Origin of the sequence: Microbacterium testaceum StLB037 (assembly GCF_000202635.1) — a bacterium.
GTDB classification, from domain to species: Bacteria; Actinomycetota; Actinomycetes; order Actinomycetales; family Microbacteriaceae; genus Microbacterium; species Microbacterium testaceum_F.
In genome coordinates, this window is sequence record NC_015125.1 from 2,680,741 (window position 1) to 2,907,258 (window position 226,518).

Sequence of the window (226,518 nt, forward strand, 5' to 3'; positions counted from 1 at the left end):
CCGCCATGTCGCCCACTGACATCCCTCTGCTGCAGGTCACGGGTCTCGAGAAGAGCTTCGGCACCAACCGCGTGCTCGACGGCGTCGATCTGGAAGTCCGTCGTGGTGACGTGCTCGTGCTGATCGGCCCCTCGGGTTCCGGCAAGACGACGGTGCTGCGCTGCCTCAACGGGCTGGAGACTCCGGATGCCGGTGTGGTGGCGTTCGACGGGGGTCCGACCGTCGACTTCGCGGGGAAGGTCACCAAGACCGATCGCACCGCTCTGCGCGACCGCTCCGCGATGGTCTTCCAGCATCACAACCTCTTCCCGCACCTCACGGTGATCCAGAACGTGATCGAGGGACCCGTGCAGGCCCACGGCGTTCCGAAGGTCGAGGCGATCGCGCGAGCCGAAACTCTCCTCGCGCGCGTGGGGCTGACCGAGAAGCGCGACGCCTACCCCTCGGAACTCTCCGGTGGGCAGCAGCAGCGCGTCGGGATCGTGCGCGCGCTCGCGCTCCAGCCTCAACTGCTCCTGTTCGACGAGCCGACCAGCGCCCTCGACCCCGAGCTCGTCGGCGAGGTGCTCACGGTGCTGCGCGAACTCGCGAACGAGGGCTGGACCATGGTCATCGTGACCCACGAGCTCGGCTTCGCGCGAGAGGTCGCCGACGAGGTGCTCTTCTTCGACGAGGGCGTGATCGTCGAACGCGGCGCCCCCTCCGAGCTGCTCCGCGCGCCGAAGAAGGAGCGCACGCAGCGGTTCCTCAACCGTCTGTTGCGCCCTCTCGACGGGCCCGACCCGGCCTGACTTTCGACCGGCGAGCCTTCGCCGTGTCCGCGCGTGACCGCGACGTCGGCGCAGACCCGGCGCGGCCCGGGTAGCGTCGGAGCATGCGCCTCGCGAACCTGCTCGGCATCGACGTCCCCATCGTCCTCGGACCCTTCGGCGGCCTCTCCTCGGTGGCGTTGGTCGCCGCGGTGAGCGAGGGCGGCGGTCTCGGCTCGTTCGGTCTCTACGGATACACCCCCGACCGCATCCGCGACACGATCAACGCCCTGCGCGCGGCGACCTCGCGACCGATCGCCGTGAACCTCTGGCTTCCCCGCGGCGACGAGGTCGCCCCCGCCGACGTCGATGTCGAGCCCTTCGTCCGCGCCGCCGCCCCGCTCTTCGAGGCCGCGGGAGCGACTCCGCCGACGCCACCGGCATCCTTCCTCCCCCCGCTCGCCGACCAGCTCGACGCCGTGTTCGAGGCGCGCCCCGACGTGCTGAGCGTGGTCTTCGGGATTCCGGATGCCGACACCCTCGCGCGTGCGGAAGGACTCGGCATCCGGGTCCTCGGCACCGCGACCTCGGTCGCCGAGGCGGTCGCGCTCGAGACCGCGGGGGTCGACGCGATCGTCGCGACGGGGGCGGAGGCCGGCGGACACCGCGTGTCGTTCCTCCGCGACCCCGCGCACTCGCTGGTGGGCACCTTCGCGCTCGTGCCGCAGGTGGTGGACGCGGTGGACGTGCCGGTGATCGCGGCCGGGGGCATCGCCGACCGGCGGGGCGTGGCGGCCGCCTTCGCGCTGGGCGCCGAGGGGGTGCAGGTGGGAACGGCGTTCCTCCGCACGCGGCAGTCGGCCGCGACCGCGGGGCATCGGGCGGCGATCGCCGCGGCGGCCGACACCGACACCGTGCTGACCCGGGCGATGAGCGGACGTTTGGCGCGTGGCATCCCGAATCGCGCGATGCGCGAGCTCGAGGCCGCGGGGATGATCGCGCCGTTCCCCGCGCAGAACTGGCTCACCGGAGTGTTCCGGGCCGCGGCGGCCGCGTCGGGCGACCATGAGCTGGCGTCGCTGTGGGCGGGGCAGGCGGCGGGTCTCGCGCGGTTCGACGACGCGGGCGAGGTACTGGATGAGCTGCGGGCAGGGGTGCCCGGGTAGCAGGACTCGCCGAGGGTGCATCGCGGATGCGAGCCCTACGGAGCGATGGCCCCGCTCAGGCGGTCGCGCGGATCTCGAACCCGTCGGGGGCGGTCTCGGAGCTGTCCGCGACATCGACGTGATCGACCGCGGCCGACGGCGGGCCGTGATGCGCCCACGCGAGGACGTCGTCGACGATCGCCGGGTCGCCCGACAGGAGGGCCTCGACCGTGCCGTCGCGTCGGTTGCGGACCCACCCCCGCACTCCCGCGCGCTGCGCCTCTTGCAGCAGGGCGTACCGGAACCCGACACCCTGCACCCGTCCGTGCACCGTGATGGTCACTGTTGGCATGGGTCCATTCTCGTCGCCGCTCCCCGGTCCTTCGGGGGCGTTTGTCGAGTCGGCGCGCAACCACCGCGCCCCGAACCCGGCGATGTCCGGGCAGACGCGACCGCTGCTCAGTGCGGCAGCACCAGCGAGAGCGCGATCGCGAACATCACCACCGCGATGAGCGCGTCGAGGATGCGCCAGGCGCGAGGGGTGTCGAGCCAGCGTCCGAGGAACCGCGAGCCGAAGCCGAGTCCCGCAAACCACACGAGACTCGCGAGGCACGCGCCGACCGCGAAGGCCCAGCGTCCGTCCCCGTGCGTCGACGCGACCGAGCCGAGCAGGAAGACCGTGTCGAGGTACACGTGCGGGTTCAGCCACGTGAGGGCGAGGCAGGTGAGCACGGTGGCGGCGAGGGTCGTGCGCGCCGGGCGGGTCTGCACCGTCGTGCCGCCGGCATCCGGGATCGACGGGGATGCCGCGGTGTCGACGCGCAGGGGGTCGACGCGCAGGGGGTCGACGCGCAGGGTCTCGCCGCTCGGGCGCCACGCCCGCCGCGCGGCCAGCACGCCGTAGCCGACGAGGAAAGCCGCGCCCGCCCACCGCACGACGACGATGAGCCAGGGCAGCGCCTCGAGCAAGACACCGATCCCCGACACCCCGAGCAGGATCAGCACGGCGTCGGAGACCGCGCAGACCGCGACGACGGCGACCAGATGCTCGCGGCGCACGCCCTGGCGCAGCACGAACAGGTTCTGCGCGCCGATGGCGACGATGAGCGAGAAGCCGAGGCCGAGGCCGGCGAGCAGGGGAGTGAGCACGCTCCGACGCTAGAGCCGCGAACGAGCAAAGCCCAGCTCAGGATTCTCACGTACCGTTAGCATCGCTTCATGTCCATTCCCCTGGATCTCGCTCGCACTCTCGCCGTGGTGGTCGAGGAGGGGACTCTGGATGCCGCAGCCCGCCGCCTGCACGTCACTCCGTCCGCGGTGAGTCAACGCATCCGCGCGCTCGAGGATCAGCTCGGTCGGGTCGTTCTCGTGCGCTCGAAGCCCGTGCGCACCACGGAGGCGGGCGACGCCGTCGTGCGTCTGGCCCGGCAACTCGCGCTCCTCGAGCACGACGCGCTCGCGGCGATCGGCGCGGAAGGCGGAGCTGTGGCATCCGTTCCCCTCGCGGTGAACGCGGACTCGCTCGCGACGTGGTTCCTCCCGCCGCTGGCGCGAGTCGCGCGGCGCCGTCCGGTCGTCTTCGACCTGCACCGCGACGACCAGGACTTCACCGCCGGACTCCTCGAGGCCGGCACGGTGATGGCTGCGGTGACCTCGCGAGAGACCCCGGTCGCCGGCTGCCGCGTGCGTCGGCTCGGCGTCCTGCGGTACGAGGCGGTGGCAATGGTGTCGTTCGCGGCGCGCTGGTTCCCCGACGGTGTCGACGCCGAAGCGCTCGCGGCGTCGCCCGTCGTGGACTTCGACCGCCGCGACGACCTGCAGACGCAGTGGCTGACACGGCGGGGAGTCGCGGCGGCGGAGCCTCCGCGGCACCGGGTTCCGGCATCCCAGGACTTCGCCACCGCTGTCGAGCTGGGGCTCGGGTGGGGGCTGTTGCCGAGCTTCCAATCGGCCGCGGGCCTGTCCGAGGGCACGCTCGTGCGGCTCGGGGACGACCCGATCGAGGTCCCGCTGTTCTGGCAGCAGTGGAACCTCACCTCGGCGCTGCTCGACGATGTCGCCGAAGAGGTCGTCGAGGAGGGGCGGCGCGTCCTGGCCGCCGCGTGACTCAGTCGTCGCTGACCTGCAGCACGATCTTGCCGCGCGTGTGGCCGCGCTCGAGTTCGGTGTGCGCGGCGGCGGCCTCGTCGAGGTCGAAGACCCGGTCGATGAACACCCGCACCGCGCCCGAATCGAGCAGGCGCCCGATGGTCGCGAGCGCGGCACCGTCGGGGATCGTCTTGTAATCGGTCGACCGGATGCCACGAGCCGAGGCCGCCTCGCGGAAGCCCGGCCACGCCCCGGTGGGGACCTCGATGAGCAGGCCGCCGGGGCGGAGCACCTCGAGGGAGCGCGTGCCGGTGTCGTCGGCGACGTTGCCGATGAGGTCGATCACGACGTCGACCTCGGACACGACGTCTTCGAACCGGGTCGAGGTGTAGTCGACGACCTCGGCGGCACCGAGTTCGCGCAGCCAGTCGAGGTTGCGGGGCGACCCGGTCGCGATGACGTGCGCGCCGAAGTACGCCGCGAACTGCACCGCGAAGTGTCCGACGCCGCCGCTTCCCGCGTGCACGAGGATGCGCTGCCCCTGGTGGGCGAGCGCAGTCTCGACGACGAGGCCCCAGGCGGTCAGGGCGGCGACGGGGACGCCCGCGGCCTCGACGTACGACAAGGATGCGGGCTTGCGGGCGAGCGACAGGGTCGGCACCACGGCATACTCGGCGTACCCGCCGGGGGTTCGGGGGACCGCGGCCATGCCGTACACCTCGGTGCCGACCGGGAAGGGATGCGCGTCGAAGGGGGCGCGTACCACCACGCCGCTCACATCGAGCCCGAGGACGGCGGGCCACGCGTCGATCGCTCCCGACATGCCGCGGCCCGCGCGGGTCTTGGCGTCGATGGGGTTGATACCCGCCGCGACGACGCGGACGAGCACCTCGCTCAGCACCGGCGTGGGAACGGGGACCTCGGCGACGTGCAGCGCCTCGGCGGCGCCGGGAGCATCGAAGACGGCAGCCCGCATGACGTCGGGGACCGCGGGTGCGGGGTCGATGCTGGTCTCGGGACGCGTCGATCGGAATCTCATCGGGCGCTCTCTCTCGCGTGCGGTCGCCGGCGGCGACGCCGCCGCGGTGCCCTCAGTCAAGCGCGCCATTGTCTCCGCGGTGTTACACCTCGGTCACCGTGTCGCGACGGGGCGTTCAGCGGTCCGCGGTGGCGCTGTGCGGTCGGCGGTGGCGGTGTGCGGTCGGCGGTGCGCGGTCCGCGGTGCCGCTCTGCGGTCTGCGGTGGCGCTGTGCGGTCTGCGATGGCGCTGTGCGGCCTGCGGTGGCTGTGCGCGGTGCCGCTCTGCGGTGGCGGTGGCGGTGCGCGGTCCGCGGTGCCGCTCTGCGGTCTGCGGTGGCGCTGTGAGGTTCGCGGTGCCGCTCTGCGGTCCGCGGTGCCGCGCGCTGGTCCCTGTCGTGCGCGCGCCCACAGCGCTGCGGGCCTGCGTCCCCCGATCGAGTGTCCAGAACATCCGGACGTTCTGAGAACGTCCGGATGTCTTGGACACTCGGCGGGGGTTCGCGGCACGGGCTCCCGCGGCGCGGGCTTTCGCGGCGTGGGCTTCCGCGGGAGGGCGGCGCTCAGTCGCGAGAAGGGACCTCGCCGACGGCGAGGGCGTGCAGCAGCGTCGAGAGATGGCGGATGTCGACGACCGACCAGTCGGCCATCGCCTCGTACAGCCTGCTCTCATGCGGGGCGCGCGCGTCGGCGAGGCGTTCGTGGCCCAGCTCGGTCACCGAGATCAGACGCGATCGACCGTCGTTCGGGTCGGGCGTGCGGCTGACGAGGCCCAGGTCTTCGAGTTCGCTGATCGACCGGCTGAGGAAGCCCTTGTCGGCCGCCAAGCGCTCGGCGAGTGCCGACAGCGTCAGTGGGCCGAAGCGGCTGACGACGGAGAGGGCCTTGAACGTGGCCGGCAGCATCCCGGGGCTCACGCGTTCCGCCGCTTCGGAGACGAAGCGGCGGAACACGGTCATGAGCTCCGAGAACGACGACTCCAGGGCCTGCACGGCCTCGCGGCGGTCATCGCTCAATTCGCTCGTCACGTCAGACATCCTCTCCCATCTGAGCCTCGCGGCGTGCACGGCGTGAGGGAGTGGCATCCTGCGTCGGCACCGCACCGGTCGCGGCCAGCGTCGCCATGCCGGCGGGAACCGACACGGTGGCGAAGTCGGCCTCGCTCGCCGCCACGCGCTCCGTGGTCGTCATGCGGGTGAGGGGGCGGTTCGGCAGGAACAGGATCGCGATGAGGCTGACCACGGCGACCGGCACCGCGATGAGGAAGGAATGAGCGATCGACTGGGCGTAGATGTCCTCGACGATGACACGGACGCTCTCGGGCAGGGTGGACACCTGCGGGATGGTGCCCGACTGCAGCGACTGGGCGACCGAGGCACCGTTGGCGCCGAGTCCCATGATCGCGGTCTTGAGGTCTTCGGCCCGGTCGGTGAACAGGCTCGTCGCCATGCTGGCGAGCGCCGCGCCCATGACGGAGACGCCGATCGTGCCGCCGAGGCTGCGGAAGAACGTCACGCCCGAGCTCGCCGCACCCATCTGCGTGGGGTTGGCGGTGTTCTGCACGATGAGAACGAGGTTCTGCATCGTCATGCCGACACCCGCGCCGAGGAAGAACATGTAGAGCGAGACGAGGGCGAAGTTCGTGTCGTAGTGGATGGTCGACAGCAGGTACGAGCCCGCGATCAGGAGCACACCGCCGGTGATGAGGAACGGCTTCCAGTGCCCGAAGCGCGAGATGAGCGCGCCGACGACGATCGACGAGACCAGTAGACCGCCGATCATGGGGATCGTCATGACACCGGCTTCGGTGGGCGTGGCGCCGCGCGCCATCTGCATGTACTGGCTGAGGAACACCGAGGTGCCGAACATCGCCAGGCCCGTGGCGATCGAGGCGATCGTGGCGAGGGTGAAGGTGGCATCCCGGAACAGGGTCAGGGGCACGAGGGGCTCGGACGAACGGAGCTCGACGACCACGAACAGGATCGCGGCGAGCACGGCTCCGCCGACCATGAGCACGGTCTCGGTGCTGGCCCAGTCGAAGGACTTTCCGGCGTTGGTCACCCAGATGAGGATGAGCGAGACCGCGGTCGACAGCAGCACGATGCCGAGGTAGTCGATCTTGACCGTGCGCTTCGCGCGCACCGGGAGGTGCAGCGTGCGCTGCTGGATCAGGAGAGCGGCGACGGCGAAGGGCAGGGCTACGAAGAAGTTGAAGCGCCAGCCGAACGCGTCGGTGATGACACCGCCGAGCAGCGGCCCGCCCACGGTGGCGACGGCCATCACGGCGCCGAACAGGCCCATGTAGCGCCCGCGCTCGCGGGGGCTGATGATGTCGGCCATGATCACCTGGCTGAGGGCGGCCAGGCCGCCGGCACCCAGACCCTGCACAGCGCGGAAGGCGATGAGCATGTCGGTGTTCTGCGAGAACCCGGCGGCCGCGGTGGCGAGCACGAAGATCGCGATCGCGATCTGGATGAGCACCTTTCGGTTGAACAGGTCCGCGAGCTTTCCCCAGATGGGGGTCGAGATCGCGGTGGTGAGGAGGGTCGCGGTGATGACCCAGGTGTAGGCGTTCTGGTCGCCCGACAGGTCGTGCACGATGACGGGCAGCGACGTCGAGACGACGGTCGAGGCGAGCATCGACACGAAGGTGCCGAGCAGCAGCCCGATGAGGGCGGGGAGGACGCGCCGCTGAGCGGGCGCGTCGACGGAGGTGGTTGCCATGCGGAACTCCACGGAAGGGGGACGGATGCCGCGACGACGATGGCGCGATTGGTTGACTTGCGTCAACGATACGCCTGATGCTTGACCTGCGTCAGCTATTAATCGAGGAGCGCGAGGGCGCGGTACCTCTCCGTGGGCTCTTTCGGGGTCTGGATGGGCCGGCGCGACTCCATGGTGCGTCGGTAGAGCTCGTCGATGAGGGAGGTCGCGAGCCCGACGAGCTTGGCGATCTCGCGCTCGTCCCGGTCGATCCACTGGCAGCGCGGCTCATCGTGGAGCGGGACGAAGCCGTCGTGCTGTTCCCAGGCGACGAGCGTGCGCTCCGCACCGAGCACGTGCTGCTGCCACCAGATCTGTCGCATGTAGGTGCGGGGGATCGAGCGCCACGCCTTGTTGGTGGTCTTGATCTCGGCGAGCACGATGCGTCCCTCGCCGTCGACGACGACCCCGTCGGGGGTGGCCAGGTGTCGCCTCTCGACGACCGCGTGATACAGGGCGGACGAGGGTTGGATGCCATGCGTCGCCGCCACCCAGGCCGCGATCTCGGGTTCGCGTCGACGGCCGTGCGCCGTGAAGGCGTTACCCGAGAAGTTCGAGCCCATGAGCTTGGCATCCGCGGCTCTCGAGATCGCGTTGGCGCTGGTGAGCGTCGCGACGTCGGTGGCCGTGATCCCGCGCGAGCGCGCCCGGATCCAGGCCACGCGGTCGCGCGAGTCGGCGACGATGCGGGCGTCGAGGTCGGCGCTGCGGGAGGCGACGAGCTCGGGGGACATGCGTTCGACCCTAACCCCGGTCTACGGTCGAGCGGATGTGAGGCTCGGCGCGTCGGCATCCGGGGTCTTGTCATCGAAGTAAGGGTGACCTAAGTTGAGGGCATGACTCCGGATGCCACGTCCCTCCGTCGCCCCGATGGCGGCCGCTGGTGCGATCTCGAGGGAGCTGTGTTCCTCGGCGGAGACGTGCGGAACCTGCCCGCGATGCGGAGGATCGCCGCGGCGCTGCCGCCGGAGGCGCACCTCACGGTGGTCGTCGAGGTCTGCGGATGGGAGGAGGTGGGCGTCATCGATGCGGGCGACGGCCGTGTGAGCTGGCTGGACCGCACGACCGACGGCGCGATGCGCCCGCGCGGCGAGCGACTGGCCGCCGCCATCCACGCCTGGTGCGCCGAGTGGGCGTGCGGTGACGACCCCGTCTGCACGGTGTGGCTCGGCGCCCGCACCCCCACGCGGATCGTGCGCATGACGCAGGCGCTGCTGCCGGAGGCGCGCGTGTCTTGACGGCGCGGGTGGGTGAGGGCGGCGTCGCGGCGGGTGGGCGGCGCGCCGAGACCGCACGTGATTCCCGAGTCCGCAGGGTTCGGCCGCGAAAGCCGTGCGGTCTCGACGACTCTGGGCGTTCTCGGCGACGGTGCGACCCCTCCTCCCCGCAGGCCGGCCTGTGGAGAGCGCGAGAGGTCGGCGACGCGGACGCGGCATTGTGGCCGGATGCACGGTCTCACGGACATCCAACGAGTGCGCCGCATGCTCTTCACGCGGGAGGAGCTCCTTGATCGAGACGTGACTCAGCGCGAACTCCGCGCTGCGGGTGTGGGCGGGCGATGGATGCGCATCCAGCCCGGGATCTACGTGGAACGGGCCGCCTTCGATGCCCTGCGTCCCGCGCATCGGCACCGCATTGCTGTCGTCGCGGCTGTCGGTCGATCTCGTGGACGCATCGGCGTGGTCTCCCACCTCTCCGCCGCGGTGCTCCACGGCTTGCCGCAGTACCGGTTCCGCCCCCGACCGGTCTCCGTGACGATCCCGGATGCCACGCACCCGCCGAGTCGCGCTGGTCTGCGTCGACACACAGATGAGTTGGGGGAAGCCGATGTCATCGAGATCGACGGCATCCGCTGCACCTCCCTCGAGCGCACGATCTTCGACATCGCCCGCACCGAACCGTTGGAGACCTCCGTGTCCTGCGCCGACGCCGCTCTTCGCCGTCTCGTCGTGGATGGCAGGACTTTCGACGCTGACCTCCAAGTCGAGTGGCGAGAGCGCTTCGCTCGACGCGCGGAGCGCGCGGCTGGTCGTCGCGGCGTCCGCCGGGCGAGGTGGGTGGGCGGATTCGCAGACGGTCGAGCGGAACTGCCCGGCGAGAGCGTCAGTCGGCTTCAGCTGCATCGGCTGGGTTTCCGGGAGTTCGATCTGCAGGTCGCGGTCGAAGGGCCGCGAGGGTTCGACTACTACGTCGACGTGGGGCTGGGGGAGGTGCGCACCTTTTGGGAGTTCGATGGGGAGGAGAAGTACCGCAGCGAGGCCATGCGTCGGGGTCGGTCGCTCGAGGACGTGCTTCTGGAGGAGAAGCGCCGCGAGGACTGGATCCGGGGTCGTACGCGGTGGCATTTCGTCCGGGGCGGATTCACGGACATCGCCACGCCGGAAACACTCGCTGCTCGCCTCTCGGCTTTCGGCGTCAAATCGCCCCGCTGACGCCGGCTCGTCGCGGGCCGTCGGCCGAGCGCGAGTCGGCGGCGGGAGCGCGAACCCGCATTCGATTACCCATCGCGTACGCGTTGTGCGGCAATCGAGCACGGTCTCGGCAATCGTGTGCGGTCTGGGGGTTTCGTGGCCCGGGGGCGGGACCGCCCGGCCCCGCGCCGCCCGGCCCCGCGCCGCCCCGGCCCGGCCCGGCGGCGGCGGCGCGAAACCGCACGGCATCGTCGAGACCGCGGGGTCTTGTGCGGCGGGGCATGCGGCCTCGGCAAACGAGTGCGGCTTCGCGAACCCGGGCGGGGCGGCGGGGGCGGCGGGCGGCCAGGGGGCGGGTGCGCGGATTGGCGAAGGGGGCGGGGGTCGGGTACAGTAGAGCCCAAGCCAAAGACCGTCGGTCATCGGGGTGCTCGCATTCCGATCGAAGCGTCTGCTGAAAAGCAGGGGACCTACGCAGGTAAACGAAACTCTCCTTCGGGAATCCGAGCTCCGTGCGCCTGCGCCGGAGCTCTTCTTTTTTGCCCAGACCCCGGTGTCTTCGGCCGGCGCCCCGCCATCGCGGAGCGCCTCGTACACACAAGGAGTGGCCATGGCGCAGAAGGATGCATCGGTCGCCGAGCTCACGAAGAACTTCGAGAACTCGACCGCCGTTCTGCTGACCGAGTACCGCGGTCTGACGGTTGCCCAGCTCAAGCAGCTGCGCAACGACATCCGTCAGGACGCGGATTACGCCGTGGTGAAGAACACGCTGACCAAGATCGCCGCTGCCAACGCGGGGGTCACGGGACTGGATGACGAGCTCAAGGGCCCGTCCGCCATCGCGTTCGTGCACGGTGACCCGGTCGCCGTCGCGAAGGGCCTGCGTGCCTTTGCCAAGGCTAACCCTCAGCTCGTGGTGAAGGGTGGCTACTTCGATGGCGCCGCTCTGACCGCGGATGAGGTCAACAAGCTCGCCGATCTCGAAAGCCGTGAAGTCCTGCTGGCGAAGCTCGCCGGTGCGATGAAGGCGACGATGACCAAGGCAGCATACGTCTTCCAGGCGCTTCCGTCGAAGGCCGTTCGCACGGTCGACGCGCTGCGCGAGAAGCAGGACACCGCGGCCTGACCCGGCCCGGCTGATTAACCCGATCAAGGAGATACAACATGGCTAAGCTCAGCACCGAAGAGCTGCTCGACGCGTTCAAGGAGCTCACGCTCATCGAGCTGTCCGAGTTCGTCAAGGCGTTCGAGGAGACCTTCGACGTCACCGCTGCCGCCCCCGTGGCCGTTGCCGGCCCCGCCGCCGGTGGCGCTGCCCCCGCCGAAGAGGCCGAGGAGAAGGACTCGTTCGACGTCGTCCTCGAGGCCGCCGGCGACAAGAAGATCCAGGTCATCAAGGTCGTCCGCGAGCTCACCTCGCTCGGCCTCGGCGAGGCCAAGGCCGTCGTCGATGGTGCTCCCAAGGCCGTGCTCGAGGGCGCGAACAAGGAGACCGCCGAGAAGGCCAAGGCTGCCCTCGAGGAGGCCGGCGCTTCGGTGACCCTGAAGTAATCACGCTTCACGGTCGCAGCAACGCGATTCAGAAGGTCCGGATGCCATCGGCATCCGGACCTTCTTTCGTTCGGCAGCGTGTTCACACGATGGCAACGAAAGAACCCTGGGAATTCCTGATGAGGTCGTCTACGGTCGAAGAGACCCCCCGTCGATCCCCCCACCCGACGATGACCGTCGGATTCGCAGGAGACCCATGTCACCCGTGCCTTCTCGGCGACCCTCGGGCCGCACCGCGACAGCGCTGAGCGCTGCCGTCGCCGCCGCCCTTCTCGGTTCCGCCCTCGTCGCCCCCGCCGCCACGGCGGCCCCCCTCGCACCGCCCGCGGCGCCCGATGCGGCGCAGGCCGCGGCCCCGGACGCGGTGCACACCACCCCCGCGCCCGAGACCCCCCGCCCCGGAGACCCCCGCGCCGGAGACCCCCGCGCCCGAGACCGCCGCCCCGGATGTCGCCGCTCCGGAATCCCCGGCCGTGGAGGCCGCCCCCGCGGCCGACATCACCCCGATCCGCGAGATCCAGGGCGAGGGCGACGCCACCCCGCTCGACGGGCAGACCGTCACCACCCGCGGAGTCGTCACTGCCGCGTACCCGACCGGCGGCTACAACGGCTTCTTCGTCCAGACCGCCGGAACCGGTGGCGAGCTGGGCGCCGAGCACGTGGCATCCGATGCTCTCTTCGTCTACGGCTCGCGCGCCGTGGCGGAGGTCGCGATCGGCGATTACGTGGAGGTCACCGGCACGGCGGGGGAGTACAACGGGCTCACCCAGATCTCCTCGGATGCCGACCTCGTCACCGTCCTGACCGAGCAGGCCGAACCGGTCACACCGGCCGCGGTCGCCTGGCCGCGCACCGACGAGGAGCGCGAGCGCTTCGAGGGCATGCTCCTCGCTCCGCAAGGCGATTTCACCGTCACCAACACCTACATCACGGGCCAGTACGCGGAGGTCGGTCTCGCCGCCGGCACCACGCCACTGCTCGCGCCCACCGAGGTCGCCCGCCCGGGCACGCCGGAGCACGACGAGGTCGTCGCCGACAACGCTGCCCGCGCCGTGGTGCTCGACGACGGGGCGTCGCTGAACTTCCAGCGCTCGGCCACCGACGTCCCGCTGCCGTACCTCTCGCTCACCGACCCCGTCCGCGTCGGCGCCCCCGTGACCTTCACGCGGCCGGTCGTGCTCGACTTCCGCAACGACGCGTGGAAGTTCCAGCCCACCGAGCAGCTGACCGTCGACAACGCCGCCGACGTGCAGCCCGCGACGTTCGCGAACACGCGCACCGCGCACCCCGCGGACGTCGGCGGCACGGTGCAGCTCGCGAGCTTCAACGTCCTCAACTACTTCACCACCACGGCCGAGGACGTCGGCTGCGACTCGGTCTACACCGACCGCGAGGGCAACCCGGTCACCGCGAACCGGTGCCCGGAGCCCGGGCCCCGCGGCGCGGCGAACGACGAGAACCTCCAGCGTCAGCAGGCGAAGATCGTCGCGGCGCTGAACGCGATGGAGGCCGAGGTCGTCTCGCTCGAGGAGATCGAGAACTCCGCGGCGCTCGGCAAGCCCCGCGACGAGGCGCTGTCGACGCTCGTCGACGCGCTCAACGCCGACCTGGGCGAGGACGCGTGGGCCTTCGTGCCGTCCCCGACCGCCCTGCCGGCGTCGGAAGACGTCATCCGCACCGCCTTCATCTACAAGAAGGCGGCCGTCAGCCCGATCGGTGCCAGCGTCATCCTCGACGACCCGGCCTTCGCCAACGCCCGTCAGCCGCTCGCTCAGGCGTTCGCGCCCGCGGGCAGCGACGAGGCGGCGTTCGTCGCGATCGTGAACCACTTCAAGTCGAAGAGCGACAGCGACCCGGCCGCCGAGGGCGACAACGCCGCCGGCGACCAGGGGGCCTTCAACGGCGACCGCGTCCGCCAGGCCGAGGCGCTCGTCGCCTTCGCCGGGGAGCGCGCGAAGACCGTCGACGGTGGCGCCGTGTTCCTCCTCGGCGACTTCAACGCCTACGCGCAGGAGGATCCGATCCAGGTGCTCCGCGACGCGGGATACGCCGATCTGGGCGCCGACACCGGCACGTACACCTACTCGTTCAGCGGCCAGTCCGGCTCGCTCGACCACGTGCTCGCCTCGCCCGCGGCGCGCGAGCTCGTCACCGGCACCGACATCTGGAACATCAACGCCGGTGAAGCGCTCGCGCTGGAGTACAGCCGCTACAACGCGAACGTCCGCAGCTTCTACGACGCCTCCCCCTACCGGTCGAGCGACCACGACCCGGTGGTCGTGGGCCTCGACCTGTCGGGAACGACGGAGCTCAACCTGCTGAACATCAACGACTTCCACGGGCGCATCGACGACAACACCGTGAAGTTCGCCGGCACGATCGAGCAGCTGCGCGCGGAGAAGGGCGACGGCCGGTCGCTCTTCCTCTCCAACGGCGACAACATCGGCGCCTCGCTGTTCGCCTCGGCCAACGCCGACGACGCCCCCACGATCGACGTCCTCAACGCGCTCGAGCTCGCGGCATCCGGAGTCGGAAACCACGAGTTCGACAAGGGCACCGACGACCTCACCGGCCGTGTGACCGAGCGGGCGGCGTTCCCGTACCTCGGTGCGAACGTCTACCGCGACGGTCAGCCGCTGCTCCCCGGGTACGAGATCGTCGAGGTGAACGGCCTAAGGGTCGGGATCGTCGCCGCGGTCACCGAGGAGACGGCGTCGCTGGTCAGCCCCGAGGGGATCGAGGGCCTCGAGTTCCGCGAACCCGTCGCCGAGGTCAACCGAGTGGTCGCGGAGATCCGTGACCAGGTCGACGTCCTCGTCGCCGAGTACCACGAAGGGGCGCCGCAGGGAGACGCCTCGGGCACCACGCTCGACCAGGCGCTCGCGCAGGGCGGAGCGTTCGCGCGCATCGTGACGGAGACGGATGCCGATGTCGACGCGATCTTCACCGGTCACACGCACGAGGAGTACGCGTGGGACGCCCCGATCCCGGGCGAGGAGGGCACGCGTCCCGTTCTGCAGACCGGCAACTACGGCGAGAACATCGGCCAGGTCGTCCTGACGATCGATCGCGCCAGCCGTGAGGTCGTCGCGCACGAGGCCCGCAACGTCCCGCGCCTCGAAGCCGAGGTGGTCGAGGACGACGACGAGCAGACCGCGGAGAACAGCGCGGCCCTGGATGCCGAGCTCATCGCGACCTATCCGCGCGTCGCCGAGGTGGCCGACATCGTCGACCGCGCCCTCGCCGAAGCCGAGCGCGTGGGCTCGCGGCCGGTGGGGTCGGTCTCGGCCGACATCACGACGGCCTTCCTCGGCGGAGCGTACGTCGATGGCGTCTACACGGGCGGCCAGCGCGATGACCGCTCGAAGCAGTCCGCGCTCGGCAACCTCGTCGCCGACGCGTTGCTCGACACCCTCGCCGATCCCGTGCGCGGAGAGGCCGACCTCACCGTCGTGAACCCGGGCGGTCTGCGCGCGGAGCTGCTCCGCGGCGACGACGGCGTCATCACCTTCGCCGAGGCCAACGCGGTGCTGCCGTTCGTGAACAACCTGGGCACGACGAGCCTGACCGGCGACCAGCTGCGTCGTCTGCTCGAGCAGCAGTGGGGCGACGCGGCGGGCCGCGCGGCGACGCTGTCGCTGAGCGTGTCGGAGAATGTCCGCTACACCTACGACGCCACGCGCGCCCCGGGCGAGCGCATCACCGGCGTGTGGATCGACGGGATGCCGGTCGACCCGGCCGGGTCGTACCGGGTGGGCTCGTTCAGCTTCCTCCTGTCGGGAGGTGACGCGTTCACGGTGTTCGACGAGGGAACCGACGCGCGTGACTCCGGTCTCATCGACCGCGACGGCTGGATCGCGTATCTCACGGCTCACCCCGACCTCGCCCCGGACTTCACCGCCCGCGGTGTCGAGGTGACGGGTGTCCCCGTCGAGGTGTCCCGCGGCACCGAGGCGGCCTTCACGGTCTCGGGTCTCGACCTCACCTCGCTCGGTAGCCCCGCTGCCACCGAGGCGAGCGTGACCGTGGGCTCTGACGCGTCGCAGACGGTCGCCGTCCGCGACGGCGTCGCCGAGGTCGCGGTCGCCGTGCCCGCCGACGCACCCGACGCCCTGGAGATCACCGTCTCGACCGCCTCGGGTTCCACCGCGACGGTTCCCGTCCGCGTGGTCGGGGGTTCCGAGGCACCGAACAACGGCCCGGACGACGGCGAGGCTGCACCGCCCCGCGGCCCCGACGGACTCCCGCGCACCGGCGCCGACACGGCGTGGATGGGCGGTGGGGTCCTCGCGGCCCTCGCGCTCCTCGCCCTCGGTGTGGCGCTGCGACGCCGCGGGGTACGCCAGGCGGACTGATCCCGAACGAAGAAGGGGCCCCGGATGCCACGGCATCCGGGGCCCTCCTTTGTCAGGCGGGGCGCGGGGGAGCGGTCGACGCGCGCACCACCAGGCGCGTGGGCGCTTCGGTGCGCCGAGCGGGTTCGTCGGTGCCCTCGATCATCGACAGGAGCATCCGTGTCGCTTCGGTCCCCTGGTCGAGGGGGTACTGCTCGACGGTGGTGAGAGAGAACATCTCGGCATAGTCGTGGCCGTCGATGCCGACGACGCTGAGCTCGGAAGGCACGGAGATCCCCATGCGGCGCGCGGCGATGATGACCCCGATGGCGACTTCGTCGCACGCGGCGACGACGCCGGTCGGGCGGGACCCCGCGTCGGCGAGGAACGACGCCGCGGCCGCATACGCGTCGGTGATCGTCAACGTGGAGGGCACGCTGCGGATGCGCACCGCGAGTCCGTGGTCGTTCATCGCGTTGCGGTAGCCGATCGAGCGTTCGTCGACGTCTTTCGCCGGCGCGTCGGTCGGGGGAGTGCTGCCGACGAAGGCGATATCGGTGTGCCCCAGCGCGATCAGATGCTGCGTGATGATGCGCGTGATCGCGATGTTGTCGAGGCCGAGGGTCGGAACGCCGGAGAGCGCGTTGCCGATGCTGACGACGGGCTTGCCGATGTTCGCCAGGCGCTCGAGGTCGGCGTCGTCGGGTTCGAGCGCCACGGCGATGATTCCGTCGAACCGTTTGCGGGCGAGGTAGGTCGAGTACAGGCTTTCGCGGTCGTTGGAGCCGGGCTCGGCGACGTAGAGGGTGACGTCGTACCCGCGGGGGATGAGGGTTCGCTCCACCCCTTCGACGATCGCGCCGAAGTACCACCTGTTCACCTTCGGGACGATCAAGGCGATGGTGCGTGTGCGACCGGTGGCCAGGCTCACCGCGCTCGTGGAGGGGACGTAACCCAGCGCGGACGCGGCGTCGGAGACGCGTCGGCGCGTGTCATCGGAAACGTAGCCGCCGCCGGTCAGCGCGCGACTCGCCGTCGATTTCGACACGCCCGCCAGGCGAGCCACATCGGCGATTCCGCTCATCGGTGTGTTCCTCGGTTTCGGTCGACCTCCGTGTCGACATCGAAGCAGATTAGCGGAGATTCCCCGTTTATGGAACCGGTTCCCCCGTCGCTCGCCGCCGAACACCCGCGTGAATTCGCCAGTTATGCGTTCGTAATATTTCAGCGTTGCGCAACTTCTGGTTCTCGCCTACGGTGATCTGGAATCGGTTCCTGACAGAATCCGATGCACCATTGAACTCGAAGAGGAGAGACCACATGGGTATGTCACAGCGGTATCGCCTGCTGGCCCCCGTCGGGCTGCTGGCGGTCGGCGCGATTGCGCTCGCAGGCTGCGCCGAGGGTGACAGCGGGGGCGGCACGAGCTCGGGAGGCGAGACCACCGTCCGCATCTCCGGCGGTATCACCGGTAGCGAAGCCGACCTGCTGAACCAGTCGTTCGAGAAGTTCACGGCTGACACCGGCATCAAGGTCGTCTACACCGGCGACAAGAGCTTCGAGGGCAACATCGTCACCAAGGTGACGGGTGGAGACGCCCCCGACATCGCGATCGTCCCGCAGCCGGGTCTGCTCAAGACCCTCATCGGCACCGGCGACGTGCAGAAGGCGTCCGACACCGTCTCGTCGAACGTCGACCAGTACTGGGGCGAGGACTGGAAGTCCTACGGCAGCGAGGACGGCACGTTCTACGCGGCCCCCATGCTCGCCAACCTCAAGGGCTACGTCTGGTACTCGCCGGCGAAGTTCAAGGAGTGGGGCGTCGAGGTCCCGAAGACGCTCGATCAGCTCATGACCCTCACGGCGACGATCCAGCAGAAGACCGGCGCCGCCCCCTGGTGCGCGGGCTTCGCGTCCGGCGACGCGTCGGGTTGGCCCGGCACCGACTGGATCGAGGACATGGTCCTGCGTCAGTCGGGCCCCGACGTGTACGACCAGTGGGTCGCCAACGAGGTCAAGTTCACCGACGCGCCGATCAAGGAGGCGTTCGACGCCACCGGCAAGATCCTGCTGAACCCCGACTACGTGAACGCCGGCTTCGGTGACGTCAAGAGCATCAACTCGGTGGCCTTCGCCGACGTGGCCGCCAAGGTGGCCGACGGCAGCTGCCCGATGACGCACCAGGCCTCGTTCCTGTCGTCGAACTTCCAGACGGTCAAGACCGCCTCGGGCGGCGATGTGAAGGTCGCTCCCGACGGTGACGTCTACGCCTTCCTGCTCCCGGGTGTGACCGAGGGCAAGCTCGCGGTCGAAGGTGGCGGCGAGTTCGTCACCGCGTTCTCCGACGACGCGAACGTGCAGAAGGTCGTGGAGTTCATGTCGACGCCCGAGTTCGCGGACGCCCGTGTGAAGCTCGGCGGTGTGATCTCGGCGAACAAGGGTGCCGACCCCTCCCTCGCGTCCAGTGAGTTCCTCACGGAGGCGATGAAGACGCTGCAGGACCCGAACACCACCCTGCGCTTCGACGCATCCGACCTGATGCCCGCGACCGTCGGTTCGGGATCGTTCTGGAAGGGCATGGTCAGCTGGATCGACGGGACGCCGACCGACCAGGTCCTGAGCGACATCCAGGCCGGATACAACAACTGACCTCTTGAGGTCTACCCGATGGGTCGTCCGCTCTGCGGGCGGCCCATCGGGTCCATACTTCTCATCTGCCCGGCATGGCCCGGGCACTCATCGGTGAGCACGAAGGCGTGTTCGGGAGGGACGTCATGACCGAGATCACACACGTGGAGAAGACGCCGTCGGCGTCCCCTCCACCGCGGGGAGGAGCGCCGGCGAAGGCGCGAGACTCCGCGCCACAGCGCCGCACCACACTCCTCGTGGTCATGGTCGGGCTCATCCTGGTGGTGGCGCTCTTCCTCTTCATGGTCACTCGGGCGCCCGCCGAGACGAAGCCCACGACGCTCGGCTTCTCGCTCAACAGCTTCTTCAACTGGCTCGGCGCGCTGAACCCGCTCGTGCAGATCCCCCTCGTGCTCGTCGCCTTCGGCGCTGTCGTGGGACTTCTGCTGCTGCTCATCGAGTACGCCCCGCGCTCCGGCAAGGGCTATTTCTGGCTGCGGCTGGTGGCGTGCTTCGCGATCCCGGTGCTCGCGTTCATGCTCCTGCGTCCCTACCAGAACGCCGTCCTCTACGTGCTCGGGATCGCGGTTCTCCTGGGCGCGATCCTCTTCTACGCCGACTATCGCTCCCGTCAGGGAGCGGGCTACCTGTTCCAGCTCATCCTGTTCGCCGCCCCCGCCGCCATCCTGTTGCTGCTCGGGCTGGTGTACCCGGCCATCACGACGTTCTTCCAGTCGTTCATGGACAAGAGCGGCGACAACTTCGTCGGCCTCGACAACTACATCTGGACCTTCACCAACCCCGAGGGTTTCTGGTCGGTCATCAACACGCTCATCTGGGTGCTCCTCGCCCCGACCATCGCCACCGTGATCGGTCTGGCCTACGCCGTCTTCATCGACCGGGCTGCGGGCGAGAAGTACCTGAAGGTGCTCATCTTCATGCCGTTCGCGATCTCGTTCGTGGGCGCCGGCATCATCTGGAAGTTCGTCTACGACTTCCGACAGGGCGACCAGATCGGCATCCTGAACGCCATCGTCACCGCTTTCGGCGGGCAACCCGTCTCGTGGCTCGCGGCGACGCCTCTGATCAACACCCTGCTGCTCGTCGTGGTGTTCATCTGGAGCCAGACGGGCCTCGCGATGGTCATCCTGTCGGCGGCCATCAAGGCCGTCCCGCCGGAGCAGATGGAGGCCGCTGAGCTCGACGGGGCGAGCGCGTGGGAGCGTTTCATCAACGTCACCGTCCCCGGCATCCGCTCCTCGCTCATCGTGGTGCTTACCACCATCGCCATCGGCGCACTGAAGATCTACGACATCGTCGCCGTCATGACGGGTGGCCGGAACGACTCGACCGTCCTCGCCTTCGAGATGGTCAACCAGCAGCAGCGGTTCCAGAGCTACGGGCACTCCGCGGCGCTGGCGGTCGTGCTGTTCGTCTTCGTGCTGCCGCTGATCATCTTCAACGTGCGCCAGATCCGGAAGCAGAGGGACCTGCGATGACCACCTCGACCGTCGTTCTCGAGCCCACCTCCGACACGCGGAATGCTCGTCAGGTCGCCCGCGACACGCGCAAGCACGAGGCCATGGCGCGCAAGCGCCTCACCTCCAAGGGCGCGACGATCGCCGCCGTCGTGATCGCGTTCTTCTGGACGATCCCGACGTTCGGCCTGTTCGTGACGTCGTTCCGTCCCGGATCCGACACCCAGTCGACCGGATGGTGGACGGTGTTCACCGACCCCAGCTTCACGCTGGAGAACTACCGTCTCGCCTTCACCTCGGGGGGCACGGCGCTGACCCTCGCTCAGTCGTTCCTCAACTCCCTGGCGATCACGATCCCGGTCGTGCTGTTCGCTCTGGCGATCGCGTCGCTCATCGCGTACGCGTTCGCGTGGATCGACTTCAAGGGGCGGAACTTCTTCTTCATCTTCATCTTCGCGTTGCAGATCGTGCCGCTGCAGATGGCCCTCGTGCCGCTGCTGAGCCTCTTCTCGCGCGGACTGACGATCAACGAGGTCACGATCTTCCCGGGCTTCGACCTGCGCGGCGTGGAGCACAGCTTCGCGACCGTCTGGATCGCGCACGTGATCTTCGCGATGCCGCTGGCCATCTTCCTGCTCCACAACTTCATCGCCGAGATCCCGCACGAGGTCATCGAGGCGGCGCGCGTGGACGGAGCCGGACACGGCCAGGTCTTCTTCCGGATCATCCTGCCGCTCGCCGCTCCCGCACTCGCGTCGTTCGCGGTGCTCGAGTTCATCTGGGTGTGGAACGACCTGCTGGTGGCGACGATCTTCGCGCCGTCGTCATCGCTGCCGTTGACGCAATCGCTGAACTCGCTGTCGGGCACCTGGGGCGACCAGTGGTTCCTGCAGTCGGCCGGTACCTTCATCTCGATCCTCGTGCCGATCATCGTGTTCTTCCTGCTGCAGCGCTTCTTCGTCCGAGGCCTGCTCGCGGGCGCGACGAAGGGCTGAGCTTCCACGACAGAAGGGCGTGGCATCCGTTTGGGGGATGCCACGCCCTTCGACGTTCGCGGGGATGCCGGCGGGTCAGGCGGTGCAGGCGAGGCGGGACTGGATGTCGCGCATCGCGTCGATCTCGGCCGACTGCCCGGTGATGATCGCCTGGGCGACCTCGGCCACGCGCGGTTCGTCGCCCAGCTCGATGACGGCCTGGGCCATGGGGATCGCGCCCTGGTGGTGGCGGATCATCAGGGACAGGAAGAGACAGTCCGCCGGCCGGCCCTCGAGGGTGCGGAGCTGGTCGAGCTCGGCATCCGTCGCCATGCCCATCTGCGCGAGGAGCTCGTCCTGCGTGTAGGCGGAGGTGTCGCCGTGGCTGTGTGCGCCGGAGGCCTGCATCCACGTCATCAGCGGCTGCGGCGAGGACTGGGGGAGCCCCCACTGCACGAGCCAGCCGAACATCTCCCCGCGTTGGCCCGCCTGCGCCGTGGCGATGTCGTACGAGAGCGTGCGCAACTCGTCGTCATCGGTCTTGCGGTAGATCTCCATCGCCATCGACACCGCCTGGGTGTGATGCACCTGCATGTCGCGGGCGAAGCCCGCGTCGGCGGACGTGGTCGACGGGTACGTGGGCGCAGCCGTCGCGCCGAACGCCGTGAAGCGTCCGATCGCGAAGGCCACGGCCACGATGGCGACGGTGACGACCGCGACCACGATCCACCGGACCGCGGGGCGTGCGACCGGGGCGTCGTCGGTCATGTCAGGCCTTACCGGGCCCGTCGATGGCGCCGGAGCACGCGGCGTTCGGCTCGGGCACGTTCTGGCTGCGCCAGTACTCGGTGAAGAACTCCCCGATGCGCGGGTCGGTGGGGGAGTCGACCTTCAGCTGGTGATTCCAGCCGCTCACCGCGACGGGCGTGTCGAGGCCGGGGTAGGGCGACAGGATCGCGTAGCTCGAGGGCATGACGGCCTTGAGCGCGTCGATGCCGGTCTGGTCGACCTCGTCGGGGTTGTAGGTGATCCAGATCGCGCCGTGCTCGAGGGAGTGCACCGCGTTCTCGTTCTGCTGCGGCTCGGTGTAGACGCCGCAGTTCAACCAGTACGGGTTGTGCGGGCCGCCGGCCGGGGGGTTCTGCTCGTACGTGACGGCACCCTGCACGTGGTCGGAGCGGTTCTCGAAGGTCTGAACGCCCTCGATCTCGCGGCCGGTGCTGTTACCGGCCTGGTAGCTCGTCGGCGGCTCCGGGGCGAACACGAAGGAGGCCACGACGAGACCCACGATCGCGAGGGCGGCGGTCGATCCGACGACCCACCAGACGAGCTTTCCGCGCTTCCGGCGGGCGATCTCCTTCTGGTACTCGGCGAGCTTGGCCTGCCGCTTCTGCTCGCGCTGCTGCTTGACGGTCAGGTCGATCTCGGACTGCTTCGCCGGGTTTCCGCTGGTGCGTTTTTCGGGGGGAGGCGTCATGTGCTGTGTTCGTCTCTTCTCGGGGCGGGACACGTCGGCTCGGGCCGATCCGTCCAGCCTATGCGGATGAATAGGGCAGCGGCCTGGGAGGAACCCCCACGCCGAGATGGTGGCGCGCGGGGACCGCGCGGTAGTATGACGATGTCGAATCGATTCGAGGTTCGATGTTCCCCCATCTTTTTCCGCCCGACTCGTTCGGGCTGTCCGTGTTGCGAAACGAAGAGACGCGTGCTCGATACTGCTTCCCTCCCCGTGGTCCCCCCGACCTCCTCCTCCGACCGCTCGCCCACCGGGGCGATCCGCACCCTCGGAAAGAATCCCGCGACGGCGCCGATCGTGCTGCACCCCGGCGACGCGATCCCCGCCTCCCGCCGAGTGCTGTACATCATCGTGCTGGGCGCGTTGACGGCGCTCGGCCCGTTCACCATCGACCTCTACCTGCCGGCGTTCCCCGTGTTGGAGGCGGATTTCCAGACGAGTGCTGCCGCCATCCAGCTCACGCTGACCGGGACGATGATCGGGTTCGCCCTCGGCCAGCTGATCGTCGGCCCCCTGAGCGACAAGGTCGGTCGCCGTCTGCCGCTGCTGTCGGTGACGGCTCTGCACGTGGCGGCGAGCGTCTTCGCGGCATTCGCCCCGACGCTCGAGACCCTGTCGATCGCGCGCGTGCTGATGGGCGCCGGAGCCGCCGCCGGCGGCGTCGTCGCGGCGGCGATCATCCGCGACCTCTTCGGAGGGCGCCGTCTCGTGGTCATGCTGTCGCGCATGGCGATGGTCTCGGGCGTCGCTCCGGTGCTCGCACCCCTCGCCGGATCCGCCCTGCTGCTGGTGATGGACTGGCGCGGCATCTTCGTGGTGCTCGCGGTGTACGGCGCGGTCATGCTCGTGTCGGCGGTGCTCTTCGTCCCCGAGACGCTGCCGCCCGCGCGCCGCAGCGGACCCGGCACGACGACGGTCTGGCAGCGCTACGCGAGCGTCTTCCGCGACCGCGTGTTCATCGGCGTGCTGATCATCGGCGCGATGGCCTTCAGCGGGCTGTTCTCGTACCTGTCGGCATCCTCGTTCCTGTTCCAGGTCACGTACGGCTTCAACGCCCAGCAATACGGTGTGCTGTTCGCGGTGAACTCCGTGGGGGTCGTCGTCGGCGTGCAGATCGCGTCGCGCCTCGCCGCTCGCTTCGGCCCGCAGTGGGTGCTGGCGGTGTCGACCATCGTGCTCGTGCTCGCGGGTGGGACCATCGTGCTCACCGATCAGCTCGGCCTGGGCCTGTGGGGAACGGTCATCCCCCTGTTCTTCTTCATGACGGCGTGCGGTTTCACCTTCCCCTGCGCGCAGGTGCTCGCCCTCGATCGCCACGGCAAGGCGGCGGGCACGGCGCAGTCGATCATCGGCGCGGCGAACTTCGGCGTCGCGGGCATCATCTCGCCCGTCGTCGGGTTGCTCTCGGCCGGGGCGGGGATCACCGCCACGACCATGGCATCCGTCATGGTGGGGTGCGCGGTCATCGGCGTGCTCGCGCTCTGGCTGCTCGTCCGCCCGCGGACGGTGGAGCGCCTCGCGCCCTAGGAACGGGCCGAGAACAGTAGCAGAACGCGCGCCGACGTCCTCGCGTCGGCGGAGAGACGGCATCATGAGTCGATGGATGCCGAATCCGCCGACCTGTCGACCCCCGTCCTCCGCTCCGAGCGCGTGCGAGGGATCCTCGGTCTGACGCTCGTCGCCCTCGCGTGCGGGCTCGGCGCGTGGGTGTTCTTCCGCGGGCCGACGCCGTTCGCGATCGACGTGTGGTGGAACCAGCTCTTCGTCGCGGCGCCGTCGCCCGTGCTGCTCACCTTCGCCCTGACGATGGATGCGATCGGCGGACACTGGGTGGCGGTGTACGTCGTGCCGCTGGGCGGCGCTCTGCTGCTGTTCCTCGTCGGTCGACGGTGGGGGGCGCTCTACTTCCTCGCCGCGTCGGTGGGGAGCGCGGCGATCGTGCAGGTGCTCAAGCACACGTTCGGTCGCGCGCGCCCCGAAGACATCCTCGTCATCTCCGACCACGGCTCCTTCCCGTCCGGTCACACGGCCAACGCGGCCACGGTCGCCGTCGTCGCGGCCGTGATCTTCCCGGCGGTGTGGGTGCGGATCGTGGGGGTCGCCTGGGTGCTCGCGATGGCGTTCAGTCGCACGTACCTGCACGCGCACTGGCTCTCCGACACCCTGGGCGGCGCGCTCGTGGGGGCGGGGATGGCGCTCATCCTCGCCGCGTTCTTCGCGCACCTGCGGATCCGCGACGATGATCGCCTCGCGGTCCGCAGAGCGTCACGACGACCGGATGCCACCCTCTCGGGCGCGTCGTAGGCTGACCGCCATGAGCGACAACGGCACGTCGTCCCCCCGTCCGTCCGACGACCCCGAGGTCGCACGGCTGCGGGCCGCGGCCGAAGCCGCCGAGGCGGAGCTGCGCCTCGCGCGGGCGCGAGCGGATCTCGCGGAAGCCGAGGCTGCGGCGGCGCGGGCGCGCGCGGCGGCGGGCGGGGCCGCAGTGGAGGTGCCCGGTGCGAAGGCCCCGGCGCCCGTCGTGCCGGCTCCCGGCCCGGCGGCCCCCGGCGCCGCGGCGTCCGACTCCCCGGCCGCCGGTTCCCCGGCGCCCGGCGCCGCAGCCCCCGCCCCGGCAGCCCCCGCCGGCGCGGCCTCCGACGCCCCGCTCACCGACACCCAGGTCTCCGCCATCGCCGCCGGGTACGCCTCCGACGGTGCCGCGCTCGACCTCGGCGTTCTCGTGAACGGCGGGCCGGTGGCATCCGTTCCCGTCCGGATCCCGCTCGCGATGATCAACCGGCACGGGCTCGTCGCGGGAGCCACCGGCACGGGCAAGACGCGCACGCTGCAGCTGCTCGCCGAGCAGCTGTCGGCGCAGGGGGTACCCGTCTTCGCGGCGGACATCAAGGGCGACCTGTCCGGCATCGCGACTCCCGGCACGGCGAGCGAGAAGCTCACCGCGCGCACGGCCGCCCTCGGGCAGGACTGGTCGCCGCGGGCGTACCCCACCGAGTTCTACGCGTTGGGCGACGACACCGCTTCCGGGATCCCGGTGCGCGCGACGGTGTCGGGATTCGGTCCGCTGCTGCTGAGCCGCGTGCTGGGGCTGAACGCGACGCAGGAGTCGAGCCTCGGTCTCGTCTTCCACTACGCCGACGAGAAGGGGCTGGCGCTGGTCGACCTGCCCGATCTGCGCGCGGTGCTCACCTTCCTCACCAGCGAGGAGGGGAAGGACGAGCTGAGGGGCATCGGCGGGCTGTCCGCGGCGACGGCCGGCGTGATCCTCCGCGAACTCGTCGCCTTCGCGTCGGCCGGGGCGGACACCTTCTTCGGGGAGCCCGAGCTCGACGTCTCGGTCTTCCTGCGCACGGCGCCGGACGGGGCCGGGATCGTGAGTCTGCTCGAGGTGCCGAACGTCGCGTCGCGGCCCGAGCTGTACTCGACCTTCCTCATGTACCTCCTCGCGGAGCTGTACGAAGTCCTGCCCGAGGTCGGCGACCTCGACAAGCCCAAGCTCGTGTTCTTCTTCGACGAGGCCCACCTGCTGTTCCGCGACGCCTCGAAGGCGTTCCTCGCGGCGATCACCCAGACCGTGCGGCTCATCCGGTCGAAGGGGGTGGGCGTCTTCTTCGTCACGCAGACGCCGAAGGACGTCCCCGCCGACGTCCTCGGACAGCTCGGCTCGCGCGTGCAGCACGCGCTGCGCGCCTTCACCCCCGATGACGTGAAAGCGCTCCGCGCGTCGGTGCGGACCTACCCCGACTCGGGCTACGACCTCGAGCGCGTGCTGCAGGAGCTCGGCACCGGCGAGGCGATCATCACGGTCATGAGCGAGCGCGGTGCGCCGACGCCGGTCGCGTGGACCCGGCTCTTCGCGCCGCGCGCCTCGATGTCGCCCATCCCCGCCGAGACCATGGCGGCCGCCGTCGCGGCATCCCCTCTCTTCGCCGCGTACGGCACCCCGATCGACCCCGAGTCGGCACGCGAGATCCTGGGGGCACGGATGCAGGCGGCGGCCGATGCCCGCGCCGCGACGGAGAGGGCGAAACAGGATGCCGCGGACGCGGCCGAGTACGCGAAGCAGAAGGCCGCGATCGACAGGGCGAACGCGGAGGCGCAGAAGAAGGCGCAGCGCGAGTACGAACGGATCCTCAAGAGCACCGCCGCGCCGCGCCGACGTTCGAGTGCGCCCACTTCACCGCTCGACGACGTGCTGGGGCGCGGGGCGACCAAGAGCATCGTGACGGATGTGATCCGCGGGCTGTTCGGCACCGGTCGGCGGCGCTGAGCGCGGGGGAGCGCGGCGGAAGAACGTGGATGCCGGGGACTCGGCATCCACGATCCTTCGCCGTCAGGCCCGCCGGACGGGGAGCGGCATCGTCGAGGTGTCGATGAGCGGGTCGGACTCCTGGCGCTCGACGAGGGCGGCGGCCTCGGCGGGGGTTTCCACGGTGGGCACCGAGCCGAGCAGGGGACGCTTCGCGGTCTCGCGCATCGCGAAGAGGGCGATGAGGCCCAGCGCCGCGAACAACATGATGTAGAACGCCGGCAGGAGGGTGTTGCCGGTCGCGGCGATCAGGGCCTGGCTGATGAGCGGTGTCGTCCCGCCGAACAGCGACACCGCGACGTTGTACGCCACCGCCATCGCTCCGAAACGCGAGGCGGTCGGGAAGAGCGCCGGCAGAGCGGATGCCGAGATCGCGACGTAGAACGCCACGGGAACGGCGGCCATGCACAGCGCGACCATCACGGCCCACATCTCGCCGATCTGCATGATGAGGAACGCGGGGACGAGGAGGACGAGCGCCGACACCGCGGCGATCGCGTACACGGGCTTGCGGCCGATGCGGTCGCTCAGACGTCCGATGAAGGGCAGGGCGGCCGACATGACCACGAGGACCGGGACCGTCGCGACCGCGGCGGTGAGGTTCGATACGCCGACCTCCTCTTCGAGGTAGACGGGCATGTAGCTCGTGAGCGCGTACCCGGCGGTGTTGGTGGCGGCGACCAGCGCGATGCCGATCAGCAGCGCGCGCCAGTGGTGGCGGACGATGCCGCGCAGCCCCTGGCGGGCGAGCGGGTCGTCGGCGGCGCGCTCCTCGACCGCGTGCGCCTGCTCGAACGACGGTGTCTCGGGGATGCGCAGGCGGAACCAGATCGCGACGATGCCGAGGGGGATCGCGAGGAGGAACGGTATGCGCCACCCGTATTCGACCATGGCATCCGGACCCGAGATCGAGGTCGTGATCGCCGTGACGATCGCCACTGCCGACGCACCCGCGGCGAAGCCGATGTACGAGCCCACGTCGAGGAACGACGACCAGAACCCGCGGGTGCGGTCGGGGGAGAACTCCGAAACGTACGTCGTCGCCCCCGCATATTCACCGCCGGTGGAGAAGCCCTGCACCATCTTGAGCACGTAGAGCGGCACGATCGCCCACAGCCCGATCGCGGCGGAGGTCGGGAGCAGACCGATGAGGGCGGTGGCCGCGGCCATCATCGCCATCGTGAGGAACAGCACCTTCTGCCGGCCGATCCGATCGCCGAGGGGTCCGAGGACGAATCCGCCGAAGGGACGGACGAGGAAGGAGATCGCGAAGCCCAGCAGGGTCACCAGAAGACCCCACGGATCGGGGAGGTCGGAGGTGAAGACGACCGAGAGAGTGACGGCGAGATAGCCGTAGATGCCGAAGTCGAACCATTCCATGAAGTTGCCGACGACGGTGCCGCCGATAGCCGTGCGCACGCGTTTCTTGTCGACCACGATGACGTCGTCGACCTCGAGTCGGGGAGCGGGGGATGCCGAGGGGGGATTCTCGTTCATCCTTCTACCGTTACTCCGATCGGTCCACGGATGCCAGTCGAGGCGCCGAGCGGAGACGGGTGCTAGCGAAAGCTCAGCACCTCATCGCCCCACGCGCGGCGGAGGTCCGCGTCGAGGTCGTCGACGACCCGGTCGTGACGGTCGATGACCAGAGTGGCGCGAGAATCCGAGGAGTACTCCGGCCACCCGGGGTCCCCGCCGTGCGCGAAGGCGCTCCAGCGCTCCTGCATCCGTCTCGACAGCTCCTCGCCCGTGCGCCGTCCGCCGAGGCGGAACGTCAGGTCTTTCGGTCCTCCGTCGAGGTTCCCCCACACGTACACGAGCTCGCTTCCGTGCGTGGCCCCGAGCCGGACGAGGCGGAGGAACGGAGTGCTGTAGTCGAAGCGGTACAGGTGCACCGGGGCGACGGCGCTGTGTCCCTCGGCGAGCCACAGGGTGGGCAGGCGGAAGCCGATGTCGCCCGCGATGCCGAGGCCCAGTGCCCGATGACGCAGATGCTCGTACGCCGCGAGCACCTGTGCACGGTCGGGGAGGGCGACCTCGGGGCTCTCGGCCGCCATGTCGGCGAACATCCGCTCGATGCGCTCGCCGGTGACGGGGATGAGCGGTGACTTCATGTACGCGAACAGCGACGCCTCGTCCTTGTTCGTGCCGATGAGGAGGGGGATGGCGAGGGCTCGCCCTTCGCTGATCACCGTGATCGGGGCCTCGGGCACGAGGTCGCCGTCGATCACGGGCGAGAAGGCGAGGGTCCCGGGGTCTTCCTCGGGCACCCCGGCGAACAGTTCGTGGCTCGCCTCGGCCAGCGTGGCGGAGTCGAGGGCCCGCAGCGCGTCGGCGGCGTCCGGGGCGTCGGAGTCGATGCCGAGCGAGGAGAGGAACCGCGTCGCGACGCGGCCGGCGCGCTCCGGTCCGTACACGCTCGACGCCGGCGACGACTCCGCGATCGCTCGGTGCAGGAGACCGGATGCCGAGGGCGTGGCGAGCAGCGTGGTCACCAGTCCCGCGCCCGCGGACTCGCCGAACACGGTGACCTGGTCGGGATCGCCGCCGAACGCGGCGATGTTGCGCTGCACCCACGTGAGAGCGAGGAGGACGTCGCGCAGGCCCAGGTTGCCGTCGAACCCGGCGCCGGGGAGGGCCGCGTCGAGTCCGAGGAAGCCGAACGCGCCCAGACGGTAGTTGAGGGTGACCACGACGACGTCGCCGGCGACGGCCAGTCGAGCGCCGTCGTACGTGCGCTGGCTCGCCGCGCCGAACACGTAGGCGCCGCCGTGCAGCCACACCATGACGGGTCGCGGCGTTCGGGCCTCGGCATCCGGAGTCCAGACGTTGAGGAAGAGACAGTCCTCGTCCTGCGCGATGCCGTCGCCGAGCGGGAGGGGGCTGGGCGGTTGCGGGCAGGCCGCGCCGAACGCCGTCGCGGCGACCTCCTCGGTGGTGTCCGCGGCGGGGCGTGGGGCGCGCCAGCGGAGGTCTCCGACGGGAGCCTGAGCGTAGCGGATGCCGAGCCAGCGGCGCGCGTCATCCTCGACGCGACCACGGAAGGAGCCGGCCGGGGCGGCGGCGAGGGGCCCGGATGAGACGGTGGACACGCGCTCACCCTAGCGCCGCCGTCAAGCCCCCGGGGATGTCGGATGCCCGGCGTACCGTGTCGGGCATGAGCGAGCTCACCACCCCCACCGGACGTGAACCGGCCCTCATCGCGCAGCCCCGCCCCGACGGGTCGGCGCCCCGCGCGCTCGTGCTCGGAGCCACGGGGTACCTCGGCGGGCGGCTCGTGCCCCGCCTGCTGTCGGCGGGCTACCGGGTGCGCGTTCTCGCGCGCGATCCCGCCCGGGCCGAGGCGTTCCCGTGGGGCGGCGACGTGGAGGTCGTCCGGGGAGATGCGACCGACGCGGAATCGGTGCGCGAGGCCGTCGAGGGTGTCGACATCGTCTACTACCTGATCCACTCGATGGGCGGGGGCAAGGACTTCGAGAACACCGACCGGCGCGCCGCCCGAACGGTCGCGGACGCGGCGGCCGCGGCATCCGTCAGCCGGATCGTGTATCTCGGGGGCCTGCATCCGCTCGATGCTCCGCTGTCGCCGCACCTGCGGTCCCGTGTCGAGGTGGGCGAGATCCTGCTCGCCAGCGGAGTGCCGACCCTCGTCCTGCAGGCCGGGGTCGTGATCGGGTCGGGCTCGGCGTCGTTCGAGATGGTGCGCCATCTCACCGATGTGCTGCCGTACATGCCCGCGCCGAAGTGGGTGCGCAACCACATCCAGCCGATCGCCGTCCGCGACGTGCTCCACTACCTGCTGGGAGCTGCGCGGGTCGCCCCCAACGTCAATCGCGCCGTCGACATCGGCGGCCCCGACGTGCTGCGGTACGGGCAGATGATGAACGGCTACGCGCTCGAAGCGGGCCTGCACCAGCGGCCCATCGCCTCCCTGCCGGTGCTGACGCCGCGTCTGGCCTCGCACTGGGTGAACCTCGTGACGCCCATCCCGAAGGCCATCGCGCGGCCCCTGGTGGAGTCGCTGCAGAACGACTGCGTCGTGAAGGATCGTGCGGTCGACGACCTCATCCCGCGGCCCGAGGGCGGGCTCATGCCGTATCGCGCCGCCGTCAAGCTCGCGCTGCGCCGCGTGAACGACGACACGATCGAGACGAGCTGGCAGGATGCCGAGGTCTCGGGCGTTCCGAGCGACCCGCTGCCGAGCGACCCCGACTGGGCCGGACGCCTCGTGTACACCGACATCCGCACGATGCACACCACCGCGAACGCGGCGCAGCTCTGGTCGGTCATCGAGGGCATCGGCGGAGAGAACGGGTGGTACTCGTCTCCGTTGCTCTGGGCGATCCGCGGGTGGATGGACCGCCTCGTCGGTGGCGTGGGCCTCGCCCGCGGACGCCGAAGCCGCTCGGTCGTGACCGTCGGCGACGCGCTCGACTTCTGGCGCGTCGAAGCGATCGAGCCCGGGCGCCTGCTGCGGCTCCGCGCCGAGATGAAGGTTCCCGGCGGCGCCTGGCTCGAGCTGCGCGCGACGCCCGAGGGCGACGAGGCACGCTTCGACCAGCGGGCGCTCTTCTTCCCGACGGGACTCGCCGGCCGGTTGTACTGGCTCGCGGTCCTGCCCTTCCACGGCCTCATCTTCAGCGGGATGGCCCGCCGCATCACCGCGGCCGCCGAGCACGTGCAGCGCGAGGATCCGGAACCGCGGGCCGAGGCCGGGCGGATCGCGCCGGAGGTTCCCGAGGTCGAGACGGTCGGCGGGTGACGGGGTCGTGGCGGGGCGCGGGCAGGATGGCGGACGCGGGGCGTCGGCTCAGCGCGCGGCGGACCTCCCCACCCGACGCCTAGGCTGATCCCGTGCCGCATGTCGCCCGCGTGATCACCGTCTCCGACCGTTCCGCCGCCGGGCTGCGCGAAGACCGCGGTGGCCCACTCGCCGTCTCGCTGCTGCGCGACGCCGGCTTCGACTGCGCCGACGCGATCGTCGTGCCCGATGGAGCCGAGAGCGTGCAGGCTGCCCTCCGCTCCGCGGTCGCGGCCGGACCGGGACTGATCGTCACCACCGGCGGCACCGGCATCGCCCCGCGCGACCGCACGCCCGAGGGAACGGCGCGGGTGCTGGATCGCGAGCTCCCCGGGATCGCCGAGGAGCTGCGTCGGCGGGGGCTCGCCGACACCCCGCTGTCGATCATCTCGCGGGGGCTCGCCGGGATCGTCGACCCCGGGACCTTGATCGTCAACCTTCCCGGATCGACGGGGGCGGTGGCATCCGGGATCTCGGTGATCGTCGAGATCGCCCCCCACGTGCTCGACCAACTCGCCGGAGGAGACCACGCATGAGCGCCGTCCGCATCGCGCGCCTGTCCGAGGAGCCGCTCGACCTCGATGCGCACCTGCGTGCCGTGGAGGATTCCTCGTCGGGGGCCGTGACGACCTTCGTCGGTCGTGTGCGCAACACCGATCCGGATGCCGCCGACGCGGTCATCGCGCTCGAGTACAGCGCGCATCCCGACGCGCCCGCCGCGCTGGAGCGCATCGCCTCCGCGGCCGCCGAGGGCACGGACGCGATCGTCGCCGTCAGTCACCGCGTGGGCCGGCTCGACGTGGGGGAGGCCGCGGTCGTGATCGCCGTGGCATCCGGCCACCGGGCCGAGGCGTTCGAGGTCTGTCGCCGCGTGATCGAGACGATCAAGACCGACCTGCCCGTGTGGAAGCGTCAGGTCGAAGCCGATGGGACGACGCAGTGGAAGGGGCTCGGGGGGTAGCGCTGGCGGATCTCGGAGATTCGCGATTTCCTCGCAGGATTGCGGCTAGTTCCTGCGAGATTCGCGAAACACTGCGAGAACGCAGCTGTGGCGGTGCCGGTCAGCCGCCCGCGAACGGCGGAAGCACGTCCACGTGCGTGACGCCGGCGAGCGGCGCGTCGTCGTCGTGACGGGTGCCGTCCAGGAGCACGGCGCAGCGATCCAGGATGCCCCCGAGCGCGGGGTGGTCGGCGACGACCGCGGCGCGCAGGACGGCGAGGGACGGTTCCGAGCGTTCCTCGACGTCGGTGCCCGCAGCCTCGGCGGCGGCGGCGAAGTAGCGGACGCGGACGCTCACGCGGAGGCTCCGGCAGCGGCGGATCCGGACGCGCTCTCCTCGGGCGCCGTTCCGGTCTCGGATGCGCGGAGCCCGGCCGCGTCGGGCCCGCCCGCGTCGGGCTCGCCCGGCCGGCTCCATTCGCCCGACTTGCCGCCGGTCTTCGAAACGATGCGGACGTTCTCGATGAACGTGCCCTTGTCCATGCCCTTCACCATGTCGACGATCGCGAGGGCCGCGACCGAGACGCTCGTGAGCGCCTCCATCTCGACGCCGGTGCGGTCGGCGGTGCCGACGGTCGCCTCGATCTCGACGCCGTCGTCGGTGAGCGCGAGGTCCACCGAGGCGCGGTGCACGCCGATGACGTGGGCGAGGGGGAGGAGCGCGGGCGTCGACTTGGCGGCCTGGATGCCGGCGATGCGCGCCACGGCCAGCACGTCGCCCTTGGGGGCGGTGCCGTCGCGCAGGGCCGCGACGACCTCGGGCGCGCAGCGCACGAAGCCGCGCGCGGTCGCGGTGCGGACCGTGGGCTGCTTGAGCGTGACGTCGACCATGCGGGCGTGGCCCGCGGCATCCAGGTGCGTGAAGGTCATGGAATCAGCATGACATCGAGCGGGTCGCCCACGGACACGGTGGACACCTCGGCGGGAACGATCGCGAAGGCCTCGGCGCGCGCGAGGGACGCGGCGAGGTGCGAGCCCGAGCCTCCCGCGGTGGCGGCGCGGACGGTGCCCGCGACGAGGTCGATCGTGGCGGGGAGGTATTGCCGGCGCCCGGGCGGGGTCGTCCAGGCCTCGGATGCCGTGAGTCGGGCGATCCGTCGATCGATCACCGCGCGCCCCTGCAGGGCGAGCAGCGCGGGCCGCACGAACACCTCGAAGGACACGGCGACGCTCACCGGGTTGCCGGGGAGGCCGAAGACGAGCCGGCCGTCGGGGAGGACGCCGAATGCCTGCGGTTTGCCGGGTTGCATCGCGACCTTCTCGAAGGCGATGCGGTCCGACAGGGCGAGGCGCACCGGCTCGTAGGCTCCGGCGCTGACGCCGCCGGTGAAGACGACGACGTCGGCGCGGGTGGCCCGCGAGAGCACGGCGTCGATTCCCGCGGGGTCGTCGCCGACGCGGTCGACGAGCTCGAGGTCGGCGTCGGCTCCGTCCACGAGCGCGGCGAGCAGGGTGGCGTTCGAGTCGGGGGTCTGTCCGCGAGACGGAGCGGTGCCCGGGGCGACGAGCTCGCTGCCGGTGGACACGACGGCCACCCGCGGGCGGCGCGTCACGGTGACGGTGTCGACTCCCGAAGCGGCTGCGGCGGCGAGGGCGAACGGGCCGAGGCGCTCGCCCGGCGAGAGGACGACGTCGCCCGCGCGGGTGTCGCCGCCGCGATGGCGGATGAAGGCACCCGTGCCCGCGGGGGAACGAAGCACGTCGACGGTGTCGAGCGAGTCGGCGAGGCCTCCGGCGGTGTCCTCGAAGGGGACGATCGCGTCGGCGTCGGCGGGAACGGCGGCTCCCGTCATGATCCGCGCGGCCTCGCCGGGCGCGAGCGCCGGGTCGTCGGCGGTACCGGCCGGCAGATCGGCGATCACCCGCAGGGTCACCGGGTGCTCGGCATCCGCCCCCTCGACGTCGGCGAAGCGCACCGCGAAGCCGTCCATGGAGGAGTTGTCGAACCCGGGGAGGTCGTGTGCGGCGAGGACGGGCTCGGCGAGGGTGCGGCCGGAGGCGTCGGCGAGGGCGACGGACTCGGCCGGGAGCAGCGCGACGGCGGCGAGCACGCGGTCGCGGTGCTCTTCGACGGTGAGCAGCGGGTTCATGGAGTCCTCCGGATGCCGGGATGGGAGGGGGCGCGGCGGGCGTTCATGCGCGCGCCGCCGGAGCGAGAGGGATCACGTCCTGGCGGGCGCGCAGCGCGTCGATCACGACGAGGCGACCGAGCAGCGGTTCACCCGCGCCGGTGACGAGCTTGATCGCCTCGGTCGCGAGCAGCCCGCCCACCTGGACGCAGAGGGACCCGAGAACGCCGACCTGGGCGCACGTCGGCGGTTCTCCGGCGGAACCCGGCGGAAAGAGGTCCCCCAGCACGACCGGCGCGTGGTCATCGGGCGGGTTCGACCAGAAGACCGTCACCTGCGCCGACCACTCCTGCACAGCGCCCCAGACGAGGGGGATACCCAGATCCTCGGCTGCGGCGGCGACGGCCTCGCGGGTGTCGAAGGTGTCGCTGCCGTCGATGACGAGATCGGCGTCGGCGAGCAGCTCGCGGGCATTGTCGGAGGTCAGCCGTACGGTGCGTTCATGAACCACGGTGACGGGGGAGAGATCACGCACGGCGCGGGCGGCGGATGCCGTCTTGGCGGTGCCGATGTCGTCGACGCGGTGCAGGAGCTGTCGTTGCAGGTTCGTGCGCTCGACGACGTCGTCGTCGATGATGGTCAGCTCGCCGATCCCGGCCGCCGCGAGGGCGAGCAGCACGGGGGAGCCCAGGCCCCCGGCGCCGACCACGGCGATGCGCGCCGCGGCGAGCCGCCGTTGCCCCTCCTCGCCGATGCCGGCGAGCACCGCGTGGCGGGCCGTGCGGATGAGCTCCTCCGGGGCGAGGGATGCCACCGGCTCGACGATCGGCTTCATCCGCCGATCGCGCTCATCGTGCGCTCGGGCTGGACGAAGTCGGCACGCGCGAGTCCGACGCGGTCGGAGCCGTGGGCGCGGGGCTTGGCCCACATGGCATCCCGCCAGATCTGGGCGAGTCCCTCGTCGTCGGCTCCGTCGCGGAGGGCCGTGAGGAGATCCGTCTCCTCGTGCGAGAAGAGGCACGAGCGGATTCGTCCGTCGGCGGTGACGCGCGTGCGCGAGCAGGCGGCGCAGAACGGCTCGGTGACCGAGGAGATGATGCCGACGTGTCCGACGACGGCGGCCTCGCCGGGTCGGCGGACCTCCCACCGCTCGGCGGGGGCGGCGCCACGGCCGCGCGGGTCGGCGGTCAGAGTGAACGCTTCCTCGATCGCGGTGCGGATGTCACGCGCCGGGATGACGTTCGTCGCGCTCCACGAGCGGTCGCCGTCGAGGGGCATGTCCTCGATGAAGCGCATCTCGAAGCCGTTCGACACGGCCCAGTCGACCAGGGGTACGACCTCGGTGTCGTTGATGCCGCGGAGCAGCACCGCGTTGATCTTGATGGGGCCGAGACCCGCCGCGCGCGCGGCCTGGAGCCCGGCCAGCACCTTGTCGAGGTGCGGGCGACGGGTGAGCTCGGCGAAGGTCTCGGGGTGGAGGGTGTCGAGCGAGACGTTCACGCGGTTGAGGCCGGCGTCCTTCAGGGCCTGCGCGCGGCGGTCGAGGCCGACCGCGTTCGTCGTGAGGGAGATCGGAAGGTCGGGATTGTCGGCGCGGATGCCGGCGATGATGTGCTCGAGGTCCTTGCGGACGAGGGGCTCGCCGCCGGTGATGCGCAGCTCCTCCGCACCGAGGGAGTGCACGGCGACGCGCACGATACGCCGGATCTCGTCGGCGCTCATCAGTTGCGCCTGCGGGAGCCACGGCATCCCGTCGGCCGGCATGCAGTACGTGCAGCGCAGGTTGCACTTGTCGATGACCGAGACGCGCAGGTCGGTCGCTACGCGGCCGAAGCGGTCGAGGAGCCCGCCGCTCTGCGGGGCGCCGGTCGCGCGGACGGCGCCGGGCTCGCGGGCGGGGTGGATTCCGTCGGTAGGAGTCGCGCTCCGTGCGAGGGCGGGGCGGGGGCCGCCCGTGGTCCGGATCGCGCCCAGCTCGCTGCGCGCGGTCACGGTGACGCCGAGGGGAACGGCGACCGGACCCTGCGTCGCGCGCGCGTGCTCGGCATCCATGGGTCGAGCCTAGGTCAGCGGGGAGGAGGGGAGGGCCTCGGCGAGGGATGAGGAGCGGGGAGCGCGGCGGGCCGGTGGTGCGCACGCTGGCGCGGGGGGAGATCCGGGGAGCGGAGGGCCGTGCTGAGCCGGGGCGTGCTCCCGTCCGAGGATCTCCTCCCGCGCCGGCGCCCGCGCCTGCGCCGGCGCCGAACGGCGCGCACGACCGCGCGGTACGGTCGTCGCATGCCGAACACCTTTCGCATCTCGGCCGCCGCCCGGCTGCTCGGCGTGAGCGACGACACGGTCCGACGCTGGATCGATCAGGGCGTGCTGCCGACGACCGGGGCATCTCCTGTCGAGATCCCGGGTGCGGCCCTCGCTGAGCGGGCCGTGGCCCTCGCGGACGAGCCCGACGACCCCACGGGCGTCGCCTCCAGTGCGCGCAACCGCTTCGTCGGCATCGTCACGCGGGTGCAGATCGATGGGGTCATGGCTCAGGTCGATCTGCAATGCGGGCCGCACCGCGTGGTGTCGCTCATGTCGGCGGAGGCCGCCGAAGAGCTCGCACTCGAGCCGGGCGCTCTCGCCGTGGCGTCGATGAAGGCGACGGTCGTGACGGTGGAGGCTCCGCGCGGCTGACTCGCCGCGGGCGAAACTCCTGAATTTCGCCGTTGCGGGGGCGCTGCGGGGCGGAGTGGATGCCACTTCTCGACGACTTCTCAGGAGTTCGGCCCGCGGATGAACCGACCCGCGCCGCGGCGAACCGGACTCGGGGGCCGGAGAGGGCGGTAAGCGGATATATTCGAGGTAATTATCCGCGAATGCGGATCTACGTCGACCGGCGCGTGACGCCGTGAAGGAACTCCCATGCGCCGTCCCCTCCGTCTCGCCGGTGTCTTCGCCGTCGCCGCCCTGCTCGCCGCCTGCGCCAGCCCGTCCCCTCAGCCTGCGGCATCCGCGGATCAGCTGGGCGGGACGCTCGAGGTCTACGCCGCCGCGTCCCTGCAGCGCTCCTTCGACGAGATCGCGACGGCATTCGAGGCCGCGCACCCGGGCGTCACGGTGGCCCCGGTCTACGACGGGTCGAGCACGCTCGCGACCCAGATCGGCGAGGGTGCTCCGGCCGACGTGTTCGCCTCGGCCGACGAGAAGAACATGTCGAAAGTGGCCGCGCAGGCCCCCGATCCGCGCATCTTCGCGGCCAACACGCTCGTGATCGCGGTGCCCGCCGGCAATCCCGGGGGTGTCAAGACGCTCGCAGACCTCTCCCGCGTGACGACGGTGCTGTGCGCCCCCGAGGTCCCGTGCGGAGCGGCATCCCAGACGCTGCTGTCGAACGCCGGGGTGACGGTGAGCCCCGCGAGTTCGGAGCAGAACGTCACCGCGGTGCTGACGAAGGTGGCGGCCGGAGAGGCCGACGCGGGGCTCGTCTACGCGACCGACGTCGTGGGCCGCGACGACGTCGAGAAGATCGTGCCCGACGGAGCCGACGCCGTGGTCAACCGCTACCCGATCGCGGCCCTCTCGGGCGCACCGAACCCCGACGCGGCGGCGGCGTTCGTCGCCTTCGTGCTGTCGGAGGACGGCCAGCGCATCCTCGCCGACGCGGGCTTCCGGGCGCCGTGAGGGCGGCGGGGTACGTCCCCCGCTGGCTGATCCTGCCGGCGGCGGTCGGGCTGCTCTTCCTCCTCGTGCCGTTGACGGCCCTCATCGCCCGCGTCGAGTGGGCGACGCTGATCTCGGAGGTGACTTCGGATGCCGCGCTCTCGGCGCTCGGCCTGTCGCTGTCCACGGGGGCCGCCGCCACCGTGCTGTGCGCGCTCGTCGGCATCCCGCTCGCCCTCGTGATCGCCCGGAGTCCCGCGCGGGTCGCCGCGCTGCTGCGGGCGCTGGTGACCGTGCCCCTCGTTCTGCCGCCGATGGTCGGGGGCGTCGCGCTGCTCTACCTGTTCGGTCGCAACGGATGGTTCGGCGCTCTCGGGCTGCCGTTCACGACGCCGGCCGTCGTGCTCGCGCAGGTGTTCGTCGCGCTGCCGTTCCTCGTGCTCGCGGTCGAGGGGGCCCTCCGCAGCACCGGTGTGGAGTTCGAGCGCGCCGCGGCCTCCCTCGGCGCCTCGCGCGCGACCATCCTCCGACGGGTGACGTTGCCGCTCGCCGCCCCCGGCATCGTCGCGGGGGTCGTGCTCTGCTTCGCCCGCGCGATCGGGGAGTTCGGGGCGACCGCCCTCTTCGCCGGCAACCGGCCCGGCGTGACGCAGACCATGCCGCTCGCGATATACACGGCGTTCAACGGCGCCGGGGTCTCGCAGGGGACGGCGGTGGCGCTCTCCCTGCTGCTGCTCGTCACGGCGGTCGCGGTGCTGCTGCTCGTGCGCGGATGGCGTCCGGGGGTGGGTCGGTGAGCGAGCCGTCCACCGCCCCGGACGCCCCCGCGATCCCGGATGCCGCCGCCCTCCGCGCCCGCATCATCGTGCGTCGGCGCGACTTCGCCGTCGACATCGCGCTCGAGGCCGCGGCCGGCGAAACCGTCGCCGTGATGGGCCGCAGCGGAGCCGGCAAGTCGACGCTCCTCGGCGCGCTCGCCGGACTCACCCCGCTCGACGGGGGAGAGATCGTGCTCGACGGACGCCTCCTCGACCGGGCTCCGCGCGTGCGCACCGCCCCGATGAAGCGCGGGATCGTCCTGCTCGGACAGGACGCGCGCCTGTTCCCGCACCTCACCGCGCGCGAGAACGTCGCGTTCGGTCCGCGTGCGGCCGGGGTCCCGGCATCCCTCGCTCGTTCGTCCGCGGATGAGTGGCTGGCCCGAGTCGGTCTTCGCGGGGCCGGAGATCGCCGGCCCGCGCAGCTTTCCGGCGGCGAGCAGCAGCGGGTCGCCGTGGCCCGCGCGCTCGCCGCGGAGCCGCGGGTGGTGCTGCTGGACGAGCCTCTCGTCGCGCTCGACGCGGTGACGGCGTCGGAGATCCGCGCGATGCTGCGCGAGCGTCTCGCCGGCGTCACGACGATCGCGGTCACGCATGACGCGGTCGACGCCGCCGCCCTCGCGGACCGACTCGTCATCGTGGAGCGCGGCCGCGTGACGCAGGCGGGGCCGGTGCGCGAGGTGCTCGCGGCGCCGACGACCGCCGTCGCCGCCGCCATCGCCGGTCTCGAACGCCTCGAGGGCGTCGCTCGCCGCGGCGGTTGGGAGAGCGCGGGGATGCGCCTGGAGTCGACGGATGTCGCCTCCCTCGCGCTCGCCGCCACGGACGGGGTTCCGCTGGCCGCCGTGTTCCGCGCCGCCGACGTGCGCCTGGGAGAGGGATGCCCGGCGACCGTGCGGGGTCTCGAACCGACGCCGACCGGCGTCCGGATCGTGACGGACCGGGGCGCCGCGGAAGTGTCTCCGAGCGAGGCGACGGCGATCCGCGTGGGGGACGTGGTGCTCGTGCGCGTCGCCCCGGATCGGGTGCGGTTCGTCGCGGCATCCTGAATCCGCGCCTGCCGCAAACGCCGGGGCGCCGCCGCGGAGCCTGGCGCGCGCTTCGGGGCGTCGCCTCGGTCGAGTGTCCGAAACACCCGGACGCTCCGCGAAAGCGCTCGGGTGTTTCGGACAGCGAGGGAGGCCGTGCGGCCCCGCGCCCTCAGCCCGATTCGACCGCTCGTCGGAGCGCGGGACCCAGGTCGTCGGGCGACCGCAACGCGCGGCGAGCCTCGCCGACCGCCCGACGCAGAGCACCCGGGCCGGGCGTCGGGGCGGCGACGGCTCGCGCCGCGAGCAGGTGCGCATCGCTCGCCCACGTCGCCGCGCGCGGCGGAGGGCGACGCACCAGGGCGAGCACGCGCCCGGCGTCGGTCAGCGCGGCGACCGACCGATCGAGTTCGCGCAGCGCACCGCGCAGCCGCGCGTCGACGGCGTGCGCTTCGGCCGGCTCCGCCGCGGTGAGGCGGTCCGACACGGCGGCGAGCACTCCGCTCAGGCGCGATCGCACGACGTCGGTGGTGCGCACCGGATACACGAGGGCGACCGCGAGCAGCCCGATCGCGACGCCCACGGCGATCTCGATCAGGCGCTGCCCGATGAGCGGGCTGGGCTGGCCCGTGAGGCGTTCGAGCAGCGTCAACGCGACCGTCACGCCGAAGGCCCACGCCGCGTAACCGACCTCACGGAACAGGATGCCGATCCCGATCGCCGCGAGCGCCAGAGCCACGAGGAGGCCACCGTCGGTCGGCAGGATCCCCGCGGGGAGGAGGGCCACCAGCGACCCCATCGCGGCGCCGACCAGGCGATGCACGCCGGTGCGGATGGCATCCGCCCGGCCCCGGGGGAGGTACGCGACGATGACCGTGCTGAGCACGACCCAGGGCCAGTGCCCGCCGAAGACCGTGCCGTCGATCACGAAGGCCGCCGTGAGGGCGACGCCGAGCTGGAGGGCGGACCGCGCGGAGGCGGAGGGGCGCAGGCGGCTCGGCGTCGACGCCTCGGGACGTGCGGGGCTCGTCGGCTCGAGGATGAGTCCCAGACGGCGCGCGGTCACCTGCACCACCGTCACCACCGTCCACGCCAGCACGGCGATCCCGATCGGCGCCACGACGGCGACGAAGGTTCCCCGGTCCGCTTCCGCCCCCGCGGGCAGGAACAGCACCGCGAGGAACGGAGTCGCCACGAGCGAACCGATCCGACGCCAGAGCGGACCGCGCCCCCGCAACGCGACCGCGGACACGAGGACCACGACGTAGACGACCGCGCCGATCCCCGGACTCGCGCGCAGGAGGGCGCCGAGGGCCACCCCCGCGAGGCCGATCACGGGCAGGACGAGGAGAGCCTCGAGCCGGCCTCGCCGATCCCGCTCCAGCTGGCTGCGGCTGAGCGAGGCGGTCAGGGCGATGCCCAGAATGACCGCGGCCGGCTCGGGGAGGATCGCGAGGATCACCGCCACCACGATCGCGACGGCGATCAGGGCGAGGGCACCTCGCCCGAGGCGGGCCTGCCATCCGTCGCGCACGCGCTCACGGTAGGGAGGGAGCCTTTGAGCGCGCCGTGACGAGCGCTCAGGACCGCGACGACGCGACGATCCGCCCGTCCTCCATCCGCACCTCGCGGTCCACGAGTCCCGCCGGCACCTCGACGTGCGACACGAGAACCACGGCTCGCTCGCGATCGACCGCACCCAGCAGATCGTGGAGGAGGGCCTCGGATGCCGCCGGGTCCACGCCCGCGGTCGGCTCGTCGAGCACGAGCACCGGGAACCCGCGCAGGAGCGCCCGGGCGAGGGCGAGACGCTGCGCCTGGCCGCCCGAGACGAGGACGCCCCGGTCGCCGACGCGGGCGTCGAGGCCGCCGCGCTCGCGGACCCACCCGTCGAGCCCGACCCGCGCGAGCACCGCCCACAGGTCGCCGTCGGTGGCGGAGTCCCGCGCGAAGAGCAGGTTCTGCCGCACCGACTCGTCGAAGAGGAACGGCGCCTGCTCGATGAGCCCGACCGTCCGGCGGAGGTCGTCGCCGGAGAGGTCCCGCGCTTCGACGCCGCCGACCGTGTACGACCCCGCGTAGTCGAGGAAGCGCACGAGCACGTGCGCGAGCGTCGTCTTGCCCGCGCCGCTCGGTCCGGTGACGAGCACCCGCTCGCCCGGGCCGACGCGTAGATCGACGTCGTCGAGGCGTCCGGCGTCGCCGTCGGTGTCGCTGCGGGCGGGCCAGTGCGCGGCCACGCCGCGCAGCACCAGACCGTCGCCGAGCGAGGGGCCGACACCGGTGGGCGCGGGGTCCTCCCGCGGCAGGCCGTCGGGGATGCTCTCGGGCACCGCGTCGGCGATCCGCTCGGCGGCGGCGCGCACCTGGCGCCAGGATGCCAGGGCGAGAGGAACCGGCCCGAACACCTCGAACACCGCCATCGGCAGCAGCACGACGACCGCCAGCCCCGGGCCCGAGAGGGTTCCGCCGGTGACTCCCGGGGCCGCGACCGCCAGGGCGAGGAGTGAGGCGGCGCCGGCGAGCACCGAGACCGTGCCGGAGGTGAGGCCCTGGGCGACACCGCGGCGCACCAACGCCCGGCGCAGAGCGGCGTCGGCCGAACGGATGCGCTCGCGCGCGGCATCCAGAGCCCCGTAGGCGGTCAGCACATCGAGGTTCGTCAGAAGGTCGTGCACCGCGTCCGCGACCGCGGCGCGCAGCGGTGCGACCGAGCGTTCGGCGCGCGCGCCCGCGACCCACCCGACCGCGACGGCCACTGCGAACGCGACGACGAGGCACCCGAGGAGCACGAGGGCGGCGGGCCACGAGATGAACGCCGTGAACACGACGGCGGCGAGCGAGGTCAGCACGGCGGACGAGAGGGGGAGGACCACGCGGAGGGGAAGGTTCTGCAACTCCTCGACGTCGTCGACCACGCTCGACAGCAGACCGCCGCGCTCCGCGCGTCCGAGCCCGTCCGGGGCGAGGGGCACGAGCTCTCGGACGAGGTCCGCACGCACTCCGGCGAGCTGGTGCAGCGCGGCGTCGTGGCTGGTCAGCCGCTCGAGATAGCGGAAGACCCCGCGCGACAGCGCGAAGGCCCGCACGCCGACGACCGCCGCGGACAGATACATCACCAGCGGCTGCTCCGCCGCCCGCGCGATGAGCCACGCGCTCGCCGCGAGGAGCGCGACGGCGCTGAGCGCCGTGCCGAAGCCCGAGAGCACCGCGGGGGCGAACCGCCGACGCGAGGGCATCGCGGAGCGCAGGATGCCGCGCACCCGGGCGTTCACGAGCGCCCCTCCCCGTGTCCAGGTGCGGGGCGGAGGTGGCTGAGCTCGTCGAAGCCTCCGGTCCCTTCGACAGGCTCAGGGACCTCGCGCACGGGCTCAGGGGCCTCCCGTGCGGGGCGGAGGTGGCTGAGCTCGTCGAAGCCTCCGGTCCCTTCGACAGGCTCAGGGACCTCGGGTGCGGGCTCGGCGACCTCGCGCGGGGGCTCAGGGACCTCGCGCACGGGCTCAGGGACCTCGGGTGCGGGCTCCGAGGCCTCGGGCCGCAGCACCACCACGCGATCCGCGATCGACCGTGCGGACGGGCGGTGCGACACGAGCAGCACGCCGCGGCCGGCGTCGGCCTCGCGGCGCAGCGTCGCCCACAGGTGCGCCTCGGTCGTGGCATCCAGCGCACTCGAGGGCTCGTCGAGCACCAGCACCGGGGCTCCCGCGACTCGGGCCCGGTACAGCGCCCGCGCCACCGCCACGCGCTGCGCCTGACCGCCCGAGAGGCCCGACCCGCCCGCGCCGAGCGGGGTGGCGGGGTCGATGTCGGCCGCGCCCGCGTCGGCGAGGGCGGTGGCGATCGCGGCGGGATCCGCGGGAGACCCGAGCGAGACGTTGTCGTGCACGGTCCCCGAGACGAGTCCGGGTCGCTGTCCGGCCCAGGCTGCGGCGGCGCGCGCGTGAGGCACGGCGACCCCGTCGACCCGCACCTCTCCGTCGTGCGCCGCGTATCCGAGCAGCGCGGCGATCAGCGACGACTTGCCGACGCCGCTGGGGCCGGTCACAAGCACCACCTCGCCGGGTCCGACCGAGAGCGACACCCGCGGCATCCGGTGCTCTTCGCGGTCCACGCGCACCTCGTGCAGCGCCACCGTCGATCCGGTCGCCGGGGTCTCGGCATCCGGGACAGGCGTCTTCCGCGCCGCGTCGAGGGCGTCGAAGATCTCGCCCGTCGCCGCCACCCCCTCCGACGCCGCGTGGAACTGCACGCCGACCTGGCGCAGCGGAAGGTACGCCTCGGGGGCGAGCAGCAGCACGAACAGTCCGACGAGCAGCGACAGGTCGCCGGCGAGCAGGCGGAATCCGATCGTGACCGCGATGATCGCGACCGAGATGGATGCCAGGAACTCCAGCGCGAAACCCGACAGGAACGACACGCGCAGCACCGTCATCGTCTCGCGCTTGTAGTCGCGCGTGACGGTCTCGATCGTGTCGGCCGCGCGGTGCTGACGTCCGAACGCCTTGAGCGTGCCGAGGCCCTCGACGGTGTCCGAGAAGCGTGCGGCGAGCCGGCCCAGAGTGCGGTACTGCTTCTGCTGCACGGACCGGGTGGCGAGTCCGATCAGCACCATGAAGATCGGGATGAGCGGGATCGTCAGCACGACGATCAGGCCCGAGAGCGGATCGGCGAGGGCGATCGCACCGATGAGGATGGGCATCGTGATCGCGGTCGCGACGAGCTGGGGCAGGTAGCGACCGAAGTAGGCGTCGAGCGCCTCGAGGCCGTGTCCCGCGGTCGTTGCGAGGGTCGCGGTGTTGCGACCGGCGAGCCAGCGGGGTCCGAGCCGCGCCACCGCGGCGACGACCTTCTCGCGCAGCTGCAGCGAGGCGACGGCCGCTCCCCGCGCCGACACGCGCTCCGAGGCGACGATCAGCAGCCCGCGGACGAGGACCAGGGATGCCGCGACCCCGACGTGCGCCCAGAGTTCCGCCGGCGGGCGCCCGCTGATCGCGCCGACGAGCGCCGAGGTCAGGGCCCACGCGAAGCCGACGATCACGCCGGTCTGCGCCAGGACGATCGCGGCGGTGACGACGAGGAACCCGCGCGCGGCCGTCGCGTAGCGGACGAGCCGCGGGTCCACGGGACGCATCTTCTCGGCTCCCACGTCATTCACGACAACGATCCTTTCAGACGGCTCGCCCCGCTCCACGGGGGAGCGGGGCGACCGGCGTCAGTGGGCGACGAGCGCGGCCTTCTCGATGCGGGCGCGCGTGACGCGCTTGCGGAACACCCAGTACGTCCAGCCCTGGTACGCCAGCACGAGCGGGAGGAAGATCAGCGCCGCCCAGCTCATGATCGTCAGCGTGTAGTCGGTGCTGGAGGCGTTCTCGATCGTCAGGCCCGATCCCGCCTCGAGGGTCGAGGGCATGACGTTCGGGAAGAGGGCGAAGAACAGAGCCGCCACCGCCGTGACGATCGTGATGGCGCCGAGCGTGAAGGCGGTGCCCTCGCGGTCGCGCAGGTTCGCCACCCACGAGCCGATCAGGGCGAGCGCCGCGATCCCCGAGAAGGCCACGACCCCCATCAGGAGCGGTGCCTGGTTGTTCGCCGCCTGGATGATCGTCCAGACAAGGAACAGCGCCGCGGCGACGATGGTCGCCAGGCCCGAGGTCTTGGCGAGCTTGCGTGCGTCCGTCCGCACCTGCCCGTCCGTCTTCAGCGCCACGAAGTACACGCCGTGGGTGAAGAACAGCAGCAGGGTCACCAGTCCGCCCAGGATGCCGTAGGGATTGAGCAGCGTGAACAGGCTGCCGACGTACTCGTGATCGGCATCCAGGGGCACGCCCTGCACGATGTTGGCGAACGCGACCCCCCAGAGGAAGGCGGGGACGGCGGAGCCGATGACGATCATGCGGTCGATGCCGCGCTTCCACTTCAGCGAGTCGCGCTGGTGGCGGTACTCGAACGACACGCCCCGGGCGATCAGGGCCAGCAGGATCAGCAGCAGCGGCAGGTAGAACCCGCTGAAGAGGGTGGCGTACCACTCGGGGAAGGAGGCGAACAGGGCCGCGCCCGCGACGATGACCCACGTCTCGTTGAGGTCCCACACGGGGCCGATGGTGTTGATGATCTGCCGGCGAGCGATGTCGTCCTTGCCGAGGAACGGCAGCGACATCCCGACGCCGAAGTCGAACCCGTCGAGCACGAAGTAGCCGATGAAGAGGAATCCGACGATCCAGAACCAGAGGTAGGCGAGATCCATGATGTTCTCCTTGGGCCGATTCAGTAGACGGTGGTCGGGGTGTTCTCGACGGTGTCGGGCTCCCGCGGCGCGTTCGGATCCGGCAGCGGGTCCGGTCCCTTCTGCGCGTACTTCTTGATGAGTCCGAACTCCACCACCGCGAGGCTCGCGTAGGTGAGTGTGAAGGCGATGAGCGAGACGAGCACGCTCCAGCCCGGGACGCTGGGGGAGACGCCGTCCTGCGTGAGCATGAGGCCGAAGACGATCCACGGCTGCCGGCCCATCTCCGTGAAGACCCAGCCCACGAGGCTCGCGATCATCGGCAGGGGAGCCGCCCAGATCGCCACGCGCCACATCCACTGCTTCACCGGGCGGGTGGCCTTCTTACGCGTGACCCAGAGACCCACCGCGCTGATGAGGGCCGTGAGGCCGCCGAGGGCGATCATCCAGCGGAAGGCCCAGTAGGTGACCCACAGCACGGGCGCGAAGTTCCCGTCCACCTGGTCGGCGAACTGCGGGAACATCTGCTGGCTGTACATCGTGTTCAGGTCGTTGATGCCTTCGACGCAACCGTCGAGGGAGTGCGTCGACAGGATGCTGAGGAGGAAGGGCACGCGGATCGAGAACAGCTCGCTCGTGCCGTCGGGGGTGCCCAGCGTGAAGATCGAGAACGAGGCATCCTGTCCGCAGACGGTGTTGAAGGTCGCCTCCGCCGCCGCCATCTTCATCGGCTGGGTCGCGACCATCACCAGGCTCAGCTGGTCACCGGCGATCGCGACGAGCACGAAGGACACGATCGCCGACCACAGGCCGAAGCGGAGGGTCGTGCGCATCATCTCGACGTTGCGTCCGCGGGCGAGGTGCCAGGCGGAGATCGAGGCGACGATCATGGCCGCGAACATCCAGCCCGAGAAGATCGTGTGCGGGAAGGCCGCGAGCGCCACGGGGTTGGTGAGCATCGCCCAGAAGTCGACGAGCTCGGCGCGGTGGCCGTCGGCGGCCATCTGGTAGCCGACCGGGTTCTGCATGAACGCGTTGGCGGCGATGATGAAGTACGCCGAGAACGTCGCGCCGAGGGTTGCCATCCAGATGCTCGCGAGGTGGGCGAGGCGGGGGAGTTTGTCCCAGCCGAAGATCCACAGGCCGATGAACGTGGCCTCGAGGAAGAAGGCCAGGAGCCCCTCGAACGCGAGCGGGGCGCCGAAGACGTCGCCGACGAAGCGGGAGTAGGCCGACCAGTTCATGCCGAACTGGAATTCCTGCACGATGCCGGTGACGACGCCCATCGCGAAGTTGATGAGGAAGATCTTCCCGAAGAACCGGGTGAGGTGCAGCCACTTCACGTCCCCGGTGCGGTACCAGACGGTCTGGAAGATCGCCACGACGAGCGACATCCCGAGCGTCAGAGGCACGAAGAGGAAGTGGTAAAGGGTCGTCAACCCGAACTGCCAGCGGGCGAGAGCAAGGGGGTCGAGCCACTCCACGAGGAGCCTCCGATCAAGGTGTGCTATGTGGTCAGACCACATGCTACGCCGCGCCGCATCGCGTCATTCCGCGTTGATTCGGCGTCGAACCATATACTCGGAAAGTCATTTCTCGTGCGTGTTCGGAGAGTCCATGTCGGTGCGTCAGAGCCTGCTCGCGATCCTCGACCACGGCGCCTGTTACGGCTCCCAGCTGCGCGCCGAGTACATCCGTCGCACGGGTGCCTCCGTCAACGTCGGGCAGGTGTACACGACCCTCGAGCGGCTCGAGCGCGACGGGCTCGTCGCCAACGACGGCGTGGACGACGACGGTCGAGTCCTGTGGAGCGTGACGCCCGCGGGACGCACCGAGGCTCGGGCCTGGCTGCAGTCGGCCTCCGTGGCCGACGGTCGCGACGAGGTCGCCCTGCGCATCGGCCTGGCGGTCACCCTGCCGGGGGCCGACGTCCGCGGCATCCTGTCGGCGCAGCGCGCGGGCGTCCGGGCTGCGCTGTCGGAGGAGGCTCGCCGCTCCGGGGGAGAGGACGTGGTGGGCGTCGCGGTCGTCGCGGCGGCGCGGCGCGCGCGCCTCGAGGCCGAGCTGCGCTGGCTCGACGAGGTGGAGCGGATGACGATCGGCCGTGCGGGCATCGCGATCTCCGAGGAGCGTCCGCGTCGGGGTCGGCCGGCGCGCGCGACGCTGTGAAAGTGGCTAGCCGGGCATAGGCGTTTCGTCAAGGGTCGCGCGGCGCAGAACTTCAGGGCGCAGGGTGAGAACACACCCGGACGACCTCAGGAGTCTCACATGGTCATGGAAGCACCGCTCAGCCGTTCGGGTCACGTCGTCGCCGCGAAGGCGGCCGCGAATTCGGCGCCCGTGGCCCCGATCGAGATCCCGTGGACGCGCATCGACATCGACCTCTACGAGGTCGCGCGCGACGGCTACATCGTCGGATACGTCGAGGTCGTCGGCTCCGTCTTCGTCGCGCTCGGCGGCACGCGCTACGACCGCGCGGTGGAGGTCGCCCAGCTGCTGACGTTCCACGCCGCCGTCGAGGCGGTCCTGCACCGCGCCGCGTGACGGCTCAGCGCACGAGCGTGTAGCCGGCCTCGTCGATCGCCGCCGCGATCTCGTCGTCGTCGACGGGCCGCGAGGTCGTGAAGCGCACGAGCGACGCGTCGCCGACGCGAAGGTCGACGTCGACCACGGCGACGCCCTCGAGGGCGTTCAGTTCCTCGGTCACCGCGCGCACGCAGTGGGCGCACGTCATGCCCTCGACGCTCAGCGTCGACGTCTCCGACGTGGTCGTGTCCGCCGTGACGGCAGGAGTTCCGGATGCCGCGGACCCGCACCCGCAGGATCCGTCGGCGCAGCCGCCACCCGTCGGTGCGGCGGTGAGCCCGAGCTCGATGCGCTGTTCGGTCATGCGTGTCTCCTTACGAACGGACCAGGCGAGCGATCGCCTGGTTGGCTTCCTTGAGCTTCTCTTCGGCGACCGGGCCGCCCTGTGCCGCGGCCTCGGCCACGCAGTGCGACAGATGGTCGTCGAGGAGCGAGAGGGCGACGTTCTCGAGCGCCTTCGTGACGGCGGACACCTGCGTGAGGATGTCGATGCAGTACTGGTCGTCGTCGACCATCCGCGCGATGCCGCGGACCTGGCCCTCCGCGCGACGTAGACGCTTGAGCAGGTCGTCTTTGTGGCCCACGTATCCGTGCATGCATCGATGATACCCCCGTGGGGTATACCTAGCACCGACTTCGGGCCTGTCAACCCCCTCGGAATTCTCGGGTCGCGGACGGATGGTCGAGACATCAGGAGGTCGACATGTTCTCTCGTCGCACCGGTGGTGGTCAGCGATGACCGCCGACCCCTTCCCCACCGGCCCCCATCGCCCCGTGCGCATCCCGCACCTGCCCCCGCTGCGCTCGCAGCGGCGAGAATCGAAGGATGACGCGAACACTGGCAGCGCTTCCGGGCGCCGCCCGGAGGCTGTGCCTCAGCCGAAGGAACGGGGAGATCTGCACCCGTGAGGACGGCCACCGCGGCCTTCACCACCGCACGGGCGGGCGCCTGCTGTGGAGTGACCTGCAGGCCGACCCGCCGGAGTGCGCCGCGGCCGGGACCCCCGCCGAAGCCGCTCCTCTCCTGGACGACGGCTTTCCCGGCGGGCGTTCCGTCTGCCCCGTCTGCTGGGCGTTCGTCGACCGCGACGGCGACGGCCTGATCGAGCCCCACGACTCGTGGCGGGGAGACGAGTCGCGCGGTGAGGCCGACCGCCGTCGCGAGTGGTTCAACGCGTACGGGTGGTGACGAGCGCCGCGCGTCCGTCGACGACCTCGACCGTCTCATCCAGCGCCCCCGCGTGCACGAGGTCGTGCGTCACGAGGAGGGTCGCGGTGCCGCGCTCGTGCGTCAGCCGTGAGATCAGCGCCATGATCTCCGCCCCCCGCGCACTGTCCAACGCGCTCGTCGGCTCGTCGACCAGCAGGACGCGCGGCTCGTGCACGAGCGCCCGGGCGATCGCGACCCTCTGGCGCTGCCCTCCCGACAGCTGAGCGGGGCGGCGATCGCCGAACGTGCCCAGGCCGACGGCATCCAGTAGTTCGTCGACGCGACCGCGCACAGCGGCGCGCCGCTCGCGACGGCCCCGTCCCCCCAGCTCCGCCATCACGCGCAGCTGCTCGCGGGCGGTGAGAGAGGGAAGCAGCTGCGGCTGCTGGAAAACGATGCCGATCCGCTCGCGTCGCAGCGCCGTGCGTCCCGCGGCGTCGAGGTCCGTGGCATCCACCCCGTCGATGATCACCCGGCCGGAGTCCGGGCGGACGAGGGTCGCGGCGAGCGCGAGCAGGCTCGATTTTCCCGAACCCGAGGGGCCGGTGATACCGGTGACCACGCCCCGGCGCCCCTCGAGGGTGACGTGGTCGACGGCGGTGACGCGGGCGTCTCCGTCGGGGTACGTGAGGGTGACGTCGTCGAGAAGGATCATCGGGTGCTCCCGAGGGCGGTGAGGGGGTCGGACGAGGTGACGGTGCGCAGCGAGACGGCTGCGCCCAGGAGGCCGAGCGCGACCATGACTGCCGCGGGGGCGAGGGTGGTGAGGGGGCTCAGGACGAAAGGAAGCGCTCCTCCGGCGAGCGCCCCGAGCAGCGCCGTGAGGCCGATGCCGACGCCCACCCCGACGGCGAGGACGACCACCGCCTGACCGAGGGCGTCGCGGACGAGAGCGGGGGTGCTCGCCCCGAGGGCTTTCAGCACCGCGATGTCGGCCGAGCGCTGCATGGTCCAGACGGTGAAGAACGCGCCGACAACGAGGGCGGAGACGCCGAAGAGCATCGCGATCATCAGCGCGAGCGAACCGATCTCGGAGCGGAACGTCGACAGTGCCGTGAGACTCGACAGGGGAGTGGATGCCGCGGTGCCGGTGTCGGCGGCGACGGTGTCCCACGCGGGGGAGCCGGAGACGGCGAGCACGGTCGGTCGTCCCGTCCCGCCCAGACGCTCGTCGAGGGCGGCCCACGCGGTCGCGCTGAGCGTGACCACGGGAGTGTGGCTGTACCAGTCGTCGCCTCCGATCGCGGCGACCTGGTACGAGGAGCCCGCGATCGTGACCACGTCCCCGACCGCTGCGCCGAGGTCCTTGGCCGCTCCCACGGAGAGGTCGATCTCGTCGTCGCGGCGCGGAGCGGGGAAGCTGGTGCCGGCGTCGAGGCCGAAGAGGGCCACCGCGGTCGAGGCTCCGGGCCCCTCGGCACGCGTCTGAGCGATGCCGATGGGGGTGACCGCCTCGACGCCGGGGGCCGTGCGCCACGCGTCGACGGTGGCTTCATCGATCGCGGAGTCGGCGAACGTCGCCGCCGCCGCGCCCACCGGCTGCAGGACGAGCCGGTCGGCGGGGAGAGCGAGCACCGCCGAGACGTTCTGGGCGGCGAGGCCGCCGGTGAGGCCCGAGAGGAACCCGACGAGCAGGGTGATGAGGGCGACGACCGCCCCGATGAGGGCGAATCGCCCGCGGGCGAACCGCAGATCGCGCCATGCGACGTACACGTCGCCTCCTTCCGGCCGACGGGTTTCGCCGGCGTCCTTCCACCCTCGTCACCGGATGCCGCCGGGTCATCGCCGTCCCGGGCGAACCTCCCTTCCACCTTTCGGATGATCCGTCGGGGGCTCGGCATCCGTAGCCTGGATCGCGACATGTCTCATCGCCCTCTCGCCCCGGTGTTCGCGGGGCTGCGCATCGGGTTGCACGCGCTCTTCGCGGGCTTGCTCGTGCTGGTCGTCGTCCGGGTGCTCGTGACGGGCGCCGGAGCGGCCCCGATCGCCCTCACCGTCGCGCTCGGACTGGTCTACCTCGCGGGTGCGTGGGTCGCCCGTCGCGGGCGTTCGGGGGCCGGCATCGCGTGGGTGCTGGTGCTGACGGCGGTGTGGGCCGCGCTGGTCTGGCTGGTGCCCGAGGCGGCGTACCTCGTCTTTCCCCTCTTCTTCCTGTACCTGCACGTGCTGCCGAGGGTCGCCGGGCCCCTCGCCGTGGTCGCGACCACCGCCCTCACCATCGCCGCGTTCGCCGTGCACGGAGGACTCACCGTGGGCGGGGTCGTCGGGCCCGTCGTGGGTGCCGGCGTGGCCCTGCTGATCGGCCTCGGCTACGCCGCCCTCGAGCGCCGCGCCGCCGAGCGCGAGGAGCTGATGGCCGAGTTGCTGGCGACGCGCGACCGCCTGGCCGCGGCCGAGCGTGAACAGGGCACCCTCGCCGAGCGCGGGCGCCTCGCGCGCGAGATCCACGACACCGTCGCGCAGGGGCTGTCGAGCATCCAGATGCTGCTGTACGCCGCCGAGCGGGCGGATGCCACCGGCCCGGGCATCGCGCACATCCGGCTCGCCCGCCAGACCGCCGCCGACGGCCTCGCCGAGACGCGACGGTTCATCCGCGAGCTCGCGCCGCCCAGCCTGACCCAGGGCCTGGGACCGGCGCTGGAGCGCCTCGCCCGCAGCTGGGGAGAACACGCGGGGGTCGACGTCGAGGTCGACGTGCCGGACGAGGTCGAGCTGCCGATGGACGCGCAGACCGCGCTCCTCCGCATCGCGCAGGGCGCTCTCGCCAACGTCGCCCAGCACGCCGCCGCGACGCGCGTGCGCGTGGTGCTCACCGCGGCGGGGCACGCGGTGCGGCTCACCGTCGCCGACGACGGCCGCGGGTTCGATCCCGACGCCCCCGACGCGCGGGGTGGCGGCACCGACTCCTTCGGTCTGCGCGCGATGCGCGAGCGCGTCGACCAGCTCGACGGGACGATTGAGGTGACGAGCACGCCGGGGGCGGGCACCACCGTCGCCGTGACGCTGCCGAGCGGGGGCTCGCAGTGATCCGCGTCGTGATCGCCGACGATCACCCCGTCGTGCGGGCGGGGGTCCGTGCGCTCCTGGATGCCGAGGCCGACATCGAGGTGGTGGGCGAGGCCGCCACCCCCGACGAAGCCGTCGACCTCGCCGCGGCCCTCTCGCCCGAGCTCGTGCTGATGGACCTGCAGTTCGGCGACCGTGCCGCGGGCGCTCAGGCGACGCGCCGCGTCCGCGCCCTCGCCGCGCCGCCGTACGTGCTGATCCTCACCAACTACGACACCGACGGCGACATCCTGGGTGCCGTCGAGGCCGGCGCGAGCGGATACCTGCTCAAGGACGCGCCGCCGCACGAACTGCTCGCCGGGGTCCGTGCCGCCGCCGCCGGACACAGCGCGCTCGCCCCCGCCATTGCGGGGCGGCTCATGGCCCGTCTCCGCGAGCCCCGGATCAGCCTGTCCGCCCGCGAGATCGAGGTGCTGCGGCTCGTGGCGCGCGGCGCCTCCAACGCCGATGTCGCCGAGCGCCTGCACATCACGGACGCCACCGTGAAGTCGCACCTCGCCCACGTGTTCTCGAAGCTCGGCGTGACCTCGCGCACGGCGGCCGTCTCGACCGCGCGCTCCCTCGGCATCCTGAGGTGAGAACCGCCTCCGCGTCGGCTCGCAAGGCGGACCTCGCCGCGGCTTCGCGCTCCTAGACTCGCGGGTGGGACCGTCCCACGGCCCCGCGCACGATGAACAATCCACGATGAACGGGGATCCAATGCAACTCGCCATGGTCGGTCTCGGACGAATGGGCGCCAACATCGTCCGCAGGCTCATGAAGGACGGTCACGACTGCGTCGTCTTCGACGTGAATCAGGATGCCGTGGCCTCCCTCGTCGCTGAAGGGGCGACCGGAGCGACCAGCATCGCCGACCTCGCCTCGAAGCTCACCAAGCCCCGCGCCGTGTGGCTGATGATCCCCGCTGGTCTCACCGGCAGCGTCGTCGACCAGGTCGCCGAGGTCTTCGAGCCGGGCGACATCATCATCGACGGCGGCAACTCGAACTACCGCGACGACGTGCGTCGGGCCGCGAAGCTGAACGACTCCGGCATCCACTACGTCGACGTGGGGACGAGCGGCGGCGTCTTCGGCCTCGAGCGCGGATACTGCCTCATGGTCGGCGGCCATGACGAAGCCGTCGCGCACCTCGAGCCCGTGCTCCGCACGATCGCGCCGGGACCCGGAGAGGTCGAGCGCACGCCCGGCCGCACCGGCGACTACGCGACCGAGGAACGCGGCTACCTGCACTGCGGTCCCTCGGGAGCCGGTCACTTCGTGAAGATGGTCCACAACGGCATCGAGTACGGCATCATGGCCGCGCTCGCCGAGGGGCTCAACGTCCTCAACAACGCCGACGCGGGGCTGCACCAGGGCGAGCACTCCGCCGAGGTCGCGCCGCTGGAGGAGCCGGAGTTCTACCAGTTCGACATCGACACGGCTCGGGTGACCGAACTCTGGCGTCGCGGCTCCGTGATCTCGTCGTGGCTGCTCGATCTCACCGCCGCCGCGCTCGAGCAGAACCCCACGCTCGACGGCCTCGCCGGGCGCGTCTCGGACTCGGGCGAGGGCCGGTGGACCGTCAAGGCGGCGGTCGACACGGGTGTTCCGGTGCCGGTGCTCGCCGCGTCGCTGTTCGAGCGCTTCGCCTCGCGCGGCGAGGACCACTTCGCCAACCAGGTGTTGTCGGCGATGCGCCTGCAGTTCGGCGGTCACCAGGAGCTCCCCGCCGGCGACGTGCTCGAGGCCGGCTCGAAGAAGGCCGACAGCGGCAAGAGCTGAACGTCAGCGATCGAGCGTGATCGCGCAGATGTTCAGGCCCCCGCCGTCGTTCCAGACGTCCACGGCGGGGGCCACGCAGGTGCCGTTCTCCGCGGTCAGCAGGTTGATGGTGCTGCCCTCGTAGAGCGCGTAGGGGCCGACCGTACCCCGGACGGGCGTCGACGGGCCGGTCGTCGGCAGGTCGCCGACGGAGGACAGTTTCTCCATCAGCGGCTTGCTGGCCTCTTCGGTATAGAAGCTCGTCGCGCCGAAGTCGCGGCAGTTCGCGGTTCCACCGGCGCCGACCGGGAACCCGGTGCCCAGGCAGTAACCGCCGTCAGGCAACTCCGGGTACCCGCCGTTCGCCTCCTTGTACTTCGCGAACACCGCACGCCACTGGACGAGCAGTTCGGTGGCCTGGGTGTTGGACACCGTCGGGCCGGTCGAGGGTGCGGCATCCGACTCCGACGCCTGCGAGGTCAGGAACCACGCGGCGAACCCGACGGCACCGACGATGAGCACGACGGACACGATGATCGCGGTGAGCGCGCCGGGGTGGATGCGACGATCATGAGCAGAAGACATGGCGGTGCCTTTCTAGGGGCGGATCCGAGCGGAATACCGCTACAGGCTGGCATCCCGTCCCTTCGGTGACTCTCCTCCGCGCGACGCGGCCCGCCACAGATCGCCATCAGTTCACCTCGGACTTCACCCGAGGAACGTGGTGTGCGCGGAGGACGGAGGAAAACGGGACAAACTGGAGGGATGAGCACGCCTGCCCCCGCATCCGTCGATCGTTACGTCGTCGCCACCGACGGCGCCTGCAAGGGCAATCCCGGTCCGGCCGGGTGGGCGTGGGTCGGGGAGGACGGCCACTGGGCGGCCGGCTCGATCCCCGAGGGCACCAACAACATCGGTGAGCTCCTCGGACTCCTGCACGCCATCACCGATCACGCCGACGTGCGCGAGCTGGTCGTGCAGGCCGACTCCAAGTACGCGATCGACACGTACTCGTCGTGGATGGACGGTCACCGCCGCCGCGGCTGGGTCACGAGTGCCAAGAAGCCCGTCGCCAACCGCGGCATCCTCGAGGCGCTGATCGCCGCGCGTGACACGCGCCGGGCGGCCGGGCTTCCTGATGTGGTGCTCGAACACGTCCGCGGACACAGCGGGCACGTCCTGAACTCCTGGGCCGACGAGCGGGCCGTGCGTGCGTCTCAGCACGCCGCGAAGGGCGAAGAACTCATCTGGACGTCGCTGCGGGGCCTCGAGCGCCTGGACGTGGCCTCGCCGCCCGCGCGCGCGGCGGGTGATCGCGCGGGTCGCTGAGTCGCTTCGCCGGTCCCGGGTGACTTCGTACCCGGGACAGCATGATTCTTCGGGGCGCATGGCGTTTCAGGAATGTCTCCGTCGTTACAGTTCCTTTCCCGCGCCAGTCGCGGCGTGGGGCACTCGAAGGAGAGGACACGTCATGTCGGACCAGCACAGGCAGCAGGCTCTCGGTCGACCGACCGGAGCATTCGTCGGAGCCTCCTGGGTCGCGCTGGGGCTCGGAGCCTCGGTGTATTTCGTGGGGCTGTACAACGCGCAGATGACCCTCGCGGAGAAGGGTTTCTCCCTCGCCGTGTTCCTGCTGGGGCTCTTCGCAGCGATCTCGGTGCAGAAGGCGGTCCGCGACCGCGCCGAGGAGGTGCCGGTGACGGGCGCCTATCTCGGGGTGGCGTGGGGGATGCTGCTCGCCGCGCTCACCCTCATGGCCGTGGGGCTGTGGAACGCCGAACTCCTGCTGTCGGAGAAGGGCTTCTACGGCATCGGGTTTGCGATGAGCCTCTTCGCCGTCGTCGCGGTGCAGAAGAACGTCCGCGACCTGGCCGCCTACCGCGCGGTGCACCCCGATGCGGTCGTGACTCCCGAGCGAGCGCCCTTCGTCACGCCGCAGGGCTGAGGCGCATCGGGCGGCTCAGCGCGGCGATGGCCCGGCGGTGAAGTCGGGAACGAGCGTCCTGGACCCGGTCGCCCAGTCACGGCGGAGAATGCTGTAGCCCACGGATGCCACGGGCTCCGCACCGTCAATCGGCCACCCGTCACGGTAGTGGGCCTCTTGCACCCATCCGGATCGGACGAAGGTGCGGCGCATCGCCATGTTGTCCTCTCGCGTGGTGCCTTCGAACCGGCGCACGTTCGGGTAGGTATGGAAGAGGTGATCGGTGGCGGCGCGTAGCGCAGCGGTGCCGAGACCGCGGCCGCGATGGTGTTCCGCAAGCCGGAGGTCGAGCGTGGCCGTCGGGTCACGAAGGTCCTGCAGACGCACCAGACCGGCGTGAGGTTCGTGATCCGCCTCGACCCAGAACGTCTCCGTGTCGTCGTCGCCCCAGGCGTCTCCGTCGATGGCCTCGGCGATCTGCGCAGAAGTCGGGCGCGTGATGACGTGAAACGGGAACGCGTTCGACGAGAGGAAGGTCTCCAGGGCACGCCTGTCGATCCCACGAGCATCGACACGATGGAGGGCGACGATCATGACGACAGCGTAGGCATGTCCGACCGGCTCAGAACGACTTCGTGGCCAGAGCCGGGGTGTCGGCGAGCGCCGTCTTCAGCACGTTCTCACCGGGGAAGAGGCGTTTGCCGTTGAGGAGCCCGAACGCGAAGGGCGCGCGCATGTGCCAGATGGATGCGCCCGTGCACCACCGCGACTGCAGGGGAGCCTGTAGGACGGATTGGTACAGCAGGGCCTGGACGTCGAAGTCCTCGGCCCCGGTGGCGGGGGAGTTGTTGTCCTGCTTCGCGAGGCCGTCGACGCGCGGCTGAACACCGACCTCGGTGATGAAGAACGGGATGCGCAGCCCGTCGCACACGGCCTCGAGCTTGCCGAGATGGTCGTCTGTCCGGCCGCCGCCGCCCCGCCAGCCGGCGACGAGTTCATCGACCGTGATGTTGGGCGCGTCGGGCGTGTAGACCTTGTCGGTCAGCCGGATCCACGAGTTGATGCCGAAGACGTCGAGCAACCGGGCCATGTGCGGTGTCGACTGCGGAATCCAGTACGTGTAGAGCAGGAAGAGCTCGAGCGTCGTGAACGCGGCGGTGAGCTTCACCCCCGGCTCCGTGTCGCGGAGCTTCTGGATGAGCGGCACCCACCGGTCGTAGGTCGAGGCGTCGGTCTGGGCGGGCTGCTCGCACGTCAGCGCGAGATACTCCACGTCGTTCTGCGCACAGAGGGTGGCGAAGTACTGCAGTTGCGCCTGCCAGTTCGCGAAGAACGCGTCGAGGGATGCCGGGGCGTAGTTGCCGCGGTAGAACCCGTCGCCCTGATCGTCGGTCACGATGTGCGGCTTGACCAGCGTGATCCGGATGCCGCGGTCTCGAGCGAGTTGGAAAGCCTTGTCGATGCGGTCGTCGGAGACGCGTGTGAACGTGGTCGACGTGGGATCGGAGATGAAGCAGTAGATGACCAGCGTCGCGTTCGCGCCGAGGCGTGCGATGCGGTCGAACTCCTTCGCCGTGACCGACATCGGCGTCCGCTGGTCGAGGCTGAGGGAGATGTTCAGGTCGCGCTTGAGCGGGGCGACGGTGCCGGCGAAGGTGCGGAGCCGTTTCTTCTTGCCCTCCCGGACGTCGAGGGCGAACCGGTAGGCGCCTTCGGTCGTCGGGCGTCCGATCACACGGCCCGAGGAGAGGCCCACCCCGGCGGGCAGCGCGCCCGAGGCGAGCGTGACGGTCGCGTCGGCGGCATCCGAGATCTGACGGACGACGCTGTCCCACGCGTGAAGGCGCAGGTCTTCGGTCGCGTCCGCCGCGCTGCGGGTAGGGGTCGGCGTGGCGGTCGCGGTCGCGCTCGGGGAGGCCGTCCGCGCGTGCGGACCGACCAGGGGTTTCTCGGGGCCTCCGTGCGTCATCAGGGAAGCAGCCGCGACGCTCCCGGCACCGAGTCCGAGGACGCTCAGGGTGCCGACGAGCATGCTCCGTCGTGACAGCTCCATTTCACCCCTCCCGATGCGATGGCTTCGTCGACCGAGGATGGGGCTCCTGCCCTCTCCGGCATTCAGCGTAGAACGCGCGGGTGGATCCCGATCCGACCCCGCGGAAATCGTGAGCGTTTCAGGGGGTTCTCTCGGCTGGTCGTGTCAGCGCAGAGCGAGCCGCCCGGGCAGGAAGCCGAGCGCCCGCCGGCGCGCGAGCGGGGCGTGCAGGTGGTCGACCAACGGCATGTGCGCGGCGGAAACGCCGAACGTGCGGCGCAGCCACACGAACACCATCAGCGCGATGAACCCCGTGAGCAGCTTGTCGATCACGGACGTGAGGATGTTCGTCGAGAAGGCCGCGGCGATGAGGGGCAGCCCGAGGTGCTCGAGCGAGACGGTGACGGTGTCGGATCCGTGGCCGGAGAAACCGCTGAAGAGGAGGACGTTGAGCGGAGCCCCGGCCATCGTGCACGCGACGGCCACCAGCAGGTTCAGCTGGAAGTACCGCACGATGTCGTTTCCCATGCCGAAGCGACGGACGCCGTATCCCCACACGAGCGCACCGACCACATTCACGAGGGCGAACGGCGCGGCGCCCGGGACCCCCACGACGAACCCCAGGAGGTTCGTCATCAGGCCGACGGCGACGCCGTACCAGGGACCGAAGACGATCGCCACGACCGCGGTGCCGGCCATGTCGAGGTAGAGCGGCAGATGGAGCTGCTGCACCACGATGAGTCCGATGAGGTTGAGGACGAGGCATCCGAGAATCGTCAGGGGAGCGGAGCGCCGAGTCGGAGTCGACGTCGGAAGAAGAGGGGTGTCGGTCGTGGCGGCGACCTCGACAGGCGCGACCGGGCGCGGGCGGGCGGCCGGTTCGGCCGAGCGGCGGACGCGGTGGTAGCGCTCAACCCACTCATCGGCTTCGGCGTCGTCCGCGCCGAGAGCCCGGACGATGTCGTGCACGAGCGCCGGGTCCATGCGGGTGCGGCCGGGTCGGAACACGTCGTACACCGTGGTGCGTGCCGGGTAGGCGGCGGTGGCCGCGACTCCCCGCGCGATGCGCAGCTCGCCGACCCGGCGGGCCAGATCGCCGTACGAGACGGGGCCGCGGGCGTCTTTGAAGGCGACGAGATCGCGCGCGATCCGGTCGAGGGAGTCCGGCTGTTCCTGCGGCGAGGCGGTGAGGACCACGGCAGCCCCTTCTGTCGTTCACGGCGGTGCGTTGCTCACCCTATCCGCGTGATCGGGCTCCGCCGGAACGGGGGACTGCGGCTGTCGACGCTCGATACCCTGGAATCACCGCCCACCCGTCGACGCCCCGCGTCGCGCTCGAAAAGGAGCCCCTCATTCCTGCATCGCAGACTCCCGTCCCGTCTACGCGGATCCGCGCGCTTCGCACCGCGTCCCTCGTCATCGCGGGCCTCGGTGCCTCCGCGACCATGGCGACGCTCGGGTCGTGGTGGACGCCGCTCATCCTGCTCATCGCCACCGCCGGCGCGCTGCTGGTGGTGTGGCGGACGCCGGCCGGGGCCGTGGCATCCCGAGGGCTCGTTCCCGTGCTGATCGTCGTCATCGCGCTCACCGTCGTGGGGGCGCTCGGGGCCGTGGGCGTTCTGCCCGGCGGGTACGTGTGGGCCGCGCTCGGCGCGTACATCGTCGCGTGGGGCGAGTACCTGGTCTCCCAGACGATCGCCCGGTCGCGCGGCCTCACCGCGCGCTGAGCGAGCGCCTGCCGAGAACGACGACGGCCCCGGATGCCATGGCATCCGGGGCCGTTTTTCCGTGTCAGACGCGCGAGGCCGCCTGTGTCGGCTGCCAGCCGAGGGCCGGCGCGACGTGACGGGCGAAGTTCTCGACGAGGCGGAGATTGAAGTCGACGCCCATCTGCGACGGGATCGTCAGCATCAGGGTGTCGGCGCTCATCACCGCGGCATCGTTCTGCAGCTGCTCGACGAGGACGTCCGGCGTCGCGGCGTACGTCTTGCCGAAGGTCGAGCGCATGCCGTCGATCACGCCGATCTGGTCGCTGCCGGCGGAACCGCCGAAGTACATCTCGTCTTCGGCGGTGACGATCGGGAAGATGCTCCGGCTGACCGAGGTGCGCGGCTCGCCCACGTGACCCGCCTCGCGCCACGCGGCGCGGAAGGCGTCGAGCTGCTGCGCCTGCAGGAGGTCGAAGGGCGTGCCGTCGGCCTCCGTGAGGAGCGTCGACGACATGAGGTTGACGCCGATGCGACCCGCCCACTCGGCCGTCGCCGTCGTGCCGGCGCCCCACCAGATGCGCTGACGGAGTCCGCGGGAATGCGGCTCGATGCGCTGCAGGCCCGTGCCGCCGCCGAAGGGGCTCATCGGGTCGCGCTCGGCGAGACCCTCGCCGTCGATCGCTCGGAGGAAGAGGTCGAAGTGCTCACGCGCGATGTCGGCACCGCGGGGGTCTTGCGAGCCCGTGTACCCGAAGGCCTCGTAGCCGTTCTTGACCGTCTCGGGTGACCCACGGCTCACGCCGAGGGCGAGGCGGTTCCCGCTGATGAGGTCGACGGATGCCGCCTCCTCGGCGAGCATGAGCGGGTTCTCGTACCGCATGTCGATGACGCCGGTGCCGACCTCGATCCGCGAGGTGCGCGCGGCGATCGCGGCGAGCAGGGGCATGGGGGCGGCCTGCTGACGCGCGAAGTGGTGCACGCGGAACGAGACGCCGTTGATCCCGAGGTCGTCCATGCCCTGGGCGAGGTCGATCGCCTGGAGCATCGAGTCGCCGGCGGTCAGCTGACGACCGCCGCCGAGGGGGCCGTAATGGCCGAAGGAGAGGGTGCCGAAGGAGCGCATACGTGGTGCAACGCGGCATCCGTCGATCTATTCCCACGCATGAATCGGACGTGGCACGATGCACAGAATGAACACGGACGACGAGAGCGAACTCGCTCGTCTGCGCGCGCGAGCGTATGGGCCGCACGCCGACATCTCCGACGATCCTCGCGCCGTCGCCCGTTTGGCCGAGCTCGAAGAGGTCGATCGACGGGCGCGTGCGACGAGGACGGCTCCCGCTCCGGGCCCGAGTGCGCCGGCGCAGGCCACCGATGCGGAGGATCTTCCCGCGCCGGGGACGGGAGGCGAGCCGGACACGGCGGATGACGGCGTCCGGGCACGTCGCCGGTGGTCCGTGCCGATCCGGTCGCGCCGCGCGGTCTGGGCCTGGGCACTGACGATCGCCGTCGTGGCCGCCGCGTCGAGCGCCGTGACCGCCGCCAGCCTGGACATCGTGCCGGTGTCGAGCAGCGCCGGCGTCCCCCAGATCGCGACGCTCACCCCCGATGTCGGACGCGCGTTGCCGGGCGCGTTCGGTCCGCTGAGCTCCGACGCGCGGGCGTACCCGGACTTCTACGGCATGACCGCGTTCGTGTCGTACGCGCAGTTCGGCCCCGAGGGGGAGCGCAACGCCTGCATCTTCCTCGTGCCGACCGACACCCTCGACAAGCTCGAGGAGGGGGGTTACTCCGCCGGCTTCTCGGAATCGGGCTGCGGCGCGGGGGTGTTCCCGGCGGCCGTCCAGTTCGTGGTGAACTCGCTGGAGCCCGCCGAGTTCGTCGCGCGTTTCCCCCCGGGCTCGAGCGTGCAGTTCATCTTCGACGGAGAGAACCTCGGCGTCTTCAGCGACGCCGGGTGAGCGGGCGCGCTCGCTTCCGGCACGGGGACGAGCGTGACACCATGCAGAAGATGGACGCGGACGAAGCTCACGAACTCGAACGCCTCCGCGCGCGGGCATACGGCCCGCACGCCGACATCACGAGCGATCCCGTCGCCCTCGCGCGTCTGCGCGAGCTGGAGGATCGGGAGCGGTCACGACCGCAGGCGGTGGCCCCGGAGCCGTCTGCGCGGGTCGACCCGGGTGCGGATGCCGCTGCGGAGCCGGTGGAGGAGGACGAGCGGTCCGCCACCGAGCCGCGCCCTCCGCGTCCGCCGCTGCTCCGGTCGCGACGGCGCGTGTGGATCGCCGCGCTCGCGATGGCGGTCGCAGTCGCGGCGACCAGCTCGGTGACCGCCGCCGCCGTCGGTTCCACCACCGTCGACGGCACCTCGGGGATCGCGCAGACGGATGCGTTGACGCCCGACCCGGGGGCGGAGCTCGGCGCGTCGGGCTACCTCGGCTTCGATCCGGAACAGACGCGCGGATTCGCCGACTACTACGGATTGACCGTCTTCTCCGGGGTCACCCAGATCGACTCGGACGGCAATCGGTCCGATTGCCTGATCGTCCTCAACACCGAGGAGGTCCGGGACGAGGGCTCGTCTCGCTCCTCGCCGCGCGGGGTGCGATTCGGGTCATGCGGGGCCGGTCCGTTTCCGGCGGCGGTGAAGTTCATCGTGAGCGCGTCGTTCCCGGAGCCCTTCCGCACGCGTTACCCGGTGGGCACCGCGATCCAGTTCGTGCTCGACGAGGACGAGGTCGGGGTGTTCGCGGCGACCCCGTGAGACGGTCCCGGGGGCTTCGACGAGCTCAGCCCCCTGCGCTTCGACGAGCTCAGCCACCTGCGCTTCGGCGAGCTGAGCCACCGGGGCTTCGACGAGCTCAGCCCCCTGGGTTTCGGCGAGCTGAGCCACCGGGGCTTCGACGGGCTCAGCCCCCTGGGTTTCGGCGAGCTGAGCCACGGCGGGAGGTGGTCCCTGAGCCTGTCGAAGGGTCCACCCGCCCCGCGGATGAGAGGCTGGGGGAGTGACCCCCCTCCTCGAACACGTGCCCGCCGGTGCCGATCCGGATGCCGTGTACCTCGGCTTCGTCGAGTGGGCGGCCTCGCGCGGGCTGACGCTCTACCCCGCGCAGGACGAAGCGGTCATCGAGATCGTCTCGGGCGCGAACGTGATCCTGTCGACCCCGACAGGTACGGGCAAGTCGCTCGTCGCGGTCGCCGCGCACGCGGCATCCCTCTCCCGGGGCGGCCGCACCTACTACACGGCGCCGATCAAGGCGCTCGTGAGCGAGAAGTTCTTCGCGCTCGTCGACATCTTCGGCGCCGAGAACGTCGGGATGGTCACGGGCGACTCCTCCGTCAACGCCGACGCTCCGATCATCTGCTGCACCGCGGAGATCCTCGCCAACCTCGCGCTGCGCCAGGGGGCGGATGCCGAGGTCGACCAGGTGGTGATGGACGAGTTCCACTACTACGGCGAAGCCGACCGCGGGTGGGCGTGGCAAGTGCCGCTGCTGCTGCTGAACCGGGCGCAGTTCATCCTCATGTCGGCGACGCTCGGCGACGTCGAGGACATCGCCGACGACCTCTCGCGCCGGACCGGTCGGCCGACCGCCCGCGTGACCGGGGTCGAGCGACCGGTGCCCCTGCACTTCGAGTACGCGCGCACCCCCGTGCACGAGACGGTGCAGGAGCTTCTCGACACCAAGCAGGCGCCCATCTACGTCGTGCACTTCTCGCAGGCCGCGGCGATGGAGCGGGCGCAGGCGCTGTCGTCGATCCGCATCATCGGGCGCGAGCAGCGCGACGAGATCGCCGAGGCGATCGGCGGCTTCCGATTCACCACCGGGTTCGGCAAGACCCTGTCGCGCTACGTCCGCGCCGGAATCGGCGTGCACCACGCCGGGATGCTGCCGCGGTACCGCCGCCTGGTTGAGACTCTCGCCCAGCGTGGCCTGCTGCGCGTCATCTGCGGCACCGACACCCTGGGCGTCGGCATCAACGTGCCGATCCGCACCGTGCTGATGACGGCGCTGACCAAGTACGACGGCACGCGCATGCGGCAGCTGTCCGCGCGAGAGTTCCACCAGATCGCGGGGCGCGCGGGCCGCGCCGGGTACGACACCGCGGGAACGGTCGTCGTCATGGCCCCCGATCACGAGATCGAGAACGCCGCGCAGATCCTCAAGGCCGGCGACGACCTCAAGAAGCAGAAGAAGATCGTCCGCAAGAAGGCGCCGCAGGGCTTCGTCAACTGGACCGAGCAGAGCTACGACCGCCTCGTCGCGGCCGAGCCCGAGCCGCTCGTGCCCCAGATGAAGCTCTCGGCCGCGATGCTCATCAACGTCATCGCGCGCGGCGGTAACGTGTTCGCCAACGTCCGCTCGCTGGTGTTCGACAACCACGAGCCCCGCGCCCGGCAGTACGAGCTCGCCCGGCGTGCGATCGCGATCTTCCGCACGCTCGTGCAGGCGGGCGTGGTCGAGGCGGGACCCGATGGCATCCGTCTCACCGTCGATCTGCAGCCGAACTTCGCGCTCAACCAGCCGCTGTCGCCGTTCGCGCTCGCCGCGATCGAGATGCTCGACCCCGAGGTCGAGCTCGGTAGGGGTCCGGATGCCGCGCCCGCCGGCGGCAGCGTCGGCACGGGGCACTACGCGCTCGACGTCGTCAGCGTCATCGAGGCGACGCTCGACGATCCGCGTCCGATCCTGTCGCAGCAGCAGTTCCGCGCCCGCGGGGAAGCCGTCGCGGCGATGAAGCGCGAAGGCATCGAGTACGACGAGCGTATGGAGCTGCTGGAGGAGATCACCTGGCCGAAGCCCCTCGACGAGCTGCTCGCCCAGGCGTACGAGGTGTTCGCCTCGAGCCAGCCGTGGATCCGCGACTTCGAGCTGTCGCCCAAGTCGGTCGTGCGCGACATGTACGAGCGGGCGTGCTCCTTCGGAGAGTACGTCTCGCTGTACCAGCTCGCCCGCAGCGAGGGCCTGGTGCTGCGCTACCTCAGCGACGCGTACCGGGCGATCCGCCAGACCGTGCCGGTCGACGCGCAGACCCCCGACCTGCTCGATCTCATCGCGTGGCTCGGCGAGGTCGTGCGCCAGGTCGACTCGAGCCTCGTCGACGAGTGGGAGCAGCTCGTCAACCCGGCCGACGATCCGTCGGCCCCGGTCGTTCCGCCGGCGCCGCCGTCGATCCTCACCAACCGACGGGCGTTCGTCGTGCTCGTGCGCAACGAGATGTTCCGTCGCGTGCAGCTGGCCGCGCTGCAAAAGGACGACGAACTGGTCGAACTCGATCCCGACGTCGACTGGCCGGGAGTTCTCGATCGCTACTTCGACGAGCACGACGCGATCGGCACCGGGGGAGCGGCCCGATCGTCAGCTCTCGTCGAGATCGACGAGTCCGCCGCCTCCGAGCGCGTCTGGCGGGTCGAGCAGACGATCGACGATCCCGCGGGAGACCACGACTGGCGCATCCGGGCCGAGGTCGATCTCGCCGCCAGCGAGGAGGAGGGCACGGCGATCGTGCGCGTCACCGAGGTTCTGCGGCTCTGACGCCTCCTCCCCACCCGGTGTCGGGGTGAAATTCCTCCCCCGCGCGCCGATCGTCGTGCCGGTGAGGGCTCGCCCCTGTCTACAGTCGGATGCACCACCTCGCGCACGAACGGAGTCGACATGGAGTCCCTTCCCCTGATCGCCACCGCCGTGGGTCTCGTGGTGACCATCTCGACCACGATCCTCGGCGGCACCAAATGGATGATCGTGAGGATGGAGGAGCGGACGGACCGGCGTTTCATCGAATCCGATCGTCGTACCGACCAACGGTTCGTTCGCCTCGAGAAGCACCTCGACGAGCGGTTCACGCGGGTGGATCAGCGGTTCGAGCAGGTGGACAGGCGGTTCGAGCAGGTCGATAAGCGATTCGAGCAGGTCGATAAGCGGTTCGAGCAGGTCGATAAGCGGTTCGAGCAGGTCGATAAGCGGTTCGAACAGGTGGATGAGCAGTTCGTGCAGGTCGCGCAGAGATTCGCGCAGGTCGACGAGCAGTTGCGATCCGTCGTCTCATCCGTGACGGAACTCAAGATCGCCGTTGCTCGGCTCGAGGGCCCGCACCCGCCGTTCCTCATCGCGCGCGGCTGACCCTCGACGGGCCCACGGACCGGCACCGCGTGCGGCCGGACCCTCGCACGAACACCGGATGCCGAAGCCCTGGGGCCCCGGCATCCGGTGTGGTGGTCGCTGCTTACGACTTGCGGGCGACGCGATTCTCGGCGCTGACCATCCACGACAGCTGCTCGAGGCGCTCGAGCACGCCGTGCAGGATGTCGGCGCTCGTGGGGTCTTCCTCGTCGACGTCGTCGTGCACGTCGCGGACGGTGCCGACGACCGCGTCGAGGCGCTCGGTGATGAGGTCGATGACCTCTGCCGTGTCGACCTCGCCCTGCGGGAACTCCGGAAGGGTGGTCGTCTCGGCGACCGTGTCGCTCCGGCCGTCGGGGAGCGCGTGCAGAGCGCGCATGCGCTCGGCGACCTCGTCGCCGAACTCGCGGGCCGCGTCGATGATCTCGTCGAGCTGGAGGTGGGTGTCGCGGAAGTTCTTGCCGACGACGTTCCAGTGCGCCTGCTTGCCCTGGATCGACAGTTCGATCAGGTCGACGAGGACCGCCTGGAGGCTGTCGGTCAGCTTCTCCGACGCCTGGAAGCCCTTCTCGGCGTTCTGCTCGTCGGTCGTCTCGGGTCCGCTGCCGCCGCGCGCGGGGCGGCGACGGTTCTTGGTCGGGGTGTCCTTGGTCGTCGTGGACATGCACGTTCCTTTCACTCGCGGTGCCTCCGACGTTAGATCGCCGCCGCTCCCGCGGGGCGGGGGTTGTGCGTCGCTGGGCATCGCGGTAACCGCTTCGGCGTCTAGGGGTTTCGGCGGGTAACGCGCCCGACGCGCGACAACACCCGAGGGCGTATGGAACCATGCGTTCAGACCGGGGGCGGTCCCCGGGGGACACGAGCATATGAGCGACGAAGCCGACGAGCTCGACCGGGCGTGGATCGACGCCGAGCACACGCTCCTCGCCGTGTTCGCGGGTGATGCCCGCGCCCACCTGCGTGTTCTCGAGGCCCGGCGGGACGGCGCGGAGTCGGACACCGCGCGCGCGGTATGGGGCGTGGCGGCGGCGATGGCAGCGGTCATCGCGTGTCGCTTCGACGAGGCATCCGTTCATGCCGATCGCGCGCTCCGATCGGCGACAGACCCCGCCTCCGCCGAGCACCGGCTCGCGGCGGCGGCCGTGTCGATGACCGACGCGATGTCGGGGGCGCAGCACGATCAGGGAGCCCGGCCCGATCCGCCGCTCCCGGACGACGCCGGACGCGGCGCCCTGCTCGTCCGCTACCTGCGGGCCGAGGCCGCTCTCAGCTCGGGGGCCTTCGACGTCGCAGACGCTCTGATCGCCGACGCCGGGCTCGAGCCCGGGCAGGTGGTCGCCCCGAAGGCGCCGCCGGACGCCCCCGTGGACGGTGCCGCCCTCACCCTGCAGCTGCTGTGGGCGCGCAGCAGCGCCTTCCACGGCCGGGCGGCACGGGTGCGGGCGATCCACGACGGCATCCAGGCCCGCTCGGCGGACGTGCCGCCGCGCGCCCACCTCGTCTTCCTGGCGATCGGATGCTACGGCGCCGCTCTCGCCGCGGATCGTGACCGCGCCTCCGCCCTGGCGGACGTCGTCCTCCACCGGGCACGCCGCGACGTCAACTACCTCTCGGTCGGCTCGTGCATCTACGTCGGGTGGGCGCTGCGCGCCCTGGGACAGGTCCAGCGCGCCGCGGCGCTCCTGGTCGCCGCCGCCGGACCCGACCTCCACCACTGCAAGATCTGGGACCGCGCGTTCATCTCCGAGGTGCTGGTCGAAGCGGCGCTCGAACGCGGGGACCGGTACGGCGCCGCCGTGATCGTCGATCGCGCGACGTCCCTTCAGCGGTATCCCGTCGCGGCCTCGGCGGTGACCCGCGCGAGAGGCGCCATGGCCCGCTCGGACGGCCTGGACGATCGCGCGAAGGGTCTGGCTTCGGCGGCGGTCTTGCTCGATCAGCGCGCGGGAGCTGCGACGGAGGTCCTCCGCGGCCGTCTGCTCGAAGCCGAGGCGTTGCTCGGCACCGACCCGGTCGAGGCGGCACGGATGCTCGAGACCGTCGCGACCGAGGCCGACGCCGCCGGCAACGAGTCGTTGCGCCGCCACGCGGCGCAGAAGTGGCGCGCCCTGCAGCAGCGCACGTCGGGTCTCGTTGCGGGGACCGCCGTGATGACGGCGCGTCAGCGCGAGGTCGTCGCCCTCGTCGCGGAGGGGCACAGCAACACCGCGATCGCGCAGGTCCTCTTCCTGTCGGCGCGGACCGTTCAGACGCATGTCTCCGACCTGCTGCGCATCACCGGGGCTCGCTCGCGCGCCGAGGTCGCCGCGTTGGCGGCGCCCGGTTCGACCTCCGCAATGATCGCGCTCACTCCCCGGCAACGCGAGATCGCCCGGCTCATCGCTCGCGGGCTGCGCAACAGCGAGATCGCCCGCGTCCTCTCGGTGAGCGACAAGACGGTCGAGAACCACGTCTCCGAGATCCTGCGCCGGCTCGGACGGCGATCGCGCGCGGGGATCGCGGGGCTGGCCGCCGCCGGTGAGGCGCCGCTTCCGTAGCCGCTCGCCCCGAAATCGACAACCCCGGCACATCGGCGGCTGGGCGTTCTTAGCGTGGAGCCGTGTCCTCCACTCCGTTCCCGCCGTCTCCGCCCCTGCGCGACTACGCCGCGATCGGCGACGGGCGAACGGTCGCGCTGATCGGGCGCGACGGGTCGATCGACTGGTTGCCCCTGCCCAACATCCACTCGCGGCCGGTCTTCGCGCGGCTCGTGGACGAGTCGGCCGGCGGATGCATCCGACTCGCGCCCGTGGGAGAGTACGAGGTCACCCGCCGCTACCTTCCCCGCACGAACGTCCTCGAGACCACCTTCACCACCGCGAGCGGCGTCGCGACATTGACGGATGCCATGGTGACCGGTATCGCCGGCCGCCTCCCGTGGGCGGAACTCGCGCGCCGCGTCGAGGGCGTGAAGGGCGAGGTCGAATTCGCGTGGTGCGTCCAGCCGGGGACGATGCTGCGCTCGGCAGCGCCGTGGACCGAGCGCATCGACGGCTTCTCGGTCATGCGCATCGGACACGTCTCTCTCGCCGTGGTCGGCCACGAGCACGGCATCCACGGAGAACCGGATGCCGGGAACGAGAGCATCGAGGGCGGCTTCACGACGTCGAAGGGCTCGCGCCACCTGCTCGTCCTCGCCGCCACCGAGGGGGAGCCGCTCCGCATTCCCGACGCGCAGAACGTCGACCGCGGGATCGATCGCACCGTCGACGGCTGGAAGATGTGGTCGGACGAGTTCTCGTACGACGGGCCGTGGGCGGATGACGTGCAGCGCAGCGCCCTCGCCCTGAAGCTGCTGCTCTTCAGCCCGACCGGTGCGATCGCGGCGGCGGCGACGACCTCGCTGCCCGAGAACCCCCGCGGCGGGAAGAACTGGGACTACCGCTACGCCTGGGTGCGCGACCTCGCCTACACCGCTCACGCGTGGGTCGGCTTCGGTCTGCGCGAAGAGACCCACGCGGCGATCTCGTGGCTGCTGCGCACGATCCGCAAGAACGGCCCCGAGGTGCAGGTGATGTACACCCTCGACGGCGACGCCGAGATCGGCCTCGAGAAGCACGACGTCCCGGGCTGGAACGGCTCGCAGCCGGTGGTCACCGGAAACCCCGCCCAGGGGCAGCTGCAACTCGGCGTGTACGGCGACCTCATCGCGCTGTGCCGCACCTACGTCGAGGCGGGGAACCGCCTCGACATCCAGACCGGCCGCCTGCTCGCCGATGTCGCCGACCGCACGTGCGACCTCTGGCGACGCGAGGATTCGGGCATGTGGGAGTTGCCGGAACTCCGCCACTACACCTCGTCGAAGATGGGCTGCTGGAAGGCCCTCGACGATGCGCAGTGGCTCGCACAGGGCGGGCACATCCCCGACAACGGCGACCGCTGGCGCGCCGAGCGCGACCGCATCCATCGCTGGGTCGAGGAGCGCTGCTGGTCCGAAGAGCTCCAGGCGTACACGCTCGCCCCGGGAAGCGAGGACCTCGACGCCTCGGTGCTCCTGCACGCGCCCACCGGCTTCGACCGCGGGGAACGCATGTCGAAGACCCTGGATGCCATCACCGAGCGCCTCGGCACCGAGAACCACCTCGTCTACCGCTACACGGGCATGGACCAGGAGGAGCAGACCTTCGTCGCCTGCGCCTTCTGGCGAGCCACCGCTCTCGCCTGCGTCGGTCGGCACGCGGAGGCGATCGAGGCGATGGACGCGCTCGTCGCGCAGGCGAACGACGTCGGCATCTATTCCGAGATGATCGCCGAGTCCGACGGGGCGTTCTGGGGCAACCTCCCCCAGGCCCTCAGCCACCTCGCTCTCATCAACGCCGCCCTCGTCATCCGCGATGTCGTGGATGCCGATGAGCTCGGTGGCCGTTGATCCGGCCGGGTGCGTGACACCCGGCATCCATCCCCCACCGAAAGGACGTGTCATGAGCACGCAGTACACCTTCACCGACCCCACGAAGCTCTACGCCGACATCGAACCGCAGGCGCAGGACCAGCCCGAACCGGGCCTCGACGCGAAGCTCACCCCGAAGGCGGCTCTCGGCGAGGACACCTACGTCGGCAGCGAGCGCCTGAAGGGCCGGAAGGCGCTGATCACCGGCGCCGACTCGGGTATCGGCGCGGCCACCGCGATCGCCTTCGCCCGCGAGGGCGCGTCGGTCGCGATGTCGTACCTGCCCGAGGAGAAGCAGGATGCCGACCGGATCGCGGGCATCCTCCGCGAGGCCGGGGCCACCGTCGTGCAGATCCCCGGCGACCTGCGCGAGCGCGAGTACGCCACCACGCTGGTCAAGGAAGCGGTTGAGGGCCTCGGCGGCCTCGACATCGTCGTCAACAACGGCGGCAAGCAGATCTTCAACGAAGACGTCACGACGCTGTCGGACGAGCAGTTCGACGACACCTTCAAGACCAACGTCTACGCGATGTTCTGGATCTGCAAAGAGGCGGTGCCGCACCTGAAGCCCGGCTCCACGATCATCAACACGACGTCGATCCAGGCGTATTCGCCGGCGCCGATCCTCGTCGACTACGCCTCGACGAAGTCGACGATCAACACCTTCACCAAGGCGCTCGGTCAGCAGCTGGCGCCGAAGGGCATCCGGGTGAACGCGGTGGCGCCCGGCCCGATCTGGACGCCGCTGCAGGTCACCGACGGCCAGCCGAACGAGAAGGTCGACGAGTTCGGCGAGGAGACCCCGCTCGGACGCATGGGTCAGCCCGCAGAGCTCGCCCCGGCGTACGTGTACCTCGCCTCGGCGGAGTCGAGCTACGTGATCGGCGAGACGTTGAACGTCAACGGCGGAATGCCGACCCCGTAAGCGCGCGGGGAGGGAGGGGCCGTCGTCCGGGTGCGGGCGGCGGCCCTTCGGCATCCGCGGGTCCCGGTCCCTTCGACAAGCTCAGGGACCTTCGTGCGCGGAGGTGGCTGAGCTTGTCGAAGCCTCCGGTCCCTTCGACGGGCTCAGGGACCTGGGGTGCGGTGGGGGTGGCTGAGCTTGTCGAAGCCTCCGGTCCCTTCGACGGGCTCAGGGAGCTGGGTTGCGGGGGTGGCTGAGCCTGTCGAAGCCTCCGGTCAGAGGAGCGCCTTGCGGTAGAAGATCTCGCCGTCGGCCGTCTCCTCGGAGCGGTGGTAGCCCTCGCGCTCGTAGAGACGCTGGTTGGCCTCGCTGAGACCGCCCGTGAAGAGCTCGGCCTCGGTCGCGCCGGCCTCGCGACCCCGATCCTCGACGGCTCCGAGCAGGAGAGTCCCGAGACCCTCGCCCTGCTGGTCGGGGGCGATGGCGAGTCGGCCGATGAGCAGCAGGTCGCCATCCCGGCGCGCCCGCACCGCGCCGACGATGCGGTGGTCCGTCACCGCCACGCAGCCGAGGTTCTCGACAAGTTCGGCGCGCAGCTCCTCGAGGGTCTGCGTGAGCGGTGGCATGTCGGGGTCGCCGTAGATGAGTGCCTCGCTCGCGAAGGCGGCGCGCTGGATGGTGAGCACCTCTCCGGCGTCGTCGGGGGTGATGGGGCGGATGCGGGGGCTGCTGCTCATGGTCGCTTTCCGAAAGAGGGTGAACAAAAGACGCCGAAACGACGGCGGTCCGAGACCGCGAGGTTAACTACGATGGCTGTGGCCAGCTATGAACGACTTCTTCGATACCCGTGTCCGCACCGCCGACGTCGCCGACACGCAGGCCTGGCTCCAGGCGCAGTACGGGCACGTCGACGTCCAGGCCGATGACGCGTCGTTCGGCGAGCACGCGATCGGAGACGGCGGATTCTCGCTGCGCCACCTCGACTGGGACTGCCGTGCCGAGGTCATCTACGAAGCGGACCGATTCTTCGTGGCCACCTCCACGCCGGGCTACGCCTGGAGCATCGGATCGGATGCCGGGGAGTACAGCGTCGAACCGGGCATCGTTCAGCCGGGCCAGGAGTTGATCGGCCGACCCAGCTCGACGCGACTGCACCTCGCCGCCTTCGACGCCGACCGGCTCACCGAGACCGCGCGCACGATCTACGGCGACGAGACGCTCTGCGTGCGGTTCCAGGGCACCGCACCGGTCTCGCGGAGGATGCGCGAGTACTGGCTCGCCACGCTGCGGTGGTCGCTGACCCAGGCGCCGATGATGGCGGAACCTCTCGTGCGCGCTCACGTGTACCGCTCTCTCGCCTCCGCGACGCTCGAGACCTTCGCCCTCGTGGGCGATCCGCGCGAGCGGCGCGCCTCGGCCATCGAGCAGGCTTCGATCTACGCGTCCGCGACCGCGTGGCTCGACGATCACGCGTCGCTGCCCATCACGATCGACGACGCCGCGGGCGCGGTCGGCACCTCCCGCGAGGGCCTGCGCCGTGCTTTCGCCGCGAACGGCCATCTGACGCGGACGCCCGAGACCTATCTTGCGGCGGCTCGCGTGAGCGCGGCCCACGCCGACCTCATCGCCGCGGATCCCGCGGCCACCTCGGTCGCGCAGGTGGCGGCCCGTTGGGGCTTCGCCGCTCCGGGACGGTTCGTCCAGGCATACCGCGACGCGTATGGCGTCGATCCGCAGACGACTCTCGATCGCTGAGCCGTTCAGCGGTCGCGGTCGGTGTACTCGCCGGGGTTGTCGAGATCTTCCCGGTCGTCCTTCCCCGACGGCAGCTGCACGTCGGTGTAGGCGCCGGCCTCGTCGGCACGCGGCCGCGATTCGGTGCCGTCGGTGTTCTCCCGGTCCACGTACTCGCCGGGCAGATCGGCGCTGCCGTGGTCCCGCTCGCCGTCGGGGAGCTGCACGTCGGTGTACTCGCCCTCATCGGGTCCGGTTCCGCGGCCTGTGGTGTCGCGTTCGCTCATCGTTGGGTCTCCCGCCGTCGTGGTGCTCTCGACGCTAGACCGCGCGGCGCACACGCGCCCGGCCTTGACAGATACGCCCGATCCGCCCCGTGTCAAGGGCGGCCGCCCGGGTGGGGGAGCGGGGGAGAGTGGAGGCATGCCAGCTCTCGCCATCATCCTCGTCATCGTGGGACTCGTCCTGCTGTTCCTCGGCCTCTTCGTCGAGGCGGTGAAGTTCCTGCTCTGGGTGGGAATCGTCATCCTCATCGTGGGCGTGATCGCCGCCCTCATGCGGTTCATCCGCCGAAACGCCTGACCTGACGTCCTCCCGCCCGCTCGGTTCTTCCGGGCGGGCGGTTCGTCATGCCCGCGCCCTCACGCGGAGAAGAGATCGCTCGCGCGCGGCGCGTGCGTCGCCGCCACGGCATCCAGCGCCGGACCCAGCTCCGGATGCCGGAAGCGGAAGCCGGCGTCGGTGAGCACACGCGGCACGGCCCACCGGCTCTTCAGCACCAGCTCGGGCTCGTTGCGCAGGAGCGCCATCGCGGGATCGAGCATCCACCGGAACGCGGGGAGGCCGACCCTCCGCCGCGCGACGCGCCGGACCTCGCGCATGAGCGTGCGGTTGTCGCTGACCCCCGGTGCCGACAGGTTGACCGGCCCCTCGAGATCGTCGCGATCGCGGAGGAACAGAACGGATGCCACGACGTCGTCGATGTGGATCCAGCTGAAGCGCTGACGACCCGAGGTCCGGTGCCAGTTCGACCACACCGGTCCGGTCGGGTGCGCGCCGATGCCGCGATAGCGGCGGTGCGGGAACCACCAGCTGTCGATCTGCGGTCCGCCGAGACCGAGGCGGCCGAGGGCGAAGAGCATGCGCGTCGCCGGCCCGTCCCCGAGGACGATCGCCATACGCAGAGCCACGCGGCGGGTCTGCGGAAGGTCGCCGTCGAAGAACGCCCGCTCCCACGAGGTCGCCACGTCGACCGAGAAGCCGTCGCCGATGACGCCGTCGCGCTCGTCGTTGCCGTGCTCGGTCTCATGCCGGTAGATGGTCGCCGTCGAGGCGTTGAACCAGACGCGCGGGGCGTGGGCGGCCGCGCGGACCGCGCGATGGAGGGACCGCGTCGTCTCGACCCGCGACCGGAGGATCTCGTCGCGCGCAGCGTCGGTGTACCGGCACGACACGATCTTGCCGGCGAGGTTGACGAGCACGTCGGCACCGTCGACGAGGCGGTCGATCGCCGGTTGATCGCCCCAGGTCGCGGTGCCCGTGCGGCCGATCGTGTCGACGTCGTAGCCCTCGTCGCGGAACGCGGATGCCAGCGCTCGGCCGACGAAGCCACTCGCTCCGGCGATGACGACACGGGGTCGGGGCACGGCATCCTCCTGGGTCGGATTCAGCCTAGGGGGAGTGCCGGCGAACGCGGGCGTCGGCAGAATGGGAGGCATGGCGCACCCGCTCGACGTGGCTCCCCTCCTGACGCTGCGCGACGGGTACGGCGATCGCGAGGAGTCCGAGGCCATCCGACTTTTCGCGGAGGCGAACGGCGCGCGGTTCTGGCCGCTCATGATGGATCAGCCCCTGCCGGGGGTGGTGTTCCGCGATGCCACGGGCGCGTCGCGCCACCTGCAGGGGGCGGGCCGCATCGTCCGGTTCCCCGGGGAGCCCGAGATCGAGATCGCCAACTCGGGGTTCCAACACGCCATCGACCTCAACGTGATGAGTTCGGGCTGGGGCTACGCGGCCGTGCGCCCGTCTCGTCCCGCTCCGGCTCTGCTCGTCGAGACGGCGAGCGCCCGAGCGGTCCGTCTGCTGCCGGCCATCCCGACGGCGGCGGAGACCCTGACACTCGGGGGTGCGGAGGCGTACGTCGACGCCCGCGCGGCGCACTGGGCCCGCGGCATCCTGCGTCCCGACCTCCTCGCGCTGCTCGACGACCCGGGCCTGCCCTTCGACCTCGAGATCGTGGAGGGATGGCTGTTCCTCTACAGTCCGCGTCAGCTCTCGGTGGCCGACCCCCGGGTGTGGCGACGCACCCTGGGGGTGGTGGCGGCGGTGCACGAGGCGGTGGAGGCGGCCGACGGCGCCGGGGTCGTGGCATCCGGAGTTCCCGTGGGGCTGCCGATGACGGACCGGCCGTGGAAGGGCGGGGCGCGCAAAGCCCTGTGGATCTACGGGTCCCTGATCGCTGGCATGGCGGTCGTGGGCGGGTGCGTCGCGCTGTTCGCGCGGTGACGGCGGCGGTCGGCGTCGAGCGCGCCTGACACAATGGGAGCCATGCGACGGCACGAACGGGGAACGCGCGTCGCGCGCGGGGCCGTCGCCGCCGCTCTGGCGACGTTCGTCGCCCTGCTCTCGCACGTGACCGCCGGGGGAGCGATGCCGGGCGCGGTGGGGATCGTCGTCCCGCTCGCGCTCTCGTTCGTCGCGTGCACGGCCCTCGCCGGTCGTCGGCTGTCGGCGATCCGTCTGGGCCTCGCCGTGGCGCTGAGTCAGGCGCTGTTCCATACGTTGTTCGTCCTCGGCAGCTACCAGCCGGGTCTCGCCGCCGGGCACGTCCACGGCGCGGCCGGCGCGATGACCGCGCTCGGTGCGGATTCCCTGCCGATGACGATGGCCCCGGATGCCACGATGTGGGGCGGGCACCTCGTCGCCGCCGCGTTGACCACCGTCGCCCTGCACCGCGGGGAGCGCGCCGTCGCGCGCCTGCGCGAACTCGCCGTCCGCCTCGGCGCGTGGCTCGGGGCGCGGGTCCGCATCCTCACCGTCGCGCCCGGGCCCGCGCCCGTGCGCCGCGTCCTCGCTGAGATCGTCGTCGACGTCCGCGCGGTCTCGGTCCTGCTGGCGGCGACCGCTCGGCGGCGCGGCCCGCCTCTCGGCGCGCACTGACGCCCGCCCCGCGCGATCCGTCGCGGGGCGTTCGGTCGTCGGCATCCGGTGTCTGACGCTCTCGCGTGCTCGGCACCCGCCGCGACCGACCCGCTGCGCACGCGCGCGGCGGGGATTCGCGTCCCTCCAGGACGCCCGTGTCCGTCGTGCCGTGCCGTCGTCGACGCGCGGGGCAGCGCTGTGCGCTGAACCCCGCCGCTGAGGCGCGCGCGGCATCGCCGAAAGAAAGAACCCCATGATCCGCTTCCGCGCTGTCGCGGTCGGCTGGGCCGTGGCCGTCGTCGTCGTTCTGACGTCGGTCGTCCCGGCATCCGCCCACGACCAGCTGTCATCCAGTTCACCCGCTCCGGATGAGCGTCTGCCCTCCGCCCCCGATGAGATCACCCTGACCTTCTCGGCCGACGTCCTCGACGTGGGCGCCGACATCATCGTCGCCGACGGGGACGGCACCGATTGGGCGGTCGGCGACCCCGACATCGCCTCGTCGACCGTCGCCGTCGGCCTCAAGGAGGGCATGCCCGCCGCGGGATACGAGGTGCGCTGGCGCGTCGTCTCGAGCGACGGCCACCCCATCTCGGGCGTCATCCCGTTCACGGTCGGCGACGCGGCCCCGCTCGAGCGGACGCCCGCTCCGGCGAGTCCGTCCGCCGTCGCGGCTCCCGCGTCCGACGATCCGGGCGTCCCGCGTGTCGTGATCGTCGCCGCCCTCGGCGCGGGCATCGCCCTCGCCGCTCTCCTCCTCGTCTCTCTCCTCCGCCGCGCCGCGCGCGGCCGACAGTCCGGAAAGGTCTCGTCATGAACACCCGCTCCCTGCGCTTCGGCGCCGTTGCCCTCCTCGCCACCCTCGCCCTCGCCGGTTGCGCCGGCACGACGGCCCCCGCCCCCGCCTCCGAGTCGGCGGTGTTCTCCAGCTCGAACGTGTGGGTCAAAGCCGCCGACGGCGGGATGACCGCCGGCTTCGGCGAGCTCACGAACACCGGAGACACCGACCTCACGGTCGTTTCCGCGACCAGCCCCGCCACCTCGTCGATGCAGCTGCACGAGACGGTGCAGAACGAGAACGGCCAGATGATCATGCGGGAGGTCGAGGGCGGATTCGTGATCCCGGCCCACGGCTCGCTCGCGCTCGCCCCGGGTGGGAACCACCTGATGTTCATGGACGTCACCTCCCCGCTGCGCGCGGGTGACGACACCACGATCACCCTGACGTTCTCCGACGCGTCGACCGTAGAGATCACCGCGCCGGTCAAGGAGTTCGCCGGGGCGAACGAGAACTACGACGACGGCATGGGCGACATGGACATGGGCAAGTGAGGGCGCGCCTCGACACACGGCGCGGCCCGAGCCGGCGCACGTTCCTCCTCGGGGGAGCGGTCGCCGGGGTCGGCGCGGTCGCGGCGATCGGTGTCGACGCGGCCGCGTCGGCACAGGATGCCGCCCCCTCGGCGCCGTTGAACGGAGAGGTGACCGTTCCGTTCCACGGCATCCATCAAGCCGGGATCGACACCGACGCCCAGGCGCACGCGTCGCTCATCGCGCTTGACCTGCGGTCTGAGGTCGACCGCGACGGGCTTCGCCGGCTTCTGCGTACGCTCACCGACGACGCCGCCCGTCTGACGCGGGGCGAGGCGGCCCTGGCCGACACCGAGCCCGAGCTCGCGACCGCGCCGGCGCGCCTGACGGTGACCTTCGGGTTCGGGCCCGCGCTCGTCGCGCGGGCCGGTGCGGTCGCTCCGCCGTGGTTGCGCCCGCTGCCCGCGTTCTCGATCGACCGGCTCCGACCGGAGTACGGCGACGGCGACCTGTTGCTCCAGATCGCCGCCGACGATCCGGTGACGGTGGCCCACGCCGCGCGGATGCTGCTCAAGGACGCGCGCGCCTTCGCCACCCCGCGCTGGGTGCAGCAGGGGTTCCGACGTGCGCACGGCACGGAGCGCCCCGGCACGACGATGCGCAACCTCTTCGGGCAGGTCGACGGCACGGCCAACCCCGTACCGGGGACGACCGCGTTCGACGACGTCGTGTGGGCCCGGGAGGGCTGGCTGGCGGGAGGCACCGGCATGGTGGTGCGCCGCATCGCGATGAACCTCGACACCTGGGACCACCTCGACCGGCCCGGGCGCGATCAGGCCGTCGGGCGGTTCCAGTCGACGGGCGCGCCCCTGACCGGAACCGACGAGTTCGATGAGCCGGACTTCGCGGCGAAGGATGCCATCGGCTTCCCCGTCATTCCGGAGTTCTCGCACCTCCGCCGGTCGCGACCGGAGGAGCCCTCGCAGCGGATCTTCCGCCGCGGCTACAACTACGACCAGACCCCTCCCGCCGGGGACGTCAGCGATGCGGGGCTGGTCTTCGTGTCGTTCCAGGCCGACGTGGACGCGCAGTTCGTGCCGATCCAGCAGCGGCTCGACGAGCTCGACCTGCTGAACCAGTGGACGACGCCGATCGGGTCGGCGGTCTTCGCCGTGCCGCCGGGGTGCGGCGAGGGCGGCTTCATCGGAGAGGGGATCCTGTCGTGACGACGACGCGATCGGACGGGTCTTCCCCGTCGGGTGCCGCGCTGTCGGGTGCCGCGCTGTCGGGTGCCGCGCTGTCGGGTGCCGCCCCGTCGAGTGCCGCCCGGTCGGGTGCCGCCCCGTCGGGTGTCCAAGAAACCCGGAGCTCCGGGGGCGGGAGTCCGGGTGTTCTGGACGCTCAACCGGCTCGCGGCGCCGGAGGCGTGGCATCCGGTTCCGGCCGCACGGGATGGTTCACGGCGCTGCTGCGGCGGGTGCACTTCTTCGCGGGGCTCCTCGTGGGGCCGTTCCTCCTCATCGCGGCGGTGAGTGGCGGGCTGTACGCGCTCACGCCCACGATCGAGAAGGCGGTGTACTCCCACGAACTCACGGCGACCTCGAACCTGCCCGGGATGCCGTTGGCCGACCAGATCCGGGCCGCCGAGGCGTACGTCGGTTCCGGTGCCGCGCCCGTCGCCGTGCGGCCCGCGCCCGAACCCGGCGCGACCACGCGCGTCATGTTCGCCGACGAGTCGCTTCCGGAGAGCACCACCCGGGCGATCTTCGTCGACCCCGCCACGACGCAGGTCCGCGGCGATCTCCCCGTCTACGGCACGAGCGGAGCGCTGCCGGTCCGGCACTGGATCAGCGATCTGCACCGCTCCCTCCACGTGGGTGCCCCGGGTCGGTGGTACAGCGAGCTCGCGGCATCCTGGCTCGGAATCGTCGCTCTCGCGGGGCTGGGACTCTGGATCGGACGATTCGTGCGGAGCCGTCGCGGACGCCGCGATCTCTTGCGACCGAACCGCGGGCACCGCGGGTACCGTCGCCTGTCGGGCTGGCACTCGGCGGTCGGGATCTGGGTCGTGCTGGGGGCGCTGTTCCTCTCGGCGACCGGGATCACCTGGTCGACGTTCGCGGGCGCCCACGTGACGGACCTGCGCGCCGCGATCGGCGGCGCGACGCCGTCGCTGGACACCTCGCTCGACGGCACAGCCACCGCCGGGGGAGCGCACGCGGATCACGGTGGGGCGGCGCCCGGACAGCCGACGGGCGCGGCGAACCCGGCGACCTTCGACGCGGTGCTCGCGATCGCGAAGCGGATCAACGTCAACACCGGCGACGTCGAGATCCGCCCGCCGAGCGCTCCCGGCACCGCCTGGGTCGTGCAGGAGATCCACCGGAGCTTTCCGACCGAGGTGGACGCGGTGGCGATCGACGGTTCGACGATGCAGGTCGTCGACCGCGTCGACTTCGCGGACTTCCCGCTGCTCGCGAAGCTCTCGCGCTGGGGCATCGACCTGCACATGGGATCGATGTTCGGCCTGGTCAACCAGCTGGCGCTGTTCGCGCTGGCCGTCGGAATCGCCGCCCTCGTCGTGCTCGGTTACGCGATGTGGTGGAAGCGTCGCCCGACGCGGGGAGTCGCGGCCCCGCCCGCGCGCGGTGCTCTGCGCGGTGCGCCGTGGTGGGGAGTCGGAGCGGTCGTCGTCGTCGCGGTGCTGATCGGATGGGTGCTCCCGATGGTCGGCTATCCGCTGGCGGCCTTCGTCGTGCTCGACGTGCTGCTCGGGTGGCGCGCGCGGCGGCGGATCGATCGCCCGGGCCGGACGCCGGTCGAGGGAGTCAGCGCAGCAACTGATGCATCGTCACCGAGCCGTTCGTTGGCTCGGTGAAGCCCAGGCTGCGGTATAGCGCCTGACCCGGCGGGTCGGCCAAGAGCGTCACGTACGCACCCTCGGGGGCCTTCGCGCGGATCTCCGCGAGAAGGCCCTCGAGGATGCGGCGCCCGAGTCCGCGCCGCTGGTAGCCGGGGAGGGTCGCCATGTCGGCCACGAGGAAGTACCACCCGCCGTCGCCGATGACCCGACCCATCGCGACCGCTCGACCCCCGGCATCCACGATCCGTCGCCATGCCCAGCTGTTCGTCAGTGCCGGTGCGCCCTGCTCGGGGCGCTTCGGCGTGAGTCCCGAGGCGCGGCGGAGCTCGAGATAGTCCTCGAGCGTCGGGGCGAGGGGTTCGAGGCGGAGGTCGTCCATCGTCCCAGCCTGGCACGCGTCAGCTGCCGGGCCGGGCCCGATCAGGCGTCGTCGGGATCGGGCAGGCTCTGCGCGATGCGGCTCGAGGCGGCGGAGTCGCGGCCCACTCCGGGCTGGTACTTCGCGATGGGGTCGTCGCCGTCGACGTGCGGCTCCGGCTCGTCGGTCGCGGCGGGCGCCGTCGCGGGAGTGTCTTCGTGGTGGCGCGAGGTCGACCCGTTGCCGCCGCGCGCGTCGTCGGTGCCGCGTTCCATGCCGCCGTCCGCGGCCCGCGTGCCAACTCCGGGCAGGTCGTTCTGGCTCGAGACGTTCTGCACGCGGGCGTCGTCGTCGGGATCGATCTCGGTTGCGGCGACCGCTCCGCTGTCGGCTCCGGCACCGCCCGCGGGGACGTCGGCGGTGAGGCCGTCGGAGTTCGCGACCGTGTCGTCGTGATCCGCGCCGGGGAGATGCTCGGGGGTGGGGGTGCTCATGGCGGTCCTTCCGTGGGATGTGCGGCCACGCTAGGCGCGGGGTCCGACATCGGTGACGGGGTTGACGCGGGGAGAACGCCCGAGTCCCGGCATCCACCCGCCCCGATGTCGGAGGCGCTGGCTAGGCTCGAGACAGCGTCGAAAGGACACCCCATGCAGCAGCGCCCCCTCTCCCGTACCGGCCGCGATGTCTCGGCGATCGGTCTCGGTACCTGGCAACTCGGTGCCGACTGGGGGGATGTCAGCGAAGACGACGCGCGCGCGGTGCTCGCCGCCTCGGCCGACGCCGGCGTCACCCTCTTCGACACCGCCGACGTCTACGGCGACGGCCGGTCCGAGCAGATCATCGGGTCGTTCTTGAAGCGCCGGGATGCCGATGACATCACCGTCGCGACCAAGATGGGCCGCCGCGAAGACCAGGTGCCCGAGAACTACGTCATGGAGAACCTCCGTGGCTGGCTCGACCGCTCGCGCCGTCTGCTCGACACCGAGACGCTCGACCTCGTGCAGCTGCACTGCCCGCCGTCCGCGGTGATCGACGACGACGCCACGTGGGACGCGCTGGATCAGCTCGTGTCCGAGGGGGTGATCGCCGCGTACGGTGCCTCGGTCGAGACGATGGACCAGGCTCTGTCGGCGCTGAACCGCCCGAACCTGACCAACCTGCAGATCATCTTCAACCCGTTCCGCCTCAAGCCCCTCGACGAGGTGCTGCCGCTCGCGGCCGAGAAGAACGTGGCCGTGTTCGCCCGTGTGCCCCTGGCGAGCGGGTTGCTCTCGGGGAAGTACTCCCGGTCCACGACGTTCGCCGAGAACGACCACCGCACCTACAACCGCAACGGCGAGGCGTTCGACAAGGGCGAGACGTTCTCGGGTGTGCCGTTCGACGAGGGCGTGGCCGCGGCCGACGAGCTCAAGGCATCCCTCCCCGAGGGTGTGACACTGCCCGCGGCGACGCTCGCGTGGATCGCGTCCCGCGAGGGGGTGACCTCGGTCATCCCGGGAGCGCGCTCGGTGTCGCAGGCCACCGCGAACGCTGAGGCGGCGGAGCTGCTCGAGGGCGGCTTCGACCTCGACGCGTTCGACGCTCTCGTCCGCGACGTGTACGACCGCCGTCTGCGCGCGGAGATCCACTCGCAGTGGTGACCCACGCATGACGAGAGCCGGGCCCGCCTCTACAGGCGGACCCGGCTCTCGTCGTTCGGGGGAGGCGTCAGCTGACGTCGCCGCGCCACGCGCCGGACTCGGCACCGCGCGACTCGATGTACTTCTTGAAGTTCTCGAGGTCCTTCTTGACCGAGTGGTCGTCCGCGCCGAAGACCGCGCCGAGCTTCTCGAGGACGCCGGTGGGCGCCCAGTCGATCTGGACCGTGACGCGCGTCTCGTCGTCCGACAGACGGTGGAAGGTCACGACACCGGCGTGGTTCTCGTCCCCGCCGATGCTGTTCCACGCGACCCGCTCGTCGGGGTGCTGCTCGGTGATCTCGGCGTCGAACTCGCGCTCGGCCCCGGCGATCTTCACCTTCCAGTGCGTGAGGGTGTCGTTCTTCTGCGTGATGGACTCCACGAAGCTCATGAAGTGCGGGAACTCCTCGAACTGCGTCCACTGGTTGTACGCGACGCGGACGGGAACGTTCACGTCGATGGTTTCGATGACCTGTGCCATGGTGTCCTCTTTCGTGTGGTTTCCGGGGTGCCCCCAGTCTTCGCGCGTCGCGGTCGCCCCACCCCCGGGGTTGAGGGATCAGCGTTCATGACCTATACGCGCGGGTGCTCATCGCGGGGGAGGTGGCTGAGCTTGTCGAAGCCTCCGGCGCGTGGTGGCGGTGCGGTCCCTTCGGCGGGCTCAGGGACCTGGCGGGGTGGCTGGGGTGCGGTCCCTTCGATGGGCTCAGGGACCTGGCGGGGTGCGGTGGGTCAGGCGCGGCCGCGGAGGATCAGGTGCCAGTACACCCACGGCAGCACGCGCCGGTCGGCGATCCACGACAGCCTCCGCTCCCGGTACAGCGTGCGCCAGAACGGCACGGTCGGTTGCAGGTGCCCCCACCGGTCGAACTCCGCGAACACCACGGTGCCGCGCGACACGGTGAACGGCACCACGCTGTACCCGTTGTACTTCTGCGGGGGCGTTCGTCCCGCCAGGGTGGCGCGCAGGTTCTTCACGAGCGCCTTCGCCTGCTGGCGGATCGCTCCTCCGGACCGCCGGGTGGCCACCGCCGCCGCGTCGCCGACCGCCCAGATCTCCGGATGCCGCACGTGCTGCAGCGTCTCCGGATCCACGTCGACGAACCCGTGCGGATCATCGGATGCCGCGAGCCCGCTGCCCGCGATCCACTCGGGCGCGCGCTGCGGAGGAACCGCGTGCAGGACGTCGTACTCGAGGGTTTCGGACGCGTCGCCGCGACCGATCGTGAGCGTCCGGGTCTCGGCATCCACGGATCGGAGATCGCGGCTGTACCGCACCTCGATGCCGTACTCGTCGAGCTTGCGCTGCAGCTCGCGATCGATCGCCGGGATGCCGAACGGCACGGGGTCGGGGCACACGAACATCACGCGGATGTCGTCGCGGACCCCGATCGCGCGCCACCAGTCGCACGCGAGATACATCGGCTTCTGGGCGGCCGCGCCGCACGACGCGGGCTCGGGCGGCTGCGTGAAGACGACGGTTCCGGACCGGAGATCGCGCAGGACGGTGGAGGCCTTCGCGGCGAGGGCGTAGTCGTAGTTCGAGATGCCCGAGTCGGCGTCCATCGCCTCGGGCAGGCCGGGGACCTGCTCCCACGCCATGCGCATCCCGGCGCAGATGACGAGCTGGTCGTAGTCGATGCGCCCACCCGAGACGAGATGGACGCGACGGGTGTCGGCATCCACCGTGAAGACCTCGTCGCGCAGCCACCGCACCCCCGGAGGGATGACGTCGGCCTGGGCGCGCGCGGCCTCCGAGGCTCGGGCGGCTCCGCCGGCGATGTGCGACTGCAGGGGAGCGAAGACGTGGAGCGTCCGCGGCTCGATGACCGTGATGTCGGCCAGGCCGGCGCGGTGGAGGCGACCGGCGACCGACAACCCGGCGTTGCCACCGCCGATCACGACAATGCGGGGGTTCGTCATGTCCTCACGCAACGGCATGCCCCCGGTGTGCGCCAGCGCCTTGACAGCCGTGGCGGGGTGCCCGACTAGGCGAACGTCGTGGCGGCGACGCTGTCCTCGGCCGGCTCGGGCACGACGTACAGACCGGTGGGGGAGTTCGCCGTCGACATCAGGGCTTCGAGCCACGCGCGGTTCAGCGCCGGCGGGCGTCCGCCGTTGAACTTGAACACGAGGTTCGCTCGGGGGTGCAGCCACACCGAGGTGCGACCGCCGCCGGTGCTGATGTCGTCCTTCCAGACGAAGTAGAACGGTTCGCCGCGGCGCAGCTTGTTGCCGACCACGACCTGCAGGTGCGCGAGGAGCCGGTCCTCGAACTCGTTGCGGACCCCGCCCTCATAGATGAACTTGCCCACGTATCCCTCCCCGCGGGCCTCGAGCCCGCTGCTGCGTCCGTGCTATCGAAGCCGCTCGGCGGGGCAGCGCGGCCCGGCGCGCCCCGTCCGGGCGGCGCTTTGGGTACGAGTCTCAGCACCCGGGCGGTGTGCGGCGGGGACGACCCAGTAGTTTTCCCCGTAGTCCTCGCGCTGCCCGGTGCGTCGTCGCGCGGCTGTCAAGGGGCGGGTCCGGGTGCGGGAGCCGCGATGGGATGAGGGGGCCGTCAACGAAAGGATTCCCCATGAGCGACGCCTCGATCGACCCGTCCACCCCCGACGTCCCCGTCACCGACCCGGACGGCGGTCTCGCGGCCGCGCAGCCGCTGCGCGACGGAGACACCTCCATCGAGCCCGACCCCGCACTCGACCCCGCGCAGGCGGAATGGGACGCCACGACCGCCATCGACGCGGGGGTGGATCCCGAGGACATCAACCCGGCGACGGCGACCGGCGCTGACCCCGCCGAGATCCCCGCGGACGACAGTGACATCCCCCTCGAGGACATCCACCCGGAGTCCACCGGAACCGACTCGCAGGGCGAAGACCCCGGCATCGTCGAACTCGGCGAGGAAGGCCAGGGCGACCTCGCTCCCGAGGACCTCTGAGTCTCTCGCCCGTCCCGCCCCAGGTTGTCCGGGCGGGGCGGGCCGAACTCCTGAGATTTCGGGCAGCAACGCCCGGCTTCGCCCGTGGCGTCCGCCCCGGTACCGAAATCTCAGGAGTTTCGCCCGCACGCGGTCGAGCCCTCGCGCGCCGCCCGATCGACGGGACGCGCGGACCGCGACCCGTGACAGCGCACGACGAGGGGGCCGGCCCCGACGGACCGGCCCCCTCGGCACGGGTCACTGCTCGATGAGCTGCGGCGTGCTCTCGTGCGCCTCGATGACGCCGTCGTGGTCGTCGGTCGAGACGGCGATGCGTCGCGGCTTCGCCTTCTCGCTCACGGGGATCGTCACGCTCAGCACGCCGTTGCGGTACGACGCGCTGATGTTGTCGGTGTCGATGCCCTGCCCGAGGTTGAGCTGGCGGACAAACGATGCCGTCTCGCGCTCGCGGGTGATCCACTTCACGCCCTCGCCCGAGGCGAGGGTCCGCTCGGCGCGGATCGTCAGCAGCTGACCGTCGACGTCGATGTCGACCGAACCCGGGTCGACGCCCGGAAGGTCGGCGGCGAGGACGTAGTGGTCGCCGTCACGGTAGAGGTCCATCGGCATCCGTCGCGGTCCGCCGCCGCGCCGTGCGTCGAGAAGGGTCGACGCGAGGCGGTCGAGGTCGCGGAAGGGGTCGTAAGTGGCCATGTCGATTCTCCTTTTCGATCGGTCCGGACATCGGCATCCGGAAGGTTCTGTGAAGTTGAGTCGTGTCCGCTCAACTGCGTCCAGATTAGCACTCTCGGGTGGAGAGTGCCAAGGCCTCGGGTGCGCGATTGTGGCGCACGAAGTGCCCGCCGACAACCCCCATCCCGGATGCCGCGATCCCGACGTTCGCTGTCTGTCACGCGCCGCCCCGGTCACCTGACCACGATCCCCCCAGCGGTGCGGTGAGGAGAGACGATGTACTTCCACAGGCAAGAGCTTCAGCACTCCGCCACCCCCGACAAGCCCGACGCCGTCTACGCGCGCAAGCTCCAGGAGGTGCTCGGCGGGCAGTACGGCGAGATCTCGGTCGCGATGCAGTACCAGTTCCAAGCGTGGAACATGCACATGCCCGGCAAATACCGCGACCTCGTGTTCGGGATCGGCGCCGAGGAGATGGGCCACGTCGAGATGCTCGCGATCATGATCGCGCAGCTGCTCGAGAAGTCGCCGCTCGGCATCACCGAGGAGGCCGTCCAGGACGACCCGACCGTCGCCGCCGTCATCGGGGGGACCGACATCCAGCACGGCATCGTCGCGGGCGCCGGCGCGCGCCCGGTCGACTCCAACGGCAACCCGTGGCAGGGCAGCTTCATCACCGCGAGCGGCAACCTGCTCGCCGACTTCACCGCCAACGCCAACGCCGAGATGCAGGGGCGCGTGCAGGTCGCCCGGCTCTACCACCAGACCGACGACCACGGCGTGAAGGACCTTCTCGCGTTCCTCCTGGCCCGCGACACCATGCACCAGAACCAGTGGGCTGCGGCCGCCGCCGAGCTGCAGGCCGAGGGATACGAGTCGCTCCCCGTGCCGAGCAACTTCCCCTTGGACAAGGAGGATCGCGACGTGGCGTACCAGTACATCAACTTCAGCGACGGCACGCAGGCGGGCGACGGAACCTGGGCCTCGGGCCCGACCCCCGACGGCAAGGGGGAGTTCACCTACCTTCCCGAGCCGCCCGCGGGCGTTCCGATGCCCCCGCCCACCAAGCCCGACGTGCGCTTCTACGGCACGACCGAGCTGCCGAACACGGTCGAGAAGCTGGCCGGCCGCGCGCAGGACGCGCTGCACAAGGAATGAGCGGGACGGATGCCGCGACGCCGGGACCCTCGACGGTCTCGGCGCCGCGGAGCGGAGCGAGCTTCCCCGCCATGCGCGCGGCCAAGGTCCCGCGCGCGATCGTCGCAGGCCCCTACGGGCACCCGTTCCATCCGGTGGCGGTCACGATTCCCATCGGGGCGTGGTCGTCGAGCCTCGTGTTCGACCTGCTGGGTCTCGCCTCCGACGACCCCCGGGCGTTCGCGACGGGCTCGCGCTGGCTCATCGCCATCGGACTCGGGGGAGCCGTCGGCGCCTCGGTGCTCGGCTTGCTCGACATGTCGCGGATCCCCCGGGGGACGCCCGCGCGGCGCACGGCCGTGGCGCACCTCGTGCTGAATGTGACCGCGATGGTGTTGTTCTCGCTCGGCCTCCTGGTCCGGATGCTCGACCTCGGCCGGGTGCCGGTCGTCGCGTTCGGCCTGAGTGTCGTGGCATCCGCCGGCCTCAGCGTCTCGGGATGGCTCGGCGGCAAGCTCGCCTACCGCTGGGGTGTTCGGGTCGCCGACGAGAACACGCAACGCGAGGGATTCGAGTCCGCCTGACGCCCCCGGGCCCGTCGGGTCTCCGAGCCGGTGGAGGTCCCTGAGCCTGTCGAGGTCCCTGAGCCGGTGGAGGTCCCTGAGCCTGTCGAAGGGGCCGGCCCGGGCGGCCCGCCCGGGGGGCTTCGACGGGCTCAGCCTCCTCCGCCCGGTGTCGCGGGCGTGTGGGTGAGGTCCGCGAGCCTGTGGAGGTCCCTGAGCCTGTCGAAGGGGCCGGCCCGGGCGGCCCGCCCGGGGGGCTTCGGCGGGCTCAGCCTCCTCCGCCCCGTCCGAGCACTCCGGCGCGCTCAGGCAACCGGCGACGCGCGGGTCAGCGCGGGCGTCGGACGGGCACGCGCGACCAGCCCCCGCTGACGGCGCCCGTGTCGTGGTTCGCGGCGAGCACCGCACCGGGCGTCGGGGCTGCGGGGCGGCGACGCAGCCCGAGGACGCGCTGGAGCACGCGGATGAACAGGTCGTACACCCGAGGCGCGAGGAACTGCAGCGGACGGGTGACGAACTGCGCGGCACCGACGCCCACCTCGTTGCGCGGACCGCGCGTCACCCGCACGATCGCCCGCGCCACGCGGTCAGCGGCCACCACCGGCGGGAGAGGGAACGCGGTCCGCCCTGTGTAGTTCGCCGCGCGCTGGTAGATCGGCGTGTCGACGCTCGCCGGCAGCACCATCTTGATCCGGATGCCACGGTGCGCGAGCATCTCCTGCCGGAGAGACCGCGAGAAGCCGAGCAGACCGTGCTTCGCGGCGACGTAGGACGAGACGTACGGTCCCGCGACCTGCGAGTACAGCGATCCGACGAAGACGATCGTCCCGAGCCCCGCCGCGCGGAAGTGGGGGAGGACGGCGCGCGCCGCGCGCATGTGCCCGAGGAGGTTCGTCTCCATCACTCGATCGCGCACCTCGTCGGGGGTGTCTTCGACCGAGCCGTACGAGAAGACCGAGGCCGAGGCGACCCAGACGTCGATCCGCCCGAAGCGTTCGATGGTGGCATCCACTGCTCGTTGCGGGCCGTCAGCGGTCGCGAGGTCCATCGGGAGCGTCAAGACCTCCGCGCCGCGCCGGCGGCACTCCTCGGCGGCTGATGACAGGGCCACCGTGTCGCGCGCGACGAGCACGAGGCGAGCGCGTCGACGGGCGAAGCGGAGTGCCGCTGCGCGTCCGATCCCTCGGGAGCCCCCGGTGATGACGACGACGTGTTCCATGCGACTCCTCTTCTCGGGGCGGGTGCGCACGACCGTAGGCGGCGCGCCCGCCCCGAGCCGCGGGGGTTGACGGGGACCGGCGGCGACCGCGACGCACGCCGTCACGCGGAGATCGTCGACGACCCGCCGCTGCCGACGCCGTGAAACCGGCGTGACGCGCGCGGACTCCGCCGGACGGCCCGCCCGTGGAGCGCGGGTTCCGCGGGATGGCGCGCGAGCGCCGCCCCGACGCCGCGCCCGTCGCTCCTCCGCGCGCGATAGCGTCGTCGGGTGACGGATGCCGCGGCGAAGCCGCACCTCGTGCGAGCCCTGTGGGGCGCCACCCACCCCGGTCCCACGCTCGTGGTCACCGTCCTCTCGCTCGCCCTCGGCCTCGCGGCCGGCGTCGAGCCGGCGCGTCTCGTTCTGCTCGTGGTCGCGGTGTTCGCCGGGCAGGTATCGGTCGGCCTCTCCAACGACGCGATCGACGGCGCGCGCGACGCGGCGGTCGGCCGGACCGACAAGCCCATCGCCGGGGGCGCGATCACCCCGGAGCGCGCACTCGCGGTGGCCGTGGCATCCGCGATCCTCGCCGTCGTGCTTTCGGTGCCGCTCGGTCCGGGCCTCGTCGCCGCTCACGCGATCGCGCTCGCCTCGGCGTGGGCGTACAACGCGGGTCTGAAGTCGACGCCGTTCTCGATCGCACCGTTCGTGCTGAGCTTCGGGCTGTTCCCGTCGTTCGCGACGCTGTCCCTCGTCCCTCCCGCGCTCGCCGCGCCCTGGGCCTCGGTCGCCGGCGCGGCGTTGGGGGCCGCCGTCCACCTGACCAACGTCGTGCGCGACCTCGACGACGACCGGCTCACCGGGGTGCGCGGCCTCCCGCACCGTCTCGGGGCACGGGCCTCGGTCGTGCTCGCCGCGTGCGGGATCGGCGCGGGCGCGGTCGCCGTGCTCCTCGGAACGGATGCCACCGTGCTCGGCATCGTCTTCTTCGTCGCCGTGGTGGGGGTCGCTGCCGGGGCGGTGGTCGTGGTGTTCGTGCGGGCACCGGGACGGGCGGTGTTCCAGCTGACGATGCTGGCCGCGCTGCTTCTCGCCGTGCAGCTCGTCGTGGCGTGACGAGGACGCGGAGGCGGTCGGTGCGGGGCGGGTGGCTTCGACGGGCTCAGCCACCGGGGTCGGGGCCGGGGTGGCGCTTCGACGGGCTCAGCCACCGGGGTCGGGGCTGGGGTAACGGTTCGACGGGCTCAGTAACCGGGGTCGGGGCCGGGGTGACGCTTCGACGGGCTCAGCCACCGGGGAGTGCGTCCGCCGCCGTCGCGGGTGGCCCCGGGTGGCTTCGACAGGCTCAGCCACCCGGGGCACCCACTCGACGGGCTTCGACGGGCTCAGCCACCCGGGGCGCGCGCGCCGGCGGGCGGCTACCGCGGGCGCACCCGCAGGTGCGTCACGCCGCCGTCGACCTCGAGCGCGGTGCCGGTCGTCGATCCGGCGAGCGGACTCGCGAGGTACAGGATCGCGTGCGCGACCTCGTCGGGCGTGACCATGCGACCCGTCGCCTGGCGGGCGTCGAGGGCGGCCCGCTCGGCGACGGGGTCGGGGAAGTTCTGCAGCATGCGCTCCACGAACGGCGTCGACACGGTACCCGGGCTCACGCAGTTCACCCGCACGCCCTCGCGCACGTGGTCGGTCGCCATCGCGTAGGTGAGCGAGAGGATCGCGCCCTTGGATGCGTTGTACACGGCGCGCTGCGGCAGACCGTTCAGCGCCCCGATCGAGCACACGTTGACGATCGACGCGTGCTCCGAGCGCTTCAGGTACGGCAGGGCCGCGGCGCAGGCGCGCGCGGTGCCGCGCACGTTGATGTTCAGCACGCGGTCCCAGTCGGCCTCGGTCGCCTCCTCGACCGTTCCCACGCAGCTCACGCCCGCGCTGTTGACCAGCACGTCCACGCCGCCGAAGCGTTCCGCCACGGCCGCCATCGCGGCATCCACCGATTCCCGGTCGGTCACGTCGGCGGCGAATCCGGTCAGTCCCTCATCCAGACCCTCGGCGACGAGATCGAGTACCGCGACCCGCGCCCCCCGCGCGGCGAAGGCTCTCGCGGTCGCGAGGCCGATGCCCGAGGCTCCGCCGGTCACGACGACGGACAGTCCGTCGAACTCCCCGGCGCTCATGCCTGCACCAGCGTCTGACGGGCGCGACCGAGGCCGTCGATCTCGAGCTCGACGACGTCGCCGGCTCGGAGGTAGGGGGTGTCGGGAAGCCCGAGGGCCACTCCCGCCGGGGTGCCGGTGTTCACGAGATCACCCGGTCGCAGCACCATGAACTGCGACAGGTACCAGACGACGTACGCGACGGAGAAGATCTGCGACGCGGTCGAGCCGTTCTGCCGCTCGACGTCGTTCACCGAGAGGCGCAGACCGAGAGCCTGCGGGTCGCTGACATCCGACGCGGGCACGAGGACCGGCCCGAGCGGGTTGAAGGTCTCGCAGCTCTTGCCCTTGTCCCACTGTCCGCCGCGTTCGAGCTGGAACTCGCGCTCGGACACGTCGTGCGAGACCACGTACCCGGCGACGTGGGCGAGTGCCTCCTCGGGGGAGGAGAGGTAACGCGCGGTCGTGCCGATCACGACCCCGAGCTCGACCTCCCAGTCCGTCTTCGTCGATCCGCGCGGAATGAGAACGTCGTCGAAGGGCCCGACGATCGTCGAGGGGTCCTTCATGAAGACGACCGGCTCGGCCGGGACCGCGGCCCCCGTCTCGGCGGCGTGGTCGTGGTAGTTCAGCCCGATGCACACGATCTTGCCCGGGACGGCGATCGGAGCGCCGATGCGGAGGGTGTCGGCATCCGGGAGCGGTGTCAGGTCGCCACGGTCGGCCGCGGCGCGAGCGCGAGCGAGACCGTCCGCGGCGAGGAACGCCCCGTCGATGTCGGCGGTCAGCGGGCGCAGATCGTAGACGGCACCGTCGTGGCGGAGGACGGGGATCTCGGCGCCGGGATCACCGAGTCGAGCGAAGGTCATGGATTCTCCTTGGGTGGGTGGTTCAGCGGGACGGGATCAGCGGGTCACGGGATCGCCGGATGCGGCGCGGTCGAGTTCGGATCGACGGATGCCGCCCTGCCAGTCGCCGGGGTGAAGGCAGGCGTACGCGCCGGCCAGAGTCGCCGTGCGCAGGCGGGTTACGGCGTCGCTGTCGGCCAAGCGCTCGGCGACGTATCCGGCGGCGAAAGCGTCTCCGGCGCCGACGGTGTCGACGGGGGTGATGGGGACCGCGGCCACGCGGTGCAACTCGCCGTCGATGAGCGCGACGGCGCCGTCGCCGCCCAGGGTGACGATGGCTTCGGTCGGGCCCGCCGCAGCGAGAGCGCGCGCGAGGTCGTCCGGCGCGGTGTGGGCGTGCAGCATCCGCGCCTCGTCATCGCTGGCGAACACGATGTCGGCGCGGGCGATCACGTGCGCGTAGGCGGCGACCGCCTCGGTGCTTCCCCAGAGTCGGCTGCGGTGATTGACCGCGAAGGACACGAGGGCGCCCACCTCCCGCGCGCGCTCCACCGCGACGAGCACCGCGTCGCGCGCCGAGTCCGACAGGGCGAGCGTCACGCCGGTCACGTGCAGGATGTCGCCGGCGGCGAGGGGCAGGTCGTCGAGGTCGGCGGCGTCGAGGCGGCTCCCCGCGCTCCCGCGGCGGTAGTAGTCGACGGTCGTCGCCCCCGCGCGCGGGGTCGACTTGAGCATGAGACCGGTGGGGGCTCCCGCGTCGATGCGGGCGCGCACGTCGACGCCCTCCGACCGCAGGTCGCCGACCACTCGGCGTCCCAGCGCGTCGTCGCCGACGCGGCCCAGCCAGGTGACGGGGACGCCGAGGCGGGCCAGACCGATGGCGGTGTTGCCCTCGGCGCCGCCGGTCGCGACGCGCGCCTGCGACTGGTGCTCCCAGCCGCCGACGCCGTCGCCGAGGACCAGCCCCATGCTCTCGCCGAAGGTGACGACGCGGCTCATCGGGCGGACCGCGCGTCGTCGCGGATACGGGCGCACGCGGCGGCCGCGGTGGTGATCGTGTCGAAGTCGCCGCGGGCGATCGCGTCGCGCGGCACCATCCAGCTGCCGCTGGCGGCGAGCACCCACGGGCGACGGAGGTAGTCGCCCAGGCTGGTCGGATCGACACCGCCGCTGGGGATGAATCGCATGTCGGCGAACGGCCCGTGCAGGGCGTCGAGGTAGCCCGCACCTCCGAGGTGGCCGGCGGGGAAGATCTTCACGTCGGCGAAGCCGTCCGCACGGGCCCGCTGCACCTCGGTGGGGGTCGCGACGCCCGGAACGACCGCGACGCCGCCGGAGCGCAGCCGATCGGCGACCGCGGGGTCGTACCCCGGCGTGACGGCGAAGGTCGCGCCCGCGTCGATCGCGGCATCCGCCTGTTCCACCGTCAGGACCGTGCCCGCACCCGCGAGGAATCCCTCGACGTCCGCGGCCGCGGCGATCGCGGCGAGACCGGCGGGGGTGCGGAGGGTGAACTCGGCACAGCCGATGCCCCCGTCACGGAGGGCGAGGGCCAGGCCGCGCGCGCGGTCGGCGTCGTCGAGCACCACGACCGGGACGATACCGACGGTGCCGATGCGTTCGGTGAGCGAGGACGATGAGCCGCTCATCGCCCGAGCCACCCCCCGTCGACCGGGAGCGTGATGCCCGACACATAGTCGGAGGCGCGGGAGGCGAGGAACACGGTCGCCCCGGCGAGATCGGATGCCTCGCCCCACCGCCCCGCGGGGATGCGGTCGAGGATCGCGGTCGAGCGCGCTGCGTCGGCGCGGAGCGCCTCGGTGTTGTCTGTCGCGATGTAGCCCGGCGCGATCGCGTTGACGGTGACGCCCTTCGACGCCCACTCGTTGGCGAGGGCCTTGGTGAGGCCGGCGATGCCGGACTTGGCCGCGGTGTACCCCGGGACGTTGATGCCGCCCTGGAAGCTCAGCAGCGAGGCGGTGAAGATGATCTTGCCCCGTCCTCGCTCGAGCATCTGCTGCGCGACGGCCTGCGTGAGTCGGAATTGACTGCTCAGGTTGATCTGCAGCACGCGGTCCCACGCGTCGAGCGGGTGCTCCGCCGCCGGCGCGCGCTCGATGGTGCCGGCGTTGTTGACGAGGATGTCGACGTGGCGGCCAGACAGCTCGGCGCCCAGCGCGTCGACGGCCGTCGGGTCGCTGAAGTCGCACGCGATGCCGGTGAAGGAGCGTCCGGCGGCGGTCACGGCGCGCTCGATCTCGCTGCCCGACGTCGACTGCGAGGCGCTGACCCCGATGATGTCGGCACCCGCCTCGGCGAGACCGAGCGCCATCGCGAAGCCGATCCCGCGTCGCGCGCCGGTGACGACGGCCGTCGTGCCCTCGAGGGAGAAGAGCCCGCTCATGCCTGGCCTCCCACGTCGACGAGGATCTTCATCGCACGACCCGCCTCGAGGTCGGCGAAGGCCTCGGCGGTGGCGCTCAGGGGCACGATCCGGGTGATGAGCAGGTCCGTGGGGATCACGCCGTCGGCGACGAGTTCGACGGCGGTCTCGAAGTCGGGACGCTGGTAGACGCGTGCGCCGAGCAGGCGCAGTTCGCGCCAGAACATGCGCTGGAGGTCGACCTCGCGCGGGGTGGGGTGGATCGCCACGACGACGATCGTGCCGCGCACCTTCGCCAGCCCGGTCGCTCCGCGGACGGCGGCCGCGGCGCCCGAGACCTCGAACACGACGTCGGCTCCGGCGCCCCGGGTCCATTCCTCGACGACCGCGACCTGGTCGCGCTCGCGGGGGTCGAGGGTCGCGAAGCCGAGCTCCTCGATCTGCGCGCGGCGCTTCTCGTCGAGCTCGATCACGAGCACGTCGGCGCCGGTGTGCCGGGCGACGCAGGCGATGAGGACGCCGATGGGGCCGCCGCCGATGACGACGGCCTTGTCGCCGGGGGCGAGCTCGGCGCGCCGCACGTCGTGGACGGCGACCGCGACCGGTTCGACGAGCGCGGCGTGGTCCAGCGCGATGCCCTCGGGCAGACGGACGAGCGTCTCGGCGGGCACGTTCCACAGGCCCTGCAGCGAGCCGGGGGAGTCGATGCCGATGAAGTCGAGGTTCTGGCAGATGTGCTGGTTTCCGGCCAGGCAGGCGGGGCACGTGCCGTCCCACGCGAGCGGCATCACCGTGACGCCGTTGCCGACGTCCCATCCCTCGACGCCCTCGCCGAGCGAGGCGATCGTGCCGCTCATCTCGTGTCCGAAGACGAGCGGGGTCTGCACCCGCGCGTCCATCGACCCGTGCAGGATGTGCAGGTCCGTCCCGCAGAGGCCCGTGTAGGCCACGCGGATCTGGACCTGACCGGGGCCGGGAGGGGTGGCATCCGCTTCTCGGACGTCGATCGTGTGCTCGCCCACGTAGGCCGCTGTCAGCATTGACTCTCCTAAAGATCAGATGAATTCTCCGAACAATCATGCCCCACAAATCGTCATATGTCTCTGTTGCACGCGAAACCGCCGAGCGATACGGTGAACAAACGATTGACCACGATGTCTCACGACGTCCCCTCCTCGACGCGAAGGCGCGCGAATCCCATGGTGCAACAGATCATCAGACCCTTGGACGGGCTCCTCGTCCTCGACTTCAGTCAGTTCCTGGCCGGCCCCGTTGCGGCGCTCCGCCTCGCCGATCTCGGCGCGCGGGTCATCAAGATCGAGCGCCCCGGTGTCGGCGACATCGGACGGACCCTCGCGTTCGCGGGTCGCTCGATCGACGGCGACACGGTGTCGTTCCACGCGATGAACCGCAACAAGGAGTCCGTCGCCGCCGATCTGAAGAACCCCGACGACCTCGAAGACGTCCGTCGGCTCGTCGCCCGCGCCGACGTGGTGATCCAGAACTTCCGCCCTGGGGTGATGGAGCGGATCGGCCTCGACTACGCCTCGGTGAAAGAGCTCAACCCCTCGATCGTCTACGCCAGCGCGAGCGGCTACGGCGATGAGGGTCCGTGGCGCGACCGCCCCGGTCAAGATCTGCTGGCCCAGGCGATCTCGGGACTGCCGTGGCTGAGCGGCTCCCGCGAGGACGGACCCGTGCCCCTCGGCCTCTCGATCGCCGACCACCTGCTGAGCTGTCACCTCGCTCAGGGGGTCACGGCGCTCCTGGTCCGCCGGTTCCGCACGGGGCAGGGGGGACTCGTGCAGTCGAGCCTGCTCGAAGCCGTCCTCGACCTGCAGTTCGAGCTCCTCAGCACGAAGCTCAACGACGCCACGATCCAGGTGCGGCGCCACGGCGAGCACTCCGCGCACGCCTTCCTCGCCGCCCCCTACGGCACCTACCCGACCCTCGACGGGTATCTCGCCCTCGCGATGAACCCGATCCCCGAACTCGGTCGCCTCCTCGGACTCCCCGAGCTCCAGGCCCTCGCGGACCCGCGCGACGCGTGGGACCGTCAGGAAGAGATCGAAGCACTCCTCGCGGCGCGCTTCGCCACAGGGTCCACGGCGCACTGGCTCGGCATCCTGGATGCCGCGGACGTGTGGTGCGCGCCGGTGCTGACGCTCGACGAGCTGCTGGCCTCGGACGGGTTCGCCGCGATCGACATGACGCAGGAGGTCGAGCGGCGAGGGACGAGGATCGCCACCACCCGGAGCCCGCTCCGGATCGACGGGCAGGTGCTGCGCAGCGAGAAGGCGGCGCCCCTGCTCGGGGAGGACGGCGCGCGCATCCGCGCCGAGTTCCTGTCGCGCGATGTCCGGGCGGAAGACGGGAGTCTCGCATGAGCGTCGTCCTGCGCGGCATCACCTGGGAGCACGCGCGTGGGTACGGCAGCGTCGCGGCGTCGGCCCGGGCATACCGGACGGTCGCTCCCGACGTCGAGGTGAGATGGGATCAGCGCTCGCTGCAGTCCTTCGCCGACCAGCCGCTCGAAGAGCTCGTGCGCGACTACGACCTGCTCGTCATCGACCACCCGCACATCCCCTTCGCCGCGGAGGAGGGCCTCTTCGCGCGTCTCGACGGCAGCGGCCACGATGACGAGCTCGCGGTCCTCGCCGCGCAGTCGGTCGGGTCCTCGCACGCGTCGTACGCGCACGCCGGAGGGCAATGGGCCCTCGCGACGGATGCGGCCGCCCAGGTCGCGGCGTTCCGCCCCGACCTGCTTCCCGAGCCGCCGCGCGATTGGCCGAGCGTGCTCTCCCTCGCGGCCGAGGGGAGGGTGCTGTGGCCCTACAAGCCGGTCGACGCCTTCTCGAGTCTCATCACGGTCGCCGCCGGCGACGGCGAGGAGGCGATGCGGGCTCCCGGCGTGTTCCTGTCCGCGGACGCGCTCGGCGGGGCGATGGCCACCCTCCGCGCTCTCGCTCGGGCCGTGCCGGCGGGATGCGCGACGTGGAACCCCATCCAGACCGCCGACGCGCTCAGCGAGGGCACGCGGTACTGCTACGCCCCGTTGCTGTTCGGCTATTCGAACTACGCGCGCGCGGGCTTCCGCGCGCACCGTCTGCGGTACGTCGACATCCCGGCATCCCGTCGAGGGGTGCGCGGGTCGCTGTTGGGCGGTGCGGGCGTCGCCGTCTCGTCGCGGTCCCTCCACACGGCCGAGGCGATCGCGCACGCCTTCTGGCTCGCCTCGGCCGAGGTGCAGGCCGGTGTCTACTACGACGCCGGCGGACAGCCGGGCAACGCGGTCGCGTGGGACGACGACCGCACGAACGCCGACAGCCTCGACTTCTTCCGGGGAACCCGCGCGACGCTCGAAGGGGCGTACGTCCGGCCGCGCTGGCCCCGCTACATCGACCTGCAGAACGCCCTCTCGCCCCTCGTGACCGCAGCCCTGCGCGGCGAGCTGACCGACGACGAGCTACGCGCGCGCCTGGACGCCGGCGTCCGCGCCGCCGAGGAGGACCGATGAGAACGATGGATCGCTGGTTCGACGACTACGCCGTCGGAGAGACGCGCGAGACGGTGGGGCGCACCATCACCGAGGGCGACATCGTCCTGCACGCCGGCCAGACCGGCGACTTCTTCCCCCACCACATGGATGCCGAGTGGATGGCGACCCAACCCGCCGGGCAGCGCATCGCCCACGGCACGCTGATCCTCTCGGTCGCGGTCGGCATGACCGCCGGCGACATCAACCCGCAGTCGATGAGCTACGGGTACGACCGGATCCGCTTCATCCGCCCCGTGTTCATCGGCGACACGATCCGCGTGACGGCCGAGATCACCGCCCTGCGCCCGCACGCCAGGACTCCGGATGCCACCGGCTACATCGACGAGCTCGTCACGGTGCGGAACCAGCACGGTGACACGGTCATGGTGCTCACGCACGTGTACCTCGTCAACCGCCGCCCCGCGGGGGAGCGCGACGTGTGACGCGGGGGTCGGCCCGCGGCATCCCTACACTGGGCGGATGGTCAGGCTGAGCGACGTCGCCGCGCGTGCCGGGGTATCGGTCTCGGCCGTCTCCCGGGTCCTCAGCGATGCGCCGAACACCCGGGTGAGCGAGACGACCCGCCGGCGGATCCACGAGGCGGCGGCCGAACTCGGCTATCGTCCGAACTTCGCGGCCCGCGCACTGAAGTCCGCGCGCACGCACGTCGTCGGTCTCGTCGTGCCCGATGTGACGAACGCCGTCTTCACCGAGCTGTTGCACGGCGTCGAAGACGAGGCGTACCGCCTCGGTTACGTCGTGCTGCTGGCCCGGGCGGATGGTCTGCCCGAGGGCGTCGACATCATCGGACGACTGATCGGCGAGGGGCGCGTCGACGGGCTGATCGTGCAGACCGGCGACGCGATGCCCGACAGCGACATCGCCCGACTGATCGCGGGCCGCCTGCCCGTCGTCTTCGTCAACTCGATCCATCCCGAGGGGGCGGGGTCGGTCGTCCTCGATGACGAGCGCGGTGCGGGCATCGCCGTCGATCATCTCGTGGGTCTCGGTCACCGCCGTATCGCGCTCGTCGGAGGCCTCGCCTCGTCCGACACGGCGCGCCGCCGCGAGATCGGATTCCGCGCCGCGATGGAGCGGGCGGGCCTCGAGGTCGGCGACCACGATGTCACGCGCCTCGGGTACGAACCCGAACGGGGTGCGGAGGCCTTGACCCGCCTGTGGACGGGGGAGGGACGGCCGAGCGCCGTCGTCGTCGCGAACGTCAACGCCGCGTACGGTGTGCTCACCGCAGCGCACCGCCTGGGGGTGAGTGTGCCCGAGGATCTGTCCGTGGTGGCGATCCACGACGCATGGACGGCCGAACATTCGTGGCCGCCCCTCACGACGGTCCGGATGCCGCTGCGCGAGCTGGGCGCGACGGCGCTTCGGGCGATGGTCGAGAGCCTGGCGTCGGGGGCCCGCGCGGATGCCGTGGTGACCGACCCCGAACCGGTCCTCGTCGTGCGGGCATCGACGGCGGAGCCTCGCGTAAAGAACTGATCTATTGCGCCAATTCGGCGGCGATATCCGGGCTCTCGCACCTATTTCTTCCTAGTCATCGGATGAATCTGATGTAGGCTGGGAGAAAAGGAGGCGACCATGCGCACTCGTGCACTGCGGCACGGAACACCGCTCACCGAGATCGGCCTCGGCGCGGCCCAACTCGGGAACCTGTACCGCGAGACGACCGAGGCGGAGGTCGACGAGTCGGTCGACACCGCGTGGGACGGGGGCATCCGATACTTCGACACCGCCCCGCACTACGGGCTCGGTCTCTCGGAGCGACGCCTCGGCGCGCGCCTCGCGCATCGCCCGCGCGAGGAGTTCGTCATCTCGACCAAGGTCGGACGGGTGCTCGAGCCGAGCCCCGAGACCGCGCATCTGCGCGACGACGACGGGTTCGACGTCCCGCGCGACGTCGTCCGGCGGTGGGACTTCAGCCGCGACGGCATCCTGCGCTCGGTCGAGGACTCCCTCCGGCGCACGGGGCTCGACCGCTTCGACATCCTCTACCTGCACGATCCCGACGACCATTTCGCTCAGGCGTCGACCGAGGGCATCGGCGCGCTCATCGAGCTGCGCGAGCAGGGAGTGGTCTCGGCCGTCGGCGCCGGGATGAACGCGGCGGACCCGCTCGCCGAGCTCATCCGACGCTCCGACGTCGACGTCGTGATGTGCGCCGGTCGGTACACGCTCCTCGACGACTCCGCCGCCGCCGAACTGCTCCCGCTCGCCCAGGAGCGCGGCGTGGGCGTGGTGGCCGCCGGGGTGTTCAACTCCGGACTCCTCAGCGCGCCGCGCCCGCCGGCGGACGCCACCTACGACTACCAACCCGCGCCGCCCGAGCTGATCGCGCGGGCGAACGCGATCGCCGACATCAGCGAGCGCCACGGGGTGACCCTGCCCGACGTCGCGGTGGCCTTCGCCCTGCGGCATCCCGCGGTCGTCTCGGTCGTCCTCGGCGCGCGAGGACGCCGCCAGGTCGCGCAGAACCTCGATCGCGCCGCCACGCCCATTCCCGACGACCTCTGGCGCGACCTCGCCGAGGCAGACCTCATCTCCAAGGAAGACGCATGACCACGATCACCGCCGTCACCGCGCACGACGTGCGCTTTCCGACCTCGCTCAGCATGGACGGGTCGGATGCCATGAACAAGGACGGCGACTACTCCGCCGCCTACGTGGTGGTGCACACCGACGACCCGGAGCTGAAGGGCTACGGCTTCACGTTCACCATCGGCCGCGGCAACGACCTGTGCGTGGAGGCGGCGCGTCAGCGTGGACTGCCCCTCGTCGGACGCTCGGTCGAAGACGCGGTCGCAGACCTCGGGGGTGTCTACCGCGATCTCGCCTCCGACTCCCAGCTGCGCTGGCTCGGCCCCGAGAAAGGCGTCGTCCACCTCGGGATGGCGGCGGTCATGAACGCGATGTGGGATCTCGCCGCGCGGGTCGCTCAGAAGCCGCTCTGGCGCCTGCTCGCCGACATGACGCCGGAGCAGCTCGTCGATGTCGCCGACATGCGCTACCTGTCGGACGCCCTCACGCGCGACGAGGCCATCGGCATCCTCACCGAACTCGCCCCCACGCGCGCCGCGCGCATCGCCGAGCTCGAGGGCCGAGGCGGCTACCCCTGCTACACCACGAGTGCCGGCTGGCTCGGCTACAGCGACGACAAGCTGCGGCGTCTGCTGCAGGAGGCCGTCGACGAGGGGTACCGCCACGTCAAGCTCAAGGTCGGGGCGAGCCTCGACGATGACATCCGGCGCCTGCGCATCGCGCGAGAGGTGATCGGGTGGGATGCCAACCTGATGATCGATGCGAACCAGGTCTGGGACGTCCCCGAGGCGATCGAGTGGATGAGCCACCTCGCCGAGTTCAAGCCGCTGTGGATCGAAGAGCCCACGAGCCCCGACGACGTGCTGGGGCACGCCGCGGTGCGCAAGGCCGTCGCCCCGATCGGCGTCGCGACCGGCGAGCACGGGATGAACCGCGTGCTGTTCAAGCAGATGTTCCAGGCCGAGGCGATCGACTTCTGTCAGCTCGACTCCGCCCGCCTCGCGAGCGTGAACGAGATCATCGCGGTCTACCTGATGGCCGCGAAGTTCGGGGTGCCGGTCTGCCCGCACGCCGGCGGGGTCGGTCTGTGCGAGCTCGTGCAGCACCTGTCGATCTTCGACTTCGTGTGCGTCTCCGGGACGCTCGAGAACCGTGTGACCGAGTTCGTCGACCACCTGCACGAGCACTTCGTCGACCCGTGCATCGTCGAGAACGGCGCGTACGTGCTTCCCTCGTTGCCCGGCTACAGCGCCGAGATGCACGACGCCTCGGTCGCCGAGTACACCTTCCCCGAGGGAACGTACTGGGCGAGCCGGTGACGACTACCGGGCTTCGGGGTCTTCGTCCGCGTGGGCGGCGCTGAACTCCTCGACCCCCAGGAGATGGACCTGCATGCGGATGCGAGCCCGGGCCGGATCCCGACGGACGAGTTCGTCGAGGATCGCCCGGTGCTCGGCCTGCGTCTCACGCACCGAGCCGCGGTGCGTGATGGCGCGCCAGAGTCGCGCGCGGAACGTGCGGCCCACGAGCGTGTCGATGATGGCGGCCAGCGCGGGATTGCCGCTCGCGCGGGCGATGATGCGGTGGAACTCGGTGTCGGCATCGATGAACCCCTCGAGGTCCATGTCGGGCTCGTTCTCGAGGATCGTGTCGACGACCCCGAGCGTGCGGTCGAGCTGCTGCAGCTCCTCCTCGGTGAGGCGGGTGGCGGCGAGCGAGACGGTCTCGGCCTCGAGCATGCGTCGCACCGCCAGCAGGTCGGCCGCGTGGGCGGGCTGCTGGAGGTCGGCGAGGAAGCCGAGCGGGCTCAGGAGGGTGCGGGGGTCGAGCGCGGTCACGTACGTGCCGTCGCCCTGTCGCGTCTCGAGGACGCCGAGCGTCGCAAGCGCACGGACGCCCTCTCGCAGCGATCCCCGCGAGACACCGAGCTGTGCCGCCAGGTCTTTCTCGATCGGCAGGCGCGACCCGGGACCGAGCTCTCCGCGCGTCAGCATCGTCTTGATGCCGTCGATGACCACGTCCGTCTGGGAGCGCGGTGCGGAGACGAAGTCTTCGGTCATGGCGGTCAGTCTACGGACTGGAAGGATTCATCGGAGGAATTCCCCCCGTTTCTGCCGAGAGAACCCCCGTCGGTGGCGAAAACCTCCGATGATGATTGTCCGAACCCGCCCGAGGAGGCACGCATGACCTTTCCCGTGATCGACGCTCACCAGCACGTGTGGGACCCGACCCGCGCGGAGTACGACTGGCTCACGCCGGATGCCGCCCCGATCGACGGGGTGATGACCTTCGCCGACGTCGCCCCCGAGCTTCGCGCCGCCGGCGTCGACTTCACGGTGCAGGTGCAGTCGGCCGACAATCCCGAGGACACGCAGCTGATGCGCGAGTCCGCAGCGGCCCACGCGGAGGTGGCCGGCATCGTCGGGTACGCCCCGCTCGAGGATCCCGAGCGGACGGAGCGCACGCTCGCGTCGTGGGAGGGCGACCCGCTCATGGTGGGGGTGCGGACTCTCATCCACAACCAGCCCGACCCCGATTGGCTGCTGCGCCCGGAGGTCGACGCCTCGCTCGGACTCCTGGAAGAGCGTGGCCTCCCGTTCGACGTGGTCGCGGTGCTGCCGCGCCATGTCGAGATCATCCCGCTCGTCGCCGCTCGCCACCCCCGCCTGCGGATGGTGATCGACCACCTCGCGAAGCCTCCGATCGGTGTGAGCGACGGGGCGGAGTGGGGTCGTCTGATGAGTGCCGCCGCGGACAACGAGAACGTGTACGCCAAGGTGAGCGGGCTGTACTCGGCGACGGACGACGGCTCGGCCTGGACGACCGACCTCATCCGACCGTTCGTGGACCGTGCTCTCGAGATGTTCGGGCCGCAGCGGTTGATGTACGGCGGGGACTGGCCGATCTCGGTGCTTTCCGGGGGATACACCCGCGTGTGGAACGGTCTGCGCCCCCTCTTCGACGCGCTCGACCCCGACGCGCGCGAGAGGGTCCTGGGCCGCACGGCAGCCGAGTTCTACCGCTTGGACGCGGGCCGCCTGGGCCTTGGCGGCTGAACTCGATCACAATCCCAAAAATCCCTGGAAACAACAATTCATCTGATGTATCGTCGGACCTAAGCCTGAGGCCGCGCGATCAGATCAGAACGCAAACGTTTGATCAAATGCGAGTCGCGGGATAACGTTTGACCAATTCGCCCGGATCGTCACAGCTCCCGATAACCGGGCGGAGCGGCAGCTCACACAAAGGAGTGTCAATGAAGACCACACGCATCCTTGCGGCCGGTGCGGCGCTCGCCGTCGCGGCGCTCGCGCTCGCCGGGTGTTCCGGCGACGCCACGGGCGGGACGGCGACGCAGGCGCAGACCGATTCGGGCGGCAAGATCACCGTCTGGGTCGACCCGCCCCGCGTCCCCGCGGCAGAGGCGTTCCAGAAGGCGTACCCCGACATCCCCATCGACGTCGTGCAGATCGACGGCACGGTCGGCGGCAAGACGGTGAAGCAGTCGTTCGCCAACTTCGACGCGGCCGGCTCGGGCTGGCCCGACGCGATCTTCTTCCCGTCGAACGACGACATCGCCTGGGCGACCAACTCGACCAGCAACTACGCGGCCGACCTGACCGACATCATGGCCGACACCATCAAGGGCTACGACCCGGCCGTGCTGTCGTTCTGCGACATCGACGGCAAGATCCGGTGCCTGCGCAACGACGCGGCGCCCGACGTGTTCTGGTACAACAAGGCCTTCTTCGACCAGAACGGCTACACCCTGCCCACCACGTGGGAAGAGTACGGCGACCTCGCGGTCAAGATCGCCGCCGAGCACCCGGGCAAGATCAGCGGTTTCCTGGGCGACGCGTACGCGATCAACCGGTACCTGCAGGCGTCGGGCTGCCCGACGAACGACCGCGTCTCCGAGAGCGAAGCGCACATCGACCTCTCCGACGCGACCTGCACCCGGGCGACCGAGCTGCTCGACAAGATGTACAAGGGCAAGGCGCTCAGCACGCAGGGCATCTTCGACGGTGACGCGGCGACCGAGGGCCAGAACCTCGTGATGAGCCCCGGAGCGGCGTGGTGGGGCAACTACCTCTTCCGCGACACCTGGAAGATCCCGGCCGGTCAGATGACCGCGGCGGCTCCGCTGCCCTGGAAGGGCGACTCGAAGCCGTCGACCGGTAACGAGGGCGGTGGCCTCTGGGGTGCCTCGTCGCACATCACGGGCAAGGAGCTCGAGAACACGCTGACGTTCATGAAGTTCGTCGCGACCGACCCGCGTTGGCAGGTCGACCTCAGCACCGGTCTTCCCGGCTACGGACCCGTCCAGGACCAGTGGCTCGCGAAGCTCGAGGCGGACAAGTACTTCGCCGACGTGCCCACGACGCAGGCGGCGTTCAAGACCGCCCTGGGCGAAGTGCAGCCGTACTCGTACATGCTCTACGACACCGGCTCGGTGTGGACCGAGACGGTCAGCCCGACCCTCATCTCGGGCGGCACCGTGCCCGACGCCATCACCAAGTTCGGCGACGAACTCGTGAACCAGGCCAAGTCGGTCGGCTACACCGTCCAGTGAGTCCGCGGCCAGGGCGCCGGTGAGAACCGGTGCCCTGGCCCCCTGTTTTCCCCCGGAAGTCGATTCCCCAGGAAAGAAGTCATGACCGTCACCGCCACAGAAACGCTCACCACAGCCGAGCGACGCGGGGCCGTGCCCCGCCGTTCCTCGGGGCGTCGGCGCGCTCCCCACCGTGTCGAGGCCCGCGGGGCCTGGATCCTCATGGCGCCGTACGCGGCCCTGTTCCTCGTCGCCGCCGCCATCCCCATCTGCTACGCCTTCTGGATCTCGCTCCAGAAGGCACCGACCATGGTCAATCCGAAATCCGGGTTCGGCGGTCTCGACGCCTACATCACCGCCGTCACCGACTTCCGGTTCTTCGACACGTTCATCAACATCTTCACGGTCATGATCGTGTGGCTGCCGCTGATGATCGTGGGCATCGTCGGTCTCGCGCTGCTGGTGCACGCGAGCCCCGGGCGCTTCGGCGGCGCGATGCGCTTCGTGTACTTCCTGCCCGGCGCCCTCGCCGGCATCGCCAACTTCGTGCTGTGGGTGTACCTGCTCAACCCCTCCATCTCCCCGATCGCGTTCCTCTGGCAGGGCATGGGGGTCGACAACCTCAAAGAGGTCACCACCACCGAGAACCTGCCCTGGATCCTCACCGCCATGCTGTTCTTCCAGGGCGTCGGAACCTGGATCGTCATCGTCAACGGGGGCCTGAACGGCATCGCCGAGGAGGTCTTCGAGGCGGCCAAGATCGACGGGGCAAACTCGTGGCAGCTCGCGTGGAACATCAAGCTCCCGCTCATCCGCCCCTGGATCGGCTACGCCGCGCTGATGAACCTCGCCTACGGCTTCCAGCTGTTCCTCGAGCCCTACCTGCTGCGGCAGATCTCGTCGGGATCGGTGGATGCCGAGTGGGCACCGACGCAGCTCGGGTACGCCTTCGCCTTCACCAACCGCAACTTCCCGGCCGCCGCGGCGATGTCGATCATCCTGCTGGTGATCACTCTCGCGATCGGCATGTTCATCGTGTTCAAGAGCGGCCTGTTCGGCGAAGAGGAGAAGTCCCAGTGAGCGTCGCAACCCGCACCCCGTCCGGCAACAAGGCCCCGTCGACGCGCTGGAGCGTCGGTCGTGTGTCGCGCATCACGGTGATGCTCGTCGTCGCCGCGATGTTCGTCATCCCCATCGTCGGCTTCATCGCGATGGCCTTCCGCGATCAGGACAACGTCGCTGCGGGAAGCGACGGCTTCCTCGGGCTCGGCGGCCTCTCCTGGGACCACGTGGTCTACAGCTGGTCGCAGATCACCGGTTTCGGCCCCTCGGGTGGCGGCCTCTTCCAGCGGTGGATCCTCAACTCCCTGATCCTCGCGGTGGCCGGCGGCATCCTGGCTCTGGCCGCCGCCCTTCCCGCGGGCTACGCGCTCGCCCGGCTGCGGTTCCGGTGGCGCAAGGCCTGGCTGTTCGCGACGCTGCTGGCGATGGTCATGCCCAACACGGTCCTCGTCATCCCGCTCTTCCTCGAGGTCAACGCGATCGGCGCGGTGGGGCAGCTCTGGCCCGTGGCCGTCATCATGGGGTTCTTCCCGTTCGGGGTGTACCTCAGCTACATCCACTTCATGACGACCATGCCGCCGGAGCTCGTCGAGGCCGCGCGCATCGACGGGCTGGGGGAGCTGGCGATCTTCTTCAAGATCGGTCTGCCGATCTCGAAGCAGGCGATCGCGCTCGTGGCGTTCTTCTCCTTCGTGGCCAACTGGACCAACTTCTTCCTGCCGCTGGCGCTGCTGACCTCGAACCAGCAGAACAAGACGATCTCGATCGGCATCCAGGAGCTCATCGGCGCGAGCCCGCTGTTCAACGCCACCGTGGCGGCGGGGCTCGACGTCAAGCTCTACATGCCGCAGCTCGCGCTCGCGACCGTGATCTCGATGATCCCGTTGCTGATCGTGTTCATCGGGGCGCAGCGCTTCCTCGTGCGCGGTCAGACCGTCGGCGCGGTCAAGGGCTGAGCGCATGGGCGATCGACCCGAGGAGCACCCCGCCGCGGCGTACACCGTGCGGCCGGTGGAGCATCCGCGTCCCATCGTGATCATCGGCACGGGAGGGATCGTCAAGGACGCCCACCTGCCGGCCTATCGCAAGGCGGGCCTCCCCGTGTGGGGGCTGGTGAACCGCACAGTGGCGCGTGCCCGAGCGCTCGCCGACGAGTACGGCATCGATCAGGTCTTCAGGACGGTCGCCGAGGCCGTCGCGGATGCCCCCGCCGACGCCGTCTACGACATCGCGCTCATGCCCGAGCAGTATCTCGACACCCTCGAGGCGTTGCCCGACGGCGCGGCGGTCCTCATCCAGAAGCCGCTCGGCCACTCGTTGAGCGAGGGCATCGCCCTACGCGATCTCTGTCGCCGGAAGGGACTCGTCGCCGCGGTCAACACGCAGCTGCGTTTCGCGCCGTACATCGCCGCGGCCCGACGCCTGATCGCCGAGGGAGCGATCGGCGAGGTCTACGACATGCAGGTGCGCGTCGCGGTCGACACCCCGTGGCACCTGTTCCCGCATGTGTTCGGCCTCGACCGCCTCGAGATCACGATGCACAGCGTCCACTACCTCGATCTCGTGCGGTCGTTCTTCGGCGACCCCGACGCGGTCAGCGCGGTGACCGTCCGGCATCCGGAGAAGCCCGAGATCGCGACCACACGCTCGACGATCCTGATGCGCTATCGGGATCGCCCCCTGCGCGTCACCGTGAGCACGAACCACGACCATGCCTTCGGGCCGGGGCACGAGGAGAGCTTCGTGCAGTGGGAGGGCACGCGCGGGGCGATCCGCGCCCAGATGGGCCTTCTGCTCGACTATCCGGACGGCGGTCCCGACTCTCTCGAGATGGTGCTGCTCGACGAGAAGGATGCCGGTTGGCAGCCCGTGCCGTTCGAGGGGTCGTGGTTCCCCGACGCCTTCATCGGCTCGATGGGTGCCGTCCAGCGCTTCGTCGAGGGAGAGGTGCCGACGCTGCCGACCTCCGTGGACGACGTGCTGCACACCATGGCGGTCGTCGAGGCCGCCTACGCTTCCGAGGATCACGAGGGCGTTCCCGTGATCGTGCCCGACCCCCAGGAGAACGAATGAGAAGGTTCGCGTCCGTCATCGGCGTCTCGCCCGAGAACCGCGAAGAGTACGAGCGGTACCACGCGGCCGTGTGGCCCGGGGTGCTCGAGCAGATCACGCGGAGCAACATCCGCAACTACTCGATCTACCGCTACGGCGAGCTGCTGTTCGCGTACTACGAGTACGTCGGCGACGACTACGAGGCCGACATGGCGGCGATGGCGGCCGACCCCGAGACCCAGCGCTGGTGGTCGGTGCAGGAGCCCCTGCAGAGCCCGGTCCCCGACCGGCGCGAGGGCGAGTGGTGGCACGAGCTGCCCGAGATCTTCCACCTCGACTGAGCGTGGCCCGGGCGCCGCGTCGCGGTCGGCATCGCGCCTGCGCCGAGGCGCGGCTCAGCGGCGGGCGGCCCGATCCAGCTGCATCGCGTAGGCGCGGGTGAAGGCCGTGCCGCCCGGTCCGCGCAGGACCGTGCGCAGCGCCGCGGTCTTCGCGGCGTGCGCCGACGGGCCGAGCGCGCGCCCGAGGAACGTGTTGAGCGCCGCGAGACGGGCCGCGTGCCGCGCCGACGCGAGGCGATCGCGTTCCCAGCGCGCGAGTCCGTCGGGCGCGTCCGTCCGGAGCCACCGCGAGAGCAGGGGCGCGAGGGTCAGTGCGTCGAGCAGCCCGAGGTTCATGCCCTGACCGCCGATCGGGCTCACCTCGTGCGCCGCGTCGCCGACGACGATCACGCGGCCACGGCGGAGCGCGGGAGCCACCGCCCGGCGGACGCGGAACGTGGTCGCTTCCGCGATGTCGACCTCGAGCCCGGCGCGTTCGGCGACGGCACGGCGGAGGAAGGCCGTGGCATCCGGGATCTCCTCCGTCCCGGCCCAGGCCACGAGGCGGCGGTGGCCGTCCGGGAGGGGGAACGACTCGAGCACTCCTGCGCGCTCGAGGTGGACGCGCGCGACGGGGCCGCCGGGGGCGACGACGTCGGCCATCGCGTACCGGTCGGGGTACCGGTGCGTGCGCACGGCGCCGGGGCAGTAGACGAGGTCTCGTCCCGCCCATCCGGATGCCACGACGACGAGCCGCGCGCGGATCTCCTCCTCGCCGTGCGGGCCGGTGGTACGAGCCCGCACCGAAGCGCCGTCGTCCGAGACCGCCGTGACGGTCACGCCGTGCCGGACCGGTGGGGCGAGGCGGGTGAGCACCGCGACGGTGTCGGCTTGCGGGAGCGCGGCGACGTACGGGTGACGCGCGCGCAGCCGGTCGAAGCGGATCGCCGCGAGCAGTCGTCCGTCGGCCCGGGCTTCGCCGCGCTCGATGTGGACGGCCCGCGCCAGCAGTTCGTCGGTCGCTCCGGAGGCTTCGAGGTGGGCGAGGGCGGGGGAATGGATGCCGATGGCTCGCGTCCCCCCGCCGATCGCCGTCCGCTTCTCGACGACGTCGACCTCGACGCCCCGCGCCCGGAGGTCGGCGGCCAGCGCGAGCCCGACGGGACCGGCGCCGACGACGAGGACCTCAGGCATCCGCGCGTCCGTCCGCGACGGCGAGCACCCGGAAGGGTGCGGGCGACTCGACGTGCCACGGCGAACCGAGTGCGGCGGCCAGTTCGGCGGGCCGGTAGCTGCGGCGGATGGACCGCAGCCCGTCCACCCGCAGGAAGGTCCCCGCAGCCAGCGGACTGATGCCGACGGCGTACAGGGCGTAGGCGAGGCGCCCGCGGGCGATGTCGGCGTGCAGGACCCGTCCGCGCGAGAGGGCGAGGGAATCGTCGGCGAACTGCCGCAGGCCCTCGGCGTCGAGGTGGTGCAGGACGTGGTTCGACAGGACGAGGTCGAAGCGCTCGCCGGCGGCGAGCAGATCCTGCGAGCCGTGCGCCACGAAGCGCACGCCCGGGCTCTCCCGCTCGCGGGCCGCCTCGAGCGCCCGCGGGTCGGGGTCGGCGCCCACCCACTCGACGTCGAGGCCGTCGCGCGCGGCGAGGACAGCGAGGCGGGCGACGACGTCCCCGCCCCCGCACCCGAGGTCGAGCACGCGGGCCGGGCGGCCGAGCGCCCGCAGCTCCGGGCGGACGCGCGTGCGATACACGTGCCCCCATGCCGAGACGAGCCGGTTCACGAGGCCGAAGCGGCGGTAGGTCGCCGCGAGCGCGCGCGGGTCGCAGTCGGGATCGTCCATCAGCTCGGTCAGAGCGGTGTCCCGATGGGCGAGCCCGCCCCACGCTCCGCGAGCCCGGATCACGCGCGGCGCAGCGTCAGGCGCGCCGCCTCCACCGTGAGCCCCGGGCCGAAGGCGAGGGCCGCGACCCGGTCGCCGTCGTCGCGGGCGGGATCCGCGAGGAGGTCGCGCAGGATGAACAGCAGGGTCGCGCTCGACATGTTGCCGTGCGCGCGCAGCACCTCTCTCGACGGCGCGAGGGCGGCGGCATCCATGTCGAGGGCCTGCTCGACGCGATCCAGGATGCTGCGGCCCCCGGGGTGCACGGCCCACGCGTCGATCTCGCCGAGGTCGCCGATCACGTCGGCTGCGATGGCGGCGATCTCGCGGCCGATGATGCGGGGGACCTCGGGGGTCAGGGTCATCTCGAAGCCCGAGTCGCCGACGGTCCACGCCATGTCGCGTTCGCCCTCGCCGGTGAGGTGGGTCGCGAATCCGTCGAGGTCGAGGCCGGGGGATCCGTCGATTCCGGATGCCACGACCGCCGCCGCCGCGCCGTCGGCGAACACCGACGCGGCGACGATCTGGTCGGGATCCGACGAGGTCTGCCAGTGCAGCGAGCACAGCTCGGCGCAGGCCACGAGCACGACGGCCTCGGGATCGGCGGCGACGATGCGCGCGGCCAACCGCAGCGCCGGGATCGCGGCCGCGCAGCCGATGAAGCCCAGGTGGTATCGCTCCGCCGTGGGGGTGAGGCCGAGGTCGCGCACGAGGTGAAAGTCGGGGCCGGGGGCGAACATCCCGGTGCAGGAGACGGTCACGACGTGGGTGATGGCATCCGCGGTCCGTCCTGAGCCGGCGATCGCGGCGCGCGAGGCTTCCGCGAACAGGGCCGGTGCCGTCCGGCGGTACTCGTCGTTGCGGGCTCCGGTCGGGGGCATGAGCAGGGTGTCGCCGTCGCGCACGCCGAGCGCGCCGCCGTCGCCACCGGCGAGCTGCGGGAGGACGACGTGCCGGGCGTCGATCGCCGCCGCGTCGAACGCGGCACCGACCAGCCGCTGCGCCTTGCGGTCGAACCCGGGCTGGGCGGCGAAGAGGTCGCGGAGCGTGGATTGGGCGACGCGCGTTTCGGGCAGGGCCGTGCCGATCGAGAGGATGCGCGCGGTCATGTCTCACTGTAGACACGCTTTTCGGGGTGGGCCGCGGGGATGGCGCGGGTGTCGCGTGCCGTCTATGGTGCGGCGCGTGGGCCCGGGGGCTTCGACGGGCTCAGCCCCCTGCAGCGTGAGGTTCCTGAGCCTGTCGAAGGAGCCGGTGGCCGGACGGGCTCGGCGCCGCGAGGTCCCTGAGCTCGTCGATGGGGCCGGTGGCCGGGCGGGCTCGGCGGCGCGAGGTCCCTGAGCCTGTCGATGGGGCCGGTGGCCGGGCGGGCTCGGCGGCGTGAGGTCCCTGAGCTCGTCGAAGGGACCGGTGGCCGGGCGGGCTCGGCGGCGCGAGGTCCCTGAGCCCGTCGAAGGGACCGGTGGCAGCTGCCTCCCGGGGCTGTCAACCCGCTCGGGCCGCCTCCCGCGGCGACCGTACGGTGTCCCCTCCCCACGGAAAGGACGCCGCCATGACCGGCCCCCGCAACGACGACCCCACCCGCGTCACCAGCCAGAGCGCCGTGCAGAACCCGAACCGCAAGGTCTGGCTGCTGGCATCCGGACTCCTCGCGCTCGTCGCGATCGTGCTGTTCGCCTTCTCGATCCCGATCGTCGCGGCGTGGGCGTGGATCGGCATCGCGTTCCAGGTCGCGATCTTCGCCGCCCTGCTCGTCAACGGCCTCACGGGCCGCAAGGGCTCCTCTCAGGGGTACCTCTTCGCCGTCCTCTTGTGCGTGCAGGCGGCGGTCGCGCTGCTCGTGATCGTCGTGATGGCGATCGCCGCGTGGATGCCGCCGGCCTGAGCCGCGCCGCCTCCTCCCCGCGGGGTGTCCCGGGCCCTTCGACGAGCTCAGGGACCTCACGCCGCAGGGGGTGCGCCGGCGAGGGTGTCCCGCGCCCTCGACGAGCTCAGGGACCGGGGATCATGCGGCGAGGGCGTCGCGCAGGAGCAGGCCCGAGATCGCGCCGCGGTAGTCGTCGATCATCCGGCGGCGGTCCAGGCGGGCTCGCGCGCGGATCGCCGCCGATCGCATAGCGACCCGGTGAGCGAGCGCGTACTCCCACGTGCCGGCGATCCGGTCCGGATCGCGCGGGGTGACGAGGCCGAAGCCCTCGACGACGCGAGCGGCATCGCCGACGTCCGTGGTCACGGGGATCGCCCCGGATGCCGCGCCCTCGGCCAAGCAGAGGGGTGAGGCCTCCCCGAAGGCGCTGGTGAGCGCGACGACATCGGCGATGCGGTAGAGCTGCGGCATGTCCTCGCGCAGCCCGAGCGCGTGCAGGTGCGTTCCCGCATCCACTCCGCTCTCGGCGACGAGCGGGGTGAAGGCGGCGTTCTGGGCCGTCATCCCCGAGCCGCACATGACGTAGTGCGTGTCGGGGAACCGCCGCGCGTGCCGCGCGACCGCGGCGAGGAAGAGCCCCGGGTCCTTCATCGCGTCGAAGCGCGCGGCGAGCAGGACCACGGGAGCGGATTCCGGGATGCCGAGACCCGCCCGGATCCGTCGACGCTCGAGCCGTGTCCCGGGACGGAAGCGTCGGGTGTCGATGCCGTTGTCGATGATCCACGCCTCGGACGCGGTGATGCCCGCGCGCGCGTAGGCATCGGACGTCGAGACCGCGCAGGCGATCGTCGCGGACACGGCGCCGGAGTCGGCGGCATCCCTCAGCCATCCGAGGGCGGGGCCGGAGTGGGTGGGGTCGGAGCGGTGCAGGCACGCGGCCGTCGGGCGAGAGGGCAGGAGACCCGCCTGAGCGAGGGCGAGCACGAGGCTCAAGGGCTGCTCCTTGAGCGACAGCACGACATCGGCCTCGTCGAAGAGCGCTGCGGCGCGGTCGAGTTCTGCGGGGGTGAAGGCGTCGGGCGCGATGGGGTGGTCACCGGCGACGCGGTCGAACGTCGTGATGCCGACGCCCGCGTCGCGCAGGCGGCGGTACCGCGCGTCGTCGTGCGCGTGCTGCACCGAGGCGTCGCGACGAGCGGCCGAGGTCAACGACAGCACCTGATGCTCGTGGCCGCCGGTCGCGGCGAGGCTCGCCACGACATCGGAGTGCAGGATCCGCGCGCCTCCCGCGAAGAACCCCTCGTACAGGGAAAGCACGCGCACGGGTCGAGACATCGGATCGCCTTCCGGGGGAGGGGCGCCGCGTCGGCTGACGCGGTTGTCTCATGCTGGAGGGTCGACCCCCGGTGGCGGGTTACGCCGTGAAGACCATCATGTGAACGGCCGGACACGACCGGAAACGTCCGTTCGCGGCGTGCGAGCGGGGCGGGCGAAACATTCCCTTCGTGCGAGGCTCCCGTATCGGCAGGGCCAGGGTGACTACGATGTACCGTCGTGTCGTCGTCATCCGATTCGCCCGCCGGTTCCGCTTCGGAAACGTCGCTGGGTCGCGCCCTCCGGGCGTATGGCGAGGCGCGGCGCATCGCCGTCGCCGAGGCCCGCCGTCAGCTGTCTCTGAACGAGCTCGACGCCCGAGCACTGCTCTTCGTCGTCGACAATCCGGGCGCCCGGCCGTCTGACGTCCGCGATTTCCTCGGGATCACCTCGGCGGGCGTCACGACCCTCATCGATCGACTCGTTCAGCGGGGAGCGGTGCGGCGCGACCTCGACACCGAGGATCGTCGCGTCAACCACATCACCGCGCTCGTCGACCTCGACGAGCACCCGTGGTCGCTTCTGCGCGCGTTCGATCGCTCCATCGACACGGCGGTCGGCGAGCTCGACCCCGGTGACGGGGAACGGCTGGCGCGGATCCTCGAGCAGGTCGTCGCCGCGGCCACGCGGGCAGACTGAGGGCGCGCCGGCGCGACGCGCTCACTGGCTCGCGAGGAACGCCTCCGACCGCGCCTGCAGGAACGAGCACAGGGCCGCGAGCATCGCGAGCTCTCCGGACAGGGCGAGAACGCGGCCGGCCAGAAGCGGAGCGGCATTCTCTCGGGGTTCGAAGGTGACCGCCCAGTCCGTCGATCCCGGCGCGGCCCCCGGCGCGACGAAGAACGTGGTCGAGACGCTCCGAAGCTGTGCGGCGATCAGTCCCCGGTCCGCGTCGTCGTCCAGATCCTGGGGGATCACGCGCAGGATGTCGGCGTCGTCATAGCCCAGGCCGCGAAAGTCGTCGACCCACGCCTGCAGAGTCGCCATGGTGCGGAAGGTCATTCGGCATCCCGTCGATCGGGGCTCGCCGGACCGCGAGCCTCACCAATTATGCGATGCCCCACCTCGGCGCGGGGTCACGAGCTCCACGCCGAGGTGGTCCGACCGCCGTGCCGGGGAGCGGTGGCGGGCCGGAGGGAACGGACCACGAGTGGTCCTCCCCGCATCCTCACGAACGGGGGGAGTCCGCGTCAAACCCGGCGGGCCTGTCACTGCGTGCGGGGGCTCCGGCTCCGCGTTCGGCGGCCACGGCTCCGGCCGAGGAGGAGAGAGCGAACGTCGCCAGGCTTTCCCGGGCACCGTTCGGTGACGATACGGTGAAGGAGTCCCCCGGCATTCCTCTCTCGTCTCCATCCCCCCGATGCTTTGAGAGCGGTCCCACGCACAGGTTGCCCGAAAAAGCAACGGTGTTGCCGCACTCTTTCGGTCGATTTAGGAAAGCCTCGTGGAGCATACGAAACTCGAGACCAGGGATGCCGCGATCGTCGAGGAGATGTGGCGGTCGGTCGTCCCGGGAGCCCGGATCTCGCGTGCCGAAGCGATTCAGCCGGCGCTGAACTGGCAGGCCGTCTCGGACACGGGCTTCGCCTTCTGCGACTACACCATCGGGTCGACGATGCTCGTCGAGTCCGATCCCCTCGACCAGATCGTCGTGGGACGCATCGCCGGGTCGCGCGTGGCGGGGACGTACCGCCGGGAACGGATCGACACCGCCGTGCCGTTCATGGTCGTCGATCGCCCGCTCGAGGTGGCCTTCACCGGACGCATCGCCGGCACCGCCGTCGCGTTCTCGCGGACGGACTTCGACGACGCCGCCCGGCGGCTCTCCGGCGACGAGGGACTACGGGTCCGTGCGACCGGTCACGCGCCCGTCAGCGAGCAACGGATGCGGTACTGGACGCGCACGTGGGAGTACGCCCGCGACGTGCTGCTGCGGTCGTCGGAGCGCACGCCCCTGATCCAGCACCAGGCGCGGACGCTCATGCTGGAAGCGTCTCTGCTCTCGTTCCCCACGACCTTCACCGACGCGCTCGCCGCGGGCCGACCCGCACGCCCCCTGCCCGCGCCGGTACGCCGGGCGAAGGCGTACATCGAGGCGCACGCGGCGGAGTCGGTCGTCCTCGCCGACATCGCGCAGGCGGCGCGGCTGTCTCCGCGCGGCCTGCAGTACGCGTTCCGCGCGTCCACGGGCCGCACGCCGATGCAGTACCTGCGCCGCGTCCGCCTGGATGCCGCCCGCGCCGACCTGCGCAGCGCCGATCCGTCGGTGGACACCGTCGCCGCCATCGCCGCGCGCTGGGGGTTCTCGAACCTCGGCCGCTTCGCCGCGATGTACCGCGGGGAGTTCGGCGAGACGCCGTCGACGACGCTGCGTTCCTGACACCGGCGCTGTCGCCGACGTCGCCCGCCCTGTGGCGAGGGGTCGCCCGCCCTGTGGCGAAGGGAGGAGATGTGACCGGCGGAGGAGGATTCTGGTCGTGGCGTCCTCCCGTCCTCCCCGGACCTCCGCCCGGCACGCGCGCAGCCCGGACGCGCGGGTCAGTGACCCGCGCCGAGCTCCCCGCTCAGCCGCCCGTGGAAGCGCGCCGCCGCGGCGTTCATCCCCTCGAGCTCCACGGTGGTGCCGAGGTGCGCGTACTTCGTCTGCACGGCATCCAGGGCCGCCACCGTCGAGGCATCCCACACGTGCGAGCGCGAGAGGTCGATGACGACCCGCGCGGGGTCGCGGTGGTACGCGAACTTCGTGGTGAGGTCGTTGCTCGACGCGAAGAAGAGTTCGCCCTCGACGACGTAGCGCGCGGTGTCGCCCTCGACCGAGCGGGTGACGCTCGTCAGCGAAGCCACGCGGCGGGCGAACAGCACCGCGGCGGCGATCACGCCGACCCCGACGCCGATCGCGAGGTTGTGCGTCCACACGGTGACGGCCACGGTCAGCACCATCACGACCGTCTCGCTCACCGGCATCCGCCGCAGGGTCGAGGGGCGGATGCTGTGCCAGTCGAAGGTCGCGATCGACACGACGATCATCACCGCCACCAGCACGGCCATGGGGATGATCGCCACGACGTCGCCGAACACCAGCACGAGCACCAGCAGGAAGACGCCCGCGAGGAAGGTCGAGATGCGGGTGCGCGCGCCCGAGGCCTTCACGTTGATCATCGTCTGGCCGATCATCGCGCAGCCGCCCATGCCGCCGAACAGGCCCGAGAGCACGTTGGCCGCGCCCTGCCCGAGCGACTCGCGCGTCTTCGATGACGGGGTGTCGGTGATGTCGTCGACGAGGGCGGCCGTCATCAGCGACTCGAGGAGTCCGACGACGGCCATCGCGAGGGCGAACGGGAGGATCACGCCGAGGGTGTCGAGGGTGAGTGGCACGTTCGGGAGGAGCAGGGCGGGGAGGCTCTCGGGCAGCGCCCCCTGGTCGCCCACCGTGGGCACGGAGATGCCGAACACGACCGCGGCGCCGGTGAGCAGGACGATCGCGACGAGAGGCGCCGGAACGGCCTTCGTCACGCGCGGGAGCAGGTACATGATGGCGAGGCCCGCCGCCGCGATCGGGTACACCGCCCACGGCACCCCGATGAGCTGGGGCACCTGCGCCGTGAAGATGAGGATCGCGAGCGCGTTCACGAAGCCGACCATGACGCTCCGCGGGATGAAGCGCATGAGCTTCGCGACCCCCAGGAGCCCGAGGATCACCTGAAGGATGCCGCCGAGGATCACCGTCGCGAGCAGGTAATCCACCCCGTGCTCGCGGGCGACAGGAGCGATGACGAGCGCGACGGCGCCGGTCGCGGCGCTGATCATGGCGGGGCGACCGCCGAGGAAGGCGATCGCGACCGCCATCACGAAGGACGAGAAGAGCCCGAGGCGGGGATCGACGCCCGCGATGATCGAGAACGCGATCGCCTCGGGGATCAGCGCGATCGCCACGACGAGGCCCGCGAGCACCTCGCGGGTGAGCAGGCGCGGCGACCGCAGAGCGTGCAGCACGGTGGGCTCGGGGCGCGGACGCGCGGAGACGTCGGTCATGGAGTGTGCTCCTGGGGAAGACGGCGGCTGAGCGCCGGGGGACAGCGCCGCATCGGTCGAGCCGGACGCGGACGGGAGAGAATGGGGGGTCGCGATCGCGACGGAACAGACTCTACCGTAACGAGAGGGTTGCGGGATCGAGGGGGAGCCATGACCGACGCGCACACCATGCAGATCGGCGAGCTCGCCGAGCGCACCGGGCTGTCGATCCGCACACTCCGCCACTACGACGAGATCGGGCTCCTGCGTCCCTCCGCGCGGAGTGACGGGGGCTTCCGGCTGTACACGCCCGACGACGAGTCGCGCCTGCTGCTGATCCGCCGCATGAAGCCGCTGGGGTATTCGCTCGAGCAGATGGGCGAGTTGCTCACCGTCGTCGACGGACTCGACGCCGACCCGACCGACGCCGCGCTCGCGGCGCGCCTCGCCGACATCCGCGACGAGGCCCTGCTGCGTCGCGACGACCTGCGCCGCAAGCTCGCCGCGGCGGACGAGTTCGTCGCGCAGTTGGAGGCGCGATGACCGCCCACGACCTCGCGCTCGAGGGTCATGGCATCCGTCTCACTCCCGCGCATCCGGACGATGCCGCCGAAGCCTGGGCTCTGACCGACGCCGCCCTCTGGGCGGGGATGACCACGCCGTGGCCCGAGTCCCCGGACGCCTACGCCGAACGCATCGAACAGCAGCGGCAGACCCCGGGAATGCTCGCCTTCATGGTTCGGGATGCCGAGACCTCCGGCATCCGCGGATCGACGACGTTCTACGACCACGCGCCGGCGCAGGGCCGGGTCGAGATCGGGACGACCTGGTACGGCCGCGCATTCCAGGGCGGGCGGACCAATCCGGCGGCGAAGCTTCTGCTGCTCGAGCAGGCGTTCGACGCCTGGGCGCTGAATCGCGTGGCGCTGCGCTGCGACGCGCGCAACGAGCGCAGCGCGCGGGCGATCGAACGCCTCGGTGCGACGCCCGAGGGGCGGCTGCGCCACCACCGGGTCGCCGCGGACGGCTCGATCGGCGACACCCTGTACTTCTCGATCCTTCGAGAGGAGTGGCCGGGCGTGCGGGCCGGCCTCGAGGAGCGGCTGAGCGCCTGACCACCCCCCTGTGGGGAGGAGATTCGGGCGGGGGAGGGTGCCGCGGGCTCGGGGGGTCCTCCGCTCGCAGAGTCTCCTCCCGTCGGCGCGTTCCGCGCGCCGCCGGGATCAGCCGTGCGCCGCGGCCGCGCGCCGGCGCGCGAACTCCCGCGCCTCGGTGAAGAGTTCGAGGTCGATCTGCACGTGTCGGCGGGCGAGGTCGGCGGCCTCGTCGGGGGCGGCCGTCACGATCGCGGCCACGATCGCGTCGTGCTCTCGTGCCGCGCGGGACTCCATGCGGCGGTGACTCTCGCGGTCGCCCCACGGGTGCGCCGGCGCCGACAGCGACAGGTGTCGCTCGTGCTCGAGCAGGATGTCGCGCAGGGCGGTGTTGTGCGCGGCGTCGATGATCGACAGGTGCAGGAGGCTGTCGGCACGCTGCTTCGGGTTGCCCGAGTCCGCCGCGTGGAAGGCGGCCAGGCGGTCGCGCATGACCGCGATGTCGGCATCCGTCCGTCGTTCCGCGGCGAGGCGGGCGAGGGAGGAGTGCAGCATCGCGCTCGCGGTGCACGCGTCGACCAGGTCGCTCCAGCGCTGCTCGAACCAGCGGTCGACGCCGACGACGATCGAGGCGGGCCACTCCTCGGCGACGAAGGTGCCGCCGGCGCGACCGCGGCGCTTCTCGATCAGTCCGCGCGCGGACAGATCGTCGAGGGCGGCGCGCACGGTCGTGCGTCCCACGCCGAGCAAGGGGGAGAGGTCGCGTTCGGCGGGCAGGCGGGTGCCGGGCAGGAACTCACCCACCGCGACGGCGGTGATGAGGCGCTGGGTGACGCGGTCCACCAGGGAGGCGTCGTCGGTCTCGGCCATGGGCTCCCGTCGTTTCCTCCATGTTAATTCCGAAGAAAAGGTTTGCCAACGAACCATTAAGGGGTCCACGATGACTGCATGCAACGCGAGATCACCGTCCCCTTCCACGACGGCTTCACCTGGGCCCGCCTCACGGAACCCGCCGAGCCGACCGGGAAAGCGCCCCTGTTCGTCCTGCACGGCGGCCCGGGAATGGCGCACAACTACGTCGCGAACCTCGACGCGCTCGCCGACCTCACCGGACGCACCGTCGTGCACTACGACCAGATCGGGTGCGGGAAGAGCTCGCACCACCCCGACGCTCCGGCCTCGCAGTGGGTTCCGCAGCTCTTCGTCGACGAGTTCCACACCCTGCGCGAGGCCCTGGGGTTCGACGAGTACCACGTGCTCGGACAGTCGTGGGGCGGCATGCTCGGCGCCGAGATCGCCGTCCGTCAGCCGGCGGGGCTCCGGAGTCTGGAGATCTGCAACTCCCCGGCATCCATGGAACTGTGGCTCGCGGGCGCGGCCCGCCTCCGCGCGGAACTCCCCGCGGAGGCCCGCGAGGCCCTCGACCGTCACGAGGCCGACGGCACCCTCGATCACCCCGACTACGTGGATGCCACCCGCGTCTTCTACGAGCGGCACGTCTGCCGCGTGACCCCGATGCCGCAGGATTTCGTCGACAGTGAGCAGCAGATGCTCGCCGACCCCACGGTCTACTTCACGATGAACGGACCGAACGAGTTCCACGTGGTCGGGACCGGGAAGGACTGGACGATCATCGACCGCCTGCCCCGAGTCGCCGTGCCGACGCTCGTGGTGGCCGGCGAGTTCGACGAGGCCACGCCCGAGACGTGGGAGCCGTTCGTCGAGCACATCCCCGGGGCCCGAGCCCACGTGTTCGAGGGGGCGAGCCACTGCACGCACCTCGAGCAGCCTGACGAGTTCCGTCGCGTCATCGCCGACTTCCTCGCACCCCTGCCGTAATACCGCCCCACCCCGACCCACCGACACAGCCCCACCCGACCCAGGAGACCCGATGTCGAACACCGCCCCCGAGGCCCAGCAATCGCTGGAGTCCTTCGGCTACAAGCAGGAGCTCAAGCGCTCCATGTCCACCCTCGACCTCGTGGTCTACGGGCTCGTCTTCATGGTGCCGATCGCCCCCTGGGCCATCTTCGGCGTCGTCTACAACGCCGCCAGCGGCATGGTGCCGTTGGTCTACCTCACCGGTGTCGTCGCGATGATCTTCACCGCGCTCGCCTACGCGCAGATGTCGAAGGCGTTCCCGATCGCCGGGTCGGTCTTCTCGTACGTCGGCCGCGGGCTCCACCCCACCGTCGGCTTCTTCGCCGGCTGGGCGATCCTGCTCGACTATCTGCTCGTCCCCACGCTGCTGTACGTCTTCGCGGCGTCGAGCATGGCCGGCATCTTCCCCGACGTGCCGCAGTGGATCTGGGCCGTCGCCTTCGTCATCATCAACACGCTCATCAACGTCGCGGGCATCGGCTCGATCAAGCTCGCGAACCGGGTCATGCTCGTCATCCAGCTCGCTTTCGTGGTGATCTTCGTCGTCATCGCGATGGTCGCGTTGAACGCCGGCACGGTTCCGGGTGCGGAGTTCACGATCGCTCCGCTGTGGGATGCCGACAAGGTCAACCCCGCGCTCATCGCGACCGCCCTCTCGATCGCGGTGCTGAGCTTCCTCGGCTTCGACGGCATCTCGACGATGGCCGAGGAGTCCACGGGCGACCGCAAGTCCGGCGGACGCGCGATGATCATCGCCCTGCTCGTGGTCGCGGTGCTCTTCATCACGCAGACCTGGTTCGCCAGCGCGCTCGCCGCCGGCACCATCTCGTTCGGCGACGACGAGGTCAACAACGCCTTCTTCGTCCTCGTCGCGCAGGCGGCCGGTTCGGGCTGGGCCACCGCGTTCCTCGCCGTCAACGTCATCGCGGTCGGCATCGCCAACGCGGTCGCCGCCCAGGCCGCGACCTCACGTCTGCTGTACTCGATGAGCCGCGACCGGCGCCTGCCCGCCTTCCTGTCGAAGGTGAACTCCCGCCAGGTGCCGATGGCGGCCATCCTGCTCGTGAGCGCGGTGTCGCTCGTGCTGGTGCTGTTCTTCGTCGGGCAGATCGCCGTGATCTCGTCGCTCGTGAACTTCGGCGCCCTCCTCGGATTCCTGCTCCTGCACGTCTCGGTCGCGGTCTACTACCTCGGCAAGAAGAAGTCGAAGAACTACCTGCTCCACCTCATCGTGCCGCTCGTCGGGTTCCTCATCATCGGATACGTGCTCCTCAACGCCGACATGACGGCGAAGATCGGCGGCATCGTGTGGCTCGTCGTCGGCGGCATCGTCTACGCCATCTACGCGCGCAAGAACGGCGGCGCGACGGGCCCGCTCCCCGAGCACGCGACCGCGACCGCCGGCGAGGGCGGCGGCGAGGTGGCATCCCGATGACGGAGCTCTTCCTCGGCAAGGAGCACGGTCGCCCCGGCCACGACGCGTCGGTGCCCCCGGTGCTGCGCGTGCGGCCCGGGACGGGGGAGGCCCTCGCGTTCCAGACCGACGACGCGGTGTACCGCGAGCTGCACGAGCACGGTGACCTCGGTCGGCTGCGGGCACCGCTGAACCCGGTCACGGGGCCGGTGTTCGTCGAGGGCGCGCGACCCGGTGATGCCCTCGCCGTGACGATCCACGAGATCCGCCTCACCGACACCGGGTGGGCGATGAGCCTGCCCGGTGTCGGGGCGCTGCGCGACCGCATGCCCGACCGCGTCGTCACGCGCCGCATCCCGATCGACGCCGCCGGCGTGCATCTCACGGATGCCGTGACCGTCGCGCCCCTCCCCATGGTGGGCTGCATCGGCACGGCGCCCGCGGCGGGGACGGCCTCCACGGTCATGCCCGCCCACGCGATCGGCGGCAACATGGACGTCACCGACATCGCGCCCGGGGCCACGGTCTACCTGCCCGTCGAGGTCGAGGGGGCCCTCCTCGCGATCGGCGACGTGCACGCCATCATGGCGCGCGGCGAGTCGTCGTTCGTCGCGATCGAGGCGGAGGGGACGGTCGTCGTCTCGATCGACCTGGTGCCGGGCATGGCCCTGCGTGCCCCGCGCATCGCGACCGCCGAGGAGTGGATCTTCGTCGGTCTGGGCGCCACCGTGCAGGAGAGCGTCCGGCGCGGCTACGAGGATGCCTTCGACGCGTTCATCGAGCGGGGATGGGATGCCATGGACGCCTACACCGTGATGAGCGCGCTCGCGCATTCCGAGCTGGGCGGGCCGACCGGGGCCGTGGACCCCGACCCCCTGCATCCCTTCGACGCGGTGGGTGCGGTGACCCTGCACCGCGTGCCGCGGGCGCTGCTGGACGAGGGCGCGGACGAGAGAGCCGACGACCGCTGAGGGAGGCCGCGGCGGGGGACGGTGCTGCCGCCGTGTAAGATCGTCCCTTGGAAGTGTGTCCGAGCGGCCTAAGGAGCATGGCTGGAATCCATGTAGGCGGGGTAACTCGCCTCGCAGGTTCAAATCCTGTCACTTCCGCCGAAGAGAGCCCCGCACGAACGAAAGTTCGGGCGGGGCTCTCGCGTTTGCCGGCCTCAGAGCTTCAGGATCGCAAGGGTGACATCGATCGCCTCCGTGTCAGCGGGGGCGTACGACGTGTCGCCGTCCGGGCCGTCCTTCCCGCGGTGGATCTCGACCGAGACGCCGGGGACGTAGACGGTCGAGTATCCGGTGGTGTCGGGCCCGCCGTCGGCCGTCCATCGCCACCCCACGCCCCCGAGACCGCTGAGCTCGGGACTCGTGAACGAGGTGGCCTGGAGGTTGATCATCTTCGCCCCCGTCTTGGCCTCTTCGTCCGTGGGCATGGTGTTCTGGCTGATGAGGATCGAGGCGTAGGGGCCGCCCTCCGGGGCCGCCCACATGCACATCACCGAGCCGTCGTCGACGGAGTCGCCGACGAGGCTCATGCTCCCGACGAAGCCGGGGATCGCGGCGGTCACCTGGTCGCAGCTCGTGATCCCCGGGAAGGGCACGGAGGCGACGGAATCGCCGTCGCCGGAGTCATCGACCGCGTCGTCGTCGGATGGCGGGGAGCCCGTCACTGCGCACCCGGAGAGGAGGGCGAGAACGACGATAGAGGTGGCGAGAATCCCAGGTCGACGTAAATTCATGGCCGATAACCTAGCAAGAGCCGGTTACGCGCCCACCCGTTCCCGCTCCTCCGCCGCGGCGGTGCCGGGACGCACGAGGAGCGAGCGGGGGAGAAACCGCGACACCGCGCGTCGGATCCCCGTCGCGCGGGCGCGCAGGCCCGCACCCACGCGCGCGGCGGCCTCGGCGAGTTCCGGTCCGTTGACGGCATCTCCCGCGTTCTCGGCATAGCTCACACGCTCGATCGCCCCGCGGAGGGAGTCCACGTCGCCGGGATCGGCGCCGTGCTCCCGCACGAGGCGCTCGGCGAACTGCCGCGGCGACTCGCCCCCGGGGACCGGGATGCCGAGATCCACCGCGTCGTCCTGCACCAGCGCCCACGCGGCCACCGGGTCCCCAGCCCGCGCAGTGGTCAGACGCGAGCGGCGTCGCAGAGCGCGCAGCGCCGCGGGGGCGCCGAGGAGCAGGAGCAGAAGAACGATGCCCCCGGCGAGAAGAAGCCCCGGACCGATCCCGCGCGTGTCGCCGGTGGTGCCGCTGCCTTGCAGCCCCGGCCCGTCCTGGTTTCCGAGCGACGGAGCGGTCGTGGACTGCGTCTCCGGTGCCGCGCTCTGCTGATGCTGAGGGGCGTTCGGGGTCGTGTTCGTGCCGCCGGTGGTGCCCGAGGCGAAGCTGGTGGGCACGCCGAGGCTGTTGGTCGGCTCGAACGGCACCCAGCCGATGCCCTGGAAGTACACCTCGGGCCACGCGTGCAGCTGACTCGAGGTCACGGTGAAGGTGGACCGCTCCTGCCCGACCCCCGAGCTCGACATCGTGCCGGGGAGGTAGCCGACGACGATCCGCGACGGCATGTCGAGCGTGCGGGCCATGACGGCGAAGGCCGAGGCGTAGTGCACGCAGTAGCCGGTGCGCGCCTGCAGGAAGTCGGCGACGGCATCCAATCCCGCTCCGTCGAAGCCCGCCTCGACGGGGGCGTCGAGCGAGTAGCGGAAGGCGCTGCTGCGGAACCAGGTCTGCAGGTCGATCAGGGCGTCATAGGGCGACGACGCCCCCGCCGTGACCTCACGAGCCGTGTCGCCGATGATGGCGGGGACGTCGGCGGGGAGAGCGCGCACGGCGTCGCCCAGCTCCGATCCGCCCACCGCACGCGCGCGGATCTGCTCGAGGGTCGGTCGAGGAACGGAGGTCTGCACCGAGTAGTCCTGGTCGCGCGAGGAGCCCGCGCGCGACACGATCGTGCGGTTGTCCGGCATCCCGAGCCAGTCGCCCTGCAGACCCGTCACGGTCGTCGCGGGGGAGGGGACGGGGAGCCATGGGCTGTCGAGCTCGCCCACCGAGATGTCGGTCGTGTACTGCGCGACCGCGATGTCGGAGTCGATCGGCGGGGCCGCGAACACCGGACCGTCGTCGGGGACGTTCACGGTGTCGGCGCGGTCGGGCTGCCACACCGAGCCGTCGAAGCTCGACAGTGTGACGGCGCGCAGGTACGGCGGCGTCGGGGCGTCCGTCTGGAGCGTGAGCACGTCGACGTCGCGGGGCTGGCGCAGGTCGTTGCCGAGCTCGAGGTTGGGGTTGATGGTCGTGCCGTAGCCGCCGGTGCCGCCCGAGGCGAAGCGCAGGGCGGGTTGGGGCAGGAGCGGGGTCGCGACGACCGCCACGATCACCGCGACCGCGGCGATGCCGAGGGCCGTGGCCGAGGCCCCGCGGCCCCGGAGACGCGGACCCGCGGGGCGAGGGCGCGAGGCGGCGTGGCGCGAACGCGTGTCGACGCGGAGGAGGAACAGGAGCGCCGCAGCGAGGAGGACGAAGGCGGTCACGTCGACGTCGGCCGGAATCGCGATCGTCGGGATGAGCGAGACCGCGACCAGTCCCACGCCGGCGAGCAGCGGCATCCGGGCGGTGAGGACGACGTGGTCCAGGACGACGGCGAGGCCACCGATCGCGGCGACCAGCACGAACGCGAGCCCTACGCCGGGTGCGACCGGCGCGACGCCGGTGCGGATCTCCTCGGATGCCGCGGCGACGAGGCTCGGGACCGTGCTCACCGTCGCGGGGCTCGGGATGATCCACAGCACGGCCGTCGCGCGGCCGAACATGGCCGTGAGGGCGAAGAGCCAGATGCCGACCTCGAGCAGGGTCGCGACCAGCGCCGGGAGGTGGAGCAGGCGTGCCGCGAGGCCCGCACCGAGTATCGCCGCCGTCAGGAAGGCGGCCTGGACCGTCCACGACCCCGTCTGCATGACCGAGAAGACGGGCAGCAGGGCCGCGGCGATCGCGGCGAAGAGGCCCAGCGTCAACAGCGACGCGTCGCGGCGGCGTCGAGGCGTGCGGAGCACGGTCACGTCACCGGCCGACATCCGCGAGCCCCCTCTCGGTCGCGTCGGACCATGCGCTCGCGATGTCTCCGCCCGGGCGCACGTTCGCCACGCGCCATCCCGCGGCACGCGCGGGCTCGAGGTCGGCGTGGGACGAGACCATGATCATGATCGGCAGGGCCGAGCGCTGCGCGAACGCTCCGGGCTCGAGCGCGTGATCGCGTGCGGGATCGGCGGTGATCACGACGACGGGTCCCATCATGACCGCGGCGGACGCGGGGATCACCCGAGCGGAAGAACCCTCGGCGCGCGCGGTGATCGCGGCGAAGGAGGCCGCGAGAGCCCGCGCCTCCGCGTCTTCGCCGCCGTCGACGGGATCGGCGAGCAGCTCACCATCGCTGTCGACGACATCGACGGTGTAGCCCTCGTGCACGAGTCGGGCGACCGCGGACACGCACGCCGAGACCGCGGTCTCGAAGGCGAGGTCGCGCCCCGCCGCCTCAGCCGCGGCCGGGGACCACCGCGACAGTGCGCGATCGAACACCACGGTGGCGGCGGGACTGGACTCCTGCTCCTCCTGGCGCACCATGAGCGTGTCGCGGTGGGCCGTCGCCCGCCAGTGGATGCGTCGCATCGAGTCGCCGCGCGCGTAGGGACGCGCAACGAGGTTGTCCAGGCCCTGCCCGAGTTGCAGCGCCGCCGACTGCCGCGTGCCGCCCGCCTCGCCTCCGGTCGGCGGGAGGGGCGGGAGGTCGACGATCGCGGGCGCGACGGTGACGGGGGAGGGGCGGCCCAGCGCGAACCGACGTCGGACGAGGCCGAACGGATCGGTCGTGATGACCTCGAGGGGACCGAGGGCGTGCACGCCGCGCTCGTGGCCGACGACCTCGTACCGCAGTTCGACGGGCACGGTGTCGCGGCCGAGTGCCGACGAGGTCGCCGGGAAGACACCGCTCGCGTGCCCGCGGAGGCCCGCGGGCAGGGCGTCGGCCCACCGGCCGGGGGCGGTCGGCAGAGCCGTCTGCAGGCCGACGCGCACGACGACCTCGGCACGGGCGCCGACGTCGGTGACGTCCGGGCTGACCGTGCGGGTCACGCGATCCGTGCGCCGGGCGATCACGAGGGTGGTGGCTGCGGTCACGAGGAGGGCGGTCATGAGGACGCCGAAGTACATCAGTTCCGGGATGCCGGCCCGCTGGGCGATCACGAGAGACGCGCCCGCGAGAACCGCGGCACCGCTGCCCCGCAGGGTCAACGGCCACCAACGTCTCATCGGGTGCTCACACTCGCGAGGCGAGCGGGACGCGCACGCTCGCGGCGATGCGCTCGAGCGCCTCGGACACCACGACGGCGCCCGCGCGACCGCCCGCGGCGGAGCGGTTCGCGATGAGCCGGTGGCCGAAGACCGGGTTCAGCAGAGACGTGAGATCGTCCGGGATGACGTACGAACGCCCGTCGAGGGCCGCACGCACCTTGGCCGCCCGGACCAGCTGCAGCGTGGCGCGCGGGCTCGCGCCGAGACGGATGTCGGGGTGGCTGCGGGTGGCCTGCGCCAACGCCACCACGTACTCCTCGAGCGCCGGGGCGACGTGGACCCCGCGGGCCCACGCGATCATCGCGGTGACCTGGCGTCCCGTCACCACCGGCTCGATCGCGTCGAGAGGATTCACGACATCGCGCTGACGCAGCATGAGCGCCTCGGCGGCGGGGTCGGGGTACCCCATCGAGATGCGCAGCAGGAAGCGGTCGCGCTGCGCCTCGGGGAGCGCGTACGTGCCCTCCATCTCGAGCGGGTTCTGGGTCGCGACGACGAGGAACGGCGAGGGCAGCACGTGGGTGCGCCCGTCGATCGTGACCTGGCGCTCCTCCATCGCCTCGAGCAACGACGACTGCGTCTTGGGGGAGGAGCGGTTGATCTCGTCGGCGATGACGATGTTCGCGAACACCGCACCCTGGGTGAACTCGAAATGCCGCGTGACCGGGTTGAAAACGGAGACGCCGGTGATGTCGCCGGGCAGCAGGTCGGGCGTGAACTGGATGCGGCGCACGTCGGCGTCCACGGTCGCGGCCAGCGCGCGGGCGAGCATCGTCTTGCCGACGCCGGGGACGTCCTCGATGAGCAGGTGCCCCTCGGCGAGGAGGGCGATGAGAGCGCTCTGCACGGCTTCGGGCTTGCCGTCGATGACACCGGAGATGGATGCCGTGATCCGACCCGTCAGCCGGGCGAACGCGTCCGCGGTGAGCGGTTCGTCGCTTCCCGCGCGGGCGGGGGCGGTGTCGGTGCGGCGGAGTCGCGATGCCGCCTCGGGCGTGGCCGTCTCGTCCATGGCATCCCTCGTGTCGCTGGGCGGGGCTGATCGTTGCCGCCGTGACCTGATCGTAACCTGCGTCTTCACCCCCGGGGCCGTCGGACGCCGGTGCACAGGCGTCACTCGGCGGATACACCGGCCCCTAGGATCGGGGAGCGTTGGTCCTATCGAGGAGCGCGCATGTCCGATGCCACCCCGTCCCTGCCCCCCTACACGCACGTCCTCGCCGTCGATATCGGCGGGACGAAGGTCGATGCCGCCGTCGTGTCGATCGCCGGCGAGGTGGTCCGCGAGAGCGTGACCCGCCGTCCCACCGGCCGCGAGAGCGATCGCGAGACCCTCGCGCGGAACGTGCGCGAGGCCGCGGAAGCGGCGCTCGCGGCGGTGCCCGACCTCTCGGTGGGGGCGGTCGGCGTCGGCAGCGCCGGACCGGTCGACCTGCCCTCGCGCACCGTCTCGCCGCTGAACCTCCCGCTGGCGGCGGGTCTCCCGGTCGACGAGGTGCTGGGCGGCCTCGTCGACGGTCCCCTCTCGCTCGCTCTCGACGGCACGTGCATCGCGCTCGCCGAACACTGGCGCGGCGCCCTGCTCGGATGCCGGAACGCCCTCGCGATCGTCGTCTCCACCGGCGTCGGCGGCGGGTTCGTCCTGGACGGGCGTCCGATGGGCGGGGCGAGCGGCAACGCGGGCCACCTCGGGCAGACGTTCGTGCGCACGATCCACGACGGCGAGGTCGTGGCATCCACCCTTGAAGCCGTCGCCGCCGGCCCCGGCACGGTGACGTGGGCGCAGAGCCAGGGCTGGGTGGGCGAGACCGGGCTCGACCTCGCCGCGTCCTACCGCGCGGGCGATGAGATCGCGACCGCCGCCGTGGCGCGCTCGGCGACCGCGGTCGGTCAGGCGATCGCCGCGGCGGCGACCCTCTGCGACCTCGAGGCCGTCGCGATCGCCGGCGGGTTCTCGCAGGTGGCCGACGACTACATCGATCAGGTGCGCGTGGCCGCGCAGGCGGCATCCGTCCACGAGTACGCGCGCCGGTGCCGCATCACCGGCTCGGGTCTCGACGGCGACGGGCCGCTCCTGGGGGCCGCTGCCCTCGCCCTGCGCGCCTGACCCGCTTCCGGTCGATCCGTTCGCGCCTGCGCTCCCGCTCGTGCCCGCGCCCCGGCCGGTGAGGGGAGGAGATTCGGGGAACGGAGGAGGGATGCCGCGAGAGCTGCCCTCCCTTCCTGGTTTCTCCTCCGCTCACCGGGCGGTCGCGCCGCGCCCCCGCGCGCGAGGCGGCGGGGACGGCGGGGCCGCGGGCGTACGCTGAGCGGGGGTCCGCGTCGCGGGCCGACGAGCGAGAGCGAGGAGCGATGCGGACGGGGTCGAACCTGCCGGCTGTCGGCGAGTACAACCAGACCCTCGTGCTCGACCTGATCCGCCGCGCACCCGAGGGCCTCAGTCGCGTCGAACTGTCGGCGCGCACGGGACTCAGCGCGCAGACCCTCAGCAACGTCACGCGCCGTCTCGCCGACGAGGGCCTCATCGTCGAGGCGGGCAAGGTCATCTCGGGCCCGGGCAAGCCCCGGACCCTGTTGAAGCTCGAGCCTCGCTCGCGCTTCGCGGTCGGGGTGCACCTCGACCCGGTCGTCGACACGATCGTCGTGGTCGACATGGCCGGCGACGTCGTGGCCCACGACGAGATCCCGCGCCGACACGGCGCCGCCCCGGACCAGCTCGTCGACGATGTCCGCGCGGCGGTCGATCGCATCCTCGCGGATGCCGACATCCCGCGTCCGCTCGTGCTCGGGGTCGGCGTGGCCGCCCCGGGACCTTTCGACGCGCGCGGGGGGCGTCTGCTGGATCCGCCCCTTCTGCCCGCGTGGCATAACGTGCACGTCCGCGAAGACCTCGGTGCCGCCACCGGCCTCCCCGTGATCGTCGAGAAGGACGTGACCGCCGCGATGGTCGGCGAGATGTGGTTCGACCGCTCCGACGCGCTGACCGACGCGATGTTCCTGTACTACGGCGCCGGCGTCGGTCTCGGGGTCGCGATCTCGGGCTCTCCCGTGCGCGGCCGCACCGGCAACGCGGGCGGAATCGCGCACGTGGTCGTCGATCCGGACGGCCCGGCCTGCGAGTGCGGGTCGCGCGGATGCCTCGGTGTCTCGATCGAGCCGCGCACCCTCCTCGCCGAGGCGGGATACGCGCCCACCGACACGGGCGATTCCCGTCCCGACCTGGACCGTCTGGTGCGGGATGCCGCGGGCGGCGGCGTGCGCGCCCGCGCCGTGCTGCACCGCGCGGGGGAGCGCATCGCGCGGGCGCTCGTGGTGACGAACAACCTCCTCGACGTCGACGAGGTCGTGCTCGGGGGACCGGTGTGGGAGCGTCTGGCCGCGGTGCTCGTGGACACGGTCATCGCTCGCGTCGCCGCCGACCCGGTGTCCACCGCGACGCGGGGGATCACCGTGCGCCTGTCGCGCGTGGGCGCCGATGTCGCCGCCGTCGGCGCGGCCTGCCTCATGCTGGACGGCGCTTTCGCGGCGCGACCGGCCCGCATGATGATCGCGATCTGACGGCCGTTCACCCGTCTCACAGCGTCCCGTAGCCGGATCGTTATCGCGCGCGGTGGGAGACGACTTGCCGAGTTAGTCCATTTGATTTATAAAAGGTTCTGGCGACGCGGTGTCTCCACCCGAGCAAAGGAGCTTCCATGAAGAAACTGACGATGGCGGGCGGTCTTCTGACCGCCACGGCCCTGACCGTGGCCCTGGCCGGCTGCTCCGGCGGAAGCGGGGGAGCGGGCGACGCGAACACCATCCGTGTGGCGTACCAGACCACGGCGACGTTCAACCAGATGCAGACGCTGATGGAGAACGCGAAGAAGGAGTACGAGGCGGCGCACAAAGGCGTGACCGTCGAACTCGTCCCGATCCAGGCCGAGGGCGCCGATTACTACACGAAGCTCGCGCTGATGAACAAGTCGGCGAGCACCGCTCCGGACGTGCAGTACGAAGACACGTTCAAGATCCAGTCCGACGCGGCCGCCGGCTACCTGCTGCCCCTGGACGACTACCTCGCGAAGTGGGACGACTGGTCGCAGTTCGCCGAGGGGGCCAAGCAGGCCGGTCTGGGCCCCGACGGCAAGACCTACGGCGTCTCGCTCGGAACCGACACCCGCGGCCTCTGGTACAACAAGGAGATCTTCGCCAAGGCCGGCATCTCGGTGCCGTGGCAGCCCAAGACCTGGGCCGACGTGCTCTCGGCCGCCGAGAAGGTCAAGGCCGCCGATCCCGACGTCATCCCGATCAACGTCTACTCGGGTAAGACCGCCGGCGAGGCGGCATCCATGCAGGGTCTCGAGATGCTCCTCTACGGCACCGAGGACACCCTGTACGACACCTCCGCGAAGAAGTGGGTCGTCGGCAGCCAGGGCTTCAAGGACTCGCTGCAGTTCGTCTCGGACGTCTACCAGGGCGGCCTCGGCCCGTCGCTGCAGCAGGCGCTCGACCCCAACATCTTCACGAGCGTCACGGCGGACTGGCTGCCCTCGAGCAAGCTGGCGATCGCGCTGGACGGCTCGTGGCAGTCGGCCGCCTGGGTCGAGGGCGGCACCGCCGCGTGGCCCGCGTGGAGCGACACCCTCGGTATCGCCGCGATGCCGACGCAGAAGGGTCAGGCTCCCGGCACGACGAGCATGTCGGGCGGATGGACCCTCGCGATCGGCAAGAACACCAAGAACGCCGACGCGGCGTGGGACTTCCTCTCGACCGCGGTGAACAAGGACAACGCCACCGCGTACAACATCGACAACAGCCAGATCGCGGTGCGCGCCGACGTCGCGCAGTCCAGCGAGTACCTCGACGCGAACCCGAGCTTCAAGACCTTCTCGAGCTTCGTCGACACGACCCACTTCCGCCCGGCGACCGAGGACTACGACAAGATCTCGAACCAGATCCAGGTCGCGATGGAAGCGGTCATGACCGGCCAGTCGAGCGTCGATGACGCCGCGGCCGCCTACGACCAGGCCGTCATCGGCATCGTCGGCGAAGAGAACACCCAGAAGGGCTGACCGTGACCGCCCTGGCTCAGACCGGGGCGACCGGCACCGGCCGGGGGTCGCGCGCGAGAGCGCGCGGCCTCCGGTCCTCGGCCCGGGCGCTCCCTCTCCTGCCGGCAGCCCTGCTGCTGGCGATCTTCCTGCTCGGCCCGATCCTCGTGTCGCTGTGGGGCTCGCTCACCAACGCCACCCTCTCCGGTTCGACGGCCGTGGCGAGCGAGTTCATCGGCTTCGACAACTACACGCAGCTGTTCAAGGCGCCTGACTTCCCCGTCTCGGTGATCAACACGATCGTCTTCGTGTTCTTCTCCGCGGTGATCGGTCAGAACATCCTCGGGCTGGCCCTCGCCCTCATGATGCGCTCGGGCAACCGGATCGTCACCGCGGTCGTCGGCACGATCGTCGTGACCGCGTGGGTCCTTCCCGAGATCGTCGCCGCGTTCGCGGCCTACGCCTTCTTCCGTGACAACGGCACGCTGAACGCGATCCTCGCCGTCTTCGGCCTCGACCCCGTCAGCTGGCTGTTCACGATGCCGGTGCTGATGGTCATCATCGCCAACATCTGGCGCGGAACCGCGTTCTCGATGATGGTCTACTCGGCCGCCCTCGCCGACGTGCCGCCGGAGATCACCGAGGCTGCCGAGGTCGACGGGGCCAGCGGCATCAAGCGCCTCTTCTTCATCACGATCCCCATGATCCGCTCGACCATCGGCACCAACTCGATGATCGTCACGCTGCAGACCCTCTCGGTCTTCACGCTCATCTTCGTCATGACCGGCGGCGGCCCCGGCAACAAGAGCACGACGCTGCCGATCCTCGCCTACCAGCAGGGTCTGAAGTTCGGCGAGCTCGGCTACGGCACGGCGATCGCCACGATCATGCTGCTCATCGGCGCGATCTTCTCGTTCTTCTACGTCCGCGCGCTGCGCGAGGAGGTCTCGTCATGACCACCACGACCCTGCCCGAAGTCGTGGGCACCCGCGCCCGGCGCACCCCGAAGCGCACGAAGGCCTCGCTGTCGTCGCCGCGCACCCGAGCCCTGCGCGTCCTGAGCAACACGCTGCTCATCGTCATCGGCATCCTGTTCGTGGTTCCGCTCGTGTGGCTCGTCACCGCCTCGCTCGATGCGCAGCCGACGCTCGCGATCAAGATGCCCGAGGTCGTCACCCTCGACAACTTCGCCGCCGTGATGAAGCCCGACCTGCTCTTCCTGCCGCTGTGGAACAGCGTGCTTCTCGCGGGCGGCACGGCCGTCGCCACGGTGGTGCTCGCCTCGCTCGCGGCCTACCCGCTGTCGCGGTACAAGATGCGCGTGGGCAAGCCGTTCCTCTACGCCGTGCTGTTCGGCACCTGCCTGCCGATCACCGCGATCATGGTGCCGGTCTACAGCCTGTTCGTGCAGCTGAACCTCATCGACTCGATCGGCGGCACGATCCTCTTCCTCACCGCGAGCGCCCTGCCGATCGCGATCTGGATGATGAAGAACTTCATGGACGGCGTGCCCGTCGAGCTCGAGCACGCCGCCTGGATGGACGGGGCGGGCTCGATGCGCACCCTCGTGCAGATCGTGCTCCCGCTCATGCGTCCCGGCATCGCGGTGGTGTTCATCTTCACGTTCATCCAGGCGTGGGGGAACTTCTTCGTCCCCTTCGTGCTGCTGCTCAGCCCCGACTACCAGCCGGCGGCGGTCAGCATCTTCAACTTCTTCGGGTCGTTCGGAGCCGTGGCCTACGGCCAGCTCGCGGCCTATTCGATCGTCTACTCCCTCCCGGTCCTCGGTCTGTACGTCCTCGTGCAGCGCGGTCTCGGCGGCCCGTCGGCTCTCGCCGGCGCGGTCAAGGGCTGACCCGTCCCCCCAGACGCCCCCAGACAAGGAATACACCGACATGCACGACCGCACCGCGCTCATCGAGATGCGCATCGAACGCTTCATCCGCGAGCGTCTCGCCCCCGCCGTCTACCGCGCCCGCCAGCCCCTCGACATCTCGGCGTGGGAGGCCCCGGGCGAGCCCGTGACCTTCGCCGAAGCACAGGATGCCGAGTACCGCCCCTTCGCGATCGGAACGCCGTGGGGCCGGGCGTGGGGCACGACCTGGTTCGCCGTGTCGGGGGAGATCCCCGCCGCGTGGCGCGACGCCGACGGTTCCCTGCCGGAGGGCACCGTCGCCGAGCTCGTGATCGACCTCGGCTTCACGGCCGGACAGAGCGGCTTCCAGTGCGAGGCGCTCGTCTGGAACCGCGAGGGCGCCCCCATCAAGGGCGTCTCGCCGTTCAACAACGCCAGCCCGGCAGCGGTCGGCGCCGACGGTCGCGTCGACGTGCTCGTCGAGGCCGCCTCGAACCCCGACGTGGGCAGTCTCTTCACCTTCGAGCCCACGCACCTCGGCGACCTCGCCACCGCGGGCGACGCTCCTCTCTATACGCTCCGCGACATGTCGATCGGCCTCCGCGACCTCGCGGTGTGGGAGCTCCTGCAGGACTTCCGTCTGCTGCACGGCCTGATCGCCGAGCTCGACGCGACCTCCGCGCGCCGAGCGACCCTCGTCGAGGCGATGGATGCCGCGATCGACGCGGTCGATCCCGAGGACGTCGCGGGCACGGCCCAGGCCGGCCGCGACGTGCTCGCTCCGCTGATGGCGGCGCCCGCGGCATCCAGCGCCCACGTCCTGCACGCCGTCGGTCACGCGCACATCGACTCGGCGTGGCTGTGGCCGGTGCGCGAGACGGCGCGCAAGGTCTCGCGCACGTTCAGCAACGTCCTCTCGCTCATGGACGAAGACCCGCAGTTCGTCTTCGCCAGCTCGTCGGCGCAGCAGTTCGCGTGGATGAAGGAGCACTACCCCGCGCTCTGGGAGCGACTGAAGGCGCGAGTCGCCGAGGGCCGCTTCGTCCCCGTGGGCGGCATGTGGGTCGAATCCGACACCAACATGGTCGGCGGCGAGGCGATGGCCCGCCAGTTCGTCGAGGGCAAGACGTTCTTCCTCGAGGAGTTCGGCATCGACACCGAAGAGGTGTGGCTGCCCGACTCGTTCGGCTACAGCGGCGCCCTTCCGCAGATCATGAAGGCCGCGGGAGCCCGGTGGTTCCTCACGCAGAAGATCTCGTGGAACGAGACCAACCGCATCCCGCACCACACCTTCCGCTGGGAGGGCATCGACGGCTCGCGCATCTTCACGCACTTCCCGCCGGTCGACAAGTACAACTCCGAGGTCACCGCGGCCGACCTCGCCCACGCCGAGCGCAACTTCGCTGACAAGGGCCGCGCGCGCACCTCGCTGCTGCCGTACGGCTTCGGCGACGGCGGTGGCGGACCCACCCGCGAGATGACCGCGACGATCGCCCGCGCTCACTCCCTCGAGGGTGCACCGGTCGTGAAGCACTCGACCCCGCGCGAGTTCTTCGAGACCGCCGAGGCCGAGTACGCCGACCCGGCCGTCTGGGCGGGGGAGCTGTACCTCGAGTTCCACCGCGGCACGTACACCAGCCAGCTGCGCACCAAGCAGGGCAACCGCCGCAGCGAGCACCTGCTGCGCGAGGCCGAGCTGTGGGCGGCCACCGCGACGGTCCGCACGGGCGCCGCCTACCCGGCCGAGACGTTCCAGCGCCTCTGGCGTCTGGTGCTGCTGCAGCAGTTCCACGACATCCTGCCCGGCACCTCCATCGCCTGGGTGCACCGGGATGCCGAGCGCAACTACGCCGCGATCGCGGCGGAGCTCGAGCAGGTCATCGCCGACAGCCTCCGGGCGCTCGTGGGCACGGGCGACCGCGCGGTCGTGGCGAACGCGGCCCCGCACGGCCGTTCCGGTGCTCCCGCGCTCGCGATCGCTCCGCAGAGCGCGACGGGCGACGTCACGCCCCGGGCCGACGGCGACGGCTTCGTGCTCGACAACGGCATCGTCCGCGCCGTGATCGACGGCCGTGGTCTGATCACCTCGCTCGTCGAGGTGGCATCCGGTCGCGAGGTCGTCCCCGCCGGCCAGGTGGCTGGGCAGTTCGAGATCTTCCGCGACACCCCCACCCAGTGGGACGCGTGGGACATCGACGAGACCTACCGCCGTCACGCGACCGCTCTCGACACGGCCGACGCGGTCCGCCTCGACGGCGACGCCGTGGTCGTGGAGCGTCGCGTGGGCGATTCCTCCCTCGTCGCGCGCATCGCGCTGGCGGAGGGCTCGCGCACGGTCCGCCTCTCGCTCGACGTCGACTGGCACGAGCAGCAGAAGCTGCTCAAGCTCGGCGTTCCCGTGGACGTGCACACCGACCGGGCGGCATCCGAGATCCAGTTCGGTCACATCGTGCGCCCGACGCACACGAACACGTCGTGGGACTCGGCGCGCTTCGAGACCGCCGCGCACCGCTGGGTGCGGGTCGCGGAGCCGGGCTTCGGCGTCGCGGTGACGAATGACTCGACCTACGGCCACGACATCACCCGCCACGCGCGCGCGGCCGGCGGCACGTACTCGCTCGTGCGCCTGTCGATCATCCGCTCGGCGATGTTCCCCGACCCGGGGCAGGACCAGGGCGCGCACCACCTCGAGGTGGGCATCGTCATCGGGGCCGAGGTCGTGGATGCCGTGGCCGAGGGCTACCGTACGAATCTGCCGGTGCGCGTGGTGGCGGATGCCGCCGAGGGATCGGTCGCGCCGCTGGTGGCGATCGACGAGCCCGGCGTCGTGGTCGAGGCGATCAAGCTCGCCCAGGACGGTTCGGGAGACGTCATCGTCCGCCTCTACGAAGCGCTCGGCCAGCGCGCGCACGCGCGTCTGGAGGCCGGGTTCGAGGTCACGGGCGCCGGGGAGACCGACCTGCTCGAGCGCGAGGTCGCCGCCGCCGCCGTGTCGAGCGTGTCGGGTGGCGTGGTCGAGCTCGACCTGCGTCCGTTCCAGCTGGTGACGCTACGTCTGAAGCGCTGATTCGGGCGCGGTGCCGCGCGTGGACCTGCGCGCGTGACTTGCTGCGCGTGACCTGCTGCGCGTGACTTGCTGCGCGTGACCTGGCGCGCGTGACCGGGGGAGGGCGAGGGACGCAGGGAGGACGATCCCCGCGGATTCGTCCTCCCTCCGTCCCTCGCCCTCCGGTCGCCCGGCTCGTCAGCCGGCGAAGTCAAGCGCGCCCGAGGTCGGCGAGCAGCAGATCACGGACCTCGTGAGGGGCCACGGGCCCCGAGGGCAGCGGGTCGTCGCCGCCGAACCGACCGAGCGCGAGGAACGAGCGGCGCTCGACGGCGGAGCCGCCGCCGTGGCCGCCCGCGTCGACGTGCCCGTGGTCGGTGGTGACGGCGACGAGCCAGTCCTCGCCGTGCGTCTGGGCGCGCTCGTCGACGACGTCGAGGATGCCGCCGAGCAACGCGTCCACGCGAACGATCGCGGCCGTGTACTCCGGCGCGATCCCGCCGTACCGGTGTCCGGCCTCGTCGACCTCGCCGAGGTAGACGAAGGAGACGTCGGGACCGGCTTCGCGCAGGTGCTCGCGCGCGGCGGCCGCGATCTCGGCATCCATCGGCTCATAGCCGCGGGTCTCGCCGTCGCGCGCGACCACGACGTGGGCGCCGACGACGTGGGCGCCGGCGTGGTCGGGACGCGGGGTGAGGATCGGGCCGGGGCCGTCGGGGTCGACGAGAGGCGGCCAGTCGACGGCCGCGAAGGTCGTGCAGCCCGGTCGCGTGTCGGCGGCGCGTGACAGGAGGTCCTGGTGCGCGCGCAGACGGTGTCCCTCGAAGAGGTTGTCGACCACGCCGTGTTCGGCGAGCCGCGTGCCGGTGAGGATCGACGACCAGCCTGGGCCCGAGATGGTCGGAACCTCCATGGTCATCGGCAGCAACGCGCCGGCGGAGGCGAAGGCAGCCAGACGCGGGGCCATGGCGGGAGCGCGGAGGGCGTCGTCGATGCGGAGGCCGTCGATGCCGACGAGGAGCAGCTTGCGCGGCACGCTCATCGCGACGGCAGCTCGCCCGCGGCGGACAGCAGCGCGGGGATGTCGGCGACGCTGTCGAGCAGGTGCGTGTGGCGCGCGCGGCCGAGGTCGGCGGGCGTGCCGGCTCCCGTGTGCACGCCCACCACGAAGCGTGCCCCGGCGGCGATGCCCGCGGCCAGGTCGTTGGGGGTGTCGCCGGCGACCAGCACCTCGTCGACCGACCGGATGCCGGTGAGCTCCATGGTGCGGAAGACGAGATACGGCGCGGGGCGCGAGGCGGAGACGAGCTCCGAGGTCGCCAGGGCGTCGATGTCGACGCCGACCTCCCACCCGACCTTGGCGAGCAGCCCCTCGGCCACCGAGAGGGTGTAGCCGGTCTGCAGCGCGACCTTCACCCCGGCCGCGCGCAGCGAGGCGATCGCCTCGCGCACCCCGGGGAACACGGTCGGGGTGGCGGCCGCGTAGGCCTCGTCGAGCTGGGCGGCGAACACGGCGTAGACCGCGTCCGTGCGGGCGGGATCGCCCCCGAGCGCGGTCAGCAGACCCCGGATCGCTTCGGTCTTGTCGGTTCCGGTCCAGGGGGCCAGCACGTCTTCGGGAACGCGGGAGCCGAGTTCGTCGGCCACGCACCGCGCGAGCAGCTCGTACACGAGACCCCCCTCGTCGATCGTGGTTCCAGCCATGTCGAGGGACAGCAGCGAGACGGTCATCGGGCACCTTCCGGAGTCATACGGCGTGAGGCGTGCGGCCCGGAGGGGCCGCGCGTTCGGGAGTTGTGGAGGATGAGGGCCGCGCGGTCGGGGCGGTAGCGGTCGTCGGACACCTCGAGGACCTCGCCCTCGTCGGAGCGCGTGACGCGTCGAACCCGGAGCAGCGGCGATCCGGCGTCGACGCCGAGCTCGTCGGCATCCCGATCGTCCGCGGCGATCGCGTCGATCGTGTGCTCTCCCTGGTCGAGGGCGACCCCGCGCGCGAGGAGGCCGGCGAAGATCGATCCGCCGTCGGGGTCGAGGTCGAACAACAGCCGCCCCACCGGTTCGACGAACGCGGTGCGCTCGATCATCACCGGCTCGTCGTCGATCGAGCGCACCCGGACCAGCTCGACGGCCCTCTCGTGCGCGTCGAGCCCGAGGGCGGCCGCCACGGCCTCCGAGGGGCGCCGCACCGCGATCTCGAGCGTGCGCTGGCCGGGCGTGCGCCCGAGCGAGGTGACCCAGGCCGAGAACGAGAAGAAGTCGTCGATCGCCTGGGCCAGGGGCGCGCGCGCGACCGTGGGGACCCGCCCCTGCCCGGTCGCGATCAGGCCCTCCGCGGAGAGGGCGGAGAGGGCCTGGCGCACGGGTCCGCGCGACGCCCCGAACTCGACGCAGAGTTCGGCGGTGGAGGGCAGCGGGGTACCGACGGCGAGCGTCCCGCTGCGGATCCGATCGCGCAGGGACGAGCGGATGGTCTCGTGCAGGAGCATGCGCCCAGCTTGTCAACACAAGTCGCGTGAGCGCCTTCCGCATAGGAAAAGTTCGGATGCCGTTCACCCGGCCCAGACCCCTCTTATACGGCTCGCATCCCGGGGTGAACATCGCATGACAAGTGTGGCGATCGGCCTCTTTCGCGAGGTCCGGAGGGCGAGACTCGTCGGCGTGAACACCCCGTCCTCCTCGCCACGCGTCGACCTCGTCGTCGTCGGCGCCGGCATCGTCGGCCTCGCCCACGCGTGGCACGCGGTGCGCGCCGGACTCTCGGTCGTCGTGCTCGATCGCGACGACCGTCCCGTCGGCGCCAGCGTCCGCAACTTCGGCCACATCTGCACGACCGCGCAGGCGGGCATCGCCCTGACGTACGCCGAGGCCGCGCGCGCGGCGTGGCTGGAGCTCGCTGAAGACGCCGGGATCGGCGTCCGCGAGACGGGCACCGTCGTGATCGCGCGAACGGATGCCGAGATGGCGGTGCTGGACGAGTTCGCCGCCCTACGGGCGGGCGACCTCGATCTGCTCACGGCCGCGGGCGTGGGCGAGCGCACGGGCTGGGCGACGCCCGGGGCGGTCGGGGGAGCGTTCCTCCCCGGCGACCTGCGAGTCGATGCACCCACGGCGATCCCCGCGCTCGTCGCGCACCTCATCGACCTCGGAGTCGACGTGCGGTTCGGAGAGAACGTGCTCGAGATCGCCGACGACGGCGTGCGCACCGCCGCCGGGTGGTTTCCCACCGCTGCGGTCGCGGTGTGCATCGGTCACGACGTGGACCGCTTCTTCCCGGCCATCGCCCTCGAGGCGGAGGTCCGTCGCTGTCGACTGCGGATGATCGAGATCGACCCGCCCCGGGGCGTGCGCATCGACCCCGCGATCTTCACCGGCACCTCGCTCCTGCGCTACGCCGGGTTCGCCGAGACCGCGGCGGCGGACGATGTCCGCGCGGAGGTGGCGGCAGCCGACCCCGATCTCCTGACCCACGTCGTGAACCTCATGGCCACGCAGCGCCCCGACGGTCGCGTGGTCATCGGGGACACCCATCACTACGAGCGCACGCTCGACCCCTTCGACGACGAGACGCTCGACGAGCTGCTGCTCGACCGGTTCCGACGGCTCTTCGGCGTCGACCAGCTGCGCGTGCGGCGACGGTGGCGCGGGGTCTACGCCGCGAGCGCGCGCTCGCCGTATCTGCTGGCCTCTCCCCGGCCCGGTCTCGGCGTGGCCTCCGTGACCAGCGGGATCGGCATGACCACCGCGCTCGGCTTCGCCCTCGACGCGCTCGAGCGCCACGGCATCCTGTGACTTCTCCTCTCCGCCCTCCCTCTCCCTCGAGTACCCGCCCGAAAGGACTCCCCATGCTCTCCTTCCCCTCTTCGACGGCTCGACGCGTCGCGCGCGCCGTCGTCACCACGGCCGCGGTCGCCGCGGTCGCGGTCTCGCTGTCCGCGTGCTCCGGCGCGTCCGACGCCGCGAGCGGGTCGATGACCCTCGAGCAGAAGCAGAAGGCCACCAGCGCCGCCGACTTCGGCGGGATGGACGCGCTGGTCGCCGCGGCCAACGCCGAGGGCAAGCTGAACGTCATCACCCTTCCGCCGTCGTGGGCCAACTACGGCAAGATCATCGCCGGCTTCCAGGCGAAGTACCCCGACATCCAGATCGACTCGCAGAACCCCAACGGCTCCAGCGCCGACGAGGTCGCGGCCGCCCAGTCGCAGAAGGGGCAGGACACCGCCCCCGACGTGTTCGACATCGGCACCGCCGTGCTGAGCCAGAACCTCGACCTGGTCACGCCCTACAAGGTGTCGAACTGGGGCGACATACCCGACGACTTCAAGGACCCGAACGGTTCCTGGTACTACGACTACACGGGCCTGATGTCGATCGGCTACGACTCCTCGGTCATCACCACCCCGCCGACCTCGCTCGCGGACCTGCTCGGACCGCAGTACCAGGGCAAGGTCGCCATCAAGGGCGACCCCACCCAGGCGAACGAAGCCGCCAGCGCGGTGTACTTCGCGGCCCTGCAGAGCGGCGGGAGCGTCGACGACGTCAGCCCCGGCGTCGACTTCTTCTCGAAGCTGAAGAAGGCCGGCAACATGCTCTCGGTCCTGCCGACCCAGGCCACGGTCGCCTCGGGCGAGACCCCCGTCGTCATCCAGTGGAGCTACAACAACCTCGCGTGGGGACCGGACGGCGGGTCATCGGGCAACCCGAACTGGAAGACCGTCGTGCTCCCTGGCGTCGCGCTCGGCAGCTACTACAACCAGGCCATCAACGTCAACGCCCCGCACCCCGCGGCCGCGCGTCTGTGGGAGGAGTACCTCTACAGCCCCGAGGTGCAGAACCTGTACCTCGCGTCCGGTGCCTACCCCTCCACGCTGCAGGCGATGATGGCGAACGGCACGGTCGACCAGTCGGTGCTGAAGGCGGTCGGCGAGCCGCCGAAGAACTTCGTCCAGCTCACGAGCGACCAGGCCGCCGCCGCGGCGAAGGTGCTCACAGCGCAGTGGTCGTCGGCGATCGGCGGCTGATCGCCCCATGACCGCCGCATCCGCACGGATCGCGACGGCGAAAGTCCGCTCCGGTGCCGGGACCTCCCGGCGCCGGAGCCGGGGCTGGTGGGGCTTCTCGCCCTTCGCCGTGTACGTGCTCCTCTTCCTCCTGATCCCCACCGTCCTCGCGGTCGCGAGCGGGTTCTTCACCGCCGACGGGGCGTTCACTCTCGCCAATTTCTCGGCGTTCGCCTCTCCCTTCATCGTCAGCACCTTCGTGAACTCCCTGTGGCTCTCGGCGGCCGTCGCCGGCATCTCCGCGGTCCTGGGTGCCCTCGTCTGCGTCGCGCTGGTGAGCATGAACCCCGACGGATGGGTGCGCTCGGTCGTCGATTCGGCGTGCAGCGCGCTCGCGCAGTTCGGCGGGATCATGCTGGCGTTCGCCTTCATCGCGCTCATGGGAGCGCAGGGCGTGCTCACCGTGTGGCTGAAGCAGACCCTCGGTCTCGACCTGAACTCGCTGACCCCCAACGGTCCGTTGCTCTACCAGGTGGGCGGGCTGATCTTCCCCTACGTCTACTTCTCGGTGCCGCTCATGGTGCTCACCTTCCTGCCCGCCCTCGCGGCCCTGCAGACGCAGTGGGCCGAAGCGGCCGCGACCCTCGGTGCCCCGCGCCGCGTGTACTGGACACGGATCGCCGTCCCCCTGCTCGCCCCGGCGTTCGGGGGGTCGACGATCCTCGTCTTCGCGAGCGCGTTCTCGTCCTTCGCCACCGCGGCCGCCCTCATCGACCAGGGCGGCATCGTGCCCCTCGCGATCAAGCAGCAGCTGACCAGCGAGACGATCCCCGGGGTGGCGAACACCGCGGGCGTCCTGGCGCTCGGAATGGTCGTCGTGATGGCTGCCGTCATGACGCTCTACGCGGTGCTCGATCGGCGTGCACGGCGGTGGCGGCGATGAGCCGGCCGGTGGGCGCGGCCCTCGGCCGCACGGGCGCGACGATCGTGCTCGCCCTGACGGGTGTCGCTTTCGCGCTTCCGCTCCTCGCGCTGCTGCTGTTCACGTTCCGCGTGTCCGGCAGTCCGAACGCCCTGACCCTCGCGCACTACGCGGCGCTCGTCGACCCCGCGCAGGAGTACACCTACGACGGCCTGTTCCGCGGCCTCACCAACTCGCTCGGCATCTGCGCCGTGACCGTCGCGATCGTGCTGCTCGTGCTCGTTCCGACGGTGCTCCTCGTCGAGATGCGCTACCCCGCGATGCGCCGCGTCGTGGAGTTCGTGTGCCTTCTCCCGCTCACCGTCCCCACGGTCGTGCTCGTCGTCGGCTTCGTGCCGGTGTACAAGGTGGTCTCGGGGGCCTTCGGCAGCGCCGCGTGGACACTGGCCTTCGCGATCGGCGTCATCGTGCTGCCCTACGCGTACCGCCCGATCCAGGCGAACATCGCGGCTCTCGACGTCGTCGTGCTCGGCGAGGCCGCGCGGTCGCTCGGTGCCGGTGTCGTCCCCACCGTGCTGCGCGTCATCCTGCCGAACCTGCGCCGCGGCATCCTGTCGGCCTGTCTGCTGACCGTGGCGGTCGTCCTCGGCGAGTTCACGATCGCATCGTTCCTCAGCCGGTCCACCTTCCAGACCGCGCTCTTCCTCCTGCAGCAGAGCGACCCCTACGTCGCGGCGATCTTCTCGCTCGCGGCCCTCGCCTTCGTCTTCGTGCTGCTGCTGGTCATCGGCCGCCTCGGCTCCTTCCGTCCCTCCCGGAGAACCCCATGAACGTGCCTCTTCCTCCCGCCCCGCCGGTCACCGGCCCCTCGACCGCGACGGGGATGACCGCGACGGGGATGACCGTGACGGGGACCGCCGTGTCGCTGCGTGGCATCCGCAAGTTCTTCGGAGCCCACGCGGCCCTGCGCGGGGTGAGCCTCGACGTGCGCCCCGGTGAGTTCGTCGCCCTGCTCGGCCCGTCGGGGTGCGGCAAGACGACGCTCCTGCGGGCCCTGTCGGGACTCGACCGCGTCGACGACGGCACCATCTCGATCGACGGGGTCGATGTCTCCCGCGTGCCCGTCGAGAAGCGCGACATCGGCATGGTGTTCCAGTCGTACTCGCTGTTTCCGCACCTGACCGCCGCGCAGAACGTCGAATTCGGCCTCCGGATGCGCAAGGTCGACGCGGCCCGTCGGACCGTCCGCGTGCAGGAAGCGCTCGACATGGTCGGACTCGGCGACCGCGGCGGCCGGTACGCGCACGAGCTGTCCGGCGGTCAGCAGCAGCGCGTCGCGCTCGCCCGCGCCCTCGTCACCCGCCCGCGCGTGCTGCTGCTCGACGAACCGCTCTCGGCTCTGGACGCCAAGGTGCGCGTGAAGCTGCGCGAGCAGATCCGTCGTATCCAGCGCGATCTCGGCATCACCACCGTCTTCGTCACGCACGACCAGGAGGAGGCGCTCGCCGTCGCCGACCGCGTCGCGGTGATGAACGAGGGGGTCATCGAGCAGATCGGCACGCCGGAGGATCTCTACCGTCGGCCGGTCTCGCCCTTCGTCGCCGACTTCGTCGGGCTCAGCAACGTTCTCGACGGGGTCGCGCGCGGTGGAGAGGTCGAGGTGTGCGGCCACGCGCTGCCGATCCTCGGGGAACCCGTCGACGGGCCGGTGCAGGCCTTCGTGCGGCCCGAGGACATCCTCTTCACCGACGCCGCCGGCGGAATGGATGCCACCGTGGTGGCCTCGAGCTTCCTCGGGTCGCTGCGGCGAACCGTCGTGCGCGCGGCCGACGGCACGCTCATCGCTGTGCAGCACGACGCCGCCGACCGGCGCGAGGCGGATGACGTGGTGCGCCTGCGATTCGCGGGGTATCCGGTGGTGATCCGGCCGCGCTGAGGTCCCAGCGAATCCCTCAGCTCCCGCTCTACCGTGCGGCTATGCCGTCTGTCGCCCGAGGGCGTCGCCGCCCCACGCCCTTGCGCACCACCCCGGCCGTACGCGCTGCCGCCGTGCTCTCGTTCCTCTACGGCCTCGCCGCGGCGGCGCTGGGGGTCTGGTTGATCGTCGCCCTCGCGACCGGCCGGGGGTTGCGGGCCGACACCCACGAGTACCTCGTCTTCCGGGGCGTGACGACGACGATCGTCTTCGCGCTCCTGGCGGGAGCGGTGTTCGTGACCGAGGCGTTCCTCGTGCTGCGCGGCGCGCGCGGGATCGGGGTCGTCGTCGTCGCCTCGATCGTCGCGTTCGGCGGCCTGATCGGCGAGGTGATCGAGGCGGTCACAGGAGGGGATGCCGCGTCCCTCGGGATCGGCGCGGGCATCATCGCCGCGGCGGCCCTGCCCGCGGTGCTTCTCCTTCTCCCGCGGGGACCCCGCTCGGCGCTTCCTGCGAGCCCGGACGCCGAGCCCGGGATCACCCCGCCCGGGATCACACCGCCGCCACCGCCATGAGGACGACGGATGCCGCCATCGCGCCGATCTGCGCGCGGTCGAGCCGTGCCGGCATCCGTCGCATCGCCTCGAGCGACAGCGCGGCGTAGACCGCCGCCGCACCGACGAGAACGGGCGCCAGCGCGAGCCCGTGGGCGTGGGCCGAGGGACCCGCGTGCCCGACCATGACCATCTGCAACCCGGCCATCACGATCATCCCGAGCGTCGTGTGCAGCGTCATCAGGGCGGGCACCCGCGGCACACGGCGCTGCCGCGGCCGCCGCCAGACCGCGAGCCCGAGCGCCGCCGCCAACAGCACCGCCGTCCGCCCGACCGGCGCGACGACCCCGAACACGGCGGCATCCAGCATCGCGAGCAGCATCAGCACGGATGCCGCGACCTCGGGCGGTCGCACCCGCGCGCGATCGGCTGCCAGACAGCAGGCACCGACCGCGGCGGGGGCGACCGCCCAGGCGTGGAGGATCTCGCTCATCGATTCAACAGTGGTGCGCGTCGCCGTGCCCGTCGTGACCGTGCGCGCTGTGGTCATGACCGTGCGCGCCGGTCGCCTCATCCGCGTGTGGTCCGTGCCCGTGTCCGTCGGCGTGGGCACCGGGCGCGCAGTGCGTGTCCGCCGGGGCCGGCACGTTCAGTACGGGGTTCCGCTCGAAGAAGTTGTACGGCTTGAGCGTGAACTTCGCGTAGTCCATCGGCATGACCGGCCAGTCCTCGTTGCGCGGGAAGTGCGTGAGGCCGAACGTGTGCCAGAGCACGAGGTCTTCGCCGACGAGGGGCTCGTCACCGGCGATGAACGCGGGGATGCCGGCGCCGCCAGGGTGCTGGTTGACGAAGTCTCCCGCGGCGTACCGCTCGTCGGGGTCGTACTTCGTGACGAAGAGGTTCTTCGTGGCGAACGCCGCGCGGGCGGCGATCGACGACGCGTCGTCGGCCAGCAGCACCGGGGTCTCGGTGGGGAACAGCACGTACGAGGTCGCCTGTCCCCGCTCCGTCGTCTTCTCGGTCGACGCGATCTGCCACACGCGGTTCACGGCGCCGTCGGCGACCCGCCCCGACACCTTCTCGCTGGTGATCGGCGTGACCTTCTTCGTGAACGCGTTGCCGGCGGGGTTCTCGGGCGAGATCGGCACGCGGACCGCGTCGATCTCGTTCACGACGTTCGCGACCCCGTCGACGGTCATGTCGAGCCGCGCCGAGAAGAGGTGCTGGTGATACGGCGCGCCCAGGCCCGGTGCCACCTCCGAGGCGTACGGGTAGCCCTCTCCCGGGTATCCGGAGGTGAACAGGATGCCGGTGAGCTTGGCCTCGCACTCGATGGTGCCGTCGAGGTACAGGTACCAGTAGAAGCCGTAGTCGTAGTTGCCGACGGTGGTGAAGAACGAGATGACCAGACGCCGCGAGCGGCGCACCTCGCTCGAACCCGTGAAGATGTCGGTGTGCTTCCAGAGGGTGCCGAAGTCCTCCTCGTGCATGCACACGGCGTTGCGGACGGTGCGCGGCATCCCGTTCTCATCCGACAGCACGGCGTCGACGTAGGTGATGTCGCCGACGCAGTCGCAGCCGAGCTCGAGTTCGTTCGTGTACCGGCCGAAAAGGTACTCGCCGGTGTCGAAGTAGTTCTGCCAGAAGCGGTTGGGCGCGGGGTCGGCGTAGGGCACGACCATCTCGCTGATCGAGCCGCGGTACATCACCGGGCGGCCGGCGAAGGACAGCTGGCGAAGGATGAGTCCCTCGCGGGTGTCGAAGCCGATGCGCAGGTCCCACTCGCCCCACGTGACGTGCTCGCCGTCGACGGTGAAGCTCGACCCCTCGGGCTGCGTGATGACGATGGGCTTCAGCCCCTCGAGCGGCGGCCCCTGGAGCTCGGGATCGTCGAAGTTGCCGTGCGTCTCGGGCACGGTGAAGCCGGGGGTGTCGACGATCTCGATGATGCGGCGGTCGGCGACGTCGATGTAGGCGGTGAGCCCGTCGACGGGGTGCGCCCACGGATGATCGGCGGGGTGGTCCTGCCGGAACGCGAAGGTGCGCAGCACGCGGCGTCCCACCTCGTTCTCGTAGCCGTAATGGCCGGCCGAGAGCGGCACGAGCACGACGTCGGCGGTCGTGAGGCCGCGCGCGGCGAGCGCGGCGACCCACTCGGTGCTCTCGTTCGCGATCACGCCGACCTCCTCGAACTCCGCGTCGAGGATCGGCAGCTGCCCGTCGGAGCCGTCGAGCTCGGTGGAGCGCAGCACCTCTCCGCTCGCGAGCGAGACGACGAGGTCGAGGGAGTGCGCCGTGCGCAGGTTCAGCAGCTGCACGCGGGCGCGGCGCTCGGGGAAGGCCGACTCTCCGCGCTCCCACGCGAGAACCTCGCCCTTGGGCGCCTCTTCGAGGCCGACATACGCGAAGCGCGTGGCCTCGTCGATGCCGTCGAGGCCGGCGACGATCGCGTGCACGGCGGTGATCTCTTCCGGGATCAGGGATGCCAGGGGGTGGGCCGGCACCGCGGGGGCGACGAAGGCGGTGGAGGTCGGGTCGGTGAGGGTCATGGTGTCTCTCTCGAGGGGAACGGGAAGGGCGGAAAGGAGCAGGACGGATGCCGCGGCGCCGGGGCCGCGGCATCCGGTCATCCCGCGATGGCGTCGGTGAGCTTGGCGTAGGCGGCGGGTCGGCGGCGGCGGATCCAGGCGGCCTGGACGTATCCGAACGCGGGGACGACGACCACGAGGGCGAGCAGGGCCCAGGTGACGGCGCCGAAGGTGGGTGCGCCGTCGGCGTCGACATCGCCGACCATGACGGGGAAGTACGCGACGATCACGACGGCCGAGATCGCGAGTCCCACGAAGCCCAGTGCCGGAGCGATGATCGTGTTCCACGGGCGCCGGTCCTGGCGATTGCGCGTGAAGTAGACGATCACCGCGATCGAGGTGACGGCCATCAGGACGACGATGGCGACGGTCGCGACACCGGAGAGCCAGGTGAACACCTGCAGCAGGGGGTCGAGTCCGAGCAGGGCGAACGCCGCGAGGAGGACGCCCGCGGTCGCGGTCTGCACGATCGACGACACGTGCGGCGAGAGGTGACGAGCGTGCACGCCCGAGACCGACTCGGGAAGGACCCCGGCGCTCGACATCGCGTGCTGGTAGCGCGTCAGGACGTTGTGGAACGACAGGACGCACGCGAACATCGACGTCAGCAGGAGGACGTTGACGATGACCTCGCCGACCGTGCCGAGGTAGATCGCCACGGTGCGGAGCATGAGCGTCGCGGGGTTCTCGGCGGCGGCGGCGAGGACGCCGTTCGGGCCCCAGGCCATCACGAGTCCCCAGGTCGACAGCGTGTAGAAGACGCCGATGCCGATGACGGCGCCGTAGGTGGCGCGCGGGATCGTCCGGTCGGGGTCGCGCGCCTCGTCGCGGAAGATCGCGGTGGCTTCGAAGCCGATGAACGCGGCGATGGCGAACATCAGCCCCACGCCGGGCGAGCCGCTCGCGATGTTCGCGGGCTCGAAGGGGGCGAGACTCAGTCCCTCGGGACCGCCGTCGAGCACCACCGCGCCGACGAGGACGAGGACGATCGCGACCTCCGCGATGAGGAGGATGCCGAGCACCTTGCTGGACAGATCGATGTGGCGGTAGCCCAGCACCCCGACGAGCGCGACGGTCGCGAGAGCGTACAGCCACCACGGGAGGTCGGGTCCGCCGACCGACACGATCGTGATCTCGAGCAGGTACCCGACGTAGCCGTACACCGCGACCTGGATGGTCGTGTAGGTGAGGATCGCGGTCCACGCGGCGGCGAGCCCGGAGGGGCGTCCCAGCCCGTACCCGATGTAGGTGAAGAAGGCACCGGGGCGGGGGACGTGCCGGGTCATGGCCGCGAGCCCCACGGCGAACAGGAGCAGGATGACGGCGCTGACGGCGTAGAGGGCGGGGTATCCCACCCCGTTGCCGATCAGGATGCCGAGGGGACCGGCACCGCCGACGACGGTGAGCGGCGACGCGGCGGCGACCACCATGAAGATGATCGCCGTGACACCGAGGGAGCCCTGCAACGTCCGCTTCGCCGACGTCGCCACCCCCTTCGACTCGAGCTGGGTCATGTCGGTTCCTTACGTGTTCGGGTGGGACGGGATTCGGGTGGGTGAGCGCAGTTCGTGAGTCGAGGTTCCCCCGGCGCCGTTGCCGGGTCGTGTTGTCGTCGTGAAGGTGTGACCACCCCGAGTGAGACGCGCACGGCGGGGATGTCTCACTCGGGGTCACGAGCACGAAACACGCGGGTCGTCCGGGTGCAATGCCCGGCGCGTACGGTCGGCACCACCCGACGGAGACCACGTGACTGCACTCGCCCGCGCCATCGCGCGCCTCGATCCCGTCGCCGGCTTCGGCGACCGCTCGCCCCTGCACGGCCTCGAACGACGCCGCATCGGCGTCGTCGATCTCGCGGCCCAATCGGTCGCGGCGGTCGCCCCCGCCGCGGCGGCGACGACGGTCGTGCTGCTGGTGGCGGGCTTCGCCCCGGGCGCGACGGTCGCCGCGATCGTGGCCGCGGCGATCCTGAGCCTCGGCGTCGCCCGGACGATCTCGCAGTTCGCCCGGCGCTTCGCCGCCACGGGTGCCCTGTACACCTACACCGCTCGCGGCCTCGGCACGCGCGCCGGTCTCGCGGCGGGAGCGGCGATCCTCACGGGGTACGGCGCGGTGGCCATGTTCTCGCTCCTCGGCGGCGCGTACTACGCCACCTATCTGGTGGCGGGGCTGTGGCCGTCGATCGATCGAGCGCTCGTCACCGCGCTCTTCGTCGTCGGCCAGGGGCTTCTCGTCGCGTTCGTGCTCGTCCGCGGCATCCGGATCTCCGCTCGAGCGGCGCTCGTCGTCGAAGCGCTGTCGGTGGCCCTGATCGTGGTCCTCCTCATCGCCCTCCTGGTGCGGATCGGACCCGTCGACCTGACCGCTGTCGCCGGGATGGGTGGGGCCCACCTCGACCCGACGGCGTTCGCGGCCGCCGCCGTGATCGCGCTGACGGCGTTCGTCGGGTTCGAGTCCGCGGCGACGTTGAGCGTCGAGTCGGTGTCGCCGCTGCGCAATGTCCCTCGCGCGATCACGGGCACGGTGGTGTTGTCGGGACTTCTCTACGTCCTGGCCGCGGTGACTCAGGTCGCGGGTTTCGATGCGCTGGGCGCCGACCTCGCCACCAGCGCCTCGCCGGTCAACGAGCTCGCTGAGGCGTACGGCCTCGGTGGGTGGGGTGTCGTGGCCGACATCGGGATCGCGGCGTCGTTCCTCGCGTGCGCGATCGGCACGACCACCGCGCTCGTGCGGGTGCTCTTCGCGCTGAGCCGCGACGGCGTCCTTCCCGCGGCGGTCGGTCGGACCCATTCGCGCTTCGGCACCCCCGCGACGGCGGTCGCGTGGGCGCTGCCGCTCATCACCGCGGTGCCGGTCGCGGTGGCGGCCGCGGGCATCGACACGCGCGATGCGATGCACGTCACTATCGGGGTGGGAGCCGCCGGCTACATCGTGGCCTACATCCTCGTCTGCGTCGCCGCGCCCGCGTTCCTCCGCCGCATCGGCGAATCGACGGTCGGGGCCACGCTGGTCGCGGGCGTCTCGGCGCTCGCGCTCGCCGCCGCGCTCGTGTCGTTCTTCGTCGACGACGTCTCCGCCGGCGGGATGGTCGTCGCGATCGTCGCGGCTCTCATGGTCGTGTCCGGCGCCGTCATCGCCGTCCTGCGTCGACGCCACGGCCCGGGGGCGCTCGGGGTCTACGACGAGCCCGTCGCGGCGCAGGTGCTCGGGGGAGTGGTGTCGCCGCGGCATCCCGACGATGCGTGAGCAGCCGGCGCTCGCCGCGCGACAGCCGGGCGCCGTGCACTCCGCGCTGGCCGTTCTCGAGGCCGTCGCCCAGCTCGGTGCCGGGGTGAGCGCCCAGCGACTCTCCACGGAGCTCGGTCTGCCGCGCGCGACGACCTACCGTCTCGTGAACCTCCTCGTCGAGGACGAGTACCTCGTCCGCACCCCCGATCTGGCGGGCTTCGCTCTCGGTGCCAAGGTCGCGCAGCTCGCCGCGGTCGTCGCCCCACCGGCGCGCCTGTCGTCGGCCGCCCGAGCGGTGCTGGCCGACGCGCGTTCGACCGTGCGCGGGGGAGTGCACGTGGCGCTCTTCGTCGACGGGCGGGTGGCGGTCGTGGATGCCGATCCCGACTTCCCCCTGTCGGATGAGGCGCGTCTCGCTCGCGAACCCGCCCGCTACGCGCTCGGTCGGCTCATGCTGTTGTCCCACGGCGGCGAGGGGACCCCGGAGCTCGACCGCGCCCGGGACGATCTCGCGCGGTGGGGCGCGACACGCCAGAGCGGGGAGCTGGCCGCCGCCTCGGGATGCCTCGCTGTTCCGATCCGCGATGCGAGCGGTCTCGCCGCGGGAGCCGTGGCGTTCTCGGGGCCACGGCATCGCGTCGACGACCCGGGCGACGTGCTCTCGGCGCTGCGTCCGGCGGCCGACGCCCTCGCCCCGCTGATGGTGTGACGCGCATCGGGTAAGCTGTACACGGCTCTCCGCGTGGCGGCATCCAGGCCAACTCCCCCAGGACGGAAACGTAGCAAGGGTAACCAGGCTCTACCGGGTGCGCGGAGAGTCTTTTCTTTGCCCGAAAACGGGGATGCCGTTGGCTCAGCGCCGGGCGAACGGTCCGTCGAGCACGGCCCACTGCAGCAGCATGATCGTCTTGGCATCCTGAATCTCACCGTTGCGGATGAGCTGCAGCGCCTCATCGATGCCGTACTCGAGGATCTCGATCTCCTCGCCCTCCTCCTCGAGGCCGCCCCGGTCGCCCACGCGCGTCGAGCCGTCGTACGCCGCGGCGAAGAAGTGCAGACGTTCGGTGACTGAGCCGGGGCTCATGTACACGTCGAAGACATGCTGCACGTCGTCGACGCGCACGCCGGTCTCCTCCTCGGCCTCGCGGCGGATCGCGGTGAGCGGGTCGTCGTCATCGAGGAGCCCCGCGGCGGTCTCGATGAGCATGCCGTCGGGGTGGTCGTTGACGTACACGGGGTAGCGGAACTGCCGGGTCAGCAGCACGGTCCGCCGCGCGGGGTCGTAGAGCAGGATGGTCGCGCCGTTGCCGCGGTCGTACGTCTCGCGGGTCTGCGTCACCCATTCGCCGTCGTCGTTCCGATAGCGGAAGGTCGTGGCCCGCAGCACGTGCCACCCCGCGGCGAGCAGGTCGACGTCCTCCACGATCACCCGGGGGTTGCGGTCGAGGTCCAGGCCGGTGAGGTGCAGTCCGGTGCGACCGCGGTGATCGGGGACGGTGGTGCCGGGGCGTGCGTCGTTCATGATTCGGAACGATAGTGCAGAAACGTGCAAGAATGTGAAGTGTGATGCTCGCCGCCGCCCGCAAAGACGCCCTGCTCGAACGGCTCCGCCGCGACGGTCGTCTCGTCGTGAAAGACGTCGCCCTCGAACTCGGCCTCTCCGAAGACAGCATCCGTCGCGATCTTCGAGAACTGGATGCCGCCGGCCTCGCCGTCCGCGTCTACGGCGGAGCCCTCCCGGCCTCACCGGCGGTCGCCGACTACGACGCGCGGGGGAGGGTGGCGCGATCGAGCAAGGCCCGCGTCGCGGCGGCCGCGCTCGAGTTGATCGAACCGGGGGCCACGGTGCTCCTCGACGGGGGGACGACCACGCTCGCGCTCGTGGAAGCGCTGCCCCGCTCGTTCGCCGGCACCGTGATCACGCACTCGCCGACGATCGCCGCAGCCCTCCTGCACCACGAGGCCGAGGTCATCGTGATCGGGGGTCGCGTGTTCAAGCACTCCGCCGTCGCGTGCGGGTCCGCCGCGGTCGAGGCCGCGCAGAGAATCAGCGCCGACGTCTTCTTCCTCGGCGTCACCGGCGTGCACCCCTCGGCGGGGCTGACGACGGGGGATGCCGATGAGGCGGCGATGAAGCGCGTCCTCGCCGAACGGGCGGCCGAGACGTTCGTGCTCGCGAGCGAGGAGAAGCTGGGTGCGGCCTCGCGCTTCGGCATCCTGGCCCTCGACGAGGTGACGGGGATCGTCGCCGACCTCGATCCCGAAGCCGCTCTCGCCGCCGATCTTGAGGCGGCGGGCGCGCACGTGCGGTATGCCTCGACGCCGAAGCAACCCCGGGGCGATGTCGGGGGCCCGCAATAGGCTGGAACACGTGACGCAGAGCATCTACATCACGTCCGCCGAGGGGCACTCGGGCAAGTCCACCGTGGCTCTGGGAGTCCTCGACGCCCTGAGCCGTGTGACCCCGCGCGTGGGGGTGTTCCGCCCCATCGCCCGCTCCACCGCCGAGCGCGACTACGTGCTCGAGATGCTGCTCGACCACGACGGCGTCGACCTCGCCTACGACGACTGCGTCGGCGTGACCTACGACGACGTCCGCGACGACGCCGACGCGGCCCTCGGTCGCATCGTCGAGCGCTACAAGGCCGTCGAGGCGCAGTGCGACGCCGTGGTCGTCATCGGCAGCGACTACACCGACGTCGGCAGCCCCGCCGAGCTGGCGTACAACGCCCGGATCGCGGCGAACCTCGGCGCGCCCGTCCTCCTCGTCCTCGGCGGTCGTGCCCAGCAGGGCCAGGGCGAGACGCTCGGTCTCTCGGTCGCCCGCACCCCGCACGAGGTGGGGCAGATCGCCTCCCTCGCCGTCGCCGAGCTGCTGCACGAGCGCGCCGAGGTGTTCGCGGTCATCGTGAACCGCGCCGATCCCGACGAGCTCGACGGCATCGTGGCATCCGTCCGTCATGTCATCGACACGGCGCCCGTCACCTCGTCCGACGAGCGCCGGCCCGTGCCGGTGTGGGCTCTGCCCGAAGACCGCTTCCTCATCGCCCCCTCCATGCGCGGGGTCCTGCGCTCGGTCGAGGGCGAGCTCATCAAGGGCGACCCCGAGCTGCTCACCCGCGAGGTGCTCGGCGTGGTCGTGGCCGGCATGTCGATGGTCAACGTCCTCCCGCGGTTGAAGGAGTCGGCGGTCATCGTGATCCCCGCCGACCGCAGCGAGGTCCTCCTCGCCACCCTCCTCGCCAACGCCTCGGGCACCTTCCCCTCGCTCGCGGGCATCGTGCTCAACGGCGGGTTCGAACTGCCCGACCCGATCGTCCGTCTCATCGACGGACTCGGATCGCCGCTGCCGATCATCGCGACCGACCTCGGCACCTACGACACGGCCGTGCGCATCATGAACACGCGCGGACGCCTCGCCGCCGACTCCCAGCGTCGCTACGACACCGCGCTGGCGATGTTCGAGCGTCACGTCGACACCGCCCTCCTGACCCGCGAGCTCGGCGTCGCGCGCCCCAGCGTCGTCACCCCGCTGATGTTCGAGTACGGCCTCGTCGACCGGGCCCGCACCGACAAGCGCCGCATCGTCCTGCCCGAGGGCACCGACGACCGCGTGCTCCGGGCGGCGGCCACGGTGCTCTCGCGCGGCATCGCCGACCTGACGATCCTCGGTGAGCCGATCGAGGTGCGCGGGCGGGCGATCGAGCTCGGCATCGACATCCGCGACGCCGAGGTGCTCAGCCCCTTCGACGCGGTGCACGTCGACAAGTTCGCCACCGAGTACGCCCGGCTCCGTGCGCACAAGGGCGTCACCTACGCGCAGGCCGCCGACACGGTCACCGACGTGTCGTACTTCGGCACCCTGATGGTGCACCTGGGCCTCGCCGACGGCATGGTCTCGGGTGCCGCCCACACCACGGCCCACACGATCCGTCCCGCGTTCGAGATCATCAAGACCGCCCCCGGCGTCTCGGTCGTCTCGAGCGTGTTCCTCATGGCCCTCGCCGATCGCGTCCTCGTCTACGGCGACTGCGCGGTCATCCCCGACCCCACGAGCGAGCAGCTGGCCGACATCGCCGTGTCGTCGGCGGCGACCGCCGACCAGTTCGGCATCGAGCCGCGCGTCGCGATGCTGTCGTACTCGACGGGGGAGTCGGGCACCGGCGCCGACGTCGAGAAGGTGCGTGCCGCGACCGCCCTCGTGCGCGAGCGCGCACCCGAGCTGCTCGTCGAAGGTCCGATCCAGTACGACGCCGCCGCCGACGCGGCCGTCGCGAAGGCCAAGATGCCCGGCTCCGAGGTGGCCGGACGCGCGACCGTCTTCGTCTTCCCCGACCTCAACACCGGCAACAACACCTACAAGGCCGTGCAGCGCTCGGCGGGTGCCGTGGCGATCGGCCCGGTGCTGCAGGGTCTGAACAAGCCCATCAACGACCTGTCGCGCGGCGCGCTCGTCGACGACATCGTCAACACCATCGCGATCACCGCGATCCAGGCCCAGGGGAGCACCAAGTGAGCGTCGTGCTCGTCGTCAACAGCGGTTCGTCGTCGTTCAAGTACCAGCTGCTCGACATGGACCGCGAAGAGGTCCTCGCCTCGGGGTTGGTCGAGCGCATCGGCGACGCCGCCGGGGTCGCGAAGCACACCGTCGCCGCAGCCGCCCTCGCCGCCACCGATGGTCCCGCGCCGACGGTGACGGATGCCACCTACGAGATCGAGCGCGAGATCCCCGACCACACCGCGGGCTTCGCAGTCATGCTCGACGCCTTCGCCGCGCATGGCCCGTCCCTCGACGAGCATCCGCCGGTCGCGGTCGGACACCGCGTCGTCCACGGCGGAGCGCGGTTCTTCGAGCCCACCGTGGTGACGCCCCTCGTCGAGATCAACATCGACGAGCTGTCGGTCCTCGCGCCCCTGCACAACCCGGCGAACCTCGCCGGCATCGTCGCGGCCAAGAAGGCCTTCCCCGACGTGCCGCACGTGGCCGTCTTCGACACGGCGTTCCACCAGTCGCTCGCCCCCGAGGCGTACACCTACGCGATCGACCGAGAGGTCGCCGAGGCGCATCGCATCCGCCGGTACGGCTTCCACGGCACGAGTCACAAGTTCGTCAGCGAGGCCGCCGCGGCCTTCGTCGGCCGACCGATCGGCGAGCTGAAGCAGATCGTGTTCCACCTCGGGAACGGGGCCTCCGTCGCCGCCATCGAGGGCGGCCGCTCGGTCGACACGTCGATGGGACTGACCCCGCTCGAGGGGCTCGTGATGGGCACGCGCTCGGGCGACCTCGACCCGGCGGTGCTGTTCCAGCTCGCGCGTCGCGCCGACATGTCGATCGCCGATCTCGACACCCTGCTCAACAAGCGCTCCGGGCTCTTGGGCCTCGCCGGCGTCAGCGACATGCGCGACATCGGCGAGCGACGGGATGCCGGAGACCCGGCCGCGCAGCTCGCCTTCGACGTCTACGTCCACCGTCTCCGCGCGTACGCGGGGGCCTACCTCGCCCAGCTCGACGGCGTCGACGTGATCTCCTTCACCGCCGGGGTGGGGGAGAACTCGATCCGCGTGCGCGAAGAGGCCATGGCCACTCTCGGGTTCGCCGGCGTCGAGATCGACCCCGAACGCAATGCGACGCGGGCGCGTGGCATCCGTCGCATCTCGACCGACTCCTCGCGCGTCGAGGTGCTCGTCGTCCCCACGAACGAAGAACTCGAGATCGCCCGTCAGACCCTGTCGGTCACCGCGTGAACCACCCCTCGCTACTACGCTGATCACGTCTCTCCGACCATTCCGCCGACCGGGAGCATGCCGTGACCGACACCCCCGCCCTTCCCGACCTGACGTCCTCCGAGGGCGTGCTGTTCGACCTCGACGGCGTGCTGACGCCGACGGCCGAGGTCCACATGCGGGCCTGGAAAGAGATGTTCGACGAGCTCTTCGCGGCGTGGAACATCGAGCCCCCGTACACCGACCGCGACTACTTCGAGTACGTCGACGGGAAGAAGCGTTACGACGGGGTGGCGAGCCTGCTGCGCAGCCGCGATGTCGAGGTGCCGTGGGGCGATCCGTCCGACGATCCGTCCGAAGACACGGTCTGTGGCGTCGGCAACCGTAAGAACGCCGTGTTCTCGCGCATCCTGCGCGCCGAGGGGATCGCACCGTACCCCGGTTCGGTGGCCCTCCTCGACGTGTTGCAGGCCGCCGGGACCCCGATCGCCGTGGTGTCGAGCTCGAAGAACGCCGTCGAGGTGCTCGAGGCGGCCGGCCTCCGCGAGCGCTTCCCCGTCGTCATGGACGGCGTCGTCGCCGAGCGCGACCACCTGGCCTCCAAGCCCGCGCCCGACGTGTTCGCGGAGGCGGCCCGCATGCTCGGCGTCGATCCCGCCCGTTCGGTCGCCGTCGAAGACGCGCTGAGCGGCGTGCGCTCCGCCGCCGCAGCCGGATACGCGATCGTGGTGGGCGTGGACCGCGGAGTCGGCGCCGACGACCTGGCCGCCGCCGGCGCCACCGTGGTCGTCGACGACCTCGCCGCGTTCGTAGACTGAGCCGTCGCCTCTCCCGCGACACCCCGCCGCTGACGCGGCACCCCGAGCTCCCCTCCGCGCGGACACACCCGACACCGCCCGCGCGGCAGACCCGTACTCCGCCACCGGAAGGCCTGCCCGATGATCGATCGCGATCGCTTCCCCATCGACGAATGGCGTCTCGTCGAGACCGAGTTCTCGGTCGACGACGTGGGCGTCACCGAAACGCTCTTCTCGGTCGGCAACGGCTACCTCGGCCTGCGCGGCAACCCGATCGAGGGGCGCTTCGCGCTCGAGCAGGGCACGTTCATCAACGGCTTCCACGAGACGTTCCCGATCCGGCACGCCGAGCAGGCCTACGGCTTCGCGGAGGTCGGCCAGACGATCATCAACGCACCGGATGCCAAGGTCATGCGCGTCTACGTCGACGACGAGCCGCTCTCGCTCGACGTCGCCGACGTGCGCGAGTACGAGCGCGTCCTCGACATGCGCCAGGGCATCCTGCGCAGGAGCCTGCTGTGGGTCACGCCCGCCGGCAAGCACGTGCGGATCGAGGACGAGCGGTTCGTGTCGTTCGACGAGAAGCACCTCGCCGTCCTCCGGCTCACCGTCACGGTGCTCGACTCCGACGCCCCCGTCTCGGTGAGCAGCCAGCTCCTCAACCGCCAGGACGGCGAGGGGATCTACGGCGGCTCGCCGATGGCATCCAAGCAATCCGGTTTCGACCCCCGCAAGACCGAGAAGCTCAGCGACCGCGTGCTCCAGCCGCGCGAATACTGGCAGGACGGCGACCGCTCCGCGCTGAGCTACGAGGTGACCGAGTCGGGCATGACGCTCGCCGTCGTCGCCGATCACCTCGTCGACACCGCGAACGAGTGGACCTCGCGCCAGCTCATCGAGCCCGACATCGCCAAGAACGTCTTCCGCGTCGACGCGCGCGCCGGTGTCCCGACGACCATCACCAAGCTCGTGAGCTACCACACCTCCCGGGGCGTGCCCACGGGTGAGCTCCTGGACCGGTGCCGTCGCACGCTCGACCGCGCGCGCGAGACGGGCGTCGACGGCCTCGTCGAGCAGCAGATCGCCTGGTACGCGGCGTTCTGGGACCGCTCCGACGTCCGCATCGGCGGCCACGGCGATCTGCAGCAGGCCACGCGTTGGTGCCTGTTCCAGCTCGCGCAGGCCGCGGCCCGCGCCGACGGTCAGGGCGTTCCCGCCAAGGGCGTGACCGGCTCCGGGTACAGCGGCCACTACTTCTGGGACACCGAGGTCTACGTCCTGCCGTTCCTGGCATACACCTCGCCGCTCTGGGCGCGCAACGCGCTGCGCATGCGCTACCTCATGCTCCCCGCCGCGCGGAAGCGCGCGCACCAGCTCAACGAGGCCGGCGCGCTGTTCCCCTGGCGCACGATCAACGGCGAAGAAGCCTCGGCCTATTACGCCGCCGGCACCGCGCAGTACCACATCAACGCCGACGTCTCCTTCGCGCTCGCGAAGTACGTGCGCGCCACGGGAGATGAGGAGTTCCTCGCCCGCGAGGGCGTCGACATCGCGGTGGACACGGCGCGTCTGTGGTCGACTCTCGGGTTCTGGCGTTCGAGCGACGGGGGTGAGGAGCACGACTCGTTCCACATCCACGGCGTGACCGGCCCCGACGAGTACACGACCGTCGTCAACGACAACCTCTTCACGAACGTCATGGCGCGCTTCAACCTGCGCTTCGCCGCCCGGACGGTCCGCGAACTCGCCGAGAACAACCCCGACGCGTACGCGCACATGGCCGACCGCATGAACCTCGACCCCTCCGAGCCCGAGCGGTGGGACCGGGCGGCCGAGGCGATGCACATCCCGTTCAGCCCGGCGCTCGGCATCCATCCGCAGGATGCGGTGTTCCTGGAGCGCGAGATCTGGGACCTCGAGAACACCCCGCCCGACCAGCGCCCGCTGCTGCTGCACTTCCACCCCCTGGTGATCTACCGGTACCAGGTGCTGAAGCAGGCCGACGTGGTGCTCGCGCTGTTCCTGCAGGGCAATCACTTCACGGATGCCGAGAAGCTCGCCGACTTCGAGTACTACGACCCGCTGACCACCGGCGATTCCACCCTCTCGGCGGTCGTGCAGTCGATCCTCGCCGCGGAGGTGGGGTATCAGGACCTCGCGCTGGAGTACTTCCGCCAGGCCGCGTTCGTCGACCTCGGCGACCTGCACCACAACGCGTCCGACGGCGTGCACGTGGCGTCGGCCGGCGGTGTCTGGACGGCGCTCGTCAGCGGCTTCGGCGGCATGCGGGATCACTTCGGTCGTCTGACGTTCGACCCGCGCCTGCCTGCCGACTGGCCCGAGCTGTCGTACGTGCTGCACTGGCACGGCACGCGTCTCGACGTCACGCTGACCGCCACCGCGCTCACGCTCCGCGCGAGCGGAGACGGCGAGCCCGTCGACTTCGCCGTCCGCGACGTCGATTACACCGTCGCCCCCGGCGAGACCGTGCGCGTCGCGTTGCACGGCCAGGGTCCCGTTCGTCCCGGACGCCCCTCGATCCGGCAGCTCGAAGGATCGGTGCGCGAGGACGGCACGCTCCTGCTGGCCTCCGTCCCGATCGTCACGGCGGCCATCCCCATCGTCGGCGACGACGAGAGCGAGCCTCTCGCGGTCGGCTTGGACGTCTGACGCTTCGCCCGAACGCGGCGCCTCCCTCGCGGGGGTCGCCGCGTTCGGTGTTTCCGGCGTCGGCGGTGTCGCGGCGGCGTGCGCGGCGCACCGAGAACAGGGGATGCCGCGGGGCAGGGCGTTCGCGTGGGGCGGGGCGACGAGAACAGGGGATGCCGCGGGGCAGGGCGTTCGCGTGGGGCGGGGCGACGAGAACAGGGGATGCGACGGGGGCAGGGCGCACGTGGCGGAATGGGCCTGTTGTGGTGGCATCCCCTGTTCTGGTGGCGGGTATCCGCGCGGGATCGGCGGAGGCGGGGCCCGGGGGAGGACCGCGCGGACGCGATGTCGGAGGTACGCCGTAGGCTGGACGGGTGACGACAGCCCTGTACCGCCGCTACCGCCCGCAGGCGTTCGGCGAGATGATCGGGCAGTCCCAGGTGACCGAGCCCCTGATGACCGCCCTGCGCAGCGACCGGGTCGGTCATGCCTACCTTTTCTCGGGTCCGCGCGGGTGCGGAAAGACGACGTCGGCCCGCATCCTCGCGCGCTGCCTCAACTGCGCCGCCGGTCCGACCGACACCCCCTGCGGCACGTGCGACAGCTGCGTCGAGCTGGGGCGAGGCGGCAGCGGATCGCTCGACGTCGTCGAGATCGACGCGGCGAGCCACAACGGCGTCGACGATGCCCGCGATCTGCGCGAGCGCGCGATCTTCGCTCCGGCGCGTGACCGCTTCAAGATCTTCATCCTCGACGAGGCGCATATGGTCACGCAGCAGGGCTTCAACGCGCTGCTGAAGCTGGTCGAAGAGCCTCCGGCGCACGTGAAATTCATCTTCGCGACGACCGAGCCCGAGAAGGTTCTGGGCACGATCCGTTCGCGTACGCACCACTACCCGTTCCGGCTCGTGCCACCCGCCGCCATGCTCGAGTACGTCCAAGAGCTGTGCGAGAGCGAGAACGTCAGCGTCGAAGCCGGCGTGCTCCCGCTGGTCGTGCGCGCCGGCGGCGGGTCACCGCGTGACACCCTGTCGCTGCTCGACCAGCTCATCGCCGGGAGCGACCCGTCGACCGGCTCCGACACCGAGCAGGCCGGTCACGTGCTCGTGCGCTACGAGCGCGCCGTCGCGCTCCTGGGGTACACCCACTCCGAGCTCCTCGACGAGGTCGTCGACGCCTTCGCCGCGAACGACGGGGGCGGCGCCTTCGCCGCCGTCGACCGCGTCGTGCAGACGGGCCAGGACCCTCGTCGGTTCGTCGACGACCTCCTCGAGCGCCTCCGCGACCTCATCGTCGTGGCGGCTACGGGGGCTGGCGCGTCCGCCGTGCTGCGCGGCGTCCCCGACGACGAACTCGAACGCATGGCGCGACAGGCGACGGCGTTCGGGGTCGCCCGTCTGTCGCGAACGGCCGACCTGGTGGTCGCCGCCCTCGACGAGATGACGGGCGCCACCTCGCCCCGGCTGCAGCTCGAGCTGCTCGTGGCCCGCGTCCTCACCCACGCGAGCGTGTCGCAGGGGTCTTCGCCCGCCACGATCCACGACCTCGATGCCGCCCGCACGGCCGCTCCGGCTGCCGCGCCCGCCACGGGGCGGCCCGCGTCGCCCGCTGCCGACATCGCACCGGCCGGCGGGAACGCCGCGCGGGTCGCGGCTCCCTCGGCCCCCCGCATCGCGTCGCCGGGGGCGGGGTCGGCCGGTGCGACGGCCGCGCCGGCTGTCGCCTCGCCTGCTGTCGCCGCGCCGGGTACTGCCTCGCCTGCTGTCGCCGCGCCGGGTGTTGCTGCGCCGGGTCGTCAGGCGTCCGCGAGCCCGGTCGCGCCTCCCGCGTCGCCGACGGTCGCGTCGCCGACGGTTGCCTCGCCCCGTGTCGCTTCGCCGAATGTCGCTTCGCCGGTGGCGGCGCCGACCGCCGCGCCCGCCTCGCCCGCCGTGGCGTCCCCGGCCGTCGCTGCGCCGACCACGGGGGAGGGGCGCGCTGCCCCCGCCGCGGAGCGGCCTGCCCCGCCGACGGGCGCTCAGCCGACGGGCGCTCAGCCCACGGGCGCGCAGCCGCGTTCGGACTCGCCCGCACCCGCGGACGACGACGCCCCGCCGCCCTTCACCGATGACGACGCCCCGCCGCCGGACGACGAACCCGGTCCGGACGACCGCGCGCCGGAGCCTCGCGCGCCCGAGCCGCAAGCGGCCACGAGTTCTACCCCGCGTGACTCGCACGGAGACGCGGACGCGCACCCCTTTGACACGGCTCCCACCCCCGACGGTCCTGCGCCGAAGGGCGAGAAGCCCCGCGAGGACACTCCGCCGGCGCCCGCTCCGTCCGTCGAGCCGGCCCCGGCAGAGGCGTCGACGGATGCCGCGGCCGAAGACCCCTCGCCCCTCGAGCCGGTCGCCCCGACACCCCCGGCGACCCCCGTCGGTCCGATCGAGCTCGGGCACGTGCGCGACGCGTGGCCCGAGATCCTCGGTCAGCTCGAGGTGGCCAGCCGCTCGTCGTGGCTGATCGTGTCGACGTCCACGGTCGCCGCCTTCGACGACGACGTCCTCACCCTGCTCTTCCGCACGGCGAGCGACCTCACCGCCTTCAAGACCCGCTCCGCGGACGGCGGTCCGAGTGAAGACCTGCGTCAAGCGATCCTCGCCGTCCTCGGCGTGCGGGTGAAGTACCTCGCTCGCCTGGACGGTGACGGCCCCGGCGGTCCCGGGGCGTCCGGGCCCGGCGGTCCACGGGGCAACGGATCCGGATCGCCCGCCGCCCCGCCCCGCGGGGGAGCGTCCGCCCCGCGTGCATCTGCTCCGTACTCGGCGAGCGTCACGGAGTGGGCCGTCGCGCCGATCCCCGGGGCCGCACCGGGAGCGACTGCCCCGGCCACGGCGTTGGCGGTCGACGACGAACCCGAGGAGGCGCGCCCCGCGGCTGCGGCCGCGCCGGTCGCGCGCGAAGGGGCCGTCCTGCCACCGGCGGAGGTCTCGCGCTCCGTTCCGGCCCCCGAAGAGGTCGACGATGACGACGTCATCCCGCCCGCCGACGAAGCACCGGACGCGCCCGTTCCGCCCGTCATCGTTCCCCGCATGCCCCCGCTGCGCGGCGGCGTTCAGCGCTACGGCGAGGCGGTCGTCCGCCAGATGCTGGGCGCGACGTACCTCCGTGACGAGCCCTACGAGCCCCCGACGAGGTTCACCTGATGTACGACGGCATCGTCCAAGACCTGATCGATGAGTTCGGCCGTCTCCCGGGAATCGGTCCGAAGTCGGCGCAGCGCATCGCGTTCCACATCCTGCAGTCCCCGAGCTTCGACGTCTCGCGGCTGTCGACCCTGCTCGGCGAGATCCGCGACAAGGTGAAGTTCTGCGAGATCTGCGGCAACGTCACCGAACAGGAACGCTGCTCGATCTGCCGCGACCCGCGCCGCAACGCCACCCTCATCTGCGTCGTCGAAGACGCGAAGGACGTGGCGGCGATCGAGCGCACGCGGGAGTTCCGCGGCCTCTATCACGTGCTCGGCGGCGCCATCAGCCCCATCGCGGGCATCGGCCCCGACGACCTCCGCGTCACGCAGCTCATGCAGCGGCTCGCCGACGGCACCGTCCAGGAAGTCATCCTCGCGACGAACCCCAACCTCGAGGGCGAGGCGACGGCCACGTACCTCAGCCGCTTGCTGCACACCCTCGAGATCCGCGTCACGCGTCTGGCATCCGGTCTCCCCGTCGGCGGAGACCTCGAGTACGCGGACGAGGTCACGCTGGGACGCGCTTTCGAAGGCCGCCGTACGCTCTGACCCACGCCGCCGAGCGCGTGCCGGTGCCACGTGAAGCGCCGCGTGTCGCGAAGCGTTGCGGGCTGGTGAACCGTTCGTTCACCCCCTGCTCGCGCGGCGGAAACGGGACGACGGCACGTTCTGTTCTGCGGACGACCGCCGGACGACCCGAAACGTCCGGCGCACCGTCCGCCAGACAGGGGCCCTCCGTGAGCGATCGACTCTCCGTCGCGCGCGCCCGCCTCGGGCGCGTCATCTTCGACACCTTCCGTTCCACCTACGACCCGCGCCTGGCCGCGTGGTTGCTGCTGCGCTCGCAGCTCCTCCCCGAGCTCGCGGGAGGCCAGCTCGAGGCGCAGGGAGCCGAGACCGGAACGGGGATCGTGACCCTCGGCGTCTTCGGGGTCTGGCGTCTGCTCGCCACCAACAACCGCGAACTCGCGCGGTGCGCGACGGTGTTCGCGTCACCGTCAGCGGCCGTCGAGGCCGCGCGCCACGACCAGGCCCGCGTGGGCCAGTTGCAGCTGACAGCGGTGCGGGGGCCGGGGTCGACGAAGCACGCCTGGGTCCTGCGCAGCGGGGGCGTTCCGGTCATGACCACCGCGCGGTGGTACGAGTCCGCCGGTGAGGCGGCCGCCGCCGGGCGCACCGCCGCGAAGGTCTTCGCCTCGGCGCACGTCGTCGACGGAGTGAGCATCGGCACCGCTTCCGGGCGGCGCTCGCGCGTCCTGGACCGGACCACGTGAGACTCTGCCCGTCGTCCGACCGCGCGCCCGAGCGTCGTCGTGGGTGACGAGGCCGGGGCGGGCGTGATCGCCGGGCGCTTCCGGCTCGGCGGACTGCTGGGCTCCGGAGGGACCGCGTCGGTGTTCTCCGCCGTCGACACCGCGACCGGCCGCCGGGTGGCCGTCAAGCTCCTGCATCCGCACCTGTCGGAGAACCCCGCGGTGCGCACGGCGTTCCTCGACGAGGCGCGGCGCATCGCCACGCTGTCCCACCCCTGCGTCGTCACGATCGTCGACCTCGGGACCTTCTTGGACGGCGGAACCCCCATCGCCTGGATCGCCCAGCAGCTCGTGGAGGGGACGAGCCTCGCCGAGTACGTGCCCGCCGGGGAGGGCCTGGCTCCCGCGGCGGCGGTCGAGGTCGCGTCCGACGTCCTGTCCGGCCTCGCGGCTGTCCACCGGGCCGGGCTCGTCCACCGCGACGTCTCGCCCGCGAACGTCCTCGTCCGTCCCGTCGACGGGGTGCTCCGGGCCACGCTCCTCGACTTCGGTCTCGCCGACGCGGCGGGGGAGACGACCCACGGCGACGACGTCCTGCGCAGCTCCGTCACCGACGCGACCGCCGGGGTCGTGGGCAACGCGCATTTCGCATCGCCCGAGCAGCTGTCCGGCCGTCCGGTCGGTCCGGCCGGCGACCTGTATCAGGTGGGCGGCCTCCTCTACTTCGCTCTCACCGGTCGGGCGCCGTTCGGCGGAGGCGACCGCACCTCCGTCATGAGGGGCCACCTGAGCGCGCCCCCGCCCGTCCCATCGGTCCGTCGTCGTGGCATCCCGCCGGCGCTCGACCGGGTCGTCGTACGCGCTCTCCTGAAGGACCCCGACCTTCGATACGCGGATGCCGAAGAGATGCGCTCCGCCCTGATCGCCGCCCTGCCACAGGCCGTCCTGCCCGCTCCCGCGGTGACGACGGCGACGCGGGCGCTGCGCCCGGTCGAAACGATTTCCTCGCGCGCGGAGCCGGCGGCGCCCGCGTCTGCCGCTCCCGAGCGCCGCGCGGGCGGGTGGGGGCTGGTCATCGGGATCATCGCGGTGCTCGTCGCCACCGCGACGGCCGTCCCCCTCCTCGCGGGCACCGGCCGCACGGCCCCGCCCGCCGAGGCCGTCGCACCGAGCGACGCACCCTCGCCCTCCGCGTCGACCGCGGAGCCGGCGATGACCGCCGTCCCCTCCGCCACCGTCGTCTCCACCGTCGTCCCGGCGCTCACGACTCTCGGCGACGCGCACGCGGTCCTCACCGCGGCCGGTCTGCGTACGGGCGACGTCGTCACCCGCGACGACGCCTCTCCGGCGGGAACCGTGCTGGAGTCCGACCCCGCCGCGGGGACTCCGCTGCCCCGGGGGTCCGCGGTGCGCCTGGTCGTGGCATCCGGTTCCAACGCCGTGCCGGATGTGCGGGGCATGGATGCCGCCGCGGCACTGTCGCGAGTGAGTGCGGCGGGCTTCGTCCCCGTGACCGTCACCACGGTCTCGTCGCAGCCGATCGGGATCGCTCTCGGGGTCGAGCCCGCCGCCGGTGCGTCCGCGCCCCTGGGCAGCAGCGTGCGCGTGCTCGTCGCCGCGGCACCCGTCCCGACCGCCACGCCGACGCCTCCCGCCCCCACCCCGACGGCGACCGTCGGCCCGACGTCGACGCCCACGCCCACGACGGCCCCGACGCCCGCGGGCTGAACCGAGGGCCCGGTGCCGCCTCGCGCCCGCCGACGTCCCTCGTTCACCTCCGCGCGTGCAGCGTTCACCCGTCGGCCAGGGCGTGTGGCGGGTCGAGGCCGACGGCGTTCACGGCCCGCTCATAGCGTCACGCGTGCCGGTCATCCCGAGCCGGCTCTGGGTACACGAGCGATGCGCGTCGCCGATCTCACGCCCGCCCGCACGGCCATTCGTCGCCGTCGGTCCGGAGCGTGCGCGGCTCGGCGCGATCGATGGAGAACGCATGACCGACCTCACCACCGAGGTGCTGCCGCCGCGCCCCGCGGGGCCGCCGGAGCCGCGCTCGCTCCGCAGCGCCCCGGTCGTCGCCGACCGCGTGTTCCGTGGTGGGGCGTACTCGGCCGGCATCCTCACCGTCGCGATCATGCTCGCCGTCGGCGTCTTCCTCAGTGTGCGCGCGGGCGACGCGCTCGTCGTCGCCGGCCCGTCGTTCCTGACGACGCAGGAGTGGTCGCCCGAGACGGGAACCTTCGGCGTCGCCGCCGTGCTGTTCGGCACCGTGACGATCGCGATCGTGGCCATGGCGATCTCGGTGCCGCTGGCTCTCGGAACGGCGCTGCTGATCAGCGAGATCGTGCCGCCCCGCCTGCGCTCGTTCCTCATCACGATGGTCGATCTCATGGCCGCCGTCCCGAGCGTCGTCTTCGGGCTGTGGGGGGTCTTCTTCCTGCAGGCGAACGTCATCCCCGTGGCCGAGTGGATCTCGACCTACTTCGGGTGGATCCCGGTCTTCCAGGTCACGGATGCCACGGGAGCCCGCCTCACCGAGGCCGGGGCCTTCACCTCCTCGGCGTTCATCGCCGGCATCGTCGTGGCTCTCATGGTGGTGCCGACGCAGACCTCCGTCATGCGCGAGGCGTTCTCGCAGGCGCCCCTCGGAGAGCGCGAGGGGGCGCTCGCCCTCGGGTCGACGCGGTGGGGGATGATCCGCGCAGTGGTGCTGCCCTTCGGCCGCGGCGGCATCATCGGCGGCACGATGCTGGGCCTCGGCCGCGCCCTCGGCGAGACCATCGCCGTGGTGATGATCATCTCGCCGATCTTCACGATCAACACGCAGCTGTTGAAGACGGGCACCAACTCGGTATCCGCTCTCATCGCTCTCCGCTACGGCGAGGCCAGTCAGTTCGGACTCTCGGCGCTCATGGCCGCCGGCCTCGTGCTGTTCATCATCACGCTCATCGTCAACTTCACGGCCTCCACCATCGTGGCCCGCAGCCGGTCCGGGGCGGAGAGCAACTGATGGCGATCGTCACCCCCGAAGCACCGACGGCCGACGAGGGCGTGCCCCGCGAGCCGATCCGCACGACGATCCCGCTGCGCGACGGCCACGTGGGCGAGCGCCGCGACCTGCGCACGGTTCCTTTCGGCGACCGTTTCGACGTTCTCGGGAGCGCCGCCGCCGGGCTCGCGCTGTCGTCGCTCCTGTTCGGCTGGCTCACCCCGATGACGGGGGTCATCGGCTGGTTGGTGCTGTCGTTCCTCGGATTCCTCGGCATCTACGCCGTGATGTCGTCGCTGCGGGCGGACCGTCTCGCGGTGCGCGAGCGGATCGTGACCGCCGTGTTCTACTCGGCGGGGGTCATCCTCCTCGGCGCCCTGACGTTCGTTCTCTTCTTCACTCTCATCCGCGGCGCGTCCGCGCTGTCGAACGGCAACTTCTTCGTCGAGACGATGGCGAAAGCCGGCCCCCTCGACCCGCTCACGATGGGCGGCATCGCCCACGCGATCGTGGGCACGCTGATCCAGATCGGCATCGCCCTGCTCATCACCATCCCGCTGGGCGTGATGACGGCGGTGTTCCTGAACGAGATCGGCGGTCCCTTCGCCCGTTTCGTCCGGACGGTCTCGGATGCCATGACGGCGCTGCCCTCGATCGTGGCGGGGTTGTTCGTCTACGCGGCCGTCGTCACCCTGATCACCCACGAGCGCTCGGGGTTCGCGGCATCCGTCGCCATCAGCGTGATGATGCTGCCCATCATCATCCGCGCGTCCGACGTCGTGCTGCGCCTCGTGCCGAACAACCTGCGGGAGGCGTCCTACGCGCTCGGATCGAGCCGGTGGAGCACGGTGTGGAACGTCGTGCTGCCCACGTCGCGCTCGGGCCTGGTGACCGCGGTCATCCTCGGAACCGCGCGCGGGATCGGCGAGACCTCCCCGGTGCTGCTGACCTCGGGCGTCACCGCGCAGATGAACCTCAACCCGTTCTCGGGACCGATGATCTCGCTGCCGTTGCAGGTCTTCGACTTCGTCAAGTCGCCCGAGCCGAACATGATCGCGCGCGGGTTCGGGGCGGCGGCGACCCTCGTCCTGCTCGTGCTGACCCTCTTCATCGTCGCGCGTCTCATCGGGGGTCGCGGTCCGGGGCAGCTCTCGGATCGTCAGCGTCGCGCGGCCCTGGCCGCCTCCGCGCGCGACCTACGCCGGATGAGCGCCGATTCGGAGGCGCATTCCCGCGCGGTCCGGCGTCTGAGCACGGTCGCTCGATTCCCGTTCTTCGGCGGGCGTTCCGCCCCCGCCGCTCGTCACCGATCCCCCGAGGAGAACCCGTCGTGAACCTTCGTCGCCGCCTGGGCCGTCTGGCGGCCGCGCTCGCGGTCGTGACGCTCGTCGCCCTGGTCCCGGTTCCGGCGCAGGCCGCCGAGAGCTACGTCCCCATCTCGGGCTCGGGCTCGACCTGGTCGCAGAACGCGCTCGACCAGTGGCGCAAGAACGTCGCCGAGAACTACGGCATGACCGTCAACTACTCGGGCAACGGGTCGTCGGCGGGACGCACCGACTTCATCAACCAGTCGGTCGACTTCGCCGTGAGCGAGATCCCGTTCCAGGGTCAGCCGGAAGACGGATCGCCACCCGAGAAGCCGACGACCGGGTACTCGTACATGCCGATCGTCGCGGGCGGCACTTCGCTGATGTACAACCTCAAGATCGGCGGCAAGCGGGTCACGAACCTGCGCCTGTCGGGCGAGGTCATCGCGAAGATCTTCGCGGGCCAGATCGCGAAGTGGAACGACCCGGCCATCCAGGCCGACAACCCGGCCCTCGCGATGCCCGACGTGTCGATCACCCCGGTCTACCGCTCCGACGGCTCGGGGACGAGCGCGCAGTTCACCGCCTGGATGAAGGCGCAGTTCCCGAGCATCTGGACCTTCGGCATGCGGTCGCAGTTCCCGCAGGTCACCCCGGCGTTCAAAGGACAGAGCGGCTCGCTCGGCGTGGCCGGCTACGTGAGCCAGAACTACGGCGAGGGCGCGATCACCTACGTCGAGTACTCGTACGCGATGAAGTCGGGCTTCCCGGTGGTCAAGGTGCTCAACAACGCCGGCTACTTCGTCGAACCGACGTTCCAGTCGGTGGCGGTCGCGCTGATGTCGGCGAAGATCAACCAGGACCTCACGCAGAACCTGGACGGCGTCTACAACAGCGGCGACCCGCGTGCCTATCCCATGTCGAGCTACTCGTACATGATCGTGCCCACCGAGACGAACAAGGTGTTCACCGTCGAGAAGGGTCGCACCCTCAGCCAGTTCGCCTCGTACATGCTGTGCGAGGGGCAGCAGAAGGCCTCGGCCCTGGGGTACTCGCCTCTGCCGATGAACCTCGTCCAGGCGGGATCGGATGTCCTCCAGCGGATCCCTGGCACGGTGGGCCCGATCGACTTCGCTCGGTGCAACAACCCCACCTTCAAACCCGGCGATTCTCCGTCGAACAACCAGCTCGCCCTCACCGCGCCCGCTCCGCCCGACTGCGACAAAGCCGGCGCGACGCAGTGCGTCGATCCCACCGGCGGCGCCCAGGAGCAGACTCCCGTGACCGGGTCCGGAGGCGAGAGCGGCGGAGGGAACAACGCCGCGGCCGGGGCGGCCGCCACCTCATCCGACCCCGCAGCCGCCGGCGCGGCACCCGCAGCCGCGGGCGGGACGGCGGCCGAGCCCGTGTACGACGCCAATGGCAACCTCGTGTCCGCCGCAGCCGCGGGAGGCTCGGCGGCTGCCGTCTCCGCCCCGTTCTCGCTCGCGGAGAACGGGTGGGGAACCCCGCAGTACATCATGCTCGCCGCGGGTCTCCTCGTGGTCGCCGCGATCCTCATCCCGCCCGTCGTCGGTCGTCGCTCACGCGGCAACCGACGCGCGTGAACGCGCCGTCTCAGCGTTCTCCCGTCGAGTCCACGGCGGCGGTGCCTCGTTACCGCCGCATTCATCCCACCGACACCCGTCGCCCCTCAACTTGACCCGACGCTCACCCGAGCAGCTCTTCCCGAAGGAAATCCCGTGTCTGAATCCCGCGAGCGCCGCGCCGCCTCCCGCCCCTCGGGGCGTCGGGCTCGATCGGCATCCGGTCATCGGGCCGTCCACGAGACTGCCGCCCGCGTGCGCCGAGGACTGCTCTCGGCGACGGTCGGCGTCGTCGCCGGCCTGGTGATCTTCGGCCTGACCGGGGGCACCGGAGCGCTGTTCGCGGCGGGCCAGGCGGCGGTGGCGGACGACTCCTCGCGGGTGACCGTGAGCGCGAAGGATCAGGATCCCGACGCCGCCCACGCCCCGTTCCCCGACCTCTCGGTGACCGTGTCGCAGACACGCGCCCTGGAGTCCCAGGGCATCGTCGTGTCGTGGACGGGAGGCAAGCCGTCCACGGTGCCGAGCTCGCAGATCGGCGGCGCCGACTTCCTCCAGGTCTTCCAGTGCTGGGGCGACGACCCGGCTCACCCCGGCACCCCCGACCGGACGACCTGCCAGTACGGGTTGAACGGCGTGCCGGGCTCGCATCGCGACGACGTGCGCGACAGCGACACCTCGGTCGCCGCGGAGGACAAGCCGTACACCGTCCCCGGTGACGGGTTCGCGAGCCCGACGTACACCTCCATCCCGTTCCGGGGTGCCAACGGCCGCACGGTCGCCACGGTCGTCGACGGGAAGTACTCGTACACGAAGGACTCCAAGGGCAACGACGTCCTGCCCGACATGAACACCAACGAGTTCTTCTCGAAGTACACGACGAACATGGTGTCGTGGGCGGGGTCGGGCGGCGACGGCTCCGGCTCGGTGAAGTTCGAGGTGCAGACGGCGATGCAGTCGCAGGGCCTCGGGTGCGGTTCGCCCGTCACCGCGACCGACGGCAGCGTGTCGGGCTCGAGCTGCTGGCTCGTGATCCTGCCGCGCGGTGTTCAGGACGGCGGGGCCCCGTTCATCACCAAGTCGGGTCTGTTCTGGGATGCCTGGAAGCACCGCATCGCGGTCAAGCTCGACTTCAAGCCGCTCGGCGTGCGCTGCCCTCTCGGCGCGGCCGAGCTCCAGCTCGCCGGCAGCGAACTCATCGGACGGGCGATCTCGTCGTGGCAGCCCGCGCTGTGCAACGCGCCGGGAGGGTCGGTGTACTCGGCGATCACGAGCGCCGAGTCCGACGCCGCGCGCGCGGCGAACGCCCTCGCGCCCGCGCCCCTGGCACTGACCTCGCGTGCCCTCGATCCGAGCCTCGGCACCGACTCGCTGCGGTACGCCCCGGTGGCCATCACGGGAGCGGCCATCTCGTTCGCGATCGACCGCAACCCCCGTCCGGGCGACGACACCGTGCCCTCGGACGTGCAGAAGAAGGTCGGCCTGCCGTTCACCTCGCTCAAGCTCACCCCGCGGCTCGTGGCGAAACTCCTCACGAGCTCCTACCTCGACGCGGTCCCGACCTTCGCCGACCGCGACCACCTGAGCCACCTGGAGGGGGACAAGCGCGTCTACAACCCGCGCAACCTCGTCAGCGACCCGGACTTCCTCGCGATCAACGACCCCGAGTGGCAGTACCAGTCGCTCGCCGCGGCATCGCTCGCCGACGCGCTCGTTCCGCAGGGGCGGTCGGATGCCGCGTGGGTCATCTGGCAGTACGTGATGAACGACGAGTCCGCCCGCCAGTTCCTCGCGGGCACCCCCGACTCCTGGGGCATGACCGTCAATCCGTGGAGCTCCACCGACGCGGACAAGAACAGCTCGAAGACCGCGCTGACCCTCCCGCGCGAGGATTTCCCGAAGGCCGACCCGATCGAGCAGGCGGCGACGTCGGCGGCGGGGCCGGTGAACCTCGTCACCTGGCGCCCGTACGTGAACGACCTCGACGCCGGCGCGTACGACACCCTGCGCGGTGACGGGCTCACGCTCGGTGCGTGGGATCCCCAGTCCACTCCGCCGAAGTACGGCAAGGCGGACCGGAGCCTGCCGGGGCACCAGACGGTCCTGGCCGTGACCGACACGGCATCCGCTGCCCGCTACCAGATCGTCACGGCGTCGCTGCAGAACTCGGCGGGGGAGTTCGTGGGGGCGACGGCGGATGCCATGGCCGCCGCGGCCGGCGCGATGACCGCGACCGCGGGTCAAGCGCAGGTGGTCGCTTACGATCCCGCCTCTCCCGCCGCGGCGAGCGCTCGCGACGCGTACCCGCTGACCATGCCGGTCTACGCCGCCGTGAATCCGAAGTCGACCGACGCTCAGCTCCGCAAGGACTACGCCTCCTTCATCCGGTTCGCCGTGACGACCGGCCAGCAGCCGGGGACGGCGACCGGCCAGCTCCCGCAGGGCTACGTCCCGCTTCCGAACGGGTGGCGCGAGCTGGCGCTGACCGCCGCCGACGACATCGAGGCGGGACGGATGCCGACGGCTGCCGGGGCCACACCGACCACCTCCTCGAACACCCCGGCGGCGGGCGTCCCGTTCCCCAGCGGCGGTGTCGTGGGAAGCCTCCCCGCGGCGGCGCCCGCGGCCGCGGCTGCCCCGGCGGGTGCCTCCGCCCCGGACCCGGTGGCATCCGGATCCGCTGCCCCCTCCCGCACGGGGGGCACGACGCCCGCCGACCCCGACCTCGGCGCCCTGCCCGCGGCTCTCCCGGCCAGTGTCGCGGGCGGACTCGCCGCCGCCTTCGCCGTGCCCCTCCTCGGACGACTCCGCCGCCGGCTCTGATGCCGCGCCCCGTCGCCGACCCTCGACCCGTCCTCTCGCAACTGAACACCTGAATCACACCTGTGCACCACACCAATCGAAAGGCACTGAGTTGAAGCTCAAGAAGCTGGCCGCCATGGGCGCGGCCTGCGGTATCGCGATCGCCGGGCTCGGCGTCGCCTCCATGGCGTCGGCCGAGCCGGTCTCGAACAGCTACGCGCTGGTCGGGTCCGACACGCTGCAAGACTCCGTCAACGCGATCGCCAACGGCACGAGCCTCACCGGCTCGCTCGTTCGCGTGACCTCGAACAACAAGACGCTCGGCAGCTTCGACGCGTTCGGCGCGAACGCCATCCAGACCAAGCAGGGCGGTCCCTTCTTCGGCCGTCCGGCCGGTTCGGGTGCGGGCGTCACGGCCCTGCGCGCCTCGATCACGGGCGCGAACTACAGCGGCAACGCCGGTGTGCCGGCCCGCCCGATCACCGGTCAGGTCGACATCGCGCGTTCCTCGAGCGGCCCCGGCAGCAACGCCAACGCCAACGGCCTGCTCGCCTACGTCCCCTTCGCCCGCGACGCCGTCGGCTTCGCGTACAAGGGCGGCGACTCGTCGTGGGCCACGCTGAGCGCCGCTCAGCTGAAGTCCATCTACGAGTGCACCACCACGTCGGTCGGCGGTGTCACCGTGAAGCCGCGCCTTCCCCAGAGCGGCTCGGGCACGCGCAACTTCTTCCTCGGTGCGATCGGCAACCCGGCGCTCGGCTCGTGCGTCAGCGACGCGACCGGCACCACGCCCGAGAACGACGCCTCGGTCCTCGGGAACAACGACCTCATCCCGTTCAGCGCGGCCAGCTGGATCGCCCAGGCCAACGGCGCCGCCGGTGTCAACACCACCACGGCCTCCGGTGTCAACTTCGGCACGCCGGTCAACAACGAGCCCGCCTTCACCGGCACCGCGCCCAACCTCGTCCCCAACACCGACTTCTACAAGGACGCGACCTTCGGCCGCGACACCTACCTGGTCGTCGAGTACGCGCGCATCGTCTCCGGCGACGCCAAGTACGACGCCGGCCTCGCCAACCTCGTCAACCCGTCGGTGTCGAACAGCCTCACCAGCTTCGGCTCCCTCCCCACCTCGGTCGGCGCGGTGAAGAAGAAGTTCGGCTTCCTCGCTCCCTCCACCACCACCATCCAGCGCGCGTTCGCGTCGCTGTGACCTCTGAGAACGGAAAAGGACTCACTTCGATGAACATCAAGAAGTTCGGGACGATCGTCGCCGCGGCGACGGCGGTCTCGCTTCTCGCGGGTGGCTTCTCGGCCACCGCGGCGAACGCCGCCACGCCGGCGCCGCAGTTCTACCTCCTCGACAACAACGTCGGCAACCCGGTGCCCGACGGCACCGTCCTGCAGTGGGACTCGCAGGTCATCGCGGCCCCCGGCCCCGGCGCCGACTACATCACCACGCTCTTCAAGGGCACCAGCGACGCCACCGGTGTCGCGTACTTCATCGCCCCGCAGGGCAAGGAGAGCACGATGTCGGCCTGGACGGCGTCCAGCGACGGCGCCCTCACGCCCGGCACGGTCGACATCATGGCCCCGAACCTGACGCTCTCGGGCTTCCTGTTCGGCAACTGGGCGCAGGTCAAGGCGAACGGTGGCGACTACAGCCTCGGCTTCGCCTGGACGCGCAACAACGGCCTGAACATCGCCGACGCCGGTGTGAAGTACATCGGCATCCACGTCAAGCCCGGTGGCGACTGGACGTTCGACGCCCAGAGCTCGACCCCCTCGGCCACGGCGCCGACCATCACGACCACCGCTCTCGACGCGGCCAAGGTCGGCGTGGCGTTCTCGCAGACGCTCGCCGCCGACGGCACCGCGCCGATCACGTGGTCGATCAAGGATGGCGGGTCCCTTCCCGCCGGCCTGAGCCTCGACGGCTCCACGGGTGTCGTCTCGGGCACGCCGACCGCCGCCGGTGCGTACAGCTTCACCGCCGTCGCCACCAACAGCGCGGGTAGCAACGAGAAGGCATTCACCGGCACGGTGGGTACGGCCGCTCCGACCGCGCCGACCAAGCCCTCGGGCTCGTCCGCGAACAAGGTCGACGTGGCCGACCCCGCCAAGGGGGCGAAGACGATCACCGTCCCCGCCGGTACCGCCAACAAGAGCAAGACCCTCGAGGCGTGGGCCTGGTCTGACCCGACCAACCTCGGTCAGGTCACCGACGACGGCAACGGCAACTTCTCGGTCGACATCTCGAGCCTCCCGGCCGGCGAGCACACCGTCGCGCTGGTCGCCCCCGGTGACGCGACGTACACCGTGCTGGCCTGGGACACCTTCACCAAGCAGTCCGCTGCCGGTGACACCACGACCGACAACGTCGACCTGACCGCGGCCGTGACCGCGAGCGACCTGTGGTCGCTCAACGCCGAGGCCACGAAGGTCGACTTCGGCAGCGTCGCGCGCGACAAGAGCGTGACCAAGCCCCTCGGCAAGGTCACCGTCGTCGACGACCGCAACGTCCTGAAGGGCTGGGACCTCACCGCCGCGTGGAGCCCCTTCAAGAACGGCGCGGGCGACGAGATCCCCGCGACCGCTCTCGCGGTGGCGCCGAAGGCGTTCTCCGGTTACACCCCGCTCACCGGTGTGACCGTGGGCACGGGCTCGAAGATCGCCTCGAGCACGGCCGTCTCGACGCTCACCACGGGTGCGCTCTTCGACGCCGACCTCACCTTCACCGCCCCGAAGGACGCGCAGACGGGCGACTACACGTCGACCCTCACGGTCACCCTCACCTCCAAGTGAGCTGACCCGCTCCGACGGCACGGGGGGATCCACCCGATCCCCCCGTGCCGTCACACCATCAGCCCTCGTTCACCTCGGCGACACGCCTGTGTCGCCCCCATCTGCGGAGATGAACCGTGTTCTCCTCGACTCTGCGGCGCCGCTTCCCGGCTCTGGGCGCCGCCTCCCTCGCCACCGCGGTGATCGTCGCCTGCCTCGGGATGCCGTCCGCCGCCACCGCGGCCACGGGCACCGCGGTGCGCGCCACCGCCGACGCGCCTGCCGCCCCCGCCGAGGGCGAGTCCGCCGTCACCGTGGGTGTCGCCACCCGCCCGGCGGGCGAGGACGGACGCCCCGACGGCCGTTCCCGGTTCAGCGTCACCGCCGATCCCGGCCAGAGCGTCACCGATCGGGTGCTCGTCGGAAACACCGGCACCGCGCGCCAGGACTTCACCGTGTACGCCACCGACGCGTTCAACGACGACACGGGGGAGTTCTCGCTGCTCCCCACGGACGCCACCCCCACCTCCGTGGGCTCGTGGATCCGCTTCGACGACGGCAGCGACCGCGTCACCTTCTCGCTCGATCCCCAAGAGGTGCGCCTGCTGACCTTCACGGTCGCGGTGCCGGCCGACGCCACGCCCGGCGACCACGTCGGCGGGGTCGTGGCATCCGTCGTCGAATCCGGGGCGCAGGTCACCGTGGACCGCCGCGTCGCGACCTCGGTCTTCGCGCGCGTCGCGGGGGAGCTCCAGCCGCAGCTGTCGCTCACCAGCTACGAGGCGTCGTACGAGGGGGACTGGTGGAACCCGTTCTCCGGCCACGTGCGCCTGCACTACACCGTGAGCAACCCGGGCAACGTCGCCCTCTCCGCGAACCTCACCTCGGGCGTGCACACGTGGCTCGGGATCCCCGCGACGGGCGACCAGGGCGGCAAGATCCCCGTCGTCCTGCCGGGTAACAGCGCATCGTACGAGGACACCGTCGACGGTGTCGGCCAGTGGCTGTACCTCAACCCGTACACGGTGCTCAGCCCGTTCGTCGAGTCGCCCGACGCCTCCATGCAGGTCGCGGTCGTTCCCCTCACTCGGGATGCCGTGACCTTCGCGATGCCGTGGACGGCGCTCATCCTGGTGCTGCTGGTGGCGGGTGGCATCCTGCTCTCCCGCTGGCGTCGCCGACGCGACGAGGTGCGGGCGCAGGAATGGATGGACTTCGTCGCACAGACGGCGGCGGACGACGCCGCGGCTCTCGCGGGAGCCCGGACGGACGGGTCATGAGCCGTCTCGGCCGAGCGCGCCGATCTCGCTCGCGGCTCCGCCGGGTCGGTCTCTCGGCGCCGCGGGTCGCGGCTGCGGGTGTCGCCGTCGCCCTTCTCGTCCTCGCCGGGTCGACGGGAGCGAGCGCGACCACGCCGTCCCCGAACGACTCCGGGACACTCTCGGTCACCATCACGGACGGCTCGACGCCGACGCCCACGCCGTCCGCCTCCGCGTCGCCACCGGCATCCGGGGGGAGCAGTCCCGCGGGGTCCTCTTCCGGCGGCGGTGCCCGGCCCGTCCCGGCCCCCGTCTCGGGGGCCGGCTCGGGGAACGGCTCGAGCGGGGGCGGCACCTCCGCCGCGAACGAGGTCAGCCTCGCCGGCATGGTCTACGTCGGCGGGCTCAACGCGTCCGCCACCCCGGAGCTCGACCCGGCCGGGGGAGTGGTCGAGGTCTGGTTCAGCGTGCGCAACGCCGCCTCGACGCCCATCGACGCCACGGCCGACTTCTGGATGGACACGGGGATCTTCCCCCAGCGCCTGGATGCCGTCGACGATGTCGCCATCGCCGGGTTGCAGCCCGGCGAGACCCGGGTGGTCTCGGCACGTCTCAGGCACGGAGGGCAGTGGACCCTTCTCTCGACCCACGTCACGCTGACACCGCCCGAGAGCGTGGACGGCGTCGCCCTCACACCGGTCACCCGCGACGCCCTGACGCTGCTGTTCCCGTGGGTCGTCACGGGGCTGGCCGTCCTCGCGGGGCTCGCCGTGCTCGTCGTGCAGATCGTGCGACGGACCACGCGGGGCGTGGCACCCGCGGCGGTGGCGACGACGTGACGATCCTCGAGCGCCTCGGCGCGCGGCTGCCCACCGGCTCGCGTCCGCCAGCTGCTGGCCCGACCGCCCCTCGCCAGGCCCCCCGCCCGCCGCGACGCCCGCCCCGACCGCGTCCCGCGTACGCTCCTCTGTCCGCCGGGCAGGTGTTCCTGCGCGGGATGCTCGTGTCGGTGTCGGTCCTCGTGCTGATCTTCCTGCTGAACCTGCTCGTGATCAGCCATGTGTCGCACTTTGCCGCTCAGCAGCAGCTCCGCGACACCTTCCGCGCCGAGCTCGCCGCCGGCACGGCCCCGGTCAGCGAGGGGGACTTCGAGGACCACCTCCTACCGGACGGCGCACCCGTCGGCATCCTTTCCATCCCGCAACTCGGCGTCGACGAGGTCGTCTCCGAGGGGACGACCTCCGGCGTGCTCATGCACGGTCCCGGGCACCGCCGCGACACGGTGCTGCCGGGGCAAGCCGGGGTGAGCGTGATCATGGGACGCGCGGCCGCCTTCGGCGGTCCCTTCGCTCGTCTGCAGACGCTGCAACCGGGGGAGACCTTCACCGTGCGAACCGGTCAGGGCGAGCAGGCGTTCGAGGTGCTGGGCGTGCGCTACGCCGGTGACCCGACGCCGCCGGCGCCGGTGCGCGGCGAGAGTCGCCTCATCCTCGTGACAGCCCGCGGCGGTCCCTACCTCCCCACCGGCATCGCCTACGTCGATGCGCGCGCGACCGGGGCGGCCGTGCCCGCGGGCGCGCGCCAGACCACCTCGATGACGCTGCCTCCGCAGGCGAAGCCGCTCGCCACCGACATGACGACCGTGTGGGCGCTCGTCTTCGCCCTCCAGTTCCTCGTCGTAGCCGAGTTCGCGGCCGTCTGGGCGTATCGGCGCGTCGGCTGGCAGAAGACGTGGATCGTCTTCGCCCCTGTCCTGCTGCTGGCGAGCGTGTTCGTCTCCGACCAGCTCGTCCGTCTTCTCCCCAACCTCCTGTGAGCGGTACCGACATGACCTCCAGCCCTGCATCCCCAGCCGACGACGGCGCTCCCCGCGCGGCCGCGCGCGACGCCGCCGAGCGGGCAGCCGCCGAGCGGGCAGCCGCCGAGCGGGCAGCCGCCGCGCGCGAAACCGCCGCCCCCGCGACCGCCGACCTCGCCCACACCGAGGTCGTCTCGGGCGACGAGGCCGCGCGCGCCGCGGCCGACCCCTACATGACCGACGTGCTCAACGCCGAGGAGGCGCGCATCCTCGCCGAGATCGAGTTCGAGGGTCTGACCGCCGGGATGGCCGGGGCCTCGACCGCCGGCGACGTGCCGCCGTCGCGCCGCGCGGGCCGCCTCTTCTCGCGGGACACCGCCCCGCAGGCGGAGGCTCCCGCCACCGCCCCGGCTCCGGTCGACGCCCCCACCGCGGTGCTCGCCGCACCGTCCGCCTCCGCCGTGTCGTTGCTCGGCGGTGCCTCGGCGACGGCTGAGCGCATCGCCGCGGCCGAGGGCGCGCTCGCCGCGGTAGCGGAACGTGCCCCGCTGTCCGAGCTCGACGCCCGCTCGATCTCGGCGTGGTTCGGCGATCACCAGGTGCTCCTCGACGTGTCGTTGACCATGCCCGCCGGCCAGGTCACCGCGCTCATCGGCCCGTCCGGCTGCGGCAAGTCGACGTTCCTGCGCATCCTTAACCGCATGCACGAGCTGGTGCCCTCGGCATCTCTCGCGGGAGAGGTGCTGCTCGACGGCGACGACATCTACGACCCGGGTCATCGCCTCATCGACGCGCGAAAGCACATCGGCATGGTCTTCCAGAAGCCCAATCCGTTCCCCGCCATGTCGATCTACGACAACGTCATCGCGGGCCTCAAGCTCACGGGCGTGCGCGCCTCGCGCGACGAGAAGGACCATCTCGTCGAGACCTCGCTCGCCTCCGCGGGGCTGTGGAAAGAGGTCAAGGACCGCCTTCGCGCACCCGGGGGCGGGCTCTCGGGCGGCCAGCAGCAGCGCCTCTGCATCGCTCGCTCGCTCGCCATCAAGCCGCGCGTCCTGCTGATGGACGAGCCCTGCTCCGCCCTCGACCCCACCTCGACGCGCGTGATCGAAGAGACGATGGGGGAGCTTCAGAAAGAGCTGACGATCGTCATCGTCACGCACAACATGCAGCAGGCGCAGCGCGTGTCCCAGCAGTGCGCCTTCTTCCTGGCATCCCAGGGTCAGCCGGGCCACATCGTCGAACACGGTGACACGGATGCCATGTTCGACTCGCCCATCGACCCCCGCACCTACGACTACGTGAACGGGCGCTTCGGGTGAGTCGGCGGATGCTCGGCGGGACGGGTGCCGCGCTCGCCGTCGCCGCTCTGCTCGTCGCACCGACGACAGCGGCGCACGCCGACGAACTCGTTCCGATCTCGGGCCCGGGCTCGACGTGGGCGCAGAATGCCGTGGACTTCTGGCGACGTGACGTCGCGACCGACTCGGGCATGACCGTGTCCTACGCCGGCACGGGCACTGCCGCGGGCCTCTCCGACTTCTCGCACGAGACCGTGGACTTCGCGATCTCCGACGTCCCCTACGGCGTCGACGGGTCGCTCACCCCGCCGTCGACCCCCTACGCCTCCCTTCCCGTCGTCGGCGGCGGCCTCGCGCTCGCCTACAACCTCTGGGTGGACGGTCACCCCTTCCACGACCTCCGGCTGTCGGGGAACGCGGTGGCGGGCATCTTCTCGGGCACCATCACGCGCTGGGACGACCCGCTCCTGCGAGCCGATAACCCCGGTGTCGCGCTCCCGGCGCAGGCCATCGCCCCGGTCGTGCGCGGCGATGCCACGGCGACGACTCTCGAGCTGACCCGGTGGATGGAGAGCGAGCACTCCGACGTCTGGTCGGCCGGGGCGTCCACGGTGTTCCCCACGGCGGGTCCCGCTTTCCACGCCCAGAACGGATCGCTCGGCGTCGCCGGATACGTCGCCCAGAGCTACGGCCGCGGAGCGATCACCTACGTCGAGAACACGTACGCGTACAAGTCCGGTCTCTCCACCGCGAAGATCCTGAACGCCGCCGGGTATTACATCGCCCCGACGCCGGAGGCGGTGTCGATCGCGCTGGGCGGGGCGACACCGGATGCCACCGGCACCGGCGTGTGGCGCCACCCCGACGCCCGTGCCTACCCCCTCTCCACCTTCACCTCGATGATCGTGCCGACGCAGCCGACGCGGGTGTTCACGGTCGAGAAGGGGCGCACCCTCTCGCGATTCCTCGCGCACGCGCTGTGCCGTGGACAGCAGAACGCGGCCGGCCTCGGGAACGCCCCGTTGCCCCTCGCGCTCGTCCGGTCCGCGTCCTCTGTCCTCGCCACGATCCCGGGGAACTCCGGCGGGATCGACGTGAACGCGTGCGCCAACCCCACGTTCGTCGCCGGCGACACCGCGACCGACACCCTCCTCCTGCGGAGCGCGCCGATGCCGCCCGACAGCGACAAGCGGATGCCGCCGGGTCCCCACGAGTCGACCGGCGCCGAGCTCGACGTCGCGATCACGGCATCCGATCTCTTCCAGCTCACCGCACCGACCACGACCTCGATCGACTTCGGAGACCTCGGACGCGGACGCGACGGCGTCGCCCGCGCTCTCGGACGCTTCACCGTCGTCGACGACCGCGACCGTCTCGCCGGCTGGAGCATGCAGATCGCCGTGAGCGACTTCGTCGGGAGGGACGACCCGACGCTGCGGTTCTCGTCGGCCGCGCTGGGGATCGACCCGCAGGAGGTCGTCCACCACGACGGCGTCGCGGTCGGGTCACCCCAGGAGGCGGGCCAGGCGGTCTACCCGACGACCCTGGCGACGGGGGAACCGGGGACGACCACCACCCTCGACGGAGCGACGTTCGACGCCGACCTCAGTCTCCGCGTCCCCCGCGACGCCGCGGTCGGCGACTACCACTCCACCGTGACGCTGACGCTGATCGCGCGCTGAGCTCTCGCGACCTGACCGGCCCCGTCGCGGCGTTCAGCGACGTGATCGCGCGCGCACCCGCACCACGCTCGACAGCGTCGCCCGCACCGGCTGCCCCAGGTAGATGCCCAGCGACGCCCCCACCGCGAGCGCGATACCGATCGTCGCGGCTCCCGTCAGCGTGGTGACACCCGTCATGAGTACGGCGGGGTCGTCGCCCGACTCCACGATCCCCAGCAGCCCGCGGAACACCGCCGCACCGGGAACCATCGGCAGGATCGCGGCGGTGGTGATGGCCACCGACGGAACGTGCAGGCGGTAGGCCACGACGATGCCGGCGAAGCTGCCGATGAAGGCGCCGACGCCGCTCGCCGCGGCCACCTCGAACCCGAGCGACGAGGCACCGAGATAGCCCGCCCACGCCACCAGGCTCAGGGTCGCGCTGACGACGATGATCCGCGCGCCGGCCCCGTTGATCACGGCGACGGCGATCGCGATGACCGCAGCTCCGACGAACTGCACGCTCACCGGTCCCAGCGGCAGGGCGGTCGACGGGGGAGACATCCCCATCCCCAGCACGCGCACGGTCTCGAGCCCCGCGAGGATCCCCAGCACCACGCCGAGCGTCTGCGTCGTCAGCTCGAGGATGCGGCCCGTCGCGGTCAGGGCGAATCCGTCGATGGCATCCTGAGCCGCCCCGACGACCGTCAGCCCCGCCAGCATCAGGACGATCCCGGATGCCACGATCACCGACGGTCGGATCGCGGCGGCCGCGTCGATCCCGGTGTACTGCAGCAGCGGAGACAGCGCCGCGACGACGGTCAGCACGAAGCCACCCGCGATCTGCGCGAAGAAGTAGGGCACGCGCGCGCGGGCCATCACGTGCTGCGTGGTGGCGGCAAGGCCGGCCGCGATGAACGACAGCACCAGCGCGAGCCAGTTCGCGCCGAACATGATCGCGACCCCCACCGCGAGGCCGGCTTGAGCTGCGATCACGATCGCCGGGCGGTAGCGGAACGGGAGCCGACGGATCGCGCGGCACCGCACGACGGCGTCGTCGAGAGCGAGTCCGCCCGTGATCTCGATGACGAGGGCTTGCAGCCGCTGCAGCTTGGCGTGATCGGGCACCGATCCGCGCACGACGCGCAGGAGCGTCGTGGGGTGCGTGGCGCCCGGGCGACTGTGCGCGATCGTGATCGAGTTGTAGGTCACGTCGACGTGCACCGGGTCCAGGCCGTATGCGCCGCAGACCCGGACGATCGTCAGCGTCACTTCGTTCGCGGGGGCCCCGACGACGAGCATCGTCTCGCCGACGCGGATCGCGAGGTCGAGCACGCGGGTCGCGAACGCCTCGTCGATGACGGGGAGCAGATGAGTCTCCGGAGACCCGGAATCCTCGGTGTGCACGAGACGACGCAACGACGACAGCAGTCGGCGCGGGGTGGGGGACAACCGCGAGCCTCCAGGGCCAAGAACCGGGTGGGAGGGCTCGATCCTATCCGCGCGAGGCTGATCGTCGGCAGGGTGACGCCTCGCGGTTCCGCGCATGACGGAGGCGGCATACCCGCGCCCCTAGGATGGACCCTCGGGTGCGGCATCCGAGCGCCCCGTCGTGGCATCCCGACGCCCGACCCATCCGGGAGAGTTCCTCTTATGGCGCTGATCGTCCAGAAGTACGGCGGTTCGTCCGTCGCCGACGCCGAGAGCATCAAGCGGGTCGCGAAGCGCATCGTCGACACGCGCCGCGCCGGCCACGAGGTCGTCGTGGCGGTGAGCGCCATGGGCGACACGACCGACGAGCTGCTCGACCTCGCGGGCCAGGTCGCCCCGATCCCCGCTCCGCGCGAACTCGACATGCTCCTCTCCAGCGGTGAGCGCATCTCGATGGCGCTGCTGGCCATGGCGATCCACTCCATGGGCTTCGAGGCCCGTTCCTTCACGGGCAGCCAGGCGGGCATGATCACGGATGCCACGCACGGCGCCGCGCGCATCGTCGACGTCACGCCGGTCCGACTTCGCGAAGCGCTCGACGAGGGTGCGATCGTCATCGTGGCCGGTTTCCAGGGTTTCAACCGCGACACCCGAGACATCACGACCCTCGGTCGCGGAGGCTCGGACACGACCGCCGTCGCGCTCGCCGCCGCCCTCAAGGCCGACGTCTGCGAGATCTACAGCGATGTCGACGGTATCTTCACCGCCGACCCGCGCGTCGTGCCGCTCGCGCGCAAGCTCGACCGCGTCGGCAGCGAAGAGATGCTCGAGCTCGCCGCCAACGGCGCGAAGGTCCTCTACATCCGCGCGGTCGAGTACGCGCGGCGCCACGGCGTGCTGATCCACGCGCGGTCCACGTTCAGCTCGGGCGAGGGCACCTGGGTGCTCGACGCCTCGAAGACCTCCCCACTCGTCCCCGAAAGAGAAGCCATGGAAGAGCCCATCGTCGCCGGCGTCGCCACCGACCTCAGCCAGGCCAAGATCACCGTCATCGGTGTCCCCGACGTGCCGGGCAAGGCCGCCGACATCTTCAAGATCGTTGCCAAGTCCGGCGCGAACGTCGACATGATCGTGCAGAACGTCTCGGCGGCCGCGACCAGCCGCACCGACATCTCCTTCACGCTGCCCAAGACCGACGCGACGACCGCCCTCAAGGCGCTCGCCGGCGAGCAGTCCGAGGTCGGGTTCGAGAGCCTCGTGCACGACGACCAGATCGGCAAGCTCTCGGTCGTGGGTGCGGGCATGCGCACCCACTCGGGCGTCTCGGCGACGCTCTTCGAGGCGCTCAGCATGGCCGGGGTCAACATCGAGATGATCTCGACGTCCGAGATCCGCATCTCGGTCGTCGTCCGCGGCGTCGACCTCGCCGAGGCCGCGCGTCTCGTGCACACCGCCTACGGACTGGACGGCGAGGCCGAGGCCACCGTCCACGCCGGCACCGGTCGCTGACCACCGCGTCCCGGTCCGACGCCGCCGCGCGAAACTCCTGAGTTTCTCGCGCGGCCCTGCGCCGCACCCGCCAGATCCCGCCATCCTCCGGCGCATCCCGGTCGATTTCTCCGGAGTTCGGCCCGCCCGCGGCTCGAGCGATCAGTCGCCCGCGCTACCCTGACCCGAACGCCGCGTGTCGCGGCATCCATCACCCGAACACCCGAGGACCTCGCATGACCCGCATCTCCGATTCCGGAATCTCCCTCGCCGTCGTCGGCGCCACCGGCCAGGTCGGCACCGTCATGCTCGAGATCCTCGCCGAGCGGTCGTTCCCGATCCGCGAGCTGCGCCTGTTCGCGACCGCACGCTCGGCCGGCACGTCCGTCGACTTCGGCGGCCACTCCGTCATCGTCGAAGACGTCGCCACCGCCGACCCGGCCGGCGTCGAGGTCGCCCTGTTCTCGGCCGGTGCCACCGGCAGTCGCGCACACGCACCCCGCTTCGCCGAGGCCGGAGCCCTCGTCATCGACAACTCCAGCGCCTGGCGCATGGACCCCGAGGTTCCCCTCGTCGTGAGCGAGGTCAACCCGCACGCGATCGATCAGGCCGTGAAGGGCATCGTCGCGAACCCCAACTGCACGACCATGGCTGCCATGCCGGTGCTGAAGGTGCTCGACACCGAGGCGGGTCTCGAGCGCCTCATCGTCAGCACGTACCAGGCCGTCTCCGGCTCGGGTCTTGCCGGCGCGCAGGAGCTCCTCGGACAGGTCGAGGGCGTTCTCGCCCAGGGCGATGTCGAGCGCCTCGTGCGCGACGGCTCGGCGCTCGACTTCCCCGAGCCCGAGAAGTACGTCGCCCCGATCGCCTTCGACGTCATCCCGTTCGCCGGCAATCTCGTCGACGACGGCCTCAACGAGACCGACGAAGAGAAGAAGCTGCGCAACGAGAGCCGAAAGATCCTCGAGCTGCCCGACCTGCGGGTCGCCGGCACCTGCGTGCGCGTCCCCGTCTTCACGGGGCACTCGCTCAGCATCAACGCCGAGTTCGCCCGTGACCTCTCTCCCGAGCGCGCCCGCGAGCTCCTCGCCGACGCCCCCGGCGTGAAGTTCGAAGAGGTGCCCACGCCCCTCCAGGCCGCCGGCACGGACCCCAGCTACGTCGGCCGTATCCGCGCCGACCAGTCCGCCCCCGAGGGCAAGGGTCTCGTGCTGTTCATCAGCAACGACAACCTGCGCAAGGGCGCGGCGCTGAACGCCGTGCAGATCGCCGAGATCGTGGCGAAGAAACTCTCCGCGCGCGTCTGAGCGGACGGCATCCGGATGCCGTGAGCCCGGGGTTGTCTCGACATCGAACCGACCGATCTCTCGATGTCGAGACACCTTCCAGCCCGCGCCTAGAATCGTCGGGTGACTGAAAACGTCGATGTTCTCCTCATCGGTGGCGGCATCATGTCCGCCACTCTCGGCACGCTGCTGAAGGACCTCCAGCCCGATCTGAAGATCGCGGTCATGGAGCGCTTGAGCGACGTCGCGCAGGAGAGCTCGAACGCCTGGAACAACGCCGGCACCGGTCACGCGGCCCTCTGCGAGCTGAACTACACGCCCGAGGCGAAGGACGGGTCGATCGACCCGGCCAAGGCCGTCACGATCAACGAGCAGTTCCAGCAGAGCCGTCAGCTCTGGGCCTCGCTCGTAGCCGAGGGTGTGCTGGACGAGCCCTCGACGTTCATCAACGCGACCCCGCACATGACGTTCGTGCGCGGCGAGAAGGACGTCGCCTTCCTCCGTAAGCGCTACGAGGTGCTCCGGGAGCAGCCGCTGTTCGCGGGCATCGAGTACAGCGAGGACTCCCGCGTCATCAACCAGTGGGCGCCGCTGCTGATGCAGAAGCGCCGCAAGGGCGAGCCCTTCGCGGCCACGCGGGTTCCCGCCGGCACCGACGTCGACTTCGGCTCGCTCACGCGCCAGCTCTTCGCCAACCTGCGCGAGAAGGGCGTCGAGGTCGTCACGAACCACGACGTCAAGAAGCTGAAGAAGCAGAAGGACGGCTCCTGGGAGGTCTCGTACCGCCACGTGATCGGCGGCACCCCCGGGTCGATCAACGCGAAGTTCGTCTTCGTCGGTGCGGGTGGGTGGGCGCTCAAGCTCCTGCAGCGCTCCGGCATCCCCGAGATCAAGGGCTACGGCGTCTTCCCGATCGGCGGTCAGTGGCTCAAGACCTCCAACCCCGACATCGTCGCGAAGCACCACGCCAAGGTCTACTCGCAGGCGTCGGTCGGGGCTCCGCCCATGTCGGTCCCGCACCTCGACACCCGCGTCATCGACGGCGAGTCCTCGCTGCTGTTCGGACCGTTCGCGACCTTCAGCCCCAAGTTCCTCAAGAACGGGTCGATGCTCGACATCGTCACCCAGGTGCGACCGCACAACCTCCTGCCGATGCTGAAGGTCGCGGTCGACAACCCCGGCCTCATCAAGTACCTGATCAGCGAGCTCTTGAAGACCCACGCGAAGAAGGTCGACAGCCTCCGCGACTTCATGCCGACGGCCCAGGCCGAGGACTGGGAGCTGCTCGACGCCGGTCAGCGCGCCCAGGTGATGAAGAAAGACAAAGACAAGGGCGGGGTGCTGCAGTTCGGCACCGAGGTCATCACGGCCTCCGACCGCTCGATCGCGGGTCTCCTCGGCGCCTCCCCGGGGGCGTCCACCGCGGTGTCGATCATGCTCGGCCTGATCAAGACGTGCTTCCCCGAGCGCATGCCCGAGTGGGAACCGCGCCTGCGCGAGCTCATCCCCAGCTATGGCGAGTCGCTCAACACGCGGCCCGAGGCGGCGCGCAAAGAACTGGATGCCACGGCCCAGGCGCTGAAGATCAACCCCTGAACCCGTGGCCAAACTGTACTTCCGCTACGGAGCGATGAACTCGGGCAAGTCGACGGCCCTCCTGCAGGCGGCGTACAACTACGAGGAGCGCGGACAGCGCGTCCTGCTCGCGAAGCCCGAGATCGACACCAAGGGCGCCGATCAGATCGAGAGCCGCCTGGGCGTGAGCCGCCCGGTCGATTTCCTGGTGGGTCCCGACGACGACCTGCGTGCGGTGTTCGCCGCCGCGGCCGGCCCCGCCCCGGTCGCCTCGCTCCTGGTCGACGAAGCCCAGTTCTTCACCCCGGGCCAGGTCGACGACCTCTTGCGCATCGCGGTGCTCGACGACGTCCCGGTGCTCGCGTACGGCATCCGCACCGACTTCCGCACGGAGGCCTTCCCCGGCTCCGCGCGATTGATGGAGATCTCCCACAGCCTGGAGGAGCTCAAGACCATCTGCCGCTGCGGACGCAAGGCGATCTTCAACGCGCGCCTGGTGGGCGGGAGGTTCGTCTTCGACGGTGATCAGGTGGCGATCGACGAGGGCCAGATCCAGGGCGAGGTCACGTACGAGTCGATGTGCGCGGCCTGCTACCTGCGGGAGTCCGGCGGCCGTCTCGACGGGCGCTGAAGGCCTTCTCGCGATCGGCGACACCGTCGCCGGACGATAACCTGGGAGCATGCGCGTACTCCTGGCCGGCGGTGCCGGTTACATCGGAACCCACACGGCCGTCGCTCTTCTCGAAGCCGGCCACGACGTCATCCTCCTCGACGATCTGTCGGGGACGCACGCCGTCGCCGCGGAGCGCGTGGAGCGCATCACGGGCAAGCCCGCACCGCTGGTGGTCGGTGACGCCGCCGACGACGCGGTGGTGTCCGCGGTGTTCGACGAGCACGGCCCGATCGACGCCATCATCCACCTCGCCGCGTTCAAGGCCGTGGGGGAGTCCACCCAGAAGCCGCTGGCGTACTACTCCAACAACCTCGACACCACCTTCGCCCTCCTGCGCGTGGGCCTGGCCCATGGCATCCGGTCGTTCGTGTTCTCGAGCACCGGAACGGTCTACTCCGACCCGGCCGACCTGCCGTTCACCGAGGAGTCGACGACGAGCATCGACCTCTCCAACGCGTACAGCAAGTCCAAGCGCATGAACGAGGTCGTCCTGGCCGACGTCGCCCGCGTGAACCCCGACCTCAACGTCACGGTGCTGCGCTACTTCAACCCGGTCGGTGCGCACCCGTCCGGCCTCATCGGCGAGGACCCGGCCGGCATCCCGAACAACCTCATGCCCTACGTCTCGCGCGTCGCGATCGGCACGCTCGACGAGGTCGGCGTGTTCGGCGACGACTACGACACCCCCGACGGCACGGGTCTGCGCGACTACATCCACGTCGTCGACCTGGCCGAGGGGCACGTCGCGGCCCTGGAGCAGGCGCAGCCGGGGCACCAGGTGTTCAACCTCGGCACGGGGCGTCCGGTGAGCGTCCTCGAGCTTGTGGCCTCGTTCGAGAAGGCCGTGGGGCACGAGCTGCCCAAGCGCATCCTCGACCGTCGCCCCGGTGACGTCGCGGCGACGTACTGCGACCCCACCAAGGCCGCCGAGGTGCTCGGCTGGCGGACGCGTCTCACGATCGACGATGCCTGCCGTGACTACTGGCACTGGCAGACGACGAACCCCGCCGGGTACGCGACTCCCGCCGACGCCTGACGATCCGCGCGTAGGCTGATGTGGTCCGGCCACATCAGCCCGACCGGACGGACGGGGGATGCCATGCCGGATGCGGCACCGCGTGCGTGGCAGGTCGTTCTCGAGCGCATCGAGGCCGACCTCCGCGAGGGGCGCCTGTCGCCCGGAGACCGCCTGACGCCGGAGCGCGAACTGGCGTCGACGCTCGGCGTCGGTCGCTCGAGCGTCCGCGAGGCCATCCGCGTCCTCGAGGTGCTCGGTGTCGTGCGCACCGCGACCGGATCCGGTCCCACCGCCGGCGCGATGATCGTGACCACCCCGCGCGGCGGGCTCGCGGCGTTCCTGCGCCTGCAGGTCGCCGCGAACGGATTCCCGATCGCCGATGTCGTGCGCACCCGCGTCGTCCTCGAGGGCGATGTCGTGGAGCGTCTCGCGGCCGATCCCGCGGCCGACCTCGCCGAGGTGCACGAGATCCTGGATGCCATGGACGCGGGGGAGCTGACCCCTGAGGAGTTCCTCGCCCTCGACGCCCGGCTCCACCAAGCCCTCGCCGAAGCGTCCGGCAACGCCGTGGTCGCCGCGATGATGGCGGGGCTGCGCAGCTCGATCGAGTCGTACACGCAGCTGGGCGCCGCCCGCATGAGCGACTGGCCGTCGACCGCCGCCCGCCTGCGGGATGAGCACCGCGACATCGTCGGCGCGGTGACCCGCGGCGAGGGGGGAGCGGCGCGCGACGCCGTGCGCGGGCACATCGCCGGCTACTTCCGCCAGGTCGCCGAGGAGCTGGGAGCCCCCGCCGATCTCGCATCCGTCGAGGGCGCGCCCGCGCGCTCGTGAGAGGAGTCCCATGACCGACCGTCCCGTCCGCCCGCCGCGACCTCAGCACGTGCTCGAGGTCGTGTCGACCGAGCGTCTGACCCCTCACCTCGTCCGCGTCCGGGCTCGGGGAGCCGACCTGACGGTGTTCCGCGAGAGCGCGTTCACCGACAAGTACGTCAAGATCACCTTCGTCAAGCCCGAGCTGGGACTCGAGCCGCCCTACGACCTGGCGGCGCTGCGCGAAACCCTCGCCCCGGACGACCTCCCGGTCACGCGGACGTACACCGTGCGCGAGGTCGCCGGCGACGAGCTGGCGATCGACTTCGTCGTGCACGGCGACGAGGGTCTCGCCGGGCCCTGGGCGGCCCGAGCCCAGCCGGGGGAGCGTCTCGTCGTGTCATCCCCGGGCGGAGGCTACGTCCCCGACGCCGAGGCGGACTGGCATCTTCTGGCCGGCGACGAGTCGGCGATCCCCGCGATCGCGGCCGCCCTGGAAGCCCTTCCCGCGGATGCCGTGGGCTCGGTCTTCCTCGAGGTGCAGGAGCAGGGCGAAGAGGTGCCGCTCACGGTTCCCGCCGGCGTGCGTGTCGCCTGGGTGTATCGCGGCGCAGCAGTGGCGGGGACATCGCGAGCGCTCGTCGACGCCGTGGCGGCGTGGACTCCGCCTTCCGGGCGCGGACACGTCTTCGTCCACGGGGAGCGCGAGGCCATGAAGGCGTTGCGCGACGTCATCTTCGGGCAGTGGGGACTCGCCCGCACGCAGGTCTCGCTCTCGGGGTACTGGGCCTACGGCCGGACCGAGGACCGCTTCCAGGCGGAGAAGCGCGAACCCATCGGGCAGATCCTCTGAGTTTCCGCGGTCGCCCGCCGCGATGAGAAACGCCGCCGCGGGCGTGACCCCCGCTGCCGTGCGGTGGTCTCGCTCGAGACGGCGTTTCCGACGTCGACGGTCAGGCTTGTGTGCGCACCGGCAGCGTCGGGATGAGGGCGTCGAGGTAGTCGGCCGTGTCCTCCCAGCCGTGGACCGCGTGGCACTCGACACCCATGGCGAGCACCGGGTAGTCGTTTCCGTCCGGGTCGAGGCGATCGCCGACGAAGAGCATGTCGTCGAGGGGGATGCCGGTGGCCTCCGCCAACTCGCGCATTCCGTACGCCTTGTCGATGCCACGGTGGGTGATGTCGACCGAGGTCGACCCGCCCGAGCGGACCTCGAGGTCGGGGATACGGGCGGCGACGGCCTCGCGCAGCGTGCTCTTCTTCTCCCCGGTGGGATCCCACGCCATCTTGGCGTCGAGGGGAGCGCTCTGGCCGAGGGCCGAGAACGTGATCTGCGAGCCGCGGTCCTCGAGGATCTCGCCCCACGGCTCGGCTTCCCACAGGCCCAGACGCTCGGCCTCTTCGCGCACCGCGTCGAGAGCGCGCGTCTTCTCGTCTTCGGTGAGGGAGTGCGCGTACACGGTCCGGATGCCATCGGCACCGAGGCGGTAGTACTGCGTGCCGCAGGTGGGCATCAGGTGGAGGTGGTCCAGGAGCTCGGGGCTTCCCTCCGGCAGCCGTTCGACGACCTGGGTGCGGAACTGCTGGAGCTGGCCCCCGGAGATGATCGCGACCTCCACGCGCTCCGCGAGCGCGAGCAGCAGGTCGCCGATACGGGGGTCGATCGCGGTCTTGGAGGGGGCGAGAGTGTCGTCCAGGTCGAAGGCGACGAGACGCGGCGAGGTGTCGGACACGGTGCTCCTACAGGGTGAGGTCAACGGATGAGGCCGGCCGGACCCCCTGCGGGTGCGGGGGAGAACGGCATCCACGAGGGATGTCGCGGGCTGCCACCGATTCTACCGAGCAGGGCTCGATGCTCACCGGAGATGGACGAACGGAGGACGCGGGTGAGCACCTCCTCGAATTATGAAAGTCTTCTCATCTCGTGGGGCAATTTGTAAACCCGTACATACAGAATTGTCAGCTTGTCGTAGGGTGGGCGGGAACCTGAGAGGTGGGTGGGGGCCCGAACACGGTCTCTTCGCGCGCACTTCCGGTGTTATTCCCATCAGAAACACATGAGATGAGCCGATGAAACGAAACATGAAGCGTGTGGGGTGGGCGGGCGCATCCGCCGCGTTGGCGCTCGCTGCAACGGGGTTCATCGCCCCGACGGCAGCGTTCGCGGGCGACGCAGAGTCCACTGCCCCGACGTCCGGGCCGCAGTTCGATGCCGCCGCCAAGGCGCTGCTCAGCAGCGATGACCAGGTCAAGATCGTCGGTGCTGACGGCAACGGCAACGTCGTCGTCTACACGACCGCCGACGAAGCAAACCTCAAGGGTGAGCCCCGCGCGTTCGTCGACAACAATGCGAACGTCATTCTGAAGAAGCTGGATTCCGCTCCCAAGAAGGCGGCCTCGACCGATGTCGTCGGTGGTGCCGGCTACTTCGGTCTGGTTTCAGGCAACAGCGGGTACTCCTGCTCGGTCGGCTTCAGCGGTTTCACCCCCACCGGTGCCCCCGCTGTCATCAGCGCCGGTCACTGCACCCAGGACGGCGAGATCGGCGAGGTCTCCCTCACCGTTCCCCGTTCCGACACCGCCGGCGGCGGCGGACAGGGGCCCGTGGAGCTCTCCCACACGCTGGGTGACTTCGGTTTCTCGCAGTTCGGTGGCCCGGGCAACACCGCGGGTGCCGACGGCGCTGCGGATTCGGTCGACATCTCGGTGATCGACATCACGAACAAGGACCTCGACCTCAAGCCCGAGGTCACCGACTGGACGAACGTCGACGACCTGTCGGCATCCACGTTCCCGATCAAGTCGGTCGGCGAGGCTCAGGTCGGTCCCTTCGCGAAGTCCGGTCGTACCACGGGCTACACCCAGGGCAACATTGAGATCGTCAACGGCTGGCTCGACGTCGAGGGCCGTTGGGTCCACGGCTTCGGAGGCCCCATCGACGTCATCCAGGGTGACTCGGGTGGACCGATGTGGCAGGGTGACAAGGCCGTCGGCGTGACGTCGGCGCTCTTCGACTACCAGGGCGTCCGCTACGGCTGGGGCGCCGACCTGCTCTCGGGTCTCGCTCAGACCGACGGCTACACCGTCGAGGTCCAGGTCGACGCTCCGAAGCTCACCACCGAGGACGGCAGCACGGTCACGACCGGCTCGAACATCTCGGGTACGGCTCAGGCCAACACCAAGCTCGTCGTGACGCCGGAGAAGGGTGACGCGTTCACCATCGACGTCGACGGCTCGGGCAACTGGAGCTTCGCTGTTCCGGAGCGTCTCGGCGAGTACGCCTTCACGCTGCAGTCGACGAGCGGCTACAGCAAGTCCTCGACGGTCGATGCGTCGGTGAACGTCGTTCCGCAGGCTCCGGCCTTCACCTCGCCCGCCGACGGCTCGTCCACCGTCTCAGAGGTCACCAAGATCTCGGGCACCGGACTCGCCGGAGCCACCGTCACCCTCACGGGTGACGTGAAGGCCACCGCCAAGGTCGGCGCGGACAGCACCTGGTCGGTCGAGGCCGACCTCAACGAGGGTTCCTACAAGGTCAACGCCACGCAGGCGCGTGACGGTGTCACCTCGGCTTCGGCTTCGGTCTCCTTCGCGGTGATTCCCGCGCAGCCCACCATCGACGGCATCGTCGACGGCAGCAGCTACTCGGACTCGGCCATCCCGACCAAGGTCTCGGGCACGGGTGAGACCGGTGCGGACATCACCGTTTCGCTGAACGGTGCCGAGGTCGGCACGACCACGGTCAAGTCCGGCAAGTGGACCGTCGCGTTCGCGGATGCGCTGGCTCCCGGTGACTACACGGTCGTCGCCACGCAGACGGTGAACGGTCAGTCGAACAGCACCTCGGTGTCGTTCTCGGTCGCCGCGGCCCCCGGCCCGTCGCCCTCGCCGTCGCCCAGCACGCCCAGCACCCCCGGTCCGACCCCGGGTCCGCAGGGCACGCTGCCCAAGACCGGTGCGAGTGACCCCGCGCCGCTCGCCCTGGGCGCCGCTGCGCTGCTCCTCGGTGGCCTCGGAGCGGTCGGTTACCGTCGCTTCCGCCGCGTGAGCCGCTAAGCACCACGCCTCATCGCCCCCGCCATCGCACCCTCGGGTGTGGTGGCGGGGGCGATGTCGTTGGGGGAGCCGGCTCGCGTGCTCGGATAAGGTGAGCCGGTGAGCGAAGCGGTCGAGAGCGAGAGCGGGTCGGGCGATTTCGTCCAGTCCCTCGCCCGCGGACTCGAGGTGATCCGCACCTTCGACGCCGAGCATCCCGCCCTCACGCTCAGTGACGTCGCCCGCCGGGCGGGGCTGACCCGCGCGGCCGCTCGCCGCTTTCTCCGGACCCTGGAGACGCTCGGGTACGTGCGTGCCGACGGGCGTGCCTTCTCTCTGACGCCCCGCGTCCTCGAGCTGGGGTTCAGCTACCTCTCCGCTCTCTCCCTGCCCGCGCTCGCCCAGCCCCACCTCGAGCGCCTGTCGCGGGAGGTCGACGAGAGCGTCTCGTCGGCCGTACTCGACGGAGCGGACATCGTGTACGTCGCGCGTGTTCCCACGCGACGCATCATGAGCGTCGGTATCACGATCGGCACGCGCTTCCCCGCGTACGCGACCAGCATGGGGCGCGTCCTTCTCGCCGCGCTGCCGGAGACGCGAGCGCGCGAGATCGTCGCCGCGTCGCATCCCGAACCCCTCACCTCGCGGACGCGAACGGATGTCGAGGCGATCCTCACCGAGCTCGCGGAGGTACGCGCCCAGGGATGGGCTCTCGTGGACGGCGAACTCGAGGAGGGACTGCGCTCGTTGGCCGCGCCTCTGCGCGACCGCGAAGGAACCGTCGTGGCCGCCGTGAACATCTCGGCAACCGCTCGGGGAGACGCGCGCGCGTGGCGCGAGCAGTGCCTGCCCGACCTGCTCGCCGCGGCGTCCGACATCGACAGTGACCTGCGTCTGGTCTGAGGTCGCACGTCGGCGTTCCGTTCGCGCGTCGCTGTTCGCGTCTGCTCGCTGTTCGCTGCTCGCTGCGCGTCGGGCGTCGGGCGTCGGGCGTCGGGCGAAGCGGCTGACGGGATGCCGGAGCCCGGGCGCGAGGTTGCGCTCCGGCTCTTGTCGTCCGACGTGCTTGAGCGTAGAGTTGTTCGCAGAACGTACGCGTGTGCGCAGAGCGAACATACGAGGGAGTCCGCGTGATCGACAAGACCGTTCCCGATGTCGCGGCGGCGGTCGCCGGCATCCCTGACGGGGCGACCGTGATGATCGGCGGATTCGGCCGCGCCGGCCAACCCGTCGAGCTGATCGACGCTCTCATCGCCCACGGAGCGCGCGATCTCACCGTCGTCAACAACAACGCCGGGAACGGCGACACGGGGCTCGCCGCCCTGCTCGCGGCCGGGCAGGTGCGCAAGATGATCTGCTCGTTCCCGCGGCAGAGCGACTCGTGGGTGTTCGACGGCCTGTACCGCGACGGCAAGATCGAGCTCGAACTCGTCCCCCAGGGCAACCTCGCGGAGCGTATCCGGGCCGCCGGTGCCGGCATCGGCGGGTTCTTCACCCCGACCGGCTTCGGTACGCAACTGGCGGAGGGTAAAGAGACGCGGCGTATCGACGGCCGCGATTACGTGCTCGAGTATCCGATCCACGCGGACTTCGCGCTCATCAGCGCCCGCGCCGCCGATCGTTGGGGCAACCTCGTCTACCGGGAGACGGCCCGCAACTTCGGACCCACCATGGCGGCCGCGGCGGCGACCACGGCCGTTCAGGTGGACGAGATCGTCCCTCTCGGCTGGCTCGATCCCGAGGCGGTCGTGACCCCCGGGCTCTATGTCGACCGGGTCGTCGCCGTGGGGGAGCGCGCGTGGTTGCGCGACGGAGAGTTCGTCGGCGGCGTCGACATCGAGGGTCGTCCCCTCGCTCCCGAGGGGAACGCCTGATGAACGCCTGCCGCTCTAGCTCTTCGTCCGCGTGCGGCACCGCCGATCACGCTCTGGCCGGCCGCGTCGATCGACGCACCCAGGAAGAGGCAGCACAGTGACCACTCGCATCTCCCGTACGCAGCTCGCCGCGCGTGTGGCATCCGACATCCCGGAGGGTGCGGTCGTGAACCTGGGCATCGGTGCTCCGACGCTCGTCGCCGACTACCTGCCCGAAGGTCTCGAGATCGTGCTGCACACCGAGAACGGGATGCTCGGCATGGGTCCGGCCCCCGAGCGCGGACGGGTCGACCCCGATCTCATCAACGCGGGCAAGCAGCCGGTCACCGCGCTGGCGGGGGCGGCGTACTTCCACCACGCCGACTCGTTCGCGATGATGCGCGGCGGACACCTCGACGTGTGCGTGCTGGGTGCCTTCCAGGTGTCGGCCGGGGGCGACCTCGCGAACTGGTCGACGGGTGAACCCGGGGCGATCCCCGCGGTCGGCGGGGCGATGGACCTCGCGATCGGTGCGAAGGACGTCTACGTCATGACCGACCTGCTCACCAAGGGCGGCGAACCCAAACTGGTGGCCGCGTGCACCTACCCGCTCACCGGCGTCGGCTGCGTCTCGCGCGTCTACACCGATCACGGCGTCTTCGACGTCACCGCCGACGGCTTCCGCATCCGCGAGCTGTTCGGCGACAACACGCACGCCGAGATCGAGGCTCTTCTCGGTCTTGATCTGGAGGTCTGACCCATGCCCGCTTCCTTCGTCTACGACGCCGTCCGCACGCCCTTCGCCCGGCACGGCAAGGCCTTCGCGGACGTGCGCCCCGACGACCTCGCGGCGACCGTCATGGCATCCGTCGTCGATCGCTCGGGGATCGACCCCGCCCGTATCGAAGACGTGATGTTCGGGGACGCCAACCAGGCCGGCGAAGACAACCGCAACGTCGCGCGCTTCGGCGCCCTGCTCGCGGGCTTCCCCTCGTCGGTGCCGGGGACGACGATCAATCGGCTCTGCGGGTCCTCCTTGGATGCCGTGATCCAGGGCTCGCGGGCGATCGAGGCGGGGGATGCCGACGTGATCCTCGCGGGTGGCGTCGAGTCGATGACGCGTGCTCCGTTCGTGGTCGAGAAGAGCCCGCGGCCCTTCCCCGCGGCGAACCAGACGATGTGGAACACCTCGATCGGCTGGCGCATGACCAACCCGCGTCTGCGAAAGGACTGGACGATCTCCAACGGCGAGAGCGCCGAGAAGCTCGCCGAGATCTACGGCATCTCACGCGAGGAGCAGGACGCCTTCGCCGCCCGCAGCCACCGCCTCGCCGCCGCCGCGTGGGCCGCGGGAACGTTCGACGCCGAGATCGTGCAGGTCGAAGGGCACGCGCTCATCCGCGACGAGGGCATCCGCGACGATTCGACCGCCGAGGTGCTCGCGGGCCTGCGCCCCGCGTTCCAGAAGGACGGTACGGTCACCGCGGGCAACTCCTCACCCATCAACGACGGCGCGTCGGCGGTGCTCCTGGGTGCGGAGGGGATCCTGGATGCCGAGCCCCTGGCGCGCATCGCCGGCCGCGCCGCATTCGGCAACGACCCCGACGTGTTCGGCGTCGCCCCCGTCGAGGCGGCCAACCGCGCGCTCGCTCGCGCCGGACGCTCGTGGAAGGACGTGACTTTCGTCGAGTTGAACGAGGCGTTCGCCTCTCAGACCCTCGCGTGCGCGAAGTTGTGGACCGAGCTGGACCCCGAGCTGCTCAACCAGAACGGCGGCGCCATCGCGATCGGCCACCCTCTCGGCGCATCGGGCGGGCGCCTCATCGCCCGCGCGGCCCACGAACTCGCGCGTCGCGGCGGCGGCGTGGCCGTGACCGCGATCTGCATCGGCGTGGGGCAGGGGCTCGCGGTGGTGCTGGAACGCTGAGCGCGCTGCGGCCGCAAGGCCGTTTCGCGGGCGTAGCCGAGAAATGAGTGAGGGCCCCTCGCGATCCCGCGAGGGGCCCTCACTCATTTTGAGAGATGGTCGGGGTGACAGGATTTGAACCTGCGGCCTCGTCGTCCCGAACGACGCGCGCTACCAAGCTGCGCCACACCCCGTGGCCAACCCTGAAAGTCTACCCCGTTCCCGGACGTGCGCCCAATCGTCCTGCGTGGCGGGAGTGTCGAGCTGCCGTACGGAGAAGCGGCGCGAGGGGCCGCGAGCGTCGAGGAGTGCTTCCGCGTCCGTGCCGCGCGGAGCGAACCTCGACGCCCGCGGTGCACGGCTGCCGCTCGGCGCCGCCGACTCCGGGCCGCGAACTCGGCGCCGCCGCTCAGGGCCGCCACTCTGGGCCGCCGCTCGGCTCGGGAGCTCGGGGCCGCCGCGCGCTATCGCCGCGCGGGCTGTCGCCGCGCGGGTCGCCGCCGCGGCGCCGCGGCCGACTCGGGTCGCCGGCTCAGGGCCGTCGGGTCGGGCGCCGTCTCGCCACGATCGCCGCACCGGTGCCGAGCGTCAGGGCGAACATCGCACCGAGAGCCGCTCCGACCATCGGGGGTCCTCCCACGCCCGTGGAGGCGAGGGAAGCGGGGAGGGCAGCCGTAGCCGAGGGGGTCGGTACGGGAGGGGGAGTGGGCGTCGGTGAGGCTGCGGGCGTGGGCGGAATCGGCGGAGGCGTCGGGGCGAGCTGCTCGGTCTGCGAGGGCTTCGCGAACCGCTCCGTCCAGGTATAGCCCCGCGGGAGGTACGGTGCGATCCTGCTGTCCTGTTCCTCTCTCGAGATCCGCCAGACGGCGGTGTACACCCCGGAACCCGGGAGTGTCTCGGGCGAGGAGACGCGATACGTCCCCGGCCCTCGACCCGGATCCGTCGTCAGCGTGAGTCGAGCGACGGGGGAGAGGGCCGACGGCACCTCGGCCGACTCGGCGGGGAATGCCCCCGTTCGGTACAGGTCGGCGCTCGCGAAGAGCGGTACGAACGAGCCGTCGGCCTGACGCGGCCACACGCCGTCCCCGACGGAGACCTGCACATCGTCGATGAATCGGTCGCCGTCGATGCGGGCGGTCGTCTCGATGACGGGGCGGAACTGCACGGGGCGCGCCGAGACGTCAGCCGTCGACAGATCGAACGACTGCGGGTCGGCGGGGCCGGCCGATTCCTGCTGACCAGGGGTGGTGTAGAGCCGTACGGCCGCAGCCGGCACTCGGAAGGTTCCCGACGCGCGGACGGTGTACGGGCGGCCGTCGCTGTCGGAAGGCCGCGGAGCCGAGATCGGGTAGACGACACCGGCGCGCACGTCGCCGCGCTCCGACGTCCCGGTGTCGGCGAAGACGGCGTTCTCGAGCCGCAGCGTGCCGGTGGCGTCGGGGTCGACGTCGGCGACGATCGTTCCGTCGGTCGGATCGTCGCCGGCGGTGGTCAGCGTGAGCGATCCGCCGATGCGGGGGACGTGGACGGACGCCGCTTCGGCGAGGTAGTGATCGACGCGCGCCTGGATCGCCGCACTGTTCTCGGGACTGGCGCGGCGCATGATGTAGTCGATCGCCTCGCTCAGCGAGTCGCCGCGGTAGCCCCACGAGTGCAGCGCGGTGTCGCGGTCGACGATCGCCTTGACCGCCCATCCCACGCTCGCCGCCTGGACGGGGTCATCGGTCTGGCCGTATGTCGAGACGAGGTGGTTGATCGAGGCGAGTTGCTGGGCGCTGAGCCCGCGCACGTCGGCGGTCGTGCCGTGGTCGGTCGTCGCTCCGGTGGCGACGGGGAGTCCCGGGTGGATGCAGTACGTGTGGACATCGCCGACCCTCATCGAGCCGTGCCAGCCGGTGGACGACAGGGGTGCCCACGTGCCGAAGCCCGTTCCCCGATCGGCGGCTGTCGCCGGGGGAGCGAACAGGGCGATGGCTGCGGCGACGAGCGTGAGGACGGCGACCAGGGCGCGCCGTCGGCGGCGTGGTCGCGAGGAACGCGAGTGATGCATGGAGAGTCCCTTCGGTTGAGGGACTCGATCCTCGCTCCGTTGCCACGCCCGGAAACGCCTGAAGGGACCGTTTCGTGGACGAAACGGCCCCTTCGGGGGTGGTGCAGAGGAGCTCAGCGCGGCAGCAACGTCAGCAGCGTCGCTTCCGGCCGACACGCGAAACGCACCGGAGCGTAGATGGAGTGTCCGAGGCCGGCACTCACGTTCAGCGGCACCGAACGGCCGCCGTGCGACCATTCGCTGAGCCCGCGGGCCTGGTCGAGGGGGAGATCGCAGTTCGACACGAGCGCCTTGCGGCTGAACGGCACCCGCACCTGCCCGCCGTGGGTGTGCCCGGCCAGCAGCACATCCGCGCCGAAGTCGATGAACGTGTCGAGCGTGCGCCGATAGGGCGCGTGCATCACTCCGAGCGTCAGGTCGGCGGCATCCAGAGTCTCCAGAACCGGGGGAATCTCCTCGGGACGATCCCACTTGCGATGAGCGTCGTTCACGCCGAAGGCGGTGATGCGCACCCCCTTCACGTCGAGGGACACTGCGGTGTCGTCGAGGATGTTCCATCCGAGGTCGTCCGTGAAGAACCGGTCGAGGGCTTCCACGTCGAGATGCTTGTGGGCGGGCACATTCCCGGACGGACCGAGGAAGTAGCGGAGCGGATTGCGCGGCGACGGCTCCTGGAAGTCGTTGGAGCCGTGAACGACCAGGCCGGGCACGCCTCGCAGAGGCGCGAAAGCTGTGCGGATGCCGGTCAGCCCGTCGCGGTGTCCGAGGTTGTCGCCGGTGTTCACGACGAGGTCGGGCGCCAGCTCGGTCAGTCGAGCCATCCACTCCTGCTTACGGTGCTGCCAGGGGGCCATGTGCGCATCCGACACGTGGAGCACGCGGATCGGCTCCGCGCCCTTCGGAAGCACACGCAGCGCGTGGTAGCGCACCGTGAACAGGTAGCGCTCGATGCCCATGCCCCAGATGGCCGCGCCGACAGCGGCCGCCCCCGCAACCCCGAGGGGTGCGAGGGCGGCCTTCACTGCGGGACGCGTCACGGGCAGTCCTTCGCGGCGATGCTCAGCGACACGGCGGTGCTCTTATTCGTCGAGGTTCCGGCGGCCGGGTTCGTCCCGGTGACGCGACCCTCAGCGGGTGCGCTCGCGTCCTTCTCGCAGCTGCCGATCGAGACGGTCCCGAATCCCGCGGCGAGCAGGGCGGCTCGTGCGGAACTCACCGGGTTGCCCGACACGTCCGGCACCGTGGCGCCCTGGCCGTTGCCGGGGCTGAGGGTGATCGTCGAGCCGGCGGGTGCCGATCCGGCGCCCGGGTTCTGCGCGGCGACGCGGTCGCCGCCGAGCTCGGAGTCGACGGGCGATCCGATGCTCACGCTGAAGCCCGCGCCCTGGAGGGTGGAACGGGCCTCGTCGAGCGTCTTCCCGACGACGTTCGGCAGGTCCTTCTGGATCGTCCGGATGAGGTTCGAGGAAGGCCCGGGGAAGGCATCGCCCCCGTAGAACTCGTCCGCGGCGCGCTGCGACTCCTCGGCGATCGAGTACCGCATGTCGGAGAGCTGCTGACCGTTCCAGTACTTGCCGAACAGGTTCGCGGTGCCGTCCCAGTTACCGACCCACACGGCGGTGGTGACGTTGGTCGAGGACTCGATCATCCAGGTGTTCCAACCCTCGTGGGTACCGGTCTTGCCCATCAGCGGCGTGCCGTCGAAGGGGTTCGCGGCCTGACCGGTTCCGCCGCCGGTCATGACGCCCTGCAGGGCGTACGCGGCCGTGGCAGCCACCTCGGGGGTCAGCGTGCCGGGCGTGCACTGGCGGTCGGGGATCGGGCGCTCGGCACCGTCACTGTCCGTCACCTTGTCGATGACCTTCGGTTGGCAGTGGGTGCCGCCGTTGGCGACGGTCGCATAGGCTCCGGCCATCGCGATCGGCGAGACGTTGTCGTCGCCGATGACGTTGTTGGCGACCCGCATCTCGATGTCGGTGCCGTCGCCACGGGTGACGCCGAGCTTCTTGGCGACTTTGGCGATGTCGCACAGGTCGAGCTGCGAGGCCATCGTGAGGTAACCGGTGTTGAGCGAGTTCTTGGTGAAGGTCAGCGGGGTGCCGTAGTAACCCGGGTCGGACCCGAAGTTGTTGATGATGGTGCCGCCCCCGTTGATCCAGTCGCCGTAGCACGAGTTCTTCATGTTCGGCACCGGACGCAGACGACCGTTGAGGTTCTCGTTGAGGGAGTGGCCCTTCTCGAGCCAGTCCACCAGAGTGAACAGCTTGAACGTCGACCCGGCATTGAACCCGTTCGAACCGCCGTTGTCCTTGTCGCCCGCGAAGACGATCGAGTTGTAGGCGGGGTCGGACTCCGCCTGCGTCGGATCCTGGGTGAACTTCGTGTTCTGCGCGATGCCGAGGATGCGGCCCGTCTTGGCCTCCATGCTGACGGCGGTCGAACCGAACTTCATGCCGTCGAAGCTCTGCGGCGCGTTCTCGTTCATGGCGGTCTGCGCGGCATCCTGGATGCGCCAGTCGAGAGTCGTCTGGATCGTGAGGCCGTCCTGACGGAGTGCGTTGACGCGATCGTCGACGTCGGTGCCGAAGGCGGGGTCGTTCAGGATCGTCGAGACGACGTACTGGCAGAAGTACGGGGCGCCCGAGTTCGCGCAGCCCTGGTTGGTCTCGGTGATCTGCGGCGTGATCGGCTCGATGGCCGCCGCGACGTATTGCTCGTGCGTGATCTTGCCGTCGGCTTCCATGCGGCTGAGGACATAGAGCTGTCGGCCCTTGGTCTCGCTGTAGCCGTCGGCGGCGTTCACGAGCTGTTCCTGCGTGATCTCGCCGTTGTCGCGAAGCGTGTAGAGCGCCTGAATCGTGCTCTGATCGACGTCATCGATGGAGCCGTCCGGGGCCTTGTTCCAGGTCACCGAGCCGTCTTCGTTCGAGATGGAGCCGTTCGGGCGGTCGATGCGGAAGCGGTTCGGGTTCTGCACCATGCCCGCGAGGATGGCGGACTGACCCACGTTGAGCTGAGCGGCCGGGACGTTGAAGTAGTACTTCGCGGCGGCATCGATGCCGTACGTGACGCCACCGAAGTTCGCGATGTTGAGGTACCCGAGGAGGATCTGGTCCTTCGTGTACTGCTTCTCGAGCTGGATCGCGTAGCGCATTTCCTGCAGCTTGCGCTGGTAACCCTCGACGCCGTCGGCCTGGATGGCCTGGAGCGCGCACTCCTGCAGGGCTTCGTCGCGCGTCTTGGCAGGCGTGCCGTCCGAGCCGTCCGTCGCCTTGGCGTCGCGTTCGCAGCGCTGGACCAGGACGTTCTTGACGTACTGCTGGCTGATCGAGGAGCCACCCTGGGTCTCGCCACCGGAGGCGTTGCTGAGCAGCGCGCGGGTCGTACCGATGAGGTCGACGCCGCCGTGCTGGTAGTACCGCGGGTCCTCGGACGAGAGGATCGCGTCGTACATGACGGGGTTGACCTGGTCGAAGGTGACGGGGGAGCGGTTCTGGTCGTAGAACTTCGCGAGGACCCGGTCGCCGGCCATGAGCGTCGTCGGCAGCATGAGGGCGTCAGGCTGCAGGTAGCTCGGCATGTTGTCGAAGATCGTGATGGCGCTGCTGGCGGCAGCACCCGACACGGCGATCGCCGGGGTGACGGCGGCGGTCAGCAGAACACCGGCGGCCGTGCTCAGACCGACGAGGCCGAGGATGCCGCCGAGCGCACCGCTAGCCGTTCGTTTGTTCTCAGGCATAGGGTTGATGCTAAGCGACGTTGCTGGGCGATGCCTTGATGGCGTGCGCTCGCGCGCGTACGCGTCCTGGCCGCGCACACCTCGTGCGCGGCATCCGAGTCACCTTCGGGAGCTGCGAATGACCACGTGGGAGTACCTCACCACGCCGCTGTTGATCCACAACACCGCGGCGATCCTCAACAACTGGGGAAAGCAGGGGTGGGAGCTCGTGCAGGTCGTCACCGGCCCCGAGGGCGGACTCGTCGCCTACTTCAAGCGTCCGACCGGCGGCGGCACGGCCAACGCCGGCCTCGGTGCCGCCGAGGCGGCCGCGCGCCAGTTCGAGGGCCAGCAGTGAGCGTCGCGGAGCGTCTCGCCGCGCTGGGCGTCGAGGTCCCCTCGGTCGTCCCGCCGGTCGCGGCCTACATCCCCGCGAAGCGGCACGGCGACCTCGTCTACACCTCCGGCCAGCTGCCGATGGTGCACGGAGCTCTTCCCGCCACCGGCAAGGTCGGCGAGTCCGAGGGGCTGGTCGGTCCTGCGGATGCCAAGACCTACGCGCGCCAGAGCGCGCTGAACGCGATCGCGGCGGCCGCCGCTGTCGTCGGCGGTGTCGACAAGCTGACGGGTGTGCTGAAGGTCACCGGGTTCGTGGCATCCGTTCCCGAGTTCACCGGACAGCCGGGCGTCATCAACGGCGCGAGCGAGTTCTTGGGCGAGGTCTTCGGCGACGCCGGGGTCCACGCGCGCTCCGCCGTCGGTGTTCCCGTCCTGCCGCTGGACAGCCCCGTCGAGGTCGAGGTCATCTTCACCGTCGCCTGACGGCTGACGGACGAGAGGGGGCGGGGCCGCGGAGGCTCCGTCCCCTCTCGACGTTTCTAGGACTCTTCGGGGCGAGCCGCCGCGGCGACCTCGGCCTCGGACGCGACGTAGCCGTCGATGTGCCGCTCGTCGACGCCGTTGTACGCCGACAGGGGGCGGATGAGGGCATTGGATGCCGTCTGCTCGATGATGTGGGCCGTCCATCCCGTGACCCGCGCCGCCACGAAGAGCGGAGTGAAGGTCGGGGTGTCGAATCCGATGAGGTGGTACGCGGGTCCGGACGGGTAGTCGAGGTTGGGGTAGATGCCCTTGCGTGAGACGAAGGCGGCCTCCAGTTCGTCGTAGAGCGCAGCGAGTTCGTCTGCGCCGTAGTGGGCGACGAGGGTGTCGAGGGCGGTCTTCATCGTCGGAACGCGCGAGTCGCCCTTCTTGTAGACCCGGTGGCCGAAGCCCATGATCTTGCGCTTGTTCGCCAGGGCATCGTCGAGCCACCCCTCGACGCGCTCGGCCGAACCGATCTCGTCGAAGATGTGCATGACGGCTTCGTTCGCTCCGCCGTGCAGAGCACCCTTGAGGGCACCGATCGCGCCGACGACAGCCGAGTACAGATCAGCGGTGGTCGAGGTGATGACGCGCGCCGTGAAGGTCGAGGCATTGAAGGAGTGCTCGGCGTACAGGATCATCGAGACGTTGAACGCCTCGGCGACGACGTCCACGGGCTCTTCCCCGAACGTCATCCAGAGGAAGTTGCGCGAGTAGTCGAGATCGGCGCGCGGGGGAATCAGCTCCTGTCCACGCCGCCGCCGCTGGTCGTAGGCGACCATGGCCGGGATCTTCGCGAACAGCAGCTTCGCCTTGGCGAGATCGGCCGAGGCGGAGTTGTCCGCGACGTCAGCCGCCGAGGCGCCGAGCGCCGAGACGGCGGTGCGGACGACGTCCATGGGGTGGGCGTCGAGCGAGAGCAGGTCGATCACGGTCTTGATGTCGGCGTCGAGGTCGCGGTGCGCGCGCTCGAAGGCCTCGAACTCGGCTCGTTCCGCCTCCGTCGGGAGATCGCCGTTCCACAGCAGGAGCGCGACGGCCTCGAAGGACTGGGTCGCTGCGAGCTCCTGCACGGGGTACCCGCGATAGAGGAGCGAATTGGTCTCGGGATTGACCTTGCTGACGGCGGTGTAGTCCACCGTGACGCCGGCGAGGCCCTTCTTGATGTCGTCCTGGGTGTCAGCCATGCTCACTCCTTCGTGATGGTGAAGTCGAAGATGTTCGTGTCGAAGTGGTTGTACTGCTCGTAGTCGATCAGGTCGTAGAGGTCGGCGCGATGCTGCATCTGTCCGAGCTGGCTCTTCAGGTGGCCTTCGTCCTGCAGGACGTCGAGCGCGCGGTCGGCGGCCCCCATCGCGAGCCGCAGGAGCGAGACCGGCCAGATCACGATGTTCACGCCGACGTTTCGCAGGTCATCGACGCTGAAGAGATCGCTCTTTCCGAACTCGGTCATGTTCGCGAGGATCGGCACGTCGACCGCGGCGCGCACCGCCTCGAACTCGGCGAGGGTGCGCATCGCCTCGGGGAAGATCGCGTCGGCGCCGGCATCGACGAGCTGTCGCGCGCGGTCGATCGCCGCGTCCAGCCCGTCGACGGCGCGGATGTCGGTGCGGGCCATGACGAGGAAGTTGTCGTCGCGGCGGGCATCGACCGCCGCACGGATGCGCTTGATGGCGGTGTCGGTGTCGACGACGGCCTTCCCGTCGAGGTGGCCGCAGCGCTTCGGATTGATCTGGTCTTCGATGTGGCATCCGGCAAGGCCCGCGTCTTCCAGCGTCTGGATGGTTCGCGCGACGTTCATCGGTTCGCCGAAGCCGGTGTCGGCGTCGATGATCGCCGGCAGGTCGGTCATCCGCGCGATCTGCTGCCCACGGCCGGCGACCTCGGTGAGGGTGGTGAGGCCGATGTCGGGGAGACCCAGGTCGGCGCTCAGCACTGCCCCGGAGATGTAGACGCCCTCGAAGCCTTTGCGCTCGATGAGCCGCGTCGAGAGCGGATTGAACGCCCCGGGGAAGCGAAGGAGCTCTCCGGACGCCAACCGCTCGCGGAACGCGCGTCGCTTCTCCGCGGCCGAGACGGACGAGTACAGCATCAGAAGAGTCCTTTCGGGGCGGGGGCGGATGCCAGGATGCCGGGTTTGGCGACGATGGTGAGCTGCATGACCTCGGCGGGGGTGAGCTCCGGCAGGCGTTGGGCGAGGTCGAGGAACCGGTCGATCTCCTCCGGCAGCAGCACGGGTTCGGCGAGGAGGCGGAACTTGCGGATGTAGTCGTCGCGGGCGAAGGGGCGGGCGCCGAGGGGGTGGGCGTCGGCGACGGCGATCTCGTCGGTGACGGTGGTGCCGTCGGTGAGGGTGATCTCCACCCGCCCGCCGAAGGCTTTCTCGTTCGGGTCCTCGGAGTGGTACCGGCGGGTCCATTCCGCGTCTTCGGCGGTGGTGATCTTGTGCCAGAGCTCCACCGTGTCGGGGCGGTTCGCGCGGGCGGGAGCATAGGAGTGGACGTGGTGCCAGGCGCCGTCCTGCAGGGCGACGGCGAAGATGTACGGGATGGAGTGATCCAGCGTCTCCCGACTGGCGGTGGGGTCGTATTTCTGCGGGTCGTTCGCGCCGGAGCCGATCACGTAGTGCGTGTGGTGGCTGGTGTGCAGGACGATCGAGGCGATGTTCGCCGGGTCGCGCAGCTCGGGGCGGTGGGTGCCGAGGCGGCGGGCGAGGTCGATCCACGCCTGCGCCTGATACTCCGCCGAATGCTCCTTCGTGTACGAATCCAGGATCCCTCGCTTGGGTTCCCCGTCACCGGGCAGGGGAACGTCGTAGGAGGCGTCCGGGCCGTCCAGCAGCCACGCGATCACCCCGTCCTCCCCCTCATAGATCGGAGACGGGGACGTTTCCCCGCGCATCGCCCGGTCGACCGCTTCGATCGCCATCTTCCCCGCGAACGCCGGCGCATGCGCCTTCCACGAGGAGATCTCCCCCTTACGGGACTGGCGGGTCGCGGTGGTGGTGTGAAGAGCCTGCCCGATCGCCTGATAGATCGTCGCCTGGTCCAGGCCCAGGAGGGTGCCGATACCGGCGGCCGCGGCGGGGCCGAGGTGAGCGACATGATCGATCTTGTGCTTATGCAAACTGATCGCACGAACCAGATCGATCTGCACCTCGTACGCGGTGGCGAGGGCGCGGACCACGGCGGCACCGTCGCGACCGGTGTGCTGGGCCACGGCCAGGACCGGGGGGATGTTATCGCCGGGATGGGAGTAGTCCGCCGCCAAGAACGTGTCGTGGTAATCCAGCTCGCGCACCGCGACACCGTTCGCCCACGCCGCCCACTCCGGGCTCGAGCGTCGCTCCAACGCGCACCCGAACACGGTCGCCCCCGACCCCCCGATCGACACCGCGTGATCCAACGCCTGCTGCCGCGCCGCGCTCACCGGCCCGCGTGACAGCGACGCCGCCGCCACGGCGGCATTGTCGATCACCCGGTTGATGATCATGTCGACCACATCAGCGTCCACCGGAACCGGGTCCACCGCCACCCGCGCCAACGACCACGCGAGCTGCCCCTCACGGGCGAGGTTCTCTTCGCTACGGTGGACACGAACATGGTGCGTGATCGTCATGGTCTTCTCTTTCGGGCGGCGGGCTGCGGGGTGAGTGCGAGCTCCGGGGTGGTCTCGAGCGAGTCGAGGATGCTGGTGAGTGCGTTGTGCAGGTGCACGTGCACGGCGTGAGCGGCGAGCTCGCCGTCGCCGGCCGCGATGGCCGAGGCGATCAGCCGGTGCTCGGCGACGGACGCCGCGAGCCGCTCCGGCCGGTAGCGGGCGAGGCGCCGGACGCGCACGAGATGGGTGCGGATGTTCTGCAGGGCACCGACGAGATAATCGTTGGCAGCGGCGGCATCCAGCTCGTCGTCGAAATCGGCGATGAGGGCGTAGTACGCATCCCTTGCGGCGTCGCCGTCGAGGTCGGCTGCCGCGAAAGCGTCGGCCATCCGCGCGAACGTCGGGGCCGCTGGGGATGCCGCAGCCAGGCGTGCCGCGGTCTCTTCGAGTGCGCGGCGCACGGTGAACAGGGAGCGGATGTCATCGCTCTGCACGTCGGTGACCACGGTCACCCGTGGCGAGGATTGCGCGACGAGCCCGTCGGAGGCCAGGCGCGCGAGTGCCGCCCGCAGGGGAGTGCGACTGACGCCGAGGCGGGCGGACTGCTCGACCTCGCCGAGCACGGTGCCGGGTGCGAGAACGCCCGTCTGGATCTCGTCGAGGAGCGTCGTGTAGGCCCGGTCGCTTGCGCGCATCGCAGGCCCCCTCAGCTCCGTCGGTGACAGTGAGTGTATACGCAATACAGCTCCCGCGGGGGTCAGATCCGCTCTTTTCCCCGACAATGTATCCATAACAGCGAAGGTCCCGGATGCCACGGGTGCGGCATCCGGGACCTTCGCTGACGGGATCCCTACTTCACCTGTGCGCTGATGACGCTCATGACGGCGGTGTCCGCGAGGGTCGTCGTGTCTCCGACCTCGCGCCCCTCGGCGACATCGCGAAGGAGGCGGCGCATGATCTTGCCGGAGCGGGTCTTGGGCAGCTCTCCGACGATGTACACGTCGCGGGGGCGGGCGATCGGGCCGATCTGCTCACCGACCCACTTGCGCAGCTCATCGCCGAGGCCCTCGACGGGGTGCTGCTTGAGGTAGCTGCTCTTGATGATGACGAAGGCGACGACGGCTTGGCCCGTCGTCTCGTCGGAGGCGCCGACGACCGCGGACTCGGCCACGCCCTCGTGGCCGACGAGGGCCGACTCGATCTCGGCCGTCGACAGGCGGTGGCCCGAGACGTTCATCACGTCGTCGACGCGGCCCAGGAGCCAGACGTCGCCGTCGTCATCGAGCCGGGCGCCGTCGCCCGCGAAGTAGTAGCCCTTGTCGGCGAACTTCTCCCAGTACGTCTCGCGGTAGCGATCGGGGTCGCCCCAGATGCCGCGGAGCATGCTCGGCCAGGGCTCCGTGACGACGAGGAGGCCGCCGCTGCCGTTTCCGACGGGCTCGCCCTGGTCGTCGACGACGGCGATCGAGATCCCCGGAATGGGCACCTGCGCCGAGCCGGGCTTGGTCTCGGTGACCCCGGGGAGCGCGGAGATCATGATCGCGCCCGTTTCGGTCTGCCACCAGGTGTCGACGATCGGAGCCCTGTCGGCCCCGATGATGTCTCGGTACCAGACCCACGCTTCGGGGTTGATGGGCTCGCCCACGGAGCCGAGGAGGCGCAACGACGACAGATCGAACTTCTGCGGGACGTCGCGGCCGATCTTCATGAACGACCGGATCGCGGTGGGCGCGGTGTAGAAGATCGTCACGCCGTGCTTCTCGATGAGCTCCCACCAGCGCCCGGGGTGCGGGGTGTCGGGGGTTCCTTCGTAGAGGAGTTGGGTCGCGCCGTTGGCGAGCGGACCGTACGTGACGTAGGTGTGGCCCGTGATCCAGCCGATGTCGGCGGTGCACCAGTACACGTCGGTTCCGGGGTGCACGTCGTGGACGACGCGGTTGGTGAAGGCCGCCTGCGTGAGGTAGCCGCCGGAGGTGTGGAGGATGCCCTTGGGCTTCCCGGTCGTGCCGGAGGTGTAGAGGATGAACAGCGGCGTCTCGGCGGGGAAGGCCTCGGCCTCGTGCTCGGCGGCGGCCTGCGGCACGACGTCGTGGTACCAGAGGTCGCGCCCCTCGACCCAGTCGACGTCGTTCTCGCCGCGCTTGACCACGAGCACGTGTTCGACGGTCTCCTGGATGCCGGACCCGTTGCGGTCGGCGAGGGCTTGGTCGACGGCGGGCTTGAGGGGGGAAACCTTGCCCTTGCGCCAGCCGCCGTCGGCGGTGATGACGAGCTTGGCGCCGGCGTCATCGATGCGGGAACGAAGGCTGTCGGCCGAGAAGCCGCCGAAGACGACCGAGTGCACGGCGCCGATGCGGGCGACGGCGAGCATGGAGGCGATGGCCTCGGGGATCATCGGCAGGTAGATGGCCACGCGATCGCCGCGTTCGATCCCCAGGCCGATCAGGACGTTCGAGAGGCGCTTGACCTCGTCGGTGAGCTCTGCGTAGGTCACGTTCCGCTGGTCGCCGGGTTCGCCCTCCCAGCGCAGAGCGATGCGGTCGCCGTTGCCGGCCTCGACGTGGCGGTCGAGGCAGTTGTAGGCGACGTTGAGCTCTCCGTCGGCGAACCATTCCGCGAAAGGCGGGTTCGACCAGTCGAGCACCCGTGTGAAGGGTGTGTGCCAGTGCAGCTCCCGAGCCTGATCGGCCCAGAACCCCTCTCGGTCGGCCGCGGCGCGTTCGTACAGGCTGCGGTCGGCGACGGCCGCGGAGGCGAACTCCGCCGAGGGCGCGAACCGCCGGGTTTCGTTGAGGAGATGGTCGATCTGGCTGCTCATCGCGGCGCTCCTTCGCGGTCGAGGTGATGCCGCGTCCTCGCGGGCATCGTCACCATGCTGACGCTAGCGAGGGCCCCCGACACCCGGCCACCTCCGATAGTTGGCATCCGCTCGAGAAGAAACAGGTGATATATCAGGGGCGCGCGGCGTGTGGTGAGTTGGCGGGGCCGTCCGAGGCGCGTAATCTAGCCATGCCCGAACATCGCTTCCGGCATTCGCGTCGGTGGGAGCCCCCCAATTTCCGCCGGCGCGTGGCGGCATCCCTCGCCCCCCACTGATGGGATGCCGCCCCCTCTTTTTTCCGCCTCGTCCGACGCCGGACCGAGGTGCGGTGCGGCTCCCTCTCCCCGAGAGGCGACCTCGACGATCTCTCCACGGATCCGCCTTCTGCGGCCACGGCCGACGCTCCCGTCCTCGTACGGTCATGGGCATGTCTCCCGTCCTTCCCTTCCGGCCTCTCTCGAGCGTCTGGCGTGATCCGGCGCTGGCCTTCCTTCGGCCGTTCCTCGACGACCCGGCGGTCACGGACCTTTTCCTCAACGGTGACGAGGGACTCTTCGTCGACCGCGGACAGGGGGCGGAGGCGGTTCCGTCCTGGCGCGCGGAGGAGAGCGACGTGCGTCGGCTGGCGGTTCGCCTGATCGCGCTCGGGGGGAGACACCTCGATGACGCGTCGCCGTGCGTCGATGTGCGCCTGGATCGCGGCATCCGGGTCCATGCCGTGCTCTTCCCCGTCTCCACGCGGGGGACGGCGATCTCCATCCGTGTTCCCCGGTGGGACGCGCCCGACCTGGAACGGTTGGAAGAGGTGGGGATGTTCACGGCGCGGGGGCGTGACCGGCTCGAAAGCCTGGTCGAGGCGAGGGCGAACCTGCTCATCACCGGAGCGACGGGTGCGGGAAAGACGACGCTGTTGAGCGCTCTTCTCTCTCGCGTTCCCCGCGATGAGCGCCTCGTGACGATCGAGGAGGTGGCCGAACTCCGTCCCGCACATCCGCATCATGTCGCCCTCGAGGCGCGCCAACCCAACCTCGAGGGGGCAGGCGGCATCGGGCTTGCCCGCCTGGTGCGCGAGGCGTTGAGGATGAGGCCTGACCGTCTCATCCTCGGGGAGTGTCGAGGGGAGGAGCTCCGCGAACTCCTCCTCGCGTTGAACACGGGGCACGACGGAGGGGCGGGCACCCTGCACGCCCGGAGCCTCTCCGACGTGCCTTCTCGCCTCGAGGCGCTCGGCGCGTTGGCGGGGATGGACGCGGCGACGACGGCGCGGCAGGCGCACAGCGCCCTGGACGCGGTCATCCACGTCGAACGCACCTCCCTCGGCCGCCGCATCGTCGGTGTCGGTCGCCCGCTCCTGCGAGACGGGCGACTGTCGATCGAGCCGGAGCGGTGGACATGATGCTCGTGCGCCGTCGGGCGAGCTCCACGGACGCAGACCCCCTCGACACGGTTCTCCGTCTCGCCGTTCTCCTCTCGGCGGGGCTCAGCGCAGCCGCCGCATGGCAGCATCTGGCCGAAGACGCCGAGCCGATTGCGCGTGACGCCGCTGCTGCCGCCGCCGCGGGTGACGACGTCGCCGTCGTTCTGAGGAGAGCGGGACAAGGCTGGCTCGATATCGCGGCGGTGTGGGCCGTCGCGACATCCGTAGGTGCGCCCTTGGCCGACACTCTTCGCGAGGTGGGTACATCCCTCCGCGAGGCGCGGGACATCGCAGATGACGTGAGGGTCGCCCTGGCAGAACCTGCCGCGACGGCGCGGCTCCTCGCAGGTCTGCCGCTCGTGGGTGTTCCGCTCGGTGCTGTCCTCGGGTTCGACACGGTGCGTGTGCTCACCGCCGATCCCGTGGGCCGTCTGTGTCTCGCGGCAGGGCTGGCGCTGGTCGTCATGGCTCGTGTCTGGTCCCGACGGTTGGCGCGTCGGGCGGAACCCGCGAGAGTCGTGCCCGGAATGACCGCGGAGCTTCTGGCGGTCGCGCTCGCTGCGGGAGCGTCCATCGAACGTGCCCGCTCGCTCATCGCCGCGGAGCGACGTGGCGGGGCTCTCGCGGATGATGACGACCTGCGCCGCGCCGAAGCCACGCTCGACCTCTCCCTGCGTGCGGGGGTGCCGGCGGGGGAGCTGCTCCGCGGCGACGCGTGGCTGGCCCGTCGCGCCGCGCGGACCGAGGGACGCGAAGCAGCGGCCCGGCTGTCCACGCGTCTTCTTCTTCCGCTCGGCGTCTGCACCCTCCCTGCTTTCCTGCTCCTCGCCGTGGCGCCGCTCCTCATCGGCGTGCTCCGCTCCGGCGTCTCCCCGTTCTGACCCGTCCCTCTCCTCCTTACGCAACTCGACTCATCCCCGCCCTCACCGACGAAAGAGGTCTCCCATGACGATCCCCATCCCGTTTCCCTTCGCCGCCACTCCCGACGCCCCGTCGTTGCCGCTCTTGACGAATCAGCGTGCCGGTTCGCTCTTCCTCGACGATCGCGGAGCGGCCACCGCCGAGTACGCGATCGCCACGATGGCAGCCGTCGCCTTCGCCGGGTTGCTCGTCATGATCATGAGGAGCGACGAGGTGCGCGGCATCCTGACCGATCTCGTCCGCCGCGCGCTCACCGTCCAGTGAGGAGCGCCCGGTGAGACGAGTCCTCCTCGACGAGCGTGGCTCGGTGACTGCGGAGTTCGCGGTCGCCGTCCCGGCCGTCATCGTCGTGCTGGCCCTCGGCGTGGGCGTGTTGGGATCGGCGTCGACGGCCGTCCGGCTCCAGCACGTGTCCGCCGAGTCGGCCCGGCTCCTCGGGCGAGGCGACGACGCGCGCGCCTTCGCGGCGATCGGCGACATCGGCGCCTCGATGTCGGTCTCCCGTCGCGACGGTCTCGTGTGCGTCGACGCGTCGGCACCGGTTCCGCTCTCCGTGCCGCTCCCTCCCGTGTCGGCGCGCGCCTGTGCCCTGGACGGGGGCGAGTGATGCCCGGCACCGTTTCCGTCGTCGGCGTCACGGCGGTCACCGCCGCTCTGACCCTCGCGCTCGCCGCGGTCGGCGGAGCCGCTGTCCATGCGCAGAAGCTCGCCGGAACAGCGGATGCCGCGGCCCTCGCGGCGGCGGATACGGTGAGCGGTGCCGTCGACGGTGTGCCCTGCGAGGCCGCCGCCGCGGTCGCGGCAGCCGGTGGCGCGACCCTCGAGGAGTGCGTGCTCGACGGCCTCGTCGCCACGGTGGGGGTGGGGACGGCGTACGGTGGAATTCCGTTCGATGCACACTCTCGAGCCGGTCCCCCCGAAATGACCGCTCGAGCGGTCCCCGGGAACCCCACCAGGAATGCGTGTGTATGGTGTGCAGCGAAGAAAGGACCCCAGTGGCAAACGGCAAGAAGCTCGTCATCGTCGAGTCCCCGACCAAGATGAAGTCGATTCAGGGATACCTCGGTGACGACTACGAGGTCCTCAGCTCGGTCGGACACATCCGCGATCTCGCGTCCAAGAAAGAGATCCCGGCCGACAAGAAGGCGGCATACGGCAAGTACTCCATCGACGTCGAGAACGACTTCGACCCCTACTACGTCGTCAACGACCGCAAGACCAAGACAGTCGCCGAGCTCAAGCGCGCGCTCAAGACGGCGGACGAAGTCCTGCTGGCCACTGATGGTGACCGCGAGGGCGAAGCCATCGCGTGGCACCTCCTCGAGGTCCTGAAGCCCAAGGTCCCCGTCCGCCGCATGATCTTCCACGAGATCACGAAAGACGCCATCCGCGAAGCCGCGGAGCACACGCGCGACCTCGACGTCTCGCTCGTCGACGCGCAGGAGACCCGTCGCGTCCTCGACCGCCTCTACGGGTGGGACGTCTCGCCGGTCCTCTGGCGCAAGGTCGGTTCGGGTCGCGAGGGAACGGCGCTCAGCGCGGGCCGCGTCCAGTCCGCCGCCACCCGCATGGTCGTCGAGCGCGAGCGCGAGCGCATGGCGTTCGTCTCGGCGTCGTACTGGGACGTCGAGGCCCTCGCCTCGCAGGCCGGGTCCTCCTTCACCACGCGTCTGAACCGCCTCGACGGTGCTCCCATCGCGCGCGGTGGCGACTACGACGACAACGGCCAGCTGAAGAAGGCCGTCGTCGTCCTCGACGAGGCTCAGGCTCGCGCGCTGGCCGATGCCGTCACCGCCGCCGGTCGCGCGACCGTCGCGAAGGTCGAGGCCAAGCCCGGTACGCGCAGCCCCCGCGCACCCTTCACGACCTCCACGATGCAGCAGGAGGCCGGTCGCAAGCTCTCGATGAGCGCCAAGCACGCCATGGGCGTCGCTCAGCGGCTCTACGAGAAGGGTTTCATCACCTATATGCGAACCGACTCGGTCGCGCTGTCCGCCCAGGCGATCTCGGCGGCGCGCGCGCAGGCGGTCTCGCTGTACGGCGACAAGGCCGTTCCGGCCAACCCCCGCGTCTACAAGAGCAAGTCGAAGAACGCCCAGGAGGCGCACGAGGCGATCCGTCCCTCGGGGGAGACCTTCCGTACCCCGGCGTCCGTCGCGTCCTCGCTCGATCGCGATGAGCAGAAGCTCTACGACCTCATCTGGAAGCGCACCGTCGCCAGCCAGATGGCGGATGCCAAGTACGAGACGACGACCGTCACCCTCACCGTCCAGGCGGGGGAGAAGGTCGCCGAGTTCACGGCATCCGGAACCGTCTACACCTTCAAGGGCTTCCTCGAAGCGTACGAAGAAGGCGCCGACGAGAAGCGCAACGGCCGCGACGCGGACGAGGACCAGTCGCTGCCCGCGGTCACGGTGGGCGACGAGCTGACCGTGAGCGATGTCGAGCCCAAGGGGCACAGCACCTCGCCGAAGCCGCGTTACACCGAAGCGAGCCTGGTCAAGGCGCTCGAGGAGAAGGGGATCGGCCGCCCGTCGACCTTCGCCAGCATCATCGGCGTCATCCTCGACCGCGGCTACGTCACCAAGCGCGGTCAGGCACTCGTTCCGAGCTGGCTCGCCTTCAGCGTGGTTCGTCTGCTCGAGGAGCACTTCGCCGACCTCGTCGACTACGACTTCACTGCGGCCCTCGAAGACGACCTCGATGCGATCGCCCGCGGCGAGCAGCGTCGTACCGAGTGGCTCAAGGAGTTCTACTTCGGCTCCGACAAGCAGATCGGTCTGCGCCACATCGTCGACAACCTCGGCGAGATCGACGCTCGCGAGCTGAACTCGACGCGGATCACCGACACCGCCACGCTCCGCTTCGGCAAGTACGGCCCCTACCTCGAGGTCACCGAGCCCGGTGCCGATCCCGAGGCCAAGCCGCGTATCGTCAACATCCCCGAAGATCTGGCGCCCGACGAGCTCACGCCCGAGAAGGCGCAGGAGCTCATCGACGCCCCCGTGGCCGGCGACCGTGTGCTGGGGGAGAACCCCGAGAACGGCAAGCTCATCGTCGTGAAGGACGGACGCTTCGGCCCCTACGTCCAGGAGCTCGAGCCCGAGGAGCCCGAAGAAGTCGACGCCGCCACGGGCGAGGTCATCGAGCAGCCCAAGAAGAAGACGACGAAGAAGGAAGCGGCGCCCAAGCCCCGCACGGCGTCACTCTTCCGATCGATGTCGGTCGACACCATCGATCTCGACACGGCGCTGCAGCTCTTGTCCCTCCCGCGCGTCGTGGGCGTCGACCCCGAGTCCGGAGCCGAGATCACCGCGCAGAACGGCCGGTTCGGGCCTTACCTGAAGAAGGGCACCGACTCCCGGTCTCTCGACGACGAGAAGCAGATCTTCGACATCACGCTCGAGGAGGCCCTCGCCAAGTACGCCGAGCCCAAGTACGGCGCACGCCGTGCATCCAGTGCCCTGAAGGAGTTCGACGCCGACCCCGTGAGTGGAAAGCCGATCAAGCTCAAGGACGGTCGCTTCGGCCCGTACGTCACCGATGGGGAGACCAACGCCACGGTGCCCCGCGGCGAAGACGCGATGGCCATCACCTTCGAGCGCGCGGTCGAGCTCATCGCCGACAAGCGCGCGAAGGGACCGGCACCGAAGAAGACCGCCGCGCGCAAGACGACGACCACGCGCAAGGCCCCGGCGAAGAAGTCGTGACCGAGGACCCGACCCGGCCGCCGCGCGCCCCTCGCGCCGCGACGGCCGGGGGCCCCGGTCTCTTCGTGACGTTCGAGGGCGGCGATGGCGCGGGCAAGACCACTCAGGCCGCACTGCTCGAGGCGTGGCTCCGCGAGAACGGTCGCGAGGTCGTGCGCACGCGTGAGCCCGGGGGCACCGAGGTGGGCGTCCTCGTGCGGGACATCGTGCTGCACCACCGCGGCGACATCGCGCCACGCGCCGAAGCCCTGCTGTACGCCGCCGATCGGGCGCACCACATCGAGACCGTGGTGCGACCCGCGATCTCGCGGGGAGACGTCGTCATCCAGGATCGGTACCTGGACTCCTCGGTCGCGTACCAGGGGGCCGGGAGAGTGCTCGACGCCGACGACATCCGCGACCTGTCGCTCTGGGCGACGGGCGGGCTGCTGCCCGACCTGACCGTGCTCCTCGACCTCGATCCCGCCGCGGCCCGTTCCCGGCTCGACGCCGACGAGAAGCCGTTCGACCGGCTCGAGGCGGAGAAGGGCGAGTTCCACACCCGGGTCCGCGACGGCTTCCTCGCGCTCGCCGCGGCCGAACCCGAGCGTTTCATCGTGCTCGACGCGCGTCAGCCCGTGCCCGAACTCGCGGACCGTGTCCGCGAGGCCGTGGCATCCCGTCTCTCCTGACGACAGACCGTCCCGGTTCTCGCGGGTGACGCCCGAGCGAGGACCGGTGCTTCCGGGGCCGCGAGGACAGTGGGGCGACGCCGATTCCGTCGTCCGCGCACAGCGGATCGCCAGCGGCGGTGTCGGAACCCCCGTCTAGGGTGGAACGCATGCCCGCCGTGCTGGACTCTTCTCCCGACGTCGCCGTTCCCGCGCCGTTCCCCTGGGACGCGGTGTGGGGTCAGCCCGAGGCCGTCGAGACGCTTCGGGCTGCGGCATCCGACCCCGCGGCTCTCGCGCACGCGTGGCTCATCACGGGGCCTCCCGGGTCGGGCCGGTCCACGCTCGCGTACGCGTTCGCGGCGGCGCTCATCGCCGAGCCGGGCGACGAACACGCGCAGCGTCAGGTGATCGCGCGCACGCACCCCGACCTCACGGCCCTGCGCACCGAGCAGGTCGTCATCCGCATCGACGAAGCCCGCCGCCTCGTCGAACGCGCCTCGTTCGCACCGTCGCTCGGGCGGCACCGCGTGATCGTCGTCGAAGACGCCGATCGCATGGCCGAACGCACCTCGAACGTTCTCCTGAAGGCCCTCGAGGAGCCGCCTGAGCAGACCGTATGGGTGCTCTGCGCACCGAGCGACGCCGATCTGCTGCCCACCATCCGGTCGCGCGTGCGCGTGCTGCGCCTGCGCGAGCCCTCCGTCTCCGATGTCGCGGCCCTGATCGTCGAGCGCACGGGCGTCGCGCCCGACGTCGCCGAAGAATCGGCCCGCCACGCCCAGCGCCACATCGGCATGGCCCAGCGCCTCGCGACCGACGACGACGCGCGGGCGCGCCGCGCCGAGACACTCGCGGCGGTGCTCGGCGTCCGTGGCATCGGTGACGCGGTCGAGGTCGCCGGACGTATCGTCCGCCTCGCGACCGACGACGCCAAAGCGCTGACCGCCACCCGTGACGAAGAGGAGCGCCGCAATCTGCTGCGCATGCTCGGCGTCGCCGAGGGGGCGGCGGTCCCGCCGTCCGTCCGCGGACAGGTCAACGCCCTCGAGGACGACCAGAAGCGCCGCGCCACCCGGAGTCTGCGCGACGGGATCGACCGCGTGCTCACCGACCTGCAGTCGCTCTTCCGCGATGTCGTCATGCTGCAGTTCGGTCGCGACACCGACCTCGTCAACAGCGAGCGCAGCGATGACCTCCGCGCGCTCGCCGCGGAGTGGTCGACGGCGCGCACGCTGGGGGTGCTGGACCGCATCTCCGATACTCGTCGCAACCTCGAGCAGAACGCGGCACCTCTTCTCGCGCTCGAGAGTCTGTTGATCACCGTCGCCGACGGGTCGGCCCCGTGAACGCGCGGCGTCTGAACGCGCGGCGTCGTCTCGTCGCGCTGGTCGCTGGTCTGGCCACCGCGGTCCTCGCCCTCTCCGGCTGTCTTTACGCCCAGATCCCGCCCGCAGCACCCGCTCCTGGCCCCTCGCTCGCCCCGCAGACCGACGGCATCTCCGAGGAGCTGCTCCCGTACTACTCGCAGGCTCTGGCTTGGCAGGAGTGCGGCACCGGTCTCGACTGCGCGACGGTGACGGCTCCGCGCGACTACAGCGATCCCTCGAAGGGCGACCTGCAGCTCGCCGTCGTGCGCCACCGGGCGAGCTCCGGAAAGCCGCTGGGCTCACTCCTGACGAATCCCGGAGGCCCCGGCGCGAGCGGGGTCGCTCTCGTGAAGTCGTCGCTGTCGATCCTCGTCGACCAGAAGCTCTCCGACGCCTACGACGTGATCGGCTTCGATCCGCGCGGTGTCGGCGAGTCGACGGCCGTCAGCTGCTACGACGCGAAGGGTCTCGACAGCTACTTCTACGACATCCCGCCGGGCGCGCGGGGCAGCGCGGAGCGGGAGCAGGCGCTGAACGAGCGCGCCGCCGCCTTCGCCCAGGCGTGCAACGCGAACAGCGACGGCATCCTGCCCTACATCAGCACCGAGAACTCGGCGCGCGACATGGATCTGCTGCGGGCGGTGCTCGGCGACCCGAAGCTGAACTACCTGGGCTTCTCGTACGGTTCCTTCCTCGGCACCGTCTACGCCGGGCTGTTCCCCGAGCGCGTCGGACGCATGGTGCTCGACGGGGGAATCGACCCCACCCTGTCGCAGACCGACTCCTCGATCGGGCAGGCCGAGGGCTTCGAGCAGTCGCTGCGCGCGTTCATGGCGAATTGCCTCACGACCTCCGACTGCCCCTACAGCGGCTCGGTCGATGACGCGATGGCCGACCTCGCGGCGACGCTCGCCCGTGTCGACGCCCGCCCGATCACGGCCGGCGACGGGCGTCAACTCGGGGGAGACACCCTAATGACGGCGATCGTGGCCGCGCTCTACAGCGAAGACAGCTGGCCCTACCTGCGATCGGCGCTGTCCGACGTCGGCAACGGCCGCGCCGACGTCGCGTTCCAGCTCGCCGACTTCTACAACGATCGACAGGGCGGGCGCTACGCCAGCAACACGATGGAAGCCTTCATCGCGTACAACTGCATGGATTACCCGGACGAGGGATCGGATGCCGATGACGCGGCGTACCGTCAGCGTCTGGCCGAGGTCGCCCCGACGACGGCACCGTACTGGGAGGGCGTCGATGTGTGTGCCTCCTGGCCCGCACCGCCCACCGGCACGCGCGGTGCCATCACCGCCGAGGGCTCTCCGCCCATCGTCGTGATCGGAACGACGGGCGACCCCGCCACCCCGTATGTGGGTGCCCAACGGCTCGCCGAACAGCTCTCCGACGGTGTGCTGATCACGAACGTCGGGGAAGGCCACCTCGGCTACAACAAGGGCAAGGCGTGCGTGAACGACGCCGTCGACGACTACCTCATCGACGGCACGGTGCCCGAGGACGGTCTGCGCTGCGAGTGAGAGCCGTACCCCCTCGAGGGCCCGGCGCCACCGTCCCGCCGCCTAGGCTGTTCACGTCCCACCCCGAAGGAGTCCCCATGACCGCGCCCGTCACCGACCTGGCTCGTTACATCGACCACACGCTGCTCAAGCCCGAGGCCACGCGCGCCGACGTCGAGCGCGTCATCGCCGAGGGGGCCGAGCTGGGCACGTACAGCGTGTGCCTGTCCCCGTCGTTCCTCCCGGTCGAGGTGCCCGCGGGGCTCAAGGTCGCCGTCGTCTGCGGCTTCCCGAGCGGCAAGCACCACGCCGAGGTCAAGGCGGCCGAGGCCGCGCTGGCCGTGGCTCAGGGCGCCGACGAGATCGACATGGTCATCGACGTGGGCGCGGCGATCGAGGGACGCTACGAGGTCGTCGAGACCGAGATCCGCGCCGTGCGGACGGCCGCTCCCGCTCCGACGGTCCTCAAGGTCATCATCGAGTCGGCGGCGCTCTCCGACGACGCGATCGTCGCGGTGTGCGAGGCGGCCGTCGCCGCCGGGGCCGACTTCGTGAAGACCTCCACGGGGTTCCACCCCGCCGGTGGGGCCAGCGTGCACGCGGTGGAACTCATGAAGCGCACGGTCGGCGACCGCGCCGAGGTCAAGGCATCCGGAGGCATCCGCACCCGCGCGGCGGCCGAAGAGATGGTCGCAGCCGGCGCCACCCGACTGGGCCTGTCGTCGAGTCGCGACATCCTCGCGGACCGCTCGGCGACCGGCGACTACTGACGCGTACAACCCGACGCGTACGACGTGACGCGCTGGAGCATGTAAGATCGATGATCGTGCACGCGACAGCGCGCACACGCCGCCTTAGCTCAGACGGCAGAGCGATTCACTCGTAATGAATAGGTCAAGGGTTCGATTCCCTTAGGCGGCTCCACACAGAAGGCCCGGGATCATCCCCGGGCCTTCTGCCGTTCACGGCAACGTCGGCGCCGGGGGTGCCGTCGCCTCGGGAACCTCGACGTCGGGCCCCTTCGGTGCGCGAGGATCCTCGGGCGCGGAGCCGCGCCGCGCGTTCGAGTCCGCGGCATCCCTGTCGGCTTCGCTCTTCTCCTCCTCGACGAGGATCGGGTGCGCTTCGGCGTACGAGTCGTGCCGAATGCCGGTCACCTGCCAGGACACTTTCACGCCGCCCCGGTCCGAGCGGATCTCGAACGCGTTGCCCTCGACCTCTCGCGAGATCGCGACCTGCGCGAAGTCGCCGATGACGGTGAGCTGGTAACGGGGATCGCGGTTCAACGCCTCGAAGTAGTCGGGGAGGCTGACGGTCGCGCGCCCGGCGTCGTCGGTGACGACCGTGCCGTTGTAGACGTTCATCATGTCGGGCGATTCGACGAACGAGTGCGAGAGCCACTTGTTGTCGGGATCGAGGGGGTGGTCGATCCGGAACGACCCCGCGCTCTTGCTGAGCGTGCCGTTGACGTGCACGCGTCCCTGCGCGAACATCGCGTAGCCGTCCGGGCTCGAGGTCGTGCCGTACACGCCGTAGTTCTGTCCGGACGTCGCCGTGGCGGCCCCGTACAGACCCCACGCCGTCCCCTGGCCCCAGACGCCGACGTAGGCGGAGTCACCGCGGACGCCTGCCGTGGCGCCGCCGCTGCCGTACACGGAGTACTGCCCGCCCTCGGCGAGCAACGCCTGCGCGGTGTTCGAGACGGATGCCTGGGCGTGGATGCCGATCCGCCCGGTGCCGCGGACACCGACGCCGGAGTCGATGTTGGTGTTGGCGCCCAGAACCGCGGTGGCACCCGCTGTCGAGCCGTAGACGCCGGTGGGGCCCGAGAAATAGCCGCCGACGTTGCCGTTGCCGATGACGCCGTAGTTCGTGGAGGTCCCGAGCACCCCGCCGGAGGGGCCCGAGGCGATGACGCCGTAGTAGTTCGTCGACGTCGCCTGGAGCGCGGCGGCGGACGTCGAGCGCAGGTCCGCGCCGAGTCCGCTCTGGGACTGGCCGAAGAGAGCTGTGCCCGCCTTGGCGGTCGCGGAGACGGCTCGCGAGGTCGTGCCCCCGCTCGTGGTGGCGCGGACGGCCGTGCCGCTCGTCACCACCTGGAGCTTGGCATCGGGTGCGGTGCTTCCGATGCCGACGTTCCCGTTCGCGGCGACCCGCATGCGCTCGGAGACGGCCGAACTCGTCGATGAGTACGTCTTGAAGATCAGGGGCGCTCCCGCGTTCGTCGGGCCGAGGAAGTTCGAGCCGTTGCTCGAGACGCCGGAGTTGCCTCCGAGCGCCCAGGCGGTGGTGCCGGGGGCCGCGGCGGCGGGCGTCGAAGCCGCGGTGGCGGCGACCACTCCGGCGGCACCGGCCACCGCCGTGGTGAACAGGGCCCGACGCGGAAGGCCGGAGGAAGCGGGGGGTGTGGGCATGGAGATCTCCAGTCAGGGGGCTCGAACGGGACGCGGCTGGGGGCGACGCTAGGGGCGCGCTCTCCTCGTCGACAAGAGGGGTTCGGCGGATTCTCCCGTCTCGGTCCCTCGTCGTCGAAGCATCGCCCGGTGCGGGCGGCGGCGCCGTCGTACTCTCGGGATCACACCCTCGGGAGACCGTATGACCCTCGCCCCCGCACTTCTCCGCCGCATCCGGTTCTGTCTCGCCGTGGTCGTCCTCGGACTCCTCGTCAGCGGGGTGACCGCCTTCCCGCTGCGCGAGGAGCTCTCCTTCGCCCGCGACGTGCTGGCGCAGCTGAACGTGGGTTCGGTCCTTCCCGGAGCGGTGTGGTGGGTGAACCACGTCGCCGAGGGACTGGACGCCACCGCCGAGGCGTACCCGTTCATCGCCTACGGCACCGACTGGCTGGCGTTCGCCCACCTCCTCATCGCCGCGGCCTTCGTCGGACCGCTCGTCGATCCCGTGCGAAACGTCTGGGTGATCGTGTGGGGACTCCTCGCGTGCGCGGGGATCATCCCGCTCGCGGCCATCGCGGGGGCGGTGCGCGGGCTGCCCCTGGGGTGGCAACTGATCGACATGTCGTTCGGTGTGGTCGCCGCGGTGCCGCTCGTCCTCGCGCTGATCTGGACACGCCGCCTCGCGCGCGGCATCCCTCCGGCGAATCCCGTCCGACCGGAGCCCCGGGAGGCTGCCCGCTAGGCTGACGGCACCCGTTCCGCCGTCGCGCGGCGGCGTCCCTCCCCGTCCGCGTCACCCGCAGGAGTACCCGTGTCGAACGCCCTCGATGCCGTCATCGAGATCTTCACGTGGGTGGGGTTGGGTGGCGGAGCGCTGCTCGCCATCGTCGCCGTCGTGCTTCTCCTCGCCGACGGGACGTGGCTTCCCGCTCGTGCGGTGGTCGAGGAGGTCGACGGCGGTCGCGTGGTGCGCTGGTTCGACGACCAGGGCGGGGTCAACGAGGCGCCGCTGTCCGCCCACGACGACGCGAAGATCGGTGCCGCCGACATGGCCGACATCTTCTTCCGCCGGGGGAGCGCGCACCGGATGCGGCTCTCGCGGTCGTCGCCCCTGGTGAGGTTCGTCTCTCTGCTCTCGGCGGGGATCCTCGGACTCGGGCTCGTCGCCTTCGTGCTGTCGATCGTGGTCCTGTTCGCCCGGGGGTGACGACTGGCGCGAAAGCTATGTCGCTAGATAAGCTAGCGATATGTCCCGCCGCACCTCGCCTCCCGCTCTCCGTCGCGATCGCGTCGCGCCCCGCGTCCCGCGGTGGCTGCGCATCGGCATCCCAAGCCTGCTCGTCCTGCTGTGGGTGGTCGGGGGCTCGATCGGCGGTCCGTTCTTCGGCAAGGTCGACGAGGTTGCGACCAATGACCAGTCGTCGTTCCTGCCCCAGTCGGCGGATGCCACGCGCGTCAGCGAGCGTCTCACCGACTTCACCGGCGGCGACACGATCCCGGCCCTGATCGTGGCCGAGACCAGCGACGGCAGTGCTCTCTCGGACACGCAACTCACCGCGCTGCGCACGCTGGCGACCGAGGCGGCGGGTCTCGAGGGCGTGGAGGGCGAGGCATCCCCGCCCGTCGTCTCCGAAGACGGGAAGGCGGCGCAGATCTTCCTGCCGCTCGACAGCTCCGGCGAGGTGCGCGAGGTGGTCGAGGCCGTGCGCACCCTTGTCGCGGCCGACGTCCCGGCGGGCGTGCAGGCCTGGGTCACCGGCCCCGCCGGGTTCACCGCCGACCTCGTCAAAGGCTTCCTGGGTATCGATGGCCTGCTGCTCATCGTGGCGCTCGGCACGGTGTTCGTGATCCTCGTGGTCGTCTACCGATCGCCCCTGCTGCCGATCCTCGTGCTGCTGACGTCGGTGTTCGCCCTGTGTGTCGCGCTGCTC

Annotated in this window: 208 protein-coding genes, 3 tRNA genes, 1 other RNA gene and 1 pseudogene (2 of these 213 cut by a window edge); 135 read left to right on the forward strand and 78 right to left on the reverse strand. The window is 70.9% G+C overall.

What is annotated here, in order from left to right; translation table 11 throughout:
- From MTES_RS12160 to MTES_RS12170, 3 genes are all read left to right on the forward strand, one after another.
- On the forward strand, positions 1–19 hold the end of the coding sequence (locus tag MTES_RS12160; RefSeq protein ID WP_013585559.1) for an amino acid ABC transporter permease. 647 nt of this gene lie to the left of the window's left edge; the window shows 19 of its 666 coding nt (coding positions 648–666); its start codon lies beyond the left edge, outside the window; it ends in the stop codon at positions 17–19.
- Positions 6–791 (forward strand): amino acid ABC transporter ATP-binding protein, encoded by a 786-nt coding sequence (locus MTES_RS12165; RefSeq protein WP_013585560.1) that lies wholly within the window; start codon positions 6–8, stop codon positions 789–791. Before MTES_RS12160 ends, MTES_RS12165 begins: the two co-directional genes overlap by 14 nt.
- A gap of 83 nt (positions 792–874) precedes the next feature.
- Complete coding sequence (locus tag MTES_RS12170; protein WP_013585561.1) at positions 875–1,915, forward strand: NAD(P)H-dependent flavin oxidoreductase; 1,041 nt, start codon at positions 875–877, stop codon at positions 1,913–1,915.
- Positions 1,916–1,970: 55 nt separating this feature from the next.
- On the opposite strand, the gene MTES_RS12175 is transcribed toward MTES_RS12170, so the two are convergent.
- A complete protein-coding gene (locus tag MTES_RS12175; protein WP_013585562.1) occupies positions 1,971–2,246 on the reverse strand; it encodes an acylphosphatase in 276 nt (91 codons plus the stop codon).
- Positions 2,247–2,353: 107 nt separating this feature from the next.
- Positions 2,354–3,043: a LysE/ArgO family amino acid transporter gene (locus MTES_RS12180; RefSeq protein ID WP_013585563.1), complete on the reverse strand. Its 690-nt coding sequence runs from the start codon at positions 3,041–3,043 to the stop codon at positions 2,354–2,356.
- Positions 3,044–3,112: 69 nt separating this feature from the next.
- Between MTES_RS12180 and MTES_RS12185 the strand changes: the two genes are divergently transcribed.
- Positions 3,113–4,000, forward strand: coding sequence for a LysR family transcriptional regulator ArgP (locus MTES_RS12185; protein ID WP_013585564.1), 888 nt, complete (start codon positions 3,113–3,115; stop codon positions 3,998–4,000).
- Between the two features lies 1 nt (position 4,001).
- Here MTES_RS12185 and MTES_RS12190 read toward each other — a convergent pair whose 3' ends face one another.
- The 4 genes from MTES_RS12190 to MTES_RS12205 all read right to left on the reverse strand — a co-directional run bounded on the left by MTES_RS12190 (position 4,002) and on the right by MTES_RS12205 (position 8,496).
- On the reverse strand, positions 4,002–5,021 hold the full coding sequence (locus tag MTES_RS12190) for an NADP-dependent oxidoreductase (RefSeq protein ID WP_013585565.1): 1,020 nt from the start codon (positions 5,019–5,021) through the stop codon (positions 4,002–4,004).
- 541 nt (positions 5,022–5,562) lie between these two features.
- Positions 5,563–6,027, reverse strand: coding sequence for a MarR family winged helix-turn-helix transcriptional regulator (locus MTES_RS12195; protein ID WP_013585566.1), 465 nt, complete (start codon positions 6,025–6,027; stop codon positions 5,563–5,565).
- A 1-nt stretch (position 6,028) separates the two neighbouring features.
- A complete protein-coding gene (locus MTES_RS12200; RefSeq protein ID WP_013585567.1) occupies positions 6,029–7,723 on the reverse strand; it encodes an MDR family MFS transporter in 1,695 nt (564 codons plus the stop codon).
- Between the two features lie 98 nt (positions 7,724–7,821).
- Positions 7,822–8,496 (reverse strand): YqaJ viral recombinase family protein, encoded by a 675-nt coding sequence (locus tag MTES_RS12205; protein ID WP_013585568.1) that lies wholly within the window; start codon positions 8,494–8,496, stop codon positions 7,822–7,824.
- Between the two features lie 102 nt (positions 8,497–8,598).
- Here MTES_RS12205 and MTES_RS12210 point away from each other — a divergent pair, with 102 nt between their 5' ends.
- From MTES_RS12210 to MTES_RS12235, 5 genes are all read left to right on the forward strand, one after another.
- Positions 8,599–9,000 (forward strand): SIP domain-containing protein, encoded by a 402-nt coding sequence (locus MTES_RS12210; RefSeq protein ID WP_043361394.1) that lies wholly within the window; start codon positions 8,599–8,601, stop codon positions 8,998–9,000.
- A 207-nt stretch (positions 9,001–9,207) separates the two neighbouring features.
- Positions 9,208–10,194 carry a type IV toxin-antitoxin system AbiEi family antitoxin domain-containing protein gene (locus tag MTES_RS12215; protein WP_043361396.1) on the forward strand — a complete coding sequence of 329 codons (987 nt, stop codon included), beginning with the start codon at positions 9,208–9,210 and terminating at the stop codon, positions 10,192–10,194.
- A gap of 589 nt (positions 10,195–10,783) precedes the next feature.
- A complete protein-coding gene (gene rplJ, locus MTES_RS12225; protein WP_013585571.1) occupies positions 10,784–11,299 on the forward strand; it encodes a 50S ribosomal protein L10 in 516 nt (171 codons plus the stop codon).
- 38 nt (positions 11,300–11,337) lie between these two features.
- Entirely contained in the window at positions 11,338–11,724 is a 387-nt protein-coding gene (gene rplL / locus MTES_RS12230; RefSeq protein ID WP_013585572.1) for a 50S ribosomal protein L7/L12, read from the forward strand.
- A 473-nt stretch (positions 11,725–12,197) separates the two neighbouring features.
- Positions 12,198–16,079 carry an ExeM/NucH family extracellular endonuclease gene (locus MTES_RS12235; protein WP_013585573.1) on the forward strand — a complete coding sequence of 1,294 codons (3,882 nt, stop codon included), beginning with the start codon at positions 12,198–12,200 and terminating at the stop codon, positions 16,077–16,079.
- A 52-nt stretch (positions 16,080–16,131) separates the two neighbouring features.
- Here MTES_RS12235 and MTES_RS12240 read toward each other — a convergent pair whose 3' ends face one another.
- A complete protein-coding gene (locus tag MTES_RS12240; RefSeq protein WP_013585574.1) occupies positions 16,132–17,142 on the reverse strand; it encodes a LacI family DNA-binding transcriptional regulator in 1,011 nt (336 codons plus the stop codon).
- A gap of 236 nt (positions 17,143–17,378) precedes the next feature.
- On the opposite strand from MTES_RS12240, the gene MTES_RS12245 reads away from it, so the two are divergent.
- From MTES_RS12245 to MTES_RS12255, 3 genes are all read left to right on the forward strand, one after another.
- A complete protein-coding gene (locus MTES_RS12245; RefSeq protein WP_013585575.1) occupies positions 17,379–18,707 on the forward strand; it encodes an ABC transporter substrate-binding protein in 1,329 nt (442 codons plus the stop codon).
- A 125-nt stretch (positions 18,708–18,832) separates the two neighbouring features.
- A complete protein-coding gene (locus MTES_RS12250) occupies positions 18,833–20,185 on the forward strand; it encodes a carbohydrate ABC transporter permease (protein WP_148272871.1) in 1,353 nt (450 codons plus the stop codon).
- Positions 20,182–21,159: a carbohydrate ABC transporter permease gene (locus MTES_RS12255; RefSeq protein WP_013585577.1), complete on the forward strand. Its 978-nt coding sequence runs from the start codon at positions 20,182–20,184 to the stop codon at positions 21,157–21,159. Before MTES_RS12250 ends, MTES_RS12255 begins: the two co-directional genes overlap by 4 nt.
- Positions 21,160–21,234: 75 nt before the next feature.
- On the opposite strand, the gene MTES_RS12260 is transcribed toward MTES_RS12255, so the two are convergent.
- Positions 21,235–21,906 (reverse strand): DUF305 domain-containing protein, encoded by a 672-nt coding sequence (locus MTES_RS12260; protein ID WP_013585578.1) that lies wholly within the window; start codon positions 21,904–21,906, stop codon positions 21,235–21,237.
- Between the two features lies 1 nt (position 21,907).
- Positions 21,908–22,615, reverse strand: a complete 708-nt coding sequence (locus tag MTES_RS12265) for a DUF3105 domain-containing protein (protein WP_013585579.1) — start codon at positions 22,613–22,615, stop codon at positions 21,908–21,910.
- A gap of 228 nt (positions 22,616–22,843) precedes the next feature.
- On the opposite strand from MTES_RS12265, the gene MTES_RS12270 reads away from it, so the two are divergent.
- The 3 genes from MTES_RS12270 to MTES_RS12280 all read left to right on the forward strand — a co-directional run bounded on the left by MTES_RS12270 (position 22,844) and on the right by MTES_RS12280 (position 26,927).
- A complete protein-coding gene (locus tag MTES_RS12270; protein ID WP_013585580.1) occupies positions 22,844–24,181 on the forward strand; it encodes a multidrug effflux MFS transporter in 1,338 nt (445 codons plus the stop codon).
- 72 nt (positions 24,182–24,253) lie between these two features.
- Positions 24,254–24,958, forward strand: coding sequence for a phosphatase PAP2 family protein (locus tag MTES_RS12275; RefSeq protein ID WP_013585581.1), 705 nt, complete (start codon positions 24,254–24,256; stop codon positions 24,956–24,958).
- A 10-nt stretch (positions 24,959–24,968) separates the two neighbouring features.
- Positions 24,969–26,927, forward strand: coding sequence for a helicase HerA-like domain-containing protein (locus tag MTES_RS12280; RefSeq protein WP_013585582.1), 1,959 nt, complete (start codon positions 24,969–24,971; stop codon positions 26,925–26,927).
- Positions 26,928–26,990: 63 nt separating this feature from the next.
- On the opposite strand, the gene MTES_RS12285 is transcribed toward MTES_RS12280, so the two are convergent.
- Together MTES_RS12285 and MTES_RS12290 are read right to left on the reverse strand one after the other, a co-directional pair.
- Complete coding sequence (locus tag MTES_RS12285; protein ID WP_013585583.1) at positions 26,991–28,463, reverse strand: MFS transporter; 1,473 nt, start codon at positions 28,461–28,463, stop codon at positions 26,991–26,993.
- Positions 28,464–28,525: 62 nt separating this feature from the next.
- Positions 28,526–30,058 carry a carboxylesterase/lipase family protein gene (locus tag MTES_RS12290; RefSeq protein WP_013585584.1) on the reverse strand — a complete coding sequence of 511 codons (1,533 nt, stop codon included), beginning with the start codon at positions 30,056–30,058 and terminating at the stop codon, positions 28,526–28,528.
- A 65-nt stretch (positions 30,059–30,123) separates the two neighbouring features.
- Here MTES_RS12290 and MTES_RS12295 point away from each other — a divergent pair, with 65 nt between their 5' ends.
- From MTES_RS12295 to MTES_RS12305, 3 genes are all read left to right on the forward strand, one after another.
- The gene (locus MTES_RS12295; protein WP_043361401.1) at positions 30,124–31,728 is read left to right on the forward strand and encodes an SDR family oxidoreductase; all 1,605 of its coding nucleotides are present in this window, start codon (positions 30,124–30,126) and stop codon (positions 31,726–31,728) included.
- A 110-nt stretch (positions 31,729–31,838) separates the two neighbouring features.
- Complete coding sequence (locus MTES_RS12300; RefSeq protein ID WP_419865647.1) at positions 31,839–32,303, forward strand: MogA/MoaB family molybdenum cofactor biosynthesis protein; 465 nt, start codon at positions 31,839–31,841, stop codon at positions 32,301–32,303.
- Positions 32,300–32,728 (forward strand): molybdenum cofactor biosynthesis protein MoaE, encoded by a 429-nt coding sequence (locus tag MTES_RS12305; RefSeq protein ID WP_013585587.1) that lies wholly within the window; start codon positions 32,300–32,302, stop codon positions 32,726–32,728. The genes MTES_RS12300 and MTES_RS12305 overlap by 4 nt, the downstream gene beginning before the upstream one ends.
- Positions 32,729–32,828: 100 nt before the next feature.
- On the opposite strand, the gene MTES_RS12310 is transcribed toward MTES_RS12305, so the two are convergent.
- The 5 genes and pseudogenes from MTES_RS12310 to moaA form a co-directional block, all read right to left on the reverse strand.
- Positions 32,829–33,065 (reverse strand): MoaD/ThiS family protein, encoded by a 237-nt coding sequence (locus MTES_RS12310; RefSeq protein ID WP_013585588.1) that lies wholly within the window; start codon positions 33,063–33,065, stop codon positions 32,829–32,831.
- A 107-nt stretch (positions 33,066–33,172) separates the two neighbouring features.
- Positions 33,173–33,637 (reverse strand): annotated as a pseudogene (moaC, locus tag MTES_RS12315) (cyclic pyranopterin monophosphate synthase MoaC); the annotation flags it as partial.
- A complete protein-coding gene (glp, locus tag MTES_RS12320; RefSeq protein ID WP_013585590.1) occupies positions 33,634–34,857 on the reverse strand; it encodes a gephyrin-like molybdotransferase Glp in 1,224 nt (407 codons plus the stop codon). The gene glp and the pseudogene moaC, both read right to left, overlap by 4 nt.
- A gap of 43 nt (positions 34,858–34,900) precedes the next feature.
- Positions 34,901–35,671, reverse strand: a complete 771-nt coding sequence (locus tag MTES_RS12325; RefSeq protein WP_013585591.1) for a HesA/MoeB/ThiF family protein — start codon at positions 35,669–35,671, stop codon at positions 34,901–34,903.
- Entirely contained in the window at positions 35,668–36,888 is a 1,221-nt protein-coding gene (gene moaA / locus MTES_RS12330) for a GTP 3',8-cyclase MoaA (protein ID WP_013585592.1), read from the reverse strand. Before moaA ends, MTES_RS12325 begins: the two co-directional genes overlap by 4 nt.
- A 225-nt stretch (positions 36,889–37,113) precedes the next feature.
- Here moaA and MTES_RS12335 point away from each other — a divergent pair, with 225 nt between their 5' ends.
- The 4 genes from MTES_RS12335 (at position 37,114) to MTES_RS12350 (ending at position 40,342) form a co-directional block, all read left to right on the forward strand.
- A complete protein-coding gene (locus MTES_RS12335) occupies positions 37,114–37,509 on the forward strand; it encodes a TOBE domain-containing protein (RefSeq protein WP_013585593.1) in 396 nt (131 codons plus the stop codon).
- Positions 37,510–37,737: 228 nt separating this feature from the next.
- Positions 37,738–38,496, forward strand: a complete 759-nt coding sequence (gene modA, locus MTES_RS12340; RefSeq protein ID WP_013585594.1) for a molybdate ABC transporter substrate-binding protein — start codon at positions 37,738–37,740, stop codon at positions 38,494–38,496.
- Positions 38,493–39,272, forward strand: a complete 780-nt coding sequence (modB, locus tag MTES_RS12345) for a molybdate ABC transporter permease subunit (protein ID WP_043361403.1) — start codon at positions 38,493–38,495, stop codon at positions 39,270–39,272. Before modA ends, modB begins: the two co-directional genes overlap by 4 nt.
- A complete protein-coding gene (locus MTES_RS12350) occupies positions 39,269–40,342 on the forward strand; it encodes an ATP-binding cassette domain-containing protein (protein ID WP_013585596.1) in 1,074 nt (357 codons plus the stop codon). Before modB ends, MTES_RS12350 begins: the two co-directional genes overlap by 4 nt.
- A 151-nt stretch (positions 40,343–40,493) precedes the next feature.
- On the opposite strand, the gene MTES_RS12355 is transcribed toward MTES_RS12350, so the two are convergent.
- From MTES_RS12355 to MTES_RS12375, 5 genes are all read right to left on the reverse strand, one after another.
- A complete protein-coding gene (locus MTES_RS12355) occupies positions 40,494–41,855 on the reverse strand; it encodes an FUSC family protein (RefSeq protein WP_013585597.1) in 1,362 nt (453 codons plus the stop codon).
- A gap of 46 nt (positions 41,856–41,901) precedes the next feature.
- Positions 41,902–43,596: a thiol reductant ABC exporter subunit CydC gene (gene cydC, locus MTES_RS12360; RefSeq protein WP_013585598.1), complete on the reverse strand. Its 1,695-nt coding sequence runs from the start codon at positions 43,594–43,596 to the stop codon at positions 41,902–41,904.
- Entirely contained in the window at positions 43,593–45,452 is a 1,860-nt protein-coding gene (cydD, locus tag MTES_RS12365) for a thiol reductant ABC exporter subunit CydD (protein WP_050901868.1), read from the reverse strand. Before cydD ends, cydC begins: the two co-directional genes overlap by 4 nt.
- Positions 45,453–45,533: 81 nt before the next feature.
- Positions 45,534–46,565, reverse strand: a complete 1,032-nt coding sequence (gene cydB / locus MTES_RS12370) for a cytochrome d ubiquinol oxidase subunit II (RefSeq protein ID WP_043361406.1) — start codon at positions 46,563–46,565, stop codon at positions 45,534–45,536.
- Between the two features lie 20 nt (positions 46,566–46,585).
- Positions 46,586–48,028, reverse strand: coding sequence for a cytochrome ubiquinol oxidase subunit I (locus MTES_RS12375; protein WP_013585601.1), 1,443 nt, complete (start codon positions 48,026–48,028; stop codon positions 46,586–46,588).
- A 133-nt stretch (positions 48,029–48,161) separates the two neighbouring features.
- On the opposite strand from MTES_RS12375, the gene MTES_RS12380 reads away from it, so the two are divergent.
- Together MTES_RS12380 and MTES_RS12385 are read left to right on the forward strand one after the other, a co-directional pair.
- On the forward strand, positions 48,162–48,713 hold the full coding sequence (locus MTES_RS12380) for a PadR family transcriptional regulator (protein ID WP_013585602.1): 552 nt from the start codon (positions 48,162–48,164) through the stop codon (positions 48,711–48,713).
- A 99-nt stretch (positions 48,714–48,812) separates the two neighbouring features.
- Positions 48,813–49,088 (forward strand): hypothetical protein, encoded by a 276-nt coding sequence (locus MTES_RS12385; protein WP_013585603.1) that lies wholly within the window; start codon positions 48,813–48,815, stop codon positions 49,086–49,088.
- A 4-nt stretch (positions 49,089–49,092) separates the two neighbouring features.
- Here the strand turns inward: MTES_RS12385 and MTES_RS18940 are convergent, their stop codons facing one another.
- Positions 49,093–49,434 (reverse strand): heavy-metal-associated domain-containing protein, encoded by a 342-nt coding sequence (locus tag MTES_RS18940; RefSeq protein ID WP_013585604.1) that lies wholly within the window; start codon positions 49,432–49,434, stop codon positions 49,093–49,095.
- 10 nt (positions 49,435–49,444) lie between these two features.
- A complete protein-coding gene (locus MTES_RS12395) occupies positions 49,445–49,726 on the reverse strand; it encodes a metal-sensitive transcriptional regulator (protein ID WP_013585605.1) in 282 nt (93 codons plus the stop codon).
- Between the two features lie 230 nt (positions 49,727–49,956).
- On the opposite strand from MTES_RS12395, the gene MTES_RS12400 reads away from it, so the two are divergent.
- Entirely contained in the window at positions 49,957–50,319 is a 363-nt protein-coding gene (locus MTES_RS12400) for a hypothetical protein (RefSeq protein ID WP_013585606.1), read from the forward strand.
- Here the strand turns inward: MTES_RS12400 and MTES_RS12405 are convergent.
- The gene (locus MTES_RS12405; RefSeq protein WP_013585607.1) at positions 50,300–50,995 is read right to left on the reverse strand and encodes an ABC transporter ATP-binding protein; all 696 of its coding nucleotides are present in this window, start codon (positions 50,993–50,995) and stop codon (positions 50,300–50,302) included. The genes MTES_RS12400 and MTES_RS12405 overlap by 20 nt on opposite strands.
- Entirely contained in the window at positions 50,992–52,053 is a 1,062-nt protein-coding gene (locus tag MTES_RS12410) for an ABC transporter permease (protein WP_013585608.1), read from the reverse strand. The genes MTES_RS12405 and MTES_RS12410 overlap by 4 nt, the downstream gene beginning before the upstream one ends.
- 147 nt (positions 52,054–52,200) lie before the next feature.
- On the opposite strand from MTES_RS12410, the gene MTES_RS12415 reads away from it, so the two are divergent.
- The 3 genes from MTES_RS12415 to gnd all read left to right on the forward strand — a co-directional run bounded on the left by MTES_RS12415 (position 52,201) and on the right by gnd (position 55,167).
- Positions 52,201–53,367: a sensor histidine kinase gene (locus tag MTES_RS12415; protein ID WP_043361408.1), complete on the forward strand. Its 1,167-nt coding sequence runs from the start codon at positions 52,201–52,203 to the stop codon at positions 53,365–53,367.
- Positions 53,364–53,984: a response regulator gene (locus tag MTES_RS12420; RefSeq protein ID WP_013585610.1), complete on the forward strand. Its 621-nt coding sequence runs from the start codon at positions 53,364–53,366 to the stop codon at positions 53,982–53,984. Before MTES_RS12415 ends, MTES_RS12420 begins: the two co-directional genes overlap by 4 nt.
- Before the next feature lie 106 nt (positions 53,985–54,090).
- Entirely contained in the window at positions 54,091–55,167 is a 1,077-nt protein-coding gene (gene gnd, locus MTES_RS12425) for a phosphogluconate dehydrogenase (NAD(+)-dependent, decarboxylating) (protein ID WP_231848078.1), read from the forward strand.
- Positions 55,168–55,170: 3 nt separating this feature from the next.
- On the opposite strand, the gene MTES_RS12430 is transcribed toward gnd, so the two are convergent.
- On the reverse strand, positions 55,171–55,731 hold the full coding sequence (locus MTES_RS12430) for a glutamate-1-semialdehyde aminotransferase (RefSeq protein ID WP_013585612.1): 561 nt from the start codon (positions 55,729–55,731) through the stop codon (positions 55,171–55,173).
- 180 nt (positions 55,732–55,911) lie between these two features.
- On the opposite strand from MTES_RS12430, the gene MTES_RS12435 reads away from it, so the two are divergent.
- A complete protein-coding gene (locus MTES_RS12435) occupies positions 55,912–56,475 on the forward strand; it encodes a ribonuclease H family protein (RefSeq protein ID WP_013585613.1) in 564 nt (187 codons plus the stop codon).
- A 142-nt stretch (positions 56,476–56,617) separates the two neighbouring features.
- Positions 56,618–57,091 (forward strand): inner membrane protein YiaA, encoded by a 474-nt coding sequence (gene yiaA / locus MTES_RS12440; protein ID WP_013585614.1) that lies wholly within the window; start codon positions 56,618–56,620, stop codon positions 57,089–57,091.
- A gap of 15 nt (positions 57,092–57,106) precedes the next feature.
- Here the strand turns inward: yiaA and MTES_RS12445 are convergent, their stop codons facing one another.
- The 3 genes from MTES_RS12445 to MTES_RS12455 all read right to left on the reverse strand — a co-directional run bounded on the left by MTES_RS12445 (position 57,107) and on the right by MTES_RS12455 (position 60,299).
- On the reverse strand, positions 57,107–57,664 hold the full coding sequence (locus tag MTES_RS12445; protein ID WP_013585615.1) for a GNAT family N-acetyltransferase: 558 nt from the start codon (positions 57,662–57,664) through the stop codon (positions 57,107–57,109).
- Between the two features lie 28 nt (positions 57,665–57,692).
- Complete coding sequence (locus tag MTES_RS12450; protein ID WP_043361410.1) at positions 57,693–59,102, reverse strand: hypothetical protein; 1,410 nt, start codon at positions 59,100–59,102, stop codon at positions 57,693–57,695.
- A gap of 165 nt (positions 59,103–59,267) precedes the next feature.
- On the reverse strand, positions 59,268–60,299 hold the full coding sequence (locus tag MTES_RS12455) for an ECF transporter S component (RefSeq protein WP_013585617.1): 1,032 nt from the start codon (positions 60,297–60,299) through the stop codon (positions 59,268–59,270).
- A 248-nt stretch (positions 60,300–60,547) separates the two neighbouring features.
- On the opposite strand from MTES_RS12455, the gene MTES_RS12460 reads away from it, so the two are divergent.
- Positions 60,548–60,829: a Rossmann fold nucleotide-binding protein gene (locus tag MTES_RS12460; RefSeq protein WP_013585618.1), complete on the forward strand. Its 282-nt coding sequence runs from the start codon at positions 60,548–60,550 to the stop codon at positions 60,827–60,829.
- 64 nt (positions 60,830–60,893) lie between these two features.
- Here MTES_RS12460 and MTES_RS12465 read toward each other — a convergent pair whose 3' ends face one another.
- Positions 60,894–61,934 carry an LLM class flavin-dependent oxidoreductase gene (locus MTES_RS12465; RefSeq protein WP_013585619.1) on the reverse strand — a complete coding sequence of 347 codons (1,041 nt, stop codon included), beginning with the start codon at positions 61,932–61,934 and terminating at the stop codon, positions 60,894–60,896.
- Positions 61,935–62,001: 67 nt separating this feature from the next.
- Here MTES_RS12465 and MTES_RS12470 point away from each other — a divergent pair, with 67 nt between their 5' ends.
- The 4 genes from MTES_RS12470 to MTES_RS12485 all read left to right on the forward strand — a co-directional run bounded on the left by MTES_RS12470 (position 62,002) and on the right by MTES_RS12485 (position 66,936).
- Positions 62,002–62,772: a hypothetical protein gene (locus tag MTES_RS12470; RefSeq protein ID WP_043361412.1), complete on the forward strand. Its 771-nt coding sequence runs from the start codon at positions 62,002–62,004 to the stop codon at positions 62,770–62,772.
- A gap of 41 nt (positions 62,773–62,813) precedes the next feature.
- Positions 62,814–63,578 (forward strand): hypothetical protein, encoded by a 765-nt coding sequence (locus tag MTES_RS12475; RefSeq protein WP_013585621.1) that lies wholly within the window; start codon positions 62,814–62,816, stop codon positions 63,576–63,578.
- 241 nt (positions 63,579–63,819) lie between these two features.
- On the forward strand, positions 63,820–66,351 hold the full coding sequence (locus MTES_RS12480) for a DEAD/DEAH box helicase (protein WP_013585622.1): 2,532 nt from the start codon (positions 63,820–63,822) through the stop codon (positions 66,349–66,351).
- 120 nt (positions 66,352–66,471) lie between these two features.
- Positions 66,472–66,936 (forward strand): hypothetical protein, encoded by a 465-nt coding sequence (locus MTES_RS12485; RefSeq protein ID WP_013585623.1) that lies wholly within the window; start codon positions 66,472–66,474, stop codon positions 66,934–66,936.
- 103 nt (positions 66,937–67,039) lie between these two features.
- Here the strand turns inward: MTES_RS12485 and MTES_RS12490 are convergent, their stop codons facing one another.
- A complete protein-coding gene (locus MTES_RS12490) occupies positions 67,040–67,600 on the reverse strand; it encodes a Dps family protein (RefSeq protein ID WP_013585624.1) in 561 nt (186 codons plus the stop codon).
- A gap of 202 nt (positions 67,601–67,802) precedes the next feature.
- On the opposite strand from MTES_RS12490, the gene MTES_RS12495 reads away from it, so the two are divergent.
- The 3 genes from MTES_RS12495 to MTES_RS12505 all read left to right on the forward strand — a co-directional run bounded on the left by MTES_RS12495 (position 67,803) and on the right by MTES_RS12505 (position 72,290).
- The gene (locus MTES_RS12495; RefSeq protein ID WP_013585625.1) at positions 67,803–69,473 is read left to right on the forward strand and encodes a helix-turn-helix transcriptional regulator; all 1,671 of its coding nucleotides are present in this window, start codon (positions 67,803–67,805) and stop codon (positions 69,471–69,473) included.
- A 62-nt stretch (positions 69,474–69,535) separates the two neighbouring features.
- Positions 69,536–71,344 carry a glycoside hydrolase family 15 protein gene (locus MTES_RS12500; RefSeq protein WP_013585626.1) on the forward strand — a complete coding sequence of 603 codons (1,809 nt, stop codon included), beginning with the start codon at positions 69,536–69,538 and terminating at the stop codon, positions 71,342–71,344.
- Between the two features lie 52 nt (positions 71,345–71,396).
- Positions 71,397–72,290 carry an SDR family oxidoreductase gene (locus MTES_RS12505; RefSeq protein WP_013585627.1) on the forward strand — a complete coding sequence of 298 codons (894 nt, stop codon included), beginning with the start codon at positions 71,397–71,399 and terminating at the stop codon, positions 72,288–72,290.
- A gap of 254 nt (positions 72,291–72,544) precedes the next feature.
- Here MTES_RS12505 and MTES_RS12510 read toward each other — a convergent pair whose 3' ends face one another.
- Positions 72,545–73,006 carry a GNAT family N-acetyltransferase gene (locus MTES_RS12510; RefSeq protein WP_013585628.1) on the reverse strand — a complete coding sequence of 154 codons (462 nt, stop codon included), beginning with the start codon at positions 73,004–73,006 and terminating at the stop codon, positions 72,545–72,547.
- A gap of 88 nt (positions 73,007–73,094) precedes the next feature.
- Here MTES_RS12510 and MTES_RS18555 point away from each other — a divergent pair, with 88 nt between their 5' ends.
- On the forward strand, positions 73,095–74,024 hold the full coding sequence (locus MTES_RS18555; protein WP_013585629.1) for a helix-turn-helix domain-containing protein: 930 nt from the start codon (positions 73,095–73,097) through the stop codon (positions 74,022–74,024).
- Positions 74,025–74,029: 5 nt separating this feature from the next.
- Here MTES_RS18555 and MTES_RS12520 read toward each other — a convergent pair whose 3' ends face one another.
- Positions 74,030–74,290 carry a hypothetical protein gene (locus MTES_RS12520; RefSeq protein WP_013585630.1) on the reverse strand — a complete coding sequence of 87 codons (261 nt, stop codon included), beginning with the start codon at positions 74,288–74,290 and terminating at the stop codon, positions 74,030–74,032.
- A gap of 136 nt (positions 74,291–74,426) precedes the next feature.
- On the opposite strand from MTES_RS12520, the gene MTES_RS19675 reads away from it, so the two are divergent.
- The gene (locus MTES_RS19675) at positions 74,427–74,585 is read left to right on the forward strand and encodes a hypothetical protein (RefSeq protein WP_013585631.1); all 159 of its coding nucleotides are present in this window, start codon (positions 74,427–74,429) and stop codon (positions 74,583–74,585) included.
- A gap of 59 nt (positions 74,586–74,644) precedes the next feature.
- Here MTES_RS19675 and MTES_RS12525 read toward each other — a convergent pair whose 3' ends face one another.
- Positions 74,645–75,649, reverse strand: coding sequence for an epimerase (locus MTES_RS12525; protein WP_013585632.1), 1,005 nt, complete (start codon positions 75,647–75,649; stop codon positions 74,645–74,647).
- A gap of 70 nt (positions 75,650–75,719) precedes the next feature.
- Between MTES_RS12525 and MTES_RS12530 the strand changes: the two genes are divergently transcribed.
- The 6 genes from MTES_RS12530 (at position 75,720) to MTES_RS12555 (ending at position 81,333) form a co-directional block, all read left to right on the forward strand.
- On the forward strand, positions 75,720–76,508 hold the full coding sequence (locus MTES_RS12530; RefSeq protein WP_013585633.1) for a hypothetical protein: 789 nt from the start codon (positions 75,720–75,722) through the stop codon (positions 76,506–76,508).
- A gap of 42 nt (positions 76,509–76,550) precedes the next feature.
- Complete coding sequence (locus MTES_RS12535; protein WP_013585634.1) at positions 76,551–77,162, forward strand: hypothetical protein; 612 nt, start codon at positions 76,551–76,553, stop codon at positions 77,160–77,162.
- 235 nt (positions 77,163–77,397) lie between these two features.
- Positions 77,398–77,961, forward strand: a complete 564-nt coding sequence (locus tag MTES_RS12540; protein WP_013585635.1) for a copper resistance CopC family protein — start codon at positions 77,398–77,400, stop codon at positions 77,959–77,961.
- A complete protein-coding gene (locus MTES_RS12545) occupies positions 77,958–78,476 on the forward strand; it encodes a copper chaperone PCu(A)C (RefSeq protein WP_043361417.1) in 519 nt (172 codons plus the stop codon). Before MTES_RS12540 ends, MTES_RS12545 begins: the two co-directional genes overlap by 4 nt.
- Positions 78,473–79,681 (forward strand): Dyp-type peroxidase, encoded by a 1,209-nt coding sequence (locus MTES_RS12550; RefSeq protein WP_013585637.1) that lies wholly within the window; start codon positions 78,473–78,475, stop codon positions 79,679–79,681. The genes MTES_RS12545 and MTES_RS12550 overlap by 4 nt, the downstream gene beginning before the upstream one ends.
- Positions 79,678–81,333: a PepSY-associated TM helix domain-containing protein gene (locus tag MTES_RS12555; protein ID WP_013585638.1), complete on the forward strand. Its 1,656-nt coding sequence runs from the start codon at positions 79,678–79,680 to the stop codon at positions 81,331–81,333. The genes MTES_RS12550 and MTES_RS12555 overlap by 4 nt, the downstream gene beginning before the upstream one ends.
- On the opposite strand, the gene MTES_RS12560 is transcribed toward MTES_RS12555, so the two are convergent.
- Both MTES_RS12560 and MTES_RS12565 read right to left on the reverse strand, forming a co-directional pair.
- Positions 81,284–81,697 (reverse strand): GNAT family N-acetyltransferase, encoded by a 414-nt coding sequence (locus tag MTES_RS12560; RefSeq protein ID WP_013585639.1) that lies wholly within the window; start codon positions 81,695–81,697, stop codon positions 81,284–81,286. The two genes, MTES_RS12555 and MTES_RS12560, sit on opposite strands and share 50 nt — an antisense overlap.
- A 41-nt stretch (positions 81,698–81,738) precedes the next feature.
- Positions 81,739–82,170 (reverse strand): hypothetical protein, encoded by a 432-nt coding sequence (locus tag MTES_RS12565; RefSeq protein ID WP_013585640.1) that lies wholly within the window; start codon positions 82,168–82,170, stop codon positions 81,739–81,741.
- Positions 82,171–82,323: 153 nt separating this feature from the next.
- On the opposite strand from MTES_RS12565, the gene MTES_RS12570 reads away from it, so the two are divergent.
- Positions 82,324–83,316, forward strand: a complete 993-nt coding sequence (locus MTES_RS12570; protein ID WP_013585641.1) for an aldo/keto reductase — start codon at positions 82,324–82,326, stop codon at positions 83,314–83,316.
- Positions 83,317–83,383: 67 nt separating this feature from the next.
- On the opposite strand, the gene MTES_RS12575 is transcribed toward MTES_RS12570, so the two are convergent.
- From MTES_RS12575 to MTES_RS12585, 3 genes are all read right to left on the reverse strand, one after another.
- Positions 83,384–83,836: an SRPBCC family protein gene (locus tag MTES_RS12575; protein ID WP_013585642.1), complete on the reverse strand. Its 453-nt coding sequence runs from the start codon at positions 83,834–83,836 to the stop codon at positions 83,384–83,386.
- Between the two features lie 251 nt (positions 83,837–84,087).
- Positions 84,088–85,278, reverse strand: coding sequence for an NAD(P)/FAD-dependent oxidoreductase (locus MTES_RS12580; protein ID WP_231848080.1), 1,191 nt, complete (start codon positions 85,276–85,278; stop codon positions 84,088–84,090).
- A 65-nt stretch (positions 85,279–85,343) separates the two neighbouring features.
- The gene (locus MTES_RS12585) at positions 85,344–85,670 is read right to left on the reverse strand and encodes a hypothetical protein (RefSeq protein WP_013585644.1); all 327 of its coding nucleotides are present in this window, start codon (positions 85,668–85,670) and stop codon (positions 85,344–85,346) included.
- A 263-nt stretch (positions 85,671–85,933) separates the two neighbouring features.
- Here MTES_RS12585 and MTES_RS12590 point away from each other — a divergent pair, with 263 nt between their 5' ends.
- On the forward strand, positions 85,934–86,296 hold the full coding sequence (locus tag MTES_RS12590; protein WP_013585645.1) for a hypothetical protein: 363 nt from the start codon (positions 85,934–85,936) through the stop codon (positions 86,294–86,296).
- Positions 86,297–86,533: 237 nt separating this feature from the next.
- On the opposite strand, the gene MTES_RS12595 is transcribed toward MTES_RS12590, so the two are convergent.
- Complete coding sequence (locus MTES_RS12595; RefSeq protein ID WP_013585646.1) at positions 86,534–86,989, reverse strand: Hsp20/alpha crystallin family protein; 456 nt, start codon at positions 86,987–86,989, stop codon at positions 86,534–86,536.
- Between the two features lie 255 nt (positions 86,990–87,244).
- Between MTES_RS12595 and MTES_RS12600 the strand changes: the two genes are divergently transcribed.
- Positions 87,245–88,126, forward strand: coding sequence for a manganese catalase family protein (locus MTES_RS12600; protein ID WP_013585647.1), 882 nt, complete (start codon positions 87,245–87,247; stop codon positions 88,124–88,126).
- Complete coding sequence (locus MTES_RS12605) at positions 88,123–88,689, forward strand: DUF2231 domain-containing protein (protein WP_013585648.1); 567 nt, start codon at positions 88,123–88,125, stop codon at positions 88,687–88,689. The genes MTES_RS12600 and MTES_RS12605 overlap by 4 nt, the downstream gene beginning before the upstream one ends.
- 307 nt (positions 88,690–88,996) lie before the next feature.
- On the opposite strand, the gene MTES_RS12610 is transcribed toward MTES_RS12605, so the two are convergent.
- Positions 88,997–89,887, reverse strand: a complete 891-nt coding sequence (locus MTES_RS12610; protein ID WP_013585650.1) for an SDR family NAD(P)-dependent oxidoreductase — start codon at positions 89,885–89,887, stop codon at positions 88,997–88,999.
- Positions 89,888–90,157: 270 nt separating this feature from the next.
- Between MTES_RS12610 and MTES_RS12615 the strand changes: the two genes are divergently transcribed.
- Entirely contained in the window at positions 90,158–90,985 is an 828-nt protein-coding gene (locus MTES_RS12615) for a UbiA family prenyltransferase (RefSeq protein WP_013585651.1), read from the forward strand.
- A gap of 302 nt (positions 90,986–91,287) precedes the next feature.
- Here the strand turns inward: MTES_RS12615 and MTES_RS12620 are convergent, their stop codons facing one another.
- Genes MTES_RS12620 through MTES_RS12645 form a run of 6 tightly spaced genes read right to left on the reverse strand, consistent with a single transcriptional unit; the run spans position 91,288 to position 96,293 of the window.
- A complete protein-coding gene (locus MTES_RS12620; protein ID WP_013585652.1) occupies positions 91,288–92,043 on the reverse strand; it encodes an SDR family NAD(P)-dependent oxidoreductase in 756 nt (251 codons plus the stop codon).
- Positions 92,040–92,891, reverse strand: a complete 852-nt coding sequence (locus MTES_RS12625) for a fumarylacetoacetate hydrolase family protein (protein WP_013585653.1) — start codon at positions 92,889–92,891, stop codon at positions 92,040–92,042. Before MTES_RS12625 ends, MTES_RS12620 begins: the two co-directional genes overlap by 4 nt.
- 36 nt (positions 92,892–92,927) lie before the next feature.
- Positions 92,928–93,869, reverse strand: coding sequence for a sugar kinase (locus MTES_RS12630; protein WP_013585654.1), 942 nt, complete (start codon positions 93,867–93,869; stop codon positions 92,928–92,930).
- On the reverse strand, positions 93,866–94,519 hold the full coding sequence (locus MTES_RS12635; protein ID WP_013585655.1) for a bifunctional 4-hydroxy-2-oxoglutarate aldolase/2-dehydro-3-deoxy-phosphogluconate aldolase: 654 nt from the start codon (positions 94,517–94,519) through the stop codon (positions 93,866–93,868). Before MTES_RS12635 ends, MTES_RS12630 begins: the two co-directional genes overlap by 4 nt.
- A complete protein-coding gene (locus MTES_RS12640) occupies positions 94,516–95,274 on the reverse strand; it encodes an SDR family oxidoreductase (RefSeq protein ID WP_013585656.1) in 759 nt (252 codons plus the stop codon). Before MTES_RS12640 ends, MTES_RS12635 begins: the two co-directional genes overlap by 4 nt.
- Positions 95,271–96,293, reverse strand: a complete 1,023-nt coding sequence (locus MTES_RS12645; protein WP_013585657.1) for a zinc-dependent alcohol dehydrogenase — start codon at positions 96,291–96,293, stop codon at positions 95,271–95,273. Before MTES_RS12645 ends, MTES_RS12640 begins: the two co-directional genes overlap by 4 nt.
- Positions 96,294–96,476: 183 nt before the next feature.
- Between MTES_RS12645 and MTES_RS12650 the strand changes: the two genes are divergently transcribed.
- From MTES_RS12650 to MTES_RS12675, 6 genes are all read left to right on the forward strand, one after another.
- Entirely contained in the window at positions 96,477–97,640 is a 1,164-nt protein-coding gene (locus MTES_RS12650) for a CaiB/BaiF CoA transferase family protein (RefSeq protein ID WP_231848082.1), read from the forward strand.
- On the forward strand, positions 97,637–98,770 hold the full coding sequence (locus MTES_RS12655; RefSeq protein WP_013585659.1) for an extracellular solute-binding protein: 1,134 nt from the start codon (positions 97,637–97,639) through the stop codon (positions 98,768–98,770). The genes MTES_RS12650 and MTES_RS12655 overlap by 4 nt, the downstream gene beginning before the upstream one ends.
- Positions 98,767–99,234: a MaoC family dehydratase gene (locus tag MTES_RS12660; RefSeq protein ID WP_197535496.1), complete on the forward strand. Its 468-nt coding sequence runs from the start codon at positions 98,767–98,769 to the stop codon at positions 99,232–99,234. The genes MTES_RS12655 and MTES_RS12660 overlap by 4 nt, the downstream gene beginning before the upstream one ends.
- Before the next feature lie 37 nt (positions 99,235–99,271).
- Positions 99,272–100,291 carry a LacI family DNA-binding transcriptional regulator gene (locus MTES_RS12665; RefSeq protein WP_013585661.1) on the forward strand — a complete coding sequence of 340 codons (1,020 nt, stop codon included), beginning with the start codon at positions 99,272–99,274 and terminating at the stop codon, positions 100,289–100,291.
- A 99-nt stretch (positions 100,292–100,390) separates the two neighbouring features.
- Positions 100,391–101,368, forward strand: a complete 978-nt coding sequence (locus MTES_RS12670) for an aldo/keto reductase (protein ID WP_013585662.1) — start codon at positions 100,391–100,393, stop codon at positions 101,366–101,368.
- A complete protein-coding gene (locus MTES_RS12675) occupies positions 101,365–102,666 on the forward strand; it encodes an L-fuconate dehydratase (protein ID WP_013585663.1) in 1,302 nt (433 codons plus the stop codon). Before MTES_RS12670 ends, MTES_RS12675 begins: the two co-directional genes overlap by 4 nt.
- A gap of 3 nt (positions 102,667–102,669) precedes the next feature.
- On the opposite strand, the gene MTES_RS12680 is transcribed toward MTES_RS12675, so the two are convergent.
- The gene (locus MTES_RS12680; RefSeq protein WP_013585664.1) at positions 102,670–103,407 is read right to left on the reverse strand and encodes a FadR/GntR family transcriptional regulator; all 738 of its coding nucleotides are present in this window, start codon (positions 103,405–103,407) and stop codon (positions 102,670–102,672) included.
- Positions 103,408–103,530: 123 nt separating this feature from the next.
- On the opposite strand from MTES_RS12680, the gene MTES_RS12685 reads away from it, so the two are divergent.
- From MTES_RS12685 to MTES_RS12710, 6 genes are all read left to right on the forward strand, one after another.
- On the forward strand, positions 103,531–104,403 hold the full coding sequence (locus MTES_RS12685; RefSeq protein WP_013585665.1) for an amidohydrolase family protein: 873 nt from the start codon (positions 103,531–103,533) through the stop codon (positions 104,401–104,403).
- Positions 104,404–104,603: 200 nt separating this feature from the next.
- Positions 104,604–105,920: an ABC transporter substrate-binding protein gene (locus MTES_RS12690; RefSeq protein WP_013585666.1), complete on the forward strand. Its 1,317-nt coding sequence runs from the start codon at positions 104,604–104,606 to the stop codon at positions 105,918–105,920.
- An 81-nt stretch (positions 105,921–106,001) separates the two neighbouring features.
- Positions 106,002–106,979, forward strand: coding sequence for a carbohydrate ABC transporter permease (locus MTES_RS12695; RefSeq protein ID WP_013585667.1), 978 nt, complete (start codon positions 106,002–106,004; stop codon positions 106,977–106,979).
- Entirely contained in the window at positions 106,976–107,917 is a 942-nt protein-coding gene (locus MTES_RS12700; protein ID WP_013585668.1) for a carbohydrate ABC transporter permease, read from the forward strand. The genes MTES_RS12695 and MTES_RS12700 overlap by 4 nt, the downstream gene beginning before the upstream one ends.
- A 4-nt stretch (positions 107,918–107,921) precedes the next feature.
- Positions 107,922–109,034, forward strand: coding sequence for a Gfo/Idh/MocA family protein (locus tag MTES_RS12705; protein WP_013585669.1), 1,113 nt, complete (start codon positions 107,922–107,924; stop codon positions 109,032–109,034).
- On the forward strand, positions 109,031–109,354 hold the full coding sequence (locus MTES_RS12710) for an L-rhamnose mutarotase (RefSeq protein ID WP_013585670.1): 324 nt from the start codon (positions 109,031–109,033) through the stop codon (positions 109,352–109,354). The genes MTES_RS12705 and MTES_RS12710 overlap by 4 nt, the downstream gene beginning before the upstream one ends.
- Positions 109,355–109,408: 54 nt before the next feature.
- Here MTES_RS12710 and MTES_RS12715 read toward each other — a convergent pair whose 3' ends face one another.
- Genes MTES_RS12715 through MTES_RS12725 form a run of 3 tightly spaced genes read right to left on the reverse strand, consistent with a single transcriptional unit; the run spans position 109,409 to position 112,327 of the window.
- Positions 109,409–110,527 carry an FAD-dependent oxidoreductase gene (locus MTES_RS12715; protein WP_013585671.1) on the reverse strand — a complete coding sequence of 373 codons (1,119 nt, stop codon included), beginning with the start codon at positions 110,525–110,527 and terminating at the stop codon, positions 109,409–109,411.
- Complete coding sequence (locus MTES_RS12720) at positions 110,520–111,242, reverse strand: methyltransferase domain-containing protein (protein WP_013585672.1); 723 nt, start codon at positions 111,240–111,242, stop codon at positions 110,520–110,522. The genes MTES_RS12715 and MTES_RS12720 overlap by 8 nt, the downstream gene beginning before the upstream one ends.
- Positions 111,239–112,327 carry a type III polyketide synthase gene (locus MTES_RS12725; RefSeq protein ID WP_013585673.1) on the reverse strand — a complete coding sequence of 363 codons (1,089 nt, stop codon included), beginning with the start codon at positions 112,325–112,327 and terminating at the stop codon, positions 111,239–111,241. Before MTES_RS12725 ends, MTES_RS12720 begins: the two co-directional genes overlap by 4 nt.
- Before the next feature lie 443 nt (positions 112,328–112,770).
- Here MTES_RS12725 and MTES_RS12730 point away from each other — a divergent pair, with 443 nt between their 5' ends.
- The gene (locus MTES_RS12730) at positions 112,771–113,103 is read left to right on the forward strand and encodes a hypothetical protein (RefSeq protein ID WP_013585674.1); all 333 of its coding nucleotides are present in this window, start codon (positions 112,771–112,773) and stop codon (positions 113,101–113,103) included.
- A 120-nt stretch (positions 113,104–113,223) separates the two neighbouring features.
- Here MTES_RS12730 and MTES_RS12735 read toward each other — a convergent pair whose 3' ends face one another.
- Complete coding sequence (locus MTES_RS12735) at positions 113,224–114,420, reverse strand: glycosyltransferase (protein ID WP_013585675.1); 1,197 nt, start codon at positions 114,418–114,420, stop codon at positions 113,224–113,226.
- A 219-nt stretch (positions 114,421–114,639) separates the two neighbouring features.
- Between MTES_RS12735 and MTES_RS12740 the strand changes: the two genes are divergently transcribed.
- Positions 114,640–115,098 carry a MarR family winged helix-turn-helix transcriptional regulator gene (locus MTES_RS12740; protein ID WP_013585676.1) on the forward strand — a complete coding sequence of 153 codons (459 nt, stop codon included), beginning with the start codon at positions 114,640–114,642 and terminating at the stop codon, positions 115,096–115,098.
- Positions 115,099–115,119: 21 nt separating this feature from the next.
- Here MTES_RS12740 and MTES_RS12745 read toward each other — a convergent pair whose 3' ends face one another.
- Complete coding sequence (locus MTES_RS12745) at positions 115,120–115,461, reverse strand: hypothetical protein (protein WP_013585677.1); 342 nt, start codon at positions 115,459–115,461, stop codon at positions 115,120–115,122.
- Between the two features lie 442 nt (positions 115,462–115,903).
- Here MTES_RS12745 and MTES_RS18560 point away from each other — a divergent pair, with 442 nt between their 5' ends.
- Positions 115,904–116,839, forward strand: a complete 936-nt coding sequence (locus MTES_RS18560; protein ID WP_013585679.1) for a helix-turn-helix domain-containing protein — start codon at positions 115,904–115,906, stop codon at positions 116,837–116,839.
- Positions 116,840–116,997: 158 nt separating this feature from the next.
- Here MTES_RS18560 and MTES_RS12755 read toward each other — a convergent pair whose 3' ends face one another.
- A complete protein-coding gene (locus MTES_RS12755; protein ID WP_013585680.1) occupies positions 116,998–118,491 on the reverse strand; it encodes a SulP family inorganic anion transporter in 1,494 nt (497 codons plus the stop codon).
- 150 nt (positions 118,492–118,641) lie between these two features.
- Between MTES_RS12755 and MTES_RS12760 the strand changes: the two genes are divergently transcribed.
- Entirely contained in the window at positions 118,642–119,013 is a 372-nt protein-coding gene (locus tag MTES_RS12760) for a MerR family transcriptional regulator (protein WP_013585681.1), read from the forward strand.
- Positions 119,010–119,585 carry a GNAT family N-acetyltransferase gene (locus MTES_RS12765; RefSeq protein ID WP_013585682.1) on the forward strand — a complete coding sequence of 192 codons (576 nt, stop codon included), beginning with the start codon at positions 119,010–119,012 and terminating at the stop codon, positions 119,583–119,585. Before MTES_RS12760 ends, MTES_RS12765 begins: the two co-directional genes overlap by 4 nt.
- 108 nt (positions 119,586–119,693) lie before the next feature.
- Here MTES_RS12765 and MTES_RS12770 read toward each other — a convergent pair whose 3' ends face one another.
- A complete protein-coding gene (locus MTES_RS12770; protein WP_013585683.1) occupies positions 119,694–120,434 on the reverse strand; it encodes a FadR/GntR family transcriptional regulator in 741 nt (246 codons plus the stop codon).
- A 78-nt stretch (positions 120,435–120,512) separates the two neighbouring features.
- Between MTES_RS12770 and MTES_RS12775 the strand changes: the two genes are divergently transcribed.
- From MTES_RS12775 to MTES_RS12790, 4 genes are all read left to right on the forward strand, one after another.
- Positions 120,513–121,403: a proline iminopeptidase-family hydrolase gene (locus tag MTES_RS12775; RefSeq protein WP_013585684.1), complete on the forward strand. Its 891-nt coding sequence runs from the start codon at positions 120,513–120,515 to the stop codon at positions 121,401–121,403.
- 52 nt (positions 121,404–121,455) lie between these two features.
- On the forward strand, positions 121,456–122,880 hold the full coding sequence (locus MTES_RS12780) for an APC family permease (RefSeq protein WP_013585685.1): 1,425 nt from the start codon (positions 121,456–121,458) through the stop codon (positions 122,878–122,880).
- On the forward strand, positions 122,877–123,830 hold the full coding sequence (locus MTES_RS12785) for an acetamidase/formamidase family protein (protein WP_013585686.1): 954 nt from the start codon (positions 122,877–122,879) through the stop codon (positions 123,828–123,830). The genes MTES_RS12780 and MTES_RS12785 overlap by 4 nt, the downstream gene beginning before the upstream one ends.
- A 49-nt stretch (positions 123,831–123,879) precedes the next feature.
- Positions 123,880–123,968 (forward strand) — tRNA-Ser (locus MTES_RS12790).
- A 56-nt stretch (positions 123,969–124,024) separates the two neighbouring features.
- Here the strand turns inward: MTES_RS12790 and MTES_RS12795 are convergent.
- The 4 genes from MTES_RS12795 to MTES_RS12810 form a co-directional block, all read right to left on the reverse strand.
- Positions 124,025–124,531 (reverse strand): hypothetical protein, encoded by a 507-nt coding sequence (locus tag MTES_RS12795; protein WP_013585687.1) that lies wholly within the window; start codon positions 124,529–124,531, stop codon positions 124,025–124,027.
- Between the two features lie 93 nt (positions 124,532–124,624).
- Positions 124,625–126,937, reverse strand: coding sequence for a transglutaminaseTgpA domain-containing protein (locus tag MTES_RS12800; RefSeq protein WP_013585688.1), 2,313 nt, complete (start codon positions 126,935–126,937; stop codon positions 124,625–124,627).
- Positions 126,924–128,168, reverse strand: coding sequence for a DUF58 domain-containing protein (locus tag MTES_RS12805; RefSeq protein ID WP_043361422.1), 1,245 nt, complete (start codon positions 128,166–128,168; stop codon positions 126,924–126,926). The genes MTES_RS12800 and MTES_RS12805 overlap by 14 nt, the downstream gene beginning before the upstream one ends.
- Before the next feature lie 7 nt (positions 128,169–128,175).
- Positions 128,176–129,222, reverse strand: a complete 1,047-nt coding sequence (locus MTES_RS12810) for an AAA family ATPase (RefSeq protein ID WP_013585690.1) — start codon at positions 129,220–129,222, stop codon at positions 128,176–128,178.
- A 162-nt stretch (positions 129,223–129,384) separates the two neighbouring features.
- Here MTES_RS12810 and MTES_RS12815 point away from each other — a divergent pair, with 162 nt between their 5' ends.
- The 6 genes from MTES_RS12815 (at position 129,385) to MTES_RS12840 (ending at position 138,165) form a co-directional block, all read left to right on the forward strand.
- On the forward strand, positions 129,385–130,317 hold the full coding sequence (locus tag MTES_RS12815; RefSeq protein ID WP_013585691.1) for an ROK family protein: 933 nt from the start codon (positions 129,385–129,387) through the stop codon (positions 130,315–130,317).
- A gap of 116 nt (positions 130,318–130,433) precedes the next feature.
- Positions 130,434–131,768, forward strand: a complete 1,335-nt coding sequence (locus MTES_RS12820; RefSeq protein ID WP_231848196.1) for an ROK family transcriptional regulator — start codon at positions 130,434–130,436, stop codon at positions 131,766–131,768.
- A 137-nt stretch (positions 131,769–131,905) separates the two neighbouring features.
- A complete protein-coding gene (locus MTES_RS12825) occupies positions 131,906–133,264 on the forward strand; it encodes an extracellular solute-binding protein (protein ID WP_013585693.1) in 1,359 nt (452 codons plus the stop codon).
- A gap of 2 nt (positions 133,265–133,266) precedes the next feature.
- Positions 133,267–134,199, forward strand: a complete 933-nt coding sequence (locus tag MTES_RS12830; protein WP_013585694.1) for a carbohydrate ABC transporter permease — start codon at positions 133,267–133,269, stop codon at positions 134,197–134,199.
- Positions 134,196–135,098 (forward strand): carbohydrate ABC transporter permease, encoded by a 903-nt coding sequence (locus tag MTES_RS12835; RefSeq protein WP_013585695.1) that lies wholly within the window; start codon positions 134,196–134,198, stop codon positions 135,096–135,098. Before MTES_RS12830 ends, MTES_RS12835 begins: the two co-directional genes overlap by 4 nt.
- A gap of 40 nt (positions 135,099–135,138) precedes the next feature.
- On the forward strand, positions 135,139–138,165 hold the full coding sequence (locus MTES_RS12840) for an alpha-mannosidase (RefSeq protein ID WP_013585696.1): 3,027 nt from the start codon (positions 135,139–135,141) through the stop codon (positions 138,163–138,165).
- 190 nt (positions 138,166–138,355) lie between these two features.
- Here MTES_RS12840 and MTES_RS12845 read toward each other — a convergent pair whose 3' ends face one another.
- From MTES_RS12845 to MTES_RS12855, 3 genes are read right to left on the reverse strand one after another with little or no spacing between them, the layout of a single operon-like run.
- Positions 138,356–139,186: an alkaline phosphatase family protein gene (locus MTES_RS12845; RefSeq protein WP_013585697.1), complete on the reverse strand. Its 831-nt coding sequence runs from the start codon at positions 139,184–139,186 to the stop codon at positions 138,356–138,358.
- Complete coding sequence (locus tag MTES_RS12850; protein ID WP_013585698.1) at positions 139,183–139,875, reverse strand: phosphonatase-like hydrolase; 693 nt, start codon at positions 139,873–139,875, stop codon at positions 139,183–139,185. The genes MTES_RS12845 and MTES_RS12850 overlap by 4 nt, the downstream gene beginning before the upstream one ends.
- A complete protein-coding gene (locus tag MTES_RS12855) occupies positions 139,872–140,630 on the reverse strand; it encodes a GntR family transcriptional regulator (RefSeq protein WP_013585699.1) in 759 nt (252 codons plus the stop codon). The genes MTES_RS12850 and MTES_RS12855 overlap by 4 nt, the downstream gene beginning before the upstream one ends.
- Positions 140,631–140,802: 172 nt before the next feature.
- Between MTES_RS12855 and MTES_RS12860 the strand changes: the two genes are divergently transcribed.
- The 6 genes from MTES_RS12860 to MTES_RS12885 are packed head-to-tail and all read left to right on the forward strand — an operon-like array spanning position 140,803 to position 146,553.
- Positions 140,803–141,933 carry a TIGR03364 family FAD-dependent oxidoreductase gene (locus MTES_RS12860; RefSeq protein WP_043362891.1) on the forward strand — a complete coding sequence of 377 codons (1,131 nt, stop codon included), beginning with the start codon at positions 140,803–140,805 and terminating at the stop codon, positions 141,931–141,933.
- Between the two features lie 53 nt (positions 141,934–141,986).
- On the forward strand, positions 141,987–143,162 hold the full coding sequence (locus MTES_RS12865; protein ID WP_013585701.1) for an ABC transporter substrate-binding protein: 1,176 nt from the start codon (positions 141,987–141,989) through the stop codon (positions 143,160–143,162).
- A 7-nt stretch (positions 143,163–143,169) separates the two neighbouring features.
- On the forward strand, positions 143,170–144,084 hold the full coding sequence (locus MTES_RS12870) for an ABC transporter permease (RefSeq protein WP_013585702.1): 915 nt from the start codon (positions 143,170–143,172) through the stop codon (positions 144,082–144,084).
- Positions 144,081–144,893 (forward strand): ABC transporter permease, encoded by an 813-nt coding sequence (locus tag MTES_RS12875; protein WP_013585703.1) that lies wholly within the window; start codon positions 144,081–144,083, stop codon positions 144,891–144,893. The genes MTES_RS12870 and MTES_RS12875 overlap by 4 nt, the downstream gene beginning before the upstream one ends.
- The gene (locus tag MTES_RS12880) at positions 144,890–145,999 is read left to right on the forward strand and encodes an ABC transporter ATP-binding protein (protein ID WP_013585704.1); all 1,110 of its coding nucleotides are present in this window, start codon (positions 144,890–144,892) and stop codon (positions 145,997–145,999) included. The genes MTES_RS12875 and MTES_RS12880 overlap by 4 nt, the downstream gene beginning before the upstream one ends.
- Before the next feature lie 41 nt (positions 146,000–146,040).
- Complete coding sequence (locus tag MTES_RS12885; RefSeq protein WP_148272877.1) at positions 146,041–146,553, forward strand: hypothetical protein; 513 nt, start codon at positions 146,041–146,043, stop codon at positions 146,551–146,553.
- Here MTES_RS12885 and MTES_RS12890 read toward each other — a convergent pair.
- The 3 genes from MTES_RS12890 to MTES_RS12900 all read right to left on the reverse strand — a co-directional run bounded on the left by MTES_RS12890 (position 146,531) and on the right by MTES_RS12900 (position 150,634).
- Entirely contained in the window at positions 146,531–147,025 is a 495-nt protein-coding gene (locus MTES_RS12890; RefSeq protein ID WP_013585706.1) for a hypothetical protein, read from the reverse strand. The two genes, MTES_RS12885 and MTES_RS12890, sit on opposite strands and share 23 nt — an antisense overlap.
- 4 nt (positions 147,026–147,029) lie before the next feature.
- Positions 147,030–149,081, reverse strand: a complete 2,052-nt coding sequence (locus tag MTES_RS12895) for a primary-amine oxidase (RefSeq protein ID WP_043361425.1) — start codon at positions 149,079–149,081, stop codon at positions 147,030–147,032.
- A gap of 77 nt (positions 149,082–149,158) precedes the next feature.
- Positions 149,159–150,634: an APC family permease gene (locus MTES_RS12900; protein ID WP_013585708.1), complete on the reverse strand. Its 1,476-nt coding sequence runs from the start codon at positions 150,632–150,634 to the stop codon at positions 149,159–149,161.
- A gap of 232 nt (positions 150,635–150,866) precedes the next feature.
- Between MTES_RS12900 and MTES_RS12905 the strand changes: the two genes are divergently transcribed.
- From MTES_RS12905 to ffs, 3 genes are all read left to right on the forward strand, one after another.
- A complete protein-coding gene (locus MTES_RS12905; RefSeq protein ID WP_013585709.1) occupies positions 150,867–152,366 on the forward strand; it encodes an APC family permease in 1,500 nt (499 codons plus the stop codon).
- Positions 152,359–153,057 carry a helix-turn-helix domain-containing protein gene (locus tag MTES_RS12910; RefSeq protein ID WP_043361427.1) on the forward strand — a complete coding sequence of 233 codons (699 nt, stop codon included), beginning with the start codon at positions 152,359–152,361 and terminating at the stop codon, positions 153,055–153,057. Before MTES_RS12905 ends, MTES_RS12910 begins: the two co-directional genes overlap by 8 nt.
- 20 nt (positions 153,058–153,077) lie before the next feature.
- Positions 153,078–153,174: signal recognition particle sRNA small type (ffs, locus tag MTES_RS18945), an RNA gene on the forward strand.
- A gap of 27 nt (positions 153,175–153,201) precedes the next feature.
- Here the strand turns inward: ffs and MTES_RS12915 are convergent.
- Positions 153,202–153,870 carry an NUDIX domain-containing protein gene (locus tag MTES_RS12915; protein WP_013585711.1) on the reverse strand — a complete coding sequence of 223 codons (669 nt, stop codon included), beginning with the start codon at positions 153,868–153,870 and terminating at the stop codon, positions 153,202–153,204.
- Between the two features lie 44 nt (positions 153,871–153,914).
- Here MTES_RS12915 and MTES_RS12920 point away from each other — a divergent pair, with 44 nt between their 5' ends.
- The 20 genes from MTES_RS12920 (at position 153,915) to MTES_RS13020 (ending at position 183,505) form a co-directional block, all read left to right on the forward strand.
- Entirely contained in the window at positions 153,915–154,709 is a 795-nt protein-coding gene (locus MTES_RS12920) for a DeoR/GlpR family DNA-binding transcription regulator (protein ID WP_013585712.1), read from the forward strand.
- 10 nt (positions 154,710–154,719) lie between these two features.
- Positions 154,720–156,864, forward strand: a complete 2,145-nt coding sequence (gene pta / locus MTES_RS12925) for a phosphate acetyltransferase (RefSeq protein ID WP_013585713.1) — start codon at positions 154,720–154,722, stop codon at positions 156,862–156,864.
- Positions 156,861–158,093: an acetate/propionate family kinase gene (locus MTES_RS12930; protein WP_013585714.1), complete on the forward strand. Its 1,233-nt coding sequence runs from the start codon at positions 156,861–156,863 to the stop codon at positions 158,091–158,093. The genes pta and MTES_RS12930 overlap by 4 nt, the downstream gene beginning before the upstream one ends.
- Positions 158,094–158,155: 62 nt before the next feature.
- On the forward strand, positions 158,156–158,890 hold the full coding sequence (locus MTES_RS12935) for an HAD family hydrolase (protein WP_013585715.1): 735 nt from the start codon (positions 158,156–158,158) through the stop codon (positions 158,888–158,890).
- Between the two features lie 120 nt (positions 158,891–159,010).
- Positions 159,011–161,539, forward strand: a complete 2,529-nt coding sequence (locus tag MTES_RS12940; RefSeq protein WP_013585716.1) for a glycoside hydrolase family 65 protein — start codon at positions 159,011–159,013, stop codon at positions 161,537–161,539.
- Between the two features lie 353 nt (positions 161,540–161,892).
- Positions 161,893–164,703 carry a DNA polymerase III subunit gamma and tau gene (locus tag MTES_RS12945; RefSeq protein ID WP_013585717.1) on the forward strand — a complete coding sequence of 937 codons (2,811 nt, stop codon included), beginning with the start codon at positions 161,893–161,895 and terminating at the stop codon, positions 164,701–164,703.
- Positions 164,703–165,296: a recombination mediator RecR gene (gene recR / locus MTES_RS12950; RefSeq protein WP_013585718.1), complete on the forward strand. Its 594-nt coding sequence runs from the start codon at positions 164,703–164,705 to the stop codon at positions 165,294–165,296. Before MTES_RS12945 ends, recR begins: the two co-directional genes overlap by 1 nt.
- A gap of 188 nt (positions 165,297–165,484) precedes the next feature.
- A complete protein-coding gene (locus MTES_RS12955) occupies positions 165,485–166,021 on the forward strand; it encodes a hypothetical protein (protein WP_013585719.1) in 537 nt (178 codons plus the stop codon).
- A gap of 39 nt (positions 166,022–166,060) precedes the next feature.
- Positions 166,061–167,728: a protein kinase domain-containing protein gene (locus MTES_RS12960; RefSeq protein WP_013585720.1), complete on the forward strand. Its 1,668-nt coding sequence runs from the start codon at positions 166,061–166,063 to the stop codon at positions 167,726–167,728.
- A 262-nt stretch (positions 167,729–167,990) separates the two neighbouring features.
- Positions 167,991–169,007 carry a phosphate ABC transporter permease subunit PstC gene (gene pstC, locus MTES_RS12965; protein WP_013585721.1) on the forward strand — a complete coding sequence of 339 codons (1,017 nt, stop codon included), beginning with the start codon at positions 167,991–167,993 and terminating at the stop codon, positions 169,005–169,007.
- Entirely contained in the window at positions 169,007–170,320 is a 1,314-nt protein-coding gene (gene pstA / locus MTES_RS12970) for a phosphate ABC transporter permease PstA (protein WP_013585722.1), read from the forward strand. Before pstC ends, pstA begins: the two co-directional genes overlap by 1 nt.
- Positions 170,317–171,900 carry a phosphate ABC transporter substrate-binding protein PstS gene (gene pstS, locus MTES_RS12975; RefSeq protein WP_013585723.1) on the forward strand — a complete coding sequence of 528 codons (1,584 nt, stop codon included), beginning with the start codon at positions 170,317–170,319 and terminating at the stop codon, positions 171,898–171,900. The genes pstA and pstS overlap by 4 nt, the downstream gene beginning before the upstream one ends.
- Before the next feature lie 135 nt (positions 171,901–172,035).
- Positions 172,036–174,702 carry a hypothetical protein gene (locus tag MTES_RS12980; RefSeq protein WP_013585724.1) on the forward strand — a complete coding sequence of 889 codons (2,667 nt, stop codon included), beginning with the start codon at positions 172,036–172,038 and terminating at the stop codon, positions 174,700–174,702.
- 91 nt (positions 174,703–174,793) lie between these two features.
- Positions 174,794–175,894: a hypothetical protein gene (locus MTES_RS18565; RefSeq protein WP_013585725.1), complete on the forward strand. Its 1,101-nt coding sequence runs from the start codon at positions 174,794–174,796 to the stop codon at positions 175,892–175,894.
- A 29-nt stretch (positions 175,895–175,923) separates the two neighbouring features.
- Entirely contained in the window at positions 175,924–177,486 is a 1,563-nt protein-coding gene (locus MTES_RS18570; protein WP_013585726.1) for an Ig domain-containing protein, read from the forward strand.
- Between the two features lie 116 nt (positions 177,487–177,602).
- Positions 177,603–178,745, forward strand: a complete 1,143-nt coding sequence (locus MTES_RS19565) for a hypothetical protein (protein ID WP_013585727.1) — start codon at positions 177,603–177,605, stop codon at positions 178,743–178,745.
- Complete coding sequence (locus MTES_RS19570; RefSeq protein ID WP_013585728.1) at positions 178,742–179,563, forward strand: hypothetical protein; 822 nt, start codon at positions 178,742–178,744, stop codon at positions 179,561–179,563. Before MTES_RS19565 ends, MTES_RS19570 begins: the two co-directional genes overlap by 4 nt.
- Positions 179,560–180,540 carry a sortase gene (locus MTES_RS13010; protein WP_050901794.1) on the forward strand — a complete coding sequence of 327 codons (981 nt, stop codon included), beginning with the start codon at positions 179,560–179,562 and terminating at the stop codon, positions 180,538–180,540. Before MTES_RS19570 ends, MTES_RS13010 begins: the two co-directional genes overlap by 4 nt.
- A 530-nt stretch (positions 180,541–181,070) precedes the next feature.
- Positions 181,071–181,844, forward strand: a complete 774-nt coding sequence (locus MTES_RS13015) for a phosphate ABC transporter ATP-binding protein (RefSeq protein ID WP_231848198.1) — start codon at positions 181,071–181,073, stop codon at positions 181,842–181,844.
- 8 nt (positions 181,845–181,852) lie between these two features.
- Positions 181,853–183,505: a phosphate ABC transporter substrate-binding protein PstS gene (locus MTES_RS13020; RefSeq protein WP_013585731.1), complete on the forward strand. Its 1,653-nt coding sequence runs from the start codon at positions 181,853–181,855 to the stop codon at positions 183,503–183,505.
- A 33-nt stretch (positions 183,506–183,538) separates the two neighbouring features.
- Here MTES_RS13020 and MTES_RS13025 read toward each other — a convergent pair whose 3' ends face one another.
- The gene (locus tag MTES_RS13025; protein ID WP_013585732.1) at positions 183,539–184,936 is read right to left on the reverse strand and encodes a threonine/serine ThrE exporter family protein; all 1,398 of its coding nucleotides are present in this window, start codon (positions 184,934–184,936) and stop codon (positions 183,539–183,541) included.
- 201 nt (positions 184,937–185,137) lie between these two features.
- Between MTES_RS13025 and MTES_RS13030 the strand changes: the two genes are divergently transcribed.
- From MTES_RS13030 to MTES_RS13060, 7 genes are all read left to right on the forward strand, one after another.
- Complete coding sequence (locus MTES_RS13030) at positions 185,138–186,424, forward strand: aspartate kinase (protein WP_013585733.1); 1,287 nt, start codon at positions 185,138–185,140, stop codon at positions 186,422–186,424.
- 215 nt (positions 186,425–186,639) lie between these two features.
- On the forward strand, positions 186,640–187,710 hold the full coding sequence (locus MTES_RS13035; protein ID WP_013585734.1) for an aspartate-semialdehyde dehydrogenase: 1,071 nt from the start codon (positions 186,640–186,642) through the stop codon (positions 187,708–187,710).
- Between the two features lie 102 nt (positions 187,711–187,812).
- Complete coding sequence (locus MTES_RS13040; protein WP_013585735.1) at positions 187,813–189,285, forward strand: malate:quinone oxidoreductase; 1,473 nt, start codon at positions 187,813–187,815, stop codon at positions 189,283–189,285.
- A gap of 4 nt (positions 189,286–189,289) precedes the next feature.
- Positions 189,290–189,895, forward strand: a complete 606-nt coding sequence (locus MTES_RS13045; protein ID WP_013585736.1) for a thymidine kinase — start codon at positions 189,290–189,292, stop codon at positions 189,893–189,895.
- 49 nt (positions 189,896–189,944) lie between these two features.
- The gene (galE, locus tag MTES_RS13050; protein WP_013585737.1) at positions 189,945–190,973 is read left to right on the forward strand and encodes a UDP-glucose 4-epimerase GalE; all 1,029 of its coding nucleotides are present in this window, start codon (positions 189,945–189,947) and stop codon (positions 190,971–190,973) included.
- A 63-nt stretch (positions 190,974–191,036) separates the two neighbouring features.
- A complete protein-coding gene (locus MTES_RS13055; RefSeq protein ID WP_013585738.1) occupies positions 191,037–191,789 on the forward strand; it encodes a FadR/GntR family transcriptional regulator in 753 nt (250 codons plus the stop codon).
- Between the two features lie 10 nt (positions 191,790–191,799).
- Positions 191,800–192,621 (forward strand): siderophore-interacting protein, encoded by an 822-nt coding sequence (locus tag MTES_RS13060; RefSeq protein ID WP_013585739.1) that lies wholly within the window; start codon positions 191,800–191,802, stop codon positions 192,619–192,621.
- 100 nt (positions 192,622–192,721) lie between these two features.
- On the opposite strand, the gene MTES_RS13065 is transcribed toward MTES_RS13060, so the two are convergent.
- Positions 192,722–193,501, reverse strand: coding sequence for an HAD-IIB family hydrolase (locus tag MTES_RS13065; protein ID WP_013585740.1), 780 nt, complete (start codon positions 193,499–193,501; stop codon positions 192,722–192,724).
- A 337-nt stretch (positions 193,502–193,838) separates the two neighbouring features.
- Between MTES_RS13065 and MTES_RS13070 the strand changes: the two genes are divergently transcribed.
- The 5 genes from MTES_RS13070 to MTES_RS13090 all read left to right on the forward strand — a co-directional run bounded on the left by MTES_RS13070 (position 193,839) and on the right by MTES_RS13090 (position 199,583).
- On the forward strand, positions 193,839–195,824 hold the full coding sequence (locus MTES_RS13070; protein WP_080575427.1) for an LPXTG cell wall anchor domain-containing protein: 1,986 nt from the start codon (positions 193,839–193,841) through the stop codon (positions 195,822–195,824).
- Positions 195,825–195,923: 99 nt separating this feature from the next.
- Complete coding sequence (locus MTES_RS13075; RefSeq protein WP_013585742.1) at positions 195,924–196,706, forward strand: IclR family transcriptional regulator domain-containing protein; 783 nt, start codon at positions 195,924–195,926, stop codon at positions 196,704–196,706.
- Positions 196,707–196,933: 227 nt separating this feature from the next.
- Positions 196,934–197,677: a 3-oxoacid CoA-transferase subunit A gene (locus tag MTES_RS13080; RefSeq protein ID WP_013585743.1), complete on the forward strand. Its 744-nt coding sequence runs from the start codon at positions 196,934–196,936 to the stop codon at positions 197,675–197,677.
- A gap of 97 nt (positions 197,678–197,774) precedes the next feature.
- Positions 197,775–198,413, forward strand: coding sequence for a 3-oxoacid CoA-transferase subunit B (locus tag MTES_RS13085; RefSeq protein WP_013585744.1), 639 nt, complete (start codon positions 197,775–197,777; stop codon positions 198,411–198,413).
- A gap of 3 nt (positions 198,414–198,416) precedes the next feature.
- On the forward strand, positions 198,417–199,583 hold the full coding sequence (locus MTES_RS13090) for a thiolase family protein (protein ID WP_013585745.1): 1,167 nt from the start codon (positions 198,417–198,419) through the stop codon (positions 199,581–199,583).
- 96 nt (positions 199,584–199,679) lie between these two features.
- On the opposite strand, the gene MTES_RS13095 is transcribed toward MTES_RS13090, so the two are convergent.
- The 4 genes from MTES_RS13095 to MTES_RS13110 form a co-directional block, all read right to left on the reverse strand.
- A tRNA-Pro gene (locus tag MTES_RS13095) sits at positions 199,680–199,756 on the reverse strand.
- Positions 199,757–200,094: 338 nt separating this feature from the next.
- Positions 200,095–201,612 carry a hypothetical protein gene (locus tag MTES_RS13100; protein WP_013585746.1) on the reverse strand — a complete coding sequence of 506 codons (1,518 nt, stop codon included), beginning with the start codon at positions 201,610–201,612 and terminating at the stop codon, positions 200,095–200,097.
- Positions 201,613–201,725: 113 nt separating this feature from the next.
- A complete protein-coding gene (locus tag MTES_RS13105) occupies positions 201,726–202,649 on the reverse strand; it encodes a metallophosphoesterase (protein ID WP_013585747.1) in 924 nt (307 codons plus the stop codon).
- Entirely contained in the window at positions 202,646–205,351 is a 2,706-nt protein-coding gene (locus tag MTES_RS13110; protein ID WP_013585748.1) for a penicillin-binding protein, read from the reverse strand. The genes MTES_RS13105 and MTES_RS13110 overlap by 4 nt, the downstream gene beginning before the upstream one ends.
- A 118-nt stretch (positions 205,352–205,469) precedes the next feature.
- Between MTES_RS13110 and MTES_RS13115 the strand changes: the two genes are divergently transcribed.
- Entirely contained in the window at positions 205,470–205,688 is a 219-nt protein-coding gene (locus MTES_RS13115; RefSeq protein WP_013585749.1) for a hypothetical protein, read from the forward strand.
- A complete protein-coding gene (locus tag MTES_RS13120; protein WP_013585750.1) occupies positions 205,685–206,152 on the forward strand; it encodes a RidA family protein in 468 nt (155 codons plus the stop codon). The genes MTES_RS13115 and MTES_RS13120 overlap by 4 nt, the downstream gene beginning before the upstream one ends.
- A 56-nt stretch (positions 206,153–206,208) precedes the next feature.
- Here the strand turns inward: MTES_RS13120 and MTES_RS13125 are convergent, their stop codons facing one another.
- The 5 genes from MTES_RS13125 to acs all read right to left on the reverse strand — a co-directional run bounded on the left by MTES_RS13125 (position 206,209) and on the right by acs (position 212,612).
- Entirely contained in the window at positions 206,209–207,381 is a 1,173-nt protein-coding gene (locus MTES_RS13125; protein ID WP_013585751.1) for a bifunctional 2-methylcitrate synthase/citrate synthase, read from the reverse strand.
- A 2-nt stretch (positions 207,382–207,383) separates the two neighbouring features.
- A complete protein-coding gene (prpB, locus tag MTES_RS13130; RefSeq protein ID WP_013585752.1) occupies positions 207,384–208,286 on the reverse strand; it encodes a methylisocitrate lyase in 903 nt (300 codons plus the stop codon).
- Positions 208,286–209,812, reverse strand: coding sequence for an MmgE/PrpD family protein (locus tag MTES_RS13135; RefSeq protein ID WP_013585753.1), 1,527 nt, complete (start codon positions 209,810–209,812; stop codon positions 208,286–208,288). The genes prpB and MTES_RS13135 overlap by 1 nt, the downstream gene beginning before the upstream one ends.
- The gene (locus tag MTES_RS13140) at positions 209,809–210,489 is read right to left on the reverse strand and encodes a GntR family transcriptional regulator (protein WP_013585754.1); all 681 of its coding nucleotides are present in this window, start codon (positions 210,487–210,489) and stop codon (positions 209,809–209,811) included. Before MTES_RS13140 ends, MTES_RS13135 begins: the two co-directional genes overlap by 4 nt.
- Positions 210,490–210,644: 155 nt before the next feature.
- Positions 210,645–212,612, reverse strand: coding sequence for an acetate--CoA ligase (gene acs / locus MTES_RS13145; RefSeq protein ID WP_013585755.1), 1,968 nt, complete (start codon positions 212,610–212,612; stop codon positions 210,645–210,647).
- 430 nt (positions 212,613–213,042) lie between these two features.
- On the opposite strand from acs, the gene MTES_RS13150 reads away from it, so the two are divergent.
- From MTES_RS13150 to MTES_RS13195, 11 genes are all read left to right on the forward strand, one after another.
- On the forward strand, positions 213,043–214,011 hold the full coding sequence (locus MTES_RS13150; RefSeq protein ID WP_013585756.1) for a TadA family conjugal transfer-associated ATPase: 969 nt from the start codon (positions 213,043–213,045) through the stop codon (positions 214,009–214,011).
- Positions 214,008–214,913, forward strand: a complete 906-nt coding sequence (locus MTES_RS13155) for a type II secretion system F family protein (RefSeq protein WP_231848083.1) — start codon at positions 214,008–214,010, stop codon at positions 214,911–214,913. The genes MTES_RS13150 and MTES_RS13155 overlap by 4 nt, the downstream gene beginning before the upstream one ends.
- A gap of 64 nt (positions 214,914–214,977) precedes the next feature.
- Entirely contained in the window at positions 214,978–215,217 is a 240-nt protein-coding gene (locus MTES_RS13160) for a DUF4244 domain-containing protein (RefSeq protein WP_013585758.1), read from the forward strand.
- 10 nt (positions 215,218–215,227) lie between these two features.
- Positions 215,228–215,560, forward strand: coding sequence for a hypothetical protein (locus MTES_RS13165; protein WP_013585759.1), 333 nt, complete (start codon positions 215,228–215,230; stop codon positions 215,558–215,560).
- The gene (locus MTES_RS18950) at positions 215,560–215,997 is read left to right on the forward strand and encodes an Rv3654c family TadE-like protein (protein WP_013585760.1); all 438 of its coding nucleotides are present in this window, start codon (positions 215,560–215,562) and stop codon (positions 215,995–215,997) included. The genes MTES_RS13165 and MTES_RS18950 overlap by 1 nt, the downstream gene beginning before the upstream one ends.
- A complete protein-coding gene (topA, locus tag MTES_RS13170) occupies positions 215,949–218,663 on the forward strand; it encodes a type I DNA topoisomerase (protein WP_013585761.1) in 2,715 nt (904 codons plus the stop codon). The genes MTES_RS18950 and topA overlap by 49 nt, the downstream gene beginning before the upstream one ends.
- A complete protein-coding gene (gene tmk / locus MTES_RS13175) occupies positions 218,660–219,334 on the forward strand; it encodes a dTMP kinase (protein WP_013585762.1) in 675 nt (224 codons plus the stop codon). Before topA ends, tmk begins: the two co-directional genes overlap by 4 nt.
- 149 nt (positions 219,335–219,483) lie before the next feature.
- The gene (locus MTES_RS13180; RefSeq protein WP_013585763.1) at positions 219,484–220,662 is read left to right on the forward strand and encodes a DNA polymerase III subunit delta'; all 1,179 of its coding nucleotides are present in this window, start codon (positions 219,484–219,486) and stop codon (positions 220,660–220,662) included.
- Positions 220,659–222,215 carry an alpha/beta hydrolase gene (locus tag MTES_RS13185; RefSeq protein WP_013585764.1) on the forward strand — a complete coding sequence of 519 codons (1,557 nt, stop codon included), beginning with the start codon at positions 220,659–220,661 and terminating at the stop codon, positions 222,213–222,215. Before MTES_RS13180 ends, MTES_RS13185 begins: the two co-directional genes overlap by 4 nt.
- 77 nt (positions 222,216–222,292) lie before the next feature.
- A complete protein-coding gene (gene deoC, locus MTES_RS13190) occupies positions 222,293–222,964 on the forward strand; it encodes a deoxyribose-phosphate aldolase (RefSeq protein WP_043361441.1) in 672 nt (223 codons plus the stop codon).
- 78 nt (positions 222,965–223,042) lie between these two features.
- Positions 223,043–223,118: transfer RNA gene (locus tag MTES_RS13195), tRNA-Thr, on the forward strand.
- A 38-nt stretch (positions 223,119–223,156) separates the two neighbouring features.
- On the opposite strand, the gene MTES_RS13200 is transcribed toward MTES_RS13195, so the two are convergent.
- Entirely contained in the window at positions 223,157–224,608 is a 1,452-nt protein-coding gene (locus MTES_RS13200) for a hypothetical protein (RefSeq protein WP_013585766.1), read from the reverse strand.
- A 181-nt stretch (positions 224,609–224,789) separates the two neighbouring features.
- Between MTES_RS13200 and MTES_RS13205 the strand changes: the two genes are divergently transcribed.
- The 3 genes from MTES_RS13205 to MTES_RS13215 all read left to right on the forward strand — a co-directional run.
- Positions 224,790–225,329, forward strand: a complete 540-nt coding sequence (locus MTES_RS13205) for a hypothetical protein (RefSeq protein WP_013585767.1) — start codon at positions 224,790–224,792, stop codon at positions 225,327–225,329.
- Positions 225,330–225,398: 69 nt separating this feature from the next.
- Positions 225,399–225,794, forward strand: coding sequence for a hypothetical protein (locus tag MTES_RS13210; RefSeq protein ID WP_013585768.1), 396 nt, complete (start codon positions 225,399–225,401; stop codon positions 225,792–225,794).
- A gap of 40 nt (positions 225,795–225,834) precedes the next feature.
- A protein-coding gene (locus MTES_RS13215) for an MMPL family transporter (RefSeq protein WP_013585769.1) crosses the window boundary here: on the forward strand, positions 225,835–226,518 show its 5' end (the start). It continues 1,656 nt past the right edge of the window; only the first 684 of its 2,340 coding nucleotides appear in the window; it begins with the start codon at positions 225,835–225,837; its stop codon lies off the right edge, out of view.

What these genes read in the sequence shown, in the direction of transcription:
- MTES_RS12165 (WP_013585560.1), top strand. Translation starts at nt 6, where the DNA reads ATGTCGCCCACTGACATCCCTCTGCTGCAGGTCACGGGTCTCGAGAAG.
- MTES_RS12170 (WP_013585561.1), top strand. Translation starts at nt 875, where the DNA reads ATGCGCCTCGCGAACCTGCTCGGCATCGACGTCCCCATCGTCCTCGGA.
- MTES_RS12175 (WP_013585562.1), bottom strand. Translation starts at nt 2,246, where the DNA reads ATGCCAACAGTGACCATCACGGTGCACGGACGGGTGCAGGGTGTCGGG.
- MTES_RS12185 (WP_013585564.1), top strand. Translation starts at nt 3,113, where the DNA reads ATGTCCATTCCCCTGGATCTCGCTCGCACTCTCGCCGTGGTGGTCGAG.
- MTES_RS12190 (WP_013585565.1), bottom strand. Translation starts at nt 5,021, where the DNA reads ATGAGATTCCGATCGACGCGTCCCGAGACCAGCATCGACCCCGCACCC.
- MTES_RS12200 (WP_013585567.1), bottom strand. Translation starts at nt 7,723, where the DNA reads ATGGCAACCACCTCCGTCGACGCGCCCGCTCAGCGGCGCGTCCTCCCC.
- MTES_RS12205 (WP_013585568.1), bottom strand. Translation starts at nt 8,496, where the DNA reads ATGTCCCCCGAGCTCGTCGCCTCCCGCAGCGCCGACCTCGACGCCCGC.
- MTES_RS12210 (WP_043361394.1), top strand. Translation starts at nt 8,599, where the DNA reads ATGACTCCGGATGCCACGTCCCTCCGTCGCCCCGATGGCGGCCGCTGG.
- MTES_RS12215 (WP_043361396.1), top strand. Translation starts at nt 9,208, where the DNA reads ATGCACGGTCTCACGGACATCCAACGAGTGCGCCGCATGCTCTTCACG.
- rplJ (WP_013585571.1), top strand. Translation starts at nt 10,784, where the DNA reads ATGGCGCAGAAGGATGCATCGGTCGCCGAGCTCACGAAGAACTTCGAG.
- rplL (WP_013585572.1), top strand. Translation starts at nt 11,338, where the DNA reads ATGGCTAAGCTCAGCACCGAAGAGCTGCTCGACGCGTTCAAGGAGCTC.
- MTES_RS12240 (WP_013585574.1), bottom strand. Translation starts at nt 17,142, where the DNA reads ATGAGCGGAATCGCCGATGTGGCTCGCCTGGCGGGCGTGTCGAAATCG.
- MTES_RS12245 (WP_013585575.1), top strand. Translation starts at nt 17,379, where the DNA reads ATGGGTATGTCACAGCGGTATCGCCTGCTGGCCCCCGTCGGGCTGCTG.
- MTES_RS12250 (WP_148272871.1), top strand. Translation starts at nt 18,833, where the DNA reads ATGACCGAGATCACACACGTGGAGAAGACGCCGTCGGCGTCCCCTCCA.
- MTES_RS12255 (WP_013585577.1), top strand. Translation starts at nt 20,182, where the DNA reads ATGACCACCTCGACCGTCGTTCTCGAGCCCACCTCCGACACGCGGAAT.
- MTES_RS12260 (WP_013585578.1), bottom strand. Translation starts at nt 21,906, where the DNA reads ATGACCGACGACGCCCCGGTCGCACGCCCCGCGGTCCGGTGGATCGTG.
- MTES_RS12265 (WP_013585579.1), bottom strand. Translation starts at nt 22,615, where the DNA reads ATGACGCCTCCCCCCGAAAAACGCACCAGCGGAAACCCGGCGAAGCAG.
- MTES_RS12275 (WP_013585581.1), top strand. Translation starts at nt 24,254, where the DNA reads ATGGATGCCGAATCCGCCGACCTGTCGACCCCCGTCCTCCGCTCCGAG.
- MTES_RS12280 (WP_013585582.1), top strand. Translation starts at nt 24,969, where the DNA reads ATGAGCGACAACGGCACGTCGTCCCCCCGTCCGTCCGACGACCCCGAG.
- MTES_RS12285 (WP_013585583.1), bottom strand. Translation starts at nt 28,463, where the DNA reads ATGAACGAGAATCCCCCCTCGGCATCCCCCGCTCCCCGACTCGAGGTC.
- MTES_RS12295 (WP_043361401.1), top strand. Translation starts at nt 30,124, where the DNA reads ATGAGCGAGCTCACCACCCCCACCGGACGTGAACCGGCCCTCATCGCG.
- MTES_RS12305 (WP_013585587.1), top strand. Translation starts at nt 32,300, where the DNA reads ATGAGCGCCGTCCGCATCGCGCGCCTGTCCGAGGAGCCGCTCGACCTC.
- glp (WP_013585590.1), bottom strand. Translation starts at nt 34,857, where the DNA reads ATGAACCCGCTGCTCACCGTCGAAGAGCACCGCGACCGCGTGCTCGCC.
- MTES_RS12325 (WP_013585591.1), bottom strand. Translation starts at nt 35,671, where the DNA reads ATGAAGCCGATCGTCGAGCCGGTGGCATCCCTCGCCCCGGAGGAGCTC.
- moaA (WP_013585592.1), bottom strand. Translation starts at nt 36,888, where the DNA reads ATGGATGCCGAGCACGCGCGCGCGACGCAGGGTCCGGTCGCCGTTCCC.
- MTES_RS12335 (WP_013585593.1), top strand. Translation starts at nt 37,114, where the DNA reads ATGCCGAACACCTTTCGCATCTCGGCCGCCGCCCGGCTGCTCGGCGTG.
- modA (WP_013585594.1), top strand. Translation starts at nt 37,738, where the DNA reads ATGCGCCGTCCCCTCCGTCTCGCCGGTGTCTTCGCCGTCGCCGCCCTG.
- cydD (WP_050901868.1), bottom strand. Translation starts at nt 45,452, where the DNA reads ATGCGTCCCGTGGACCCGCGGCTCGTCCGCTACGCGACGGCCGCGCGC.
- cydB (WP_043361406.1), bottom strand. Translation starts at nt 46,565, where the DNA reads ATGGATCTCGCCTACCTCTGGTTCTGGATCGTCGGATTCCTCTTCATC.
- MTES_RS12380 (WP_013585602.1), top strand. Translation starts at nt 48,162, where the DNA reads ATGTCGGTGCGTCAGAGCCTGCTCGCGATCCTCGACCACGGCGCCTGT.
- MTES_RS12385 (WP_013585603.1), top strand. Translation starts at nt 48,813, where the DNA reads ATGGTCATGGAAGCACCGCTCAGCCGTTCGGGTCACGTCGTCGCCGCG.
- MTES_RS18940 (WP_013585604.1), bottom strand. Translation starts at nt 49,434, where the DNA reads ATGACCGAACAGCGCATCGAGCTCGGGCTCACCGCCGCACCGACGGGT.
- MTES_RS12395 (WP_013585605.1), bottom strand. Translation starts at nt 49,726, where the DNA reads ATGCACGGATACGTGGGCCACAAAGACGACCTGCTCAAGCGTCTACGT.
- MTES_RS12400 (WP_013585606.1), top strand. Translation starts at nt 49,957, where the DNA reads ATGACGCGAACACTGGCAGCGCTTCCGGGCGCCGCCCGGAGGCTGTGC.
- MTES_RS12405 (WP_013585607.1), bottom strand. Translation starts at nt 50,995, where the DNA reads ATGATCCTTCTCGACGACGTCACCCTCACGTACCCCGACGGAGACGCC.
- MTES_RS12415 (WP_043361408.1), top strand. Translation starts at nt 52,201, where the DNA reads ATGTCTCATCGCCCTCTCGCCCCGGTGTTCGCGGGGCTGCGCATCGGG.
- gnd (WP_231848078.1), top strand. Translation starts at nt 54,091, where the DNA reads ATGAACGGGGATCCAATGCAACTCGCCATGGTCGGTCTCGGACGAATG.
- MTES_RS12430 (WP_013585612.1), bottom strand. Translation starts at nt 55,731, where the DNA reads ATGTCTTCTGCTCATGATCGTCGCATCCACCCCGGCGCGCTCACCGCG.
- MTES_RS12435 (WP_013585613.1), top strand. Translation starts at nt 55,912, where the DNA reads ATGAGCACGCCTGCCCCCGCATCCGTCGATCGTTACGTCGTCGCCACC.
- yiaA (WP_013585614.1), top strand. Translation starts at nt 56,618, where the DNA reads ATGTCGGACCAGCACAGGCAGCAGGCTCTCGGTCGACCGACCGGAGCA.
- MTES_RS12445 (WP_013585615.1), bottom strand. Translation starts at nt 57,664, where the DNA reads ATGATCGTCGCCCTCCATCGTGTCGATGCTCGTGGGATCGACAGGCGT.
- MTES_RS12450 (WP_043361410.1), bottom strand. Translation starts at nt 59,102, where the DNA reads ATGCTCGTCGGCACCCTGAGCGTCCTCGGACTCGGTGCCGGGAGCGTC.
- MTES_RS12460 (WP_013585618.1), top strand. Translation starts at nt 60,548, where the DNA reads ATGGCGACGCTCGGGTCGTGGTGGACGCCGCTCATCCTGCTCATCGCC.
- MTES_RS12465 (WP_013585619.1), bottom strand. Translation starts at nt 61,934, where the DNA reads ATGCGCTCCTTCGGCACCCTCTCCTTCGGCCATTACGGCCCCCTCGGC.
- MTES_RS12470 (WP_043361412.1), top strand. Translation starts at nt 62,002, where the DNA reads ATGAACACGGACGACGAGAGCGAACTCGCTCGTCTGCGCGCGCGAGCG.
- MTES_RS12475 (WP_013585621.1), top strand. Translation starts at nt 62,814, where the DNA reads ATGCAGAAGATGGACGCGGACGAAGCTCACGAACTCGAACGCCTCCGC.
- MTES_RS12485 (WP_013585623.1), top strand. Translation starts at nt 66,472, where the DNA reads ATGGAGTCCCTTCCCCTGATCGCCACCGCCGTGGGTCTCGTGGTGACC.
- MTES_RS12490 (WP_013585624.1), bottom strand. Translation starts at nt 67,600, where the DNA reads ATGTCCACGACGACCAAGGACACCCCGACCAAGAACCGTCGCCGCCCC.
- MTES_RS12495 (WP_013585625.1), top strand. Translation starts at nt 67,803, where the DNA reads ATGAGCGACGAAGCCGACGAGCTCGACCGGGCGTGGATCGACGCCGAG.
- MTES_RS12505 (WP_013585627.1), top strand. Translation starts at nt 71,397, where the DNA reads ATGAGCACGCAGTACACCTTCACCGACCCCACGAAGCTCTACGCCGAC.
- MTES_RS12510 (WP_013585628.1), bottom strand. Translation starts at nt 73,006, where the DNA reads ATGAGCAGCAGCCCCCGCATCCGCCCCATCACCCCCGACGACGCCGGA.
- MTES_RS18555 (WP_013585629.1), top strand. Translation starts at nt 73,095, where the DNA reads ATGAACGACTTCTTCGATACCCGTGTCCGCACCGCCGACGTCGCCGAC.
- MTES_RS12520 (WP_013585630.1), bottom strand. Translation starts at nt 74,290, where the DNA reads ATGAGCGAACGCGACACCACAGGCCGCGGAACCGGACCCGATGAGGGC.
- MTES_RS19675 (WP_013585631.1), top strand. Translation starts at nt 74,427, where the DNA reads ATGCCAGCTCTCGCCATCATCCTCGTCATCGTGGGACTCGTCCTGCTG.
- MTES_RS12530 (WP_013585633.1), top strand. Translation starts at nt 75,720, where the DNA reads ATGGCGCACCCGCTCGACGTGGCTCCCCTCCTGACGCTGCGCGACGGG.
- MTES_RS12535 (WP_013585634.1), top strand. Translation starts at nt 76,551, where the DNA reads ATGCGACGGCACGAACGGGGAACGCGCGTCGCGCGCGGGGCCGTCGCC.
- MTES_RS12540 (WP_013585635.1), top strand. Translation starts at nt 77,398, where the DNA reads ATGATCCGCTTCCGCGCTGTCGCGGTCGGCTGGGCCGTGGCCGTCGTC.
- MTES_RS12545 (WP_043361417.1), top strand. Translation starts at nt 77,958, where the DNA reads ATGAACACCCGCTCCCTGCGCTTCGGCGCCGTTGCCCTCCTCGCCACC.
- MTES_RS12560 (WP_013585639.1), bottom strand. Translation starts at nt 81,697, where the DNA reads ATGGACGACCTCCGCCTCGAACCCCTCGCCCCGACGCTCGAGGACTAT.
- MTES_RS12565 (WP_013585640.1), bottom strand. Translation starts at nt 82,170, where the DNA reads ATGAGCACCCCCACCCCCGAGCATCTCCCCGGCGCGGATCACGACGAC.
- MTES_RS12570 (WP_013585641.1), top strand. Translation starts at nt 82,324, where the DNA reads ATGCAGCAGCGCCCCCTCTCCCGTACCGGCCGCGATGTCTCGGCGATC.
- MTES_RS12575 (WP_013585642.1), bottom strand. Translation starts at nt 83,836, where the DNA reads ATGGCACAGGTCATCGAAACCATCGACGTGAACGTTCCCGTCCGCGTC.
- MTES_RS12580 (WP_231848080.1), bottom strand. Translation starts at nt 85,278, where the DNA reads ATGACGAACCCCCGCATTGTCGTGATCGGCGGTGGCAACGCCGGGTTG.
- MTES_RS12590 (WP_013585645.1), top strand. Translation starts at nt 85,934, where the DNA reads ATGAGCGACGCCTCGATCGACCCGTCCACCCCCGACGTCCCCGTCACC.
- MTES_RS12595 (WP_013585646.1), bottom strand. Translation starts at nt 86,989, where the DNA reads ATGGCCACTTACGACCCCTTCCGCGACCTCGACCGCCTCGCGTCGACC.
- MTES_RS12600 (WP_013585647.1), top strand. Translation starts at nt 87,245, where the DNA reads ATGTACTTCCACAGGCAAGAGCTTCAGCACTCCGCCACCCCCGACAAG.
- MTES_RS12605 (WP_013585648.1), top strand. Translation starts at nt 88,123, where the DNA reads ATGAGCGGGACGGATGCCGCGACGCCGGGACCCTCGACGGTCTCGGCG.
- MTES_RS12610 (WP_013585650.1), bottom strand. Translation starts at nt 89,887, where the DNA reads ATGGAACACGTCGTCGTCATCACCGGGGGCTCCCGAGGGATCGGACGC.
- MTES_RS12620 (WP_013585652.1), bottom strand. Translation starts at nt 92,043, where the DNA reads ATGAGCGCCGGGGAGTTCGACGGACTGTCCGTCGTCGTGACCGGCGGA.
- MTES_RS12625 (WP_013585653.1), bottom strand. Translation starts at nt 92,891, where the DNA reads ATGACCTTCGCTCGACTCGGTGATCCCGGCGCCGAGATCCCCGTCCTC.
- MTES_RS12630 (WP_013585654.1), bottom strand. Translation starts at nt 93,869, where the DNA reads ATGAGCCGCGTCGTCACCTTCGGCGAGAGCATGGGGCTGGTCCTCGGC.
- MTES_RS12635 (WP_013585655.1), bottom strand. Translation starts at nt 94,519, where the DNA reads ATGAGCGGCTCATCGTCCTCGCTCACCGAACGCATCGGCACCGTCGGT.
- MTES_RS12640 (WP_013585656.1), bottom strand. Translation starts at nt 95,274, where the DNA reads ATGAGCGGGCTCTTCTCCCTCGAGGGCACGACGGCCGTCGTCACCGGC.
- MTES_RS12645 (WP_013585657.1), bottom strand. Translation starts at nt 96,293, where the DNA reads ATGCTGACAGCGGCCTACGTGGGCGAGCACACGATCGACGTCCGAGAA.
- MTES_RS12655 (WP_013585659.1), top strand. Translation starts at nt 97,637, where the DNA reads ATGAGCGTCGTCCTGCGCGGCATCACCTGGGAGCACGCGCGTGGGTAC.
- MTES_RS12660 (WP_197535496.1), top strand. Translation starts at nt 98,767, where the DNA reads ATGAGAACGATGGATCGCTGGTTCGACGACTACGCCGTCGGAGAGACG.
- MTES_RS12665 (WP_013585661.1), top strand. Translation starts at nt 99,272, where the DNA reads ATGGTCAGGCTGAGCGACGTCGCCGCGCGTGCCGGGGTATCGGTCTCG.
- MTES_RS12670 (WP_013585662.1), top strand. Translation starts at nt 100,391, where the DNA reads ATGCGCACTCGTGCACTGCGGCACGGAACACCGCTCACCGAGATCGGC.
- MTES_RS12675 (WP_013585663.1), top strand. Translation starts at nt 101,365, where the DNA reads ATGACCACGATCACCGCCGTCACCGCGCACGACGTGCGCTTTCCGACC.
- MTES_RS12680 (WP_013585664.1), bottom strand. Translation starts at nt 103,407, where the DNA reads ATGACCGAAGACTTCGTCTCCGCACCGCGCTCCCAGACGGACGTGGTC.
- MTES_RS12685 (WP_013585665.1), top strand. Translation starts at nt 103,531, where the DNA reads ATGACCTTTCCCGTGATCGACGCTCACCAGCACGTGTGGGACCCGACC.
- MTES_RS12690 (WP_013585666.1), top strand. Translation starts at nt 104,604, where the DNA reads ATGAAGACCACACGCATCCTTGCGGCCGGTGCGGCGCTCGCCGTCGCG.
- MTES_RS12695 (WP_013585667.1), top strand. Translation starts at nt 106,002, where the DNA reads ATGACCGTCACCGCCACAGAAACGCTCACCACAGCCGAGCGACGCGGG.
- MTES_RS12705 (WP_013585669.1), top strand. Translation starts at nt 107,922, where the DNA reads ATGGGCGATCGACCCGAGGAGCACCCCGCCGCGGCGTACACCGTGCGG.
- MTES_RS12710 (WP_013585670.1), top strand. Translation starts at nt 109,031, where the DNA reads ATGAGAAGGTTCGCGTCCGTCATCGGCGTCTCGCCCGAGAACCGCGAA.
- MTES_RS12715 (WP_013585671.1), bottom strand. Translation starts at nt 110,527, where the DNA reads ATGCCTGAGGTCCTCGTCGTCGGCGCCGGTCCCGTCGGGCTCGCGCTG.
- MTES_RS12725 (WP_013585673.1), bottom strand. Translation starts at nt 112,327, where the DNA reads ATGACCGCGCGCATCCTCTCGATCGGCACGGCCCTGCCCGAAACGCGC.
- MTES_RS12730 (WP_013585674.1), top strand. Translation starts at nt 112,771, where the DNA reads ATGACCGGCCCCCGCAACGACGACCCCACCCGCGTCACCAGCCAGAGC.
- MTES_RS12735 (WP_013585675.1), bottom strand. Translation starts at nt 114,420, where the DNA reads ATGTCTCGACCCGTGCGCGTGCTTTCCCTGTACGAGGGGTTCTTCGCG.
- MTES_RS12745 (WP_013585677.1), bottom strand. Translation starts at nt 115,461, where the DNA reads ATGACCTTCCGCACCATGGCGACTCTGCAGGCGTGGGTCGACGACTTT.
- MTES_RS12755 (WP_013585680.1), bottom strand. Translation starts at nt 118,491, where the DNA reads ATGACCGACGTCTCCGCGCGTCCGCGCCCCGAGCCCACCGTGCTGCAC.
- MTES_RS12760 (WP_013585681.1), top strand. Translation starts at nt 118,642, where the DNA reads ATGACCGACGCGCACACCATGCAGATCGGCGAGCTCGCCGAGCGCACC.
- MTES_RS12765 (WP_013585682.1), top strand. Translation starts at nt 119,010, where the DNA reads ATGACCGCCCACGACCTCGCGCTCGAGGGTCATGGCATCCGTCTCACT.
- MTES_RS12770 (WP_013585683.1), bottom strand. Translation starts at nt 120,434, where the DNA reads ATGGCCGAGACCGACGACGCCTCCCTGGTGGACCGCGTCACCCAGCGC.
- MTES_RS12775 (WP_013585684.1), top strand. Translation starts at nt 120,513, where the DNA reads ATGCAACGCGAGATCACCGTCCCCTTCCACGACGGCTTCACCTGGGCC.
- MTES_RS12780 (WP_013585685.1), top strand. Translation starts at nt 121,456, where the DNA reads ATGTCGAACACCGCCCCCGAGGCCCAGCAATCGCTGGAGTCCTTCGGC.
- MTES_RS12785 (WP_013585686.1), top strand. Translation starts at nt 122,877, where the DNA reads ATGACGGAGCTCTTCCTCGGCAAGGAGCACGGTCGCCCCGGCCACGAC.
- MTES_RS12800 (WP_013585688.1), bottom strand. Translation starts at nt 126,937, where the DNA reads ATGTCGGCCGGTGACGTGACCGTGCTCCGCACGCCTCGACGCCGCCGC.
- MTES_RS12805 (WP_043361422.1), bottom strand. Translation starts at nt 128,168, where the DNA reads ATGAGACGTTGGTGGCCGTTGACCCTGCGGGGCAGCGGTGCCGCGGTT.
- MTES_RS12810 (WP_013585690.1), bottom strand. Translation starts at nt 129,222, where the DNA reads ATGGACGAGACGGCCACGCCCGAGGCGGCATCGCGACTCCGCCGCACC.
- MTES_RS12815 (WP_013585691.1), top strand. Translation starts at nt 129,385, where the DNA reads ATGTCCGATGCCACCCCGTCCCTGCCCCCCTACACGCACGTCCTCGCC.
- MTES_RS12825 (WP_013585693.1), top strand. Translation starts at nt 131,906, where the DNA reads ATGAAGAAACTGACGATGGCGGGCGGTCTTCTGACCGCCACGGCCCTG.
- MTES_RS12835 (WP_013585695.1), top strand. Translation starts at nt 134,196, where the DNA reads ATGACCACCACGACCCTGCCCGAAGTCGTGGGCACCCGCGCCCGGCGC.
- MTES_RS12840 (WP_013585696.1), top strand. Translation starts at nt 135,139, where the DNA reads ATGCACGACCGCACCGCGCTCATCGAGATGCGCATCGAACGCTTCATC.
- MTES_RS12845 (WP_013585697.1), bottom strand. Translation starts at nt 139,186, where the DNA reads ATGAGCGTGCCGCGCAAGCTGCTCCTCGTCGGCATCGACGGCCTCCGC.
- MTES_RS12850 (WP_013585698.1), bottom strand. Translation starts at nt 139,875, where the DNA reads ATGACCGTCTCGCTGCTGTCCCTCGACATGGCTGGAACCACGATCGAC.
- MTES_RS12855 (WP_013585699.1), bottom strand. Translation starts at nt 140,630, where the DNA reads ATGCTCCTGCACGAGACCATCCGCTCGTCCCTGCGCGATCGGATCCGC.
- MTES_RS12865 (WP_013585701.1), top strand. Translation starts at nt 141,987, where the DNA reads ATGCTCTCCTTCCCCTCTTCGACGGCTCGACGCGTCGCGCGCGCCGTC.
- MTES_RS12870 (WP_013585702.1), top strand. Translation starts at nt 143,170, where the DNA reads ATGACCGCCGCATCCGCACGGATCGCGACGGCGAAAGTCCGCTCCGGT.
- MTES_RS12875 (WP_013585703.1), top strand. Translation starts at nt 144,081, where the DNA reads ATGAGCCGGCCGGTGGGCGCGGCCCTCGGCCGCACGGGCGCGACGATC.
- MTES_RS12880 (WP_013585704.1), top strand. Translation starts at nt 144,890, where the DNA reads ATGAACGTGCCTCTTCCTCCCGCCCCGCCGGTCACCGGCCCCTCGACC.
- MTES_RS12885 (WP_148272877.1), top strand. Translation starts at nt 146,041, where the DNA reads ATGCCGTCTGTCGCCCGAGGGCGTCGCCGCCCCACGCCCTTGCGCACC.
- MTES_RS12890 (WP_013585706.1), bottom strand. Translation starts at nt 147,025, where the DNA reads ATGAGCGAGATCCTCCACGCCTGGGCGGTCGCCCCCGCCGCGGTCGGT.
- MTES_RS12895 (WP_043361425.1), bottom strand. Translation starts at nt 149,081, where the DNA reads ATGACCCTCACCGACCCGACCTCCACCGCCTTCGTCGCCCCCGCGGTG.
- MTES_RS12900 (WP_013585708.1), bottom strand. Translation starts at nt 150,634, where the DNA reads ATGACCCAGCTCGAGTCGAAGGGGGTGGCGACGTCGGCGAAGCGGACG.
- MTES_RS12910 (WP_043361427.1), top strand. Translation starts at nt 152,359, where the DNA reads ATGCGTGAGCAGCCGGCGCTCGCCGCGCGACAGCCGGGCGCCGTGCAC.
- MTES_RS12915 (WP_013585711.1), bottom strand. Translation starts at nt 153,870, where the DNA reads ATGAACGACGCACGCCCCGGCACCACCGTCCCCGATCACCGCGGTCGC.
- MTES_RS12920 (WP_013585712.1), top strand. Translation starts at nt 153,915, where the DNA reads ATGCTCGCCGCCGCCCGCAAAGACGCCCTGCTCGAACGGCTCCGCCGC.
- MTES_RS12940 (WP_013585716.1), top strand. Translation starts at nt 159,011, where the DNA reads ATGATCGATCGCGATCGCTTCCCCATCGACGAATGGCGTCTCGTCGAG.
- recR (WP_013585718.1), top strand. Translation starts at nt 164,703, where the DNA reads ATGTACGACGGCATCGTCCAAGACCTGATCGATGAGTTCGGCCGTCTC.
- pstC (WP_013585721.1), top strand. Translation starts at nt 167,991, where the DNA reads ATGACCGACCTCACCACCGAGGTGCTGCCGCCGCGCCCCGCGGGGCCG.
- pstA (WP_013585722.1), top strand. Translation starts at nt 169,007, where the DNA reads ATGGCGATCGTCACCCCCGAAGCACCGACGGCCGACGAGGGCGTGCCC.
- MTES_RS18570 (WP_013585726.1), top strand. Translation starts at nt 175,924, where the DNA reads ATGAACATCAAGAAGTTCGGGACGATCGTCGCCGCGGCGACGGCGGTC.
- MTES_RS19570 (WP_013585728.1), top strand. Translation starts at nt 178,742, where the DNA reads ATGAGCCGTCTCGGCCGAGCGCGCCGATCTCGCTCGCGGCTCCGCCGG.
- MTES_RS13020 (WP_013585731.1), top strand. Translation starts at nt 181,853, where the DNA reads ATGCTCGGCGGGACGGGTGCCGCGCTCGCCGTCGCCGCTCTGCTCGTC.
- MTES_RS13030 (WP_013585733.1), top strand. Translation starts at nt 185,138, where the DNA reads ATGGCGCTGATCGTCCAGAAGTACGGCGGTTCGTCCGTCGCCGACGCC.
- MTES_RS13035 (WP_013585734.1), top strand. Translation starts at nt 186,640, where the DNA reads ATGACCCGCATCTCCGATTCCGGAATCTCCCTCGCCGTCGTCGGCGCC.
- galE (WP_013585737.1), top strand. Translation starts at nt 189,945, where the DNA reads ATGCGCGTACTCCTGGCCGGCGGTGCCGGTTACATCGGAACCCACACG.
- MTES_RS13055 (WP_013585738.1), top strand. Translation starts at nt 191,037, where the DNA reads ATGCCGGATGCGGCACCGCGTGCGTGGCAGGTCGTTCTCGAGCGCATC.
- MTES_RS13060 (WP_013585739.1), top strand. Translation starts at nt 191,800, where the DNA reads ATGACCGACCGTCCCGTCCGCCCGCCGCGACCTCAGCACGTGCTCGAG.
- MTES_RS13070 (WP_080575427.1), top strand. Translation starts at nt 193,839, where the DNA reads ATGAAACGAAACATGAAGCGTGTGGGGTGGGCGGGCGCATCCGCCGCG.
- MTES_RS13090 (WP_013585745.1), top strand. Translation starts at nt 198,417, where the DNA reads ATGCCCGCTTCCTTCGTCTACGACGCCGTCCGCACGCCCTTCGCCCGG.
- MTES_RS13100 (WP_013585746.1), bottom strand. Translation starts at nt 201,612, where the DNA reads ATGCATCACTCGCGTTCCTCGCGACCACGCCGCCGACGGCGCGCCCTG.
- MTES_RS13110 (WP_013585748.1), bottom strand. Translation starts at nt 205,351, where the DNA reads ATGCCTGAGAACAAACGAACGGCTAGCGGTGCGCTCGGCGGCATCCTC.
- MTES_RS13115 (WP_013585749.1), top strand. Translation starts at nt 205,470, where the DNA reads ATGACCACGTGGGAGTACCTCACCACGCCGCTGTTGATCCACAACACC.
- MTES_RS13125 (WP_013585751.1), bottom strand. Translation starts at nt 207,381, where the DNA reads ATGGCTGACACCCAGGACGACATCAAGAAGGGCCTCGCCGGCGTCACG.
- prpB (WP_013585752.1), bottom strand. Translation starts at nt 208,286, where the DNA reads ATGCTGTACTCGTCCGTCTCGGCCGCGGAGAAGCGACGCGCGTTCCGC.
- MTES_RS13135 (WP_013585753.1), bottom strand. Translation starts at nt 209,812, where the DNA reads ATGACGATCACGCACCATGTTCGTGTCCACCGTAGCGAAGAGAACCTC.
- MTES_RS13140 (WP_013585754.1), bottom strand. Translation starts at nt 210,489, where the DNA reads ATGCGCGCAAGCGACCGGGCCTACACGACGCTCCTCGACGAGATCCAG.
- acs (WP_013585755.1), bottom strand. Translation starts at nt 212,612, where the DNA reads ATGAGCAGCCAGATCGACCATCTCCTCAACGAAACCCGGCGGTTCGCG.
- MTES_RS13150 (WP_013585756.1), top strand. Translation starts at nt 213,043, where the DNA reads ATGTCTCCCGTCCTTCCCTTCCGGCCTCTCTCGAGCGTCTGGCGTGAT.
- MTES_RS13155 (WP_231848083.1), top strand. Translation starts at nt 214,008, where the DNA reads ATGATGCTCGTGCGCCGTCGGGCGAGCTCCACGGACGCAGACCCCCTC.
- MTES_RS13160 (WP_013585758.1), top strand. Translation starts at nt 214,978, where the DNA reads ATGACGATCCCCATCCCGTTTCCCTTCGCCGCCACTCCCGACGCCCCG.
- MTES_RS18950 (WP_013585760.1), top strand. Translation starts at nt 215,560, where the DNA reads ATGCCCGGCACCGTTTCCGTCGTCGGCGTCACGGCGGTCACCGCCGCT.
- MTES_RS13180 (WP_013585763.1), top strand. Translation starts at nt 219,484, where the DNA reads ATGCCCGCCGTGCTGGACTCTTCTCCCGACGTCGCCGTTCCCGCGCCG.
- deoC (WP_043361441.1), top strand. Translation starts at nt 222,293, where the DNA reads ATGACCGCGCCCGTCACCGACCTGGCTCGTTACATCGACCACACGCTG.
- MTES_RS13200 (WP_013585766.1), bottom strand. Translation starts at nt 224,608, where the DNA reads ATGCCCACACCCCCCGCTTCCTCCGGCCTTCCGCGTCGGGCCCTGTTC.
- MTES_RS13205 (WP_013585767.1), top strand. Translation starts at nt 224,790, where the DNA reads ATGACCCTCGCCCCCGCACTTCTCCGCCGCATCCGGTTCTGTCTCGCC.